The following is a 230686-nucleotide window of genomic DNA, read 5'->3' on the forward strand; positions in this document are numbered from 1 at the left end:
TTTCAATAAAATACTGCAACCGGGTTGGGCCCAGTGAGCTGGAATTATTTGTAATGCAAGCAATACAAATAAGATTAACATACCGACAATGCTGCCGGGAATGGAAAAGGGAAGTAGTGCGGAAATAAGGTTTCCGATAATCAGGCAGAGGTAAAGTATTGCAAAAGCGCGCAAATATTGCCACCCCGTTATCAGTACCTGCTTAAATGACATGAGACTGGTCCTGTTATGTAATATCTATTCATCATACAATTAACTTTATAATTGTGCTACCGATCACAATAAAAAGGCAATAAAAAAGTGGGGAGTTTTTAGCTCCCCACTTATAACAAATAACTGGATTACTGCATATGCTCGTTATTTAACTTGCATACCTGGCTGTGCTCCGTTATCAGGGCTGAGCAGATAAATATCTTCTCCACCAGGGCCTGCTGCCATTACCATACCCTCTGAAATACCAAAGCGCATTTTACGTGGCGCAAGGTTTGCAACCATCACGGTTAAACGGCCTTCTAATACTTTTGGATCTGGATAAGCAGAGCGAATACCAGAGAATACTTGGCGAGTTTCACCACCAATATCTAGTTGTAATTTCAAAAGTTTATCAGAGCCTTCAACAAAATCAGCATGTTTGATTAACGCGATACGTAGGTCTATTTTAGCGAAATCATCAAAAGTGATAGTGTCTTGGACAGGATCGTCAGCCAAAGGCCCAGTAACTTGCTGGATAGGTTTGATGCTCTCTTTTGAGGCTTCAACCATCGCATCTACTTTTGCCATTTCAATACGGTTAAATAGCGCTTTGAACGGTGCGACGCTGTGGTTCAATAATGGGGTGTTAATCGCATCCCATGCAAGTTCCGTATTTAAGAATGCTTCCGCACGTTTAGTCAGGCCTGGTAAAACGGGTTTCAGGTAAGTCATGAGAATTCGGAACAAGTTAATACCCATAGAGCAAATATCTTGCAGCTCTTGGTCTTTACCTTCTTGTTTCGCGACCACCCAAGGGGCTTTCTCATCTACGTAACGGTTAGCGATATCGGCCAGAGCCATAATTTCACGGATAGCTTTATTGTATTCGCGGTTGTTATAGTCCTCACCAATGATTTTTGCAGCATCGACAAACTGTTGGTATAGCTCAGGTTCAGCTAAGTTTGCTGATAATTTGCCATCAAAGCGTTTAGCGATAAAACCTGCATTACGGGAGGCTAGGTTAACCACTTTATTGACGATATCACTGTTCACTCGTTGTACGAAGTCTTCTAAATTCAAATCGATATCATCAATACGTGAAGATAGCTTCGCTGCATAGTAATAGCGTAAGCAATCAGCATCTAAATGATCTAAATATGAACGAGCAGTAATAAAAGTACCGCGCGATTTAGACATTTTTGCACCGTTTACCGTGACATAGCCATGAACAAATAAATTTGTCGGTTTACGGAAATTACTGCCTTCTAGCATGGCTGGCCAAAATAGGCTATGGAAATAGACGATGTCTTTACCAATAAAATGGTAAAGATCAGTTTTTGAGTCCTTATTCCAAAATTCATCGAAATCGAGATCACCGCGTTTATCACAGAGGTTTTTAAATGAGCCCATATAGCCGATAGGAGCGTCAAGCCAGACATAGAAATATTTCCCCGGCGCATCAGGAATTTCAAAACCGAAATAAGGCGCATCACGGGTGATATCCCATTGTTGTAGGCCTGATTCGAACCATTCTTGCATTTTGTTTGCGACTTGTTCTTGTAATGCGCCTGAGCGAGTCCACGCTTGAAGCATGTCGCTAAATGCAGGAAGATCAAAGAAAAAGTGTTCGGAATCACGCATTACAGGTGTAGCACCAGAAATCACCGAACGTGGATTAATTAATTCCGTTGGGCTATAGGTTGCGCTACACACTTCGCAGTTGTCACCGTATTGGTCTTCAGCTTTACATTTTGGGCAAGTGCCTTTAACGAAGCGATCAGGTAAAAACATGCCTTTTTCTGGGTCGAAAAGCTGTGAAATGGTTCGGTTTTTAATAAAACCGTTATTTTTCAGCTTCCCATAAATCAGTTCTGATAATGTTTTATTTTCTGCACTATGTGTTGAGTGGTAATTATCATAGCTAATGGCAAAACCAGCAAAATCGTCCTGATGCTCTTGGCTCACTGCTGCAATCATTTCTTCGGGAGTAATACCGAGTTGCTGCGCTTTAAGCATGATTGGCGTACCGTGCGCGTCATCGGCACAGATAAAGTGAACCTCTTTGCCGCGCATTCGCTGATAACGGACCCAAATATCAGCCTGAATATGTTCCAGGATATGACCAAGATGGATTGAACCGTTAGCATAGGGTAACGCACAGGTTACCAGTGATTTATTCGCGACTTGAGACATAGTAACTTTCTTACTTCCATTATTTGAAAAGGGTCTTTGATGTTAACCGATCAAAACCATCGCTGCTAGGGGTATAAAATATTAATTGGAAATTTGTTTAAAAAAGAAATTGTTATCTGAGACACCATAAAACTTTGTCATTCAGTTCACTTTAGGGGGGGAGATTAACTCTTCGTGGCTTTTCCTGAGCTTAGCTTCACTATTTTTTGTGTTCTCTGTTATGATTAATCTTAGTCAAAGTATATTCAGTGGATCTTCGGTAGTTTACTGAGTTTGATAAACCTAGAGACGCTATTTAGGATATACATAGTTCAAAAATATAAATAAAGGAGCCGGGATGAACGATAAATCCCCCGAGCAAAACAAACCAGAACTGTTGACTGAACAAGTCTCCAAGGTTTTGGCTTCATTTACACACCCAACGCTGCAACGTAATTTGATTGCTATTAAAGCATTACACCACTGCGCAATGTTGGACAATGTGCTGCATGTCGAGTTAGTGATGCCTTTCGTTTGGAAAGGGCCGTTTCAAGCATTAATTAGCGAAAAAACAGCAGAATTAAAACAACAAACCGGCGCACACGCAGTTGAATGGAAACTTCGTCATGATATTACGACGTTAAAACGAGCAAATGATTTGCCCGGTATTAATGGTGTTCGTAATATCTTAGCGGTGAGTTCAGGTAAAGGTGGTGTTGGTAAATCAAGTACCTCGGTAAACTTAGCATTAGCTTTGGCGCAAGAAGGGGCTAAAGTCGGTATTCTTGATGCGGATATCTATGGCCCATCAATTCCGAATATGTTAGGGACCACACTAGAGCGCCCTACATCTCCTGATGGTCAGCACATGGCACCGATAATGGCTTATGGTCTAGCAACGAATTCAATCGGTTATTTAGTTACTGACGATAATGCGATGGTTTGGCGTGGCCCAATGGCAAGCAAAGCATTAATGCAAATGCTCCAAGATACACTATGGCCAGATTTAGACTATTTAGTTATCGATATGCCACCAGGAACGGGTGATATTCAACTCACACTGTCACAAAATATCCCAGTAACCGGTGCAGTGGTTGTTACTACCCCACAAGATATCGCATTAGTTGATGCCATGAAAGGTATCGTGATGTTTAAGAAAGTGAATGTCCCTGTACTGGGAGTGGTCGAAAATATGAGTGCTCATATTTGTAGTAATTGTGGCCATGTTGAACCAATTTTTGGTACTGGTGGCGCAGAGAAATTAGCAGAAAAATACCATACTAAGTTATTAGGGCAGGTTCCACTGCATATCTCTCTACGTGAAGACTTAGACCGCGGGCAACCGACAGTTATGCGTGACCCTGAAGGTGAGTTTGCGGATATTTACCGTGAAATTGCGTCAGGTATTTCTGCACTTATGTATTGGGAAGGGGATAAAATCCCAACGGAAATTTCTTTCCGTGCGGTTTAAGTTATCGCAAAGTAGAAACCATTATTGAGCGCTAAAAGTAAACTAGCTTAATAAGTGAAATAGGGGGTAAGCGCGGCTTTTCCCCTTTTTTATTAGCAAATGTTCTGAGTTGTATTTTTCTTTTTGTTTTTTATATCTCTTATAACGGAAAAATGTTTACCTAAACTTTCTATTTTTCTGATTTATATGCTTAGCGTTTCTTTATTGCTTAATGTTCGCGTAGAATAGCAGCATATCTTATTTAATCAGTTGTCTTCCTGCGGGTAAGCCCTAAAAGGTGATTATGAAATTTTTAATTTTTATTGTTGTTATAGCGATTATTATTTTTTACTTTTATAACCGCATTGTGGCATTGCGTGAAGCGGTTATTTCTAGTGAAACTGAAATTTCAGTTCAATTAGATCGCCGTGGAAAAGTATTTGATAGTTTGCTTGCAACGGTTAAAAAATATTTAAGCCATGAAACCGAAGTTTTCAGTAAAATTACTGAACTACGAACCCAAGCACAAAATGCAACAGGGGATAAAGCACGAGAAGCGGAAGATGCGCTGTCTAAAATGGTGACTAGTGGCGCTATCAATGTTGCGGTTGAAGCTTATCCAGAGTTAAAGTCAGATGCGATTATGGCCAATTTGCAAGAGGAAATCGTTTCTTCTGAGAATAAACTTTCTTTTGCCAAACGTGGTTATAACCGTTCATTAGAAACGTATAACGCTTATATAGCCTCAATGCCAGCTGCACTGATTGTTGGTATTATTCCGAGCTTAAAAATATCTAAGGAATACTGGCGTCTTGATGAAGAAACGATTAAATCTGAAGAATCACGTCGTATTAACTTCGATTAAATATCGTTTTAATTCATAATATTGAAAAATCATTGGGGTGCTGAGGTTCCTTCTCGACAGCATTCCAATGTTTTGTATTATTGTAGAGAACAGGTCATTTTATGGATTTTAGAAACGTCATACGCAAAAATAATATTCGTACTCGTTTAGTTGTGATGAGTTACATTTTGCTAATGTTAGTCATTGGTTTACTGGCGGATATTGCAACGCACCCAAATGAACAGCTAGATTTGTTTGATAATGCGATGGAGTTTGTGACGTTTCAAGAGTGGCCTATAGCGACATTTATTGTTCTAGGTTTGACATTTATTGGGTTGATTTATATTCATTTCAGAGGGCATAAAATGATGCTAGCGGGAATGAACGCTAGGGAAATCACTCAGGAAAATGCAAAAAGTTCTGAAGAAAAACAACTGTTCAATATTATCGAAGAGCTTAGTTTGAGCGCTAGTTTAGGTTATATTCCACGTTTATATATTTTAGATACTGACGAGCCGAATGCTTTTGCTGCGGGGTGGAACAAACGTAATGCCCTTGTGGGAGTGACCCGAGGTTTGCTTCAAAGCCTTAATCGACAGGAGGTTCAGGCCGTTTTAGCTCATGAAGTGGGGCATATTATCCATGGGGACTCAAAATTAACCTTGTATGTGGGTATTTTAGCAAATGTTATTTTGACGGTGACCAATTTATTTAGCCAAATCTTTATTCGCACGGCTGGGCGAAGCAGAAATAATGCCGCTAATAAGGCTCAAGTTATTTTACTAGTCCTTAATTTCGTTTTACCGTGGATAACACAAATTCTTTATTTTTACTTATCTCGTACACGTGAATATATGGCAGATGCAGCCGCAGTCGATCTGACATCTGATAACCAAGCCATGATCAGTGCGTTGAAAAAAATATCTGGGAAGCATGAAACCCATGAGTACGATGAGCGAAGTACTGGTCAGGCTTATCGAAAAGCGGCTTATATTTTTAATAAGGGAGATTCAGTTTTTTCTACACACCCATCTATTGAAAACCGCATTGCTGTCTTGGAAGGTAAAAAGCAATTTTAATAGTAAAATAAATACAGCGAGTATTGATTAGCGGCTTTTCTTCAAATATTGGCGTTTTTTTAGCAAACTTTGCCGAGGGATGCTGGAACAACACGTCATTACCCCCTATAATTCCGCCAACATAACATTTCTATGTTATGTATTTTCATTTCTAAAATATTTAACCAGGTTATCATTTTATGACTGACATAGCGCATCACTGTACCATTGTAGGTATATCGGGAGCCTCTGCATCTGGCAAAAGCTTAATTGCAAGCACTCTATATCGAGAACTTAGGGAAAAGGTCGGTGATCATAATATAGGTGTTATTCCAGAGGACTGTTATTATAAAGACCAAGCAGATATTCCAATGGAAGAACGGCTTAAAGTAAACTATGACCATCCTAATTCAATGGATCACAGCTTGCTTTATGAGCATCTTAAATCACTGAAAAGTGGTCAAGCAGTAGAAATTCCTCAATACGACTATGTCGCTCATACTCGCAAACAAAAAACCATTACGTTTAAACCTAAAAAAGTCATTATCATTGAAGGCATTTTATTGTTAACTGATAAACGCTTACGTGGTGAGATGGACTTTTCTATTTTTGTTGATACTCCACTCGATATTTGCTTGATGCGCCGCATTAAACGTGATGTAAATGAAAGGGGCAGAACACTTGATTCTGTCATCGAACAATATAATAAAACTGTGCGCCCAATGTTTTTGCAGTTTATTGAACCGTCTAAGCAATATGCTGATATTATTGTACCTCGCGGTGGTAAAAACCGGGTTGCGATAGATGTCTTGAAAGCAAAAATTGGTGAATTCTGTCAAGATTAACAAATTAGCGCAGAGACTAAAATAATGAAGGGGGAAACAACCATGCGTCTATGTGACCGCGATATTATTCAATGGATGGATGATGGTAAATTAGTCATTAGCCCACGCCCACCCGTTGAACGGATTAATGGTGCAACCGCTGATGTTCGACTGGGTAATCAATTCCGTGTTTTTCGTGGGCATACCGCTGCATTTATTGACCTGAGCGGTCCCAAAAATGAGGTTAATGCCGCGTTGGATCGTGTAATGAGCGATGAAATCGTGCTAGGTGAAGATGAACCATTTTTCCTACATCCAGGGGAATTAGCACTTGCAGTGACGCTTGAGTCTGTTACGCTCCCTGACAATCTTGTTGGTTGGTTAGATGGTCGTTCTTCACTAGCAAGGCTGGGTTTGATGGTGCACGTAACAGCACATCGAATCGATCCCGGCTGGCATGGGCAAATCGTGTTAGAGTTTTATAATTCTGGGAAATTGCCTTTAGCGTTACGTCCGGGTATGGTGATCGGTGCTTTAAGTTTTGAGCCATTATCTGGTAGTGCAGACCGCCCATATAATAGCCGTCAAGATGCTAAATATAAAAACCAACAAGGTGCAGTAGGTAGCCGGATTAGCGAAGACTAAGCACTGTAATTTTGCGGAACTTGTTGTTCTTGAAGGATATGAGAAGCAATTTCCGCCCATTTTCAGGGATAGCCGTGGTGTAAGTTCGCTTTATGATGGGCGCTGGTGGGTTTTAAGAGAGGGAAGCATGAAACGTTTTTTAACGACATTGATTATTTTACTTGTGGTCATTGTTGCGGGTTTGACAACACTTGTGATGCTAGTAAACCCCAACGATTTCCGTCATTACATTGTGGAACAAGTAGATAAAAAAAGTGGATATCAGCTTGAATTCAATGGGGATATGCGTTGGCATGTTTGGCCTACACTCAGTATTATTACGGGGCCGATATCTCTCACTGCTCCTAATGCGACAACTCCTGTTCTTAGTGCGGAAAACATGCGCCTAGATGTTGAATTATGGCCGCTTATTTCTCATAAGCTCTCCGTTGAGCAAATTGTGATTGATGGTGCGGTCATTCGCAAAACACCAGAAAGCGAACCCAAAATTCACACCAATGCCCCAGTAGCCCCTGGCGGAACAGCGCCGTCATCCTCTCCAACAGAAAAAACTAATTGGTTATTAGATATAGAAAAAATCAATATATCCAATAGCTTAGTTATCTGGCAAACTGCTAAAGACGAATTTAATTTACGAAATATAAATTTATCATTGAAAAAAAGTGATAAAAAACAAATCGCAGCCAAATTCAGTGGTAACTTGAATAAAAACCAGCAAGAACTTATTTTTGATACACGGGCTGATATAGATTTATCTAATATTAATCAAAAGATTAGTGGGAAGTTGACACAATTTGACTATAAATTAAGTGGTGTTGATTTACCCGAAAACGGTATAGAAGGGCAGATTACCAGCGATTTCCTGTATTCAAAAGGGAAAATAGAAAATGCAAGTTTGAGTAATTTGTTGATCAAAGCCAATGAGAGTAGCTTAACGGGCAATATCAGTATCCAATTAACAGATATCCCAAAAGTGGCGATAGAGTTAGTTTCAGATAAATTAGATTTAGATAACTTACTTGGTACTGCAGCGGCTGATTCTAATTCAACGGCTGAGACAAATAATAACCGTATCGGTGTTAAACCTGTGATATCAGGTTCAAATACTCAACAGTATGATTTATCTGGTTTACAGTCTTTTACCGCAGATATTAATTTAGCTATTAATCATTTAGTTTATCGTGGAATGACAGTAACTGATGTGGTTTTTGAGGCACAAAACCAAGCTCCACGTTTTAGCGTTGCTAAACTGCAAGGGAAAGCGTTTGGTGGGGATTTCTCATTGCCCGTCACCTTGAATTACCGCTCAACTCCTGCTTATGTTTCAGCTAAGCCAAAATTTAACCATATCGATTTAACACCATTACTAAAAGCATTTAATATGCCGCAGAAAATAAGCGGTATTATTTCGTTAAATGCAACCTTATCGGGTATTGGGTATGATGATTATGCGGTAAAAAACCAATGGCAGGGGCCGGTTAGCTTTGAATTGAGAAGTGCCAAATTACAAGGCTTGAATATCCCACAACTAATTCAGCAGTCGGTTTCTCGTGTTACGAATAAAATAAATGCTCCCGTTAATACTGGTAATTATACGGAAGTAGATTTATTCAAGGTAGCTGGTATTTTGAATAAAGGTAATTTAAATATATCCTCCATGCAAGCGACCTCTGCCTTGGTTAATATTAATGGTCAAGGGAATATGAATATCCCTAATGAAACTATAGATGTTAATTTAGGTGTGAATATCGCCAATGGTTGGGGAGGGGATTCACGCTTGGTTAAACAGCTACAAGAGATGACAATTCCTCTGCGGATTTACGGTAGCTGGTATAGTTTACAGTACCAGCTAGATGTGGAAAAACTCTTGCGAAATGAATTACGAACTCAAGCTAAAGAAGCCATTGGTAATTTCTTAAAAAAAGAAGAAAATAAAGGGCTTAATGATTTATTAAACGCGCTTTAACTTAAAAAAACGCCCTTTATTGGGCGTTTTTTATAAATGCAAATGGACATTAATAGTAGCCATTTCCATTTTTATAATCTTCTTATCTTTGTTTTGTGTTTTCAAAGGTATTTTTAGTCTGCTTAACTGAACTATCCCTAGATAAATAGTTATTTCTTCCTTCACTTTTTATAAATTCCCCTGTTGTTTACTTAATTTATTTTCTAATTTGCTAAGTGTTTTTTCTTTATTACTATTGTGCTGGTAAGTTGAACGCCCTAATTCATTCTTATAGTGTTGAATATTATCTTTTAAGTTTAATAATATGTTATTAAACTTATTCATCGTATCTTTAGATAGGGTAACTTTACACCCTCGATCATCTGAGGTGCCTATTTTTTTTATTTGTTTGGAAATTAAATCTAAGCTTTTAGATATGTAATTTCTTAAATCTTTTATATCTTGCTTATGGATTATTTTCTCTGATGTAATTAGTAATTCTTTTTTGGTTAATGCATCAGTAGATTTATTTTTTGAGAGTTTACTCGTGGTCTCTTGACGAGATAATTCTTTCATTTGGTCGTTTTCTAAAAAGCGGACTTTCTTTTTAGAAGCCATAGGATATTGTTCAGTATTATTTTGAAGTTGATTAGTGGTAACAGCAACCTTTCCTGATGATTTATTTGTAGTTTGGTTAATTTTCTGTGTTTTTAACGTATTTATATTTGGAGACTGAGTTTTTATATACATAGCATGACCTTGGTTAAAGATTAGGTGTATTCAATGCTATAAATTATTCAGTATTTCAATGATTATTCTTTTAAAAAACGATGTTGTTTTTTATTTACTGCTATTAAATAGCCATTTTTCACTAAAAGTGAAATAAAAATACCGGCTCAGAGGCCGGTATTTATTTTGTTTAGAGCTAAAGGTTAGTCATCTTCAAATTCATAGCCATCACCTTCGGGTGCTGGCGGTGTAATGAGCACTTTATTAACACGATGACTGTTGACTTCAAGTGGTTGGAATACGCAGCCATTGATAGTCATCTGTTCGCCTACTTCAGGAACGCGCTGTAAGTGTTCCATTAGTAAACCTGCAATTGTTTCATATTCACGCTTATCGTCTAATTCCATTGGGATAAACATGATCAGGTCTTCAAGTGGCATAAAGCCGTTGGCAATCCAAGTACCATCATCCAGTTTTTGAATATCGTGGCGTGAGTCATTTTCTTCATCACCAACAGGCAAGTTACCCGCGATTGTTTCCATTACGTCGGTCAATGTGACGATACCTTCGATAGAGCCAAATTCATCCACAACAAACGCAAAGTGTGTATGGGCTTTACGGAACTGTTCTAATGCTTTTAATAGTGATAACCCTTCAGGGAAAATTAGAGGTTGCGTGATTAATGCACGCAAATTAAGCGGTTTACCACGAAGCTGTTGTTTGACTAAATCCATTACATGAACAACACCAACAGGTTCATCACTAATTGTTTCATCTATAACCACTAAGCGTGAATGCGGGTTTTTCTCCATCAATTGCAGTAAATCGGCGGAGGATTTATTGATGTCGAGGTAATCCACATCATGACGTGAGGTCATAATACTCTCAACGTTACGTTGTGCCATACCTAAGACACGCGCAATCATCAAACGTTCTTGCGGGTCAAAAACAGATTGGTTATCCGCAATCAGATCTGATGTGTGAGGGTCTAATTCGCCTCTTTCTGCTTTACCACTTAAAATACGTAATACCGCTTCAGCAGTACGTTCGCGCAGAGGCCTTGTTCCCGTCAGGAATTTACGGCGATTGAACTGCGCAAATTGGTTAAGAACTTCAATCATGATAGAGAAGCCGATCGCAGCATATAAGTAGCCTTTCGGTATGGCATAACCGAAGCCTTCGGCAACTAAGCTGAAACCAATCATAAGTAAGAAGCTTAAACACAGTATGACAATGGTGGGGTGGTTATTGACAAAGCTAGTCAACGGTTTACTTGCCCAAATCATCAACAGCATTGCAATAGTGACTGCGGCAATCATGACGCCAATATGGTCAACCATACCGACAGCTGTAATGACAGAGTCAAGAGAGAAAACCGCATCAAGAACAATGATTTGTGCAACAACAGCCCAGAAATTCGATGTTTTTCGTTGAGTATTAGTGTGCTCGTCTTTACCTTCTAGCCGTTCGTTTAGCTCCATTGTTGCTTTGAACAATAGGAATAGCCCCCCGATCAACATGATCAGATCTCGAGCGCTGAAAGGATGCTCAAAGAGTGTCAATATTGGTTTCGTTAGCGTAATTAGCCATGACAGGCTAAAGAGCAGGACAACGCGCATGATAAGTGCAAGCATAAGCCCCGTTACACGGGCTCTATCACGCAACTTAGGCGGGAGCTTGTCAGCTAGAATGGCGATGAAAACGAGGTTATCTATACCAAGAACGATTTCTAGAACGATAAGGGTAGCGAGGCCCGCCCAAATCGAAGGATCTGCGATCCATTCCATACAGTTTGTTTTACCTTCTGATATGACGGCTTATGCCGACAGGTGAATAATGCGGTTTGTTGAACTAAATATCAATAAAAATTCACTTTAGTTAGATATTTTTTGACAAAAAAAGTCGTGAATACGTCATCGATTGCATCAATAACTACCATGCTGCACAATCCTAGGTTAATATGTGATCCCGTTAACAGAATGTCAGCACTATCAAGGCTGACTTGGTCCTAATCAGACAGGAGTTTTTCATGTCAAAGCAGCAGATTGGTGTTGTCGGAATGGCTGTCATGGGGCGCAATCTTGCGCTGAACATTGAAAGCCGCGGTTATTCAGTGTCTATCTTTAACCGTTCTAAAGATAAAACAGATGAAGTTATCGCCGAAAATCCAGGGAAAAAATTAGTTCCCAACTATACAATTGAAGAGTTTGTTGACTCTCTGGAAAAACCACGCCGCATCTTGTTGATGGTTAAAGCGGGTGAAGCAACAGACAAAACAATTGCCTCGCTGACTCCTCATTTGGACAAAGGTGATATCTTAATAGATGGTGGTAACACTCTTTATAAAGATACTATCCGTCGTAATCGCGAATTATCTGAACAAGGTTTCAACTTCATCGGTACAGGTGTTTCTGGTGGTGAAGAAGGTGCATTGAAAGGCCCTTCAATCATGCCTGGCGGTCAAAAAGAAGCTTATGAATTAGTTGCTCCAATTTTAAAAGAGATTGCAGCGAAAGCAGAAGGCGAGCCATGTGTGACTTATATTGGTCCAGATGGTGCAGGGCACTATGTCAAAATGGTTCACAATGGTATCGAATATGGTGATATGCAATTAATTGCAGAAGCATATTCATTGCTAAAAGGCTCATTGAACTTAAGTAACGAAGAATTGGCAGACACCTTTGCAGAGTGGAATAAAGGTGAGTTAAGCAGCTATTTGATTGAAATCACAGCAGATATCTTCAAGAAAAAAGATGAAGATGGTAAATATCTGGTTGATGTGATCCTTGATGAAGCAGCAAATAAAGGGACAGGTAAATGGACTAGCCAAAGTGCTCTTGATTTAGGCATTCCTCTGACTCTGATCACTGAATCTGTATTTGCGCGTTATATTTCATTCTTGAAAGACCAACGTGTAGCCGCCTCTAAAGTATTAAGTGGCCCAGTATTAAAAGCAGTTGATGGTGATAAAAAAGCATTTATTGAGAAAATTCGTCGTGCGTTATATCTAGGTAAAATTGTTTCTTATGCGCAAGGTTTCCAACAGCTGAAAGCGGCATCAGATGAATATAATTGGGACCTCAACTACGGTGAAATCGCGAAAATTTTCCGTGCGGGTTGTATTATTCGTGCTCAATTCTTGCAAAAAATCACTGACGCTTATAACCAAGATGCAAAAATTGCCAACTTGCTGTTAGCGCCATATTTCAAACAAATTGCCGATGAATACCAACAAGCTCTGCGTGATGTTGTTTGTTATGGGGTGCAAAATGGCATACCTACACCAACGTTCTCAGCAGCAATTTCTTACTATGATAGCTACCGTTCAGCGGTATTGCCTGCAAACTTAATCCAAGCGCAGCGTGACTACTTTGGTGCTCACACTTATAAACGTACGGATAAAGACGGTGTTTTCCACACAGAATGGATGGAATAATCCGTCATCATTGATTATTGATGACATAAAAGGCGCTAGGTTTAGCGCCTTTTTTGACTTTTAAGCACCGTAAAATGGTTAATTTATAACGATGAGTAAATCGCTTATTCGGTATCGAATATAGCTTTTTTATAATTTATAACAGCGAATATTTTTTAAATTATATTTTATCGAGTCTAGGCATGGTTTATGCGTAACTTTCTTATTTTATTGCTTTTATTAGTATTACTTGGTCCATTAGGGATTGATTTATATTTGCCGACAATACCTGATATTGCGAGGGATTTAGGTAGCAGTGAGTCGGTGATCCAGTCAACGATAGCACTGTTCATTCTCGTTCTGGGGTTAGGGCAATTAATTTCGGGCCCACTAGTGGATAGATATGGACGAAAACCTGTCGCGATTGCAGGTATGGTGCTATATATCATCGGTGCAGGTGTTGCGATTGTAGCAACGACACCGGCAGTATTTATTGCTTCTCGTTTATTGCAGGGAGTTGCGGTTTGTTGCACTTCTGTAGTGGCTTTTAGTTGTGTGCGCGACCGTATGAATGGTACAGAAGCGGCGCGAGCCTTCGGTTTTCTAAATGGTACACTCAATATTGTTCCTGCATTAGCCCCATTATTAGGGGGGTTATTGGCGGAGGCTTGGGGGTGGCGCGCGCCATTTTGGTTCCTTGCACTGTATGCGTTGGTAATATTAGTACTGATTATCATATTATTACCGGAAACACGGCCAACAAATTTGCCAGCAGTAAAAACGACCCAACTTAAAACCTATTGGCGGATTTTGGGTGACCGTCAATTTATCATTTTTGCTTTGGTTAATGCAGGGACTATGGGGATGGCACTAACTTATGTTTCCCTTGCGCCCAGTGTTCTAATGGGGGATGCACAACTTACCCCACTAGAATTTTCTATTGTATTTGGAATAAATGGTTTTTGGATCATGTTTGCCAGCTATATTGCCAATTACTTTATTCATAAAATTGGCCGGCCAACTTGTTTATTAGTGGGCAGTACGATGATGGCATTAGGTTGTTTAGGGTTGCTGCTTGGTTTTATTTTACTCTCTGAACAAGTGCAAAATCATTGGGCTGTGTATATGTTACCTGTCGCATGTGCTTGTACCGGCCTTGCCTTTATGATGGGCACCGCAACAAGTTATGCCTTAGAACCATTTGGTAACGAAGCCGGGACGGCTTCTGCGTTAGTGGGGTTTGTGCAAATGGCAGGAGGAGCAGGGTTAGGGTTATTTGCCATTGCTTTACCTATCGCCCCGAAACTATCCCTAGCGATAGTTATGTTAATTGGTTGTATTTTTGGCTTAGTTGCAAGAAAGGCGAGCTTAAAATTAACTAAAGACGAAAGTCATTAATTATTAATGCTATTCAAGGCTCGATTAGTTAGCAATGTTAATTGAGCCTTGAGATTACTTTATGCTAATACCTTATATCAACATTAAACTATTTCCCCATTAATTGTTGTTGGGTGTTTTAGGGTTTTTATTTCGATATCTTCAGTGTGAACTATTTTATTATTAACATAAATATTCACTTTTACTGGGTTAAGCTTCCATTCAATATTGACATGGTATTTATTCATCAGGCCCTCTTTCATTCTAAAGGCATGCAGTTGGTATTTATTAATTGTGCCATCTTGTAATATTACTTCTAAATATGGTGAGTCAGGGGAAATGTGTTCATCAGGTCGATAAACCATGCCGAAAGAACCATAGAGAGGTATACAGCTTTGCCTTTTAAACTTGCCGTCGGGGTCATAAAACCCGGTTAAGGTAATAATAGGGACGCCTTGTTTATCAGGTTTTTTATATATCCCTTGGCTCTCTATTTTTTGCCAAGTATGGCCATTCGAAATATAAGATAGTATTTTGTCTTTAGTTATTTTACTTTCAACGCTATTGACGATTACATTACTACTCCAGTCTGCAAATGAGCTTATTTTTATGATTGAGCCTTTATTTTTAGGCGTGGCAGGAGGGAAAATCATATTAGGAGTATGGTAGCCATTACCACTTTGTATGTGAATAAACTTATATTTCTCTGCAAAAGTATTAAGTTTTTCATCGGTTAAATTTTCCCCATTCTTTGTCGAATAATGAAAGAATATAAATTCTGAAAGATCAGGGCTGGCATCTACCATTTCTGCTTTTTCAGAATCCCATTTTTTATAACCAGTCGTCGATTCAGGGGAAAATATATAACTATTTTGAAGCCGTTTTTGAATTGCAGCTAATGAATTTGGTGTGTAAGCGGTAAAAGAATTATAGTTTGAGTCGAAAGGGTAGCCACTAGACATTGCATCAGTATTAAATACCCCGTCGTGTGACAAGTTAGGAATAAAATAATTGTACTCACAATCCCATAGCCATGATGAGTTTTTTTTATCGGGTGTGGTGTGTGTTCCGCCTTCAGGACCGCCGTGATAATCACCTAAGCCAAAATTATGACCTAATTCATGGCTAACCTCATTTCCCTTTGATTCATATAATGTGGCTTTTCCACCGCCTCCCGACCAACCATGATGTTGTATGCCATTTTCGTATACGCCAACAGAATTATGCATGGTTACTTGGAATGTGGGGAGAAATGATGGAGCTGATGCCTGAGAACTATTAATACCATAGTTGGCTGAATTAATGCCGTCAGAAATGAGGTCTTTGGCAATCTCATGTCGCATATTCCCGTCATGACCACCCCCTTCGCCTGTTGCTTTATCAATAAATAGCTCACCACGAGGGGTAACAACTTGAGTTAAGTAGACGGGGTCAAAACGAGTTACAATCAATGTCGCAGCGGGGACTGTTTGGCCATATTGGCGGTTTAACTCATGGTTATTTTGAAAGTCAAACTCATTCCTTGGGGGGGTTAACATACCAATATCTATAGTGTTAATCATCAGGATATTGGGAGCACCAATTTTCACATCATTAAGCGCTCCTGTAGACTCAAGGGTATTGAACTCAAAGCGTATCCCCGGTTTTATATATTCTTTAGGAATGATAGCTGACCAAGTATTTTCTGAATAGGCGAGGTTTTCAAGCGGGGCGCTTGTGGTAGGTTCTGTTATCGGGACCCATTTTTTTTTAATATCATAAATAAAAGTGATTTTTTCGCCTGTTTTTAGCTCATATTTTTTACTGCCGTAGAAAATAGAACTGGTATAAGAAGCTTCGGATGAAAACATAACTTTCTTATTATGGAAAAAGTCATTAGCGTTAAGTCGAAATTTTGGCGCCCAATTCCCATCACTAGTTGCTATTTTTATCGTTTCATTGTGTGCGATTAGCTGGTTAAAAGATTCACTATCATTGGTGATTTTTTGGATTTGTGAGTTATCACTAATGAGTAAGTCATATAAACTGCCGTCTATTATAGAAGGTGAAATAGTTAATGGTGGGGGAGCAGCAATGGGAGTGTTTTCCCATACACCATCAAAGTTACAAACGAGAAGTCGTTGTTCACCTTTTTTCAGTGAGACAATATTATTATTGAAGCTAATCTCCGTTTGTTTTTTAGTTTTGGATGAAAACAGTATTTTTTTACCACTATGCTGCTTGTTATTAATTAAGTAAATTTTTTTAACCCAATCATTATCTGTTAATTCAAGTTCTATACTCGAGTGAATTTTAAAATATTGGTCTAAATTATTTGTGTCAGTTCTGCCCTCTTTTCGGGGGGCGAGTAATTGAGTAAATCCTTTTAGTTTAAATTCGAAAGAAGATGGTGTAACCCGGTAGTACTCAGATATTTCTACATCCTTCTTTGTTTGCCATCGGCCATTTCCATCACAAATGAAAATAAGGCTATTGTTTTTTTTTAGTGAGGTATGCTTATTACCATATTCAATTTTTACGGTTTTATTTGAATCATTGTAAATAGAGATGTATTTATAGCTATATTCAGTGTTATTATTAATTACAAAGGTTTTCTGCGGGAAAGGGGCATTGAATATTATGTTTATTTTATCATTTATTTTAATTAACTTATCAAAGTAAATGGGGTTTTCTGTTACCTTTTCTAGGTCATCATTATGGTTAATAGTCAGGTCAAATTTATTTGTTTTATTAAAATAGTGAGGTAATAAGTCAGTTTCTGGAATATGGTTATTTGCAGTGGGGGGGAGTTTTGAAGGGGGAAGAAGCTCTTTAGTTATTAATAAGTTGTTTTTTTTATCAAATATTTTGAATTGAAAAGGTTCACTCTCTGCAATAATTTTATGGGGTTTTACCAGTATCAAAGTATTACGGTCGGAAACTAGAGTTGGGTGTGTGTCTCCAGCAATTCTATTTTTGGCAGGGATTATACTGGCTTGAGCAAAAGTGACATTAGCCTTTAATCCCCCAATAAGGTCATTAGGAAATTGGTTTTTATTAAAATACTTCATTTTTGCATTAATGATATCGTTGAACCGTTGCTGGAATAATTGTACTTCTAGGTATTTATCACTTATTAATGGGTTAGTATTAGCTTCATGTATGATGTGCCATATATCTAATAAAATTCTGTTATCATTTTCAGGGTTAAGAGTGAAGGGATAGGTATTTTCAGCCCCGATTATTTCTGTTATTGATGGTAGTGCGCTCGTAGTAGGATTAAACATAAAATTCCTTTTTATATTTTTGGTATTTATCAATCAAGTAATTAATTAAAATTACTTATCAATATTATATTAAATAAAGTGCAGCTAATAATCATGATTGACTAACAGTTAGTCTTAAACTTTAATTAATGGTAAGTTTGTATGATATTTCTAGCTGAGTATTGAATATGCAGAATCCATTGTTAAATAAGCCAAGGGTAGCTAAAGGTGATGTATTTTGAACGCGAATACATCACCATAGACAGCGTTCTATGGTAAATATAAACGGATTAAAAGGTTTATTACCATGAATAAAAAGCATTGGTCAAAATATGAATTACTGCATGAGGTTGTGCAAAACCCTAATATTCATATTAAAGGTAAGCATAGCTACTACAGTGATTGTTGGGATAATGGCTTTGAAAATTCGGTTGTTCGTTACCTTCAGGGGGATGAGCAAAGTCGAGATTGGCAGCTTGCGTGGCATGTAGACCAACTTTACATTGGGGACTATGTTTGTATTGGCAGTGAAGCCGTGATTTTGATGGGTGGGAATCATACTCATCGAATGGATTGGTTTTGTTTATATCCTTTCCTTGAATATATTGAGGAAGCTTATATAGGAAAGGGGGATACGGTGATTGGTGACGGAGCATGGATTGGCATGCGAGCTTTTATCATGCCGGGTGTCAAAATTGGTGAGGGAGCCGTCATTGCGAGCAACAGTGTGGTTGTTAAAGATGTTGAGCCTTATAGCATTGTTGGGGGGAACCCTGCCAAGCCAGTTAAACACCGGTTTTCGCCCGAAGTGATTAGCGAACTCTTGGCGCTGAAAATCTATGATTGGCCAGAAGCAAAATTCTCCGCTTTAAAGCGCGTGATTTGTGGATCTGATTTTCAGGCACTAAAGCAAGCCAGTATTGAATACGACCGGCAGCTTAATCAGTAATTGTCATTTAGGGTTATTCTATGGAATAACCCTTTTTACGATTAGATGGTTAGCTTTCTTCTATACGAATAAACTTTACTAAAGTGGGCTTGGCTATTCTTTGGTAATCTTTTGTATTTAAAATAATCGAGCGTTCTAATGTGCCTGCATTAAAGGCTAATTCCTCAAAACGTTCAAACAGCAGCGGGTCAGCAATGAGCTTTAAATTGGGATGAAAGCTAAAAGGGGGGATCGCACCGAATACACATTGCGTGAGTTCATCCACTTCTTTCGGGCTTGCTAAGGACGCACGAGTTCCACCAATTGCCAGTGCAATTTTGTTTAAATCGGCTTGTTTATCTGCTGGCAAAATCGCGAGTACATGCTGGCGGATACCATTACCTTTAACATGACATACCAATCCCTTTGCACCTTGCCCAAGTTGAGTGCCACGTATTTTTGCCACTTCTTCTGATTTCCCAGCGGTGGGGTGCTCCATCACACGATACTTTGCATTATTTTTATTAAGTAATTGTGTTAACTGCATAAAAATAGAATTTTCAGACACTGTTATTCCCTTTAAAACCACATCAATATCAGGGAATGATAGCAAGTTTACATGCAGATACAACCGCAAAACCAAGGGATGTTAAAAATCAAAATATGCTAAATATTATAAATTGCATATCAGATGCGGTTTTAATCTGTTTTATTGGTTAGTTTATAGCCTTTTCTATTTCATATGCTATTTTGTTTTTTATTTCTATTAAAATCAAACCGTTATAGTTATGTTTTTTCATGAGTTAGTGAGAATACAAATTGTTAAGAATTGAGGTTGATCATTTACGCTGTATTTTATTATCGGTAATATAAAGTTTTATATAACGAAAAGATAATATGAACCGTAAATTTAACTTATCTGTAATATTGCCTCTTATTGCAGGGATAGCCCCATCTATTGTTGCTGCTCAAGTCTCTGAGCAACTAGCTAAACCTAAACAAGACCGTATGTTGGTGACAGCAGCGCCAAACGATGTCACGACAGAAGCGCAAGCCGGAGCCGGCTTTTTTACTTCACAAATTGATATTGGCCCATTAGGGAATTTGGAATGGATTGATACACCATACTCCACAACCACTATTAGCCGCGAAATAATCAATAACCAACAAGCTAAAAGTTTGAGTGAATTGTTGAAGTTTGCACCAAGTACACAAATGCAAGCCCGAGGGGGCATGGATGTTGGGCGTCCTCAAAGCAGAGGAATGCAGGGTAGTGTGGTGGCAAATAGTCGCCTTGATGATTTGTATATTATTTCGACCACAGCATTCCCTGTTGAAATGCTGGACAGGGTCGACATCATTAATAGTTTGACGGGGGCATTGTATGGCCCTGCAAGTCCAGCGGGGCAGTTTAATTTTACGGCCAAACGACCTGAGGATGTGCAACGCTTAACGTTAGGCTATCAAAGCCGTAATGCCTATAGTGGTCATGGGGACTTAGGAGGGTATTTTGATGAAAATAAGCGCTTTGGCTACCGTCTTAACTTACTGGATGAAGAAGGTACGGGCAGTGTAGATGATAGTACATTACGGCGTAAATTTGCCTCATTAGCACTGGATTGGAATATTCAGCCTGGTACGCAATTACAACTTAATGCGAGCCATTATAACTTTGTGCAAAAAGGGTATGTGGGGAGTTTCAGCTATGGTCCTAAGGTTAAGTTACCAAAAGCACCAAATCCACAAGATAAAAACTTAGCACTACATACCGCAGGCAATGATTTAACTACTGATACAGTTAGCACTCGCTTACTTCATGATTTTAATGAAGATTGGTCATTGAAAGCTGGGGTAGGCTATCAACAAGCAGATAGAGCTATGCGGACGGTAACCAGTGCTATTCAAGATAATAATGGAACGATTTCCCGATCGTTGATGGATTCTCCTGCATCGGGGCGCTTTAGAGTGCTAAGTCACTCCGTAATGTTAAATGGCCATGTGGAGACAGGGCCAATCGCTCATGATTTGTCGTTAGCGACGAATGGCTATGTGTGGTCGATTTATAGCTCAAAAGAAAATAGTACTCGACGCAATTTAGGTGATACCAATATGTACCATCCATCGCCAATGGAAGAGCCTTCTGATGGTAAGATCCATACGGGGGGCTCACGTTATAAATCGGCTGAAAATCGCCAACAAAGTATCACAATTGGCGATACCATCACCTTTGACCCCCAATGGTCTGCAATGTTTTACCTCAGTCAAAGTTGGTTAGAAAGCCGTAGTTTTGATAAACAACACCATAAAACGAGTCAAACTCATCATCATGGTCTTAGCCCACAAGCGGCACTGATGTACAAAATTAGCCCACAAGTAATGACCTATATTAGCTATGCGGATTCACTGGAGGAAGGAGATACTGCTCCATTAGGACAAGGTATTAAAAATGAAGGGCATACTTTAGACCCTTACCGTAGTAAGCAATATGAGTTGGGAATTAAAGCCGATGTTGCCGACTTAAACCTAGGGGCTGCGTTGTTTCATTTAGAACGGCCATTTGCTTATGTGGATGGTAATGATCTCTTTCGTGAACAGGGAAAACAAGTAAATCGAGGGCTTGAGCTTAGCGCGACAGGCCATGTATGGCAGGGGTTAAATATCTATAGTGGTGTGACTTTTCTTGACCCTAAATTAACAGATACAGGGTTAATATCGACTAAAGACAAACGCGTCGTTGGGGTACCTAAAGTCCAAGCCAATATGCTCGTAGAGTATAGCTTACCATCGGTGCCTGAACTGGTTTATAGCGCTAATGTGCATTACAGCGGAAAACGTGCCGCTAATGATACAAATACGAGTTGGATAGATAGCTACACCACTTTAGACCTAGGGGCTCGTTACAGCACCAAAATAGGTCTTGTTCCTACCACTTTTAGGTTATCCGTTAATAATGTGACAGATAAGCGTTATTGGGCATCGATTTTCCCGGGGGGAAATAATGGCCAAGGCGGTGGTAATAGCGCATTTGTAGGTTCAGGCCGTGAAGTACGCGCAACCGCAACTTTTGATTTCTAATTAATCCTATAAAAATAAGGGGCACCCTTCTTTATTATTCAGCAAAGAAGGGTGACAAATATGAGAAAAGCTGATTTTTTACAAACGGTTATTTTGCTGGTAGGGCTGCTAACTTATGGTTTATCCCTAGCGAAAACAGATAATCCCGATCTACGGATTGCGACACCATGGCCGGCACAAAATACCATTATTATGATGTTGGGGTATGGTGAGCAGATTGTTGGTACATCGGTGATTGCGAAGAAAATTCCATTATTTCGCCAAATGTTACCCAACATTGATAATGTTCCAGTTATCAGCCTAAGTAACCAATTAAACCCAGAACAGATTATTTCATTACAAACACAATTATTGTTTGTTGCAAAAGGGATGGAAGTACCACAGAGAGACATTTTAGAAAGTGCGGGGGTGAAAGTTGTGGAGTACCCTGCCAATTCACTACAAGCTTTGCAGGAAAGAGTACAAGCAACGGCGGTTGAGCTAGGCCCGGATGCACAGCAAAAAGCGATAGAATATCAACGTTATTTTGACCGCAATATTACATTAGTCAGCGAACGCTTAGTCGGGTTAACCGAGGGAGAGAAGCGGACGGTGTACCATAGTATGGGGAGTGCGTTATTTACCTCTGGTCGTCCGTCATTAAACCAAGACTGGATGGATTTAGCTGGCGCAAAAAATGTCGCTGAAACATGGTTTTCCAATAAGAAAAATAATTCTGGTGAAGTTTTACTCGAAACTATTATTGCGGCGAACCCTGATGTAATAGTGGCAATGAATAAAGAAGATGCACAGATAATAAAATCATCAGCTCAGTGGAGTGCGCTTCGCGCAGTAAAGAACCAGCAAGTATATGTGAACCCAAAGGGTATGTTCTGGTGGTGCCGTGAGACGTCAGAAGAAGCATTACAATTTTTATGGTTGGCGCAAACACTTTACCCCGAACGCTTTGCGGATATTGACATGAAACAGGAAACCGCAGATTTTTACCTGAAATTCTTTGCAATTCGCCTCAGTGACCAGCAAATCGATAAAATTTTGAACCCTTAAAATTTAGCTGCCAGTAAAACTGGCAGCTATTGATTTATTGGTGACGTTCTTTTAAACGTTTAATAATAGTACTTAAATCAAGTTCTTGGTCTTGCAGTAGTACCATTAAGTGATACATCAAATCAGCGGCTTCGTTAGTTAATTCAGCGCGGTCATTGACGGTGGCTGCTAAGGCCGTTTCAACACCTTCTTCCCCAACTTTTTGGGCGATACGTTTAGTGCCACTTGCATATAAACGAGCGGTATAAGAGCTTTCAGGTGATGCCGTTTTTCGCTCTTTTAGCAAGGTTTCTAGCTCAAACAGAAAGCCCCAATCACTTTGTGCGGGAGCAAAGCAACTTTGAGTGCCTTTATGACATGTTGGGCCATCCGGTAAGGCGAGCGCCAATAAAGTATCGCTGTCACAATCAGGGTAAATATCAACTAAATTTAAAAAATTATTTGATGTTTCACCTTTGGTCCACAAACGTTGTTTAGTTCGAGAATAAAAAGTGACTTTACGGCTGTCTAAAGTGGTTTGTAATGCTTCAGGGTTCATATACCCAAGCATTAATACATCCCCTGATACGGCATGTTGCACGATCACAGGCATTAAATTATCGACTTTTTGCCATGCCAGTTGGCTACATTGTTCTGTGGTTAACATACTCTAATTTGAACTCCATTTTCGGCTAGGTACTGTTTTAACTCACCGATATTAATAATTTGTTTATGGAAAACCGAGGCGGCTAAAGCCCCATCAACATTGGCGTCAGCAAAGGCATCAAGAAAATGGACTTTTTCCCCCGCACCGCCTGATGCGATGAGTGGTACTTGGCACACATCACGGACTTTTTTCAGTTGAACAAGGTCATATCCTTGGCGGACGCCATCTTGGTTCATCATATTCAAAACGATTTCCCCTGCGCCACGTTGTTGCACTTCTTTGACCCAATCGAGGGTTTTCCAATGAGTTTGTGTTGTACGTTTTTCATCACCGGTAAATTGGTATACAAGGTATTCATTAGTACTGTCATCAAACCAAGTATCGATACCAACAACAATACATTGTACGCCAAACCTATCTGCTAAGCGGCTGATTAAGGTTGGGTCAGATAACGCAGGGGAATTAATTGAAATTTTGTCTGCACCAAAAGACAGTATTTGAGCTGCATCTTCAACGCTTTTAATACCACCCGCTACACAAAATGGAATATCAATCACCTCAGCAACTTTAGCGACCCAGCTTTTATCCACAACGCGGCCATCCGACGAAGCTGTAATATCGTAGAATACCAGTTCATCAGCGCCTTCTTGTGCGTAGCGTTGCGCTAAAGGAACGATATCACCGATGATTTCGTGATTACGAAACTGCACCCCTTTAACGACTTGGCCATCACGGACGTCCAAACACGGAATTATGCGTTTTGCCAACATTCGATTGCCTCCGTAACGGTAAATTTGCCTTCCAATAATGCACGACCAACAATAACCCCGGCGGCACCAGATGCTGGAATAGCCGCAATATCGTCTAAATTACCAATTCCTCCAGATGCTTGAAAGGCAATATCAGGGAATTTTTGGCTGATTTCTTGGTATAAATTCACATTAGAGCCGGTTAACGTGCCATCTTTAGAGATATCGGTGCAGAGCACATGTTTTAAACCATAAGGTTGATAGATTTCAATGGCTTGTTCTAATGTTAAATTTGAGTTTTCTTGCCAACCACTGATAGCAATTTCTTTTACACCTTCGGCGTTAATGCGTACATCTAGAGCCAGTACAATGGCTTCTCCACCATAGGTTTCAAACCAAGTTTTTACGAGATCAGGTTTTGTTACGGCCGTTGAGCCGATCACCACGCGAGTCGCACCGGCCTCTAGCAATGCTTTAACATCGTCTTCGCTACGAATACCGCCACCAACTTGCACCGGCACACTAACGCCAGCTAATAATTTTTTAAGAAGTGGAATTTGGCGTTTTTGCGGGTCTTTAGCCCCCGTTAAATCCACAAGGTGTAAGAGTTTTGCGCCTTCTTTTTCATACTGTTGCAAGCGTGGCAGAGGGTCATTACCGTAATCTGTTTGCTTAGCGTAATCCCCTTGGTGTAACCGTACTACCGTGCCATCGATTAAATCTAATGCAGGAATGATCATGGTAATTACATCTCCAAAAAATTCTGAATCAAGCGAGAACCCGCAGCCCCAGAGCGCTCTGGGTGAAATTGTACGCCATAGAAATTATCGCGATTGATAGCACTGCTAAATAAATTTCCATATTGTGTTTGCGCAATGGTATTCGCTGAAATAGGCATAGCATAGCCGTGTACAAAATAAAAATAAGCATCATCGGCAATGCCTTTAAATAACGGGTTTCCAGCAAGTGCTTTGACTTGGTTCCAACCACTATGGGGAACAGGTAAACCGTTAGCATCCATTTTTTGTACTGGGCTATCAATCAGCCCCAGTAATGGGATATTTGTTTGCCCTTCTTCGCTAAAGGAGCCAAGCAATTGCATCCCTAAACAGATACCTAATACAGGTTGAGTTAGCGCCTTAATTAATGGGACTAATTCACGCTCAATGAGCTTTTCCATTGCGGCACTAGCGGTACCGACACCGGGTAGAAACACCTTGTCTGCCTGTAAAATAGTATTGGTTTCTCGGCTGATCACCGGGTCATAGCCTAAACGTTTTACTGCATAAGCGACAGACGCCAAATTAGCACAGCCAGTATCAAGGATGACGACGTTCATCACAAAACCCCTTTTGAGCTTGGGAGGGTATCCCCTTCAACGCGGATCGCTTGGCGCAGTGTCCGACCAAAGACTTTAAATAAGCTTTCTGCTTTGTGGTGATCGTTTTTTCCTTTTGTTTTTAGGTGTAATGTGCAGCCCATTGCATAGGAAAGTGAGCTAAAAAAGTGCTCAATCATTTCTGTACTTAAATCACCTACGCGTTGGTATTTAAATTCTGCTTTATATTCAAGGTGAGGGCGACCTGAAATATCCAGTGCGCAGCGTGCTTGGCATTCATCCATTGGGAGCACGAAACCAAAGCGTGCGATGCCTCGTTTATCACCTAAAGCAATTCTGAGAGCTTCACCTAATGCAAGCCCTGTGTCTTCAACTGTGTGGTGGTCATCAATAAATAAGTCACCATTGACCTCGATATTTAAACGGAAGCCGCCATGGGTCGCTATTTGGTCTAACATGTGGTCGAAGAAGCCAACCCCAGTGTTGATTTTACTGCCACCTTCTTGGTCTAACCAAACTTCTACTTGTATATTCGTTTCTTTGGTAACGCGTTCTACTCGTGCATGGCGATTACGTTTAGTGAGTTGTGCTGTGATCGCTTCCCAATCAAGCTCAGTTGCATTATAACGTAAGCCTTTGATCCCCATATTATCAGCAAGCTGAATATCGGTTTCGCGGTCACCAATCACATAGCTGTTTTCGCTATCTAATACATTGCTATCTAAATAGCGTTCTACCAATTGAAGTTTAGGTTTACGGCAAGGGCAGTTATCTTCAGGCTTATGAGGGCAAATTAGAACTTCGTCAAACGTGATGCCTTGAGAAGTGAAAATTTGCATCATTAAATTATGGGGTGGTTCAAAGTCAGCAGTTGGGAAGCTATCGGTGCCTAAGCCATCTTGGTTGGTTATCATCACTAAGCGGTAATTGGCTTTTTGCAGAGCAAGTAAGCTAGGAATGACCGCTTTTTCAAAGGCGAGTTTGTTTAAGCTGTCGACTTGAAAATCCGTCGGTGGCTCAGTAATTAAGGTACCATCACGGTCGATAAAAAGAATTTTCTGGCTCATGAGTCATTCCTAATTAGCAAAGTGCTGCAATAGCTTCAATAACACGGGTATTTTCAATTTCTGTCCCGATAGTAATGCGTAAACAGTTTTCAAGACCAGGTTGTTTACTTTGGTCACGTAAAATAATGCCTTGATCCCACAGGGCTTTAAACACTTTATTGCCATCTTTAAAGCGCACTAAAATATAGTTAGTTTCACTCGGATAAACATGTTCAACCACCGATAAGTCACGCAGGGCTTCACTGAGGGCGATGCGGTTTTCTGTTACGGTTTTTACGCGGTTTCTCATGGTGGTTATGCCTTGTTCATCTAAGGCTTGAGCCGCAATCATGGCAACCGGTGTTGATAATGGATAAGGCGCAATCACTTTTAATAGCACTTCAATAACTTCAGGTGAAGCAAGGGTAAAACCACAACGTAACCCAGCGAGAGCGAAAGCTTTTGATAAGGTTCTTAAAATAACTAAATTTGGGTATTCTGCTAACCAAGTAGTCACGCTATATTGCGGGCAAAATTCAATATAGGCTTCATCAACTACCACCAATGCACGGCCCGCTGCCATATCTAACACTTCACGTAAATCTTTATTATCGATGATATTGCCCGTTGGGTTATTTGGGCTACAAATATAAATCAGTTTGGTATTAGATAAGTTTTCACGGATTGCATTAACGTTTAATGCCCAGTCTGGCAACGCCATGATTTTCTTTTGTTCAACACCAAAGGTTTCTGCACTGACGCTGTACATGCCATAGGTTGGCGGGCAAAACATCACCGCATCTTTTCCCGGCTCACAAAATGCGCGGATCAACAACTCAATGGACTCATCGGCTCCACGGCAAACCAACACCTGTTCTGGTGTAATTTGCGTATAAGCCGCATAGTTATTGATTACGGCAACCGGTTGGCATTCAGGGTAACGGTTAAGGTTATGTTCACTGAATTGATAATCAGGGGCAATGGGGTATTCGTTGGCATTGAGCCAGACATCACCATTTCCACCTAAGCGCCGTGCAGACATATAAGGGGTCATGGTTTTAACATTTTCACGTGCAAGACTGGCGGCATTAAATTTTTGGCTCATGACTTACTCCTGATTTTGTTTTTTTAGTTCGTTAACGCGTAAGGTAACGGCATTTTTGTGAGCGGTGAGTTGCTCTGCTTGAGCTAAAGTTTCGATGGTGTTGGCTAGCCCTAATAGGCCTTGTTTAGACAACTTTTGTACGGTCATGCGTTTCATAAAATCAGCAAGGCCAAGGCTTGAATAAGTCGAGGTATAGCCATAGGTCGGTAAAACGTGGTTAGTCCCTGATGCGTAATCCCCCGCAGACTCCGGTGACCAGTCACCAACGAATACTGACCCTGCACTAGTGATAGCGTCGACTAGGTTATCAGCATCGCGGGTTTGTAATATTAAATGCTCAGGGCCATAGCGATTGCTAATTTCAACGCATTGTTCGATCGAATCAGCGATGATCACACGGCTGGCACTCAGTGCTTCCCTTGCAATTTCTGCACGAGAAAGTTGCGCTAATTGTTTTTCTGTTTCCTCAATCACGCGCTGGGCAAAGTTTTCATCGTCAGTTAATAAAATGACTTGTGAATCAGGGCCGTGTTCCGCTTGTGATAGTAAATCAGATGCGGTGAACGCTGGGTTTGCTCCGCTATCCGCAATCACTAATACTTCAGAAGGGCCCGCTGGCATATCAATGGCAGCACCATCATGGCTTTGGCTGACTTGGCGTTTTGCCTCTGTGACATAGGCATTACCGGGGCCAAAAATTTTATCCACTGTAGGAATGCTTTGGGTACCAAATGCCATGGCGGCAATCGCTTGTGCGCCACCTACTTGGAAAATATCGCTAATACCACACAGCTTGGCTGCATACAGAATTTCATCAGCAATTGGTGGAGGAGAGCACAGGATAATTTTCCGACAACCCGCAATATTGGCTGGTGTTCCCAACATCATAACCGTTGACAGTAATGGCGCGGAACCACCCGGAATATACAAGCCAACCGCATCAATTGGGCGCGTGATTTGCTGGCAAACAACACCAGCTTGGGTTTCTACCGTTATTGATACAGGCTTTTGCGCCTCATGAAAACGACGGATATTGCCAATTGCCGTTTTCATTGCAGTTTTAATTTCATCACCAAGACGAGCTTCAGCTTCATCTACCGTATTCGCTGCAATACGCACGGTGTCGATTTCGGTTTTATCGAAACGACGGCTTAAGGTTTGAAGGGCAAGGTCACCTTCACGACGGACTTGGTCGATAATGTCACTGACCGCGCTAGTAATGCTGCCAGAGGCAGCAATAGCAGGGCGCATCAGCAATGCACTTTGTTGTTGGTCGTTACAATCTGCCCAGCGAATTGGCTGGTTGAATCCCATTTCCATGACGATTTACTCCATCATTTTTTCGATTGGCAGAACAAGAATTGAACTTGCGCCTAATGCTTTCAGTTTTTCCATGGTTTCCCAGAACAAAGTTTCGGAGCTAACCATGTGCATTGCTACACGGCTTTGTTCACCCGCTAGAGGTAAAATAGTTGGGCGCTCAGCACCAGGCAGTAGTGCAATAATTTCTTCCAGTGTTTCACTTGGCGCGTGTAACATGATGTATTTAGATTCACGAGCTTGGATAACGCCTTGAATTCGGGTCATCATGCGGTCAATGAGTTGCTGTTTATCTGCCGACATTTCACCATCGCGTTGGATTAAACAGGCTTTTGAACGGTAAATGACTTCCACTTCTTTCAGCCCGTTTGCCTCTAATGTCGCCCCTGTTGAGACTAAGTCACAAATCGCGTCTGATAGGCCTGCACGTGGTGCAACTTCAACTGAGCCATTAAGTAAGCATGATTTAAATTGAATGCCTTTTTGGTCGAAATAACGTTTTAATAAGTGCGGGTAAGAAGTTGCAACGCGGGAACCATTTAAGCATTCTGCACCGGTATAGTTGAAATCTAATGGTGCAGCAAGTGATAGGCGGCAGCCGCCAAAATCAAGGCGACGTAGTGTTTTATATTGAGGGTCTTCACCTTGAGCACGGCGATTTAATAGCTCTTCTTCCAGAACGTTTTCACCAATGATACCGAGGTCAACAACGCCATCCATAACCAGCCCTGGAATGTCATCATCGCGGACACGAAGTAAATCAATAGGCATATTTTCTGCATAAGCAATCAAACGTTGTTGTTGTAAATTAATTTTGATCCCACAGCGAGATAGTAATTCTCTTGATTCTTCACTCAGACGACCTGATTTTTGAATTGCAATACGTAAACGTGATTTATCCAACATAACCTTACCCCATATTCCTTTAATAAATTTTTGTTTTAAAATAAAAAAACCCTCGGAAGATTATCTTCCGAGGGTTTTCTCAATTCGCATTTCAGCCACCGGAAGATTCGTTGATCGTCTTCCAGCACACATCGCCCGAAAGACTAATCAGGATGATGGTGATGATGATGGTTGCGTGAAATACGATTCATAATGTCTTCCGTTCTCTAATTTACGTGAATGACTAAACATTCACTGTGCTAACTAAATACTCATTGGTATTCAACCTATCCGATTTCCCCCTATGAATGCAACCTTTTTTTAAAAAATAACCAATAATAATTAGTTGAGTAGGATTTATAGTGATAAATCCCTCAAAAAATGTATTCGGAAGTTTTAAGGTTTTCAGATAACCTAGAGTGAATTTCAGTGAATGAGTCAATGGAGGATCGATTGTATGAAAAAAGTGGCCATCGTTGGGCTAGGTTGGGTTGGGTTACCATTGGCTCAGGCTTTATTAGCAAAGGGTATTCAAGTTGTCGGAACTAAGACGACGCCTGATGGCATAGAGGCCGCCCGTGCTGTGGGTATAGAATGCTATGCATTAAAGCTAACCCCTGAAATTGAGTGTGACAGTGAAGATTTAACTCAGCTTATGGTGGAGAGCGATGCCTTGGTCATTTTGCTCCCGCCTTCAAAAGTGAATGTGGACCAATACGTTGAAGCGATTGAAACTTTAGTTAATTGTGCAGTCACTTTTCGAGTGCCAAAAGTGATTTTTACCTCTTCTACCTCGGTATATGGGGAGCAAGATGGTGAAATCACGGAAAAAGCGAATCTTAATGGGTCAACAACCTCAGCGACGGCACTCATAAGGGCTGAACGCTGGTTACACCAATTGCCGAACATTTCAGTGGATATTTTACGACTCGCCGGTTTAGTGGGAGAGAAACGCCATGCGGGCCGGTTTTTAGCGGGTAAAACAGGGGTTAAAGGGGCTAACCTACCGGTGAATATGGTGCATCAAGATGATGTTATCACGGCAATTTTACTATTGCTTCAGCAGCCTGATGGCGGCCATATTTTTAACTTGTGTGCACCAACGCACCCCACACGCGCGGAATTCTATACCAAGGCGGCTAAATCGATTGGCTTAGTACCACCTGAATTTATTGATGAAATAAATGAGTCAGGAGGTAAAGTAATTAATGGTAATAAGATTTGCCAAGAACTTGGGTTTGAATATCAATATCCAAACCCTGACTTGATGAATATGACGCTATAATCACTTAATTGGGATCATAACAATTTTTTTGAATGCAGGGCGTGTGGTTAATTGCTGATACCAACGCTCTAAATTTTTGAATTCAGGGCGGTCGGTAACGATTTCATGCCATGGATAAAATAGCGGTGCGATAGCAATATCAGCAATGCCAAATTTGTCGCCACTGAAGTAAGCTTGGTTTGCTAATGCATCGTCGGCAATTTGCAATAATTTATTAATGTTGCCATAAATTACCTTAGCGAGTTCTGGGTCCCTTTCTGCTTGTGGGACACGGACAATTTTGTTCATCATCTGCTTGATGTGTTCAAACAGATTAGCACTACTCCAATCCATCCATTTATCCGCTGCGGCTTTCTCTTGCAGGTCTTTAGCGATCAATAAGTGAGAGTGATCAAACTTTTCCGTAAGGTAACGTAAAATTGCATTTGATTCCCACAGTGCAAAGTCATCATCCTGTAGAGTTGGAATTGTACTGTTTGGATTCATTTTTTTATATTCAGGTGTATCTAACCCACCAAATGGGCCACCCACATCTTTTTGATTATAAGCGACATTTAATTCTTCTAAGCACCAAAGTACCTTTTTAACGTTGGAAGAGTTGACGCGTCCCCAGACAGTTAACATTGCAGCCTCCTAAATTGATTTTTTTGTCATCAGCCATGGTTAAGATAGATTAAATTCACTCGTAGGCAAATCTTTATTTCCTATAGGTGGTCTCAGTGAAAATAAAGTCTTATATTAGGCTTGGTTAGATTGAGTTATCGCATTTGATCACAGCGGTGGTTTCATCGTTTAGTGATGTTGAGCAAGATGATATTTATTTTAAATGTTTTATGAATAAGTGAAGGAATAACCGATGAGTAAAAAAATGTTGTCCCTAAAAACCCGACAAGTCGGGGTTGGGTTGAGTCTATTGATTGCCGTAAGTGGGAGTACGTATGCGGCTCAGACCCCGGTTGCTCCTCAAGTTGATGCAAAAGCATTCGTTCTAATGGATTATAAAAGTGGCAAAATCCTAGCGTCTGCAAACCCTGACGAGCGTTTAGACCCTGCAAGCTTGACTAAAATTATGACCAGTTATGTGGTAGGTCAGGCAGTTAAATCAGGGAAAATTACGCCGCAGGATATGGTAACAGTGGGGGAAGACGCATGGGCGACAGGAAACCCGGTATTAAAAGGCTCTTCACTCATGTTTTTGAAGCCGAAAGACCGTGTTTCAGTATTGGATTTAAACAAAGGAATTGTTATCCAGTCAGGGAATGATGCCAGTATCGCTTTAGCTGATTATGTTGCGGGGAGCCAGGATTCATTTGTCAGTTTAATGAACCATTATGTGCAACAAATAGGCTTAAAGAATACACACTTTAAAACAGTTCATGGCCTAGATTCTGAAGGGCAATTTAGTACAGCACGCGATATGGCTATTTTAACACAAGCGATGATCCGTGATGTCCCCGATGAATATGTATTGCATAAAGAGAAAGAATTTACCTTTAATAAAATTCGCCAACCTAACCGTAATCGTTTGTTGTGGAACCAAAATTTAAAAGTTGATGGCGTAAAAACAGGGCACACTAGTGGCGCAGGGCATAATTTAGTGGCATCAGCCACGGAAGGTGATATGCGCTTAATTTCTGTTGTGTTAGGGGCGCCAAGTGACCGAGTGCGTTTTTCAGAAAGTGAGAAGTTACTGACTTGGGGTTTTCGCTTTTTTGAAACGGTGACACCAATAAAAGCAGACACCACATTGAAGAAACAACGGGTTTGGTTTGGGGATACCTCGGAGGTTTCACTCGGTGTTGCTGATGATGTTTCTATCACAATCCCTAAAGGGCAGCTACAAAATTTAAAAGTAGATATTCAGCTTACAAATGATTCCCTTGAAGCACCTTTAGCGAAAAACCAAGCGGTAGGGACGATTAACTTTATTCTGAATGGTGAAGTCGTTGAGCAACATCCTTTAGTGGCAAAATCTGCTGTTGAGGAAGCCGGGTTCTTTGGTCGTATTTGGGACTATATCATGAAAACCATCAGCGGCTGGTGGAGTGCAATCTTTGGGTAAGTGATTATCTTTAGCTAAAACTAGCCCTAACCGCCCCACTATGGGGGATTAGGGCTAGATAGTGTATACAAGTATTTATTCGCAGTGTGCCAGTTTAATGGCTAGCCCGCCTTGGGAGGTTTCACGGTATTTTGCGTTAATGTCTTTGCCTGTTTCATACATCGTTTCAATAACTTTATCAAGGCAAACACGCGGGTCACTGACTCGTCGTAATGCCATACGCGCCGCATTAACTGCTTTCACCGACGCGATTGCATTTCGTTCAATACAAGGGACTTGAACTTGCCCGCCAACGGGGTCACAAGTTAACCCTAAATTATGTTCCATCGCAATTTCCGCGGCGATACACACTTGCTCAGGGCTACCGCCCATTAACTCTGCGAGACCTGCAGCCGCCATTGAACAAGCAACACCAACTTCCCCTTGGCAACCAACTTCAGCACCTGAAATCGATGCGTTCATTTTATATAGAGCACCGATAACCCCTGAGACTAAAAAATACCGAGTGTAGGAGTTCTCATTCACAGGGCGAATGAATTTATCATAATAGGCTAACACGGCGGGGACTATGCCACAGGCGCCGTTAGTTGGAGCTGTTACAACGCGGCCACCGGCAGCATTTTCTTCATTGACGGCAAGAGCAAACATGTTGATCCAATCAATGACCGCCATAGGGTCTGTGTTTGTGCTATCGGTTGTGACAAGTTGGCGGCGTAGTGCTGCGGCACGGCGAGGGACACGTAATGGACCGGGTAATAAACCCTCCGTTGTCACGCCGCGTTCAATACCGGCTTTCATTACATCCCAAACGGAGGATAAATAATGTTGAATTTCATCTTTACTGCGTAAAGCTAATTCATTTTGCATTACCAGTGCAGAAAGGGATAAACCTGTTTCCTTACAATGCTTTTGTAAATCTGCCGCATATTTAAACGGATAAGGGACTTGAACTGCATTTTCATTCTCTTGGCCGAAATGCTCTTCATCAACGATAAAGCCACCACCAATGGAATAGTAATTTTTAGTGTATAGAATTTCGTTACCTGCAAATGCCGTGATAGTCATTCCATTTTCATGGAGCGGCAAGTTGGTATGATGAAAGTTCATCCCACCTTCGGTCGGAAAATCGACCTCATGTTGCCCTTGGGCTAAAAGAAGTTTACCTGTGTGCTCGACATTACGCATAAACGCAGGAATAGCGTCAATATCAATAGTATCGGGTAAGTTACCCGCAAGCCCCATAATGATTGCTATATCTGTGGCGTGGCCTTTACCTGTCAGGGAAAGCGAGCCGTATACATCAACCGCAATACGTGTAGTGGTGGTAAGTAAGTTTTGTTGAATAAGGTCATCAACAAATTGTTTGCCCGCTTTCATTGGGCCGACAGTGTGGGAACTTGAAGGGCCGATGCCTATTTTGAAGATATCAAATACACTAATCATATTCAGTGCTTCCTTTTGTAGAAAGTCATTGAAATCAGGTCGCTATTTTCATAATAACGACCTGGTAGCTTCAATTAGAAGAATAACTTATATATTGCCGCAGAGATAGCGACTAGACCCATAATTACGATAAATACATTACTGATTTTATCGGCATATTTGCGCATTGCAGGCACTTTGTTGATGGCATACATTGGCATCAGGAACAATAAGATGGCGATAACAGGCCCACCGAGGCTTTCGATGATATCCAGTACGCCAGGGTTTAATGTTGCAACTATCCATGTAGTGACTAGCATGAAGATTGCGGTACCACGGTTTAGCTTACGAACATCAACGGTTTTACCCTTTGCACGATAAGCACGTTCAACTAGGCCATTGAAACCTTCACGAGCACCTAGATAGTGCCCTAGGAAAGATTTAATAATTGCGATGAATGCAATAATTGCAGCTGCGTATTTGATGAATGGTTGATCGAAGTAGCCAGATAAATAGTCAAGAATACTGATATTTTGTGCTTTCGCCTGTGCTAGGTCTGCTGAAGATAAAGTAAACACACAACTAATGACGAAGAACATGACAGTCAAAACCATCAAAACATGTGCAGAAGCAAGAATACGTGAACATTTTTTTTCCGCTGCATCGCCATATTCTTCGCGTTTTGCGACAGAGAAAGCCGAGATGATAGGAGAATGGTTAAATGCAAACACCATCACTGGGATTGTTAACCAAATAGTGATCCAAATACTTTGCCCACCTGTATTTTTAGTGGCTTCAGTGATGCCTTCAAAGGTTAATGTATTCAGTACATCCCCACTCCAATGAGGGATCATATACAAAGAAAAGGCAACTAATACAGCGATAAATGGGAAAACCAGCATACTCATGACTTTGACTATGTATTTTTCACCAAAAGCAACAATCGCCATTACACCACCAACAAGGATCAAGGCAAGTAACCAGCGAGGTGGCGCGCCAACACCTAATAATTCGGTTAGGAATTTATTCACGTTATTGGTGATAGATACACCATAAACCAGCAAAATAGGGTAGATCGCGAAGAAATAAAGTAGGGTGATCCAGTTGCCTGCTGTACGACCAAAGTGTTCTTCTACAACACCAGTAATATCTGTGTCAGGTTTCGAACCAGAAAGAACGAACCGAGTTAAACCGCGATGAGCAAAGAACGTCATAGGGAAGGCTAAAACTAGCATCAATAAAACAGGTAATAAGCCGCTCATACCTGCGTTGATTGGCAAAAACAGTACTCCAGCACCGATAGCTGTACCATATAAACCCAGCATCCATACTGTGTCAGTTTTGCGCCAAGCATTGCTGTTTACTGTTTGCGAGGCTGTTTTGTCGATGGAACCAACTTTTGTTGCATCCATAATAGTCTCCGAAAATAAAAGTCAAAAAAATCATTTAAGCGTAACGTTCAAATGCGTTACGACGTTTTAATCTTTTGGTACGAACAATTACTAAATAACAATCGTTTTCTTTTACGTAACAATCTGATTAGAAATAAAACTAAAAGTAATACTAATTTTATCTTCAATCAGTTTTGTAAATTTATCAGTAAATTTTAAAAATGGTTTTTGAGTGTGTGAATCTATAGTTTAACAGAATAAAGTACCGTGATCATTCTCTCAAAAGAGAAATATCCACCAAGTTTGCAAGGAATCATTATATTTTATAAAATTGTTAATAAAATTTGCGTTAGGTTTATTTTTTAAAACGTTTATATATTGATTTAATGAATTCTAAATAAGCTAAATACAAACAGAATTAAATTCTGCTGGAAAAACATTATTATATTAATAATCAGCATTAAACTGATTGAAATATAATCCACGCTAATCTAAGTATGAAGTTTTACTCTAATGCTAGGGCAATAAATTAGACTTTTGTCTTATGTAATGTGTTGTTATTTAAAATTATATTTTTATTTCTTGGAATGGTTTAGTGAGTGATTAACCAGAGGGTAATTTGTTGGGAGTAAAATCATATATTAATTATTTATAGATATTTTCATGTCATTTTTTGTGACTTTTTTTGCGTCGAAAAAAATAATTAAAAAGCGTAACAAAATATTTGTTAATTAATTGTTTTAATAATTATGTTTAATACTTAAAAATAATTTTAAAGAAGAGGAAGAAAATAAGCAGAAACTTTGATTTAGCTCAATTTCTAAAATGAATAAAAGTACTGGTATTAATTAACACCAGTACTTTTTAATGACTATGGTTGGAACCAACCTTTGCGAATAAGAGAACCAAAAATTAAACTATAAAGCCGGGTTATAGGTTCTTGGATTTTATTTGCACCAATAGACCAGATAACCTGTGCGATTCCACAGGCAACAATTGCTAATATAAAGGCACCTGCCATATCTAAAGGCCAATGGACACCTAGGTAAATGCGTGACCACGCAATCACGATAGCCGGTATCATCATCACTAACCCCACCCAAGTTCTTAGCCAGAAAAGGAAGGCAAAGGCGAAAGTAAAGACAATGGTGCCATGGTTGCTTGGAAATGATGGTGTGGCTTCATGATCTGAGAAGTTTGTTCCAATTCCCATGACAAATGGGCGATCGTGTGGGGCAATATAGCCAATTAACCAAGAAATGGCTAAACCTACAACAATAGCAATCGCTGCTTTGCATGCAAAAGCACGTTGGCGGGTCATATTTGGCTGGGCACCCCAGAACCAACAGGCAACAGTAAAAAGTGGAAAAATAAGGATTAAGCGCTTGGCAATAACATTGGCTAGCGCAATGGTTCCACTCGCGGTCTCTGGTGTGGCATTGATCAAATTGAAAAGATCAAGATTCAGTTGTTCCAGCACAGTTCAGTACCTCGGACAGTTAGTAAATAAGACAGAGCAAACATGTAAGAGGGAAAGATTAAAGTTTCCGACTTAGCAGGTAAAGTCCCTTTGTCTTATTATTGAAAGCGTTGTGCGACAAATTTACTTGCGGTTAAACAATTACTCAATGATTATTTAACGCGGTAAAGTGTTTTCGCGTCGTTGAGGAAGGGGAAAAATCGTGTGGTGGCAAAAAGAAATACAGCTCAATGCAAAACAAAGGGGATTCCATTTAGTCACAGAGGAGATCCTTCAGCAATTGCCTGAACTAAGTTTAATCGATATTGGTTTAGTGAATATTTTTATTCAGCATACATCTGCCTCTTTGACAGTCAATGAGAATGCAGATTATACCGTTAGAGAAGATTTTGAGCGTTTCTTTAATAAAGCAGTGCCGGAAAATGAACCTTATTTTAAGCATACTTATGAAGGAAGTGATGATATGCCTGCGCACCTTAAAAGTAGTTTATTAGGAGCTAGTTTGACTATCCCTGTGACAAAAGGGCGCTTAAATCTTGGAACATGGCAGGGGATCTACTTGTGTGAACATCGTAATTACGGCGGGAAACGCAGGTTAATTATTACATTACAAGGGGAACTTGCTGATTAGAAACAAAAAACCCGATAGCATGAAAACATAGAGTTGGCTATCGGGCTCCTCAATATGGGGACATCAAAGAAAAGCAGTGGCATAAATTAAGACCCCATCTAAAAAAGAAAGTTCTCAGGCAGATGAAAAAAAATGCACTTTTTTATGAAATTTAAATGAAATAGCACAAAAAGAACAAGCAAAGTGTGAGTACTTGTCAATAAGTGAACCACTTTGCTTGTTGAGTAGAGAAATCTGAGGGGCTAATTATTTGTATAGATCCAAATTTTCTTTTGCATAAGCTTCAAAATCAGTGCAACCGCCGATATGAGTTTCATCAATAAAAATTTGTGGCACAGTTTCAACAGGTTTACCGACAGTTTTAGACAGATCTTCTTTAGAAATGCCTTCAGCTTGGATATCGACATAACGGTAGTCAAAATCGTCACGTTCATTTTTCAGTTTTTCAGCAAGTTCTTTCGCACGAACACAATAGGGGCAGCCAGGGCGACCAAAAATAACAGTATACATAGTATCTCCTTTTATCTTGAACTCGAATTTTAATCGCAATATTCAATACTATGCCTACATAAATTGTGAAATAAAAGTCGAATTTTCCTGTTATACCTATAGGTATGACATATAATCGAGAGAGTATGATAGCGATGTAACAGTGGAAAGGTAACTATAATGAGTAACAAACCGGAATCTAAAGGGACTATGCGCTCATTAGCGGATATGCCCAAACCTATTTTGGTATTAGAAGGTGTGGGAATTATACTCCTGATAATCGTTTTACTGACATTAAATGATTATATGACATTACCTGAACCTTTAATGCAGCAAGGGGTAATAATTGCGATTATTATGGTTGGGATTGGCTGTTTAGTTCCTGCTGTCATTCATATTATTTGGCGCGCTATCCATAGTTTAAGTTTTTTAGGGATTGATAATAAACAATCGACCAAAAAGCACAGCCAAAAACCAGAATCTTTTGATGATAAACACGATGAATAGCCATAAAAAACGTGGTTTCGCTAGCGTTTCGGCTTACAATGTGTGAAAATTATTCGCTTTTCTGTTAGAGGTGAAATCAAGGCTCTAACAAACCGATATTGCATGATTATTTTGAGTTGAAGAAGGTTTATTGCCCATGGATTCTATTTGTTACCCTGACATCACAAAGTTACGTGAATGGCTAGACCAACTCAAAACCTCTTATTTCGAGTGTGATTCCTGCGCAGCATTGCATTTACCTCATATGCAAAACATAGAGGGTATTTTTGATGCGAAGCTCGATATTTTAAATAATGTTTTGGTACTGTCTGCATTAGCCGAGTTGAAACCAACGGCTATTGTGACGCTTGTGGCGAATATCAGCCAAATCAATGCCAGTTCATTAACAGCTAAAGTTTTTCTTGAAATTAACGATGAAAACTTACCTAAACTTGTTGTGAGTCAATCATTTTCCTTAGAAGCAGGAATGACTTACCGACAGTTTTGCCTTTTTGTGCAGCAAGCAGAAGACCAAATTTCTGCTATTGTTTATGAAATCTTTAGTAATAATCTCTTGTATGCCAATCAAGGTGATTTTAGTGAGGATGACGGCTCTGCTGAAGATGAGTCGGAGTTTTCTCCTGATGATGATAAACCTTCCATAATCCTTCACTAACTTTTTGTTATGCATTGTGAAAAATACCTCACGGGCGCATGTTGCTCGTGTCAATGGTTAGAACTGACACCAGAACAACAAATTGCTGCAAAGCAGGGGCAACTACAGGCGTTATTACCAGAAATTGAGGCTATTAAGTTTCAACCCCCCGTCACTGGCTTACAAGTCGCTTTTCGTAATAAAGCGAAAATGGTGGTTAGTGGGAGTGTTGAAAGGCCAATTTTCGGGATTATCGGAGAAAATGGGGTCGGTGTCGACCTAACGGATTGCCCATTATACCCCGCCTCATTTTCAGATATCTTTAGTGTGCTTTCCCCCTTTATCGCTCGAGCAGGGCTCACGCCGTACAACATTGAACGCAAACGTGGGGAACTGAAATATCTTTTGTTAACACAAAGCCGACACACGGGTAGGTTTATGCTGCGCTTTGTGCTGCGTTCAGAGAAAAAACTGGTTCAGCTCAAAAATGCATTGCCTTGGTTACAAGAGCAATTACCACAACTTGAGGTGATTACGGCAAATATTCAGCCCGTACATATGGCAATACTCGAAGGCGAGGAAGAGATTTTCTTAACCCCGCAACACACATTGCGTGAGGAGTTTAATCAAGTTCCTTTGTTTATTCGACCACAAGGTTTTTTCCAAACTAATCCTGTTGTTGCAGCTAAGCTATACCAAACCGCGAGAGAGTGGGTAAAAGCATTAAATATTCATAGCTTGTGGGATTTGTTTTGTGGGGTTGGGGGTTTTGGGTTGCACTGCGCTGAAAAAGAGACCCGCTTAACTGGCATTGAAATCAGTGCTCCAGCAATTGCCAGTGCTCAACAATCAGCGAATGAACTAGGGCTACAATATGTTGAATTTAAAGCCCTCGACTCTACGCGTTTCGCTACCGCTAATCAGGATATTCCGCAGCTTATTTTAGTCAATCCACCACGTAGAGGAATAGGTAAAGCACTGTGTGATTACCTTTCTCATATGCAACCTGAATATATTCTCTATTCAAGCTGTAATGCAAAAACAATGGCACAAGATTTGAAGTGGTTGTCTGGCTATCAAGTTTGTAAGGTACAACTGTTTGATTTATTTCCACACACTGCACATTTTGAAGTATTAACATTATTAAAAATAAAATAAGACTTAAGTTGATAATATGCGTACATATTTGAGCTAAGGTTTCATTATCAATATGAATGGAAGAACGATAGAATAAAAAAGCTTGGTGGGCACCCAAGCTTTTTATATAACCAATTGAATTATAATTTGTTAATTGCGGTGTTCGAAGGCTAGAGCCTTACGCTCGATTAAACGCATTAGCACTGTTAAAATTGCATTGACCACTAAATAAATAATCCCCGCAGCAACAAACGCCATGACATTCCAGCTTTGCCCAAAGATCAATTGGCTGTAGCCCATGACATCTAGCATTGTAATCGTACTGGCAAGTGAAGTACTTTTGAAAATCAGAACGACTTCGTTGGAATAGGACGATAACGAACGTTTAAAGGCATAAGGCAAAATAATACGCATGGTTTGCATTTTACTCATCCCGAGGGCTTGGCACGACTGCCATTGGCCTGATGGAATGGCTTTAACTGCACCATGGAATAACAAAGTGGAATACGCTGCACTGTTTAGTGCTAATGCGAGCATCGCACATACCCATGGGGTCGAGATAAACTCCCAGAGCATTGGATAATCCTGCAACGATTTAAACTGGCTTGGACCATTATATATTAAGAAAAACTGTACCAATAAAGGCGTGCCAGTAAATAGCGTGATATAGACTTTAACCGCTTGAGAAACCACGGGGGTCTTAAGCGAGAGAATTAAAGTAAATAATATCGCTAAAAGAAAAGCCACAATAAGAGCACTAAACGTCAGTGATAAGCTGGTTGGTAGCCCCGGAAGAATATCTAAAATTAAATCAATCATTTTGATTCACCTCGCTCAAAGCGAGTGGTACGCAATTCAATACGTTTTAAGATAACTTGACTGACTAACGTAATAGCAAGGTAAATCAACCCTACAATGGCGTACCATGTGAAAGGTTCGTGAGTTCTATTAACGATTGTTTTTGTTTGTAGCATTAAATCATTAACACTGATGAGTGAAACTAACGCAGTATCTTTTAATAATACAAGCCATTGGTTACCTAATCCAGGAAGTGCATGGCGCCACATTTGCGGCATAATGAACCGAAAGAAAATAGTGCGTTTGTTTAAACCTAATGCAAAACCGGCTTCCCACTGACCATAAGGTACTGCTTTTAAAGCTCCTCTCAATGTTTGTGATGCATAAGACGCATATAACAAGGCGAGGGCAATGACACCGCAGACAAATGGGGTGTAATCAAATTCACCGCTATCAGCAAAGAAAATGCTAGGGTCAATTTGAATAGTGGTTTGCCAAAAACCGAGGTTTATATCGAACCCATCACCAAGCAAATTGATCAGTTGTAATGTACCAAAGTAGACAAACAACACGACCAGTAATTCAGGTAGACCACGGATCAAAGTAACCCAGCAAGTCCCTAAAAAGGCAATAGGTTTAAAACGGACGGACTCCCACGCAGTAAATAACATGGCGAGGATCAGCCCTAAAACCAGTGCAGAAACAGCAAGGCCGACGGTGATACCGGCGGCACTTGTTAAAAATAGAAAGTTGCTCATTAATTATATCAATTACTGTTGAAACCATTTTTTGTGGATAGCATCATAAGTGCCGTCTGCTTTAACTTCAGCTAAGGCTTTATTCATTTTATCCAGTAGCTCTTTATTTCCTTTACGAACAGCAATACCTAGACCAATACCGAAGTATTGTGGATCAGTGACTTTTTCGCCAACAGCCGTTAGGTTTTCATTACCTTTCGCTTTTAACCACTCATCAGCAACAGCGGTGTCACCAAAGACAGCATCAATACGGCCATTTTGTAAATCTAAAATGGCAGATTGATAGTTATCATAAGGAACGGTTGTCATCCCTTTATGTTGTTCCATGATGTATTTCTGGTGAGTTGTCCCATTTTGCACACCGATTTTTTTGTCTTTTAGTTGATCAACCGAAGAGATTTTCTCTTTTACTGCGATAAACTCAGCAGAGTTAGGGTAGTAGGTTTCAGTAAAATCGACCTGTTGTTGGCGCTCAGGGGTAATATCGATACCAGCCATCAATGCTTCGAAACGACGGAATTTCAAGCTAGGGATTAAACTATCAAATGATTGGTGAGTAAATGTGCAAGTTGCGTTCATTTTTTCGCACATTGCATTGGCTAAATCCACATCAAAACCCACAATTTGGTTATTTTTATCAAACATTTCAAACGGTGCATAAGTTGCTTCCGTTGCAAAACGAATGGTTTCTTTTTCTGCAGCAGTTGCTGATAGGGTTACTGCGCCTAGTAGCGCGGCTAATATAATTTTTTTCATTGCTTAATCCTATATCTATTAATGTGACAGATAATTTGCAAATGCTTCAGTTTGAGGCGCCGCAAAATGGCTGGCGTCTCCTTGTTCTACAATATGACCGTTTTCCATGTACACTACACGGCTAGCGGTTTTACGTGCAATTTCTACTTCATGAGTCACGATAACTTGTGTAATGCCTGTTGCTGATAATTCGCGGATAATATCGACAACCTGTGCGGTTATTTCAGGGTCAAGCGCAGCCGTTGGTTCATCAAACAACAGAACCTTAGGCTCCATCATAAGCGCCCTTGCAATTGCAACACGTTGTTGTTGACCACCAGATAAATGTAAAGGATAGCGGTCAGCAAATTGAGATAAACGTAGGCGTTCTAACAGCTTAGCCGCTTTACTTTGTGCTTCTTGTTTCGATAACTTTAATACACGGCAAGGGGCTTCAATTAGGTTATCCATCACATTCAAGTGAGGCCACAGGTTATATTGTTGGAATACCATGCCGACATTTTGACGCAATTCACGGATAGATTTCGCATCGGGTACCGATGAAAAGTCAAATTGCTGACCGACAATATTTAAATGGCCAGAACGTGGCATTTCCAATAAATTGAGAACACGCAGTAAAGAGCTTTTACCAGCTCCACTTGGCCCGAGTAATACCATGGTCTCACCTGCAGAACACTCTAGATTGATATCAAAGAGAGCCTGATGGGAACCATAGAAACAGTTGATGTTTTTTAATTGAATGCTCATGCTTACCAATAATATCTTTTTTCACTACCTGCGATATTAATCCCATGAGCATATTTATGCAATAATTTATGCATAAAAATTTGGTTTTTACGCTAAAATTATTCTGTTTTCTCAGTTGGATGCTCTATCGGCTGTTGCTTAGCGAGTTGTTTATCCCGTTCAAAAGCCAGTTCACTAATTCGCTTCGCCATACCTTTAAAAATAAATAAGTGTGCTGGCATCATGGCAAACCAATAAAGCAGACCACAGAAGCCAGCTGGGTGCCACCAAGCTCTAACATCAATTGAGCGGCGGTTACCGCTATCATGAATAGTAAATGTCAGCCGCCCAAGGCCCGGTGCCTTCATACCAAATAGCAAACTAAGTTGTTTATTAGGTTCAAGGTTTATGACACGCCAACCATCTATTTCATCGCCAAGTTGCAGCTCTTCGCGATTGGGGCGCCCATATTTAATTTTATTCAACATCATATCATCCATGATGGCGCGGGTTTTCCAAAGGCCGTTGGCATAAAAATAACCATCTTTGCCACCAATTTGTTGAACGACATGCCAAAGAGATTCGCTGCTAGCGATGGTACCAAGCGTTGCACCTGCTTGTTTTGGATAAAAACCATAGCCCGGTCGCCAACGCTTGCGAACTTCAGGGTCGTATCCCCAATCTGCATTATCGACGGCATCCGCTTCTTCCGCTAAGGTTGCTCTGACTGCGTCATCGAAAGAAATTAAGGTTTGAGGGATCAACTCGCGTAGTGCTTTATCATCAGCAGGAAGGTCATGTTGTAAGCCTTGGATTAGCTCCTTAGCAATTGAAGGCGGTACTGAGGTGATAAGGCTAATAAAATGCACCGAAATCATACTAATTGGAATTGGGATAGGGATCAGCAAACGGCGTTTACCGCTGACTTTGATAAATCTTTTGAATAGCTCTTGGTAGCTTATATATTCAGGGCCGCCTGCATCGAAAATTCGGCTTTCTGTTACCGGCGTTTTTGCCAGTTGTGTTAAATAATATAGAATATTGGATAGGGCGATTGGAGATGATTTTGAACGCACCCAGCGTGGTGGGGTTAAAATAGCCAAGTTATAAACCATATCCCGCATAATTTCGAAGGCTGCTGAACCTGGCCCAACAATAATAGAAGAACGGATTTCAGTCACAGGGATATGACTTTCACGCAAGATATCGCCGGTTAAACGCCTTGCGATAAGGTGTGGTGAATAGGTATGGCCGTGCTGCAATGCGCTAAGATAGATAATATGCTTAACATTAGAGCCTTCAAGAGCCTGTTGTACATTACGTGCTGCTGCGCGTTCCCGCTCAACCAGATTAGCTTGGTCTGCCATGCTGTGTACTAGGAAATAAACAATGTCGATATCTTCCATGACCCCTTTTAAAGTTTCGGGGTCGTGAAGGTCAACATAAATGCATTGGGTATCATGCCAACCTTGAGATAGCATCCAATCAACACGACGAGCCCCAGCAATAACGTCATATCCTTGTTCAATCAGCTGGGGAATTAGGTTTTGCCCAATATAGCCGCTAGCGCCCAACACTAAAACACGTTGTTTATCTGTCATGTTAATTTCCTGTTTCACGCAAATTAACCGCTATTGTGACTGAAATTTTACCTATGTAAAGAAGGCCATAAGAATTGGCGTAATAAGACTAAGTACGAAGCCATGAACAATGGCCGCAGGGACAATAGACACCCCACCGCTACGTTGCAAAACGGGGAGGGTAAAATCCATTGAGGTTGAGCCACAAATACCCAGTGCGGTTGAGCGATAACGGTTAATAATCATTGGTATCAACATAATTGCAGCAAGTTCGCGAGCTAAGTCGTTGAAGAATGCTGCACTTCCCATTACAGGGCCGTAAGCATCGGTTAAGACAATCCCCGTTAAGGAATACCAACCGAACCCAGAAGCAAGAGCTAGCCCCATTTTAACAGGAATACCTAATAAAAATGCAGCAAGCGCGCCACCAGCCAACGCACTGACCGCCATCACGAAGGCAATTGTTGTGCCTCGGCGGTTAATTAAAATTTGCTTGATGCTCATGCCGCTATTACGTAGCTGAATCCCAACCAATAAAAGCAGTAGCATCAACGCTAACTGGCTGCCTTTATCTGCATAGTGTAGAAAATCAAAGCCAGTTAGCCCAACAACAAACCCTAACAGCAGTACACCGCAGAGCTGTAAGGATTCGAATACCATCTTGAGGCGTGAAGGAGGTTTTTCTTGTTTATGCTGAGGAATTTTCCACGGGTCAAGTTTATCTAACAATAACAGCGAGATAACATTTAGTAAAAATATACAGGCAAAGAAGGTAACGGCATAAATTAAAATAGAAATTAAGTGAACACTTAAGTTTTCGAGCAGTGCAAGCGTAATACCCATTAAAAATAAAATAACATACACCATTGAGTTCAATGATTGATGGACACGATGGAGTATTTGTTTGTTTTTTATAGGAATAAGATAACCGAAAGTTAACGGTAGAAGAATAATTAAAAGTCCTGAATACATGGCCGCATCCTTAGAGGTTATCCCATCGACTAGGTAAATATAAACAAGGCGTTATGCTTATTTTTCTTTATTTAAGTTATCGCAGCACAAACCTGATTTAACGCACCGTACTAAAAGGGCTTTTCGCCATAAAATTTTTTATTGGTTAATTCATCGAAAAGCAAGTTAAAAATACTAAAAATAAAAGTTTTACTATTTTATAACACTGCAATTAGATGCTCAATACAGTTAGCTGTTTTGTTGTGAAGATTTTTTATTTCTCGTACATATATATAGTAATAAACAAGCTTAATCGGTAAGCTCTAAATATTGTCCTTTAGTATGCTCAATCATTGGCGCTATCTTGTACTGGTGGTTCCAAGTGAATTAAAAATATTCCAAGGAGAGAGATATGTATCTGGAACGTGTGGAAATATATGGATTTAGAGGGATTAACCGGCTGTCTTTAGAACTTAATAACAGCACAGTTTTAATCGGTGAGAACTCATGGGGTAAATCCAGTTTACTTGATGCTCTTGATATTCTTCTCTCCCCCGAACATAAAGATTATCAATTCACTTTACATGACTTTCATCACCCAGCAGGGAATGATGATTCACGTTATCGTTCATTACAGATTGTTTTAAAATTTTGTGAGCGCCGTAAAGGCCGGCATCAGTCATATCGTTTCCATAATCTTAGCTCCGTTTGGGTCGATAATGGTGATGACCTTAAGCATATTTTTTACCGAGTGAGTGCTGAACTCAAAGATGACAATACTGTCGTGGTTGATAAAAGCTTCTTAAATTCAGGTGGTAATAAATTATCCTTGGATAATGTAGGGAAATACATAAAAGAAATTGTTCGGCTGTACCCCGTTATCCGTTTACGAGATGCTCGTTTCTTACAGTCGATTAACCCAGAAATAATAGTGACTGGGCAAAAAGAAATGCGGGATATGTTTAATGCTCATATTAAGGAATTAACAAGTGCGTTAGTTAAGAACCCTGAGCGCCTGAGTGATGATGATTTAGGGGCGGGTATCGATGCAATGCAGCAATTATTGAGCCATTATTTTTCAGGGCAAACTGCACATATTATTAAGACAGACAATTCACTCATAAATATTCAACCTCGCAAACAAGGTTGGAAAGCACTGGACAATATTAATCGTCTTATCGCAAAACCAAACCAACGAAATATCCGTTTAATTATCTTAGGGATGTTTTATTCATTATTACAAGCCAAAGGTAATATTCACTTAGATAAACATGCGAGGCCATTGATTATTGTTGAAGACCCTGAAACTCGACTACATCCGATTATGCTCTCTATTGCTTGGGGGTTATTTAGCCTGTTTTCACTTCAACGTATCACGACAACCAATTCAGGTGAGCTACTTTCACTGGCGCCTTTGGAAGATTTGTGTCGTTTGGTGCGCAATACGAATAAAGTATCTGCTTATCGTTTAAACCAAAATGATTTAAGCCCTGAAGAGTTACGTAAAATCTCTTTCCATATTCGATTTAACCGGCCATCTGCACTTTTTGCTCGTTGTTGGTTATTGGTTGAAGGGGAAACTGAAATTTGGCTAATGAGCGAGTTTGCAAGCCAATGTCATTATTACTTTGAAACGGAAGGCATTAAAGTTATTGCGTTTGCACAAAGTGGCTTGAAGCCGCTGTTGAAATTTGCCAATAAAATGGGGATTGAATGGCATGTGTTGACGGATGGTGATGAAGCGGGGCGTAAATATGCCGCTACTGCAACGCATTATGCGAATAAAATCAATTCGCCAGATAGGGATAGGCTAACGATGTTAACCGCTCCAGATATGGAACATTTCCTATATCGCGAAGGGTTCAGAAGCCTATATCATGAAATTGCAGATATTCCTGATAATGCAAAAGTCTCAACCAGACGGGTGATCATTAAAGCGATTTCCCGTACTTCAAAACCTGATTTAGCCTTAGCCACCGTAAATCGGGCGGCAGAGTTAGGGCCTGATAGCATTCCACTGCAACTGAAAAATATGTTTTCTCGTGTTGCATGGCTTGCAAGGGGAAAAGCTAATTAAGCTGAGATAACAAAAATAGGTATGTTGTTGATTGATTATTTAACCTAGGAAAAGTTTAGCCTGCTATGTGTTTAATCAATTGATAACTTAAGTTATATATTATGAACATATTGAATTAAGCCAATATGTTAAGTTGAAACATTATTGTTATCTTACAGTAAGTTATTTTAGAGGGCGCAGCCCTCTTTTTGTTCATAGGAAGCAGGTATAAATGAAGGTAAAGCCTAAAAAAAAGTGGCCTCTTTATTTGGTGATAATTATTGTTGCCGCTGGTATCGCTGGGTTTCTCTTTAATGATAACGATCCAGAAGTTTTTCAGACCGTTGATGTCACTCGAGGCGATTTGGATAAGCAAGTTCTCGCTACAGGTAAACTCGATGCGGTACGTAAAGTTGATGTCGGAGCCCAAGTAAGTGGTCAGCTACAAACGTTATATGTTAAAGAAGGCGATTACGTCAAAAAAGGTGACTTACTTGCCGTTATTGACCCTAAAAAAGCCCAAAATGATGTGATTGAATCCGAAGCAACGACTCGCGAGTTAGAAGCTAACCTTTCCTTAGCTCAAGCTGAGTTGCGTTTGGCACAAGTCACGTACCAGCGTCATGTTAGCTTGGCAAAGTTACAAGCGGTCGCACAACAAGATTTAGACAAAGCAAAAACCGACGTTGAAGTAAAAAAAGCCCAAGTCGCGACTTATCAAGCGCAAATTAAACGTAACCAAGCCACTTTAGACACCGCGAAAACGAACCTAAAATACACGCAAATTACTGCACCAATGGACGGTATTGTTACTTTTATTAAAACATTACAAGGGCAAACAGTAATCGCAGCCCAAGAGGCACCAACCATTTTAACGCTTGCTGATTTGGATACTATGTTGGTGAAAGCTGAAGTCTCTGAAGCTGACGTAATTTACTTAGAGCCAGGGCAAGAGGCATCTTTTACGGTGCTTGGCGCACCAGATAAAAAATTTTCAGGCCAGCTAAAGGATATACTGCCGACACCTGAAAAAATCAATGATGCTATTTTCTATTATGCGCGGTTTGAAGTGCCTAACCCACAACATTTATTAAAATTACAAATGACGGCACAGGTCAAAATCGAATTAGACTCACGTAAGAACGTTTTGTTATTGCCTCTATCTGCATTGGGAGATCAAATTTCGCCACAAACTTATGAGGTAGATATTCTGCAAGGTGATAAAGCAGAGAAAAAACAAATTGAGATTGGTAGCCGTAATGATGTGTATGTGGAGGTCGTCAAGGGGTTAAATGATGGTGACAAAGTGATCATTGGGCACAGTGACACGGAGAACTAAAATGTCTGCGTTAATTGAGCTTCAAGGGATCACCCGCCGTTACGGTGAAGGTGAAAACCAAACTACAGTCTTGAAAAATGTTTCACTGAAAATTAATGCAGGTGAAATGGTTGCAATTATTGGGGCATCAGGGTCTGGTAAATCAACACTGATGAATATTATTGGTTGTTTAGATAAACCATCGTCAGGGGATTACATCGTTGACGGGCAAAATATTGCCACCTTAGATAACGACCAACTTGCTGAGCTTCGACGCGAACATTTTGGCTTTATTTTTCAACGTTATCACTTATTGAGTCATTTAAGTGCAGAGCAAAATGTTGAAGTCCCCGCTATATATGCGGGAGCAGGGAAGGCACAGCGCCGCGAACGGGCTGCACAATTATTACAACGCTTAGGGTTAGGTGAACGCATCAACTACCGTCCTAGTCAGCTTTCTGGTGGCCAGCAGCAACGAGTCAGTATTGCAAGGGCACTGATGAATGGTGGGCAAATCATTTTAGCTGATGAACCGACAGGCGCACTCGATAGCCATTCTGGCGAAGAGGTGATGAAAATCTTAAAAGACCTCTGCGCTCAGGGGCATACCGTAATTATTGTCACCCACGACCCAAAAATAGCTGAGCAAGCGGAGCGGGTTGTGGAGATTAAGGATGGTGAAATTCTTCGTGATTCGGGGGTGGTAGCAGCTGTTCGTACTAATTCGTTACCAAAAGCTGCTAGCCGTAAACTGTCTTTAAGTCAGGTATATGGTCGGTTTAGTGAAGCTTTATTGATGGCTTGGCGTGCAATGGTCGTCAATAAAATGCGTACTTTGCTGACAATGTTAGGGATCATCATTGGTATCGCTTCGGTGGTATCGATTATGGTTATTGGTGATGCAGCACAAGATATGGTTTTGAATGATATAAAATCAATTGGAACTAATACCATTTCAATTTATCCCGGGGAAGATTTTGGCAGTGATGATGCGCAAAATCGTCAGTCTTTAAAAGCCGCAGATATTGAAGCCTTAGCAAAACAACCCTATGTGTATGCGATTTCAGGAGAAATCAATAGTTCGACTCGCCTAAGAAAGGGAAATTTAGATGCGGCGGCACAGCTTTTAGGTGTTGGGCGCGGTTATTTTGATGTCTATGCGTCAAAGTTTTCAGAAGGCATGAATTTTACGCAAGATATGGTGGATAGGCGTGCGCAAGTTGTTGTGATTGATGCGAACACGAAACGACGATTTTTCCCTAAGCAAGAGCGTGTGGTGGGCGAAACTTTGTTAGTTGGTAATATGCCTGTTACCGTTATTGGGGTGCTTGAAGAGAAAAAATCAGCTTTTGGCTCAAGCAAGTCATTATCAATTTGGCTGCCAGATACCACAGTGAACAGTAAAATTATTAATCGCCCTTATTATGATAGTTTCACGGTTCGGGTAAAAGAGGGTTATGACGCTAAAACGGTAGAGCAACAATTAACTCGTTTACTGACATTGCGTCATGGTAAGCAAGATATATTTACTTTTAACCTTGATACTTTTGTTAAAGCAGCTGAAAAAACAACGAGAACAATGCAGTTATTCCTAACTTTAGTGGCTGTCATTTCACTCGTGGTCGGGGGGATCGGGGTGATGAATATCATGCTTGTTTCGGTGACGGAGCGAACTCGTGAAATAGGCATTCGTATGGCTGTGGGTGCAAGGACCAGTGATGTCATGCAGCAGTTTTTGATTGAGGCCATTTTAGTATGCTTAATGGGGGGGCTGCTAGGAATTGGATTGTCCTATGGCATCAGTTTATTGGCCCAAATGGCATTGCCCGGCTGGACTTTTTCCTTTGACCCTATGGCGCTAGTGAGTGCGTTTGCTTGTTCAACAGCGATCGGGGTTATTTTTGGCTTTTTACCCGCACGTAATGCCGCTCGATTAAATCCGATTGATGCATTAGCGAGGGAGTAATTAACCTATTAATATTTTCCTCTGTATTGGTTTATACAATACAGAGGAAATTGCTTTAGTGTTTTTTAAGGCGGTTTAATATCTGACCTTTCCAATCAATATAGATATCATTTTCCTTATAAGTAGGGTATTCATGCATTGAAGTTTTGCCTATTTAAGAATATATTTACATCATGTTACAGTTCCGTTTAATGGAACCGAGTTCCTCGATTAAATTCTGCTAATTAAATGCTCCAAATTTAACCTATTCATTTATCAATGAAATTTTTTCTCGCTATATGTATTCCCTCATTTATTTAAATATTTCATAATAAAAATATTGTCTGAAAAGATAAATTCTACTTGCGAATTGGTAGCGATCATGGATATTATTTGCTTGTAGAATAAATGAAACCTAGTTCCATATAATGGAACTTATAATAAAGCCAGTAAAAAACTAAGCAAAGACAACCACACAGCAGGTGCGAATATGGCGAATAAAGTAGGTGAAGATTATTCTTTGGCTCGGGTACCCCAAAGTGCTCGTAGACCATTCTATGAAGTGTTAATTCTACGAATTGGTGCACTAGCTTGTGTTTCACAAGTCATGTTAGGTGCGGCGCTCGGGTACGGGTTAACTTTTTGGCAGGCGTTTTGGGCAACCATGCTTGGCTCTGTAATTTTGCAGGTAGTCAGTTGGGGGCTTGGGGCGGCTGCATGTCGCGAAGGTATGTCGATTAGCCTACTCTCTAGGTGGGCGGGTTTTGGTAAGTTAGGTTCAGCTCTGATTGGTGGCGCAATTGCCATTTCTTTAATGGGTTGGTTTGGCGTACAAAATGGCTTCTTCGCGGATGGTATGTATAAAGCGACTAACGTGCTAACACCAGGGACTTGGTCACTTATTACAGGTATTGCGGTGACGGTTATTACAGTATATGGGTATCGATTTTTATCTATTACTGCAAATATCTCAACGCCGCTATTTTTATTCGCATTAGGTTGGGCGACGTATAATTTATTATCAGGTCAGGATATTGGTACTCTTATCAATGACACTGAACCCGCCGGGCCACTAATGACAATGCCAGCTGCAATCACGATGGTTGCTGGCGGTTTTATTATTGCAGCGGTGACAACACCAGACATCAGCCGCTTTATGAAAGCCCCTAAAGATGTGTTTTGGATGACGCTCATCGGCACTTTTTTTGGAGAGCTTCTGGTAAACATGATAGCGGTACTGATGGCACTTTCATTACGTACTAGCCAAGTGTTTGATTTAATGATGGCATTGACTGGCCTATTAGGTGCATCGATTGTTATTTTTTCAACAATAAAAATGAATGATATCAATCTATACTCATCATCTTTAGGTTTCTCAACACTACTCAATGCGATTTTTAATAAACGTTTTGACCGCCGTTATTTAACGTGGGTGATTGGTATTTTTGGGACCATCGCTTCAATGTTAGGGATTTTAGACAATTTTATTGGCTTCTTAATTTACCTTGGAATAGCAATCCCTCCTGTCGCAGGGATTATGGTTGTTGACTACTATATCTTAAAACGAGACCGCAAAGAGCTAGATACTACGCGTGCACAGGGCATATTGCCGCCTAGTTGCGAAGCGTATAACCCCATTACTTTAATTGTCTGGTTAATTGCCGTCATAGTCGGATGGGGAACATCAGAGTTAGGGCCATTTAATGCAGATTACGGTATTCCAGCACTTAACTCATTAGTTACGGGGGCTATAGCTTATTGGGTTGCCATGAGCTGGCAGGCAAAAGCAAAAGGTGTTGAAGCTGTGCATTTTCGCCAAGTCTCTAATTTGGATAAGGATTAAGCAATGTCAGGTACAAAAGTTAAAGTTGCTTTGGCTCAGTTTAATTCTGAACTCGGTAATAAGCAGAATAATTTGCAGCGCATGGCGCTAATGTGCCAACAAGCTGCTGATTCAGGTGCGAAGCTGGTTTGTTTCCCTGAATTAGCAACAACAGGTTATCGTGGTGATTTATTAACTACAAAACTCTGGGACTTAAGTGATTCAGAGGGCAGCGAAACCTATAACTTATTTAGTGAACTTGCGACCCGCCTTAATATTACCATCGTTAGCGGTTTTGTTGAGCGTGGCGACTATTTAGGTGACATATATAACTCTGTGGGGGTTTGGAACCCAGGGTGTAAAGGGGTTAGCGGTATATTTCGTAAAGTCCATGCTTTTGGTTTAGAAAAACAGTGGTTTGGTCGTGGTGACAGCTTCCCTGTATTTGACACACCAATAGGGAAAATTGGCATCATGATCTGTTATGACATGGGGTTCCCTGAAGTCGCTCGTATTTTAACGCTACAAGGGGCCGAATTGTTATTAGCCCCCTCTGCATGGTGTGTACAAGATAAAGACGTTTGGGATATCAACAGCGCTTGTCGAGCACTGGAAAATGGTACCCACTTACTTGCTGTAAACCGTTGGGGCCATGAAGAAGACCTCCATTTATTTGGTGGAAGCAAGGTATTAGGCCCTCGTGGACAAGTTCTTTATGAAGCAACTCATGCAGGTGAAGAGCTATTAATTGGTGAAATTGATTTCTTAGACCAAGCGCATACACGCCTTAAAGTACCTTATCTAAGAGATAGAAAACCACAAAGTTACGGTGTATTAACCCAAGGTTTAGGGTCATGAGTATTTTATCTAGTGTCGTTGATGTTTATCAACTGTTCCTGCGTACAGGCGCTGAGCTAACAGTAACAACGTTGGTAAATGAATTAGGTATGCCAAAGAGCTCCGCATCACGCCTTTTAAAACAGATGGCAGAACTAGGGCTGTTAGAAAAGAAAAATAATGCGCCAATTTATCGGCCTGGCTTATTGATTATGGAATTAGCTCACCGAGCGAGGGGGATGAACCCTTTAATCGATATGATGCTTGAAGCGCTTGATGAGCTTGCTAAAGATAGCGGTTTTACCAGCTATGTATCCGCACTTGATGATGACATGGTGCGTGTTGTCCATGCGCGTTTTGGCAATAGTATGTTGCAAGTGGTTACCCAGCCGGGGACTCGTTTGCCTATTCTTGGTACTTCTACGGGGCGTGCGTTGTTATCTAGGCTACCGTTGAATGAAAGGTCAGAAATTATTAGTCGTGAGTCAAAAGATGAGCAAGAAAGGTTGATTCAACAAATGAACCTCATTGCTGAGCGTGGCTGGGAGTTCTCGATGAATGAATCTGTAGCTGGTGTTGCTTCTGTATCCAGTACCGTTTTTGACCCATCGCAAAATTCATTATATGCACTGTGTTTAAGTTTGCCTGAAATGCAGATGAACAAAGAGGTTATGGAGCAATTATCCACTAATCTTTGCCATAAGGCTGCTTATCTAGGTTGTATGGTTGGCGACCCTTACTGGCTACAAAAAAGTATCAAAAAGTAGTGAAATTATGTCATGTAGTAAAGTAGGTAGTAAAAGTAAGTAGTGAAAGTAAAGAGTAAATTATAAGCAGTTTATATCGTTAGTACTTTATTTTAAGTGCGTGAATAACGCCTTCATCAGGAAAAGGTGAGACCTCAGCAATAAGTGGTTTCACATGGGGTGAAATGGGGAAACCTAGCTTTATTGGGCTAGTTATCCCCAAAGTAGCCCTTCATTTTTATAAAAAATAATTAAAATTGAAGGAAATACAATGAGTCTAAAACAAACTCTTTGCGTTTACGATTTAATCGATAGCGCTAGTGTTAGGGGTGAAGACATTGTTGCATTATTCCAGGGTTTCCCACAAATTAATGTCACGTCTAAAACAGTCAAGGATCTTAAAGGTCAAAGTGATTTTGTCCGTATTCATATTCCTGGCGCACAAGGTAAATCACAAGGTAAAGGTGCTCCAACACTGGGGATTATCGGCCGCTTAGGTGGTATTGGTGCTAGGCCATCTCGAATTGGTGTTGTTTCTGATGCTGATGGTGCCATAGCTGCAGTTGCGGCAGGTCTTAAGTTAGCAGAAATGCATGAAAAGGGGGACAAACTGGCAGGGGATGTGATTATCACAACTCATATTTGCCCTAATGCCCCAACGCGCCCTCATACACCTGTTGATTTTATGGATTCTCCCCTTGAAGATGCGACGATGAATCAGCATGAAGCAATTCCTGAGGCGGATGCAATTTTGTCGGTAGATACGACAAAAGGAAACCGTTTACTGAACCACAAGGGGTATGCGTTATCCCCTACAGTAAAAAGTGGTTATATCCTGCCTGTGTCTGAAGATTTGATCCGCTTAATGGAGTGGAGTAGTGGGCAAAAGGCAGTCACGTTCCCGTTATCTATTCAAGACATAACGCCTTACGGCAATGGCCTTCATCATATTAATAGTATTTTACAACCTGCGGTGTCAACATCAGCTCCTGTTGTTGGTGTGGCCATTTGCTCAGATACCGTCGTACCGGGTTGCTCCACAGGGGCTAGCCATGAAGTTGATATTGCGGCGGCTGTAAAATTTATGATTGAAGTTGCAAAAGCGTTTACAGAAAACCAATGTAAGTTTTATGACGTTGAACAATATGCATTATTAACGTCATTGTATGGTGATATGTCCCATCTGCAAACAGTGGGTGGTTGTGCGGCTAAAAAACCATTATCTGATAGTTAAGTTATAAATAGCCACAGTTAATTATTGACGTCATCAATGATATTGAAATAATTAACTGTGCTCTATTGCACAAAGTGTTAAATTGTACAACGTATTAATTTGATTCAGTATTATCAGGAAGAGTACTCTCAACTTCAATTGGAATAATCAGATCCGCATGATTACCTTTTGGCCCAATCGTTACGCTAAATTGCACTTTTTGACCTGCTTTTAAAGTCCGATAACCATCCATTTTAATGCAGGAATAATGAGCAAAAATATCTTCTCCGCCATCAGCCGGGCAAATAAAACCAAAGCCTTTTGCGTTATTGAACCACTTAACGATACCCGTCTCCATATTTTATCCTTTAGGTTTGCAAATAGTGTTTTACAGACATGTATAAAATACACACAACAACTAAGTATAAATACTCTGTTGATTGCTCGTAAAACATACTGTAGTAAATTGCCTTATAAGGTCAAGAGGCGAGTCTCAGTAATTATGGTAAAGTGTTAAGAATTCGATAAGCATTGACGGCTATTTTCTGTGATATTTGATATGGCTCACAGATTGCAAATCATAGAAGTGAGGGCGATTGCCATGCTACACTGTGGTTTATAGTACATATGATAAAAAATGACATACTAATCTAACCGTATAGTTTGATGGCATTATCAACTTGATTGGTGAAATCGTTGATAATAAAGACTATGCTAAAATTGAAATTTAACATTTAGTAAGACTGAGCAAGAAAGTAATGAGCGATTTTCTGGGCACATTTAAAACAGACGTCATTTTTAAAGATGAAGTAGAGCAAACCTTACAGCCACCATCGATGTATAAGGTATTATTAAATAATGACGATTATACTCCGATGGATTTTGTTGTCGAAGTGTTACAAAAATACTTTTCTTTTGATGAAGAACGCGCTACACAGATAATGTTAGATGTCCATATTCAAGGAAAGGGAGTTTGTGGAATTTTTACCGCAGAGGTTGCTGAAACAAAAGCGGCGCAAGTCAATACTTTTGCTCGTGAACATGAGTACCCTTTGCTTTGCACTATAGAGAAAGTTTGACTGGTTTAATATCAATTTTGGGAGGTGCTTATGCTCAATCAAGAACTGGAGCTTAGTTTAAATGTAGCTTTTACAAAAGCGAAAGATAGCCGCCATGAGTTTATGACAGTAGAGCACCTATTGCTGGCGTTATTGAGTAATATCTCTGCGCGCGAAGCTCTAGATGCTTGCAAGGTTGATCTTGTCGCGCTGCGCCAAGAACTGGAACACTTCATCGCGCAAACTACACCTTTGTTACCCGAAAATGATAACAGAGACACCCAACCTACTCTGAGTTTTCAACGTGTATTACAGCGAGCTGTTTTTCATGTGCAGTCATCTGGGCGCAACGAGGTCAGTGGTGCGAATGTCTTAGTCGCTATTTTTAGTGAACAAGAATCTCAAGCGGCATACTTATTGCGTAAGCATGATGTCAGTCGCTTAGATGTCGTCAATTATATCTCTCATGGCACAGTAAAAGGTGAGGGGCCTTCATCTGAACAAGATATTTCCCCGAGTAGTACTCCAAATGAAGAACAGCCGGTCTCAGAAGACCATATGGACAACTTCACGACTAACCTGAACCAGCAGGCTAAAAAAGGGAATATCGACCCACTGGTGGGACGGCAGGCAGAATTAGAGCGTACGATCCAAGTGCTATGTCGCCGCCGTAAAAATAACCCACTATTAGTCGGGGAGTCTGGCGTTGGTAAAACAGCAATCGCAGAGGGCTTAGCGTGGCGTATTGAGCAAGACGATGTCCCAGAAGTGATGAAAGGTTGCACTATTTATTCATTAGATATTGGCTCATTATTAGCGGGCACCAAATACCGCGGGGACTTTGAGAAACGCTTTAAAGCGCTGCTAAAAATGCTAGAAAAAGACCCGAAGAGTATTTTATTTATCGATGAAATACATACGATTATCGGTGCGGGTGCTGCATCCGGTGGCCAAGTTGACGCCGCTAATTTGATTAAGCCTTTGCTATCAGGTGGGCGTATTCGAGTCATTGGCTCAACGACATATCAAGAGTTTAGTAGTATTTTCGAGAAAGATAGGGCGTTAGCGCGTCGTTTTCAAAAAATTGATATTGTTGAACCTACACCAGAAGAAACTATTCGTATCATCACTGGGTTAAAGCCTAAGTATGAAGCGCATCATGATGTGCGTTATACCGCTAAAGCTATCCAAGCTGCTGTGGATTTATCTATTAAATACATCACAGACAGGCACCTACCAGATAAAGCAATTGATGTTATTGATGAAGCTGGAGCCCGTACGCGGCTTATTGCACCAAGTAAGCGTAAAAAAACCATTGGTGTACCTGAAATAGAAACCGTGGTGGCACGTATTGCACGTATCCCAGAAAAAACGGTTTCATCGAGTGATAAAGACAAACTGAAAACCCTTGATTCGCGTTTGAAAATGCTCGTATTTGGCCAAGACAATGCGATCAATGCATTATCGGAAGCCATTAAAATGAATCGAGCAGGTTTAGGGGTAGACAATAAACCTGTTGGCTCGTTTTTATTTGCAGGTCCAACTGGGGTTGGTAAAACAGAAGTCACCGTTCAGTTAGCTAAAGCACTAGATATCAAACTATTACGATTTGATATGTCTGAGTATATGGAGCGCCACACAGTTAGTCGTTTAATTGGTGCACCTCCGGGCTATGTCGGGTTTGACCAAGGCGGTTTACTGACTGATGCCGTTATTAAACATCCACATTCAGTGGTGTTATTGGATGAAATCGAAAAGGCACATCCTGATGTGTTTAATATTCTGCTGCAAGTAATGGATCACGGCACATTAACCGATAATAATGGCCGTAAGGCTGATTTTCGTAATGTAGTGGTGGTGATGACAACCAATGCTGGTGTGCAAGAAACACAACGTCGTTCCATTGGTTTTGCTGACCAAGACAACAGTACTGATGCGATGTCTGAGATTAAAAAAGTATTTTCTCCAGAGTTTCGTAATCGTCTAGATGGCATTATTTGGTTTAATTCGTTAACGCCTGAGATTATCACGCAAGTGGTTGATAAGTTTATTGTTGAATTACAAGTACAACTTGATGAGAAAGGGGTATCCATTGAGGTGAGCTCAGCGGCTCGTCGTTGGTTATGTGAAAAAGGTTATGATAAAGCAATGGGCGCCCGACCTATGGCGCGCGCAATTCAGGATAACCTGAAAAAACCATTAGCAAATGAATTGCTATTTGGTTCATTAACCAATGGCGGCTCTGTAAGTATCGGGCTTGATGAAAAAAGTAACACACTGACATACAGCTTCAGTAGCGTGCACAAGGCCTCTCCGGAGGATGCGGTATTCTGACGAAATAGACCACAGGTGTGTCATGCACCTGTGGTAATGTCAGGCCTTGCCTGAAGAGAATATCAACGGCTACGGAAAATGATTCGGCCTTTGCTCAGGTCATAAGGAGTTAACTCTACAGTTACCTTGTCGCCTGTCAGGATGCGGATATAGTTTTTACGCATTTTACCAGAAATATGAGCAGTCACTACGTGACCGTTTTCTAGTTCAACACGGAACATTGTGTTTGGCAGGGTATCTAAAACTGTGCCCTGCATTTCAATATTGTCTTCTTTGGCCATCTAATCCTCTAAGTCTAATAACCGTGATTTTTAACGGGCAAGATAATGCCCAAAAACCCGCACTAAGTAAAGAAGTGTCGCATTTTAACACGATCTTTATTTTTTCATGGGGAATAAAATTATTGTAAAAACCAATTTTCACTAATTAAAAATTGGCGGTATTTCAATCGATTGCGGTAACCAGCAGGCGGGGTCAATCGCTTTGTTACGCCACCGATAAAGAATATGTAAAAAATCCCTACGGGATATCTCTTTTGCGCCCATCGAGGCGGTATGGTGGTTAAGTACCTGACAATCAAAAAGCTGCCCATTATAGCGCAAAAAATGAAAATAGAATGTAATAAAAGCAAATTTGGATGCATCATTCATTCTACTGAACATAGATTCCCCACAAAATAGGTGACCCATGTTCACGCCGTAAAGCCCCCCAACAAGTTGTGAGCCATGCCAAGCCTCAACAGAATGCGCGATCCCTTCTTGATGCAAAGCCAGATAACCGGCTTGTACTTCAGGTAAAATCCACGTACCTTCGGGACGGACAGAACAAGCTTCAATAACTTGCTTGAAAGCAGTGTTAATCGTAATGCGATAAATCTGTTTTTTTAACACTTTTTTCATTGAACGACTAATATGTAAATCGCCCACCATTAGCACAGCTCTGGGGTCTGGTGACCACCATAAAGGCATCTCTCCAGGATTAAACCAAGGAAAGATACCATCATAATAAGCAGCTTGCAGCCTTTTTGATGAAAGATCTCCCCCAATGGCTAATAAACCATTCGGTTCCCGCATCGCTTCAGACACGGGAGGAAATAAATTGGAGTCATCATCTAATTGGTACATATGCGCCTCAAAGGGGTTGCTGTACCCAATGGCGCTGGCGGAATTGGTAATACCGACCTTGCATATCTAACAGCGCTTGATGGGTGCCTTGTTCGACGATTTTACCATCATCCATCACACATATGTTATCCATTTCTTCTAGACCTTGCATCCGATGAGTAATGACAATCAAGGTTTTATCTGCACACTTTTCTTTTAGCAGTGCTAAAATTTGTTGCTCAGTTTGTGCATCAAGCCCTTCTGTCGGTTCATCCATAAGGACTAATGGAGTATTGTGTAATAGTGCTCGAGCAATCCCTAAGCGGCGTTGTTCCCCTCCAGATAATTGGCGGCCACCATCGCCCATCCATGCATTGAGTTTTAATTCGTTTTCTAACAAATTACCTAACCCAACTTGGCGAAGCACTTCATTAAGTTCTGCATCAGTCGCTTGTTCTTTTGCTAATAATAAATTATTACGCAAAGTATCACTAAACACATGAACGCGCTGTGGTACTACGGACATCACGCTGCGCAACGCTTGTTCACTAAACTCATTGATGGGGTGACCATTGAGAGTAATGCTTCCACTGTCGACATCCCATGCGCGGGTAAGAAGCTGAAGCAAAGTAGATTTTCCACAGCCAGTCTTACCTAACAAGGCAAAATGTTGGCCTTTAGTCAAAGACAGGGAGACATTGTTCAGAACAGCAAAAGGCTGCTCTGGATAAGTAAACGAAATATTTTCAACCTCTAAGCTTTCTAGTGTTTCTATTGAATGGCTTTGGGTAGGGAAAGTCACTTCCGGTTTGGCTGTCATCAGTTGTGAAACTCGGGTGGCAGAAGCAATAACTTGGCCCATATGTTGGAAAGCAACAGCAACTGGGCCTAGCGCTTCAAAGGCTGCTAAGGCGCAGAAAACAAATAATGCGATTAATGCGCCAGGCTTTGTATCACCTCCTACATGCTCCGCAGCCATCCACAGCAATAATGTTGCGGTAATACCCGATGCAAACAAGATAACCGCTTGTGATAGCCCTGTAAGCGCAGCTTGTTGCTGTTGGCGAGCTTGCCAGCTATTTTCTATCCCCCACAAGGTTTGGCGAAAACGCGATGTTGCGCCAAATAATGTTAATTCCGCTTGCCCTTGTAGTGCGGACGTTAAAATAGTGCGGTAATTTCCACGTAATTCAGTCAGTTCTCGACCAATTGGTTTACCCGCATGATAAAAGGCTATTGGCATGGTAAATAATAAAAATAACATGACCGCTCCCAGTGTCCACGCAAGGCGAGGGTCAAGATAACTTAAGCCAAAAATCAGCACGAAAGTCACGAAAAATGCAGTGATAATTGGTGATAACACCCGTAAATAGAGGTGATCAAGTGTTTCTACATCGGCAACAAGGCGGTTAAGTAATTCACCTTGGCGAAAGCGGCTGATCCCACCTGGGGAGAGTGGAAGTACTTTACTAAATGCAAAAACACGTAGGTGAGCTAAAACTTTAAACGTCGCATCGTGACTAACTAGGCGTTCTCCATAGCGACCAGCAGTACGGAAAATAGCAGCGCCACGTACACCTGCGGCAGGTAACATATAATTAAAGTAGTACAGCCCAGGGAAACCGGCAATTGCGGTACCTGCTAAAAACCAACCAGAAAGAGTTAATAGCCCAATACTGGCAAGTAGGGTCACAATGGCTAAAATAATGCCTAAGGTGATCAAAAACCAATGACGGCGATAAAGGGCTAAGAAGGGTAATAAAACTTTCATTATCAAAGCTCCTCACTGCGGTGGGCAAGTAACTGGGCAAACGCCCCTTCAGATTGACTGAGTTGTTTGTAATTACCCCGTTGAATGATTTGGCCATTAGCCATTACCCAAATTTGGTCGTAATCGATAGTTTCTTCCAGTAAATGGGTGACTAACAGGGTCGTCTGTTGCTCTGATAGCTGGTTTAGTGTTTGCATAACCCGTTGTTCGCTATGAGAATCAAGGCTTGCGGCGGGCTCATCTAACAGCAATAAACGCGATGGTTTCAATAAAACGCGAGCAACAGCAACTCGTTGTGCTTGCCCAACAGAAAGGCGAGCGGCGTAGTCGCCCAGCCGTGTATTTAAGCCATCAGGTAAGTGCGGTAAAAATTCAGAGACATAAGCATTATCAATAGCATGTTTAACTTCTGCTTCGGAAGCGTTAGGTTTACCTAAACAGATATTTTCAATCAGTGTTTGTTCGGGTAGATGTGGGTTTTGCCCAACCCAGCCAAGCAATTCACGCCACTTATCGGGGCATAATTCACTTAATTCAATGCCATTTACCGTGATTGAGCCGTTATAGGGTAAAAAACCCAATAGTAGATTGAGTAGAGAGCTTTTGCCCGCACCGCTTTGGCCTACTAAAGCAATACGTTGCTGTGGTTCAATACTAAAATCTAATGGCCCTGCAAGACACACCCCATCGTGCGATAAAATTTCTAGCTGCTTGGCTTCGATACGAATAGGTTCATTTGGGAGGGTTTTTGTACCTTGCTGGGCTTTTTGTTCCCCCTCGCTATTTAGCAATGTTTCTAACGTTTCAGCAGCTCCAACCGCTTGGGCTTTCGCATGGTAATATGTGCCGAGATCACGCAATGGCTGGAAGAATTCAGGGGAAAGAATGAGTGCTAAAAAACCCGCAAACAGTGTGACAGGTAAACCATAGCTACCGAAGTTCATTTCACCAAGGTATGAAAACCCGAAGTAGACGGCAACAACCGCAATAGAAATTGACGCAAAAAATTCGAGGACCCCAGAAGAGAGAAAGGCCATCCGCAGTACTTCCATGGTTCTAGAGCGAAAATCATCAGTTGACTCACGAATTTGCTGAATTTCTGCTTTTTCACGGAAGAATAATCGTAAAGTATCGAGGCCTCGCAACCTATCAAGAAAACTACCGCTGAGGCGGCCTAATGCAATGAAATTACGCCTATTAGCATCCGCAGCGCCAAGCCCAACTAATGCCATAAAAATAGGAATAAGCGGTGCGGTCACGAATAAAATTAACGCAGCAGCCCAGTTAAAGGGAAAGATAGCAATCAAAATCATGATGGGGATAATACCCGCTAAATACATTTGAGGTAGATAGCGGGAGTAGTAGTCTTGCATATCTTCGATTTGTTCAAGAATAATGGTTGCCCAACTTCCCGCTGGTTTCCCTTTGACCCAAACGGGGCCTAATTCTTGGAGTTTATCTAGCACCATTGTGCGGATTTCTTGGCGTACAACTTGCCCACAGCGAAAGCCAATACGTTCTCGTATGTAAGTGACAATTGCACGAAGAATAAAGACGCTAATTAGTAGAATAAAAGGCGTTACAAGTTGTTCCCGTGGAGTGCCATCCATAATTAATGCTTGTAGGATAACGGCTAAAAACCACGCTTGAGCAATAATCAGTAAGCCACTAAGCATGCCCAACAGCATAGAGATCCGCAACCAGCGCTTCGCGGGAGCACTGTGTTGTTTTAACCAACGTACCAATTCAGTCTGTCTTGATTTATCCATAATGATTTAGTTAGCAGGTGTAGTTTTAATGTTATTGAGTGTAGTTAGATTATGCCAACCTAACGTCGCTTTCATCATTACTATATTGCGCTAGTCCCTATTTTAAACTGCACAAGAAAGATAATAGAGTGACCTAGCAACATAATTAATGACGATATGAAAACCAGTATTTTTGATCTTGCTCGGTAATTCGAGTTATTTAGGCTCCATCATAACAGCTTCATTAGGATATGTTACATAATAAAAGCACCTTATTTAAAGTGAACTGTGTTTTGTTATTAAATTGTTTTATAAAGGTAAATTTAATATTTCAGTCAGTCTTAAAAGATGAGGTTGGTTGAGATATTACTGTATTTTTATTTGATATGTAGATGGCTAAATGACATTCTGTTAAGCCATCTACATTTTTAGAAAAAATTAAGGGGTAGGGTCAATCATTAACCATTCTTTAGGTTTTAATTGAAAATGTCCGTTTAATAAATTATCCCAAGCTTTGTCTTTCGCTTGTACAGTATTAAACAAACGAGTTTGGTTATCGACTAACTCCCAGCTTTGTTCCTGTTGTTGCCAAATATTACATTCAATACTGGCACTGGTGGGGTAGGTATAACACATAACAACATCATTTTGTCCATTTTGGTTGGCGTCTGCCATAAAGCCCATGCATGAGTATGGCTCATACTGTGATGTGCAATACCATTCACCGGTGAGATTTTCACCGAGGTCAAACCAACTATCTGGTAATTTAGGGCTGTTTTTAGCTTGTATTAACACACCTTTCAATGGCTTACGTTGTTCTTCATTGTATGGGCTAGTTTGAAACGCTTCTGTGTATTCTGGGTTTTTATCTAATTGTTTATAGGCTTGTTCCCCATATTCACCTAAATGCTTTAAGTCGTATGCTAAAGAACTATTTACCTTAATTTTGCCGTTTTCAACCCCCGCTATGATACTGTTGACCGTGATCCTTTTAAAATCGGCAATCGGGCTATTGATGACCAAAATAATCGCTAGCAAAGACAAAATACCGACTTTGTTGATAGTACCTAGAGATGCCATCCATGCTGTTTTTTTGTGAAGAATTGCAAGGCTATAAGCAAGGACAATAGCGGATAAAAACAAGGCAATTGTGAAAGCGTATAAGCGCTCAATGCTCCAACTGTATTGGTTAACACGTGCAATGATCCCGTATAGAGACAGTGCTGAAAATGCATTGAGCAGAATAATGCTAAGGAGAACAAAACCATTTAGCCCCGGACGGAATCGGTATTGTGTACTGCCATCACCATATACGAAGTTAATAAAAATAAGGTTCAGGATAATAAACCACAGCATGACTGCCGAACCTAGACCGACGGAGGCTAAACCTGAGAAATATGAAATCACAAAACCCACTAAGAAAATGGCAGCGACTAGGTTAAGCAACGGTAAGAAAAATCGAGCAATAAAACTGGCAAAATTACTAAGTTGAATATCAAGTACAGCCCTTAAAAAGACCAAACTGATATTGAATCCAAGAGCAAAGCCTGCCCAATAGACTAATTCGTTATCTAGGATATCGTGCAAAAAATTGAGGTTTACAATGCCAAATAAAAAGCTAGCTAGCTTTATAATTAACGCTAATAGCCCACCAATGGCAGAGGATAAAATACCTAGGAAAGTATTTTTAATATATAAACCCATTAAGCAACTGTAATTGATTTTCCATGTTGCGCTTGTTTGTAACATTTGCATCCATGGCAACATGAAAAAGAATAAAACAGTCAGTGTGAGAAAGGCAAAAAATGGGTCTGCTTCTGTTGGCGTTTTAAAATCTTGGGCGTGCCAGTAGTTAATCCAGCAAGTTAACCCGACTGTAATTGCAATATTGAGATAAAAAATGGCGGATTTCGCATTAGTAATTAAGTAGCTAATGACCGAAGGAACAAAAATAGCGAGTAAGACTGGTAGATACACTGTTGTTGTACTTAACTGGCTATCATAACGGATAGAATAATCCGTGGTAGCTGCAATAATAACACCTTGGATTATTGCGAGAACTACAATAATAAAATAGGCATAACCACGAATATCATCACGCCCTAATTGCTGCCCCATATTTGTGCCTTGTTAACGTTAATTTTATGTAAAAACAGTATAGGTTGAATGTTTTGCACGCAATATAAACTTGCTCTTAAAATATAGAGCAATAGCAAGTTGTTAAGAAAAACTAGGGAGAGTAGGAAGGAATAAAAAAGGCTTTAATCTATTTAAGATTAAAGCCTAGGTGTTCGTTATAGATTATTTAGAAGCAAGCCCATCAAGGTAACGTTCTGCATCTAATGCTGCCATACAGCCTGTCCCTGCTGAGGTGATGGCTTGGCGGTATATATGGTCCATTACATCACCAGCGGCGAAAACACCTTCTACTGAGGTTTGGGTTGCATTACCTTGTGTGCCAGATTGGACTTTAATGTAACCATTGTCTAAGTCTAATTGCCCTTCAAAAATAGCGGTATTTGGGCTATGGCCGATAGCAATAAAGGCTCCCATTACAGGTATTTCTTCTGTTTCGTGGGTTTTAGTGCACTCAAGGCGTACACCCGTAACCCCCATGTCATCGCCGAGTACTTCGCTTAAAGTACGGTCGGTATGCAGAATAATATTGCCGTTTTCGACTTTATCCATTAAACGATTAATAAGGATTTTTTCTGCACGGAAGCTATCACGACGGTGGATCAAATGAACTTCTGAGGCAATATTCGATAAATATAGTGCTTCTTCAACCGCGGTATTTCCACCACCAACGACGGCGACTTTTTGGTTACGGTAAAAAAATCCATCACAAGTGGCACAAGCAGAGACCCCACGACCTTTAAAGGCTTCCTCTGAAGGTAAACCAATATAACGAGCGGAAGCACCTGTTGCGATAATGAGGGCATCACAAGTATATTGATTTTCATCACCGATTAGTCGGAAAGGGCGTTGCTTTAAATCTACTTTTTGAATATGGTCAGAGATGATTTCAGTTTCAAATTTAACTGCGTGCTCATGCATGCGCTCCATTAGCATCGGTCCAGTAAGCCCTTCAGGGTCGCCTGGCCAGTTTTCAACTTCAGTGGTGGTAGTTAACTGACCACCTTTTTCCACCCCAGTAATCAGGGCTGGGCTTAAATTTGCGCGTGCAGCATAGACTGCGGCAGTATAACCTGCGGGGCCTGAACCTAGAATGATTAACTTGCGATGTGTGGTTGTGCTCATGAATTCCTCTTTTAATCTAAAAAAAAGCGTTAACAGGATTGTAGGAGAAATAGCAGGTTAACAAAAGTGGTTTAAGTGCGAGTGAGTGTCATGCCACTAATTTCTATGATAGGCAATACCTACTAATTGTAAAAAAATGTAGCAAAAAGTTGAATATGTCACGCTTCACAATTTTTAGGAATTATCTTGAATTAAGGCTGCGAAACGTTTTACTGGAAAAAAAAGCGAAATCTTGTACTGATTTTTATTCATTTGCTTTGACAATCGGCTGCGCATTTGCGAAAACATCTGTGTAAGAGTTAATTATCTAGCAGGTCAATGGAAATGGCGCATTTTTGTTCTTACTGGAAAGTTAACTTTACGCTACTTACAAACTTAAAAAATGAGTCAAAATTGTGGGTGATAATTACATTCACACGAAATTCAGCACTATGAATAAAATTTGCTCCTGAACACGGTTCCCTAAATATAAAAGGTGCGGCTAAGGTGCTATTTTATAGATGTAGAAAATAACAATTAGAGAAAGAGAGATTAAGAGATGATTGACAATAAAAAGCGTCCAGGCAAAGACCTTGACCGTATCGACAGGAATATATTAAACGAATTACAAAAAGACGGGCGAATTTCTAACGTAGAATTGTCTAAGCGTGTTGGTTTATCACCGACACCGTGTTTAGAGCGTGTGCGTCGTCTTGAAAGACAAGGGTTTATTTCTGGCTATACCGCCTTGTTAAATCCACATTACTTAGATGCATCCCTATTAGTGTTCGTTGAGATTACACTGAATCGTGGTGCACCAGACGTGTTCGAACAATTCAATACAGCAGTTCAAAAGCTTGAAGAAATTCAAGAATGTCACCTTGTTTCTGGTGATTTTGACTACTTGTTGAAAACGCGTGTGCCAGATATGTCCGCATATCGTAAGCTGCTAGGTGAAACTCTTTTACGCTTACCTGGTGTAAACGATACTCGTACCTACGTGGTTATGGAAGAAGTTAAACAAAGTAACCGTTTAGTGATTAAAACACGCTAATTTTTACTTTTTTAACCTCACTTCAGCACAGCATTTTCAGCTTTGTTGTCGCACTGCAGTTTCAACGCTGAGTTTACTCAGCGTTGTTCCGTTTTAATACAGTAAAAACATTGTGTTATTCACCCTCAAGTGTCTCATTTAATCGCAAATCTAACCGCGTTGACATTTGTTTGCTAAAATTACTTAGTAAACAAGGAGTATTGTTTCCAATTAATTGATTTTAAATCTATAAATATTTAGGATTTTTAACGGGAAATAGAAATTGAATCCTTATGCGTTAGATGAAATACTGAAACTTGTCGTTCCTGTGATGCATTGATTTACTTCCGTAACGGTAAAACAGGCACAGCAAGGCGATTAATGTTAGAATAAACATAAATCAGTAAAGAACATCAGTCAGCAAAGAAACAATAATGAGCCAAGAATACACAGAAGATAAACACATCAAATTTAAAAAATTAAGTAGCGGTAGGCGGCTATTAGAGGTTATTTTGCTCGCAATTTGCTTGAGCGCTATCTTTTTAATGGTTGCTTTATTGAGTTTCAGCCCTTCGGACCCAAGTTGGTCCCAAACCACATGGAATGCGCCCGTAAAGAATTTAGGTGGTAGTGTTGGCTCATGGAGCGCGGATATTCTTTTTTCTGCTTTTGGTATTCTTGCTTTTGCAATTCCTCCCTTATTAATTCTCGGTTGCTGGGCTATTTTCCAATACGAAAGTCAGCGTCGCTATATTGATTTCTTCTCTCTTTCTCTAAGGTTAATTGGTGGGTTAGCGCTAATTTTATCCTCTTGTGGGCTAGCTGCACTGAATTTTGATGATTTACCTAACTTTGCTTCAGGCGGTGTTATTGGTAGCGTGTTTAGTAACGCAATAATGCCGTGGTTTAACTCATTAGGTGCAACACTTGCATTGCTGTTCTTATGGGCTATTAGTTTTACGTTATTTACAGGTTGGTCATGGCTGACAATTGCAGAAAAAATTGGATCTGCCGTCCTTTTTCCTATCGCTTTATTAACAAATAGGGCGAGGGGTGATGACTTAGATGACTATGATGTAGATGTCGAAGAAACCGAAGGTGCGTTACAACGTGCGCAAGAAGCAGAGCATAGGGCTAACAATTACCCAGATACTATAGACCCAGATGACGTTTTATTTTCTGCGCCTACTGTTGCCGAGTTGGTGACTGAAGTATCCCCTGCACCAGAGGCAGAGTCTACCGAAAATACAGTGGTTACTGAAGGGGCAACGCCAATAGCGGCTCAAGGTGTACCGGAACAAGAAACGGTGCCATCGTTTTCTGCTATTGATGAGCCTAATACCTATCATTTTGAAGTGCCTGAAGATTACCAACCTCAATTAGGTTCTGGTTTTGAGGAAACGGCACCAATATCGGATGAACCTCCTGTTCATCAATCAAACGCGACATCCACGCCATTTGAATATCACGCTAATGAGCATATAACACCACAAAATCAAGCTGATGTTCCTCATCAAGAACAGTCAAATAATCAAATAGAGCCTCAAAGGCCACAATATAACTCGTTTGAGCCACAATCACTTTCATCGCCATCGATGAATGTTAGTGATGTCGCGAGTGCTGTAAGTACAACAGTGACGGAGCGTGTTTCAGACCCAGCGGCCATTGCTGCTGCGGGGATTTCCATTGCCGCACTTGAACGCCACGCCCAAGTAAAACAAACAGTAGAGCCTGAATTACCAAGGCCAAACCCTGTTCGTTTACCTACTCGTCGTGAACTTTACGGTATCCGTATCCCTTCTCAGCGTGATGCTGAGTTGCAACGCCGCCAAGAAGAGGCGTTAAAACGCGAGCAAGCGTATCAACAGTGGTCCGCAGGTGAGCAGGAGTCCTCTGAAACGGAAGAGGAAGCACAGCAAGATGAATTGCTACGAGCTCAGTTCTTAGAGCAACAACGAGAGCGTTATGGTGATATCGATGAAACTGACTATGAATCGCCGGTATTTAGCGCACAACCGAGCGTTGCAGAACAACAGCAGCAAGATGAACCATCTGAATCAGGTTCTTTGACGCAGCCAGAAATTGAGCATCGTTGGCCATCAGCGTCAGCATTTTCTAATAATACTCACACAATACCCGCATCAACTGAATCCACTCCTGCAGTCGATGACGTGTACAAAAATAGCTTTGCAGAAGATGAACATTCCCAGATATCAGATCACTTTGAATCTAAGGTTGATTTGAAAAAAGAGTTTTCCGTGCTGGGTAGTTTTTCTCCAGTTGATGATCTGGTAGACGATGAACCAGCTGACCCATTATTTATGCCTTCATTTAGTGCGGTGCCAGTTCCTTCGGAAAATTCACAAAATAATATTCATGAAGGTCTTGGCAATTCGTCAACATCGGCACACACTTTTGCGCAGCCACAGCAGCCACAGCAGCCACAGCAGCCACAGCAGCCACAGCAGCCACAGCAGCCACAGCAGCCACAGCAGCCACAGCAGCCACAGCAGCCACAGCAGCCACAGCAGCCACAGCAGCCACAGCAAGATAGCTTATTCCACCCGTTTTTGGTGCGAAATGATCAACCTTTACCAAAACCAACAACACCAATGCCATCCCTTGACTTACTGGCGAGCCCACCTGAACAGGAAGAACCAGTCGACATGTTTAAACTTGAGCAAACCGCTAGGTTAATCGAAGCTCGGTTAAATGACTATCGGGTGAAAGCTGAGGTTGTTGGTTTCTCCCCAGGGCCTGTGATCACGCGTTTTGAACTGGATTTGGCACCCGGTGTGAAAGCCGCTCGTATATCAACATTATCACGAGACCTTGCACGCTCTTTATCTACAGTGGCAGTACGTGTTGTGGAAGTGATACCGGGTAAGCCGTACGTTGGGCTTGAACTCCCTAACGAAAAACGCCAAACGGTTTATTTAAGTGAAGTTTTAGACTGCGATGACTTTAGGAAAAACCCTTCGCCATTAACGATTGTGTTAGGTAAAGATATCGAAGGTGACCCCGTGGTTGCTGATTTAGCAAAAATGCCGCATTTATTAGTAGCAGGTACCACTGGGTCAGGTAAATCCGTTGGTGTCAACGCCATGATCCTCAGTATTTTGTATAAAGCGAAGCCCGAAGATGTCCGCTTTATTATGATTGACCCGAAAATGTTGGAGCTTTCCATCTATGAAGGGATCCCGCATTTATTGACAGAAGTCGTTACCGACATGAAAGACGCCGCTAATGCATTACGTTGGTGTGTGAATGAAATGGAACGTCGTTATAAGCTAATGTCTGCTCTCGGTGTACGTAACCTTGCGGGTTATAATGATAAAATTAAAGCAGCCGAAGAGATGGGGCGTCCAATACCTGATCCGCATTGGAAACCTAGTGATAGCATGGAAATTGAACATCCTATGCTGAAAAAAGAACCTTATATCGTTGTTATGGTTGATGAATTTGCTGATTTAATGATGACGGCAGGTAAAAAAGTTGAGGAGCTAATTGCTCGATTGGCACAAAAAGCCCGAGCAGCAGGTATTCACCTTGTTCTTGCAACGCAACGTCCGTCTGTCGACATTATCACTGGGTTGATCAAAGCAAACATCCCTACTCGTATTGCATTTACTGTTTCCAGTAAAATAGACTCTCGTACTATCCTTGACCAAGGCGGTGCTGAGTCCCTATTAGGGATGGGGGATATGCTATATCTTCCGCCAAACTCATCAATCCCTATGCGTGTACACGGTGCTTTTGTTCGTGACCAAGAGGTTCATGCGGTTGTGAATGATTGGAAGGCGCGAGGGAAACCACAATATATTGATAACATTACCACTTGTAGTGATGATAACGAAGGTGGGGGCTATGATAGTGGTGGGGAAGAACTTGACCCATTATTTGACCAAGCTGTAGAGTTTGTGGTTGAAAAACAACGTGTTTCTATTTCCGGTGTTCAACGTCAATTTAGGATTGGCTATAACCGCGCCGCAAGGATTGTTGAGCAAATGGAGATCCAAGGTATTGTGAGTGAACAAGGTCATAACGGGAATCGTGAAGTCCTTGCGCCACCGTCAATGGGGCATTAAAAATAGGTTAACAGCTTAATCATTTAGTGTGCTGATTGTTGGTTTAATTTTAGGGGTGTATAACGTTATCACACCTCTTAGGGTCATAACTTAAGGTCATTGTTCGATGAAAAAAATGATGTTATTAGGCGTACTCGCCTTCAGTTTACATATCGGCCAAGTACTGGCCGACGCCAGCCAAGACCTACAAGCTCGTCTGAACAAGGTCAATAGCTTCCAAGCCAGTTTTTCACAGAAGGTGACTAGCCCTGAAGGGGATCTTGTTCAAGAAGGTGTTGGGGATTTATGGCTTGAACGCCCGAATTTATTCAATTGGAATATGACATCACCTGATGAAAGTGTATTAGTCTCGGACGGCAAAAACTTGTGGTTTTATAACCCTTTTGTTGAACAAGTTACGGTAACTAATTTGGCCGATGCCACACAAGACACGCCATTTTTATTAATCACTCGTAATGATCCTAAAGATTGGAAGCAGTATTCAATTATTCAGCAAGGTAACACGTTTGATTTAAAACCAAAGCAAACTAATGGCACCTTGAAACGCTTTTCAATCACAGTCTCACCAGAGGGGACAATTGAAAAATTTTCGGCAGTGGAACAGGATGGGCAAGTCAGTGCTTATCAGTTAAAAGAACAAAAAAATGGTCCTGTTGATGCAAGTAAATTCAAATTTACGATGCCTAAAGGGGTGACCTTAGATGACCAGCGACCGAATGCAAAATAACCAATAGTAACGACAATAATCATCAGGTTTTAATGGCCTGGTGATTTGCACTTCTTTATTTTTAAGACGTAAAAAAGAGGATCTCGTGGGTAACCTGTCTCTCGATTTTTCGCAGAATGAATTCCAACCTTTAGCAGCAAGAATGCGGCCTGAAACCCTTGAGCAATACATTGGCCAAAAGCATTTGTTAGCGGAGGGGAAACCATTACCACGCGCTATTAAAGCAGGGCATTTGCACTCCATGATTTTATGGGGGCCACCGGGGACAGGTAAAACGACTCTTGCTGAAGTGATTGGCCATTATGCTCAGGCTGACATAGAGCGTATTTCTGCTGTTACCTCAGGTGTTAAAGAAATCCGTGAGTCAATAGAAAAAGCACGCCAAAACCGTAGCGCAGGCCGCAGAACAATTTTATTTGTGGATGAAGTTCATCGTTTTAATAAAAGCCAGCAAGATGCTTTTTTACCTCATATCGAAGATGGCACGATCACATTCATTGGGGCGACAACAGAGAACCCTTCATTTGAGTTGAATTCTGCACTACTTTCGCGCGCAAGGGTTTATTTACTTAAGTCACTGGAAGAAGCGGATATTGAGCTAGTATTGTTACAAGCCTTAGCTGATACAGAAAGAGGGCTAGGTGGGCAAAATATTCTTCTACCTGACAGTACACGTAAAATTATTGCACAGTTAGTTAATGGCGATGCTCGGCGCTCATTGAATTTATTGGAAATGATGGCCGATATGGCTGAAGCCGATAGCCAAGGCCAACGTATTTTGACCGCTGACTTACTGAAAGAAGTCAGTGGTGAACGTACTGCACGCTTCGATAATAAAGGTGACCGTTATTACGATTTAATTTCTGCATTGCATAAGTCAGTAAGAGGCTCGGCCCCTGACGCCGCGCTCTATTGGTATGCAAGGATCATTACGGCGGGGGGAGATCCACTTTATGTCGCACGCCGCTTGTTAGCAATAGCTTCTGAAGATGTCGGGAATGCCGACCCTCGGGCTATGCAAGTGGCCATTTCTGCATGGGATTGTTTTACCCGAGTGGGGCCCGCAGAAGGTGAGCGTGCAATTGCCCAAGCGATTATTTACCTTGCCTGCGCTCCAAAAAGTAATGCTGTCTACACCGCATATAAAGCAGCTATTAAAGATGCTCAAATGCAGCCCGACTACGATGTCCCTGAGCATTTACGCAACGCCCCAACTAAGTTGTTAAAAGAAATGGGGGCAGGGAAAGGGTATCGTTATGCTCATGATGAGCCTAATGCTTACGCTGCTGGGGAAAACTACTTTCCTGAGCCAATGCAGGCAACGCGTTATTATTACCCTGAAAAACGAGGGCAAGAGAGCAAGTTTGCTGAAAAATTAGACTGGTTAGCCCAACAGGATCAAAATAGTGCCATAAAACGCTATCGCTAAACTGGGCAATGCGGTAAGGTTATATAGCCAATTACTATACTTTTATTTATAACGCTGGAATGCGTTATATTAAGTACCATCAATAACTAACAATTATCACAGGATAAGCATGCTCGATCCAAATTTACTGCGTACGGAGCTAGACGCGGTTGCTGAAAAACTGGCTCGCAGGGGTTTTACCCTTGATGTGGAAAAGCTGCGTGAATTAGAAGAACGCCGCAAAGTTTTACAAGTTGAAACTGAAACCCTGCAAGCAGACCGTAACTCGCGATCGAAAACTATCGGTGCGGCTAAGGCACGTGGTGAAGATATTGAGCCATTACGTCAAGAAGTTAACTTATTAGGCGAAAAATTGGATTCTGCTAAGGCAGAATTAGACAAGCTGCAACAAGAAATCCGTGATATTGCATTGAGTATCCCGAATATTCCTGATGACCAAGTTCCTGATGGCAAAGATGATTCCGACAATGTCGAGGTTGCGCGTTGGGGTAAACCTCGTGAATATGATTTTGAAGTTAAAGATCACGTTAGCCTAGGCGAATTAACAGGGGGCCTAGACTTCCCTGCTGCGGTAAAACTGACCGGTGCACGCTTCGTGGTGATGAAAGGGCAAATAGCCCGTATGCACCGTGCGTTAGCCCAATTTATGTTGGATTTACATACAGAGCAGCATGGTTATCAAGAGCTATATGTTCCGTATTTGGTCAATCATGATACGCTGTACGGTACCGGTCAATTACCAAAGTTTGGTGAAGATTTATTCCATACCAAACCGTTGGAAGAAGAAGCAGACAGCAGCACTTATGCGTTGATCCCAACAGCAGAAGTCCCTGTTACTAACTTAGTACGGGATGAAATTTTAGATGAAAATGATCTTCCGCTAAAAATGACTGCACATACACCTTGTTTCCGTTCTGAAGCGGGTTCATATGGTCGGGATACTCGTGGTCTTATCCGTATGCACCAGTTCGACAAAGTTGAGCTTGTACAAATAGTTCACCCTGAAAAATCGATGGATGCACTGGAAGAGCTAACAGGTCACGCTGAGAAGGTTCTGCAATTATTGAACTTACCTTACCGTAAAGTGATTTTATGTACTGGTGATATTGGTTTCGGTTCACGCAAAACTTACGACTTAGAAGTATGGTTACCAGCTCAAAATACATACCGTGAGATTTCTTCTTGTTCAAACATGTGGGATTTCCAAGCACGTCGTATGCAAGCGCGTTTCCGTGGTAAGAGTGATAAGAAAACTCAACTAGTTCATACGCTAAATGGTTCTGGTTTAGCCGTTGGTCGTACATTGGTGGCGATTTTAGAAAACTACCAATTAGCAGATGGCCGTATTGAAGTTCCAGAAGTATTACGCCCATATATGAAAGGCCTAGAATATATCGGTTAATTTCCGTTATTCTTTCAAAAGTTAAACGCGGCTCATAGTGGTCGCGTTTTTTTTGCAAATTTAACGTGTTCTGAATAAGTATCTTCAGGTTAAACCTGAGCCCCCTTTCACTGAATGACTAAATATGCCAATATTTAATTCATTTTCTAACCGACCCATTCATTCACCTACAGATTGCAATGTAAGATAAGTTAGTTCCTCTCCATGGCTGATGCTTCCTGCATTAGCGACATTAACACAGTTTCAAATCAGTGATATCGAAATACATGGAAAACAACTCTAATTTAAAAAAGGAGGAAGAAAATTATTATTTAAAGGAATATATGTGGATTTGTAGGGGATAGTAAAAAGGAAAGCAAATGCTTTCCTTTTTTAGATTTAATGATTTAGCAAAATCGCTAAATCATCATACCTTGGCTTATTTTACTTGGGAGAAAAACAGGCTACGGTAGCTGCTGTAATAACAAGCATACATAATTGGCATAGAAACTAACAGACCTAAACCTAAAGGAATAACTGAGATTATCATTAGGATTGAAATAACGATAAAGAACAGAATACCTGGCAGGATGTTTTTCTTAACAGCTTGTAAGCTGGCAGAAATTGCAGCGCCAACAGTAAAGTTATGGTTCATTACCAGTGCAGGTGCAAACCAAGTTAATGCGGTACCGACTAATGCAGCAACAGCCATAATAATGATTGCAAAGAAGAATGTACCTGAAGACGCAAGGATTGCAGCATCAGATGGTGAGCCATATTGGTTGCTTTCCATCAATAAACCAAACATAGCGGAACCACCAATAATAAAGGCGATGATCATACCCACTAAGTTAGCGGCAAAGTTGATTGCACCAACGGCAAATAGGGTACCGAATTTATTTTGGAAACCGGCGAATAGTAAGCCAATTTCAGCTTGACCTGTTTTACGCTGGTTTTCACAGATTGCAATAATACCGCCAATAAAAATAGGAGTAATAAAGGTAATCAGTAAATTAAGGAAAGGGATCATCGAAATGATAAAGATTAATGCAAATAGTACGATGTTAATCAAGATCCACATACCCAGTTTCTCTTTAACGAGAGACCATGATTGGCTGATCCAGTTAACCCCTTCACCAGCATCTACCGCGCGAGGCTCAGCATGGAAAACAAAAGTATCAGTTTGATTTTGTGGGTCAATTGTAGGTGCAGGGTTGTTATCTGCACTAAAGTTTTCATTATTCATGATAAAAAAGGAACCTATTTTTCGTAGTGAGTTAGCAATATATTATTATAGATAAGTGTTTTGAGTTTATGTCACTCTTGTTACTTATTGGCAGTAGTATGCAGATAAGTGAGTACATTATAAAGCAGACAATTCTGGTAAGGTATTTATGTTTAATTATTTTTTCAATAAAAAGTATTTTGTTAAAAAATCCAAATAGACAATATTTTATCAATGACAACAAACAATTGGCTTTTTAAGTTGGTATAAAATACTGTTTTTTGTTTTTATAACACATTAATAGAGCATTAAATCATTCTTAATTGAAATACATTACCCATGAAAACAACATGGTTAATATTGGTAATTTTTATAAACTAATACTCGATATTGGGCAGATATCTGATGGTTTAATTTCTTTCAGTAGAAACATACGTTGTAATTCCTTTATTTAAAAGGAACGTAATCGGTATATTGAAATAAGGTATTTATATTAATTTTTTCGGGTTAATCGCACTATATTGTTGAACGTAGGGTTTGTACTAATCAAAATTAGTAGGAAAACTAAGTCAAGATATGTACCTGTGTGGTGAAGTGGGAGTATAGGTATAAAGCCAGTACCTAGCATATTGGGTATGTTTTTTATGGTACAGCTGTGGAGGTTGTTCTATTGGGAAAATATCAATTCTCCCATACAACTGATACCTTTATGCCTGAACTCTTTGACTAGCCAGTCGTGAAGGGTTAAATGAGCACTTCGACACGATCTTTATCTGAGCTAGTCTGAATACAAATGGTTTGGATATTAAGTCGCGCATCGTTCTTCCAAATTCAGTGTGCTCATCGCCTTTAGTTATATTTTTATTATTGATCTGAAAAATGCTTGCTTTGTTTCTGTATCACGCAAGGAGGTTGTCATGCTTTTCTATATCACTGTAGTTGCTTCAAAATAACTAAAAGTGGCTCCATATTTAACAAATCTCAGTTACATCAGTGAACTTGTCGCATCATCAACGTAAATCAGAGCTGTGCAGACTAGAGCACGACCTGTAAACCAGCGATTGCTATAGTTGAGATAGCGCTTTTCAGTACCAATAAAACACTAATCTAAGAAATAGAGGGCGAGTATTCAATACCTTGATTTGCTTAAATATAAGATTGTTAACATTATGTAAAACCCAAGCGTAAAATTATATTATTGTATTATGAGTAGTAAATTAAATTATGAACTCTCCCATATTAAAAATATTAGCACGATAAATTAGTTATTATTTTTAACTATTAGTTAGCAGTTGGGGTATTGAATGAAACAAAATGTTACTAACATCATTATTAACACCATTAAAAATTTAGTCATAAAATGATGCTATTTTGTTAATGATGTTAATTTAAATCATAGAGTGTGTCATATTGGGAATGCCAGAGTAATAAGTTATCGTATTTAATCTGAAATTATTGGTGTTTTATTCTGTGTATAGCAAGGTCTATAATATTATTAATATGTAGTTAAATTTTACAAAATAGAACATTATTTCTCTACTCTTTTTTGGGATAAAACATAAGATATAAGCCGAACTAATAAATTATATGGAAAACAAGTATGAAAAAGCTATTACCAATCCTCATTTCGTCAGCAATGATATGCTCATTTACAGCCTCAGCGGCTAGCGTTGGTTCTATAGATATTAGCGTTACAGGTCGAATTGACCCTGCAGCTTGTGAATTAGATATTGCTGGTGGTGGTAATATTGATTATGGTTTGATTGATCTTGATACATTAACATTTGTAGATGGTGCCTTTGGTGGCAAATTTGCCGCCTTACCAATACAGGAAACCAGTTTTACAATTCGTTGTTCAGCTAATGCTCCTGTTAAATTATCTGCATCTAGTAAACGAGTTGGTACAGTTGCTGGCGCAACTGAGAATTCTCGAGGATTTGCTGCACTTCCTATTAAATTATTAGATATTGGTGCGGGAAATAGCTCAAATGGTGTAGCTGGATTAGGTAAAACCTCTACAGGTATAAATATTGGCGGGTATATTGTTCGTTACAAAGCGAATAGCTTGAATGTGAGTACATTGGATAGCAATAATCAGCTAACAACTATTTCAGGTAGTGAAGTTCAGAATATTTACTATAATACTCAAAGCAAAGTTTGGAAAGTTTCGGGCGGAAACCTATTCTCAAATAATATGGATTTACAAACTTCTTTTGCGAAAGCAAATGAAACAACGCCTATTGAAGCGAGTATTTATGATGGAGTTTTACAGGTTCAAGCTTATGTAAGTGAAGAGGCAGCTACAGTCGGTAAATCAAAACCTGTTTTACTCGATGGTTTATCAACAATTGAATTAAATTATATCTAAAATTTGTAGGTAACTAAATTAATTTAGTTACCTTATAATAAAATGACGCAACTAAAATGAAAATAAAAACATATTTATTACTTATAATTGTATTACTAATCCCACAGCTATCAATTGCAGCAGGCATATTACCTGCTACGTCAGTCGTTGTTGTTAATGAAAAAAGTCAAGATGGTGAGATTGTTGTGACTAATACAGACAACTATCCTGTTCTATTAACAACAGAATTAGTAAATGTCGATCCTGAATACCAAGATCTGGTTATTGCTACTCCTCAACTTATTCGAGTTGAGCCTAAAGCTAAGCAATTAATACGCTTTATGCTCACAAGTAATTCTGATTTAAAGCATGAAGTATTAATGAGAGTTATTTTTGAAGGCATCCCTCCACAAGCAGATCCTGATGCTGAACAGATCAAATTTACTATTCGACAAAATCTTCCTCTTATTATAAAACCCAAAAACTTGCCTGAAAATGATACTCCTTGGGAATTGTTAAAATGGAAGTATGAAAAAAATACGTTAATCGTAACTAACCCTAGCCCTTATATTGTAAGATTAAGCAATAGTGTATTGAGTAAGCCTGGGAATATTGAGTGGGTGTTACCATCTAATTATATTTTACCTAATCAATCTATAGAGTTAACTACATCTCAACGTTCGCCGACACTGATTGATGGGGTTACTATACAACCATTTACTCAATGGGGGTATTCAACCACGCAAAAATATTCTATCAAGTTAAATAACTAGTAAAAATGACTAGAAAAAAAAAGAATAAAATTGTTGCAATTTTGCTATTTGTGGCTACTTCTTCCTATGCGAAAGAAGTAGTCTTCGACCAAGATGCACTAAAACACAAAGGAATACCTAGTGATATTGCAAAGTTATATAGTGAAAAGGCTCATTTTCCTCAAGGCGAAAATATCGTTAGTGTGTTTTTAAATGATAAATATATTGGTCAGAGTTCTTTTTTATTTAACTCTCAAGGAGAGCTTTGTCTTGATACTAAGTTTATTAATACTACAAATATCGAACTATCTAAAATTAATTCAACGTGTCCAACAATAAAGGACTACGATAATTTAGAGGTAGAACTGATACCTGGTGATTTACGCGTCAATATCTACGCATCGCCATCACTGTTAAAAAATAAATCAACAAATGATTGGCTTCACACAGGGAAATCAGGCGTTTTCAATTATGATATAAAATATTTTTCTACTAAAAGTGATTTTGCTTCTCAGTCATTTTTTAATTCAAATCTTACATTAGGATTCAATGTATACAATTGGATTGTGAGAAGCGACCAAACATATACGTATTTTAATGGCGAAACGAGTTTTGATCATCAAACCTTATATGCAGAGAAAACATTAGAACCTCTTAAAAAAAACTTGCAGGTTGGCCAGATTAATTTATCGAATTCGTTTTTTAGCTCTGGGCAAGTTATTGGCTTTCAGTTAGTTCCGGAATTGGCATTAGATAGCTCATCTCAAGGCGGTGGTATCGTCAATGGTATCGCATTTGAACGTTCTGTGATTGAAGTAAGGCAAGCGGGAATTTTAATTTATACAACAACTGTCCCAGAAGGCCCTTATACATTAGAAAACCTTCCGCTATTAAATAATCGGTTGGATTTATCAGTAACGGTTATAAACCAAAGTAATAAAGAAAGTACATTTATCGTTCCTGCTAGTTCATTTATATTAGCCTCAAATAGTATCAATAAAGATATAACATTTGGCTTAGGTAAAGTTAACCAAAATAAAGCAGATAAAAAGCCTTATGTTATGAATGTCAGTAAAGGGTTTAATCTACGTCCAGATATGTTGGTTGTTGTCGGGGGGCTTGCATCAAAAGATTACCAAGGTGTGGGGCTCAGTAATACTTATGAATTTCCGAATTTATCACTAGCAACTATAACAACTAATATATCTAAAGATATGGACAACAAATACGGTGAGTATTATACATTAAGTTATAATTATCCAGTTATCGCGAATACTAATTTAGCGGCGAACTCTTTATATAGAAGTAAAGAATACAAAGACTTTAACGAAACATTGAATGATTACGATACAATAATGTATTCAAATCATGTAAACAGCAGTGAAACTCAATATGGTATTGGTGTAAATACACATTTCAATAGCTTAGGGTCATTTTCATTAAGTTGGAACCGTTCTCTTGGTGACAGAGCGATTAATTATTATAATGCTAATTGGAACAACTTATATGCAAATAAATATAATGTTTATTTAGGATATGAGAGAAGGCTATATAACCACACAAATGATAACACTATTTATTTAAATGTCGATATTTCGTTAGGGGATAGGCAAAATTTATCGAGTTGGATGAATCAGTATGACAATAACAAAAGTTACGGAACGCGATATAGCAACCATAATTATGATAACTTAAGTTATTCGATTAGTGCGAATAAAAATACAGAACCAAGTAATCAAAATGTCTCATTGAATATGAATTATACTACACCGGTCACTTTACTTTCGGGTAATATTAGTAAAGGTAATAATACCAGTAGTTACTATGGGTCGTTATCCGGCGGCATGGTTTATTTTGATAATGAACTCATTTTTTCATCGAAAAGAATAGCGAATACATTTGCTATAGCAAAAACAGAAAACCAAGAAAATATTCCAATACAATCTTCATCAGGAACAGTGATGACTAATAGTAAAGGTTACGCGGTAATACCAAGTATAGATAGTTATAGAACTAATTATGCTAAGATAGACTACCGAAAATTACCTAAAAATATGAATGCTCCCTATGGGATTATAGAATTTCAACCTGCTAATGGAAGTGTTCCCTTGGTTAATTTCTACATTAATCAAGTTAACCGAGCTATTTTAACTCCATCATTTAATGGGAAGAAACTTTCTAAAAATTTAAAAGTATATGATAAAAACGGTGATTTATTAACCATAACTGACAATGCTGGGCGAATTATTATCGATAATCTATCCTTGCCGACAAGTTATTTTGTTGACGTAGGCAATAATAAAAAATGCACTATTAATCTCACTAGTGATGTTGGTATTTCGAAAACTGAATTGTTTACAATAATAAACCCTATTTGCTTTATGGCTAACTAAAGGCTTTAGAATGATAAAATTAATTGCAGGGCTACTAACTTGCCTATCTTTTAGTGCATTTGCATCAGATGGTCATGGGACATGTAACATCAACTTGGGAACAGATGAGGTTAACTATGATACCTTAGCTGATTTTAATACAAAAAAACAAAATGGTGTGGTATATGCGGGGAATCGGATTGTTCCTGTAGTAGTAGAGTGCAGTGAAGAAACTACCCCATATATTGATTTTTCTACGATTAGCAATACCTTTTCAAATAATACATCTGAAGCTATTTTAAATGTAAATAATCCGATGCTTGATGGGAAACCTATTTTAATCGATGCTATTGAATTAAATAGCTCAAATAGAATCAACTCATCACAAAAAGATGTTAAAATTCATCCCAATCTACGTATTCAACCCGCACAGGGTGAAAAAGGAAAAGTATTTTCCTTCAATTTACTTGTTGATTTAAAAATTAATTCATTGAGTAAAAAAGGTGTTGTTGTTAGGAACAAAATACCGTTAAAAACGTTGGGTGGAAGTACAAGTTTAAGTATTAGCTATTCAGAAATGACAACAGCATGTAATCTTATTGTTGATTCTACCTCAATTGACTATGGTGCTATAAATAGAAATGAGTTAAGTAATTATTCTTATACAATATTACCCGAAAAAAATATTAACTTCACTGTACAATGTGATTCGGGGAAAACTGCTATAGCACTCCAAACTTTTAATCAAATTGAACGTTCACTTGCGCCAAATAAACAAGAAGGTGTTAGCGGTTATGGAGTTCCTCCTGTTCAGTTATTAAATAACAATATGATGGCAGGGGGATTAGGTAATACTCAGGAAGGTGTTCCAATTGGTGGATATGCGATAGCGTTAGATTTAGGTTCTTTATATGTAGATAATAAGGCAGAGAGAGTGCAGCCAATATCAGGTAATGCATCTTGTGGAGACCAAAATATCATTTGGCAACATGCGAATGGTGATTTATTACCTAATGATTCTTCAAATAAAATCATATCTTGGGCAAAATTAGGGAGTTTGCAACCTGCTCTTTTTTCTAATATAAAAGGCACAATAAAAGTTCAAGCTTTTATTAATAAAGCTTCTTTACTAACTGTTAATAAAGAAATTAAATTCAAAGGCCGCTCTATCATTGAATTATGCTATTTGTAGATTTAAGGGAGGCTGGCTACGTCGCATCAACACATAGTCGCAGATTCATTCTCGGTTGGTCTGTTTTTGCAGTATTTGAAAGGTACGTAAAACAGCATTTTCTATGTTTGATTACCAATTCCAAATATTCGTTATTAATTCAAAAACAATATACGGAAATGGAAACTTGCATCGGATAAATTGTTTTATACCTGCGTATTGCTTGATAAAACCAACCCCAACTAACAGAGCCAGTTGCAATACGCTAAGGTAAGGGGGGCTTTATTTCAAGCCCCAACGAGTATTAATACATCACTTTATGGCCATAGCTTTCGAGAATACTTTTAACACGCTCCATGACTTCTTTTGATGGTGGTCTCACCCCATCAAGTTTATATTCTTCACCCATAGTTTCCCACTTGTGTTTACCCAGCTCATGGTAAGGTAATAACTCGATTTTTTCGATATTACTCATATCTTTAGTAAACTCACCTAGCAGATGCACTGAGTGGTCATCATCACTCCAACCTGGCACAACGACATAGCGAACCCATGTTTTTTGATTACGTTTAGCCAGATAGCGAGCGAATTCAAGTGTACGCTGGTTGGATACACCCACTAATTTTTGGTGGATATCATCATTGATTTGTTTTAAATCGAGCATGACTAAATCAGTAACATCCATTAGTTCATCAATAACAGGGTCATAACGGCGCACAAAGCCATTCGTATCTAAGCAAGTATGGATATTTTCTTTTTTACAGGCGCGGAACCAATCGCGGACAAATTCTGCCTGCAAAATTGCCTCGCCACCGGATGCGGTAACACCACCACCGGTTGCATTCATAAAATGGCGATAGGTAACTGCTTCTTTCATTAGTTCATCGACAGTCACAATTTGACCGCCGTGGGTATCCCATGTATCGCGGTTATGACAATACAGACAGCGCATTAGGCAGCCTTGGAAAAAGACAATAAAGCGGATCCCCGGACCATCGACGGTACCGCATGATTCAAAAGAGTGAATACGGCCAAGTACGGCAGGGGTTTCTGTCACATTAGTTGTCGCTATTGTTTTAGTTTTAGTATCATCGATAGACATAGCAGGCACTCCAAAATATCCGTCATACCGCAAACTTTAGAGAGAAAAATATCGTTGCTGGTATAGATAAAAAGACCCCATAAAACGGGGCCTTTAATTTACTTTATTTTAATAAGCTAATTATTACATTGTACTGGTGAAAGTACGAGTAATAACGTCTTGCTGTTGTTCTTTAGTCAGTGAGTTGAAACGCACTGCGTAACCAGATACACGGATAGTCAGTTGTGGGTATTTTTCTGGGTTTTCCATTGCATCTAACAGCATTTCACGGTTCATAACGTTAACGTTCAGGTGCTGACCGCCTTCGATAGACGCTTCATGGTGGAAGTAACCATCCATCAGACCTGCTAAGTTAGTTTTACGAACATCGTCATCTTTACCTAATGCATTTGGTACGATAGAGAAAGTATAAGAAATACCGTCTTTCGCGTAAGCAAATGGCAGTTTAGCAACAGAAGTTAACGATGCAACCGCACCTTTTTGGTCACGGCCGTGCATAGGGTTTGCACCTGGGCCAAACGGAGCACCTGCTCGACGACCATCAGGGGTATTACCTGTTTTCTTACCATACACAACGTTAGATGTGATAGTTAAGATTGACTGAGTTGGTACTGCGTTACGATAAGTAGGCAGTTTCTGAATTTTCTTCATGAAACGTTCAACTAAGTCACACGCGATATCATCTACACGAGAATCGTTATTACCGAATTGTGGATACTCGCCTTCGATTTCAAAGTCGATTGCAATACCGTCTTCATCACGAATTGGTTTAACTTTGGCATACTTAATCGCAGACAGTGAGTCAGCTGCAACAGACAGACCCGCAATACCACATGCCATTGTACGATAGACATCACGGTCATGCAGCGCCATTAGAGAAGCTTCATAGCTATATTTGTCGTGCATGAAGTGGATGCAGTTCAGTGCAGTGACGTACTGAGTTGCTAACCAGTCCATAAAGCCATCCATTTGATTCATCACAGTATCGAAGTCAAGGACTTCGTCCATGATTGGCGCATGTTTAGGACCAACTTGCATTTTCAGTTTTTCATCGATACCACCATTGATGGTATACAGCATGGTTTTCGCTAAGTTAGCACGAGCACCGAAGAACTGCATTTGTTTACCAACAATCATTGGGCTAACACAACATGCAATAGCGTAGTCATCGTTGTTGAAATCTGGACGCATCAGGTCGTCGTTTTCATATTGAACAGATGAAGTATCGATAGAGACTTTTGCCGCATATTTTTTGAAATTCAATGGCAGTTTTTCTGACCACAAAATAGTCATGTTAGGCTCTGGAGATGGGCCCATGGTATACAGTGTGTTCAGGAAGCGGAACGTATTTTTGGTGACTAAAGTACGGCCATCAAGACCCATACCCGCTAATGATTCTGTTGCCCAAATTGGGTCACCAGAGAATAGCTCATCGTATTCAGGTGTACGTAAGAAACGTACCATACGCAGTTTCATGACTAAGTGGTCAATCAGTTCTTGCGCTTGTTGTTCAGTCAGTTTACCTGCTTCGATATCACGTTGGATATAAACGTCTAAGAACGTTGAAACACGACCAAATGACATTGCTGCACCATTTTGTGATTTCACTGCGGCTAAGTAACCGAAGTAAGTCCACTGTACAGCTTCTTGTGCATTTGTTGCTGGTGCAGAAATATCGTAACCGTATTTTGCAGCCATTTCTTTCATTTGACCCAATGCGCGGTGCTGTTCAGCAATTTCTTCGCGTAGTTGGATAGTCATTTGCAGGTCTTCACCTTTTTCTAATCTTTCTTGCAAAGAGGTGAATTGGTTAAATTTGTCTTTCATCAGGAAATCAATACCGTACAGTGCAACGCGACGGTAGTCACCGATGATACGACCACGACCATATGCATCCGGTAGACCTGTTAAGATACCTGATTTACGGCATTTTAAGATGTCTGGTGTGTAAACGTCGAAAACACCTTGGTTGTGAGTCTTACGATATTCAGTGAAGATTTTTTTGATTTCTGGGTCTAAAGTGCGGTCATAAGCTTTACATGAGCCTTCAACCATTTTGATACCACCGAACGGGATAAGACCACGTTTCAGAGGGGCGTCAGTTTGTAAACCAACGATTTTTTCTAATTCTTTAGTAATGTAACCAGCATCATGGGAAGTGATAGTTGACGCAACATCTGTGTCAAAATCAACTGGCGCGTGAGTGCGGTTTTCGATTTTGATCCCTTCCATGACTTTATCCCACAGTGCGTCAGTCGCTGGGGTAGAGCCTGCTAAGAAAGATTCATCACCTTCATATGGAGTGTAGTTTTTCTGGATAAAATCACGTACATCGACGTTATCCTGCCAGTTACCTTGGTTAAAACCTTGCCATGCTAAAGCGAATTTTTCATTTAACTCGGACATGATACTTTTACCTTTTAACAATGGATCTTTTAAGGATCTTAATAAATCTTTTTGTGTGTGTCAGTGGCTATTAATGTTTTTGGCCACCACGTAAATGCATGAACCAATAAATGAGGCCGACTAAAATCGCGCCGCCAATAATATTTCCAATAGTGACTGGAATTAAGTTATCTGTAATAAAGTTTCCGACTGTTAGGTGCGAAAACTGCTCTGGTGACATATTGATTTGAGCCCAATATTCAGCAGGAGCAAATTCTTTAATCATAATCCCTAATGGGATCATAAACATATTTGCAATGCTATGTTCAAAACCGCTTGCTACAAACATAGCAACAGGCAGAACAAGAACAACCAGTTTATCAGTTAAGCTACGACCTGAATAACTCATCCAAACCGCAAGGCAGACCATTAAGTTTGCTAAAATTCCTAATGCAACAGCTTCAACAAAAGTATGGTGTAATTTATGGCTGGTGGTTTGTAAAACGTTAAGACCCCATAGCCCATTTGCTGCAGTATATTGCCCTGCGAACCAGATAATTGCGACAAAGAACAATGCACCAATTAAGTTACCAATGTAGACATGAAACCAATTACGGAACATTTGTCCCCAAGTGATCCTGCCTGTGGCTTTCGAAACAATAGTGAGTACGGTAGAAGTGAAAAGGTCGGCACCGCATACAACGACTAGCATCAGACCCAAGGAGAAACAAATCCCACCAATGAGCTTAGTAAAACCATAAGGCGCTTCAGCCGCCCCTGTAGTTGCAGTGATGTAAAATACAAATGCGATAGAGATAAAAATACCGGCAGTGAATGCTGACAAGTAAGTAATTGCAGGATGCTTATTCGCCTTATAAAAGGCCGCATCATCTGCGACTTGCGCCATTACAGCTGGTGGCAGTAAATTAAAAGGGTTGTCAGCTTTCATACCAACACTCTCTTACAAAGTTGATTAATTATAGCACGCAATAATAGTAACAAAGGGGATAAATGAGAAATTTGATGTGGATCATGAAGTCTCTAGAGAAAGTGGTCAAAATGGTTAATTAAATGTTAAAATCAACTGTAACCAAATGAAAAATAACATAAAAATATTTTTTAAAATTTATAAAATATTTTTATAAAGGCTATCTTAAGGCCAGGATTAAGTAAAAAAATACGTGCAAATGTTAATTATTTAAGATGAATATGATCCGTTTAATATTTAATTTAACTTATGTGTATATATCCCCCTAACTTGTATAACTTTAATCTGATATACCACTTTTTAGTTAGTTATATTAACGAGCAATATTTATCTAACAATTATGCCAATTATAAGAAAATAATCTTTGATGGAAGCAACCAATACTTTAAATTTTTATGAAGACGCTAAATTAGTTTTCAGTATAAAATTCAATATCTTCTAATGTATTTAGCTCTTGTTCGATGCGTTCACGGCTGTTGAGCAATGTTTTGATGACTTGATCAACTTTTTGTTTATCACTGCGGAAGGTCGGAATAGATACACTAATTGCTGCAATGATTTTATTACGTTGGCGCAATGCCACAGCATAGCAAGTTGTTTCTTCGTTGATTTCTTTATTGTCTACGGCATAGCCATTTTGGCTAACAATATTAAGTTGCTGACGCAATTCAGGTAGAGTTTGCACACTATATTGAGTGAGTGGCGTAAAGCCAGAAGGGTATAGTTGAGCAATTTGTTGGTCAGTATAGTTAAAAATCATCGCTTTACCCAATGCTGAATAAATGGCGGGTAAGCGGGTTCCAATGTTAGAAATTAGTTGGACTTTTTGTGCAGATTGCACTTTGTCTATGTATAGTACATCAGCGCCATCTAAGATGCCCATTTGGCAAACTTCATTACACTCTTCAACAATTTGCGTCATCTCTCGATGTATCATTTTCAACCAATATGATTTTTCGAAAAATGAGCGGGAAAGAATTGAGCACGCAATACCTAAATAGTAAAGCTGGCTCTTATCATCGTAATTGATATACCGAAACTCAGCCAATGTTTTTAAAATAGGGTAAATTGTCCCCTTTAAAATATTAGTTTTATCAGAAAGTTGTGTCAAAGAAAGCCCAGTATTTTCAGCCGCTAAAACTTGAAGTATCTCTAATACTCGAATTGTCGGCATGTGCCCCGTAGACATTGAACTATCTCCCTGATTAATTTTGCCGCTATTCTAGGTTTAAAATAACACGATGTAAATCGCCGTAGAAAAACGATTTATCTCATTTCCATCATGAATAAACCTGATATGAGCAATAAAAAGCCGTGATACTGCTCAAAATTTTTTAATAAAAAAAATAGATTTAATCTACCGTTATTATCCCTTTTATCAATTAAATCTCAATTAATCAATTCATTAAGTGAATAGTTAAAATTAATGGATAAATTTGACTCCATCTAGAATTCGTGTTTATTTGACTGTGTTTTTATTTATGAATGTAGTTTGTATATATGAACAATGATTGGTGAAGAAAAAGAATAATGGAGAAAAAAAGTATGGAAAGTCGTTATATTACCCCCGTAGTGACCGTTTTTGATGACAAGGGGCGAGTAGATCTTGAACAGAACTTACACGTTTATGACTCTTTGAAAGGAAAGGTGTCAGGTTTTGTGACGATGGGGAGTACTGGGGAGTTTTTTGCATTAAATATGCAGAATTCAAAAGCATTAATAGAACTTTGTGGCGGTTATCAAAAAGAAGGAATGCATGTTTATGCAGGGGCAAGCCGCCTAGATGTGAATGAATCCATTGAATTGGCTAATTTTGCCTATGAGCAGGAAATTGACGGTGTGATGATCATTAGCCCGTATTATTTCCCACTAGACGATGAAGGGGTTTACCGTTTTTACAGTACGATTGCGGAAAAAACACCCGCTAAAATTTTTATTTATAACTTCCCTGAGCGCACTGGCTACTCTGTTTCTCCTGAGGTTTGTCTTCGCTTAGCGGATAAATACACTAATATTGTTGGGCTAAAAGATACCATTCCTGACACTTCTCATACAGCTCAAGTGATTGAAACAGTAAAATCACGGCTCCCACATTTTGAAGTTTATGCAGGCTATGACAATAACTTTGCTCATGTCGTGTTGTCTGGCGGAAGTGGCTGTATCGGCGGTTTATCGAATATTTTCCCTCAATTTTTTGCATCATGGATGCAGGCTTTTGCTCAAGGTGATTTAGCATTAGTCGCAAAATATCAGCAACGCGTCGACCAATTAATGGCGATTTATGGGGTGAATACGCCATTTATTCCAACATTTAAAAAAGCGTTACAACTCAAAGGGGTGATTAATTCTGAACATTGCACATCACCATTTATTGGATTGAACAGTACACAGACAGAGCAGCTTCAGCAGCTATTGGCACTTGCTGATGCACCGCTCTAATCTTTCCTGAATCCAAAACATAGAACATCTTACTGACAGGGAAAAAATATCATGGCAACGATAAAAGCTTATAACAATCCCGTTTTAAATTCTGCGATAGCCAAATCGTGGAAGCGTTTAGTCCCCCTGATGTTTATTTTGTATTTTGTTGCATTCATTGACCGAGTGAATGTTGGTTTTGCCAAAGATGCCATGCAAGTGGATATTGGCTTATCAGATTCTGCCTTTGCATTTGGTGCAGGGATTTTCTTTGCCGCGTATGCATTATTTGGTATTCCCGCAAACTTGATTTTAAATAAAATAGGCGCCCAAAAATGGCTCAGTATTACGACGGTCATTTGGGGGGTTCTTTCTGCAATGACAGGGTTTGTTACCAATGAAACGCAATTTATTATTTTGCGTTTTTTACTTGGGCTGGGTGAAGCTGGGTTTTATCCAGGGATCTTATTACTAGCTTCTATTTATTTTCCAAATAATGTTCGTGGCTCAGTGATTGGTATTTTTGTTCTTGGTGTGCCACTTGCGTTAACTTTAGGTTCACCGTTATCAGGAGCTTTGCTTGAATTACATGGTTGGTTAGGTCGTCCGGGATGGTTCTGGATGTTTGTTATTGAAGGCTTACCCGCGATTGTTATTGGTATCTTTGCATTCTTTTATCTGGATGATAGCCCCGAAAAAGCACGTTTTCTTACTGATGAAGAGAAAAAAGCACTGACAGAGCAGTTAGCAAAAGAAAATGAAAAAACAGAAACAACATCGGTATTATCTGCACTGAAAAATGCCAAAGTATGGCACTTGGCATTGATTTACGGCACGATCCAAATTTCAGTGTATGGTTTGATGTTCTTTTTACCTTCTCAAGTTGCATCCCTCATGGGGGAAAGCCTAGGCTTTAAACAATCACTGGTGGCTGCAATCCCTTGGGCTTGTTCTGCATTCGGGGTGTATTTTATCCCTCGTATTGCTGACAGGTACCCAAATCGTCGCATCGAAATCTCTGTTGTGTGTATGCTAGCAGCCGCTTTAGGTCTTGCATTATCTGCATTTGCGAGTCCGGTATTCGCTATTGCAGCTCTCTGTTTAAGCGCGGTAGGTTTTTTATCAGTGCAACCGATTTTTTGGACATTTCCTCCACAGCTATTGAGCGGCCCAGCACTTGCTGCAGGGATCGGCTTTTGTACTACGATGGGGGCATTTTGCTCATTCCTTGCGCCAATCATTCGCGTTGAGGTCGATAAAATGATGAATAGTACTACCGCGGGTATTGTCACTTTAGCGGTGATCACTGTGGGGTGCGCATTGCTTATTGGGTTACTAAAAAAGAATACACATAAAAAAAATATTAAGGCGTTACCGTCAAATTAATAGCTTGATTTCTGGAAGGTGAAACATGCAAAAAATATTAAGAATAGATGAAAGTGATAATCTGATTGTAGCGCTGAAAGACTTACATGCAGGTGAGACTTATCAATGGGGAAATGAAAGCGTTACGTTAGTGACAGAGGTCAAAGCCAAGCACAAATTTGCCCTTGAAGCTATCCCTGTTGATGGCATTGTGTCTATGTATGGTACGGCAGTAGGGAAAGCCACAAAAGCTATCGCAAAAGGTGAGGCAATTACGGTTGATAATATCCGCCACTATGCTGCACCTGTTTCGTTAGAACAAGAGCCTTATGAATGGCTGGCCCCAGATGTTTCACAATATAAGGGGCGTACATTTAAAGGGTATTTACGGGATGATGGCCGCGTTGGTACGGCTAATTACTGGTTAATTTTTCCATTAGTGTTTTGTGAAAACCGCAATGTGACTAAGTTGACTGATGCTCTTAATGACGCATTGGGTTACAGCAATAATAGCTTAAAAAGTTTCGCACTTGATTTAACGGCAGGCGCACAAGAGGCAATCACTAAGCCAAAACTATTTCCACATATAGAAGGTGTTCGCTGTATTACTGTAACCAGCGGGTGCGGTGGGGCAACGTCAGACAGCAAAACGATGTGTGATGTGCTTGCGGCTTATGCAGACCATCCTAATGTCATTGGGATCACTGTATTTAGTTTAGGTTGTGAAAAAGCACAGCGGGACATGTTCAAAGAATCACTTTTTGCCCGTAATCCTAACTTTGATAAACCGACGCTGTATTTCCGTCAACAAGAATGGAACAGCGAGGAACAAATGATGCAAACGGCATTAAAGCAAATGTATGAGAGCATGAAAGCAGTTAAGCCTCAGTCTCGGGTTGATGTCCCTCTATCATATTTAAAACTAGGTGTTAAATGCGGGGCATCTGATGGTTTTTCAGGGATTTCTGGTAACCCTGCAATGGGGTTAGTTTCTGATTGGTTAGTGACTCTTGGCGGCGCATCTGGTTTAGCGGAATTCCCCGAACTCTGTGGTGCTGAAGGGGATATGGTGAAACGCTGTATCGCTTTTGATGATAAAAAGAAATTCCTTGAACTAATGGAACGCTATGAAAAAACGGCAAATTTCTTTAGTACGACCATTGCAGATAACCCAAGTCCGGGCAATATTGCAGATGGGTTGATAACAGATGCAATTAAATCAACGGGAGCGGCTAAAAAGGGTGGAACATCGCCAATTAGTGCGGTGTGTGATTATGCAGAGCCAATGCCAAATAGTGGGTTATCGTTAGTTTGTACGCCCGGTAACGATGTGGATGCAGTTACGGGGTTAGTGGCTGCGGGATGTAATGTGGTTATCTTCTCGACGGGTCTTGGTACGCCGACAGGGAACCCAATTGTTCCGGTGTTGAAAATATCCACAAATAGCGCAATAGCAGAGCGTTTATCGGATATGATTGATTATGATTGCGGGCCAATTATAGAGGGTGTCCCATTACCGACGATAAGCGAAGGGTTGTTTGAGCGTGTTATTGAAACGGCGAGTGGGGACTATAAAGTCAAAGCAGACCGTTTAGAGCAGTATGATTTTTTACTGTGGAAACGTTCACTCGATTTATAAGTTATTTAGAATAAAACTAAATATTGACGGGGTAAGGATACCCCGTCAATAAACTAATACCTATTATGCGTTGTCTCTTTTCGCTTTTTGTAGTTTTTCATAAGCGGCAAGCAAGGCTTGATGTGCAGGTAACGCTTTTAGTTCATCGTCAATGGACCACAAACCATAGAAACATGATTCACCCGCAAGAGCCGCAGATGCTGCATCCACCGCTTCTTTCCCATACATACGAACAAATGCGTTGTAGTATTGAGTAGGCTCACGCTGTTCTTCTTGAGAAAGCAACAGCAGGGTTTGCAAACAACGATAATAATTCGCACGCTCTGCAGTAAATACTGAACTGTTGAAATCTTGCGTCCACTCAACCCAAGCTAATGCTTGCTCAAGGTCACCACCAGCCAGTGCTAGCATGGATTTTAGCTCACCAATACGCAGGTTGCTCCAGCCGTTATCTTTACCCACAGCTAAACCAAGTAGCTCACGGACACGGGTGAAGTCGTCTAGACCGTCATCATCTAATTGCTCAATAAGGGCAAGGTAGTCTTGCTTTTCCCATTGGCTATCCGGCAAATTAATAATAGTATCGCGTAAATAAGCCCCCATCGCATTATTGGCGATATGTAGGTCTTCAACCGGGTAAATATCAGACATACCCGGTACTAAGATACGGCATGCGTATACGCCTAAATGGTTATAGTCCGCAATATACACTTCTGCATCTAAGGTATTGAAGATACTGATAAGCGTTGCAAATTCTTCTTGGGTTGTCCCTTTGAAACTCCAATCTGCAAATGCATAATCCGCATCATCTTTGAATAGATCCCAGCTAATTAAACCACTTGAATCAATAAAGTGAGTTTCAAGATTGGTGTGTTCAGCCACTTCTTCGTCATCAAACGTTGGGGCATTGAATACATCGAGGTCTTTTAAGCCACGACCTTGCAGTAATTCAGTGACGGTACGTTCAAGGGCAACACCAAAGTCAGGGTGAGCTCCAAATGAGGCAAAACAAGTGCCATTTTGTGGGTTAAATAACACGACACAAATGACAGGGTATTTCCCACCTAATGAAGCGTCGTAGCAGAAAATTGGGAAGCCTTCTTTTTCAAGGGTATCAATAGCTTCAACTACGCTAGGGTAACGTGCCATCACGTCTGCTGGGATCGTTGGTAAGCTGATACTTTCTGCGATAATTTTGTTTTTTACAAAACGTTCAAAGACTTCAGAAAGGCCTTGTACTCGGGCTTCATTCGCTGTATTTCCCGCAGACATACCGTTAGAAACGTATAAATTGCCAACGATATTCATTGGAATATAAACCGTTTTATCGTCTGATTGGCGGGTAAATGGTAGGGCGCAAATACCCCGTTCTTCATTACCTGATTGCAAATCAATTAATTGGCTTGCTGCTAATGCGTTATCTGGGTCATAGAATTTGAGCAGACGGCTATCTAATAAGCCTTCAGGCAAGCTGTCATCTTCTGTCAGTGGGAACCATTTTTCATTGGGATAATGAACAAAGTCCCCTTCAGAAATCGCTTTACCTAAGTAAAAGTCAGCAAAGAAGTAGTTAGTTGATAAACGTTCAAAATACTCGCCAAGTGCAGAGGCTAATGCCGCTTTTTTGCTCGCACCTTTGCCATTAGTAAAGCAAAGAGGGCATTCTTTATCGCGAATATGTACTGACCAAACGTTTGGTACAGGGTTTAACCAAGATGCTTCTTCAATATCAAACCCCAATTTTTTTAATTTGGTTTGAAATGCATCGATGGAATCTTCAAGAGCGGCATCTTTGCCGGGTATAAAAGTTTGGCTCATTGTCAGTCACTTGTGAGTAGGGTGTTTCAAACGGGCTATGATACGGATTTTTGTCGTCAGCCTCACGCTTTTTATTCGTTCATAGAGAAATCATCTTAAAATTCATTATTTATCGTAAAATAATTATATAGATCACATAAAACCCAGCACAAATACACATAATAACTGAAGTTTATTAATGAAAGGAAATTAAGATGAAAAACAGAAATAAAGCGCTGCTCGCGACACTGGTTTCATTGTTTGCCGTATCAGCAATTGCCCAACCCAATATTACGGTATTAGCGACGGGAGGGACTATTGCTGGAGGCGGAGATTCAGCAACCTCTTCAAACTACCAAGCAGGTAAAGTCGGGATTGACGCATTAATTAATGCTGTTCCTGAAACTAAAAAAATTGCTAATTTAAGTGGTGAGCAGTTGGTGAATATCGGTTCCCAAGATATGAATGACCAAGTTTGGCTAACACTGGCTAAAAAGATTAATCAAGATTGTGATAAAACTGATGGTTTTGTGATCACTCATGGGACTGATACATTAGAAGAAACTGCTTTTTTTCTCGATTTAACCACGAGTTGTAAAAAACCTATTGTATTAGTGGGGGCAATGCGCCCCTCAACGGCGTTAGGTGCCGACGGCCCGCTTAATTTGTATAACGCCGTCGTTTTAGCGACAGACAAATCAGCAGGGCAGCGTGGGGTTTTAATGGCTATGAATGATAAAGTTGTTCAAGGCCGCAATGTGATGAAAATGAGTACTACAGAAGTACAAGCGTTTGATGCAGTGAACGCGGGGGCCGAAGGGTTTATTCATGATGGTAAAGTGACGTACTTCCAAGCTGCCCAGCCCCGTAGTGATAAGGGGGTATTTGATGTGAGTAAACTCGAAAAACTACCGATGGTGGGTATTGTTTATAATTATGCTAATGCCTCCGCAGCACCAGTTAAAGCACTTAGAGAAGAAGGGGTTGAGGGGATAGTAAGTGCGGGAGTCGGTAATGGTAATATGTATAAAACAGTATTTGATGCCTTAGCAAACGCAGCAAAAGAAGATGTTGTGGTCGTGCGTTCAAGCCGTGTACCAACAGGCTATACCACACGCAATGCGGAAGTTGATGATAACTTATATGGCTTTGTAGCATCAGAACGGTTAAACCCACAAAAAGCACGAGTTTTACTACAATTAGCTTTGACGCAAACGAAGGATGCAAAACAAATTCAAGAACTATTTGAACAATATTAACCATGCATAGAAGGCGGTGAGTTTACCGCCTTCTAGTTACTGACCTTTCATTCTGTTAGCAACGATATTTGCCGTCATTAAGGCAAGTAAAGGGATCAGTGAAAACACAGCAAATAGCCAACTCGCTGAGGATTGCGCCCCTTCAACTCCCCCTGGTACTGATAACCCTGCAAGGTTGGCGATTAACCCAGCTAAAGATGCGCCAAACGCAGTGGAGAATAGCTGCAATGTGGTAATCGCTGAAGAGGCTTTTTGTGATTCAGGGCCGATAGAAACTTGCAGGACACGGGTTAGCAAATGTGGCCAAGCTGCGCCGATACTAGCTCCTGTTGTGAATAATGCTAAGCAGATTATCCAGATTTGCAGCGTTTCAATCTGCCAAATGTTTGTTATGAAAAGTGCTAAAATAGCTAATGCACTAAAGGTAATAAAAGGGCCTATTCGTATAGTTTTTATCGCATGTTCGGGTTTGCATGAAGACGAGATAATGGCTGAACATGACCATCCTGCTCCAACTAAGGCGGCCAAGTAGCCTGACATTAATGGAGCAACACCATGAAGGGTTTGTAAAAAATAAGGGACAAAAACTTCTGTTTGCACACTTAGCCCTAATAGCGCCATCGTAAGGTAAATAGGAGCAAGTTGTGCTTTGTAATGGAATGTACCTTGGGGAAATAGTGTATTTTCGGCTGTCCGTTCAAGTTTAACTAATCGTATACATAATAAAATGGCAATTAACATCCCAAGAATAGGGATTAGACTTGCTTTACTTAGACTTCCAAGTGAAATAGCCAATACTGCGGCAGAAAGTAGCAACAAAGCTTGCAGTGGGATTGGGTCTTGAGGGCATTTTTCAGTTAAATTATGACTTGGTAAAATCAACCACGTTAGCCATAAATAAGGTATCCCAACAAATACTAAGCACCAAAATGCACCGCGCCAGATATCATATTCAGCAAAAAAACCACCTAATGCGGGGCCCAGTAATGTTGCCATCCCCCACATACTCGACATCATGGCTAATACTTTTGACCATAGGTGCTGAGGGAAAACAATATGCACCATTGAGTAGGAAAGTGTCAGTAATATTCCCCCGCCTGCTCCTTGAATAATCCGGCCAAGCAACATGATAAACATAGAAGGCGTGATGGCACAAATAACAGAGCCAATTAGGAAGATAGCAGTAGCGAGTAAATAACTCCGTTTAGGACCGAGATGGTTTAAAATCCGAGAGGTTAGTGCAGAAAGAATAATGGATGAAAGGATAAATAAAGTTGTATTCCATGCATAGAATCGGATACCACCAATATCCCTAACGACAGAAGGGAGCGTTGTGATAGTGATATAAACATTAATCGCATGTAGGCAAATGCCCCCTGCTAACGCTAGAGTTAGCCAAAGGTTTTTACCCGTAAGGAGTACGCTCCAGCCTTGTTCGTTATTCTGAGTCATCCATTTTCTCTAATATGTGAAATAAATTAAGAAAACCCAACTAAATATGCTTATACCAGTTATACATTTTTATTCAATTAGGTCAATGTGGTGATATAACTTAAGCAATTACTATAAAATTAAGATAAATAAATCATTAGATAGCTATTTATTGAATTGTTTTTTAACCCAGGCTGTTATTAGTACATGTTTAATTTTAATTATTTATCAAATAGTTACATTTTATTTTTTATTGAGTAATCAATATTGATAACCATCACTAAAAAAAATTAATGTGTCGCTGATCATATTTTGGCAACAAAGCCAGTATCTGTGTTGATAATTCGCGTCGCAAAAAATAGGCTAAATACATCACAAATAGCTTAAGTTATTGTGAATTATTAGATTTAAAAGGAAAGTTAAATCGTATTTCGGCCGAAAAATTAAAACTAAAAATTATTAGAGGAATACAAGAATGGTTAATAAACATGTCAATACTGGCAGGAAACTGCTCGTCTTAAAAATAGCCATCGCTATGCTGCCAATTGGTTATCATCCTATCATGCAAGCAGAGCAATTTTTGGAAGATTCGACACTAAAAGGTGGACTCTACTATTGGCAAAGGGATCGTTCACGTAAAGATTTAGACCCAAATAGCGACAAATATAAAAAATATGCAGATAACCTTAAGCACTCGACTTTCAACGCTAGCCTTGATTTTTCCTCAGGTTATTTTCAGGACTTTATTGGCTTAGATTTGGCTGGTTTTACCGCAATCGAATTATCCAATAGTGGGCCTGCGGCTCCCAATGAAATTGGTTTCAGTGATGCAAAGACACGCTGGGATGAAAAATATAAAGGCGACCGCAGTGGTGTGAGTATTTATAAAGCCGCGGCAAAAATGAAGTATGGGCCTTTTTGGGGAAGAGGGGGCTATATTCAACCAACAGGGCAAACACTGCTTGCTTCTCATTGGAGCTATATGCCAGGAACTTACCGAGGGGTAGAGGTTGGTGGGGTATTTGATTTTGAGCAAAGTGGTGAACTTAGCATGTCGTACATATGGGCTGACCGCTATAAAGCCCCTTGGTATCGTGATATGTACAATTTCCGAGAAGCGGATGGTAAAACAGGGATCAGTTATTTACATGCTATTGGTTTTAAATATGATTTTAAAAATTCATTAGTGTTAGAAGGCTCATACGGTCAAGCAAAGGATTATATGGACCAGTATTTTGCGAAGGTATCATATGCAGTACCTGTAGTTGACCGCGATTTACGTCTTTCTTATCAATTTTATGGCTCGAAAGATAAAGTTTCAGACGGTGGTGTTAATGACGTATACGATGGTTTAGCATGGTTACAAGCGATGACATTAGGTTATACCTATGACGAATTCGATTTTAAGGTTGAAGGGACATATGTTAAAGCTGAAGGAAACCAAGGTTATTTTTTACAACGTATGACACCGGGTTGGGCGACGTCAAACGGCCGTATGGATATATGGTGGGATGGCCGCTCTGATTGGAATGCGAACAATGAAAAAGCGGTGTATGCAGGTGTAATGTATGATTTAAAAAATTGGGATTTAGCAGGGTGGAAAGTTGGGACATCCTATATTTATGGTTGGGATGCAAAACCGAGCACTAACTCACAATACGCTCAGGATGTGCGTTTAAGAGAAAGCGCTTGGAACTTTGATATTTTATATACAGTACAATCAGGCCGTGCAAAAGACACACTATTTAAGTTGCACTTTACTAAATATGATAACCATACAGATATTCCTAGCTATGGCGGTGGTTATGGCAATATCTTCCAAGATGAAAAAGATATTAAATTTATGGTGATGATGCCATTTACTGTATTTTAATATCAATTTTTTTGAGAGTAGATTGCTGCTTTAAATTAATTATTTTGGCAGTGATCTACTAAAAATAGGAATAACATGCAGACTAAATATTAAATGATGTAATGAAATAGTTAATTATACGTATATTAAGGGAATGGTGATTGAATAAAAAAGGTGAATATATTTCACCTTTTTTGAATGGTTAAAACAATACTTAGATTTATTAATAATTATATAGAAGCGATGTCTTTATCGATGTTATCGGTAGGGGTGTGAAGGTCGTGTTTTACCCTATCTTTTAATTGGGTTACTTTTTCATTATGTAAAGTAGCCTCTTTTACTTTTGCTTGCCCTGATAAAATACCACCTTTCTTAATAGATAAATTACTATATTGAATAGTTCCATGAATTTCACCATTATTTTCGATGCTTATCGAATCAGATAAACATTCCCCTTCAACTCGCCCGTTAACAATCAACTCTTTACTGGTAATGTTCCCAGTAACTTGGCCATTTAACATGACTTTCACTGTATTATTTTTCCCTATAATGTTACCAATCACTTTGCCATAAATATGTACTTGTTCATTAGAGGTAATATTACCTTCAAAAATGACATCCCTTGAGATGATGGTATTGGATTTCTCTTCACTTATAGTCGGGGTTGCTATTGTAATCTGTTCTTCTAGCTTAGCGGGTGCTTCGGGCGTGCTAGCGGTTGGTGTTGGGGTTACTTCAGGGGTTGGTTTGTTTTGTCTTTTGGTGAACATTTTACTTACCTTTTTTTGATTGAAGTGTAAGATCAAGAACAAAATTGATAATACAAATGAAAATAAGGTGATGGCAGAGTAACTAAAAAACCATCCTATCAAAGTAAGAAACCAGAAGAAAAAACTAGTATTAAGAAAAAGGTAGGTTTTTTTCATCAGTTAATCTCTTACAAAATGACTAAAGCTACATAAATGAGTTTAGTCAAAAAAAATGACTACACAAAAAAAATGTAATATAACGTCTTCGTTACAGACTAAAGAATAACTGTAATTTAAGATAATACAATTATAATGAGTTAATAAGCTAAATACATATAAATTTTATATTATTGATATATTGGAAATCATCTATGATGATATTTATGTACCTATACTAATAAAGGCAGCATAATTTCTAATATAAGAAAATTCATATGTAAAATAATATAAAGGATTTGGGTTGAATTGCAACTTATTATCGAGCGCTAAATATGCAAGCTCTGTGCTGATATTTGGCGATTTAAGTGAAAGTTGTCAGAAGATTAGTGAGCTTAATCACCAATATAGTGTGAATAACAATATAATTTATGGAAATAAAAACCCCTGATAACATTTAGCAATAGCATGGTTATCAGGGGTTTTTCGTTTGTCGCTACTATGATTTATTCATAGGGTAGCAATACCTTGTGATTCTTTTACTCTTTTGCTTCGTGTGCGTCAGCATTTTCACGGCAATCACCATCTGCGCAATGGCCATATAGATATAAACTATGGTTAGATAATTTAATACCATGGCGAGCGGCGATATTTTTCTGGCGAGTTTCAATAGATTCGTCAGTAAACTCAATCACTTTGCCACAATCTAAACAGATTAAGTGGTCATGGTGATGCTGCTGAGTTAATTCGAATACAGATTTTCCACCCTCAAAGTTATGGCGGGTTACGATACCTGCATCATCAAACTGGTTTAATACACGGTATACGGTAGCTAGCCCGATCTCTTCGCCCATGTCGATCAGCTTTTTATAGAGATCTTCCGCACTGACGTGGTGGCACTCAGGCTCTTGAAGTACTTCCAAAATCTTAAGTCTTGGAAGAGTGACTTTGAGTCCAGCATTTTTCAATGCTTTATTGTTGTCTGTCATGCGGGTTTGTCCTGTATCTTAAATCATAAATTTAACAATAATGAGACGTTTTTAACATAAATTCAGTTGTCTTCTAAACTGTTTTACAATTATAGGCATGGAAAATAAAAATAGAAACCATGCTTTGTCTCATTATTTTGATAATCTCTTGAGAGCCTATCCTATTAGGATGCTTTATCGGCTATTTTAGACTAGATCACTTGTTTGAATGATGCGTTTAGAGCGACAAGTGAGCTGATCTATGGGTTAGGCTCTATTTCATATGCCTTAGCCGATAATTTCTGCTAAGGACATTTCTTCAGAGATTTGTTTTACCCATGCATCGACACGTTCATCAGTTAGTTCAGGCTGACGATCTTCATCAATGGCTAAACCAATAAAGTGATTGTCATCTGCCATACCTTTGGATACTTCAAAGTGATAACCTTCAGTTGGCCAATGACCCACAATAACAGCACCACGAGGTTCGATGATATCGCGAATGGTTCCCATCGCATCACAGAAATATTCTGCGTAGTCTTCTTGGTCTCCACAACCAAATAAGGCGACAAGTTTACCTTCAAAATCAATTTCTTCGAGAGTTGGGAAAAAATCATCCCAATCACATTGAGCTTCACCATAATACCAAGTAGGAATACCCAGAAGTAGAATGTCAAAAGCTTCGATATCTTCTTTGCTACATTTAGCAATATCATGAACTTCTGCTACATCTTTGCCTAGTCTTTCTTGGATCATTTTGGCAATATTTTCTGTGTTACCTGTGTCACTTCCGAAGAAAATGCCTATGACTGCCATAAAGTGATTAACCTCTTGTTTTTCTAAGGGAGATAGAAGTTAGTGCTGATCTTCTATAGCTCTTTTAGAACGAAAATAAATATAATATTACGCCTTATTCTGGCGAAAAAATGCGTCTAAGTCTGTCAAATTTGTGTGATTTATCAAGATGACACTATTTGCGTATCGCTTCATTAACCTGTTCAAGTTGTGACATCAAAATTTCTTCGATCAATTCACTACGGCTTATATTTTTATCTTCAGCTAATTGGTTCAATACAGCGACAGCTTCTTCATTCAGTTTTAACTCAACTCTACGCAATCCTTTGACTTTATCGCGTTTTAGCTGGTTACGTTTGTTGATCCTTAATTGTTCATCCCGTGATAGCGGGCTTGTCTTAGGTCGCCCAGGCCTTCGTTCCTCAGCGAACAAATCCAGAGTAGTACGATCAGTTTGTTCTTTTGCCATGTCTATAACTGCTAAAGGGGTGTGCCAGTAATTCAGCGCGCAATGATACCCTAGCTAATCCCCTAGTGCTATAGCTGCATACTAGGCTAGTGTATTCAATAGGTTAAAAAAAACACACATTTAACAAAAAAGCACCACTTACAGTATGGGTGGTGCTTTTTTAGACATAATCATTGTGTCTGTTGCTGCCATAAGTTGGCATACAGGCCTTTTAATTTGAGTAAATTCTCATGAGTATCCATTTCTGTCACTTCCCCATGGCAAATAACACAAATTTTATCAGCATGCATAATAGTGTTAAGTCGATGAGCAATACTAATAACGGTTCTGCCTTGGGTGATTAGCGGCATATTTGCCATAATTGCCGCTTCTGACTCGTAATCTAAAGTTGAAGTGATTTGGAATTTTGGATGTGTGAAATTAATCGTTGTACATCAGCCAGTTAAAAGTGTTAGATGTGGCTTTTGACTGGCTTCATTCTTCGACTGTGTCGAGATTGTGACATGCTCACTATATTTGGTTAAATGTTGACCGCTAAAGTGTGCATATTTCTGAACCATTTCTAATGTCTCCCATCCTCCCATTTCTTTAAGTACCATCAATGGAGTTCCACTTTGGGCGTGCCAACTTGCCCATGTATGTCTGAGGTCGTGAAAAGTGAAATCAGTTATGCCAGAATCAGCTAATGCTTGGTAATAGCATTCACGATAATAGTTACTCCTTCGCTTTCCTTCGTTAGAAAACACATAGTCACCATCATTTTCAATTCCATTTAGAATTTCAATGGCCACCTCATTTAGAGGAACCGGTCTAGCTCTCCCTGACTTTGCATTATCAGCCGTTACATGAGCAACTCTTCTAACTAGGTCTACGCTCTTCCATTTAAGTGATAATATTTCGCTTTTTCTCATGCCTGTTAAAATAGCAATAGAAACAAAATCCCTCATCCACTTAACTTTGATATTGGAAAGCAGAAGTTCAGCCTCCCACTTCTCTAACCATCGAACCCTAACTGTTGGCTCTTTCATTCTTGGGATGTACGATGACTTTAATATCCATCCCATCTTGTGAGCCAAAGAGAAAGCACGCATAATAAACGAGCGGTATCTATTTTGTGTTGCGTTGGATAGTTTCCTCTTTGTCTTTGGGTTATACAGTGGTAATGAGTTGGCTATTTCATCGCTCGTTATAGTCGATATTTTTCTACCCCTAAATATTTGCTGAAAGTAATCCGCATAGGCAAGTTTCGTTTGGTATGTTGATTGCCCTTCAGCGTCTTTTAAGGTGAGTAACATCATTTCTTCAAATGACCTATCTGGCGTTTTATCTAGCTTCTCCATCTGCCATAGGTCATGTTTTAACTTGTCATGATACTCTTGGGCTTTGACTTTATCCTCCGTGCCAGCAGGTTTTCTAATTCTTTCTCCGCTTGGTGCTGTAACGTCAACCCAGTATTTCTTACCTCTTTTGTAGATCGGCATGTTTTTCTCCCGCTACCGACTACAGCCAGCCGATAGACATTATTGTCGTTAAACTGCGCCTGTTCAAACTTTTTCAGGCTTTCCTTGTTTGCACGCCATGAGCCACCAACTTTAAACATGTAGTATTTCGATGGCTTTCTATAGATAGTGCCTTTTGATAAGTTCAGTAGCTTTGAGTATTCTTCTACCGTGTAATATTTGTCATCCACTATTAATCTCCTTATCGATAGAGTTGACGTACCAAGTCAACCACATAATCGGTGGGAATTTCTTGTGTTTTTCGCTGAGTGTTAATTGAAACTTTGGAAGGTAATCTTTGAGTATTGCTGTACTTTGTTTATCGCTGAGTTTTTTGAGTTGCTTTAATTTGTCACGGCATTCCCTTGCTATCTTTCGGCGTCCGTTTTCAAGCATCACATCATCCATTTTTCCGCTTATATTGCTCATAATCATCTCCGCAATCTTTACTGCAATATGCGCTATTTGGTGCTGCTGGCATTTCTTCGCACCAGATGCACATTCCATTTATTGATTTAATTACTGGCTGGCGATTTGATAATGCGGCTTGAATGTGTAATTGCTCTAGTTCGTTTGCTGAGTCAATAATGTCCATAATTCACCTATGCTATTTTCAATATGTTATTAAATTGAATATTGCTTTCCACCTGATCCCCGAATACATCCCAATCACCAAATTTCTCACGAGCGAATAATTCGATGCGTGGCACGTTTCCGTATAGCTCTTCTAGTCTGTGATGTACTTCCTTTGGCTTTTCACTATGATCACCAAGGCATGAGTAAATTACTTGCCGAACACTTGCAGATTGACGGGGTAGGCCATTACCACGAACAGCTATTAGGCATATTTCCGTATTTGCTCGAGTGTAATTACCGCCATTGATTTTCGTTTCGTTATTTAAAATATCCATGTAATCGTAGGCATCGAATAACTCACCGTTTTGAATTTGCTTTGTTATTCTTTCCATTGCCAACTTATTTAATTTAACCCAAACGAAACCGAGCATAGTTTTAACTTTAAAACCCCACGCTTTGGCTAACTCAAATGCTTCTTGTACAAAATTGCCTGTGTACCACATGGCAAGGGCTGAGTTTTCGGCGGCGATGGTATGAACGGGGAGGTGTTTTAAATCAAATAGGCTGGTGGTTTGGTAATGGTTATTGGCGGCACCGTTGGAAACTTTATTGCTGTATTGCCAAGGTGGGTCAGCTAAAATAAGATCATATTTTTTCAATGTGCCTCCTGAATTTTAGATATAAAAAACCCTGCTAGTGCAGGGGGAGTTTTGATAAGTTATCTTTTATTTCTTCTTGCCTTTCTAAAAATGAATCACAAGCATTATTTAAATTAATTACTGTGCTATACAAACTATCTACTTTATATTCACTTGTTATTTTTTCAATAAGAAGCGTTGAGTCGTATAGTATGTCATATGCGTCAATTATAAACTCACTAAACAAATCGATTAAGAGTTTGTTATTTGGTAGTATAGTTAAATCTTTATATATGGCTTCTAATTCTTTAGGTGATATTTCAATTATGGAAAATGGTTCATAAGGATTCTTCCATATAAGATCAAGCCTTTTGTCTCTTGTCACGACAAGTAAAAAATTATTTGTTATATGGAATTTAATATCTAAATATTCTCCGTTATTGATAATGTTTTCACATAGAGATTTCAATTGCTCCGTTATATGTGTGTTTATTTTAATTTGATGATTTAATCTAGTGCTAATCGATTTTAAGTTTATTTTATTTGAGCGTTTTTCTTTTTTGTCTAAATCTGCTTTACCTAGCCAATAAACAACAATGGTAGCTACTATACCAAAAGTAGATGTGAAACTAAAAAATGTACTCCATTTATTATTGTTATCAATATTCCAATAAAAGAAAATTGCGTAAGTTATAGCAAAAAAAATAGCAACTCCCAAAGCTATGTATAACAACCAACTTCTCTTCATAACCCCTCCTTATTTAAAGCAGGAATCATACTCACATCCATGTGACTAATCCACTGTCAAAATGCCTCCTTAATTCACACTTATTTGTTTTAATGCCTCACGAACTGCATTTAAGCGCGATTCCATTCTTAGATATTTAGGGTTGGGAATAGAAGGCCAATCGTTATACCAAGCATCATCGCCAAACAAACTAAGCAACTTACTTCCTATATAGCAATTGCAACAATCACTCTTAACATCATCGGATGATTCAATTAAATCCCAATACTCCCTTGCTTCGTATTGGTCTATTTCATCATCTTTGCGCAGTTCGATAACTTGCTTTTTAGCATATTCAGCATTTGCATCGTTATCATCATCTATCTCAGAGTTTAAATTAGAATCTAGCTTACCTATCCAGTAGTGGTTATTAATCCTATGAATAAACTCAACTAGTGAGCTGCCCATAGAGCCCCAAAAACAAGACCATGAATCGCCACTTTCGCTAATAGTAACTCTGCCATTTTTGTTATCACCGTAATCTTCAAGGTAAACATGAATGGGGTCGTGACGCTCTATGCCTGCTATCACCAGTTTAGTCACTTGAGATTGTTCAACCTTCATATTCATTCCTATTATTGCATCTATTTAATCGATATGATTAAAATAATTCATCATTGTTTTTAATTTATGACCTATAGTTAATTTGAACTTTCTAATTATTTTTGTAGTCCTCGCCGATTCTCCCTGTGTCGGCATTTTTTTATCTACTTCCTTGCTAAATTCCATGGCTTAACTATTCTTAAATTACTTACACAGATAAATTATAAGTTTCATTCCTGCACGTCCCCTTGCCGTCAGCTCCGTGGCGGCTTTTTTATTCATTGCATCCCTGCGAGTTAATGGCGATTCTTTAATCCGTAGTAATAGCCTCGCCTTAACCATCTGCATATTTTCTTTACCACCCCGTGTTTAGCTCTAATTTCGTCAGGAATGCATGATGTATACTCTATTAAATTCAATTGCTTTCTTTTCGTGCCACAATTAATTCCAGCTTTAATGTATTCACTGCGATATTTTTTTAGCCATTCGTCTGAATTGCAGTTGGGACAAGGCCTGCTTTCATCTGAATAATCGTAATAGTCACTATGATTGTCGATATATAAGCGACCTCCGACGCATTTACCTGTCCTATGGCTTCCATAGTTGCACGAGTATTGAGTTTTGTTTTTCATATCTATCTCCTGTTTGCATCCTTGCAAATATATCCTTTGGTTAAATCACATAAATAGCGTGGCGTGGGTAGGGTAGTCCGATAGGAGCAAATCACAAAGATTGGAAGAATGGCAATAATTCACTTTCTTCTATTTTGTAATCAGCCCATTTACTGGCTAGTGTTTCTGGAATCGATATTGTTGATACGGTGGTAACAATTTCATTTGGCATGAGAAAAACATGCTCAGTTTCATTGTCATCATTAAGAGCGTACAAGACAAAAAAGTCAGCGGTATCCTTTTGTTTATTGATGCAATAACCCCACCTTGGAGCTGAATTACGAATTCCTTTTCCTTGCTGATAACGTCTAATTCGTGAAGTTTTAACGTCTACCGTTATGTTTCCAATTGTGAAGTCAATATCTGCTTGATATTTCAAATCATTATTATCTATAGCTATAGGTACTGCCTTCTTAAACTTTTTCTCACCAATAACCGCTATTCTATCTGTAACTGACCCATATCTAGCTTTATCACCAGTTACTGGATAATCCGCCTTCCTTAGCGTGCTATATACCGATTGCCACGGTATACCTAGCTCCATGCCAACTAACTTAAGGTTTTTATGTCGAGAGTAACTTTCTATACATAATTGCGTATTATCCATGCTTGATTCCTTCTAGAACGGGATCATATCGTCATCAAAGTCCATTGGTGGCTCATTGCTTTGCTGGGCTGGTTGCTGTGGTTGACCCCATCCAGCTTGTTGGTTATTTTGCTGGCTTTGCCGCTCAGCCCATCCGCTAGTTATTTCTACATCAGTAATATAAAACTCAGATGTATATCTATCTGCGCCATTTTGGTCTTGCCATTTTCGTTCTACATATTCTGACTCGACTCGAAGCGATGAGCCTTTTTTCGCGTAACTTTTAAGAAAATCTGCATGATGCCTAAATGCTACCAAGCGAACCCAAGTGGTTTTTTCCTGCTTTTTACCTTGTGAATCCTTATATTGTTTAGATACTGCAAGGCTAATACTTAAAACCGCATCGCCTTTTGCTGAATATTTTAATTCCAAGTCATTTCCTATGCGGCCTGTAAAGCTACATTGATTCTTGTTTGACATATGCTCTCCACTGATTGCCAAATTGAATGCCTAATTTTTTTAAACCCTGATCCATTACTTCAATGAACTCGGGAACTAATTCGTCAAACTCTCTCATCATGTTTTCGTCGCGTTCAACAGGGAAATATGCGATTTCTTTTCCTGCTGGCATTCGTGGGTCAAAATTTGCAAAGTGCCAGATATCCTTACCTGTAACCCACATGGAATATTGAACTTGAGCCACATATTCCTTTTTCATTGCATCGATTCCGTTCAATGCTAAGTCGATAAATACGTCCGTGTTATTCGGGCATTTAAGCTCTAATCCTGAGCCATCACTGCAAATACCGTCTGGCGAGCAAGCTATCCGTAGTTGCTCGTCTTTGAATATTATTGGCACTTCCTTTGCCGTTAATCCGGTGTAAAACTCGAATGTCATCCTTGCTTCTAACTCGTAGTTTTTACCCCATTCCAGCGTCCTTGCTGATACTTCCTTGCAAACTCCCGTGCAGACTTCACCAATGAGGGTGTTTAAATATGTTTTCTTTGTGTCTGACCATTTAGTGCCAGACCTTGGTTTAGAGATGACTTTCCATGCCTCAGAGGAGGTTACAACTCCGAGTCTGATTGACAACCACTCTTCGCTTCCTTGCTCTACTTTGGTTAAATCGATGCCTGTTTTGCTTAGAATGATGTCATTGCTAATCATTTTCCTTCTGCCTTTTTCCTTAGCATGTCGATGATTACGTTCGCTTCAAATACAGTTATTTGCTCAGGGTGGGTAATTGGACGATTGAATTTCTTGCTGATGAATTCCATAAACGTATCGCTCCATTCGCCATCTACTTTCATCATTAATGCGGTGATATCGTCCATCTGTTGCTCACTAGCTGGCGTTACATCACGAGGCTGTGATTGTTCGCTTTTAAAATCGATACCTTCGCCAGCTTCGGTGTTAACGTAGTCAATTGCTTGGTCTAGTCGCTCTCTGCGAGGCCAGTATTTAGCAGCTTGTTTAACAACAGTTTTCAGAATCATTTGTTCTTCATCTGTAACCCAAGGGCATTTTGCCTTTTTGGATATCCAAGCTTTCCAAGCGGATGACCTATCACGGATTGCATAGATATCTGCAATAGCCATTGTGTGAGTTAAGTAGTCGCCATCTTCTGTTTTAACTACTGTGTAAGCGCCGACTATTTCGCCTCTTTGCTCTTGCGTGGCAAAGGCGTTGTATTCGTGGCGAGGTGCGGTATCTATTGATGTGAGCTGGAAGTTGTCATTCTGGCGTACAATACTTGATTGACACCACTTAATAGCGCCTGACTGCTGCGCTATATGCATTAACCCCATGTAGCTAATATCTAGGCATACTTTCTTATCACGAGGAACTAAGTAAGCTAGTTTTTGCGCTGGATTTAAGCTAATGCCAATCGCCGCAATGTTCATTACAGCACTTCGAACTGAAACAACGTTATTCACCGCGACATTAGCCAGAAAGTCATTATTAGCAAATATCTGCATAGCAAATTCAGACTCCCTTTTAAATGCTATGCTTGGTTCACTGCATACCTGCTCAAACTCCGTTTTAAGCGGGTTAATAATTTCATATACCTTTTGAACTGCTGTGCTCACAATAGCCTCCTTTCGCTTTTTGCAGCCTCAAAAAAAGCACTCCATGCTTCATCTGATTCTTGAGCTGTCATTTTCTGTATGACAGATGAGGGAAGGGCATCATAAAACCGCTGAGCCATTTCATTAGTTAGCTCATCATCCTGATTTGCTAGGTGCTCACGGTCTGGAATGGTGACGAAGTTTTCATACTCTGAAATTCTCATGCTGAGTCCTTACGTGAATGCATACGCTCCACGAGTATCAACCTGACGTAAAATGCGATTTGTCTTTTCGCATTGCTGTTTAAATTTCCAATCAGCAAACAGTAATTCGACTTGTTGCTCAGTCATTTCAGACTCGCGAAGTAGGGTGAATATCTGTTGCTTTGCGTGTTTCTGCTTTGCGTTCATGTTGCACTCCGTATGCTGTTTTTAATGTTTCGTTTGCTTCGCTCCATCCGTTCTCATCCTTGAGATAAAGAGCGCGCCATGCTTGTTGTTGAGCTATGCAAAGTTTATGTTTATCAATATTCATGCTTACCTCTGGATGTGCGAAACCCTCACTTATCGATTGATAGCGATTGTTATTTAGGTTCTGGTGTTGGTGCGGTGGGTATTAGTAATTCATTGTCATGTGGGGGATTTGGTTACTTGCAACTAGCTTAATAAATTCAGTTGCTAATTTTTCGTCAAATCCGTTACTGACTAATGCTTGCAATGTTTCTTGGTTGTACTTGCGGCGATGCTCTTTATCTTCCTGACGCTTAGCATCTTCCTTACGCTTGCGTTCTTCTTCTGCCAGTCGCGCTTGTTCATCTTTAAGAGCTTTCTTGCGCTCAGCTTCGATAGCTGCTTGTTTTTCGCGCTCAGCTCGTTCCTGAGCTTCTTTAGCGTCACGCTCGGCCTTTTCCTTGGCTTCTTTAGCTTCTTGCTCTGCACGTTGAATAGCTTCCTGCTTTTCACGCTCGGCGCGTTCGGCGGCTTCTTTTGCTTCACGTTCGCGCTGTGCTGCTGCTTCGATTTCTTGCTGTGCTTTTTGTTCGGCTTCTAACCTAGCTTGCTCTGCTGCTTGTTTCTTCAGCTCTTCTTCGTGAGCAATACGCTGACGCTCCGCTTCGGCTTTAGCCTCTGCTAAATCTCGGTCGAATTTCTCATTCATGAGTAGGGCGATTTCATGGTCTGACTCGATACGCTCAGCAAATGCCTTGTCGAAAGCCGCATTCATTTCTAGCGCTTCTTCGTGCCACGCTAACATTTGCTTTTCTGCTTCGATTCGCTCTTGCTCGGCTTCCCACTCAGTTAATGGTTGTCGAACTTTATCGCGCAATGTATCGAAACGCTCCCGCACAGTTCGGCGGTTAGCATCGATTAGCTTTGGTATTTCTTTTAACTCTGCTACCAAGTCTTTACCGAGTCCATCAAGGTAAGTTTTTGATTGAGCGACTTTGTAGGCCAATGAAGCAATTTCCTTGCGACCTTTAACTGTGGTGACATCTGGAATAAAAGAGTTAACTTCTTGCTCTACTTTACGAATGATATCTTCGACGCTATCCGATGACTTAAATACTTCAAGTGCTGTCGATTTCTCAATTACGACTAATTCATTTGCCATTTCCTATGTTCCTTATGTGCGTATTCCTCACTATTAATAGCGATATGAAATGTGTTGTGGTGGGTTACTGCTGACCGAGGGCTTTTGCGATTGCTGCTTTGGCTGTGTCTATTGCGTCCGATAAGTCACCTAGGCCATCAATAGCCTCTTTGGCGCTTTCAGTTAGCTCAATCAAAGCCTCTAATAACTCTGGTGCTGCTGAGATTAGATGGGCGTCTGATTTATGATTGGCTGTTGTGATATCTAAATAAACATCGCCAATTGTCACCCCATGAAAAGTTGTCATTATTTCATTAGCGTTTCTTACGGTATATTTCCAAGGCGCTGGGCTATGCTTAAACCCCATATCACCCCCTAGCCTTTAATATTGCATATGCTTCATTAAAAACATCTTTATCTACCCACAAAACCAAAGCTTCTTCATCTAAATCAGCATCAGTAACAAAAGAGACTGTCGTGTTATCAGTGCTTTCTTTTATAGCAGTTATAGTCTTTGATAAAAGCTGGAAAGATATATTTTCACTTCCGATTTCATTAATTAAGTCAGATATAGAAATCATTTATTACTCCTAGCCTTTAACATTGCATCTGCCACGTCATAGGCACTTCCTGCCACCCACTCAAGAGTCGAACTTGTCAGGGTGTCAATTATTGCAGGGTTGGTTAAAATCCCGTTCATAGCTTCAGCCGCTAAATAATCTCTAAAAGAGATATCAGCTAACATCAACTCAGGCTCTTTACCATCTGGACGCCACAGCAAATCATAGTCGCCGTTATCATCGAAGCTGGTTACTTGGTATTTCCAGCGATGTCCTTTGAATTCGAAGGTTTCATTTGAGCAAGAATGGTGACGTCTATCCTTCGGGAATCTTGCGTTCATGTACTCCCCGTGCTCTGGCGAGTTTTTATATACTTTCAGTGTTATTGTCATACTCCCTCCGTTATTAACCAATTCAACAGTTTCCATTTTGGAAATAGTTGGTTGTACTTTGTTATTTCCTGCCTGCTATTAACTAAACGTCATCATCATCTAACGATGCGAATTTGATGATTGTTTTTATTGTTTCATCAAATTGATGTATTCCACTGCTTTCAGAAAGCCAGTCTTGCGTACCTTCGACTAACTCACCTAACTCAATCGATTTACAGTCATACAAGCCAAGCACGTTACATAAAGTTCTGGATACGATGTCGTGTAAGTGACCCTTGATGATTAATGCTGGATTACCATGCATAGCGCCAACCCGTAAAAAGTGGTCAGCGTGTTTCTGATGCGCTTTTGCTGATGATAAAATTGCAGGTAGCATCTCTTTGTTAGGCTGGTTAATTAACTCGTCGCCATCGCTGTAGGTGTGACCTATAGCGCCTGTTGGTATTGCTTCCATCTCTATCTCCTATCTATTAATCAACTCACCAACCTATTGATAATCCACACTCTCGCAGTGGACGCGCTCATGCCCTTGAGTTCATGCCGCTCAATCGCCGCTAATAACTGGTGCGTATTTGGCTTGTACGCTGCTTTACCAGAGCTATTTGTAATATAGGAACCTTGACCCGTCGCTACACAGGCTAGCGATCATGCTACTCAGGGGTTAGTCACTACCTAACCTTTGCCGATATGCGGCTGCGGTCTATCCGATTTTCTTGTTACATAAATCCTCCGATTCAAACGGTACTTTTCGTAAAGGCGTGACCGATTTAACGCCTATATTTATTGTCGTGCTGTCAAAAAAGCTATCTCACCACAGCCCACAGAATGGACTGTAATTAGTTAACTGTGCCTGCTTTTAACCACGTCAGGCGAGGTGGTTCCCTTCCTTTCCACAGTCAAGGAAAATTGATATATTGGTTATTCCACAGTCAAAATAAGGAAGTTTTCAATGGCAAGATGTACGGTTCGAGTAGAATTACCAAATGCTGATTATGATGATTATCAAAATCTACATGAACGCATGAGTCATAATGGCTTTCATAAGTATATAAAAAGCAATGATGGGATTTGGTACAGCCTTCCAAATGCGGAATATAATTATGATGGAAACCTTGACCTTGAAGGTGTTTTCCAATCGGCCATTAATGTCGCTAAGTCCGTTAGAGTCAATGCCAAAGTTTTGGTTACTGAGTCAGCTGGTAGGCTTTGGTATAATTTAGATAAAATTTAACCTTCACGACCAACCAGAGATTCATCGATAGCGAACTGGTTAATTACTCCATGATTAAATCCAGTTCCTGAGCCTAATTCAGGCTCACCTGTAGGTAAGCTGGCTTGTCTGTTATTGATTAACTTCACAACCAGCTTTATTGCTTCTTGTCGTGAAATACCTTCATTCTCAGCTACTGTATTGATTAAACTTTCTAATTCTTCCATTGTGAATCTCCTATTTAACGTGCCGTAACACTTCCATCACTCATAATCGGCTTGCGTAGCCGTTGTTGCTTGCGTTCTACATCGGGGATGTCTTTTATCCCGATAAGTAAGTTTGCCAGTACATCGGTTTCATCTACTGGTTTGAATATCGAATCCCATATTTCTTCCACTGAGCGGCTTTTAGGCTTCGCTGCATACTCCTCACGCTTTCCGTCCCAGAACGCCATTTGCTTTGCTAACCGGCGGCTCTTCGCGTTGTCTTTCTTTGGGATAACAGTAATTGTTGCCATAACTCCCTCCTAAGTGATCTTTGGTGATTGGCTGTGATGCAACTATCCACAATTCTCGCTATCCTCATAGCGACAGAGCTAGCCAATCCCAAAAACCACTCAGTGGTGATCTAACGCTTAGTCAGATCTGGTTCCTAATTATTAAAGAGCATAAGGCGTATATTTCATGTTGCTTGCCTTCGATGGAGTTAAATGTATACGATTCGTAGATGGTTGTAAATACAAAATGTAGACTTTGTTTGCGTAATGGTGTCAACTATTTGTATTTTCAGGTAATTTATTTTCAAAAATTATTAATCTTGCGAGGAAAATCACACTGGCGGGGAATTGCGGGCACAAAAAAAGCCCTCCCCGCGAGGGCTGGGTGTAGGTAATTTTTGAGTTTTTTTCAATTAAAGGTTAAACTTAATAGTATTATTTGGTGGGTACATTGGTTAACTTATTTATATTATTATGAAAAATGCAACAGAAATTAAAATTTTATTAAGGAATTGGATTGCTACTAGCGGGTATTTCGATTTTCATGATAATGACGTCTTAATTGACGAGTTGTGTTTTTATGAGAAAAAAAATAGAGCTGACGTTGTTTATGCTAATGGTAAGCTTACAGGGTTTGAAATAAAATCAGAATCAGATTCATTGGCTCGGTGGGGTAATCAGCATGATGCCTATTTGAGGTTATTTGATTCTGTATGGTTATGCTGCCATCATAAGCACGCATTAAAAGCTATCGAGTTATCAGAAAAAAATGTAGGCATATTAATCTTAGATAATTATGGACAAAATATAACCATACTTAGGGAGGCTAAGGTAAATAAATTTATTGATAAGTTTGAGGTTATATCTCTTTTGTGGCGAGCTGAGCTTGATGAGCTTTGTGCCGAGAACAATCTAAAAATAAACAGAAAAGAAAGAATAAATGAAGCTAGGCATAGGGTTTTATCCGAGCTTCATTTTGATCTTATTAAGAATAAAGCTTTATCTTGTATAAAAAATAGATACAGAGAAAAGGATTATTCTTCATCATCATAATCACCACGGGGAGATTCACTATCTGCGCTTAGGTTTAGTATTCTAAGTATTTCCTCAATGTGTATGTTTGTTTTATATCCATTCCAAGTTCCGCTGTGCCCGTATCCATCACTCGATGCTGATATTTTAACAATATTTTTTGTTCCCCAGCAAAAATCATCAAAAAAAGCATTGGATACTATATTTCTAGCTATATCTTTATAGACAGAATATTCTTTATCTCCGCCGGATTTTATTTGATGCCAAATTCCGTCATTAAAATATGTGGCGCTAGGGATTATTTTCATACCTAAAATGAATTCACTGGGTGCCTGCGGAGAGCTAGCGGAGAAATCACCATAGATTAAATTGATAGGTGTTTTATTTTGATTGATAGCATTTAATTGCCATACCAGATCAGTACATGAAGAAGTTATCCATGTATCTTTTTCTGTTGGCTTCGTGTGTGGGAAAGATGAACTCAACAGTATAACTCGCTTCACCCCTCTTTTGTTTATTGTATCTAGCGCGCTATCAATAACCTCACTGTTTGGTAGTGGTAGGTTGTATATTGATCCATAATTAAGAACGACAATAATATTTTCATTGTCAGCAAATAAACATAGCAAAATATCAAGGATACTTAGATTATTTTCGATTCTTGGGTCTAAAACAATGGCGACAGTTTTGTAAGATGATTTTAGATTCATTAGTAGCTGTATGATATTCTTAAGATCATCATTTCTATTCCAGCTTACCGAGGGGATGAGATTTTCGTTAATTTCATATATCTTTCTATAGAAATCTATTTTCCTACTAAAGCTATCCGATTGGTCAGTTAACCCATGATATTCATTATATTCCGATACAGAATCAGCCTCTACCCTTGAGGCATCAACAATAAATTCATCCCCATCCCAATTAGGGATAAAGCCATCGACTAACTGGTCTCTTTTTACCTCTCCAGTTTTTGGTGAAAAAACCGTTCCAGTAGTTAGTATTATTGGAATAACGCGTTTTTTACTTTCAGGATATAACTCAGCTAAAGCCTTCAAGTCATTTAGCCCATTTTTTATACATGGTGCATATATCTTATTCATAACATCCTCCTTTTTTACATAAAAATCACATTCCCTAGTTGTTTAATTTCATTATTATTTTTCTTGTTATTAGCTTTGGTTGACAAAATCGCGTCAACCAAATTTCAATTTTACTGTTGTTTTGTCAACCACACCCTAAAACGTGTCGTCAGGCCACTGAGACTTAACCACTTTACCTATAATCTGGCAGTTGCCATTAATCGGTATCATCTCGAACCGTGGGTTTAATGGTTCAAGGTATTCTGTTTCACCTTCTCGAATTAGACGCTTAAATGTGAACTCATCGTTCATCAGGCGAGCTATACAGAAGTCACCAAAGTTAACCTCTTGCTCAGGGTCAACAAGTATCAGCATTCCTTCAGGGAAGCTAGGACGTCCACCTTGAGGGGCTGTCATCGAGTGACCTTCAACCTCTAACCAGAATGCGCTATCACTTGCCTTCTTGGCTGTTGGTATCCATGCGATGGCATCTTTCTCTGTATATGAATTACTGTTTTCGGTAAATGATCCAGCCTGTACTTTAGAGAGTAATGGGTATTCATAGGTTGGTTCAACTCTACTAATCGACTCCTCATCAATGCTAATCGTGCCATCTTGATTTATGGTCGGGTTATTGACGCCAACATATGCAAGTATCCCAGCTATTTCACTAAATGCTGGTTCTCTCTTTCCTGTCATCCAATGCCCAACGGCACCTTTCGATACTGAAAAATGCTCAGCCAGATGATCGTATGTAATGCCCTTATCTTTCATAAGGGACTTGGCTAGTTCATACCATTTCATTTTCATAACCCAATAATACGATATGTATACATAAATGTAGACAGACAATATGTATACTTTTATATTGAAATTACGGATACTTTATGTATACTCTCGTAATGAACAATAAGGAGGTTCAGATGAATTACATAAGCCGATATAGAAAAAAACTTGGGCTTACACAGACAGATTTAGCTAAAGAGCTAGGCTGCACAAAAGGAAACATTAGCCATTATGAAAATGGCAGACGTAAAGCAGACCTTGAAGTATGCAGACAGCTAGTTAGCTTTTTTAACAATAACGGGATCAACGTCACTATCGATGACATTTTTCCGCCTAAAGCAGCATAGATTTACTCGTTCTTTAACATCGCTAAATCGCTCTGAATATGCGTTGGAGCAAAACTTAACTCACAGGATCGTGAGCAACGGACTAGTTACGTCAAAAGGAATTTAACAAATGGACTACGCAAAAACTATAAACATCACATGTAAACCAGAAATTCTCGAAAGTTACTTCTTTAAGAGAATGCTAGACGAAGGTAATAACTCGTTCGCTAGTGAAATGGGAATACATCCAACAGCATCAAGCCGAGAAAAGAATCGGATATTCAAACTAGCTTGTAAGGCAATAGCTCATTACGGGCTACCTGCGGAGGCTGTATCAATGCCTGAGAATTCTAGAAGCGTAGTGATTGAAGGTGACTATGCAGAACGGTTAATTCAGGCGCTGGAAAGAAAAAGGAAGGTAAAAAGAAATGCCTCAAATCTGGCACAAGATGAGGCTCAAATAGAACTGTCAATTTAAAGGGATCAACTTTAAGGAGGTAATTATACATGAATATTAATTACACAACAAATCGATATGGAGGTCGTTATGCATTTGGGTGATATGGATGTCCAAAGCAAAATTGTAGAGCACATGGCTATGCCAGAAACCTTTCGGACTGAAGGGTGGATTTATGTTCTAAGTAATGAATATATGCCGAATATCTACAAGGTAGGAATGACAACAGTCTCGCCAGAAAACAGAGCGAAAGAGCTTTCATCTGCTACTGGCGTGCCTGATAAATTTAAAATTGAGGCTGCATTTTATTCAGAGAATCCAGCGGCTGATGAATCCGATATTCACGAGTGCCTAAAGGAATACAGGATTAACGAATCACGAGAGTTTTTTAAGGGAGACCTTAAATATATAACTCATGTTTGCTCTGAATTCACACTAGCAAATGCCAAGCTTTCCGTGGAAGAAATGGCCGATAAGTTCGACATTATATGCACGGAAAAACTCAACGAATTGAATATAGAAAAACTATTTTATTCTTTAGGTATATCAATCCTTGGTTGCAAATTATCCGCAGCAGAGAGGTTAATCAGATTTGCCATAAACAATCTTGTTAAAAAGAACAGAAATAAATCCCACTCCCTATATTTTCATGATGGTAAAGCCTTTCTTATAAGGAGCTATCTAGACCAATTGCATGAAGAACATATGAAAAATGGGGACTGGAGGAATAGTGAGCCTGTCAATCAAGTATGTCTTTATAAACCGGAGGTGCCCTTCTAATGGCCAGAGCAAGAAATATTAAACCGGGCTTTTTTACTAATGATGATTTAGCAGAGTGCGAGCCATTGGCTCGTATTCTTTTTGTGGGATTATGGACAGTTGCCGATCGCGAAGGTCGGCTTGAAGATAAACCACGCAAAATTAAAGCTATGGTTTTGCCTTATGACGATGCTGATTGTGACAAATTACTCGCTCAATTACATGGCAAAAACTTTATCACTAGATATGCAGTAGATGGGAATGAGTTTATCCAGATTAATAACTGGAAGAAACACCAGAACCCTCACATGAAAGAAGCGGCTAGTGAAATACCAGAACAAGTCACGCAACCTACTGATATTAAAGAAGCACCAGAAAAGCACTATACAAGTACAGTACAAGAACAAGAAGAGAATCAAACTATCCCTGCTGATTCCCTTAACCTGATTCCTGATTCCCTTAACCTGATTCCCTATAACACCCAAGCCGAAAAAACGGCTTGTCCTGGTGATGAAAAAAAATCGTCAGACAATGTTCAACCGATAGCAAAAAAATATGCATTCGAGGGACAGGTTATTCGACTCAATCAAAAAGACTTCGATACCTGGAAGGGATTATTTCCAAATATCGACCTGGTCGCAGAGTTAACGCGTTTAGACCTGGAGTTCGAGAAGGACAAACCGAAGAACTGGTTTAGCACAGCAAGCGCGAAGCTGAACTACCAGAACAAAAACGCCAAACCTACCTGGACACCTAACAAGCGAGTAGCCAGTGAGAACTTTGGATCCAAGGATTATGGACAAACGGATATGCCAACATGGGTGAATTAAATTATGAACCTGACAGAAAGAATTCAAGAAATCGAAAAACACCTGGCAGAGTTTGATAAACAACCTGCTGAAATACCAAACACAGAAATTCATTACCTGGATATCGAATGTGAAACACATGGAGCATACCAGGCTAGAAAACGAGTAAGCACAAGTGGATTAAAGCTCGCATCCCGACCATCACCATGCCCCAAGTGCCTGCTTGAAGAGCTCGAAAAGTTAAGGGCTGAAAAGCAGCAAAGTGACGAGCGTGGCAAAAAACGCCTTATCGAAAATCTCCTGGCTGATCTGAATATTCCTGAACGTTTTATTCCATGCACCCTGGATAATTACGAGCCAGTTAACCAGGAGGCAGCTAGAAACCTAAGTGTTTGCAAAGCGTATGCAAACAAGTGGACGGATAGATTACGGCAGGGTGGCGGGTTGGTTATGTGTGGCAAGCCTGGTACTGGTAAAAATCATCTAGCCCTGGCTATTGCCCGACATGTGATTGAGCAACACCAGGATTCTGCGCTATTCACAACCGCATTACGGATTGCCAGAAAGTTCAAATCAACCTGGAGTAAAAACGCGACCGAAACCGAGTCAGATGTTATTCGAATCTATACCAACCCTGATTTACTGATAATCGATGAAGTAGGTGTTCAATTCGGGTCTGAAGCTGAAAAGCTGATCTTGTTTGAAATCATCAACACCAGGTATGAGCGAATGAAACCAACCATTCTAATCAGTAACCAAACCAGGGAAGAACTGGGCGCGTTCATCGGCGAACGGGTCATTGACCGTATGAGTGACGGTGGCGGTTGTACATTGGCTTTCACCTGGGATAGCTACCGATCACGTAAGCAAGCAGCCTAACACACCAAATCATAAGGACTTCTAGATGTCAGATTGGTTATTTCTAATCGCTGTCACTTACATTTTGATTATGACGGCAACGAGTGAATATGGCGCATGGTGGTCTAACTTTTTACTATCAATTGTCGCTATGTCAATAATTTACGGTCACAAAGAGTAGAGGTGTTGAGTGATGAAAGGAACAACGTTAACAGAGCTGAATAGGCGATATGATTTGCAAGCAATGGCATTAGCAGATAGGCAACACCCTATCGATAGTCAAGATTCAATGCCGTTCTTCAGGGCTCACCTGCGACAAAAGAAAAAACTAATGCCTAGAGGAAAGGTTATGGTCAAGTTAATGAAAATCCAGTGTGCATTCATTAAGTATCGGAAAAGTGAAGAGTATGTACAGAAAAAATGTGATGAATACGCAGCTAAATATCCATTGGAGGCATCTAATGCAGGGAACTAATTGGGTTAAGTGTTCAAATAAAATGCCAGAGAAAGACGTTAGAGTGATGGCAATTTGGAATGGAATGCCAACTATTCTATGTTTATTTTCTATAACTGGATTATGGGACGATGGTGATTTTTACTCATGCATTCCTCTTGAAGATGTAACTCACTGGATGCCACTCCCACCAATGCCAGAGGGTGAATGATGAAGACTGATAAATTAAACAAACGCGAGTTGAAATATTTAGCGCCAGCCGTTTTATATGACTGGGATATCGAGAAAGCACCATATGACTCTAAAGGCTACTGGAATGGTGATCGAATACTTCCAGTTTCTGTAGGTAAAATGGCAGAAAAGCTTATAGCTCAAGGCTACCTAAAAGATGTATCGCTATTTAATCATTTACAACTTAGAGCGACAGAAAAAGCAAGAAGCTTAGAGTGCAAGAATTGTCATCGTGGAAGTGTGCTTAATGAAAACGATGAGCGCACTGGTGAATGCCCTATATGCAGTGGAATTGGCTTAGTGATGGAACAGGAGAGCTAACAGTGAGTGATGGAATCATACATATTAGTTATTACCCATCTTTTCGGCTAAGGCTGCCAGATGGCGGTTATGTTTTCATGTCTTGGCATAAATTTTGTGGGCCAATGTTTTTCAAAGATAAATATGAAAACAGAGAAATTGAAAACTGGCACGAAGATGAGCAAATATGCGGCGCATTAAACTGGTTTATAAATCGAGGTGAAAAAGCATAGGAGGTTAACTTGGAAGCAGATTTCCTCTTTCACGAATCAACCAAAACCGCAGCATGGCAACACCTCAAAGAAGTTCTAGCAACAAACCAACCACACCGAATCATTATCAAGCCTTGGAAGAACAAGCGCTCACTATCTCAAAATTCCACTTTCCATTTGTGGTGCGGAGAGATAAGCAAATATCTATGCAAGAACAAGTCTAATTTCACGCCTGAGACCGTCAAGGAGATGTTGAAGCATACATTCCTAGGCTATGAGGTTACCGAAATGATAGACGCCACCACGCAAGATATAGAGCGCGTCAGGACGTTACGAAAAACATCAAAGTTAGATACGGGTGAAATGTTCCACTTCATGGAGCAGGTTGAATGCTGGGCGGCGGGTATAGGTTGTCTCGTGACAATCCCAAACAATTCGGAATACATGAAACTCAAGGAGCAGCAAGAGATATGAAACGTAAACACCTAAACTTAACACTCGGAGCCAAGTTATTTATTGTTGCCATATTTGCTTGTCTATTTGCATCTGCATGGATATTCATGGAGGCGATATATGGCTAAGGCTAAAAAGCCGAAGCTGAAAACCTGTAAAGAATGCGATAAAGAATTTACTCCCTACCTATCTACTCAAAAAGTCTGTTCTACATCCTGTGCAATAAAATTCGCCTCAAAAGAAATTAAGCGGACCGAAGAAAAGGACCGCAAAAAACGCCTATCTGAGGAAAGGAAAATATTGCGGGTCCGTAAGGAAAAATTAAAGACCAAATCAGACTGGAACAAAGAGGCGCAAGCGGCAGTAAATAAATACATATTCTGGCGTGATTACGGTCAGCCATGTATTGCTTGTGGTAGGCCTTTAAATTACGGGGTAAGAGGTGGGTCCGTAGATGCAAGTCATTACAGGTCTAGAGGTTCGGCAAGACACTTAAGGTTTAATCTTCTCAACATTCATGCTGGCTGTGTTCACTGCAATAGGGACCTGTCAGGAAATCTAATTCCATACCGCATAAATCTCATCAATAAAATCGGCGAAGAGCGAGTAACACGCTTAGAGCACGATAACTCGGCCCGTAAATTTGATATCGAATATCTCAAGCGAATGAAATCAATATTCACTCGTAGGGCCCGTTGGTATGAGAAAAGGCGAAAACAACTCATGGAGGCGGCTTAATGTTCACTGATATAGGCGCAGCAATTGAAGAGGCTAGATGGTTGAGAATAAAGAAAGGCCATGATTACGCGGTTGTTCAAGCGGAATCTGGGGTGATGAAAGTCCATTTGCTTAGGTGGCTAGGCGTAACTTCTAAAATTAGAGTTATGTTTTCGACCAAAGAAGATGGAAACGGAACAGTATTGCCGGAGGTAAGATGAGAAAGGCTTCATTTGAACAAATAGCTTACTTCAGAACTGAAAAGGAAATGAGGAAAAAGCTTTTTGGAACACTTCCAAAGCTAAGCCCATCAGAAAGACCATGGACTAGATATATGCTCACCATATGGGGAAGAAACTACCAAGGAGACGATTCTCCAGATGGCCTAAATATAAATGTTATTGGTCGACTAATGACGAGGGATGAATGGGATGATGGCTCAGCCACTTTGATTCGTGCCACTTTCGATAACTGTAGAAAAATGGGATACACAGGCAATGAGCTAATCGAAAAAGTAAAGGAAATTATTGCACCAAACAAATCAACACTCGGCGCACTTCGCCTCGCCAAAGAAAAAGATGACGCCGAATTTGTTGAAAAGTGTATTAACGAAATTTTACCAACGAGCAACCCGCTTCGTGATGTAGTTATTAAACGCTATAAGCAATGCAAAAGCCCGCAAAACATTCTAGAGGAGCTATCGAGGAAAACAGGTATAGACCTAGACTCTGCTAAACGTCGAGTTAGATGGGCTTGTGCGATGATTGAAGATGCTATTCATCCTATGGTTAGTGATGTCAAGTAGCATTATTTTCTATGTAATTTATTAATAGGAGAAATCTATTGCATTCTGCGCCTAAATAGTATACTGTTTATGTTATGCTCGGTCGTGAAAAGCAAAGAGCAGGTAACAAGGTAAAAGAGGCGGCGCTTGTTATCGATCCCGCCTAGTTGGTCACTTCGTCTATTTGGACTGGAACTCCAACCGCATCGGCTGAGAGGTCGTAAGTGGGTAAAGGTTATCCGCTGATTACGGGCTGAAAAGTTCCGATTAGAGCCTCACTTCGGTGGGGCTTTTTTATGAAAGGTCATACGACACCAATGCCTGCCAAGTAGGTGTCCAAGCCAGAGTACACTACGACTGATGAAGCTGATAGCAGAAACCTAATAGGTCTCGTAGTCCCCCAAACTCTGGTATGGTGGGGGAGTGAGGTAGGCAGTTATAATAATGGGAGTGCCAACTCCCATTGTCTTTAGCTTAAAGTGAGAACCCCTTTGATGGGTCTATCATTTGAATGTAAAGCATGCTTTCTATCTTACTGATTTTATTCTTGTCTGAAGATATATCATTCATCCAAATTTTTACCGCAGATAATACATCTTCGCCAAACTTATCAACTTGCAGTTGTAATGAATTGTTGATTTGATTGCAATGAATAAAAAAGTTATTAGTCATGGGTTGAATAAATCTAAATTTTTGAAGCGTCTCTCTAGCTTTCTGCTCTGATATATCGTCACTACCCTCATGTAGGCATGAGCATCTTAAAGCGTAGAAATCTGACCCGCTTAAAAATACATGCTTCTCCTTAAATGCTCCGACAGATGACGTGTACTTTGGAAGTAGATATTTGTTATACCATTCTATTGTTCTTGCTTTTGACCCTAAGTTTGGGCTGTCTATTTTTCCGCAAATATCAGGTAGTGTTAATGAGATAAATAACACTGAGTACCAGTTTTTTGTTTTTATAGACATATCTAAAGCTTCAATGAAATTATTCATTTTTATCCTTATGTTAATTTTGCTTAAGATAGCCAAAGTCTCATTAAGTTTAATTGTTATCAAGTTCAACTCTCCGGAATTACCGGATAGTTCACATTCAAGAGGTCGCCTAGTGCGGCTTTTTTTCGTATACGCTGCCACAGAATCAATCACCCTCGTTATCAATTAACACAAGAGCTGTGTGCGGCTTTCTATTAACTTTAATCAGCCCCAAGCTAAGGGGGAGGTATGAAGAAAATGCCTTATAAAGACCCCTTCAGTTATAGCTGGGCGAGAGAGTTATTAATCGTAATCATGACGCTATTAGGCTCTATTGCCAGTTATGCATACAAAATCATTAATGGTGAGAAATTTAGTCTCTGGATGTTCATTGCTCAGGCCTTGGTATCCGTGTTTGCTGGCTCATTCGTTTTTCTTGCTGCGTCATATTTTCAATGGGCTCCTGAATATGCAGGCGGGATAGCTGGTATAGCTGGCTGGTCTGGTGCGGAGTTCGTAAAAACAATTGAGCGTAAATTCAAAAGGAAACTAGGTGATGAGTAATTTCAAATTCAGCCAGCGAAGCGAAAACAATCTCAAGGGCGTTAACCCTGATTTAGTGAAAGTCATTCGCCGTACGTTGGAAATAACACCTGTAGATTTCATTGTTATTGAAGGTCTGCGAACTCAAGAGCGACAAAAGCAGCTGGTTGCAGAAAAGAAATCACAAACTATGCACAGTCGCCACTTAACAGGCAATGCAGTAGACATCATCCCTGTGAATACTAAATGGCAGGTTGATGAATTTAAGCCACTATTGAAAGCGGTTAAGCAAGCTGCTGATGAGTTAGGCGTTAAATTGCGCTTCGGTATCAATTGGAAGAACGACCCATCACTACCAATTGAAACTAAGTTCATTGATGCGCCTCATGTTGAGATTCCAGCATGACAACGCTAACTAAAGTCTTGACTGGCGCTTGCGCTATTCTAGCTTTCTGGCTTTGGTGGGTAATGGGTAGTTATGGTGACCTGAAAGGTGATTACTCAACACTGAAGGATAAATTCAGCGAGCAAGTGGCTATCACCACAGACTACGAAAAGCGCATCAACTCCCTTCACGAACTCGATACCAAACACACAACGGAACTCACAAATGCAAAAGCTGAAATTGACCGGTTGCGTATTGCTGCTGAGCGTAATCCTGAGCGGGTGTACATCAGAGCCAGTTGTCCAAAAGGCGAAGCCAATTCCACCTCCGGCGTGGATGATGGAACAGCCGCCAGACCTACTGACTCCGCTATCGGAAATTATTGGTTACTCAGACAACGAATCGCAGAGTCCAAGCAAATGATACTTGGCTTGCAAGATTACATTAGAACGGAGTGTTTACGATGAAGGCGAGACTGCTAGCAATACTCATTGACGTGGTGGTTGCCACATCTCTTTATTTTGGGCTGACTCTGGACAATGAAGGACTAACTAACATCGGGTATTTCACAGGGTGGCTATTTGCTGTCATGGGGATATTACTTATCTTCGTTGATAAAGAGAAATTTGCAAAAACCTACAAACACCAGTCTATAGCGTGGCGAACTTATGATGTATTAAGCGATGTGGCTTATGTAACTTTTGCTGCATATTCTGGCTGGTTCGTACTTGCTACATTCTTTGCTATTGCTTCGATAATCAAAGCGGCAATAAAGAGTGACACTGAAAAATCTTTACTAAAAGCCCGACAAGAAAGCAATACGGGAAATTGAACAACAAAGAAATGCCCCAGATATCGGGGCGAAGCGAGAATAATAGTTCATGAATGTAACGCAACTATACGTTAATCGTGAATGACCACAACCTTAAAAGGTAGTAATCTCAAACGGGTATTACAAATATGAGCCTCCAATTAGGGGGCTTTTTAATGGCTTCTTCGCAATTAAGTGAGGTGGTCAATATCTTGCTGACGGGTAAGCCGTAAGTGACCAAAGTAACGTAGTGATACGTGATGATTGTTGCGAATAACTAAATGCAATGTATATAGATCCGCTCATCAGAGTCTTGGAAATAGTTTATAATTATTTTTTTAGATAATGGGGGATGGTATGGCTTTACAAAGAGAGCACAGTTTGAATGGCTTTATTTTTACTCATAACCTAAACAGTTTTGGTGGTAGGTGGGTTCGAGATTGGTATTTCAAGCCTAAAGATGCTCAAGAGTGGTGCCCATATTATTTGCCTTCCGTGACGGTTAAAAAAAATGATGTTGTAGAATTTTTAAAAAATACGGAAGAAGCCAAGAATTATTATGATAAATGGTTGCTTTCTGCAAGCGATATTGAAGCAGCGGAGAGGCGACTACAGCTCGCACAGCAACGAGTTGAAAAGGTTACTGATCCCAATTGGGATTGTAGTGGAAATAACCCGAACAAAGAAAGTAGAATAATTAAAAATGCTATTAGTGAATTAAGCAGTGCTAAGGCATTTTTGGAAAAGGCTAAAGCATTGAAGAAAAGGCTAAGCAATCAGTAATGGAATGTCACTTCGCGGGCTCTTTATGCGATAATGCGTAGTCTGATTCAAAGAAAGAGGCTACATCATGCGTTGGATTTCAGTAAAAGATGAGTTACCAAAGCCAAATACTCAACAAACCATGTTTATTGTTTGCACAGAACATGGTGTAGGTGTTGCTAGGTATGAATATGATTTTGGTGAGGTTCTGTTTGATGGGAACACTCAATTTCACGGCGATAAAGTTACACACTGGATGCCTATGCCAAGTAAGGCATATGAAAAATAAATAATGCTCTATACAAGCCAACCCGCCCAGTGCGGGTTTTTTATTGGGTGGAATATGAAGAAATACACAGTAACAGCAACAAAGAAAGACGGCACAACATATGAAGGCCTGATGACAACTAAAGAGCCTCGTGTGACTAACGGCCTAATCGCAATCGCACAAGCTGACGGAGCATGGATATACATATCGCCAGACGAGATTAGCAGCGTTGAATATGTGCCAGTTGTTGAAGTAGCAGAATAACCAATCACAAAGCTCACTACGGTGAGTTTTCTAATTTGTTATGAGGATAAAAGAATGGCACTCAACGATAAACAGGAAATGTTTTGTCGCGAGTACCTCATCGATTTAAACGCTACACAAGCGGCTATTCGTGCGGGGTACAGCGAGAAAACTGCTAACGCACAATCTAGTCGATTGTTAGTAAATGTTAACATTCAGAATAGAATTAAAGAACTTAAATCAAATAGAAATGAGCGTATTGAAGTAGATGCTGATTATGTACTCAAGCGTTTAGTTGAAATTGACCAAATGGATGTATTGGACATTCTTCGGGATGACGGAAAGCTTAAGCCAGTTAGTGAATGGCCTAAAACATGGCGCACAACATTATCTGGATTTGATATTTCCACAACAATTCGTGATTACGATGAAAGCACTGAAGAAACCATTCTCAAGAAAATTAAATGGCCTGACAAAGTCAAAAGCCTTGAGCTTCTAGGTAAACACATCAAAGTTCAGGCGTTCAAAGAACAAATTGAGCAGAAAGTCGAAGCCACACATAACATCATGCCAGTTCCATCGTGTGACAATGTTGATGATTGGGAGAAGGCTGCACAACAGCAACAAGGTGAGGTACTAGGTGGATGAATTACAACGTAGTATGGAAACCTTTACCCGGCTCTCAGTCCTTATCACTAAGTTGTCCGTGTAACGAGATTTTGTATGAAGGAACGCGTGGCCCCGGAAAAACAGCAGCACAACTTGCCCGCTTTAGACGTAATGTGGGTATTGGCTATGGCTCATTTTGGCGCGGTATAATATTTGACATAGAATACAAAAACCTTGCCGACATCATTACGCAATCCAAACGTATGTACCGGCTATTTAAAGATGGCGCTCGCTTTCTTGCTTCAGCCTCAGAATTGAGATGGGTATGGCCCACAGGCGAGGAACTGCTATTTCGTTTTGGCAAAGAAGCGGATGATTATTGGGATTACCACGGGCAAGAATTTCCCTTTATTGGTTTTAACGAATTAACCAAGCAAAAATCACCCGATTTCTATGAGGCGATGTTCTCTTGTCGACGCTCATCATTTAGGCCAAAAGATTACCCTCTTGAAAATGGCACATTACTAAAGCCCATCCCTTTAGAAACATTCAGTACTACGAATCCATTTGGTATTGGTCATACATGGGTGAAAAAGCGCTTTATCGAGCCAAAACCACGAGGAACAGTTATTCGAGAAACACAAAAAGTGTTTAACCCGCAAACTGAGCGTGACGAAGAAATCACACTAACTCGCGTCGCTATCCACGGTTCATTTAAGGAAAATCCGTACTTAGATCCCCAATACATCGCCACGCTCATGAGCATTAAAGATCCAAACCGCAAAAAGGCGTGGGTGGAAGGTTCTTGGGATGTAACAAGTGGTGGGCGCTTTGACCATCTTTGGAATGCAACGCATCACGTTATTAAGCCATTTAATATTCCTGAAAGCTGGACAGTTGATCGCTCTCATGACTGGGGGGAATCGAAGCCATTCTCTAATCTTTGGTGGGCTCAATCAGACGGCACTGAGGCAACACTATCAGATGGTCGTAAATTCTGCCCTCCTGCTGGTTCCTTAATTCTGATTGGTGAATGGTATGGCTGCCCTCCTGATGAATTGAATAAAGGGCTGAATATGTCATCAACTAACGTTGCTAAAGGCATTAAGTGGATTGATGAGCGTTTGGTTGGTATTGATTCAGTTGTTCCAAGTGAAATAAGCAAGGACGGGAAAACGCAGGGGCAATTAAACATCATGCCGGGCATTTGTAAAAAGGTAATTAAAGGACCTGCTGATAACTCCATTTACACACCAAGCGATGATGAAGACTCTATTGCTCAAAAAATGGAGGCTCAAGGTGTCGAATGGATGAAAGCAAACAAGAATCCCGGCTCACGTATTAATGGTGCGTCTTTATTTGCTGACATGCTTGAGGCTGTGATTGAAGGCAAAAAAACAGAGTCAGGGATGCCAGAGAAGCCCGCTTTCTATGTATTTGATTATTGTCGTGGATGGATTAGTCGTGTCCCTGTTTTAGTTCGAGACTCTAAAAACCCTGACGATGTAGATACCGAGCAAGAAGACCACGATTGGGATGCCACGCGCTATCGAGTCTTACACAAACCTATTCGCCCAGCATTTGAAATTAACCTAGGAACAACCTTCTGATGAGTACAACAAATGTAGATTTTACTCGACCGGAGTATAAAGCAGCAGCTCCTCAGTGGGAGTTAGTTCGCTCTGTTTGTCGAGGTGGTGATGATATAAAAAGTTATCTCCCCGAGCTTGAAGAGCAGGATAGTAAACGCAAAAAGAAGCGTAACAAAGATTATCAAGACCGTGCAGTGTTCTACCCAATAACGGGCAATACGCGAAATGGCATGATAGGGATGGCGTTTAAAAAAGATCCCTTAGTTGCTGTTATGGAAAAGTTATCTTGTTTAAAAGATGATGCAGACGGTGCAGGTTCAAGTATTTATCAGCTTGCTCAATCTTCACTTGAATCTGTATTAGAAGTTGGTCGACATGGACTATATGTTGATTACAACAGTGATTCTAAACTTCCATACATATTTCAATATCGAGCTGAAGATATTATTAACTGGCGCACTGACCGAATAAATGGTCGAACTATGTTAACGCTGGTGGTATTGCGTGAGACGGTTGAAGAAGAGGACGGATTTGGATTTAAAGACGTTCTTCAATACCGTGTATTGGTGATAGAAGAAGGTAAATTTATCTGTCGTGTTTATCGTAAACCAAGTGGAAGCAGTGTTTTTGAGATTGATTCTGAATACATTCCCGAAAGAGCAGGTAACGGCGTGTGGGATGAAATACCCTTTACGTTTATTGGTGCTCAGAATAACGATCACACTATCGATGAAGCTCCATTGTTAGGGTTGGCAAAAATCAATTTAGGACATTATCGGAACTCTGCTGATTATGAAGATTCAGTATTCTTTTGTGGACAAGTTCAGCCTTATATTGGAGGACTAAACGAGCAATGGCGTGATTGGTTACAAGAAAAAGGTGTAATGGTTGGCTCTCGTTCGCCAATTTTACTACCAGATAAGGGATCTTATGGTTATGTTCAAGCTCAGCCGAATATGTTGGCTAAAGAGGCGATGGACAGTAAGCGCGATTATATGGTGGCGCTCGGTGCTCAGTTAGTTTCTGCTGACAGTAAGGTTAAAACGGTTATTCAGTCTGTCGGTGAGCAGAACGCACAAACCTCTATCCTGAGTATCTGTTGCTCTAACGTTTCCGATGCATTCAGTAAAGCTCTAATGTGGTGTGCTGAATACCTTGGTTTAGAAACGAAAGACGCTTCCTTTGAAATTAACAAAGACCTCGTTAATCATATTGCCGATAGTTCGATGATCCGTGAAATCGTCGCAGCATGGCAATCTGGCGCAACGCGTAAATCAGATTTAGTGAGAAGTTTACAGAAATACGATGTTATCAATCCTGCTGATGATGTGGATGTAGTGGTGGACGAGCTTAATAATCAAGAACCTACAATGGTAGGTGAGACATGAGATCAGTGAATGAGCGGTTAATGGATGAATTGATTGCTCACTCCCTGTTTTCTGGTCGCTATTCTACAGGGGTGGCGAGACGTATGATGAAAGCTCTTAATGAGTTTGATGCTGAATTAACTGCTTCACTTATTGTTGCCTTAGATGATGCCTCCATCAATGTTAATAGCTTCACTGCAAGGCGATTGGAGTCACTGTTATCAAGTGTCAGAAGTATTAATAAGCGAGCTGTTGATAGTGCTTTTTCGCTACTGACGGAAGAAATGAGAGCGCATGCATTATATGAGGCTGGTTACTACCCATCCTTGTTTGACGCTCTACTCCCGGATGTTGTTCTACGCAAATATCCACTAATGAGTATTACTGAGGAAATGCTATATTCCTCAGTCATGTCTCGTCCATTTCAAGGGAAATTACTTTCTGAATGGGCTAATGGGTTAGAGTCAGATCGCATGACACGCATAAATAACGCTGTTCGGAATGGTTATTTAAATGGCGATAGTGCAGTAGAGATTGGTCGTAAAATTAGAGGGCATGCAAACCAAGGTTATAAAGATGGTGTATTGCAACTAAGTCGAACTAATGCGACGACAATAGCTAAAACGGCCATTAGCCATTTACAAGCGACAGCGCGAGATCAGTTTGCTGATGCAAATAAAGACATTCTTGATTGTAAGCAATGGTTATCTACCCTCGATAATAAAACATCTCACGATTGTATTATTCGAGATAGGTTGAAATACACGCTGGAAGGTAAGCCTATTGGGCATAAAGTTCCTTATCTACAAGGCCCCGGGAAAATCCACTTCAATTGCCGGTCAACAGAAACATTGGTCACTAAATCATGGCGTGAATTAGGCATTGATTTAGATGAGATGGATGCAGGAACACGAGCATCAATGGATGGACAAGTTCCTGCTGATACTAATTTTCTTGATTGGATACAGCGACAGCCTGAATGGCGACAGCGACAGGTGTTTGGGGAGACACGATTTAGATTGATGAAAGAAGGTGGTATGAACCCTTCTGAGTTTTACACTGATAAAGGTGAATTTATTTCTCTCGAACAACTCAGAGAGATAGACCAGCTAGCTTTTAGAGAGGCTGGGTACAGCTAATCAATTACTATTTAACAAGGTCACTTCGGTGGCCTTTTTTATTACCTAAATTCAGCTTAGGGCTGACTTATTACAACGCGTTAGGCGCATTTCAATCCCAAGGGGAATCACATGTTATTTATGAATATCGAACGCAAATACTACTCACAGACTGATGATGGTTCGCAAGGTGGCGGCGGTGGTGGAACACTGGAAATCACTCCAGAAATTCAAGCCATTATTGACAAAGCGGTAAATGAGCAAGTGTCAGGGCTAAAGGCTAAGCGCGATGAGCTGTTAGGAAAGGTGAAAGAGCAAGGCGATAGTTTAAAGCGCTTTGAAGGCATTGATCCTGACACGGTGAAGGGGATGCTTAAGCGCTTTGAGAATGACGAAGAGGCAAAACTTATTGCGGATGGCAAGATTGATGAAGTCATTAACAAACGTACTGAGCGTTTGCGTGGTGATGTTGATAAGCAACTGAAAGAAGCAAACTCCAAAGTAGAAAAGGCGGAGGCGTTTGCAAATAAATTCCGTGCTCGTGTATTAGGCGATGAAATTCGCTCCGCAGCAGGGAAAGCGGGCGCATTAACCAGCGCTCAAGAAGATTTAATTTTACGTGCCAAAGGCATTTTTCAAATCAACGATGAAGGTCAGGCCGTAGCCGTTGATGAAGATGGTAATCCAATCATGGGTAAAGACGGGCGAACACCTCTATCACCTGTTGAATGGATTGAATCCCTCAAAGAAAACGCACCCCATTTATTTCCTACCGCTTCGGGTACGGATGCAGGTAAACACAAGCAAGGTGGTGCACATCTTAAACGTTCTCAAATGTCCGCTAGTGATAAGGCTGATTATATTCGCCGATATGGGCGTGACGCATATTTAAAACTTCCAAAAGAGTAAGGAAATATAAGCAATGGCTACGACGACTAATAACGATTTAGTAATTTATAACGACTTGGCACAAACGGCATTCCTAGAGCGTCGCCAAGATAATTTAGCAGTATTTAATCAAGCGTCTAATGGCGCTATCGTTCTTGATAACCTATTTATTGAAGGTGATTTTCGCAAACGCGCCTTCTATCAAATCGGTGGCTCGATTGAACATCGTGATGTGAACTCCACAGATACTGTAGAGAATAAAAAAATCGGGGCCGGTGAATCTGTTGATGTAAAAGCACCTTGGAAATACGGTCCATATGCAACAACGGAAGAGGCATTTAAACGCCGTGGTCGCGATGTCTCTGAGTTCTCTGAGTTGGTGGGTACTGATGCTGCAGATGCCTCCCTAGAGGGTTACATTAAATACTCTTTAGCTGCTTTAGGTGCTGCGATTGGTAATAACAAAGAAATGGTGGTGTCTGCGGATATTGCGACAGACGGCAAGAAAACACTGACCAAAGGCTTGCGAAAATACGGTGATAAATTCAACCGTGTTAATTTGTTTGTCATGCACTCAACGACCTATTTTGACATTGTTGATCAGGCCATTGATAACAAAGTGTATGAAGAAGCGGGTGTGGTTATCTATGGTGGACAGCCGGGTACGCTAGGTAAACCTGTACTCGTCACAGATACCGCACCTGTGGATGCTATATTTGGCCTTGTTCCCGGCGCTGTCACTATCACTGAATCTCAAGAGCCAACTTTCCGCTCTTATGAAATCAATGACAAGGAGAACTTGGAAGTTGGTTATCGTGGTGAAGGTGTGGTTAATGTTGGCGTTCTTGGTTATAGCTGGGATGAAGCAAAAGGCAAGAACCCTAACTTAACTCAGTTAGGCACGGCTGGTAACTGGAAGAAGCATTTCACTAGCGACAAATTAACCGCTGGTGTCATGATTAAGTTAACTGCTGAAGAGGGAAAGTAACCCTGTCAGCGGATAAAGCGTCCGCTATCGCTGACAGTACAGATACAGTAACGATCACTCTTAATTACACTAAGGGTAGCTCTCCAGTTGAAGGGGCTACGGTTAATTGGTCTACAACCGGTGGTAAATTAAGCGTTACTTCATCTAAGACGGGCAAGGCTGGTGGTGCGACAGTGAAATTAACTTCTGATGCTCAGGGGGAATTTATTGTCACAGCCACTGTTGATGGTATTGCGCAAAATACTGATGCAATCACATTCACAGAAAAAACTTCTCCAGACGAGTAATTTAAGGGGCTTTGTGCCCCTCTTTTTTTGAGGTGAGCATGATTGATCCTGATAAAAACTCTCCAGCATTTAATAGTTACGCCAGTGTTGAAGATTTGAAAAAATACGCTGAGGATAGAAATATCACTTTAGCAGATAGTGGATTAGAGCCGTTGTTAATTACGGCGATGGATTATTTGGAGTCACAAAGATGGCAAGGGACGCGAGCTGATAACGAACAACCGCTTTCTTTTCCTCGGATTGGCTTGTCTCGTGACGGTGTGGCGATCCCTAATGATGAAATTCCAAAGCAGTTAATCCAAGCTCAATGCCGTTTAGCGATTGAATCAATAGGAAATGACCTGCAACCCACGTTAGGCGCTGAAATTACATCTGAGCGAATTGAGGGCGCTATTACCGTGCAATATGCAGAAGGAACCAACACTGGCGCACTTAATTTCCCATGGTTAAAAGGCTTACTATCTGGCTTGATTGATGTTTCCGATGGATTTGCAATTAATACATTTGCAATGAGGTAGCCATGAGCATTTATCAACGTGGGCAGAGCACAGCATTAAGGATGTTAAAAAAGTATGGTATTTCCTATCAAGTAAAGCGAGATGGCAAACACTGGGTTGATGATGAAACGGGGCAGGAACACTTTGAGCCAGAAACGTTATTTTTTGTTATCGGAGTAAAGACGCAATACAAACCTTACGAAATCGACGGCACACTTATTCTCTCTACGGATATCAAAATGGTATTTTCACCTGCTGTAGTTATTCAGAAAGGGGATCGGGTATTTGTTGACGGAGTGTGGTTGCGTGTACAAGAGCCAAACCCAATTAAACCTGCTGAACTCGTGATTTGCTATCAATCTCAGTTGAGGGCGTGATATGTCACAAGCTTTCATGAAGTCGATTAATTTTTTTGTCGAACAGTCCCAAACTAATATGGAAACGGTAGTCAAGAAGACAGGGTTCAAGATACTAGCCCAGTTAGTGGAAATGTCCCCTGTTGGTAACCCTGAGCTTTGGGGGATAAACGAGATAGCAGTTAATTACAATCAAGCTGTATTTGACCACAATGAAGAGCTTAGAAAAGCCCCTAGCAACTTGACCCCCAAAAAACGTCAACTTAAAAAACGCGCTCGCATCAATGACTCGATGGATATCTATTCACCTCCTGGTTATACAGGTGGTCGGTTTAGAGGTAATTGGCAGGTGTCATTTGACGCGCCAGCGGAAGGTGAGACAGGGCGCATAGATAAGTCAGGAAATATCACAAAAGCGATTGGCAAATATGTAATAAAGCAGTTTAGAGTGGGGACTAGTGCTATTTATTTCACTAATAATGTTCCCTACGCATACCGTTTGGAGGTTGAAGGACATTCAAAGCAAGCCCCTAATGGAATGATAGCAGTCACGGCTGAAAATGTTGGCCAATTCTTTAGAGAGGCTGTCGATGAGGTTAAATCATGAAGCAATCTGAAATAAACAAGTCGATACGTGTGCTGGTGGCTCAAATAGCCAAGCAGTCGGGATTGAAAGTGGCATGGCCCAACATCGCTTTTGACGATATCAATCCCCCTTATCTGCAAATGCATATTTTGCCAGCGGCAACAGAGAATATGGGGCTAGCGCTCGATATGCCGATTTTAAAAGGGGTTATTCAAATTAATATCGTGGGTAAGGTGGGAAGTGGTGACGAACAATTAAGCCTGATTGCGGATAATATTAAAACGCAGCTTGAAAATGGGCTCACACTGACCAAAACCCTTTATCTCAATAGTGAGCCGAATCAATTACCTCCTCTCGTAGGGGATACCCACTACACAATTCCTATACGCACATCATATCGATGTGATTCAGTTCAATAACTCACCGCCAATAGGCGGTTTTTTTATGCATAAATAAAGAGGTTCTAATGGCCTATAATATTCCAAATGGTTCGCGAGTATATGTAGCGAATAAGTATGGTAAAGATGTTGAATTTTCTGCGGCAAGTAATGCTGCCGAAGCTGTTCTGACCGTTGCTGCTTCAAGTGGTATTAAAGCAGGTGATATTGTTCAGGTTGTATCTGGCTGGAAACGAATGTCGGGTGTTTTTCGGGTGAAAACTGCGGCTGATACTAGCATTACACTTGAGGGTGTAGATACCGCGGATGTAGACCGCTTTCCAGTTGGAGGCGGAAAAGGTACGTTGAAAACCATTCTAGAATGGGAGGTAATGCCGCAAGTTATGACGCTTTCAACTGAGGGCGGAGAGCAGCAAACACAAGAAATTCAATTTCTTGAAGATGAGCAAGCTGAAAGTGTAGACACCTATAAATCAGGCATTGTTCAGGTGTACACATTTGCGCATGACGCTCAATTACCTATCCGTAAGTTGTTAATGAAGCTGGATGATACCAAACAACTAACCGCAATTCGTTTTTATAACAAACGAGCAGGCGAAGATCGCTATTATTCAGCCAGCGTATCATTTCAGCGTGTACCAAATACCGCAATTAATGAAGTTGAAAATGTTTCTGCGCGATTTTCTCTTAAGTCTGATATGCAAATCTACACTACAGTATAATTACAGCCCCGGTTAGGGGCTTTTTTTAAGGAAAAATAATGGCTAAATTCACACTCGTACCAAGCCCAAAATTTAAAGCTGATGTTAAAATTCCTATAGCTGGGAAAGAAAAAAACGAAGTGGTTACCTTTACATTTAACCATATGCCAATGAGCAAATTGGAAGATCTGAAAGAAGAGTCTGTCGATGATTTCTTCAAGCAAATTATTGCTGATTGGGCCATTGAAGAGCCTTTCAATGAGGATAATTTGAAGTTGCTATTTGACAATTATCCATCAGCGGCGAGTGCTATTACGACAACGTATTACAATGAATTGTTAGGTAATCGTGAAAAAAACTAATATCGGTCGCTGAGGCAATGTATGGTGGAATGAACAACAAAGAGGCTGCTGACTTTGAGCGAGCTTTCGGTTTTCCGCCTGATATTGATGATGTTGAGGTTTGGCCTGATGTGTGGGATTCCTATCGAGTATTTTCAGCAATGAGCACTCAGTGGCGCACAGGCATGAATGGTGTTACAGGGTTAGATTACATGCCATTAATTCAGGTTATGGATTTACTCAACATCAAAAATAAAGCGGCCGTATTTAAAGACATCCAACTGATGGAGTCAAAAGCTTTAGAGTTGATGCATAAAAAATAGGGTTAAAGCCATCAATCAAAACGTACCAAGTGGGTATTATTGTATATACACAGTAGTTTGTTGATGGGTGAAAATGATCTTTACAACTAAAAGCCTTGGAATATACTGTATATAAATACAGTTATATTTTGGTGCATCATGAAGCTAGAACTTATCGATTCCGAGTCAATTATCAATATTCCGCTTTTCCTAGACCGTGTGCCTGCGGGGTTTCCGTCACCTGCAGCTGATTATATGGAAGAACGAATAAACCTTAATAGCACGCTGATTAAGCATCCTGATAGTACGTATATGTTGCGTGTTGAAGGTAACTCGATGATTGATGCAAATATTAACGATGGAGACGTTGTTATTGTTGATAGTGCGCTTTCAGCTAAAGACGGTGATATTGTGATTGCTTGTGTTGATGGTGAATTCACAGTAAAGAGACTGAAGTCTCATCCGCCCATGTTGATGCCGATGAATCCTGACTTTCAGCCGATAATCATCGGAGATGCGCAGGATTTGCAGATATTTGGTGTCGTAACGTTCATTATTCACAAGGCTCAGTAATGTTTGCCTTAGTTGATGTTAATTCGTTTTATGCAAGCTGCGAGAAAGTGTTTAGGCCAGACTTAGCAGGAAAGCCAGTTATTGTACTGAGCAACAATGATGGTTGTGTGATAGCTCGTTCTTCTGAAGCCAAAAAGCTCGGTGTAAAAATGGGTGAGCTCTACTATGAACGGCGAAATTATTACAGACAGAATAACATTAACATATTTAGTTCTAACTATGCGTTATACGCTGACATGAGCAACAGAGTGATGTCGTTGTTATCAATGTATGCCCCACGCCTAGAGATATATTCGATTGATGAAGCATTTCTTGATTTCACGGGCATGGTCCATACATTTAATCTAGAAGAGTATGGGCGAGAAATTCAATCAACGATATTGCAGCGAACGCATTTGCCTGTCGGTGTGGGTATCGGACCAACTAAAACGCTGGCTAAGATTGCTAATCATGCCGCTAAAACGTGGAAGAAAACGGGTGGTGTTGTCGAACTATCTGATAGAAGTAGACAAAGAAAGTTATTGTCACTTATTCCAATTGAGGAAGTGTGGGGCATTGGTCGTAGAATCTCAGCAAAATTACGGGTGATGGGTATTTATACCGCTTTGGACTTAGCCAGCGCATCAGTGCCCACAATACGTAAAACGTTTGGTGTGACACTAGAAAGGACGCTCCGAGAACTGAATGGCGAGTCCTGCATTGAACTTGAAGAAGTCAGAAAAGTTAAACAACAAATATTATGCTCACGCTCGTTCGGTAAGAAAGTTTTAGATATAGAAACTATGCGCAAGGCCGTTTGTGATTACGCAGAACGTGCAGCAGAGAAGCTACGCGAAGAAAAGCAGCGATGCCGAATCATTGGCATGTTTATCCAAACTAGCCGACATGCATCAGGTGAAGATTACGCCAATAGTGCGAGCATCAAGCTTGAATACCATAGCAGCGACACGCGGGACATCATCAATGCTGCCATGCGTGGATTGGATTCCATATGGCGAGACGGTTATCGGTACTACAAGGCAGGGATAATGTTGTCCGACTTCACAGATTCAGATATTACTCAGTTCGACATGTTCTCGACTCAGAAGCCATTTAAGAATAGTGATGAACTGATGAAAACATTAGACATGATAAACAATAGTGGGCTGGGCAAAGTCTGGTTTGCTGTGAAAGGTGGCGATAGTGGGTATCAGATGAAGCGCGAAATGCTGTCACCTGCGTACACAACAAATTTCGATGAATTGCCCGTGATTAGAGGTTAATTATATTAATAAATAACTCACCAAAAATGGCATGTTGATTTAATCAATCATCGCAGATAGCATCTTACTTTACATGAAACTTATTGTTATCATATATATAAGCCGATATTATGGTGTGCCATTATAAGCTTTCCATTGCATTGAAGTGGTGATGGTTTGCGGAGAAATAACCATCGATAAATCAGGCAGATACTCTACATTGCAGTGACATTGATATGAATTAAACAGTTTTTGCTAATTTCTTACTTATAGAATATATTATGCTTATACTAATTAGTAATAGAGCTTACATTTGATGAGGAATGAGTCTATAAATGTTCCATTGTTCCTTATAATGCATTGAAATGTTAAGGCTTTATTGATTTCTGAAAGTTTAGGGTTACGTAATGTATAGAAGCATTGGAAGCCATGGAACAAGTAAAAGTAGAGTGGATTCAATATCAAGAAATGGTTTCCGAGAAAGTGCATTTGGTCGTCGAGGTAAGGGTGTATATTTTTGGTATGCCGATGAGTGCGGATGCGAAGATGCTAGAAATTTAGCTAGATCTTGGTATAAGTATGCAGAAAGACGCGGGGAGTATAAGTCCGATGAAAATAAACAAGGTCAAGTTATTTGGGCAAAAATAGGGTGTGAACAAGAAAATCTTTTAAAGCTCACGGAGCCAAAATATCGAGCCACCATCAGAAAATTAGTAGAATCGCACATTGAGGATGCTCAAAAAAAAGGAGAAGTCATATCGAATGACGAAGCTATGTCTCTTGCTCATGATATGTTTATAAGTCGACTTTCTTCTAAGCATCCTATTGATGTTGTGTTGGCGACAGTAGCTGCGCCAAAAAAAATGAAAGATGAGCTACTTCCATTTTTGGGAGAGCCGTTCGCCCACATAGTTAAGAATATGAGCTGCATAACTATGTTTCCCGCATTGACGGAGGATATAAAATGAAACTGACCATGGAACAAGCAATTGATTCTGTTTTCGAAGAACTATTCGCCATGGATTCAATTGAATTTGTTAAAGAGCTTAAAACACATAAAGGTGGTGATGTTTACAATCTAATCAATCATTTTTGTAAGATTGAGACATCGAAAGAAAATGAAATTATAATCTCCACATTCCTGAGAGATAACTCAGCTAAATATATGGTTGACTTTGATGCAGTAGCTCTTGCATATCTTCATATGTCACGTTGGTCTTACCAAGGCGAACCGGCAAATGACGAACAATATGCAATGGCAGCATAAGAGTATAAGGTATGGCAAAGTTTAAAAAGCATCCTATTCAGATAGCAGCTTTACATGTTTCAGAGTTGTACATCAAGGTAAACAATAGTTCTGCTTTTGATGAGCATGATGAATATCGTGGAAAGTTCGGCCTTGAAGTTGGAACAACTGATTTTGATGAGGATGAAGATATCATTCAAGTCAAGATGAGGGCGACCATTGGAATAAATGAAGATCAGACCGCTGATCATGAGAGCCCAATTAACTTATCGGTCGAGCTTCACGGAACTTTCGAGGTTGATGTCGATAATTTTCCGATGGATAAGATTGATCACTGGGCTGAGCACAATGCGCCATTTATTATTTATCCATACTTGAGAGAGCATGTTATGGGGCTTACAACTAGAGCTGGGATACCTGGACTACTGCTTCCGTTATTTGAGGTTCCTTTATTTAGAGTCACACAAAAAGCACCTGAATAAAACCCACCCACTCCGGTGGGTTTTTTATTGCCTGAATTTTGTGGTAATCATATCCAATGAATCCCTAATGAGCTAGGATAGTTTTAGTTAAATATATGGGGGTGGGGTATGTCTAGACCATTAACTAAAGATGCATTGTTAGAATTAGCTGAAAAAAAATATAACGAATTGATGAGTGTAATCGATTCGCTCTCACTAGAAGAGCAAAAAGGGATCTTTCCTTTTGAGGAGAGAGACCGTCAAATTCGTGATTGTTTGACTCATCTTCATGAGTGGCATAACCTATTTATTAAATGGGCCAACTCCAATATGGATGGTGATTTTATTCCATTTTTACCTAGGCCATATACTTGGGGGAATTACCCTGAAATGAACATTGAATTTTGGGAAAAACACCAAAGCACATCATTAGATTCAGCTAAAAATTTACTTGCGATTACACATGGACAATGTTTGGAATTGATTAATCAGTTGTCAAATGAAGAGTTATTTACCAAAAGATACTTTAACTGGACAGGAACGACAAACTTAGTGAATTATGCGGTATCCGCAACTTCTTCGCACTATAAGTGGGCTCTGAAAATAATAAAAAAGTACAAAAAAGCATTGAAAAATAAACAAATATAAATCTAGCCCGTCCTTGGGCTAATTTCATTGCATTACCCAGCGATCATTGACCCAACTGGCAGGGCTGTCTTCAATATTTACAATCCAATCGGCTGAAGGTAGCGATAAAGTTAACTGCGAAAGTGCTTCGAGCCAATACTCAATTGATTCCATTAATATAGTTTCATCTTCTAAAGGCAGTTTCGTCGAGCCTTCTAAAATAAACCCCTGAGACGGCTCTTCATAAAAATTTAGTGTTTCAGCTTCATCTTTGTATGGAAAGGATTGATTTAATTTATTTACCAGATCGTTAAATGAGTCTTTTTCGGTGGTTGTTAATAGGGAGTTCCTAGTTGCTGAATAATAAATTGATACGCCCATGGCTAAGGCCTCGCTGTAAGAGAGTTAGAGATAAAGAATAATAATAGGGTGAGTTATAAGTAATAAAATAAGAGTTAGCTTAATTAAGTAAGATTGCTGTAGATAGCCCGTCCTTGGGCTGGGTAAGGGGATACACTTTAGTTAGAAATGATGTATACTTTATATGCATATTTATATCAATAAAGGCAATAAACTATGATTTCAGAGGCTATCATGATGGCAATGCTATCAAATCCAACAGACAAAAAAGATGTGGATTCAGGCTTGGCTAATTTGGCTATGTCTATAGCTACCATTGTCGATAAAAAGGCAAAAGGTGAAGTATCGCCAGATGAAATTATGGATTTAATTGTTGGTGGTAAGACTGTGCTAACAACCCTTGTGGCTTCAATCGATGAAGTAATAGCTTTACTTGATGACCCAACAAAAGATGACATAAAAAAACATGCAGGTAATAACCCGGAAGACGTAATGCATGAGTTGGAACGGGTGATTCAGTATGGTAATAATGCGGTTATTATGGTTGAAGCAATGTATAGCATTGCTAAAGCTACTAAGGCCTTTCACCCGTTTGAAAATATAGCTGATGGTTATTTTAAAGAAGTTATTCTTAAAATGTCTGCACTTAGAAACCACACACAAACTATATATAGGCAATTTAATCAACATATCAATCCGTTACCCGCAATAGCAGATGAGGATGAATTTAGCGTAGAGGATATAGCATTATTTAATTCCTCAGTTGCTGAGTTTAATCAAGATCTGCTTGCAGGTAATTTGCAATGCCAATAGTCACAATCACGCCCAGATATAAAGATAACAGTGTTTATCGGAAGTATGCGGCTAAGCTGTCAGCAGCTCTTAATGGGGCATCTCTCTCTGGGTATGTAGGTAAATTTGCTGATTTTAGGAATAGTGCCATAGCGCGTCAGTCATTCATTGAAAAGGTTCATATAAGAACGCCAAATGAAAAACCTTGGGATGGCGAAACTCGACAGGCTGTTAGAGTGAGCGATAACTTCTTGGTGTTTTGTAAGCACTGCATGTACGATGACTATTACCAAATTCTAGCAATTATTACCCCTGATGCACATGCTCGTTCGGATGCGTTGCTTCCAGTATTGGCAGATATGGCTGAATCTCATTTTCATTCTTTATCACTAAAAGAATTATCTTTGTTAGAGCAATTCTAGTCACACATAGCCCAAGGATGGGCTTGTAACTCACCAACAAACTTGTGGATGTGTTATTATCCATGTACATTTATTTTATATGTACACATTGCTTTAGGGTGTTCAATGAGGTGGATTATGGGCGACAAAGACAAAAAGTGTGATAATTATTGTGATATTACACATGAAGATATTGGTGTGGATTTGAGTTTTAGCGACCATGATTATGGTGATAGCTTCTTTAGTAAAGTAGAGGGCCGTGACTATAGTTTTGATGACGCATTAGCATTTACAAAAATAAACTATGCAAAAATCATTAGAGAATTGGAAGATAAATAATGGCTGGCATTCGACTCCTAACGATTGATGAAGTGATTAAGATTCAAAAGCGAACACTGCCGAATAGCGGGGATCCACACATGGATAGATTAGGAGGAGCGTTAGGGCGAGTAGATACACTAATTCAATACGATAGTGAGAATGCGGATTTATTTACAATTGCAAGTGCGTACTTAATTAGCATCGCTAAAGCACATGCGTTCAATGACGCTAATAAAAGAACAGCGTTCCAAGCTACCTGTGTTTTTTTGCTAATGAACAGAGTTGTGCTTCTTCCATCAGTTTGGTTGGTGAAGCTAACTATCCTAGCAGCAATTGGTGACGCTGATATAAAAAGTACTGCAACTACTCTAAAAGTCCTATCTAACTATAAAAACGAACTACTTCAAGAAACTCACAGCGGATACAATTAATTCGGTTTTTAATGCCTCTCAAACAATATGCCTCTTAACTGAGGTCTTTTGCTTTGTTTTGCGCTAACCTCGGGCTATCATAAATTAAATTAACATGACACAGAGGTAAGGGATGAAAAAGATATTGTTGGGATTGGTTGTTGCTGGCCTATTGAGCGGATGCGCTCAAATGGTGGAAGAGCAAAACCAAAGAAGCAATAAAACAAAACTTTCTTTAATTGAATGTTCAGAGCCAGAGCTCGATCAAAACTATAGCGATAATACAAAAGCTAATTTTGTTAATCAATTGAATTCATTTGCCGATTCAGCATCTTCAGTTAATGCAGTAGAGAGTATCAAGTTACGCACTGTAAGATTGGGAACAATGAATGATGCTGATGCCAAAGAAGCAACATCAGGCATAATCAGCTGTACAAAAAAACAAAAAAATAAAATACTAGCGTTATCCCAGCCGTTGTTTGAGAAAAGAAAAGAACTAACAAAAGACCAGACAGAAAAAGGGTATTTAATATCAGCATACAGCGAATGGGAAGCTTATGTAAAAAACAACACTGGAAATGGCGGTCAAGAGAGAGCTAAATATGATTCTGCTATATCCATGTACAAGAACTACTGATATCTAAACTAAATAAGAATAGTAAAACCACCCGTACGTAGGTGGTTTTTTTTCGTCCGGAGAAAGGTAAATGACAGATATTGCAACGATTTCGCTCAAGGCTGATACCTCAGATTTAGAGCGCGGAACGCAGAAACTAAAAGAGTTCGGAAGTACTGCTGAAAAGGTTAACAGCTCCGCAGAAAATTTAAATGAACAAATGAGTAAGGGCGTTAGTCACCAAAAGAAAATATCTGATGCGGTAAAGAGGCAAAGGAAAGACTTTGATGACTTGCTAGATTCTATAAACCCGACTAACAAAGCGTTTCAAAAATTAGACGAGTGGCAGGCAAAATTAGCTATTGCTGGCAAAAAAGGACTTTACCTCAGCGACGAGCTTGCAACATACAACAAGATAATCGAGCAGACTAGAGATAAATTAATACGAGTGGAGATGTCTCTAACAGCTGAAGGGCAGGCATTATTAGCTCAAGAGGCAGCGACAAATAGAGCAAAACAGGCTGCGGATGATTTCCTTAACTCTCTAAAAAATCAGGCTGATATCATTGGAAAAACGAGAACTGAAATATTAGAGCTAAAAGCAGCACAAATGGGAGTTTCGCAACAAGCCGCTCCTATGATTGCTAAATTAAAAGAACAAGAGAAAGCATTCCTTAATGGGTCGATAACTATTGGTCAGTATCGAAATGCTATGCGTCAACTACCAATGCAAATGACCGATATTGTTACATCATTAGCATCAGGAATGCCTCTTTGGTTGGTCATGGTGCAGCAGGGCGGACAAATAAAAGATTCTTTTGGCGGTGTAGGTAATTCATTAAAAGCGCTTATGACCTTTTTTACTCCAGCAAGGATCGCAATGTTAGCAACTGCTGGTGCTTTAACAGCTATAGCAGTTGCAGCTTACAAAGGCTCTACTGAGTTTGGTGAGTATAATAAACAATTGATTCTTACAGGCGGCTATGCAGGGAAAACCGCATCCCAGCTTGATAACTTAGCAAAAAAGCTATCAGGATCAGGTATAACCCAATACTCTTCATCAAAAGTGCTTTCTCAGGTAGTTGGATCAGGAGTGTTTAAAGGGGCTGAGCTTGAATTAGTAACTAGTGCAGCTATTGAAATGCAGGAAAAAGTAGGAATAGCTGCAGATGAAACAATCAAAAGTTTTCAGAAAATAAAAGAGTCACCAACTAAAGCAGCCGATGAGCTGAATAGCAAAATGCATTTTTTGACATCCTCTCAATACGAATATATAGCATCCCTTGAGTCGCGTGGGTTTAAGGAGGAAGCTAGTATGGAATTAATGAGGTTATACGGAGATGCTTCTAAGCAAGCGGCTGATAAGGTAGTGGAGAACTTAGGATGGATAGAGAAAGCGGCTAAGGCTGCCAAAAATGCTATTGGTGATATTTGGGATGTTTTACATAGTTTTGGTAGAAGTGGAACAACTTCTGAACTAACAAAACGGCTAGAGTCAGAAATCAGCCGCACACAATCATTATTGGATAATGGCACCTACTCCAGTGATTACATGAGAAATAAAGCTATGGAGGGGATAGCTCTAGCGAAAGCGCAATTGACACTTATTGAAGCGGGTGTTTCCGCTGGTGATTTAATACAACAACAAAAAAATAAAGAGATAGAGTCTGAAGAGAAACAAATATCATCTATACAGTATAAAAACAAAATTATTGAAGAGGGATTATCTAAACAAAGTAAAAGAGCTAATGATCTGGCAAGGTTATGGCGTGAGGTTGCTAAGGCACCTGATAAATGGACTCAAGCTGAGAGGGAAATTGCTGTTTCCGTCATAAATAAGCGCCATGAAACTAAAACACATAAAGGTTCCACTTATCGCCCAGACTATGGCACCCGAGCTGACGAATCAGCAAATCAAGCGTTGTTATCTCTTCAAGCTCAGTTAAAGGTCCTAAAAGAACATAAAACGGTTAGTGATGTAATCAGTGCTGAACGTAAAAAACTTTGGGATATGGAAGCTAAAATATCAGTGCTAGAAGAAGCAAAAGCAACGCGTAAGCTTACCAAAGATGAACAGGCATTATTGTCGAAGAAAGAAAGTGTTCTTGAATCACAAAAAGCATTAGCAGTCGCTGGTGATGCTGTCGAACTTCAGAAGCAACATAACCGAGAGTTAGATAGGCAACTTAAACTAGTTGAAGAAATAAATGCTAGAGGTCGTGCATTGTATATGGGTGCAGGTAAATCTGACCGTATGTACCAACGTGACATTGCACTTGAGCAAGCCAAATCACCATCAGAGAAAAAGGCACTAGAGGATTATTATAGCAAAGAAGATTCTCTACGCTCTAATTGGGAGGCTGGAATTAAAAAGGGATTTGCAGAATTCCAAGACCAAGCAACAAACATTTACGCGAATGTAGCTCAAATTAGTCAATCAGCATTCCAAGGAATGAGCAATAGCATTGCAGACTTTGCGATAACAGGGAAAGCTAAATTTGGAGATTTCTTTCGCTCATTCCTAGAAATGACCACTAAGATGCTAATGCAAATGGCGATGCTTAATGCAATGAAAGCAGCATTTGGTGGGACGGCGGTAGGCAACTTCCTCGGGATGGCTAAATTTGATTCTGGAGGATATACCGGAGATGGTGGTAAATACGACCCTGCCGGAATTGTCCATCGTGGGGAGTTCGTATTTGACAAGGACAGTACAGCAAAGCTAGGAAAAGCTAACCTATATCGCTTGATGGATGCAGGTAAGAAAGGCTATGCATCGGGTGGTTATGTTGGTGGCTCTCAACCAATGTCCGTGACTCAGCCCGTTCAGCGGATGTATGGAATGCAAGGCGCTGGTGGAACCAACATCAACATTAATATGGGGGATTTCAACTTCGGCAATACTCAACAGCAACCACCATCAAGTCAAATGAGTAATGGTGCAGTAAAACGAGAATTTCAGCAAATGGTAGAGAATGGTGTTAATACACTATTACGCAATCCAGCGTCAGCTCTATCAAGAACAATTAAAGGCAATTAAGAGAGGTAGTTATGAGTAAGAAGTATGAATATAACGCAAATAACTTCACCCACATTGATTCAGCTATCAATGTTCAGGTATGTGTTGCACCAAGTAATTTTAATCTATTGCCAATTTTTACTATTTCTGTGCCAGTTGAAAAGAAAGATGGTGAAGATATTGATTATTACCGTGCTGAAGCAATTAAGAAGGCAAAAGAAGTAATAGTTGATGTTGCAAAAGAAGCGGCCGTGTGACCGCTAATTAAACTATTTTATAAAAGGAGCGTCTTTTGGGGAAAATGCTTCTTTTACTGGTTTTTGCAGCAAGTTATTAATTGCTTTTTTTACATCACTGACACCGGAGCTACGAATTCTATTTAAATCATGCTCAAGGTTTTCTTTTAGCAGTTCAGTAATATTTTCATTTGGGAGCTTTTCTGAAATTATGTCAATTAGATGCTTTATTACAAAATTACTCGCTGCAGCATTAACATTTATCTGATGCTCAATTACCTTTAGTTGCTGCTTAATATTCATTAACTCGTAAGACATATATATCCTTACTCCGAAGTTAATCAGCCATCCCTTCGGTAAGTTACATAGGGCTGAACCTTTAACCTTAACCTAAATTCATTTATTGAAAACCCTGATATTTGATCATGGCGGCTTCATGCTGCCTTTTTTCATGGAGTAAACATGATTGAAGAATTTAAGTGGCGAATGCAAACGCAGGAGACGCCAACAGGTGAGTTCAATCACCGGATAAAAGAAATCACATTTGGAGACGGATACAAGCAAGTAGCAGGTGATGGTATTAACACCGAGTCTCAGTCATGGCCCTTTACCTATACAGGAATGAAAGATGAGGTGATGCCGATATTTAAGTTTATTCGTCAACATACCGCAAAATCATTTATCTGGACGCCACCTTTTGGTGATAAGGGGCTGTATAGAGTAAAGGCAGATTCAATCACAATGACGCCTATTGGCGGCCTTGCAATTACGATTGCAGCAACATTTGAGCAGGCATTTAGCGCATGAATATAGAGTCTGATATCCAAAAATTAGAGCCGGGGAATAAAGTTCAACTCATTGAAGTTGATGCTAGTGAATTTGATGGACCTATTCTTCGATTTCATGCTTATAACTTACCCCACGCCCCAGAAGAAATAGATGGAGCTGGTGATGATATAAAACCAAAGTCTATCTGGTGGCAAAGCAATGAGTATGGGGCATGGCCTTATGAAATTGAAGGGATGGCTAAAAATAGTGATGGAAGCCCGCCGAGACCGATATTAAGAGTTGCAAATATAGATGGGCTCATATCTTCTCTTTGTTTGCAATTCGATGATATGGCTCTGGCTAAGGTCACAATTTATGAAACTTTTGCTCACTATCTTGATGCTAAAAATTTCACGGATGGAAACTCAACAGCTAACCCTGAAGAGTGTTTCAAACAAGTTTATTACATTGACCGTAAGACAAGCGAAGTCGCTGGAGAATCCGTTGAATTTGAGCTATCCAGCCCGTTTGATTTACAGGGAGTTATGATACCCGTTCGCCAGATACACAGCTTATGCTTCTGGTGTATGAAAGGTGATTATCGCAGTGGAAGAGGGTGTAATTATATGGGGAATAAATACTTCAATGAGCGAGGTGAACCTGTTGATGATCCCGCATTAGACAAATGTGGTGGGCTCATTAGTGATTGCAAAAAACGCTTTGGTGAGAATGAACCTTTGGACTTTGGAGGTTTCCCAGCAGCAGGGTTAATACGATGATCACAAAGAAATTAACTGAACAGATATTTGAGCATGTGAAAGCTGAATATCCAAAAGAAGCCTGTGGTGTTATTTGCCAAAAAAGCCGAGTCAAAAAATACTTCCCCTGCAGTAACCTTTCCGATAATCCCAACGAACATTTTGAACTTTCACCCGAAGATTATGCTATTGCTGAAGATTGGGGGGAAGCCATTGCGATTGTGCACAGTCATTGCGGGGATGGCGCTACGACTCAACCGAGCGAAATCGATAAATTACAGTGTGATGCGACAGGGCTACCGTGGGTGATTGCATCATGGCCAGAAGGGGATATTAGAATCATTCAGCCTCGAGTAGAACGCGAGTTGGAAGGTCGACCATTTGTGCTGGGTCATGCAGATTGCTGGTCTTTAATTATGGACTACTACCGACAAAAACACGGTATTGAGTTGCATAACTACAGCGTTGATCGCCACTGGTGGGAAGAAGGTGAAAACCTGTATATGGATAATTACCAGAAAGCGGGTTTTGTCGACGTTACTGGTGAGCCTAAAGAAGGTGACATGGTGATTATGCAAGTGCAAGCCGATGTTCCCAACCATGCAGGGGTAATAGTCGATGGTATGTTGCTTCATCATTTATATGGCCAACTGAGTCGGATTGTTCTCTACAGCGATTATTGGCGGGATCGGACTGTTAAAATTGTTCGGAGGAAAGAACTGGCATGAATGAACTCAAAACTATTCGTCTTTATGGTCAACTCGGCACTCTATTTGGGCGAGAGCATAAATTAGCGATTGATTCCCCCCGTGAAGCGATAAAAGCATTATCAGTACTTTATGATGGGTTTGAGCAGTTTCTTGCTAATGCGCACCTTAAAGGGCTGGAATTTGCCGTATTTAAAGGTCAGCGCAATATCACCGAAGATGAGCTGCACCTTGATACTTGTGAAGAAATTCGTATCGCTCCCGTAGTAAAAGGTAGTAAGCGCGGTGGTTTTTTCCAAACTATTTTAGGTGTGGCCATGATAGGAGCAGCTGCTTTCTTTTCTGGTGGCTTGTCTGCAGCATTCACTGCTGCTGGCACATGGGGAGGGGGGTTAGCTATTGGTGGTGCAGCCATGGCACTAGGTGGCGTTATACAAATGCTCTCACCACAGCCACGAGGTTTATCAGTTCGGCAAGATGCTGATAACAAGCCATCTTATGCTTTTGGAGGCGCAGTAAATACGACAGCGCAGGGTAATCCGGTACCGCTTTTGTATGGACTAGGCCGACGTGAAGTTGGTGGGGCAATCATATCAGCAGGGATATATACCGAAGATCAGAAATAGATAAATTTAATCATTCATATTAGCTGCAATTAAGCAGCTTTTTTTATGGGCGAAATATGGAAGCGATATACGGTGCGAAAGGCGGCGGTGGTGGTGGACATACACCAGTAGAATCAAAAGACAGTTTGCTGTCAGAGTCTACCGCAAAAATTTTATTAGCTGTTTCAGAGGGTGAAATAGCTGGCGGGCTGGATGATACCAGAGTTTTTTTAGACGATACACCGATTGGTAATCCAGATGGTACAAAAAACTTTGAAGGTGTAACGTTAGAGTTTAGGTCTGGCAGTGAGCAACAAGAATACATTCAAGGCATTCCGTCTGTAGATAATGACATTGCTGTTGGCATGGAACTGAAAGACGACCAGCCATATGTTAGGACAATCAACAATACTCAGCTATCTGCTGTTCGTGTTCGCTTGTCGGTACCACAATTAATGCGTCAACATGATAACGGTGATACGACAGGCTACCGCATTGATTATGCCATTGATTTATCTACTGATGGAGCAGGGTATAAAGAGCTAGTTAAGTCTGCATTCGATGGAAAAACAACAAGCGAATACCAGCGCACTCATCGTGTCGATTTACCCAAAGCCACAACAGGCTGGCAATTGCGTGTTCGGCGGCTCACTAAGAATCAGAATACTGCGCGTATTGCCGATAAAGTAACAATTGCTGCCATAACTGAGGTCATTGATGCAAAGCTGCGTTATCCCAACACCGCACTTCTCTTTATCACATTCAATGCCCGTCAATTTAATAACCGTATCCCTAAAATCAGCGTGCGCCCGAAAGGGGGAATACTGGTCAAGGTGCCAACGAATTATGACCCAATTAACCGGACCTATTCAGGGGTATGGGATGGCACCTTTAAATTAGCTGCAACGAATAATCCAGCATGGGTGTTTTATGACTTGGTTCTCAATAACCGTTACGGCTGTGGTGACCGCATTAAAGCTTCACAAATTGAAAAGTGGGATTTATACAAAATCGCACAATATTGTGACGAACTAGTCCCTGATGGGCATGGTGGTGATGGTAAAGAGCCTCGTTTCTTGTGTGATGTGTATATCCAATCACAAGAGACCGCGTATACCGTATTACGGGATGTTGCGGCTATTTTCCGTGGTATGACTTGCTGGTCGGATAATAAAGTGAATGCTATCGCCGATATGCCGTCCACGATTTTTCGTACGTTCACCAATGCCAATATCGTGGGGGGTAAACCATCCTATTCCGGTGGCAGTATTCAGAATCGCTATACTCAAGCCTTAGTTTCGTTTACGAATATCGATAACCACAGCAATGATGATGTTGAGCCTATTGCGGACTTAAAGCTTCAGCGGCGCTATGGTGTTCGCAAATTGGAGTTATCGGCTATTGGGTGTACCCGTCGAAGTGAAGCTAATCGTCGTGGACGCTGGGCGTTATTAACCAATGCCAATGACCGAATGATTTCTTTTGCGACAGGCTTAGAGGGAGCAATACCTTCTCCTGGTCATATTATTGCAGTGGCTGATTCATCTCTTGCGGGTCGAAATACAGGGGGCCGTATTTCATTAGTAGAGGGGCGTAAAATCACCCTCGATAGAACGACCTCAATTAAAGCCGGTGATCGCTTAATTGTAAACTTACCCAATGGTGGTTCTGAGGGGCGAACAGTTACAGCAGTAAATAAAAAGGTGGTGACGGTTTCTGTTGAATATTCACAAGTGCCCCAAAAAGAAGCCGTGTGGGTGGTGGACTCTGACGACTTAGCGATCCAGTTGTATCGGGTCATTAACATCAGCGATAATGGTGATAATACATACACCATTAACGGTACCATTCATACCCCTGACAATTATGACCATATTGACTCAGGTGCGCGTATTGATGAGAGGCCAATTACAGTTATTCCGCCCAATGTGCAGCCAGCGCCTAAAAACGTGCGTATTTCGTCATATTCTCAAGTGGACCAAGGCATTGCATTCACCACATTGCGTGTTGATTGGGAGTCAGCGGATAGCGCTATTGCGTATGAAGCTGAATGGCGCCGTGACAATGGTAACTGGATAAATGCTCCACGCACATCGACACTTGGCTTTGAAGTTAATGGAATTTATGCAGGACGTTATCAAGTTCGTGTGCGTGCAATTAATGCGTCTGAAATTTCCAGTGTGTGGACCAGTGCGGAAGAAACCCAGCTAAACGGCAAAGAAGGTAACCCACCGAAGCCACTTAACCTACGTGCGACCTCAGAGGTTTGGGGCATTACCTTGGATTGGGGCTTTGATGCAAATACAAGCGACACGCTAAAAACTGAGTTGCAGTATTCATCCGAAAATACGGCTGATTCTATGCAGTTGCTTGCAGATGTGCCTTACCCGCTTAAATCTTATCGCATGTCTGGTCTTAAAGCAGGGGTCCGCTTCTATTTTCGTGCACGTTTGGTCGATAAAACAGGGAATCAGTCAGAGTGGGCAAATATTGTTTTAGGTGAATCGTCAACCGATGTTGAGGGTATTCTGGAAGCAGTCGGTGATAACTTCCTTACCTCTGAAGCCGGGCAAGAGTTACAAAAGCAAATCGACTTCAACCAAGGAAATGTTCAACTACAACTTGAGCAAGCAGCCGAAGCGACACTTAACAACACAATGATGTTAAATCAAGTCTCATGGCGCTTATTTAAAGAAGAGGGTACACGTAAATCTGAAATATTCCGACTTGAACAAGTGAGAGTATCAGATCAGGAGGCACTAGCACGCTGGCAGCAGCAAGTTAAAACAGACTACGAGCAAACCTCATCTGCTGTTCTAAAAGTGCAAGAGTCATTATCAACACTTGAGGAGTCAACAGCGAAAGATATTTCACAGGTCAAAGCTGAGATTAAACAAGTTGATGACAAACTAGGACCAATTGATGCACGTATTACGGATCAGTCTGAGGCGATTGCTAAAATCGATGAGACACAGACGAAGCACATTGAAACAGCAGAATCCCGATTTAATGATAATGAAGCGCTAATTAATCAATTGTCACGCACAATTGCAAATGCTGAAAGTTCATTAGCAGAAATGGGGATGCAACTGACAGCGGAATATGGCAATCAAGCGGTTGAGCAGTTAAAAATTCAATCCTCAATCACTCGACTGGATAAGACGGTTGCTAATAATCAGTTAACGTTTGCACAGTCTATTGAGCGGCTTAATTCACAATACGGAGAGACTCAAGCAGCGATTGAGAAAATGGCAAAAACGGAGGTGGACTATCAAGGTAATGCTTCTTCTGTTATTTCGTTTAAAACTGCGGTGATGTACAACGGCCAATATTATGATGCCAAAATGCTAATAGGGGCCAGCATTAAAAATGGTCAGGTAAGCACTCAAATAGGCTTTAGCGCTGATACATTTGGTATTTTCAATCCGTCGAGTGGAAAGCTAGAACCTGTTTTCTTTGTTGAAAATGGTCAAGTGTTTATGAATGAAGCTTTTATCAATAAAGCCTACATTGAAAAATTACTGATCGGTATGGAAATTCGCTCTAAGAAATATGAAAAAGGTAAATCAGGCTATAGGCTTGACGCGGAAACAGGTAGCGCAGAGTTTAATAAATTGGAAGTTTACGGCGATTTTAAAGTGAGCGGCGATGCTGGGCGTGTCATTTTAGATGCAACCGGGCTGATGATTTATGACCAGTCAGGGCGATGGGCGGTTAAAGTTGGGAGGAGACCATGAGTGATATGGGGTTATTTATTAACCCAAAAGACGGCGGGAAATCTATTGAATTAACAAAAGATAATTACCCTCTCACTTTTATTACTAAAATCACAACTCATCCAAGGTACCCAAATCGTGACCAACGAAACAAGTCCGTTAATGTGCCCGGGCTCTCTCGGTATAACGTGGTGATTATTCCCTCAGCGCTTTGCCATTTTCTGGCTTATGGTTCGGTACAAATGGTTAGGGTCGGTAGTTATTGGACTTCAGGGGATACTTTCCACTGCTATTATGATGAGTTCGGTGGCCCCGATGGTTGGTTGCCGGGAAGTGATGGAGAATCGCATTTTTTCTTATACGGCACGCTAAAAGATAATCCACCTGATACTTATGGTTTATTTTTGAATGCGGGGGCATCTTCAGCAATTGATAACTTTCGAAGTGTCACCCAAGAAAATGAAGTGGCCTATTGTGTTTATCGTAAGAAAATTTATATCGACGTCAATAACAATCGAGGGTACTGGAGCTTACCGAACGATATACCCAATCGTAGTTCTGCATTAGTTTTCCTGCGACAAGAAAACACAAGCCAAGTACTTCGCTATGACCGGCCTAACAACCGGATTATATCTTGGGGGGCGGGCTGGGTGTATGTCGTCGTTTTTTCGTACGGATTAAATCTACAACCCGCCGATGGATTAACGATTTGGAACAAGCAAGGCAAAGTGGTTTTCAACTCAGACTACATTCCATTTTTTAATAATGGGCACACTGTCAAAATGAGTGGAAATGTCGCCACAAGCTCATTTGAAAAACCGATGTTCAGCATGGATATGCCCAATACATGGTTAGAAAATGAAAGGGTAAACGTTAACTGTTATTTATCTGGGTTTAGAGTTGAAAATAACAAGCTAATCGCAAACCGGATGTGGACCATCGATTTTTACCCGAGTTACGCCAACTATATGTATAACCAAGTCGTGTATTCCAGTTCATATTGCATCGATTTTAATGATTACTTTTAGCTTCTAAAAACTCAATCACAAATAAGCCGCTTAATTGCGGTTTTTTACGTCCAAAATTCAAGGAAACACCATGATTTATGAAATTGGCACTATATCAACAAAAGCAAACGACCCGAAAATCACAGGTAAAAACACGCTGTGGAAAAACAGCGTGACGAAAGTCTCTGTGGGGCAAATTATTCTTATCCAGTCGGGCAATACGATATATCAAAACAGCATTCGCTCGGTGGAAAGCGATACACAAATGACGTTGAGCTTTCCGGTTCCAGTAGCTCTAACAGATGTGAAATACGTTATTTCAATCACAATGATTGGCTCGGTATCAGATGGCGTTAACAAAGCAACAGCGATGGTTACTGAAAGCTACCAACTGATGATGATATTGAACCGACTTATGACCGAATCCGGTGTGATTAAAGTAGTGTTACCTGACGGCACTGAAATGCAACTCAGAACAGAGAAAGAAAGGGATAGGCTGCTAGATGGGAAGGTTGATAAAAAAGGCGGGACTTTAACTGGCGCGCTAGTGCTTCCATCTGTCACAGTATTGCGCGATGGATTCAATAATCGATTAAATTTATACCCATCTACAGCTAATAGTGATGATTCATTGGCATTTCTCCAGTACAACACCGTTGGTGGTTCATGGGGTGGAAAGCTCGAAATCCCGAGGCCAGCACCAGGGAGTACAGCTAAATTAATGTTAGTTGGTGATTATGGACTTGGCACTTCAACTAGTGTTGATATTCGCACTCTACGATATAACGGCTTTTTTACTTCACCCGGCTTTAGTGAAACATCACCATCAACAGTGTATTTTGGTATGTCTTCGTTTAATACGGCAAAAACTCATGGAATGATTTTAGCGGCGCGAATGAAAACGTTACGCTTGACTATCATAGAAAATGATGTTGAAAGCCAATATGACGTTTATCACACGGGTAACACAACTAAAGACGCCCAAGGTAACTTAAGAGCTGCATCACCAATTGTTAAAGTATTTGCTGACCATATTGAAACCAATGATGAAAGTGAGGGCGTAACACTCGAAAAACTGGGTGTTGGTCGATATAAGCTCAAAGGTGTATTAGGCATGAACTCTGATGCCAGCTGGGGTGGATTTAACGGTGGTATTGTCATACCGAAGGGGATTAATGGCCTTGAACTTGTTTGGGCTGATTATAAAGTCCTTGCGGATGGGGATATCATTCTAGAGACCCACTATAGAAAACATGCTGATTTACCGCCACCAGTAGTTTTAAATCGCTTGATTGCTTACCCTGAGTTTATGGACGAAAACGGCAATGAACTGGAAAGCTACACGCCTTGCGATATTCCTAATGGCCACTGGATTGATATTCGTGTGCAAATGCCAAGTAACTCTATCTACAATCAAAAGCAAGCTGAAGCTGAGAGACTCGCTAAGCTAGAAGCAGAGCGATTAGCGCAAGAAGAAGCTAAACATGTTGCGGAAGAGGCGGAAAGTGCAGAGCAAGAAGACCAAAACGAGGCCTAATCAATATATTTTTCTATCAAAGCTGACGCTTCAACTGATAGCGTATCAGCAATGATTTTCAAATCATCTACATAGAGAGATATTTCACCGTTTTCACACTTTATATACTCGACCTCGGAAATCGTGAGATTCTTTGCTATTTCTGATGTTGATATATTTTGTGATATACGTAAATGCTTAATAAATTCACCAAGAGTTTTGTTCGACATGTTTCCTATATTTAGCCTTTTCTGATGACAAATGAAGATACATCTCAATAAAGTTCATCACTTTCTGAACTTTACGCTCATCAACGAGTTGCCAATTCTGATTAAGCATAAACTCGTCAATTGAAATACCTTTGTAATCTATCTCAGTTCTATAAAAAACGTAAATTTTTGATAGCTCAGTGTGAGATGGCTCTCTGTTTTCGTTGATGCAATTTAGTGCAAGTAAAAGTAGCTGAGTGTTGCTCATGTGACCTCCGATTGTGAGGCTGTATGATATGTGAACTAGAGGACATGCTATATCAATATTAGTCGGAATTATGTTGAAAGCAGGCGAAGAAGTGACTGTGACGAAATTGTGTCACAAAATAGAGGAGAATCATTAAATATATTCAAAAATTAGCAAATCGCAAAAATGCTGGCTGGCTTGTAGTGCGGCTTTGCTAGCTATAAATCATTAATCAATATTTGCACATCCTGTGACTCGTAATCCAATGCCGAAGTTGCTTCATCTAATATCAAAATATCTGGTTCTGTTAGTAAAGCACGTGCCAGAGCTATTCTTTGACGTTGCCCACCTGATAGGTTAAGGCCTTTTTCTGATAAGGGGGAATTAAACGTGTCAGGTAGCTCCATTATGAAATCATAAGCGCCTGCTAATTTTGCAGCATGAATAACTTTTTCATCCGAAGCTTGCGGGGCACTTAAGCGAATATTATCTGCAATAGAGCCGACGAATAGCATACTTTCTTGCAGAACAACACTCATACGGCGGCGTAATGAAACCGTATCTGCTACAGCTAAATCCATGCCATCGACAATAACTTGACCATGTTGTGGTACATAAAGACGCTGCAATAATTTTGTCAGAGTACTTTTCCCTGACCCGGAAGGGCCTGTTATCCCAATAAATTCCCCTGCTTTAACGGATAGCGACAGGTTATTGAGAACCTCTGGCATATCAGGTTGATAACGAAAACGAATATTTTGAAACTCAATTTTCCCTTGAATGCTGGCAGTGCTCGCAATGCCTTTGCGTTCATTTTCAACTGGTTTATCGAGTATATCCCCAACACGGCGAAGTGAAATTATAGTGTGTTGAAAATCTTGCCAAACTTGTGCAAACCTTAGCACGGGCTGAGTAACATGGGCACTTAGCATATTAAAGGCGACGAGTTCCCCAGGCGATATTCCACCGTTTAAAACTTCTTTGACCCCAACCCACAAGATAATTGCAGTTGTAATTTTACTCACTAATGTCATTAACTGAGAGGCTACTTCACTGCGCATTGAGACTTTAAAGCTTTGTCTCAGTTGTTTACTGAATATTTTTTCCATCGTTGATTAAAATATTTTTCAGTTGCTGTAGTTTTTACCGTTTCAATTCCTGTAATGGTTTCGGTAAGAAACGTGAGCCCATTTTCATCTGCTTGATAAGACTTTTCAGTTTGCTGACGAATAATTGGCCCAAGTATCATCCATAAAATGAAGAAAACCCCCATCGAACCGAGTAAAATCCATGACATTAGGCTGCTATAGGAAAATAGAACCGCAATAAAGAGGATCACAAAAATGAAGTCAATAAATAGCATCAAAGTTGAGCCAGTCAGAAATTGCCGTATATGCGCTAGCTCACGTATCCTTGCGATGATTTTCCCTGTTGGCCTTAATTTGAAATAATTTAAGGGGAGCGCCATTAAATGCCGATAGATTTTCCCTGATAATTCGGCGCTGATTTGGCTACTGGTATGACTAAAAATTTTATTGCGAATAAAACCGTATATTGGCTCAGCAACGGCAATAGCGAAGATTGCCAATGCAATAACATGTAAGTTGGATAAACTTCGCCCCACTAAAACTTTGTCTACAAGGTTTTGAAATAGTAGAGGGCTAACTAAGGCGAAAAGCTGAATAATGGCTGATAGAATAAAGATATTTCGTAATTTAACATGTTGACGCAAAATAGAAGGAACAAACCAGCTAAACCCAAAAGCTCTTTTTTGCTCTGGCTCTTGTTGCTCTTTAAGCAATAAAATATCGATTTCAGCTTCATTATTAAAATCATCAGCCTGAATTAACTTGATTTCGTTGTTTACAGGGTTGATGAGTACGAGGTCTTTTTCTTGTTGCAAGATTTGCCATGACCCTTGCGTATAGATTAACGCGGGAAGGGGGATGGTTGCTAACTGTGTATATGGTATAGCAATGAGTTCTGTTTCGTAGCCTAGTGTATTGGCACATTCTCTGATCTCCCACTCTGTAGGCGAAAGAGTTTGCATACCAATTGAATGCCTGAGTTGGTCTGTCGAAACATTCTTTTGGTAATAATTAGCCACCCAAACTAAGGCATCCAAGCCATGGTTGTTTATCTGTTCCATCGATTATTTTTCTCTCATTGCATTCGAGGTATATTCATTGATAGGGCTAAGTAGGTAATCAATAATTCGGCGCTTATCGGTTTTTATTTCGGCCACGATAGATAACCCAGGAGTGAGCTCAATCTGTTCACCATCAACTAACAGTTGTTTTTTATTAAGGCCTATTTGACCTAAGAACACTAAGCCAAGGTTTTCATCTTGCGTGCTATCCCGTGAAATAGAGAGAACCTCACCGTCAATGGTGCCATAACGGGTGTAAGGAAAGGCATCGACTTTGACTTCGGCTTTTAAACCTTCATGAATGAAGCCAATATCTTTATTTAAAATTTTAATTTCAGCTAATTGAACATGGTTATTAGGCACTATAACCATTAATTGCTGAGCGGGTTGTAGTACTCCCCCTAAAGTATGAGTGGCTAATTGTTGAACAGTACCATCAACAGGAGCTCGGATGATTTCTAATTGATTTCTTTCATGATTTTTTAATAGTTCTTGTTCTAAGGAGGCTTGTTTAAAAGCCGCTTGCTTATATTTTTCATCCCATTCTTGGTTTTTCTGTGCCTTTATCCTACTTTGTTTTTCAGTTAAGGCATGGTGCTGACTGACAAGAATGGATAATTCAGAGAGCTTGGTAACTTTCTCTTTTTTAGCGATAAGTAGCTCTCGTTCTTGTTCTAAAAATTCTTTCTGGCTGATTAACTGTTTCTGCGTTAATGAATGATGAGCATCAAGTCGTTGCTTTATATTATTGATTAGCGCGTTAATCGTGTTTAACTCATTTTTCCTAGCTTGCTGATTGACAATATTTAATTGAATTTCATTACTAATTTCATTAATGAGAGAGTCAAACTCTATTTGTTGAGTTTGGTAACTAGAGAGGGCACTTTTTTGCTCAGCTTCAGTTAATTGATGAAATTGAGGTAATTGATCAATCGGTTGTTGCAATAACAGAGCTTGATGAATGAGAGTTTCGGCAATTTGGAAATTATGTTGATAATTTAAGCTAAGAATATCTTGGTCGACGCCTAGCACATTAACCGTAAGTAATGGATCACCTTGTTTGACGGTTTGCCCATCTGCAACATGAATGTGTTCTAAGCGACTTAATTCAAACGCTTGAATTAATTGTGTACGCCCAGAAACAATCAATTTACCTTGGGTAGTTGCCTGAATATCTAGTTTACCAAAAAATGACCAAGCAACGGCAATGAAAATACCAAAACTAATTGATATTGCCACCCACAAGGCCAAATAGGAAGGGGGGGTTTTTAAAATTGCCAAATGGGAAGGCAAAAAACTGTTATAGCGGTTTTGTTTTAATCGATGTTTCATTTTACGTCCATGTCCGGTTTTAAGGATTGTTGCAGGGTCCATAAATGTTTATAGAAATTACCTTGTTCAATAAGCTGCTGGTGGCTGCCTTGTTCTATAATTTCTCCACGTTGCATGACAATAATTCGTTGATGGTGGCGAATGGTTGATAAGCGATGGGCGATGGTAATAACTGTCCTTCCTTTTGCAATAACATGCATGTTCTCTTGAATAACAGCTTGGGATTCATCATCTAAAGCGCTGGTGGCTTCATCAAAAATAATGACTTTAGGGTTAGCAAGTAAGGTACGTGCAATGGCAATACGTTGTCGTTGACCGCCGGAAAGAGACGTCCCCCCTTCAGCCAGTACGGTGTCATATCCCATAGGTAATTTTAAAATAAAGTCATGAGCACCGGCCATCTTCGCTGCATGAACGACGTCATCCATCGAAGCATTGGGGGCCGTTTGGGCAATATTGTGAAAAACAGATTGGCTAAATAAAAAGTTTTCTTGTAATACAATACCTATTTGTTGCCTTAGTGAATGTAGATTAATTGCCGACAAAGGCATGTTATCAACATAAATGGCGCCGCTTTCAGGGGTATAAAGCCGTAACAGTAACCGAGCTAGAGTACTTTTCCCTGAGCCTGAAGTACCGACAACGCCAATGGTTTCCCCTGCTTTAATATTTAAGTTAAAGTTTTTAAGGATATAAGGCATATTGGGTTGATAGCGGAATGAGACATCTTTTATAAATAGATTCCCTTGAATTGACTGCTTGTTTTCTTGCCTGGATTGTTCAACGGGGAGATTAATAATTTGCGATAGCTTTTCAATAGCAACACCTGTACGAATATAGTCCCCCCATAATTTTACGAGTTTGACTAAAGGTTGATTGGCATGACTGACCATCATATGAAACGCGATAAATTGGCCAATAGTCATTTGTAAAGCTAATACCTCAGATGCCCCAACCCATAAAACGATAGCACTGGTGATTTTTTCAATAGCCATGACTAAGTGTTCAGAGCGTGAGCTTATTTGCCCTGATACAAAATTAGTATGGCTCATATCGGATGTTTGACCATCCCATCGGCGAGTAAAATTAGGTTCTACCGATAAGCTTTTGGCTGTTTCAATACCATTGATGCTTTCGGTAAGAAAAGAGGTATTAATTGCGATGTTAGTAAATTGCTGTTGAGCGGCGGCTTCAATTTTAGGTGTTAACCACCAAGCTAATAAAAGGTAAAAAGGAATAGAGCATAGAAAGATTAATGTTAGAGTGGTTGATATTAAATTCATCACGAAAATAAATACAAATAAAAATAATACATCAACACATAATGTAAAGAAGCTGCTCGTTAAAAATTCGCGAATAGTTTCTAATTCTTTTACACGGGTAACAATTGCACCTATTTGACGGTTTTTGAAAAAGGGAATAGGTAACCGTAGTAAATGATTAACTAATTTTAAACCCAATGTCATGTCTATTCGATTAACCGTATGATGATAAACGTATTCACGTAACCCTTTTAGTATAACTTCAATAAATGCAGCAACAATTAAACCGAAAATTAGCACATCTAATGTCACTAAACTATTATGAATTAATACTTTATCCATAATAACTTGCATAACAATAGGAGAAACCAAAGCTAATATTTGTAAGATAAATGAAAAAAACAAAACCCATAAAATAATAGATTTATATTTCATAAACTCTGCTTGAAACCAAGATATATCAAATTGCCCTTGCTTCAGGTTTACATGCAACCAATCACCATTCCATCGTTGTTGTAGCTCTTCAATGCTCCAAATCTCAGGGGGGAGGTTACCCATTTGTTGTACTAAGACTTGTTCTTGATTGCGATTAGCTAATAAGAAGGCCTCGCCCTGGGTGTTATATAAAATAGCCGGACAGACTATTTTGGCGATATCTTTATTTTTTTGATGCTTATTCTTGCAGTTAATATGATACTTTTTTTTAATGATTTTGAGTTTTTCATTATAATTAATAGACTGCTTTAGCGTTTCCTCAAGTTCTTTAGGGTTTATTTGCCCTGACAACTTGGCGATAACACTAATAAAATATAATGTTGATTGTGATTTGGCGGTTTCCATTTTCTGTATTAATCATTCCCTTGGTTTTATTATATGCATAAACATAAATGCATATTGAAAAAATCAATTTAACATTGTCGATGAAGAAGGGGCTTTTAAATTTGGATAATACAGTGATTACAATTATCTGTGTATTGAAGTTAGTCTTATTGTTTAGTTTGAAAAAAAATAATTAAAAAATAAACCTTATTAGAGATATTGAGAATGAAAGTTCATCTTCAATATCTCGTTCATGATGATTTATTATTTTGGAATAGCCAAAAAACGGTGGATTGCTCTTAACACATGATCCGGTTTTTCGGCATGTACCCAATGACCAGTATCCGCAACAACCCAAGCTTTGGCCTTAGGAAATTGTTGAGCGATTTCATCGGAATATTCGGCTTGTACATAAGGTGAATTTCCCCCAGGAATTAATAATACAGGCTTATTCCATGCAGGGACGGTTTCCCAACCAATAATTTTCTCATAATTCGTTTTTAGTGCGGGCAAATTGAACTTCCATTCACCTTGCTTAAAAGATTTTAGGAGAAATTGGATAACGCCATCTTCATTGATATGGTGACGCATAATGGTTGTCGCTTCTTGACGAGTTTTAGCTTGCTCCGCAGTAACTGCATCCAGAGCTGCAAAGATTTTATCATGGCGGCGAACTTGATAAGCGACAGGGGCGATATCAATAGCAACTACCTGAGTGATAAAATCAGGGGCTAAAGCCGTTGCTGCCATTGCTATTTTCCCCCCCATGGAGTGACCAATTAAAATGGCATTTTTATAACCTAATGACTTTATAAGGTTAATCACATCTTGCGCCATTTGTTGATAACTCATCTGGTCGTCACGAAATGAATCACCATGATTGCGAACATCAATTTGAATAGTATCAAAATATTGTTGTAAATCACGGCCTAACACGCCTAAGTTATGCAGGTCACCGAATAGCCCATGAATTAATACAACAGGGTTATTAGAGATTGGATTTTCAGGTTTATGAATAGTATGGTTGAGTAACACAGTCATATTTGTTTTATCAATTTATCAGTGATACAAGTAGCTTTATCATGGCATGGCTAGGGATAAAATCCAAATAGTCAAATAATCTTCTTCGGAGGGTGAACAATTCAATAATTGGGTTAATAGAATGCTTTTATGCAAAGAATTTAAGAAAATTGAACTTGGTCACTGTGATGAAATGAGTAAAGTAATGGTATGATAACATACTGAATTATCTTTAAACTTAAAGGAGTGTTTACTTTAAGTTATTGAAATTTTAATTGTTTTGTTTTTTTTAAATCTGTCTTATAATCACACCGCAAATTTTAGTTAAAATAAAGTACTGGGAAAAAATGAAAACGATAGAAGTTGATGAAGAGCTTTACCGCTATATTGCGAGCCATACACAGCATATCGGTGAAAGTGCATCGGATATCTTGCGCCGTATGTTAAATTTCAAGTCCGGGCAGCCAGTACAAGTAAAAGAAGTCGGTCAGGCACAACCAGTAACTAAAACTGAACTGGCGATGAGTACACCTGCTGTTGCACAAAACCCAGTTAGGGTTGTTAGGGAATTATTGTTATCCGATGCTTATGCAGAAAAAAGCAAAGCAATTGACCGGTTTATGTTAATTCTGTCCACATTATACAGTTTAGATGCTAAGCGCTTTGCGAGCGCTACAGAATTAATGCATGGTCGAACTCGTATTTATTTTGCCGGCGATGAGCAAACGTTGCTTGCTGCGGGTAAACAGTCTAAGCCTCGTCATATTCCGGGGACCCCTTATTGGGTGATCACGAACACAAATACTAATCGCAAACGTAGTATGGTTGATGCCATCATGCAGGAAATGCAGTTCCCTGCGAATGTGATTGAAAAAGTGAGTAATACCATTTAAAACTGAAATATCACTGATGTGAAAAGCAAAGCATCAGTGCTTTGGGAGAAAACCAGTGACAATACATGAACGTGCAGGGCAGCTTCCGTTTCAAAGTGACTTGATCAATGTCGCTCAATTAACCGCTCAATATTATACTCAGCAGCCGCAAGCAGGGGACGCTTCTCAGGCGGTTAAATTTGGTACGTCTGGGCATCGTGGTAGCTCATTACGTAAAAATTTTAATGAAAATCACATATTGGCAATTGCACAAGCTATTGCTGATTTGCGCAAAACACAAGGGGTAACAGGCCCTTGCTTTGTGGGTAAAGATACACATGCTTTATCTGAAGCGGCATTTATTACTGTGGTTGAGGTGCTAGCAGCCAATCAAGTTCATGTAATTGTTCAGGAGAACAATGGTTTCACACCAACTCCAGCCATCTCCCATGCAATCTTAAGTTACAATCAGTCACACCAAAATATTGCTGATGGCATTGTGATCACGCCTTCCCATAATCCACCTGAAGATGGTGGTATTAAATATAATCCAGCAAATGGCGGGCCTGCGGATACAGATTTAACTTCGGTTATTGAGAAAAATGCTAATCAAATACTGGTAAATAACCTCGAGGGGGTTAAGCGCCTAAGTTTTGATGCTGCGATCGCAAGTGAATATGTTATTCAGCAAGATTTAATTATGCCATACGTATTAGCACTGGGCGAAGTTGTTGATATGGAGGCCATCGCCAAATCAGGGCTAAAAATCGGTGTTGACCCACTAGGTGGCTCAGGTATCGAATATTGGAAAAAAATTGCTGAGCATTATCAATTAAATATTGAAATCGTAAATGATCAACTAGACCAAACTTTCCGTTTTATGCCACTTGACCATGATGGCGTTATCCGTATGGATTGCTCATCAAGTTGGGCTATGGCAGGGTTATTAGGGATGAAAAAACGGTTTGATTTGGCGTTTGCAAATGATCCTGATTACGACCGCCATGGTATTGTCACCCCTGATGGGTTAATGAACCCAAATCACTACCTTGCTGTTGCGATTGACTATTTATTCCAGCATCGGCCTCTGTGGGGGAAAGATGTTGCTGTCGGTAAAACGCTGGTTTCTAGTGCGATGATTGACCGAGTTGTCAGTGATATTGGTCGTGAATTGGTAGAAGTACCGGTTGGTTTTAAATGGTTTGTTGATGGTTTATTTAGTGGTCAACTCGGTTTTGGTGGGGAAGAAAGTGCTGGGGCATCGTTCCTGAAATTTGATGGTACACCTTGGTCAACGGATAAAGATGGTATCATTCTTTGTTTATTAGCCGCAGAAATTACAGCAGTTACCGGTGAAAACCCTCAGCAACGCTATAATAACCTCGCGAAAAAATTTGGTGCACCGATTTACAACCGTATCCAAGCGAAAGCGACTCACGAAGAAAAAGCTAAGTTAAGTAAATTATCTCCAGAAATGGTAGCCGCAGATACGCTAGCGGGTGATAAAATTACACAGCGCTTAACCGCAGCACCTGGTAATGGCGCCTCGATAGGTGGCTTAAAAATTATGACCGATTACGGTTGGTTTGCAGCAAGGCCATCAGGGACAGAAGAAGCATACAAAATTTATTGTGAAAGTTTCCGTGGCGAAGAACATCTACGCCTTATTGAAAAAGAAGCTATCGAGATCGTTAGTAAAGTAATTAGTTAATTCCGCTTTTTATAAATAAAAAATTCATTTCAATAAATATCCCGAAGACAAAATCGACAAGATGATTCGGGATATTATTCCTTATTTATTGTTAATCTCTTCATAAAATTATGGTTGTCGATAATGTGACGAGATTAACAAAATTCTTTTGTTTATTTTACCCAAAATTCCCCTATTACTTTTTACTATCAATTCACAATAAGCGTTGCAGCTAAAGGCGTGGAGTGGTACAACTTGAAGCATCTGAGTGAGTTTTATTAATCATAATTATTGAAGATAGGGTGAGGTCAATGAGTCAGGTTTATAATTTCAGTGCAGGTCCAGCGATGCTGCCTGTCGAAGTCATGCGTCGTGCTGAACAAGAATTTTGTAATTGGCAAGGTCTAGGTGTTTCAGTGATGGAAGTGAGTCATCGCGGAAAAGAATTTGTTGAAGTTGCAAAAGAAGCTGAGCAAAATTTACGTGATTTATTAAATGTGCCAAGTAATTATAAAATTCTATTTTGTCATGGCGGTGCCCGTGCCCACTTTGCTACTATCCCGATGAACTTATTAGGTGGCAAAACGACGGCTGATTACATTGTCAGTGGTTATTGGTCAGAATCTGCTGCGAAAGAAGCAGCGAAATACTGTAAACCTAACGTCATTCAGATTGCTGAAGAAAAAGATGGCGTTGTGAGCCTAAAACCAATGAGTGAATGGCCTTTAAGTGACGATGCTGCTTATGTCCATTATTGCCCTAATGAAACGATTGGCGGTTTAGCCCTCCACGAAGAACCTGATTTCCCGAAAGACAAAATTATTGTTGCTGATTACTCATCTTCTATTTTATCAAAACCGATTGATGTCAGCCGTTTTGGCATAATCTATGCGGGTGCACAAAAAAATATTGGGCCTGCTGGGTTAACAATTGTCATTATTCGTGAAGACCTACTGGGCAAAGCCTCTCCACAGACGCCATCAGTGTTTGATTATACATTACTAGCAAAACATGATTCCATGTTCAACACACCGCCAACATTTGCATGGTACCTATCAGGTATGGTCTTTAAGTGGTTGAAAGAACAAGGTGGCTTACAAGAAATGGCGAAGCGTAATTATGAAAAATCACAATTACTCTACAATGCTATTGATGATAGCCAGTTTTATATAAACCGTGTGGCAGTAGAAAACCGCTCTTGGATGAATGTGCCATTCCAAATGCAAAACCCTGCATTGGATGCCAAATTTATCGAAGAAGCGAAAGAACAAGGCCTGCTTTCACTGAAAGGTCATAAAGTGGCAGGCGGAATGCGAGCCTCCATTTATAATGCTATGCCATTAGCTGGTGTACAGGCTTTGGTTGATTTTATGGCAGATTTTGAACGCCATAACGCATAACACTCTTTATTAAGCTCTACATAATTTGGGTTGCATGTCGGTGATAAACGAAAATAGCCAACACGCATGCAACCTGAAAAATGACGAGTATAAACTGGCTGATAGGATGTTCAGCTAATAATCGAGCCCTCTTGTAGCTAACTAAAAAGAAAATAGGGCTCGGTTGATTTTACTTGCAATTTCACTGGAGAAAACACCTTTTATGCAATCCCTGACATTACAACCAATTTCTTCAATTAATGGCACAATTAATTTGCCAGGGTCTAAAAGTGTCTCAAACCGTGCACTGTTACTTGCTGCGATGGCTAAAGGGACGACCGTACTGACTAATTTATTAGACAGTGATGATATTCGCCATATGCTGAATGCATTAAGCCAATTAGGGGTTAGTTACCAATTATCGGATGATAAAACACGGTGTTGCGTGGAAGGTCTAGGCGGTAACTTATCCCATTCGGATGAACTAGAAATATTTTTAGGTAATGCAGGGACAGCAATGCGCCCGCTGGCAGCGGCATTATCATTGAGCCACAATAATATTATTCTGACCGGAGAACCCCGCATGAAAGAGCGTCCCATTGGGCACTTAGTGGATGCTTTGAGGGAAGGCGGGGCAGTTATTGATTATTTAGAACAAGAAAATTATCCGCCGATTCGTTTAAAAGGCGGTTTTGTCGGTGGCAAAATTTCAGTCGATGGTTCGGTTTCTAGCCAATTTTTAACGGCATTATTAATGGCGGCTCCTCGTGCAGAGCAAGATACGACTATTACCATTATTGGTGAGTTAGTCTCTAAACCTTATATTGATATAACGCTAGCATTAATGAAAACTTTTGGTGTTATTGTTGAAAATCATCAATATCAACAATTTGTAATTAAAGGCCAGCAACAATATCAATCACCTGGTGAATATTTAGTGGAAGGTGACGCTTCTTCGGCTTCTTACTTTTTAGCCGCTGCTGCTATTAAAGGTGGTATTGTACGTGTCACTGGTATTGGCCGTAATAGTTTGCAAGGTGATACTAAGTTTGCCAACGTGTTGGAGAAAATGGGCGCGACGATTCGCTGGGGTGATGACTACGTTGAGTGTCAACGTGGTACTTTGAGCGGTATTGACATGGATATGAATGAAATCCCTGATGCAGCAATGACAATAGGGACTGTCGCGTTATTCGCTGAAGGCGAAACAGTTATTCGTAATATTTATAACTGGCGTGTAAAAGAAACTGACAGGTTATACGCGATGGCCACTGAGCTACGAAAAGTTGGCGCTGAAGTAGAAGAGGGGCATGATTATATCCGTGTTGTTCCACCCAAAAAACTACAACACGCAGAAATTGAAACTTACAATGACCATCGTATTGCTATGTGTTTTTCATTAGTGGCGTTATCAGATACTCCTGTCACTATTTTAGACCCAGGTTGCACTGCCAAAACGTTTCCAGATTACTTCGAGCAGCTTGCTCGCCTAAGTTAATACTTTTGTTGGGCTGATATGTTTGTTCAGTACCAGCCCAACAATAACTTAATTTAATCAATATTCTCTTATTTTCTGACAATCATCAGAACCTGCTTATTTCACAAAGTTGATGAATTGGTATAATACCTCTACTGATTTTAATTGCAGGTAGCGGATGCTATGTGCAGAAAAGGAGACTTTTTATGGTGGCGATAGCCCCTGTAATCACCGTTGATGGACCTAGCGGAGCAGGCAAAGGTACACTTTGCCAAGCATTAGCAAATGAATTTGGATGGCAACTTCTAGACTCCGGTGCAATTTATCGTGTACTCGCGTTAGCTGCATTACATCATCATGTTGATATTCAATCTGAGGATGGGCTAGTTCCTTTAGCGGCTAATTTAGATGTACGCTTTGTTCCTGAAGGGAATATCTTAAAAGTGATCCTTGAAGGTGAGGATGTCTCAAATCAGATTAGAACAGAAACCGTTGGAAATACGGCTTCGCAAACAGCAACTTTTCCCCGTGTTCGTGAAGCTCTATTACGACGCCAGCGTGCATTTAGAACATTCCCTGGGTTAATTGCCGATGGTCGAGATATGGGAACTGTTGTATTCCCTGATGCCCCAGTGAAAATTTTCCTTGATGCTTCTGCGCAAGAAAGAGCGCATCGTCGCATGAAGCAGTTGCAAGAGAAAGGCTTTGATGTTAATTTTGAACGTCTTTTAAGCGAAATTGAAGAGCGCGATTACCGTGATCGCAATCGCTCAGTTGCGCCCCTTATTGCTGCGAAAGATGCATTAGTGCTGGATTCCACAAGTATGTCAATTGAGGAAGTTATTGAAAAAGCACGCACCTATGCAAAAAAAATTCTACAATTATCGTGATAATAGGCTTTATTTTAGCTTATAATTAGATAATATACGCACTTACCGCTATGTTGATTATTTTATTAGCATAGCATCAACCTTGCGACATGGAATGTTGTGGGGTATGTGAAACAACCCCATTTGGCGGGAAGCTAAGTGGACGTTAATTAAAAACTCTTGAAGATCATTAATATGACTGAATCTTTTGCTCAACTCTTTGAAGAATCCCTGCAGAATATTGAAACTCGTCCTGGTTCTATCGTTCGTGGTACTGTTGTTGCCATCGATAAAGACGTAGTACTGGTAGACGCAGGTCTTAAATCAGAATCTGCTATCCCAGTAGAACAGTTCAAAAATGCTCAGGGTGAGCTAGAAATCCAAGTTGGCGACGAAATCGATGTAGCTCTGGATGCAGTAGAAGATGGTTTCGGTGAAACTATCCTGTCTCGTGAGAAAGCTAAACGTCATGAAGCATGGCTGATGCTGGAAAAAGCTTACGAAGAAGCTGAAACTGTAACTGGTGTTATCAACGGTAAAGTTAAAGGCGGTTTCACTGTTGAACTTAACGGCATCCGTGCGTTCTTACCAGGTTCACTGGTAGATGTACGCCCAGTTCGTGATACTACTCACTTGGAAGGCAAAGAGCTTGAGTTCAAAGTAATCAAGCTGGATCAGAAACGCAACAACGTTGTTGTTTCTCGTCGTGCTGTAATTGAATCTGAAAGCAGCGCTGAGCGCGATCAACTGCTGGAAAACCTGCAGGAAGGCATGGAAGTTAAAGGTATCGTTAAGAACCTTACTGACTACGGTGCATTCGTTGATCTTGGCGGTGTTGACGGCTTGCTGCACATCACTGACATGGCTTGGAAACGTGTTAAACACCCAAGCGAAATCGTCAACGTTGGTGATGAAATCAATGTTAAAGTTCTGAAATTCGACCGTGAGCGCACTCGTGTTTCTCTGGGTCTGAAACAACTGGGCGAAGATCCTTGGGTCGCAATCGCTAAACGTTACCCAGAAGGCACTAAGCTGACTGGTCGCGTTACTAACCTGACTGACTATGGTTGCTTCGTAGAAATCGAAGAAGGCGTTGAAGGTCTGGTTCACGTTTCAGAAATGGATTGGACTAACAAAAACATCCACCCATCTAAAGTTGTTAACGTTGGTGATGTTGTTGAAGTTATGGTTCTGGATATCGATGAAGAACGTCGTCGTATCTCTTTAGGCCTAAAACAATGCAAATCTAACCCATGGCAGCAATTTGCAGAAACTCACAACAAAGGCGACCGCGTTGAAGGTAAAATCAAGTCTATCACTGACTTCGGTATCTTCATCGGTCTGGACGGCGGCATCGATGGCCTGGTTCACTTATCTGACATCTCCTGGAACGTTGCAGGCGAAGAAGCAGTTCGTGAATACAAAAAAGGCGATGAAATCGCAGCTGTTGTTCTGCAAGTTGACGCAGAGCGTGAGCGTATCTCTTTAGGTGTTAAACAGTTAGCTGAAGATCCATTCAATAACTACTTAGCAGCTACTAAGAAAGGCGCTATCGTTACTGGTAAAGTAATCGCAGTTGACGCTAAAGGTGCAACTGTTGAGCTGACTCTGGGCGTTGAAGGTTACCTGCGTGCTTCAGAAGCTTCACGTGACCGTGTTGAAGATGCAACTCTGGTTCTGAACGTTGGTGATGATGTTGAAGCTAAATACACTGGTGTTGATCGTAAAAACCGTGTAATCAACCTGTCTGTTCGTGCTAAAGATGAAGCGGATGAGAAAGACGCTGTCGCAGCTGTGAACAAACAAGAAGATACTGCATTCGGCAACAATGCAATGGCTGAAGCTTTCAAAGCAGCTAAAGGCGAATAATTAAGTGGGGGCAGTAATAGAATTGCCCCTTTGTAACGGTAGTTTAGGGAGGTACTATGACCAAGTCTGAATTAATTGAAAGACTGGCTAGCCAGCAGTCTCATCTTTCAGCAAAAACCGTTGAGGAAGCTGTAAAGGAAATTCTTGAGCATATGGCTGATACGTTAGCCGGTGGTGAGCGTATTGAGGTTCGTGGTTTCGGCAGTTTTTCTCTTCACTACCGTGCACCACGCGTTGGCCGTAACCCAAAAACTGGTGATAAAGTGGAGCTAGAAGGTAAATATGTTCCTCATTTTAAACCAGGTAAAGAATTACGTGATCGTGTAAATATTTATGGCCAATAAAGGGCTATAAATCTTAATTATTACATCAAAACAGCGCTTGCATATTATTGTATAGCGCTGTTTTTTATAATCTGGCCAACACCCAACACCCAACACCCAACACCCAACACCCAACACCCAACACCCAACACCCAACACCCAACACCCAACACCCAACACCCAACACCCAACACCCAACACCCAACACCCAACACCCAACACCCAACACCCAACACCCAACACCCAACACCCAACACCCAACACCTAACACTGGGAATCAAATACTTGACCTCATAGCTTTCGCTCATTGAAAAATGGAAAAAGAAATCAATCGGTCTAGATGGGATTATAAATGTAGATGTAGGCTTAAACACGACAAGTATTGATAAGTATTGAAATAAATTGCGAGGCGCTTCCCACTTTAATGAATACTGTATTTTTCCTGAATAACTTATTACGAAGCGCGACTCAAAACCTATCTTAACTACTTATTGAATAAATAGTTAAGTTTTAGATTGGGCTCTAGATTATGGGTAAAAGGAGCCAAATATGAAAGGACAGGGAGGGGGGAAGAACTGGGCTATTAATCACACTATTCATTATTGGCTAGGTAAATATAAAAAATCACTATCATTATCATTGGCAGCATTAGCGGTAATTACTGGGGTATTACCTTTATTATTTATTCCTGAACTTATAAGTTTAAACGTTACAATTACTTGTATTTTTATCATTACTTTATTTTTAATCTTTTATATGACTAATAAGGTAGGGAAGTTTATCTCATTGGTTATCATATCGTTTATTTGGGGAAACTGGCATTGTATTGATATTAAAAACAAAATGTATTTTCTATCTGAGAAAAACCACAAAATTGACCTTACCGTTATAAGTATTCCGTTAGCAGGAAAAGAATATAAGCATAAGGTACGTATTGATAGAATAAACTCTAAAATTATTTTTCCTCCATTATATGCTTTATGGAAGACTAAGGCGCCATTATGCGCGGGGCAGTCATGGCAAATTGTAGGAAAGCTTAAGCCTTTACATAGTTCTTTAAATGAAGGGGGTTTTAATCAACAGCGTTATCTATTAGCAAAAAGGCAAATTGGTTTACTGAAGAGTCAGCAACAAAAAATATTAGACTCTCAATGTTCTATTAGACAAAAGCTTATTAACTATTATTCACAGCAAATATCACCATTAAATAATGCAGGTGTTATTTATGCGCTTATGTTTGGTGAAAGGGGGCTATTGACCCCACAGCATTCTCTGCTATTACAGAATACAGGGTTAACTCATTTAATTGCGATATCTGGTTTACATATAGGTTTAGCCTATTTATTTGGTTATTTGATTGTAAGGGGGATTCAATATTTATTACCTATATCATTTTTAAATGAAAGTATCCCAATATTGTCAGGGGTATGTTTGGCTGTTCTTTATGCTTGGGTTTCTGATTTTGCAATCCCTGCAACTCGGGCATTTTTTGCTTTATTGTTATGGGTTTATATTCGAAAAAAAACATCTCATTATTTTTCTTGGCAATGGGCGTTATGGAGCATTGCAGGTATCTTAGTATTAGACCCGTTATCAATTTTATCAGATAGTTTTTGGCTATCGAGCTTTGCGGTTTTAGCCATACTCTATTGGTCCAGTGTTTTACCTTTATCTCCTCATCTTGCGCAACAAAAAGTAATAGGGAAAATTATTATATTAACTCATTTACAGATAGGTTTACTTATTCTACTTATTCCCATGCAACTTATAATGTTTAATGGCATTAATCTAATGAGTTTTTTTGCAAATCTTTGGTTTGTTCCTATTATTTCTTGGTTAGTAGTTCCTGCTATATTTGTCTTATTTTTACTACCAATTCCTGAGATACAAAATGTTATTTTACTTGCTATTGATCAGGTAATTGAATGGGGGTTGAAGCCAATTCCATTCTTCAGCCGCTTTTGGTTTGAATTACGTCATGTGCCTTATTATGCTTTGGTAAGCTGTTGGCTTATTGCTTTAGTGATCCTTTACCGGTGGTACAAAAATTACTTAGGGCTATGCGGCTGTGTCCTCATATTAATACTAACTGAAAGAGGGAATAGTAAATCACCAAAAAAGGATTGGAGCTTAACTGTACTCGATATTGGCCACGGTTTAGCAGTCGTTATAGAACAAAATAATCTAGCATTCTTATATGATACAGGAAATATATGGAAAGGGAGCAGCAGTGCAAAAAAGCAGGTTATCCCCTTTCTTAAACATCATAATATTACACCGTTAACTGTTATTCTCAGTCATAATCATCTGGATCATACTGGGGGCGTTAAAGATTTAAGTCAGCAATACCCGTGGATAAGCATACGTAGTAGTTTTGGTAATTACTCTAATGAATATAATAAGTTAAAGAAAAGACAGCGTATTCAGCATCTTCCTTGCTTCAAAGGGCAAAAGTGGCAATGGGGGATTTTAACATTTGAAGTGTTGTGGCCTGAAAAATCATCAAAAATATCGCATAACAATGATTCTTGTGTTATTCAATTAACTGATGGGTACCATAAAATCTTATTGACGGGAGATTTAGAAAAACAAGGTGAAAGATCAATTGTTGAAATGTATAAATCAAGACTTCATTCTAACATTTTATTTGCGCCTCACCATGGAAGTAGCACATCCTCAACCGCCTTATTGTTAAGGAATGTTAAACCATCATTGGCATTAGTTTCTTCTGCAAGGTACAGTGCGTGGAAAATTCCATCACAAAAAGTCTATTCTAGGTATAAAAGTAGTGGCGTTAAATGGTTAAACACAGCAGAGAATGGTCAGATAACTTTATGGTTTAAAAAAGAAAATATTAAAATTTTACGTTATCGCTATGAAATTCAACCCCGTTGGTATCATCTGTGGTTTGGCTTGCCGCTATTTCCCGAGTAGAATAGTGCGCTTACATTAAGTCTGGTAATTAAAAGTATGAATGATAAAGACCTTTCGACAAAACAAACTTTTCGCCGCTTGTGGCCAATTATTGCGCCTTTTAAAGCGGGTTTAATTGTAGCAGCAATAGCACTTATCATTAACGCCGCAGGTGATGCGTTTATGATTTCTTTGTTAAAACCCTTGTTAGATGAAGGCTTCGATAAAGCCGACAACGATGTTTTAAAATGGCTTCCGCTTGCGGTGTTAGGTCTTATGGTCGTTCGTGGTAGTTCTAGCTTTGTTTCAACCTATTGTGTTTCATGGGTCGCGGGCAAAGTCGTTATGAATATGCGCCGTAAATTGTTTGGTCATATGATGGGAATGCCTGTTAGCTTTTTTGACCAGCAGTCAACAGGGACATTATTATCGAGAATTACTTATGACTCAGAGCAGGTTGCTTCCTCTTCCTCAGGTGCATTAATTACTATTATACGTGAAAGCGCCTATATTATCGGGTTGTTTGCCATGATGTTTTATTACAGCTGGCAACTATCTCTGATATTAATTGTTATTGCCCCAGTTGTTTCTGTGACTATTCGCATTGTCTCTAAACGTTTTCGTAAAATCAGTAAAAATATGCAAACGGGGATGGGGCATGTTACTGCTAGCGCAGAGCAAATGTTAAAAGGGCATAAAGAAGTTTTAATTTTTGGTGGGCAGAAAGTTGAAACTGAGCGTTTTAACAAGGTAAGCAATAACATGCGTCGCCAAAATATGAAAATGGTAACCGCATCAGCAATTTCAGACCCGATTGTTCAACTTATTGCTTCATTCGCATTGGCATTTGTATTGTACGCTGCGAGCTTTCCCGAAATTCGCGATGAATTAACATCAGGTACCATTGCCGTTGTATTTTCATCTATGTTTGCATTAATGCGGCCTTTAAAATCCCTCACTAATGTTAACTCTCAATTTCAGCGCGGTATGGCTGCTTGCCAAACCTTGTTTGCTATCTTAGATACTGAACAAGAAAAAGATAATGGGACGAAAGTATTAAAAGAGGTAAAAGGTGACATCAAATTTGAACATGTTACTTTTACCTATGAAACCAAAGAGCATCCTGCGTTAGACGATATTTCATTTACGTTACCTGCGGGGAAATCAGTTGCTCTGGTCGGGCGTTCAGGTTCAGGTAAGTCTACAATTGCTAATTTAATTACGCGTTTTTATGACATTGATGAAGGAACGATCCAGATAGATGGTCATGATATTCGCGAATACACCTTAGCTTCGTTACGGAACCAAGTTGCTTTAGTTTCACAGCATGTTTACTTATTTAACGATACGATAGCCAATAATATTGCCTATGCAACAGATGGCAACTACAGCCGTGAGCAAATTGAAAAAGCAGCAGAGATGGCTTACGCAATGGACTTTATTGCCAAGCTTGATAAAGGCTTAGATACGGTTATCGGTGAAAATGGGGTCATGCTTTCAGGTGGTCAGCGCCAGCGGATAGCGATAGCTCGCGCATTGTTACGTGATGCCCCAATCCTTATTCTTGATGAAGCAACCTCTGCTTTAGATACTGAGTCTGAACGTGCAATTCAAGCTGCACTTGATGAACTACAAAAGAATAGGACATCTTTAGTGATTGCTCATAGGTTATCAACGATAGAGAACGCCGATGAAATCTTAGTGGTACAAGATGGCAAGATTATTGAGCGTGGTAATCATGCATCTTTATTAGCGCAAGATGGCGCGTATTCTCAATTACATAGAATCCAATTTAAACAATGATAGAGCGTATTTGGTCTGGCAAATCTTGGCTATATATTTTGTTATTGCCGTTATCTTTCCTTTATGGGCTGATAACAGTAATTCGGCATATGGCATATAAAGTTGGGCTATTTCGTTCATGGAAAGCACCGGTTCCGGTGGTCGTAGTTGGGAACCTAACTGCGGGTGGAAATGGTAAAACGCCCGTAGTCATTTGGTTAGTTGAATCATTAACTAATGCAGGTTATCGGGTGGGGGTCGTTTCTAGGGGCTATGGCGGTAAGTCAGAGAATTACCCATTAGTACTTAATGAGGCGACTACCACACAAGTTGCAGGGGATGAACCTGTATTGATATTTCATCGCACAAAGGCGCCTGTTGCTGTAGCCCCTAAGCGTAGCGATGCAGTTAAAGCCCTGCTTCAGGCATACGAATTAGATGTCATCATCACCGATGACGGGCTACAACACTACGCACTGCAACGTGACTATGAGATAGTCGTCATTGATGGGCAACGTCGTTTTGGTAATGGCTGGTGGCTTCCTGCTGGGCCTATGCGTGAAAGAATTGGGCGTTTAAAAACTGTTAATGCATCTATAGTTAATGGTGGTAATCCCCAAGGAAATGAAGTGCTAATGACCCTAGAGGGGGATAGCGCAATTAACCTTGTGAGCTTAAAAAAACAACCCGTTACGGAGCTAGAGTCGGTAGTGGCAATGGCAGGAATTGGTCACCCCACACGTTTTTTTAATTCTTTACAGGGTAAAGGGGTTGTATTAGAGGGAAGCCAAGCTTTTGCCGATCACCAATCGTATGAACAACAACAGTTAATGTCTTTAGTTAAACCCCATCAGTCTTTATTAATGACGGAGAAAGATGCAGTAAAATGCCGCGAATTTGCTCAACCTAACTGGTGGTTCCTTCCTGTTCAAGCTCAGCTCCAACATCGTGGTGCAGATAAAATTTTAAGCGAAATAAAAAAACTTATCACAAATAACAAAAAAACTTGCCACTAACGTTTCACTATGATAATAATATCGCCAATGTGATATAGATCTACTTATTATGTATCTAGATGCAATACATTAATAATTGGATTTTATACTAGCTTGAATTTCACGCCGCGTTCTTTAGTTAGTCTTCATATCCTCGCACAATCTACATTATTGGGTCGTTACTTCTAAGTTTTGTCATCATAATGTCAAATTAGGCTGTTAACTTCACAGTGGATGAGTGATATCTGAAATCTATATTTACGGGCGTTATAGTAAATGCACAATTATTTATGTGCATAAATTGGTAAAAGTGTATTTACTCTTTGATGTATTAATAGATCGGCAATTTATAAATGGGACGCAAGAAAGAGTAATGATACAAAGATAAAAAAAATATTGTTCTCAGAACAAAAGGAGTTTTAATATGAATTTTCAATTACATATGGGTCGAGTTAAATGGTTTGACGCAAAAGAAGGTTACGGTTTTATTTCACCATTCAATGGTGGAGATGATGTATTTGTGACAACAAAATCAATCGCTAATAAAAAAATCAAATCATTATTTGAAGGTCAAAACGTTGAGTTCTCTGTTACTCGTAATTCGGATGGCATAACGGCAGCAGACGTTATTGCTTACTAGAAGTAATTACTAAACAATTAACAGAACAAATTCTCCTGCTTTTATCCTCTCATCTCACGCAGGAGATCTTATTCAGAAAGATTAAAGTTAACGGTGATATCTGCATGTGATATCCTGACTCCAAGTGAGTTAAAATCCATTCGGGAGAAAACATGGATCACCGTTTACTTGAAATCATTGCCTGCCCTATATGTCATGGCAAATTAAGCTATAACAAAGAAAACCTCGAGCTTATCTGCAAGTTTGATCACTTAGCCTATCCAATTCGTGATGGCATCCCTGTATTACTCGAAAATGAAGCACGCCAAGTCTCATTAGATGAAGGAAAATAATCGCCATGTTTACGGTTATTATTCCTGCTCGTTATGCATCGACCCGTTTGCCGGGTAAACCTTTAGCTGATATTCATGGCAAGCCAATGGTCGTTAGGGTGATGGAACAAGCGATTAAATCAGGGGCTAGTCGAGTCATTGTGGCGACAGATCATCCTGATGTGGCTAAAGCTGTGATTGAAGCTGGGGGTGAGGCTTGTATGACCAACCCCGAGCACCAGTCTGGCACTGAGCGGTTAGCAGAAGTTATCGATACTTACGGCTTTTCTGATGATGAAATCATTGTGAATGTGCAAGGGGATGAGCCTTTAATTCCACCTGAAATTATTAGCCAAGTAGCAAATAATCTTAAGGGAAGTCAAGCTGGAATGGGTACGCTGGCCGTGCCTATTCGTGATGCTCATGAGGCGTTTAACCCCAATGCAGTGAAAGTGGTTACTGATCAAGGTGGCTATGCGTTGTACTTTTCTCGTGCAACTATTCCTTGGGACAGAGACGGTTTTGCTAAAAGTCATGATGTCATTGGTGACACGTTTTTACGTCATATTGGTATTTACGCCTATCGAGCTGGGTTTATCCGCCGTTATGTTAGTTGGGAAGCTAGTCCATTAGAAAAAATCGAGATGCTTGAGCAGCTTCGGGTGCTTTGGTATGGTGAGAAAATTCATGTGGATGTAGCTAAAACAACACCAGGGGCGGGTGTTGATACCCAAGCAGATCTTGATGCTGTCAGAAAGCAATTTCTATTGTAATTAAAATATTATTCAGTAAGCCCAAGAGGTAGCATCTTGTTTGTTCTCTTGGTATTCAACAAAAGGTGTAATCTGTATAGGTTACACCTTTTTGTTTTCATTCGGCGACGGTTGCTTCTGGAGTTGGCAACGAGGAGTCTATTGATTGTGTATTATCAGGCTTTAGGTGCCACCAAATCGTCCCAAGAAATTCATACCACGCTCGTTCACTGTGACCGAAGTAATATGCTGAAGGGATGTATTTCTCCCATGGGTTAATGCCGCTAGTAATAACAAGTTGATTTGCGGGAGCAGGGAATGGTTGCATGCCTCTGTCTGTAAACATGGTTATTGCCCGAGGCAAATGGTTGGCTGAAGTGACTAATAAGAAAGGCGATTTCCCAATAATTTTCTCAACCTCAAAGGCTTCTTCTTGGGTATCTTTAGGCTCTGTAAGAGGGATTGTATCTTGTGCGGGTACACCTAAAGACTGAGCTACTTGTGCCGCAACTTCTGCACTGCTTATGGTGCTGCTCGCTTTCCCTCCAGTAAAGATAAGCTTACTGCCTGGGTGTTTTAAATATAATCGGACGCCTTCAGTTACTCTTGGTAGGCTGTTATTCAATAAGTTAGAGCTTGGGCTCCAATCTGGGTTGTAAGTAAACCCACCTCCTAATACCACGATATACTGTATATTTTGCGGTGGTGTTTCAGTGATCAATTCATATCGCTTATTATATTGGCCTTCTACAGGCGCGAGCAAGCTATCTGAAACAGGCTGTAATCCAAGTACTGCTAGGAGTATTAAGCTCAGGCTAGTAAATGTTTTTCCGCACCGTTGCCAGCGAGTGAACCAGAGTAAAATTAACCCGATAAACCCAATGATGAGCAATAATGGCAGTGGCATCAAAAGGGAACCAATATATTTTTTTAAAAAAAATAACATAACTAAGCCTATTCTTAAGGGTTATCAATCAATTTTGGTTGTGGAACTACCCTTGAAAAAGCGTCATATAACCACTTTTTCAACATAAAAATAGCGAAAATCGCCTTCAATGATGTCAAAATGAAATTCACTGAGCAAAATAAAGTACAATGCAAAAATATCGCTATTATCTGTTATAATTCATGTTTCAATTGTCGCCCACATCTGGTGTGATAAGCACAATACTCAGTGATAGTATTCTCAATTTAGCTTAATTTCATTAAGTTCAAGATGAAAATAGACTACATTGGCGGTTTTTGCGACTAATTGGCCCATAAAACTTAGTTAATGAACAATGATAGGCAACCGGATAGCACATGGCAGACCGCAACTTTGATGATATTGTCGATAAATTTGCAAAAAATATCTACGGCACGACAAAAGGAAAAATACGTGAAGCGGTGGTTTGGCAAGATTTAACGCATATATTAGATAGCCAATTTAAGGGGAAAACCTTAAAAATACTTGATGCAGGTGGAGGTGAAGGGCATTTTTCACGTAAACTTGCTGCTATGGGCCATCAAGTTATACTTTGCGATTTATCCGAAGAAATGTTGGAACGAGCCAGTGAGCTTGCAAAAGAACAAGGGATTAGCGATAACATTCGCTTTGTTCACTGCGCGGTGCAAGATATTTCCCAACATATTAATGAGCCCGTTGACCTTGTTTTGTTCCATGCTGTTCTTGAATGGATTAGCGATCAAAAATATGCAATTGAACAACTGGCAGATATAATCAGACCAGAAGGCGTATTTTCTGTCATGTTCTATAATGCAAATGGCTTAGTCATGCGTAATGCGATTTTGGGGAACTTTCATTTGGCAACCCCGCATATTCAGCGGCGTCGTAAACGCTCGTTATCGCCACAGAAACCTTTATTTCCTCAGCAAGTTGATGAGTGGTTAAGGGGGTGTGGTATGGGCATCTTAGCTAAAAGTGGCGTCAGAGTTTTCCATGACTATCTGCAAAGTAGGCAATTACAGCAAAAAGATTTTCCTGCATTGTTAGCGTTAGAGCAACAATATTGTCGTGAAGAACCCTATCTTAGTATGGGGCGTTATATTCATGTCATGGCACGCAAACAAATACAAAAGGACGATTTATGAGTGATTTTTCCCAGACCGTCCCTGAACTTGTGTCTTGGGCACGAAAAAATGATTTTGCGATTTCACTCCCTGCTGAGCGTTTGGCATTTTTGCTGGCGGTGGCAGTATTAAACAGTGAAAGAGTGAATGGCGAAATGAGTGAAGGGGAACTGGTTGACGCCTTTCGTGAAGTTTGCAAAGGTTTTGAACAGACAACGGAATCTTTGGCGGTGAGGGCAAATAATGCCATCAATGATATGGTGCGCCAAAAGATATTTAACCGTTTCGCCAGTGATATTGTTGAAGGCAATGCCATTTATCGTCTGACCCCATTGGGGATTGGCATCAGCGATTATTATATACGCCAGCGAGAATTTTCCACATTAAGACTTTCCATGCAGCTTTCGATAGTTGCCAGTGAGCTGCAAAGAGCGGCTGAAGCAGCAGAAGAAGGCGGTGATGAATTTTATTGGCATCGTTATGTTTTTGCTCCATTAAAATATTCAGTCGCTGAAATTTTTGATAGCATCGATTTATCCCAACGTATCATGGATGAGCAGCAAAATACCGTTAAAGAAGATATTGCTGCCTTGTTAAACCAAGATTGGCAGGCGGCCATCGCAAACTGTGAGCAATTATTATCAGAAACATCCGGTACTTTGCGTGAGCTGCAAGACACGTTAGAAGCCGCAGGGGATAAACTACAAGCCAATTTATTGCGTATTCAAGAAGCGAATATGAATGCACCTGCTTTTTCTGAAATGGTGGATAGACTGGTTTTTGACTTACAAAATAAATTAGACCGTATCGTCAGTTGGGGGCAGCAATCTATCGATTTATGGATAGGCTATGACCGTCACGTCCATAAATTTATCCGTACAGCGATAGATATGGATAAAAACAGGATCTTTTCACAACGGTTACGTCAGTCCGTTCAACATTATCTCGATAGCCCTTGGGCTCTTACTTATACCAACGCAGACCGGTTATTCGATATGCGAGATGAAGAGCTCACATTACATGATGAAGAGGTAACGGGTGAATTGCCTCCAGAGCTTGAATTTGAAGAGTTTAGTGAGCTCAATGATAAACTAGCCGAGTTAATGGAAGTGGAACTTGCCATCTATAAAACAGAACAGCGTCCATTAGACGTTGGTCGTGTATTGCAGGGGTACTTGCAGCAATATCCACAAAAACGTCATTTTGATGTCGCTCGAATTATTATTGATCAGGCGGTAAGACTAGGCATTGCAGAGGCTGATTTGGCGGGGTTACCGGCAGAATGGCAAGCTATTAATGATTACGGAGCCAAGGTACAGGCACATGTCATCGACAAATATTGAACAATTTATGCCAGTAAAACTGGCTCAAGCATTAGCTAACCCTATTTTCCCAGAGCTAGACAGCCAATTGCGTTCAGGTCGGCATATTAGTATTGATGACCTTGATAACCACGCATTTTTGATGGATTTTCAGGAAGCATTGGAGCAATTTTACTCACGGTATAATGTTGAGCTAATTCGTGCACCTGAAGGGTTTTTCTATTTACGCCCGCGTTCGACCACGTTGATCCCACGCTCAGTCCTATCTGAATTGGATATGATGGTTGGCAAAATTCTGTGTTATCTCTACCTCAGCCCTGAGCGTTTAAGTAATCAAGGTATCTTTACCTCTCAAGAGCTTTTTGAAGAATTACTCTCTTTAGCGGATGAAAATAAACTGCTTAAATTTGTTAATCAGCGTTCCACGGGTTCTGACCTTGATAAACAAAAATTGCAGGAAAAATTAAGAACATCATTAAACCGTCTACGTCGTTTAGGGATGGTGCATTTTCTGCAAAATGACCCGAGTAAATTTATTATTAGTGAATCTGTGTTCCGTTTTGGTGCAGATGTACGCAGTGGTGATAACCCGCAAGACGCTCAGTTACGTATGATCCGTGATGGCGAAGCTATCTCTCTCGAAGGTGAACTCTCACTAAAAGACAGTGAAGAAGAGAATGTCGAAGATAGTCAAGAACCGGCAGAAAGTGATGAGGATGAAGAATAATGATTGAACGCGGAAAATTTCGCTCACTGACGCTGGTGAATTGGAACGGTTTTTTTGCTCGTACTTTTGACCTTGACGAGTTAGTCACCACTTTATCTGGTGGTAATGGTGCGGGTAAATCGACAACGATGGCTGCTTTTATTACTGCCATGATCCCAGATTTAACCTTACTCCACTTCCGTAATACCACTGAAGCCGGTGCTACCTCAGGGTCACGGGACAAAGGGTTACATGGGAAATTACGTCCTGGAGTCTGCTATGCCATTTTAGATGTTTTAAACTCTAAACATCAGCGCGTCATGGTGGGTGTGCGCTTACAGCAAGTTGCTGGGCGTGATAAAAAAGTTGATATTAAGCCTTTCATGGTGCAAGGCATTCCATTGGCAACGGTTCCGACTGAAATATTGACAGAAGTGATTGATGGTCGCCAAGCCAAAGTGATCCCACTGAATGAGTTAAAAGAACGCCTTGAAGAGCAAGAAGGGATTTTGTTCAAGCAATTTAACTCAATTACAGATTACCATTCGGTTCTATTTGAATTAGGTGTCTTGCCAAAACGTTTACGCTCAGCAAGTGATCGAAGCAAATATTATCGGCTTATTGAAGCGTCATTATACGGTGGGATTTCCAGCGCGATTACGCGTTCATTGCGTGATTACTTATTGCCTGAAAATGGTGGCGTTCGTAAAGCCTTCCAAGATATGGAAGCTGCATTGCGTGAAAACCGCTTAACGTTGGAAGCCATTCGCGTTACACAATCTGACCGCGACTTGTTTAAACATTTAATTAGCCAAGCAACGGATTATGTATCAGCGGATTATATGCGTCATTCCAATGAAAGGCGTATCCATTTAGATGCCGCTTTAGCTGCACGTAATGAGTTATTCGCTAGTCGTAAACAACTGCGTATAGAGCAAGTTCGTAGTGTAGAAATGGCACGCGAACTAAATGAGCAAAATAGCGCTTCAACAGAATTGGAAGCTGATTACCAAGCGGCCAATGACCATTTGAATTTAGTGCAAGCAGCACTACGTCAGCAAGAAAAAATAGACCGTTATCAAGCTGATATTGAAGAGCTGACTTATCGCCTTGAAGAGCAAAGCGAAGTTGTTGCAGAAGCAACAGAAACACAAGACGAATATGAAGCTCGTGCCCAAGCCGCTGAGATAGAGGTTGATGAGCTAAAAAACCAATTAGCGGACTACCAACAAGCATTAGATGTACAGCAAACTCGTGCTATCCAATACCAACAAGCGTTACATGCATTAACTCGAGCTCGTGATTTGTGTCAGCTTCCTGAATTATCAATTGATAATGCAGATGAATGGTTAGATACATTTGAGGCTCGGGAACAGCAAGCGACAGAGTCGTTATTGGCCCTTGAACAAAAAATGAGTGTTGCTGATGCAGCACATAGCCAATTTGAGCAAGCCTATCAATTAGTTAAAAATATGGTAGGTGAGGTAAGTCGCAGTGATGCATACCAACAAGCACGTGCTCTATTACGGGATTGGTCATCACAACAGCATTTAGCTGAACGTGTACAACCGTTACGCATGCAACTCTCTGAATTACAACAACGCCTAAATAGCCAGCAGAATGCAGAGCGTATGTTGGCAGAGTTTTGTAAACGCCACGGTCAAAGCTATGAGCCTGATGAACTTGATGCATTAATGGCTGAGTTAGAAGCGCAACAAGAAGAATTAAGTGTTGGTGTAAACGAAAGTGGCGAAAGGCGCATGCAAATGCGCCAAGAATTGGAACAAATTCGCCAGCGTATCCAACAGTTATCTTCTAAAGCACCTGCATGGATCATTGCTCAAGAAGCATTAACTCAATTGAATGAACAATCAGGTGAAGTTTTTGCATCGAGTACTGCTGTAACTGAATTTATGCAGCAGTTGCTTGAACAAGAAAGGGAAATCACGGTTGAGCGCGATGAGATTGCAGCGCAGCGGCGCGACCTTGAGAAACAAATAGAGCGTTTAAGTCAGCCAAGTGGTGCAGAAGATAGCCGGATGCTTGCATTGGCGGAACGTTTCAACGGGGTATTACTGTCTGAAATTTATGATGACATTACTATTGAAGATGCGGCTTATTTCTCAGCATTATATGGTCCTGCTCGTCATGGTATTGTCGTACAGGATTTATCAGTTGTTCGTAGCCAGTTAGAAACTTTACAAGACTGCCCTGATGATGTGTATTTTATCGAAGGAGACCCTTCTTCCTTTGATGATAGCGTTTTTGATGCCCAAGAATTTGAACAAGCCGTATTAGTTCGCTCTTCTGAGCGGCAGTGGCGTTATTCGCGTTATCCTGAGCTTCCTTTATTTGGGCGAGCAGCGCGTGAAAGCCATTTAGAGTCATTATCAGCTGAGCGTGATGAGCTCGCCGAACGCTATGCGACATTGTCATTTGATGTACAAAAAATTCAACGTTCACATCAAGCATTCAGTCGTTTTATCGGTCAGCACATTTCTGTCGCTTTCGAGGCAGACCCAGAAGCTGAAATCCGTACACTTAATCAAAAACGAACAGAACTAGAAAGAGCTTTAGCGCAATTTGAAGAACAAACCCAACAACAGCGCCAACAATTTGCTCAAGGAAAAGAAAGTTTAACGGCACTTAACCGTTTGTTACCGCAGATGGGCTTGTTACTTGATGAAACGCTGGTGGATAGGGTTGAAGAAATCAATGAGGAACTATCAGAAGCTGAAGAAGCGGCGCATTTCCTCAATAAACATGGAAGTACATTAGAAAAATTAGAGCCGATTGTAACGGTATTACTCAGTGACCCTGAGCAACATGACCAGCTACGCAAAGATTACGAACTCGCGAAGCACACTCAACAGAATGCAAAACAGCAGGCTTTTGCATTGGTTGAAGTGGTTCAACGTCGGGCTCACTTTAGTTACAGTGACTCTACGGGGATGGTTAGTGAAAATAGTGATTTGAATGAAAAATTGCGCCAGCGTTTGGAACAGGCAGAAACCGAGCGAGCTCGAGCCCGTGAGCAACTACGTCAGCAGCAATCGCAGAGTGCGCAATACCATCAAGTATTGGCTTCGTTACGTAGCTCTTTTGAAACTAAGCAAGAAATGCTGAAAGAGCTAGAAGCCGAAATGCAGGAGATTGGTGTAAAAGCTGACCCTGACGCACAAGAGCGTGCACGCATTCGTCGTGATGAATTACACCAACGAGTGATGGAGAACCGTAGCCGTATTAATCAGTTAGAAAAACAGCTAACCTTATGTGAAGCTGAAATGGATAACTTACAAAAACGCCTACGTAAGTTAGAAAAAGATTATTATCTATTACGTGAACAAGTGGTTTCTGCGAAAGCAGGTTGGTGTGCTGTAATGCGTTTGGTGAAAGACAATGGTGTTGAGCGCCGTTTGCACCGCCGTGAACTTGCTTATACTGATGGTGACAGTTTACGCTCTATGTCGGATAAAGCATTAGGGGCGCTACGCCTTGCGGTGGCAGATAACGAACATTTACGTGATGTGCTACGTTTATCTGAAGATCCAAAATACCCAGAACGCAAAATTAAGTTCTTTATTGCAGTGTATCAACACTTACGCGAACGAATTCGCCAAGATATTATTCGTACAGATGACCCGATTGATGCGATTGAGCAAATGGAAATTGAGTTGGGTCGTTTAACGGAAGAATTAACCGCTCGTGAGCAAAAATTAGCGATTAGCTCGAAAAGTGTGGCGAATATTATTCGCAAAACGATCCAACGTGAACAAAATCGTATCCGCATGTTAAACCAAGGGTTACAAGCTGTTGCGTTTGGCCAAGTGAAAGGCGTTCGTCTTAATGTAAATATTCGTGAAAGCCATGCGCTGTTACTCAGTGTCCTGTCTGAAGAAAGTGAAATGCATCAAGACTTATTTACTAGCCAGCGCCTGACATTCTCTGAAGCGATGGCAAAACTGTATCAACGCCTTAACCCACAAGTGGATGTTGGCCAGCGTTTACCGCAAACCATTGGTGAGGAATTACTCGATTATCGTAATTATTTAGAGCTAGATGTCGAGGTTAACCGTGGCTCAGATGGCTGGCTGAAAGCAGAGAGTGGTGCGCTATCAACTGGTGAAGCTATTGGTACAGGGATGTCAATTCTGGTGATGGTGGTACAAAGCTGGGAAGAAGAATCCCGTCGTTTACGTGCAAAAGATATTATTCCTTGTCGTCTATTATTCTTAGATGAAGCCGCTCGATTAGATGCTAAATCGATAGCAACCCTATTCGAATTATGTGATAGGTTAGAAATGCAGTTAATAATTGCAGCACCAGAGAATATAAGCCCTGAGAAAGGGACAACTTATAAGCTGGTTCGTAAGGTGATAGGCAATCATGAGCATGTGCATGTGGTTGGCTTAAAAGGTTTTGGCCAAGACAATGTTAGTGTTAAAGAACCGGCCTTGTAGTAATAGATAACTTAAATGCATTTAAAGCCGATACTTAGTAATAAGTATCGGCTTTTTTGTATTTGATGTCCCTTCAGTTAGAAGAAGGGATATCTGTGTTTTAATGGGGTGCTTAATAGTGATAGCGAGAGAAACTGCTTAGGGAAAGTCTATTTTAACGATTAACGCATATAGAATGTAACAAAAATTAATGAAGTATAACTAACCCTCATAATGAATTTAATTTAGGTAAAACTTTGTATGAAAAACACTTATAGTTATATAGATATAATAACTAATATGGATAAGGATAATTAACTGTTTCTATATAGGGGTATTTGGCAATTTTACAACGGATTGAAAAATTTTTTAACTATTTATTTCTCATCTATACTGATAGAGTATTAAAAAGACTCTGAATTAGTGTTTTAATTGATTGATTTGTTTGTTTTGGTTTTTCTTAATGTTAAATAACATGAAAGTGTAACCTGAGTGTCAAGGTTAGCCAGTTCATTTTATTTTTACTCTTTAAGCGCATTAATTATTAATGATTTTGTATAAAAAAAAGTTGGATGGGAAAGAGATAATTAAGAGTATACCTTGCTGTGTATATTAATTAGATATAAAAAATGATGTAAAATGAAATACTCTGTAATGGTGTTAGCTTGTATTCTGATGGCCAATTAATACCAATCAATAAATTTGGAATACAAAAAATGAATAAATTAACCTTATTAGCCGTTATGGTTTCTGCAACCATGATGAGCAACGTATCTGTTGCGGATGTTAGCTGGGCCGGTTGGAATAACAATATTGGCAGCGATAATGGACATGCAAGTACAGCACTAACAGCAGAAAATCAAAATATTCTTGCTAACAATGTAAATAACGTTAATGCAGATTTGCAAGCTCATAAAGCGGAACAAGCAAAATATAATAATGGTCAGATTCAAATTAACCAAAATCAGGGTGTTTTGAATCAAATCCAAGCTGATATTAATTCTAAGCAAGCAATAACTAACGTTGAGCAAGCTAATATTAATAAAGAACAAAAAGTAGTAAATGAAAACCAAAAAGTCGTTAATGATAAACAAGACGTTATTAACCAAAATCAAGCTAAAGTTAATAGCGACCAAAAATTAGTAAATGAAAATCAAAAAGTCGTTAATGATAAGCAAGATGTTATTAACCAAAACCAAGCTAAAGTTAATAGTGACCAAAAATTAACCAATAATAAACAAACTGTTTTTAATAAAAACCAAATGGCTTTCAACAATAGCCAAATAGCTGTTAATAACCGCCAATCTCAGATCAATAAAAATGTTGATAATAGATTAAATCAGCTAGATAGCAGAGTCACATCGTTAGATAAGCGTGTTGATTCATTAGATAACGAATTAAAGCGTGGGTTGGCTTCGCAAGCTGCTTTATCAGGGTTATTCCAACCTTATAATGTTGGGCACTTTAACCTATCTATGGCGTTAGGTGGTTATGAATCTAATACAGCTCTTGCACTAGGTTCAGGTTATCGTATTGATGAAAGTGTGGCAGTAAAAGCGGGTGTAGCAACAAATACTGATGACTTTAAAGGCGTGACTTATAATGCTGCTGTTAACTTTGAATGGTAATAGGAATCATTAGTTAATCCCTAATGGTTACACTTTTAATCTAACTTAAGGCAAAAAAGCATATGTTATGTTTTTTTGCCTTTTATTCTTTAATTGAATAAATATTCAAATGGGGCATAAAAAGCGGTAACACACTTGGTTTTTATTTGTTTTAGCCGTTTATATCGTTACCTTACGTTTATTGATAATCAGAAGAAATAAACACAGAATTAGTTTTTTCCTATAACATTCCTGCCTATATTGTTCATACTGACTTAATGATGCTTAAGTTGATATGCTGCACTGTTAACCATGTATAATGTGTGAATACTTTGAGTATCCAGAATTTACTATAATAAAATCGTTAATAATAAAAACTATTGTTATCCATGTTGTAACTTAAGGTGGATGTATGGCAAAGAGAAGTGTGAAAGCTCTGCAAGTCTCAGTAATATGTGGGTTAATGGCATTACACATACCTGCGTTTTCAAATGAAGAAAATATGCAGCAAAGTGTCGAGGAAGTACAAGCTACCGCGGCAGTTACACCAGCAGAAAGTTTGGCTAAAATAACAGTCTCGCTTCCTTCGGGGGTGAAACCTGTTTTTGCTTCACAATTAGCTAAATTATATGCTGAGCGGCAAATGCAGCTATTGTGGCAAGATGAAACAGCAATTAGTCAATTCCAACAACAGTTGGCCGAATTAGCACTCGCGGGGGTACAACCTCAATTTGCTGAGTGGCTCGCGATACTGGAAAATAACCAATTAAATGAACTTGGTCGTGACGTTATTTTGTCCGATGCAATGTTGGGGTATTTACACTATTTATCTTCGGTTGAAGGCAGTGGGCAATATTGGTTATATAGTAGCCGCCCCTATAAAATTATTGCCCCGACTTCTGCACAAATGAAACCATGGTTAGATGCAATTGCAGGTAATCGCTTAAGTGATTGGGTGAAATCGCAAGCCCCTAACCACCCAATGTATTTGCCAATGCGCAAAGAAATGCTGAAGTTATTGGCGATGCCTGAAGATGACTTGGAAATCGTGGGGACTAAAACATTAAAACCAGGTCAATCAAATGATGACGTGGTTATTTTGCGCCAAATTCTGCAACGTGAAGGGTTACTGGAAGGTGAAACAGTAATGGAGAGCAGCGAAGTTGAAGCCCCTGAAACGATGGCGCAAGTTGCTGAGCAAGCGGTTGAACAAACCAGTGAACCAGCAAAAACAGCTGAGACACCAATAAGTAAGGCATCAAAAGTGTATAGCCAAGACCTTGTTGATGCGGTAAAAAAATTCCAATTACAGTATGGCTTAGAAGCGGATGGTGTTGTCGGTAAAGGTACGCGTGTTTGGCTGAATATGAAGCCAAAACAAAAAGCAGGGTTAATGGCATTAAATATTCAGCGTTTGCGTATTATTCCAGCAAGTCAAGGAACTGGGATTTTAGTCAATATACCAGGCTATTCCTTAGATTTTTATTTGAATGATGAGGTTATTTTAGACTCAAAAGTGATTGTTGGACGTGCTGATCGAAAAACACCGATCATGAGCAGTGCACTGAATAATGTGGTGATTAACCCTCCTTGGAGTGTGCCGACTAGCATGGCACGTAAAGATATTGCCCCGAGAGGAAAGCAAGATCCAAGTTATTTTAGCCGTAAAGGGTATACTGTTTATTCGGGGTGGGGTGCAGATTCCTATGAAATCGACCCGTATGCCATTGATTGGGAAAATATTACGCCTGCCAATTTCCCTTATCGAATTCGTCAAGCTCCTGGCCCTACTAATTCATTAGGGCGCTATAAATTTAACATGCCAAGTTCTGATGCAATTTATTTGCATGATACACCGAATCATAGTCTATTTAATCGCAACGCACGCGCAATAAGTTCTGGGTGTGTACGAGTTAATAAAGCTAGTGAGCTTGCAAGTATTTTATTAGGTGATGCGGGCTGGGAAAGGAAGCGCATTGATGGTGCACTTAAGGAAGGTTCGACCCGTTATGTGAATATACCGGATAGGATCCCAGTATTTCTTTATTATCAAACCGCTTGGGTTGATAAAGACCAGCAACCACAATATCGAGCGGATATATATCAATATGATAACAGCATTAATAATGCAGATAACTATTTGCCAATGTTGAAAAAGATTTTGCATTAATCATCATGTTAGCTTAAATATGAAAGGGGGATTTCCCCCTTTTTTGCGAGTATTTCTGTTTAACTCCCATAATTTCTTATTAGGTCCGTTGCTTTTAGGCATTTAATTATTATCATGCAGTAAATAATAGAGAGCTGATCGCGATTCATATCAGCCAAGGCAGCAAAGTAAGCGTAGTAATTCGCTTATTACATGTGAATTTAGTGACAAAGCGCTATTTTTGACGAATATAGCAACCAAATTCCCTTAAAGTATGCATATCTTTACATAAATATACATTAAAATTAAGAATGTTTTGCTAGACTCAATAGGTTGTCAAAATTTTATCGATTATTACTGAAATTATTAGAGTCTGAGCTATCACCTATGGATATTATTGACCAATCCCGCAGAAAATGGCTGGGAATTGGGGCTGCTACAGTCGGCCTTAGTTTATTACCAAGCCATGTATTTGCTGCAATGACCACCCCACGCCCACGTATTTTACGCTTTCAAAATATTAATACGGGGGAGTCTTTAAAAACAGAATTTTTTGACGGTCAACGTTATAACAAATCTGAACTTGCACGTTTAAATCATTTTTTCCGTGATTACCGCTGCGATAAAGTCAAAACCATTGATCCTAAATTATTTGACCAAATTTATTTATTACAAATGATGATGGGAACTAACAAACCAGTTCAACTTATTTCGGGTTATCGCTCTTTAGAAACGAATAATAAATTGCGTAGTAAAAGTTCGGGAGTCGCGAAGAAAAGTTACCATACTCGCGGGCAAGCGATGGATTTCCATATCGAAGGTTTACAGTTAAGTAACATTCGTAAAGCCGCGCTGAAAATGAAAGCGGGTGGTGTTGGCTATTATCCTAGAAGCAATTTTATACATATTGATACAGGGCCAGCAAGAACGTGGTAATCTGTGCATAGGTGACACAGATTACGGAGTAATTGCCCGATGAAATATACTATTATCCCAGTAACACCATTTATGCAAAACTGTCAGGTTATTTGGGATGAAAATACGTTAGAAGCGGTTGTGGTTGACCCCGGCGGTGAGGCAGAAAAAATTATTTCTGCCATTGAAAGTCGAGGGCTAAAGTTAACTAAAATTCTGCTTACCCACGGTCATTCTGACCATATCGGTGCTTCAGCGATACTTTCCAAACATTTCTCTGTGCCTATTTATGGGCCACAAAAAGAAGACGCGTTTTGGATTGAAAATCTTGCTGAGCAAAATGCCATGTTTTATATAGGGGAATGTCCTGATTTTACGCCTGACTATTGGCTAGAAGAAGGGGATACAGTCACTTGTGGTGGCATTTCATTTGATGTGTTGCATTGCCCAGGGCATACACCCGGTCATATTATTTTTGTGAATCACAATGATAAGCTAATTTCAATGGGTGATGTGTTATTTAAGGGTGGGGTAGGTCGCAGTGACTTCCCTCGTGGTAATCACCAAGATTTAATCTCATCAATTAAAACTAAAGTACTGCCTTTAGGTGACGATTACCAGTTTATACCGGGGCATGGGCCAATGTCTAATTTAGGTTTTGAACGCAAAACCAACCCTTTCTTACAAGATGAATTACCTGTTTGGTAATTAACAAAAATAGTCATTCCTTCCTAATTTAAAAACATACCCTAAGAATTGGGTATGTTTTTTATAGTTAATTATCATTGATAATTACCCTATGTTAATTTTTTACTATCCGAAACATTTTATCCGAATGTTTCATATTGATATGGTTATTAATAAATTACTTTGTTAATTTAAATATTAATTTCAATAATATACATTAATTATTAATTAAAGGGAATTATTATGAAAGTAGAAAATACAGATGTGAATTTTAATCAATATGTATTATATGACTATGTTAATGATACTGAAAATCATGATTTGTTTATTAAGTTAATAAATAATAATGGTATATCTCATTCTAGTTTCTCAGGGTATGGCTATGGGCTAACGGATGAGTTTTTAGTTTACAGCATGAATAATCAAGGTGGTAAATATATCGAGCAATTAAATGAACTTTATTCTATTATAAATTCAAATGATGATAATTTACCCCCGTTAGATAAAGCTAGAAATGATGCCTTGAAGTTACATGCTAAATCATTATTTAATGAGCATGTATCAGATGTAATTAAAAAACAGCTTTCATATATAAAATCAGTACGTCATTATAATTATATTTATAACTTTAAATATGAAGAGATTAATGGACGTAGTTTTGTTAAATATATTAATGATATTGTCAATACAAATTATGCTGTTAGCAAAAGTATGTATGGTAGAGAGGCTAATTATTATAATTATTTGGCAGAGTTACAAAAATTAAAAATTAAAATTTATACAGATGCGCTTTTGGCTGATGCTGATAGTGATTTTTTCAAAACAAAGGCAGGGAAAGATATCGCATCAGATGAGCTTTTTATAAAGCTAAAAGATAAACTTAGCATTGGGGGGAAAAGTCTAGCATCGAGTTTTACTACTGATGATGCCAAAATATTCATTAATACAATATCAGAGGTTATTCAAAGAGATAATTATTTAGAGTTAGAAGACAATAGGAATGGTAAAGGTGTTCAGGTAGTTGATAGTAAGAACTTTACGACACACTTAGCTAATGAAACCACATTGAGTCGCTTTAAAGAAAAAATCTACTCACATATAAATACAAGCAATCAACCACTGTTAATTAAGTTTTGTTCAGCTAGCCATGCAATGGCGATATCCATAATTTATGATCAAAAAACAAAGGTGTGGACATATAAATTCTTTGATCCTGATACTGGAGTCATGACATTTAACAAAAAAGACAGTTTTATTTCTTATATCGATACATTTGTAAAAATTAATGCAGATAAATATAGGTTTAGTAAGGTTAAGAATAATGATTATAAAATTAGAACATTTTCATTTAACCCTAGTGACAGTATCGGAAGGCCATTTCAACTGAAGGAATTAAATAATCGAGATAAACTAATTACGGAAAATACGCTATTAGTAAAAAGAAAATTGGCATACATTAGTAGTGATCAAAAATGTAAATTAACCTATGTGGAATTTAATCAAAAAAATCAAATAGCTAAACTAAAGGTTACACTGAACGGAAAGACATCATTCATTTATACTGATATTTTAAATAGCGGTGAGCTTACTAAAATAATTGAGGATAATGTAAATGCATTATCAAAAATTAATAGTGATAAATTTATTAGCCAAGATGATTATCAAGTTTACTTAGTAAGTAAACAATTTGATATAAATGCTTTTTCACCACCTCAACAAGAGGGTGATAGAGATTATAAAAGTGTCAATTTGCACCTTATTCCACGTATGGGTGACCAACCAACCATAGCTACGGGGGTCCCAGAAAACCACCAAAAAGCGATTAATAAAGTTGCGGATAAATATAATATTACCATTGGTATTCGGCCTGTTGACCATAAATCGGCTAGTTTAATCGAATCAGGTATATACAGTAGTAAGGGATTAACAATTAAAGGTAAAAGTTCTGACTGGGGCCCACACAGTGGTTTTATTCCAGTTTTGCAGCAGTTCTCTAAGAAATCGGGTCGAGATGAGCAAAGCAAATATAATGACTATGTGCAACAGTCTATTGATAAAAAGCATGCAATAGCGGTTCCCCTTGAAATTAGTTCGGAACGGATTAATGAATTAATTAACTATAAAACCATCACGCCACTAATTGATACAGATGATGGGGATTACAAGAAAACTAGCTCAACTATTGATGGGGAAGAACATACCTTTTTATTAAAAAAAAGCCCTTCAGGAAAAGGTAATATTTGGCAGGTTTCTTATCAAGAAAATAATGAAATTAAACCTTTTCTTGTGATAGGTGATCCTAAAACGGGTAAGGCAATGACGGCTGATTATGATATTTTTAGCATTATCTTCCCAATTTCAGAGTTAGAGCATTATGTTAAAGTTACGGAAATGCCTGATTGGCAAGAATGGAAAGCGAGTGTAAATTATGAGGAGTTAACGCCAGCTCAAAAGAGACTGTATAATAATGAGGCAGAATATAATAAGAAAGAAGGGAAAGAAAATGGCATTATCAATAATAGAATAAAAGAGGTTAATAGGCAGCTTAATAGAGAGCTAGGGAGAACTGAGGGCTTTGAATTAGTTCATCATGGTTCTGATGATGCAAACCCCGTGAGTGTGATGAAGGATAACTTCCCTATTACCTTCTTTTTACCTGAGAGTTTAAAAGGGAAAAATAAGTTGTCGGGAACAACTCAACCTATTGATACTTATTTTGAGATGAACCCTCATGGTGCCATCATTATTAATGATGTCGAACAGTTGTCTAATTTTCAGCAGTTATTAATTAATCAAGGCTATCGAGCACCATTAAATAGAAAATGGAGCGAAGGTGAGAACGGTAGGTTATTTGAACCTAAAAGAAAAAAATCGGAAGGGTATATTGTAAACCATGGTGAGATTAAAAGAAAAAAAAGCATCTCAATATTTAATGATAAGATAGATCAGAATTTAGATAACAGTGAACAAACCTCAGATAGAATAATACCAAACTCAGATAACAGTGAACAAACCTCAGATAGAATAATACCAAACTCAGATAACAGTGAACAAACCTCAGATAGAATAATACCAAACTCAGATAACAGTGAACAAACCTCAGATAAAATAATACCAAACTCAGATAAAATAATACCAAACTCAGATAACAACGAACAAATCTCAGATAAAATAATACCGAGTTCAGATAATCATGAGCAAGGCTCAACGGATAACAAAGTAGATAAGGCGCTAATTGTTAATAGGCGTAGGTATATGGAAGGCGTATTCGGAAAAGCGGTTGTTGGATTAGATAATGACTTTTCTGATATACATGAAAATAATTTTAATGGTAGCCATCATGCGTCTCTAGCTGGTGACTTGGCTTCAAAGGCGCACTCAATTAATACCTGGTGTGACCCTATTAAGGTGTATCATAAATTAACGGCAATTAACATTGAATCTAGGAATAATAAACAGGCAAACCCTACAGCATATGACCATAACGTTATTATTCAATTACAAGGGGATAAAGTTTCAGCGGATGTGGTAGCTAAAGCTCTCTCAAAACACCCCGACAATAGTACAGTGATTCAATACGATTTAGGTAGTCGAAAACATAAGGTATTATATGGCTCTCTAAAAAAAATAACTACAGGGAAAGTACGCTGGATAACCATTGGGCATGGTTCTTATTTTGATGATGGAGAACCTACCTTATATGCAGAAAGGAGTGCAAAGAAATATACAGATGCGATGGTCTATTTGAAAAAGAAAGTATTGAAAAATACGGTCCCCGATAAACTAGTACTAATGGGGTGCAATTTAGGTAGGGGAGGAATATATGAAAACTTTGCATTAAAGGCTACAAATCTATTTGCTAATAATAAGATGAATATGCCAATAGTTGCATATAATCGAAGTATAACCAATTATAATTATGGGCATAAAATGGTTGTAGAGGGGGAACGTAATTCCATTAGAAATAGTACTAAGGGTTATAAATTTATATATCAATATGATCTTAATACAGGGCAAGTAAAAATAAATGGAAAATCTAGTACATTATATTTTATTAATGAGCTACGTCGAGGAGAATTAAAACTATCGCAATTAAATAACTATGTTGAACCAGACCCAATGAAAATATTTAGGCTTTCATCATTCAAAGATTTAGATTTTTCTCTAATAAAAAAAATAATCTATAACCCTCAAGCTTATCAACTTTTTGTTGATGAATTAAAACAGCATAATCAGGAGTTACCTAGCGATTTTCATTCACACTTCACTAAAAAATTAAATGACTTAGGGATTAAATCAACACCTATATGGCCTACGGTTAATCAAGATAGTATAGCGCATCAAGCACATTTACAATCTCATTTGCAGAAGGACACCTCAACATTTTCTATTATTGTGCGCGCTACTGAGGACCTAAAGGGAAAGGTGCAAGCAGAGCGGTTAGCAGGTAAAAACCCAGAAAACACACTAATTTTGCAAGCGGACACAGATAATAAAATCTGGGCAGTAGAATACGGGGAAAATAATATTCCTTCACTACTAGAAAGCGGTAAAGCAGTAAAATGGGTTATTATCGCTAATGATGGGGTAAAGAATAAACCAATCGATGGCTTGTTCTCGGTTCTTACGGAGGTAAAGGAAAAATATCCATTTACAGCAGAGGAGAGTATGTCGCTCCACGCGATAAATAAACAAAAAATAAAAATTACGAGTAGCTTATTTATAGAGCTTGATCAGCGAAAGGGGACTGCTGCCGAGCAACTAGTGGGGGTAATGCACCAAGAGACACCAACGGTAAAAAACTTTTTAGATACAAAACATCATCAACAAGTCCAATCTTTAATAGAGAAAATAGCGTCAAAAGACATCAGTTTGGAGCATGTTCGTTTGGCAGAGCACCCTTATTTAGTGAGTTACTTTGACGATGGGTACGGCCAATTTAGTGCAGATAAACTGAAAGTAGCACTATATGATCCATTAATAGCTCCAAAAGTTAACCATTACCTCAGTAACGATAAAATTGAAAATAAAGCTCACTGGGACAATTTATTTGAGGCCCGCCTGCCTGTGGATTTACAACAGCAAGCTAAAGATACACTTACTATTTTGCATGCGATACAGGATGACCCATCTGTATTGCATCATTTGAGCGAAAAAACACGGTTACAATTAAAAGCGGTATTTCCTGCCATTAATGGTTTCGATCGAGGCAAAGTCACTGCGTTAGCTAAAGATGTAAATGCATTTTCATTAATGTCCGAGGACCTTAATTCATTTTTAAGGCTTAACAAGGACAATTTTGATGGGGAAAATGCACCATTAAAAGGGCTCTCATTTGCAGGGGCATTACATAAACATCAAGTTGAGCGTCATCAGCGGTTACAGCAATATAATGAACTGTGTAATCAGATGCGTAAGTGGTCTGCTGATAGCCAAGTGAATATGATTAACTATGATAGGTTAAGACGTAAAGGAGATGCAGCAGGTTTTGACCGAAAGATGGGGTTAATTTATACCGTTGAGTCTCAGTTAGGGGATGAAAACTCGGCGAGAAATCTTATTGAGTGGCAAATTAAGCTAGAACAGAAACGTTATAATGGAGCCCTAACCGAGGGGGAAACCGAGTTACTTAATGAAATAAAGCGTTATTCAAATAATATTGTAGATGGGTTTGATAATAAGGGAGAGAAACATGCTAGGCAGCCTATTAAATATGTATTATCAGCCAATAATAATTCTTACCATTCTCGGGGGCATTCACTTTTATTCCTTCAAGGTAAGAACACAACATATACTATTCAATATACGACCCGCGGTAACATTCATGAATACCGTTTACTTGATCCTAATGGTTTACAACTCAGTATTCGTAATGAACAACGCCCTTTAGCAGCAAAATTATTTGCGAAGCAAGTCAATAGTTATTTTAACGAAAATGTAAGTTTACTTAATGGAGAGACTATAACTCGGGGCCAACAGGCAGGCTTTGGAGAGAAAAGTGATAAAAATGGTAAGTTTTATTCGGCAGATATGCAGGTTATTGCACTTGATGATAACAGTATCAAGCGTATACCTCATGATTATGAGCAGTATAGAAAGAACGTAACTGCACTTATTAATTCTGTCGCTATTGCTGATAAAAACAGTTGGGTGAATTTTAATGGTGAAAAAATTGCCTTGGCAAGGTTACAAAACTTAGGGGTGACTATTGATGGTCAACTTATTACTGCAGATCATACAAAAAAAAATGGTTGGCAGAAAAAAGTGCGATTTCATCCCGAAAAGCTTGCGGCTGAATTAACATTAGTTGATGGAAATGAATCGGACCTTGTTTTGCTCAGGATTCTTCATCAGCAATTAGGCGACGTAGATCATATTCCTATCACAGATAATAACACTGGTTTTCGAGACAGCGCGGTATTGAAAAAGCAGTTGAAGTATATTGCAAGAAACATCGACCCTAATGTGTCTAAATTGACACCGGAGATGATTGAGAACTTAAGAACGTTAGGAACTAAGTTACCGCGTTTTCAACAAATAGGTAATCGGTTTGGCCAAGTAATGGGGGGAGTTGGTGCAGTACAAACATTAATTAGTATACATTTAATCTTGAAAAAATTAGATAACCCTGATTTAACGGATGAGGAATGTGCTGAGTTAGAAAAACAATTTTACCTTATTTGTGGTTCAGCAATTGCTAATTATGGAGACATGATTGTACAACCTATTTTATTAAATATAGCCAGTAAAGGGGGGGCAACATCGTTAATCCGCGGCAGAATTGCAGCAGGAACCGTGATTATATTTAATTTAGTCGGAATGGGGTTTGACGCTTACCAAGCATATGACAGTTTATCTAAACTTGACCGTGTTTCTGATCCAAAACAGCGGCAAGATCTGATTGTTAATGCGACTTTTTCTATTGCCAGTTGTGTGTTAAATGGCATCACCGTTATTGGTGTCATAATTGGCTCTTCTACTATTCCCGTAGTGGGCCTTGTTGTTGGGGGCGTTTTACTGGTTTCTGGTTTGGTATATCAAGGTGCCCGCGCAGTTGAAAATATCAAAGAGGTAATTGATATTAGCTGGGATAGGGAACTGGAAGAAGGGCTTCGTGGTGCATTTGGTTTTGAACCTACCCTGCGTAGCCAGCAAGAAATGGCGATTGTGCATTACATAAAAGCATTTAAAAAATTAGATGTAGAGATGGATATAGACCTGTTTGAAAAAAGGTTTGTCCCAGCAGGTTTTGATCATCACTTGAGTATAATTGAAAAGCCGACTTATAAATCAGAAGAACGTTATTATCTTGTAGATACTAATAATAATTATTTTGGTGGTATGTGGTGGGGGGTACGTTTAAGTTTTTCGGATTATGTTTATCGTTATACCAAACGTGGAGCCCCTTCATTTACTTTCAGTGAAGCTGATTTTTTAATTAAAAATTATTCTTTGCAAGCCGATGGTAGGGTGAAAAGAGCTACTGGGCAAGAAGATAGAGTTGTATTTAGCAAAGTTCTCAAGGAGGTTACTGATGTTGTCCGTACTGGGACAGTAGCGTCTAATGAGGGCTATTGTTTTAACACAAACTATAAAAACCCATTATTTGATAAATTTTTAGAAAAACATGGAATTCAAAAAAGTAATTTAACACAGAGTATAGAAAAGCAGCTTACAGCTTCGGATTATGAACAATTAAGTTTTTATTCTAAACAAACCGAGGTTGCTGCGCAAAAAAATTTCACTATCCGTAAATATGCAGATAACACCAATGAATATATTGAGAATAAACCTGGTATAATTGCGAATATTATAGATATTGATGAGACTAAGGGGAGTAGTTTTAATCTCGCAAATGGTGTTGATTATCTTATTGGAAGAGACGACAGAATGTATGCTCTTCAGGTGTTATCGGGTGAAAAGTATTTTGCTACAGGATCAAAGTCAGATTATTTTTACTTAAGGGATAATAGTTTAACATCATTGGAGTCAAATGATGGCAAAGTAACGAAGTTTCTAGATGGCCAATCAGGAAGCGACACTTTATTTATTGATAATTTGCCTAATGGCTATCATGTTTATATCGATTTAAGGATAAATAAGGTTGCGTATTTCTGCAGCGAGGAGTCTAAATCTAAATTTAAATATCAACATCAATTTATTGATGTTGTTGATGCTAAAAATATTGAAAATATTACTCTTATTGATAATACTAATGATATTATCCATGGCGATGATGAAAATAATAATATCAATGGCGGGTTAGGGGAAGATACGCTATATGGATATGGTGGAGATGACCGATTAGCGCTAACAAAAGGGAAAGCCATTGGTGGCAGTGGGATTGATAGTTACTTTATTAAACGGTTCGAATGGGCTTCTCATGTAGATGATCTTTATAAAACAAAAATGTCATATAATAAAAAAGCATTCCGAGTTGAAAAAGAACATTATATCAACCCTATTTATCAGGGGGAAAATAAAGGATTTCAAGCTAATGTTATTATTGAAGAGAATAGCGAGTCAGTGAGTTGGGTTGATCTTGAATACTCATTAAATGAAATTAAGGATATGTATATCAAGGGTAACGACCTTTACCTTAAAATACAGGTTGATGATTATAAGACAGATAAATATGTATTTGATAAGGTTAAGAGTGAAGTCACCATAAAATTAAATAATGTATATCGTGATATAGATGGGGTTCGTAAACGCAATCATAGTTATAACTTAAATACTAACGATGGTTTTGCCTTAATTAGTCAATTAGTTGACCTCCCAAAAGAAAATAATCCTGAACATACTATACGTGGAAAACTATTCAATGTGTTATATGTTCAAAATAATGATAAAACGCTATATTCAGGTGAAAAAAGTGTTTATATTGATGAAAGTAAAGATGAGATTGAAGTTAATAAAACACGAGTATATAACTCACCTAAATGGGGAAGGTTAGTATCAATAGGTAAAGCTAAGAATTTAACTTATACTGGAAGTGAAAAAAACAATATCCTCTCCCATATAGCATCGGGGAGCCATATAAAAGTCACATTGGGCCAAGATAGTTATCAAATAAATAAACTTGACGATAACAATGAAGATATTGTATTTGATTTTGCTAATGTCAAAGGCCATTTTACAGATCAAGATAAGGTTATTATTTTATTACCTACGGTAAATGGCTACCAACTACAAATGAATGGGCAAAAGCTTTTGCTCAAAGATAGGTTCGAAAAGACAACACTGAGCTTTCGTTTTCAGAATTTCGATGGGGGTATGAATAATGCGGTACTTATTCAAGATAAGTACAGTAATATGTTTTGTATCGACCTGAAGAGTGAAAATAGTGTCATTGCCCCTTCAAATCCCATTGCAAACAGCACCGATGGCGATGATACCATTAATATTCCAATGGGGTACCTTGGTAAAAAATTACTGATAAACGGCCAAGCAGGAAATGATATTATTCTTGACCATAGTGGGTTTAGTCGTGTGCTGATCGGTGGGGAAGGTGATGATACGATAGCAGCTGTTTCAGGTAATAATGTGCTGTATGCTGGCTCAGGAATGAATTTTCTCTCGGGCGGAGATGGGGACGATTTATTACTCTCTGATTTTGGTTACGACACTTTAATGGGTAAGGAGGGCGATGATAACTATTTAATTGATTGTCGATATAGAGGGGTTGTTTATATCGAGGATCTTGAAGGGAAAAATAATATTCATTTACTGAATTTTGACTGTGAAAACATTACTGAAGGTGTGGATAATGGTGCTCTTTATCGCATTTATATATCAAAATCAGGCAAAATTATTAAAATAAAACAGCCATCTCTACAAGAAAATAAAGACGCTGTATGTCAGGTCTACATGTACCCTAAATTGCCGCATAAGTTGCAGGAATTAACAAAAGATGGGATGGAGCCTTTAGCTAAATACTTTGCAGATAGTTATTCCACCGCTGAAAAAACAGGGCAAAAAGGTCATTGGAAACTAGCAGATACATTAACTCATTTACTAAATGGAACGCCAGATGCTTTATTAGAGTCATTACATGTACCTACTAATGGCCCGACTATTTTAAACCCAAATTATGCTCGAACTCATTGGTTAATTAAGACTAAGGAAGGAAACTTAGTTGTTTTGGACCATACTGGGCATGGTCGGATAATTCAGGGGGGTAAAGGAGATAATAGGATAGTGACTTTAGGGGGCAATAACGTCCTCTTTGGTGGTCAAGGTAATGATATTCTCGCCGGGGGAGTTGATAAAGATTTATTGATCTCCGTTGCGGGCAACGACACCTTGTCTGGTGGGTTAGGTAATGATACTTATCTTGTTAATGGTTATGAAAGCAATACAACAGTGAAGATTGAGGATTTGGCTGGTCGTAATCAGGTTGTTTTGGTTAATTTTTATGTGACCCCAGTGATGGTACAGCAAATAGATCCATCAAAAACACTCAGTGTCTATGAATCATATACTGGTCGAAAAGTGGAGATTTATCATAGCAACCATTTAATGTCGATGACAGATGTAACAGATATAAAGTTCCGTAAGTGTGATGGGGACGAATGGAATGGGCAAGCTGAGAAAACGGTAGATAAGCTTATTCAGCTTTATGCTGAGTCACGTTTTGAATACGAAAGTACTTTTGAGGCAACGAATATGTCAGCCCACCTACGCAACCGTTGGGACCCTCTACCGTTTATGAACCGTTTATTAGAGGGGACGAGCGTATCAGCCGCTAATTAGCTTTCAAATGATTAGAGGAATAAGCTTTAATATGAGCGATTCCTCTTCAAAGTGAACCATACTCCTAAAAAAACACCCCAAAATTAGAACCCAATAAAATATGGGGCTAACTTGGGGTGTACTTTATGGGTTTTACAGTACTTTTACGATGGCTTCACACAGTGGAACCATGTTTTCCAGTGTTAAGCCTGCAACATTAATACGGCCAGAACTTACGGCGTAGATGCCAAATTCACTGCGTAGACGCTCTACTTGCTCTTTTGTGAGACCACTGAAGGAGAACATACCGTTTTGGTTGATAATGAAGCTAAAGTCTTGTTTAGCGCCTTTCTCTTCCAATGTTTTAACCAGTAACTGACGCATACGTTTAATACGTTCACGCATTGCTGTTAGTTCTTGGACCCATTCTGCTTTTAAGGTATCGTCAGAAAGGATAGTGGTAACCACTGCTGCACCGTGAGCGGGTGGGTTAGAGTAGTTTGCACGAATAACCGCTTTTGCTTGGCTAAATGCGCGCTCTGCGTTGTCGCTGTCTTTAGCGATAATGGTGCAAGCACCGACACGCTCATTATATAAACCGAAGTTTTTAGAGTATGAGCTGGCGACAATCATTTCTGGGTTATTTTGGGTGAAAATGCGTAAGCCTTCAGCGTCTTCATCTAACCCTTTAGCAAAACCTTGATAGGCGAAGTCGAAAACAGGTAATAAGCCTTTTTCTGCACACAAGTTAGCCAGCTTCGACCATTGCTCAGCAGTTGGGTCAATCCCTGTTGGGTTATGGCAGCAACCATGTAGGACAATAACATCCCCTGCAACCGCAGTGGATAAGCTACTTAGCATGCCGTCGAAATCCATGCCATGTTTTGCTGCATCATAATAGTTGTAAGTTAATACTTCTAAGCCAGCGGCTTCAAAAATATTTTTATGGTTAGGCCATGTTGGGTTGCTGATCCAAACACGTTTTGCATTGGTTTGTTTAGCAATAAAGTCAGCTGCAATACGCAGGGCACCAGTGCCCCCTGGGGCTTGTGCTGTACGGGCACGTTTTGAGGTGACAATTTCATGTTGTGCACCGAATAACAGTTCTTGTGTTACACGGCCGAATTCTGGCATTCCGCTAATCGCAAGATAGTTTTTGGTGTTTTCGTTGTCTAGCAGGAATTTTTCTGCTTTTTTTACGGTATCAAGCACAGGGGTTTTCCCTGATTCGTCTTTATAGACGCCAATACCTAAGTTGATTTTATTGTCACGGGGATCAGCACGGAAACTATCAGCAAGACCTAAAATTGGGTCAGCGGGGGCAGAAGTAATTTTTTCAAACATGTTGTCGATTCCAAAGCTCTGTTGTGGTTACCCAATACAGTTCATAGCGTATGAAGGCATTAAGTGAGAATGCTTTTGGCTATCCTTGCTTGTAAAAAGCCCATACTGCTTGAAATAAAGGGTATAGCTGAAAACGGGTTTAGTCGAACGAGTCGAGTTATCAGGGTAACGTGAGAAAGGCGTTTTGCCAACCGTTTTGCGATAAATTGGCGAGATCTTGTGAGCTAGGTAGGAATTGCATGTAATCTAACCATAAATATCTATAAAGTTGGTGAATCAGTCTGTCTTGTCGATATAGTGGTTTGATTTATAAAAATTTAGTCAGCGTTTACAGGTAAAAAAAAGCAGCGCCGAAGCGCTGCTTGCAAAAACATGTTACCGTTTTCTAGCTTATCAGTTAACTGATAATTAGAATTGGTAAACTAAACCTAAACCAACAACGTTGTCAGTCATCAGACCATGACGCTCGCTGAAGTCGTTGTCTTTTAACAGGTTGATTTTGTAATCAACAACTGCAGACATGTTTTTGTTGAAGTAGTAGTAAGAACCTACAGAGATATATTTAACGATATCGCCGTCACCACCAGCGATGTCTTTAGCTTTAGATTGGTTATAACCTAAAGATGGTTTCAGACCGAAATCGAACAGGTACTGTGCTACTAACTCAACGTTTTCAGTTTTGTTAGCAATAGTATTTTTATCACCAAAGTAAGTAGTGTTCAGTGTTTGACCGTACATCGCTGCTAAGTAAACATTATTAGCGTCGAATTTACCACCCACGTTCCATGCTTGTGCTTTGTCGCCATGAGCAGCAGAAGATTTTTGTGATGGAGTACGAGAAGAGTTAGAATAACCACCACCCAGTGTTACGCCCCAACCTAAGTCATAAGCGGTAGAGAAACCGTAGCCGTCACCGTTATTTTCGTAAGCCGTTTTACCACCAGATTTGTTGGTATCACCGTTTTTACCTTGGTATTGCAGGGCAAAGCTTAGGCCATCAACATAACCGAATGCATTGTTGTTACGGTAAGTTAATAGGTTACGGTTACGGCTAGTCATGAACACGTCAGCTTGAGCCATAGTGTCGCCGCCCCATAAAGGCATAACGTCGGTCCATGCGTTCGTGTCATAGATAACACCGTAGTTACGACCATAATCAACTGAACCGAAATCAGCAAATTTTAAACCAGCGTAAGCTAAACGGTTTTTGTTGTCGTTGTTTTTTTCAGTTTTGTTAGTTTTTGTTTCCCACTCGAAACGACCAAAACCAGTCAGTTGATCAGTGATTTGAGTATCACCTTTCAGACCTAAACGAACACGTGAATCATCACCATCTTCGCCGCTATCACCTTTAGCGAAATAGTGACGAACGTCAACTTTACCGTAAACGTCTAATTTGTTGCCGTCTTTGTTGTATACTTCAGCTGCGTTTGCTGCACCAGCAGCTAACAGAGCTGGGATAACCATTGCAAGAATATTGCGTTTCATCATTATTATTACCCTCATTGGTGTTATTCGGACACCTGCCACTGCCAAAAATAATTCTCAAAAAATAATTGGAACTATTTATGAGAGATTAGTGTCGTCTATGTCGGCGACCAGTGTTCCATTGCTAAATAAATTTATCCACCCTCAAAGTGCTACAAAATCAAAGTTTCTGAAACAAATGGTAACAAGGTGTTTCAAAATGTAAAAAATAGAGTAAAAAATAATCACTCATCGTACCAGTTTAAAAAATATTACAAAAAAGAGGGAACTTTTTCAAAAGATAATTTGAGCTTTTTTTGAGCAACTTAGGCCAGTTAAGTTGAAGATTTATGATTAGCAAAAAGCAAAAATATAATAAAAAAGCAGATTATTCTTAGCGGTAGCAGGCAGTGCGTTACTTTACGGATAATTATAAGGTATTAAGGGGAAAGTTGTGATCTACTTAATATTTTACTGTAATTTAATGTAACGTATCGGAATGATTAGCCAATGAAAGCATTATTGAACAAAAAAGCGGACCAAAATATGTTTAGTCCGCTTTTTACATCATTATTGCACCAAAAAACGCAATTAGAATGCAGCGTTTCTAGGTGTACGAGGGAATGGGATCACCTCACGCACGTTACCAACACCAGTGACATAAGCCACTAAACGCTCAAAGCCAAGGCCGAAACCAGAGTGAGGTACAGTGCCATAACGGCGCAGATCACGATACCACCAGTAATCTTCTTTATTCATGCCCATTTCTTCAAGGCGTGCATCAAGCATATCAAGGCGTTCTTCACGTTGTGAACCGCCGATGATTTCACCAATACCCGGTGCGAGAACGTCCATTGCAGCAACAGTTTTACCGTCTTCATTTAAGCGCATATAGAAAGCTTTGATGTCTTTCGGATAGTTTTTTACTACCACAGGCGCTTTAAAGTGCTGTTCAGCTAAGTAGCGCTCATGTTCAGATGACATATCGACACCCCAGTAAACTGGGTTTTCGAATTTCTGACCACAGGTTTCAAGGATTTTGATCGCGTCGGTGTAATCAACTTGGGCAAAATCAGAGTTAACAAAGCTTTCTAAGCGAGTGATAACGTCTTTATCGACACGTTGAGCAAAAAACTCTAAGTCATCACGGCGTTCTTCAAGCGCGGCTTTAAAGGCGAATTTCAGCATTTTTTCTGCTAGGCCTGCAACATCATCTAAGTTAGCGAAAGCAACTTCAGGTTCAACCATCCAGAACTCAGCTAAGTGGCGGCTGGTATTGGAGTTTTCAGCACGGAAGGTTGGGCCAAAAGTGTACACTTTGCTCAGTGCAGTTGCATATGCTTCACCATTTAACTGGCCTGAAACCGTTAAGAATGCTTCACGGCCAAAGAAGTCTTCACTGAAATCGACTTCGCCCTTGTCATTACGCGGCAAGTTATTGTAATCCAGTGTAGAGACACGGAACATTTCACCTGCGCCTTCGGTATCAGAGGCAGTAATGATTGGGGTTGAAACCCAAAAGTAACCTTGCTCATCAAAGAAACGATGTATCGCTTGTGCTAAGGTATGGCGCACGCGTGCAACCGCACCGATTAAATTGGTTCGAGGGCGTAGGTGTGCGGCTTCACGTAAGAATTCAACGCTATGGCGTTTCGCTGCCATAGGGTAAGTTTCAGGGTCTTCAACCCAACCAACCACCTTGACTGCGGTTGCATCAAGTTCAAAGGACTGCCCTTGGCCTTGAGACTCTTTTATAACGCCCGTAACCTGAACAGAACAACCCGTAGTTAGGTGCAGGACTTCATCATTATAATTAGGTAAGTTATTATTGATGATAGCCTGTAACGGATTAAAGCAAGAACCGTCATAAACGGCGAGGAAAGAAAAACCCGCTTTTGAATCTCTCCTTGTACGTACCCAGCCTTGAACGGTGACTTCTGTGCCTACCGCCACTCGGCCTTGCAGTACGTCGACTACAGGCGCTACTATCATATAATTCACTCTCTTCATATTAACAATATCTACTTTACTATCTCAATCCGTCATACTTCGAGCTGTAGATGCGTTGGCTTCACAAACTGACCCTAGTCACATACTTATGTATCCTCTTAGGGCCCAATTTGTTTGCCGTCTTTCTACAACTCGAATTATTTAGGATGCCATTCAAGCTGTATTAAATTCATTTTTTAATTGCATTGCGGTGTTGTTAGTTAAAGCGCAAAACAACCAGTGTATGATAAATAAAACAGTAAAGTAGGGGTATACTTACGAAATCCCATGTTTCAGGGGCCAAAGCTCTATGTTACTTGCCATTTATTAGGAAACAAGTAAAAAATCACGATAAAATATTTCTGTTTAAGTGATGAGGATTTATCGAGCTTAAAAGCTATAGTAATAGTAAGTGAATAAAAGAAAAAGGGGTTTTAAAGCCCCGATAAGAAAAATGCCAATTCTTATTCAGAGCTTTAAGGTTGTTACGTGATTAGCAGGCTTTAGGGAGGTCAAACGCTTTTCTCAGTTGGTTAACGAACTCATCATCTTCGCAAATCGTTTTACCTGGGCTATCAGATAACTTAGCAACCGGTTTACCGTTACATTCCACTAATTTAATCACGATATTCAGTGGCGTAACATGGGGAATATTACAGGTTAGGCGCGTACCAATACCAAATACAAGATTAACCCGCTTGTGGAAATAGCGGTATAACTCCAGTGCTTTTTGTAGATCTAGGCTGTCTGAAAACACCAAAGTTTTACTCATTGGGTCAATACCTAACTTCTCATAATGAGCGATTGCTTTTTCGCCCCATTCGATAGGGTCCCCTGAATCATGGCGTAACCCTTGATAGCGTTTGGCGAAATTAGCATCAAAATCACGTAGGAAAGCATCCATCGTGATGCAATCCGTTAAGGCAACACCGAGGTGATTAGGGTATTCATCTAACCAAATTTGCAAAGCCTCACGCTGGCTATTTGCTAATTCAGGGCTGATTTGCTGGTGCGCTTGGAACCATTCGTGGGCTTGGGTTCCTACTGGCGCAAGATCTAGCTCATGCGCGAGCTTGTAATTACTGGTGCCAACAAGGTAAGGGAATTCCTGTTTCAACATAGCCACAATGGCTGATTGGACACCGTATGAGAAGCGGCGCCGCGTCCCAAAGTCCATCAGCTTAAAGCCGGATAGGTCAAGTTGGTGCTCGTCAGCTTGTTGGTAAAAAACATCTAACAGTTTTTTCAGTTGTTGGACCGCATCATCAGTTGTGATGTTTGGGTGCCTATCTCGTTGCACGATTTCACTTACTAGGGCAAGAAGAGGAACTTCCCACATAATCACTTCGCGCCAAGGGCCACTAATGCGTATTGCCAGTTGCCCTTCGTCAGTCACACTAACAACCACTTGTTGTGGGTTAAAACGAAATGATTTTAGCCATGTAAGATAGTCTTCATGGAAAAAAGGTAAGCGGCGGAGAAAATTTAATTCATCATCAGTCAGTGATAGTTTTGCCATCTGCTGGATTTGTTGCCTGATTTCAGTAGCGTAGCTACCTAATATATCGCTACTACGGCAGCGAAACTCAGCGACAACCGGTACCTGATGATAACGGTGGAAAACGGCCTGCTGCATATGAAGCTTATAAGCGTCGGTATCAAGCAGTGATGTAATAATTGGTGTAGCGTCTAAGTTCATGGCACGCAGACATCCTCGCGGAGCTTATCTTTATGACTAAGGCTGTTTGTTTTTATAGGGATAACTCACAGAGTTTAAACTTGAAATTCACCCCATTAAAAAAACAAAATAAAACAGCACGTAGCAATTAGCTAAATCGTTAAAGTTGCAAAAGTATACCCACTTTACCAAAAGATAGAAGCGTTATTCTACCTGTCTGTTTTAAGAGGGCATTCGCAAGCTCAATTCACGCATTCGCTTTTATGTAAAGTAGTTAAATCAGGTAAATACATTTCAGTCATACCGTATCTCGTCATTACATACAAAAGCATTAATCACGAAAAGATACTAACATGCTATAAAATATTTGATAGTGCTATAGCACCAACAAACAAACGATTGTGTAACAAAATTAGCTAGGGTGAGAAATAGAAAGGTAACATCAATATTAAAATGGATAACACATTATGATGAAAATGTTTCTCAAATCCATTCACATTATTGTGTCTTATAGTATTGTATAAAGTAACCAAGCAGTACGATATCGGATATAACAAATTAAAAAGGTTACATATGACCCAGTTAAGACAAGCGAAATACCGTCAAGATTATCAATCCCCCGATTATACCATTACAGCGATTGACCTCGATTTTAATCTTGACCCTGTAAAGACGGTTGTGACAGCAACTAGTCAGGTAAAACGCCTTAATGCGCAGTCATCAACGCTTGAGCTCAATGGTGAAAACTTATCGTTAATTAGTCTCGAAATAGAGGGTAAAGCATGGGAAAACTATCACGAAGTTGATGGTAAGTTAGTGATTGAAGCACTACCAGAATCTTTTACCTTGCGTATTGTGAATGAAATTAGCCCTGAAAAAAATACTGCATTAGAAGGTTTGTATGTTTCTGGTGATGCTTTATGTACCCAATGCGAAGCAGAAGGTTTCCGCCATATTACGTATTACCAAGACCGGCCAGATGTTTTAGCGCGCTATACCACAACAATTACCGCGGATAAGTCTCGCTACCCTTATTTACTTTCAAATGGTAACCGTGTTGCAGAAGGTGAATTAGAAGGCGGGCGTCATTGGGTTAAATGGGAAGATCCCTTCCCAAAACCAAGTTATTTATTTGCCGTCGTTGCCGGTGATTTTGATGTTTTAAAAGATGTGTTTATTACGCGCAGTGGCCGCGAAGTGGCGTTAGAACTGTTTGTTGATAAAGGCAATTTAGACCGCGCACCTTGGGCAATGCAGTCTCTGAAAAATGCAATGAAGTGGGATGAAGAGCGTTTTGGCTTAGAGTATGACCTTGATATCTATATGATTGTTGCTGTTGATTTCTTCAATATGGGTGCAATGGAAAATAAAGGTCTTAACGTTTTTAATTCTAAATATGTATTAGCTAAAAGCGAGACAGCAACAGATAAAGATTATCTCAATATCGAGTCAGTCATTGGGCATGAATATTTCCATAATTGGACAGGTAACCGAATCACTTGTCGTGATTGGTTCCAGTTAAGCTTAAAAGAAGGGTTAACGGTTTTCCGTGACCAAGAATTTAGTTCTGACTTAGGTTCCCGCTCTGTTAACCGCATTAACAATGTAAAAGTGATGCGATCAGCCCAATTCGCTGAAGATTCAAGCCCAATGGCGCACCCAATTCGCCCAGACAAAGTGATCGAAATGAATAATTTCTATACGTTGACTGTGTACGAAAAGGGCTCCGAAGTGATCCGTATGATCCATACCCTGTTGGGCGAAGAAATGTTCCAAGCCGGTATGCAACTTTATATTCATCGCCATGATGGTAGTGCAGCAACTTGTGATGATTTTGTACAAGCAATGGAAGATGCTTCAAATGTCGATTTATCACTATTTCGCCGTTGGTACAGCCAATCAGGTACACCAATACTTACGGTACGAGATGAATATTCAGCAGAAAAACAACAGTATACCCTGCATGTGAAGCAAATGACGCCGCCAACGGCTGACCAAACTGAAAAATTGCCATTACATATCCCTTTAGATATTGAGCTATATGCTGAAGATGGTAGCGTGATTGCGTTAAAACGTGATGGTAGTGCTGTTAACTCTGTTTTAAATATTACTCAAGAGTCACAAACATTTGTATTTGATGAAGTGGCAAGCCGTCCGGTTCCTTCATTATTACGGGAGTTTTCTGCTCCAGTAAAACTGGATTATAACTATACCGATGAGCAACTTGCATTCTTGATGCAATATGCCAATAACGAGTTTTCCCGTTGGGATGCTGCTCAGCAACTGATTAATAACTACGTAAAAATTAATGTCGCTAACTATCAGAAAGGGGAAGAGTTAGTTTTACCTGAATCTGTCGTTGATGCATTTAGAGCGGTGTTATTGAGTGAATCAATTGACCCTGCGTTAGCAGCGTTGATCTTGACATTACCATCAGAAAGCGAACTTGCTGAACTGTTTGCCATTATTGACCCTGTCGCCATTCACGAGGTGCTGAACTTTATCCACCATAAACTTGCGGTAGACATGCAGGATGAGTTATTGGCTGTTTACCATTCGGTCAATATCACGGGTTATCGCGTTGATCATCAGGACATTGCCAAACGTGCATTACGTAATATTTGCCTCCAATATTTGGCTGGGGGTGATGACATTGAACTAGCGAATAAGTTAGTGCAAGAACAATACCAATCTGCGGATAATATGACCGATTCTCTTGCTGCATTAACGGCAGCGAATGAATCTCAGTTACCGTGCAAAGCACAGCTAATGGCTGATTTTGATGAACGCTGGCATCATGATGGCTTGGTGATGGATAAGTGGTTTACATTACAAGGGGCAAACCCATCGAAAGAGGTGCTATCGCATGTGCGTGAGCTGTTAAATCACCGTTCATTTAGCATGAGTAACCCAAATCGAGTAAGGTCGCTAGTAGGGGCATTTGCCGCGGGGAACCCAGTTAATTTCCATGCGGAAGATAGCAGCGGTTATCAGTTCCTATATGAGATCTTGGTTGATCTGAACACGCGTAATCCGCAGGTTGCATCAAGGTTGATCGAACCATTGATCCGTTTAAAACGTTATGACGAAAAGCGTCAGGCTCAAATGCGTAAAGTGCTTGAACAATTGAAAGCCCTAGATAACCTTTCTGGTGATTTATTTGAGAAAATCACCAAAGCATTAGAAAGCTAATTATTACGCCATTACACTATTTTTATATGATGGGCTAATGAGCGCTACTCAGAGGCGATAAGAAAGTAAAAATAGGCTTTTGGTTTAGAACTAAAGGGGAAGATTAACCGTCTTCCCCTTTTTAATTTTTGATTTTGCTATGGTTTATCAGTTTAATAATGTGAACTGTAAAAACTAAGCGATGATATGGTTTTTAGCTCGGCAAGCTTTTAACTTAGATGGGCGTTTTCCCTTATCTTAGTCATAAGGGGCTCGGTAGACGTTGAGTGGTAACTCATAATTTTCAGTCGTGATGACATAGTTTCTTCCCCCTGCTGGTGTGTTGCTATAAGCTTTCCATCCAACAAATAGTTAGATGAATAATTTAATTATAAATCAATACGATACAAGCATTTTTGATGGGGTGGTTGTTTCCCCAGAGTTTGAGTGAATTAAAGAGCCCTTTATTATTTGTTGTTATTAGAGGCACAAAACAGAATATATTGATCTTTTCATAGTAAAGTTGCCCCTAAATAGGGTAGTCTATTGTGCGTTTTATCCGACGAAAAATAGTTCGCACAGTTAAAACTCAACAAGAACCCTTTGGTGGGGGTTTTAGCATGCGCGGTATGATGTCTATTTTATTGAAACGCACTAGCAGAAAATAGGTTATTGGATATGCTATATCATCTTGCCCGAAAGGCACTATTCCAGTTCGACCCCGAAAAAGCACATGAATTGACTTTTCGCCAGCTTCAACGTTTGAACCATTCCCCTTTTCAATGCCTTATTCGTCAATCTGTTGCTATCAAACCAGTTCAATGCATGGGGCTTTCTTTTAAAAACCCCCTTGGCCTCGCTGCTGGTCTCGATAAAGATGGTGAATGTATCGATGCGTTTGGCGCAATGGGGTTTGGGTTTATTGAAATAGGGACTGTAACTCCCCGTCCTCAATCTGGTAATGATAAGCCAAGGTTATTCCGACTCGTTGAAGCTGAGGGTTTAATCAACCGAATGGGCTTTAATAATAAAGGTGTTGATAACCTCGTAGAGAATGTCAAAAAGGCTAATTACGGTGGAATTATTGGTATCAATATTGGTAAGAATAAAGATACACCGGTAGAACAAGGTAAAGATGATTATTTAATTTGCATGGATAAGGTATATGCCCATGCAGGCTATATTGCGATTAATATTTCCTCACCAAATACACCGGGCTTACGTACATTACAATACGGTGAGGCTCTCGATGATTTATTGAGTGGTATAAAAGCGAAGCAACTTGAGTTGCAATCATTACATCAAAAATATGTGCCAGTTGCGGTGAAAGTAGCGCCTGATTTATCTGAAGAAGAAATTATTCAAGTTACTGATAGCTTAGTGAGGCATAATATAGATGGGGTGATTGCTACAAATACAACGCTAGATCGCTCCCTCGTTCAGGGGTTAAACCATTGCAATGAAACGGGTGGGTTGAGTGGGCGGCCTGTACAATTAAAAAGTACGCAAGTTATTAAACTTATTTCACGTGAATTAAATGGTAAGTTACCAATAATTGGTGTGGGTGGAATTGATTCGCTTACAGCGGCGCGTGAAAAAATGGAAGCAGGCGCTTCATTAATTCAAATTTATTCTGGTTTTATTTACCATGGACCAAAATTAATTAAAGATATTGTCAATCATATCTAATAAATTGTAAATTTACTTAACAAGGGGGTTTCTTTATTCCCCCTTTTAAACTATATTGCTAATAGTGGCTATTTTTATATCAAATTGATATCAATTTTCAGTAAATTTGTTGTTTAGACAATGTAATATCCAGTTGCAATTAAACGACATGACTTAATCTATGAAAGCTTAATTTGTGAAAATTTAATCTATAAAAATTGCCCCAGAGTAAATTTAGGGAAGATCATAATGATGATCGTTCCTATTATATATTTACCGATAAATCGCTGAAGGATCGTTTATGAATATTAAACCTGATGATCATTGGCGTTGGTATTTTGATCATGACCATGACAGGGTGATGTTAGATCTCGCCAACGGCATGATATTTCGTTCATGTTTTCCCGCTAAAATGTTAACTGCATTTGCTCGTAGTGAAATGCCATTTAGCATTGAAGATGCAGGGGAATATTATTTATTTGATGAGCAAGCAAAGAGACTAAATATTACGCAAGAAGAAAGAGCGGAATTAGTCTTAAATAGCTTGGTTGCTTTTCGTTTTCTAAAACCACAGATGCCGAAAAGTTGGTATTTTTCTTCTTTTCATTATATTAATGCGCCTAAACAGGGGCAAATAATTCAGGTGTGTTTAGAAAATACCAGTCGTTATTTTTCATTTATTATTGCAGAAGCGGGCCCTTCAGCAAGCTTGTGTTTATTAGCTGAACCAGTTTTAGAATTACCCGATCGTACTTTAAGGTTTTGTGATCCAATTAAGATCATGAACGATCGTATGCTTGAGTATTCATCAAAGACGAAGCGGCAGTTATATGGCAACGTTATTTAGTTGATCGTCAGTGATCAAATAAAAAGAAAATGAATAAAAACTAAATGTCCGACTTAGATAACTAATGTAGTTATAGGTATTCTAACACCATCATAATATAAAATTGCTGATGGTGTTAATGAGCCATAATAAACGTTTAGTTAAGTGCTAATTTGAGCGAAGTTTTTGGAATACAGCTACAGGACAATATATAGCCGTTTTCTTTAATTGCACTTTGTTTTAGCGGTGTGACCTCACCAGAAATAAGCTTAATTTTACAGCGTCCACAAATACCCGCTCGGCAGGAATAGGGAATGGATAAACCGTGAGATTCCAGTTGTTCGAGGACCACATTTTGGTTATCACCTTGATATTCTGTTTCTTCAAAAATTAAACTGACATTGTCGACTGTAGAATTTAAGCTTGGGCTTGGGCTTTCAGCTTCTCTTTTTTGCGTTATATATTGTTTAGCTGGTTTGGTTTCTAATACTGTTAGCGTATCACCAACACGAATAATCCCCGTATTTTTAGCCATAACATTTTGACCAAAATCCACGTCACCATTTTCATCAGTACGGAAGGTTTGCAACGTGGCCAATGGTTCACTATTAGGGTGTTTTATCCCTTTCTCAGGGCTGACAGTGGTTAAAATACAACGACTGCATGGTTTATCTAGAGTAAAGATAACATCACCGATTTGAATGGTTTTCCAAGTATCTTCTTCAAAAGGTTTAGCGCCAGTAATAATTAGGTTGCCACGAAATTGTTCTAGCTTAATACTGGCAGGGCAACGACCTTGGAGTTCTTGAACGGATGCTTCATTAATGAGTAGAAAAGGGTAACCATCAGCAAAAGATACGGGAACATCTTGATGATTTTTCACTCTTCTAGACAATTGAGTGCTGAGCCAACGTAGTTGTACTGGCTCATCAAAAAAGGTACTTAACCAGCTATTTACCTGCTGGGGAGCAATCAGTGCATGAAAATGATTTCCCCAAACCTCAGTAGGGCTCTGTTTATCATCAAAGTCCTGATACAATACCGTTGCACTTTCGCCATTAGGTGCTTGTAGGTGTAACCCATTGTTAAGCATAACGGGTGTAAACAGTAACATTTGCGGGTATTTTCTTGCCGTAATAAATTTACCTTCCAGCGTGGTTACCATAAAATTACGATCAAAAGTCAAACCGCTAGTATCTGCGAAGGCATGTGATAAACGTACCCCTCGCATAGATTTAACTGGGTGTGTATAAAGGCGCGAAAGCGTAATCATTTTTTAATCCTTATAATTGTTGCGCAGCAACTTTATGACAACTGCATAAGATTAGCTATAATGCGCAACAATTTTTCATCAAAATCGGTAATAAATACTATGAATTCTCTGTTTGCCAGCACAGCTCGTGGCCTAGAAGAACTACTGAAAACGGAATTGGAAGCGCTTGGCGCTAGCCAGTGCAAAATTGCGCAAGGGGGTGTCTACTTTCAGGCCGATGAACGAGGCATGTACCAAAGCCTGCTGTGGAGTCGTTTGGCATCGCGTATTTTATTGCCACTGAATGATTTTGATGTCTACAGTGACTTAGACTTATACCTTGGTGTGCAAGCTATCGATTGGACTGAGATTTTTTCAGTTAATGACACTTTTGTCGTGCATTTTACAGGCACCAACGAAGAGATCCGCAATAGCCAATATGGTGCATTAAAGGTGAAAGATGCGATTGTTGATAGCTTCGTACGCAAATTAGACCAACGGCCGGATGTTGCTCGCCAGCAGGCAGATATTCGTATTAATGTTTATTTGAATAAAGAAAGAGCCAGTGTTGCTCTTGATTTAAGCGGCGATTCTTTGCATATCCGTGGTTATCGTGACCTTGCTGGGCAAGCACCGCTGAAAGAGACCCTTGCAGCAGCTATTATTAATCGCTCAGGGTGGCAGCAAGGGACTCCATTAGTTGACCCAATGTGCGGTTCAGGAACCTTGTTAATTGAAGCCGCAATGATGGCAACAGACAAAGCCCCGGGTTTACACCGTACCCATTGGGGTTTTTATGCATGGTCGAAATTTAACGCTGAATTATGGCGCGAGTTAACGACGGAAGCACAAGTGCGTTTTCGTCAAGGCTTGAAAGAAACGACATCACGTTTTTATGGTTTTGATATCGATAAGCGTGTACTAGAAATGGCGCGTGCCAACGCGCGCCGTGCGGGGCTACAAGACTTAATCACCTTTAAACAAGGTGATGCCGCTGCATTGGAAAACCCAGTTAACACTGATACGGTAGGGGCAATTATCAGTAACCCGCCTTATGGTGAGCGTTTAGAAAGTGAGCCTGCCTTAATTGCACTGCATAGCCAGTTAGGGCGTATCGTGAAGGCCCGTTTCCCAGGTTGGCGCTTATCGATTTTTAGTGCTTCTCCTGAGTTACTTAGCTGCTTGCAATTGCGTTCAGAACGTGAATTTAAAGCCAAAAATGGCCCTTTAGACTGTGTGCAAAAGAACTATCAATTAGCTGCTACGCCATCAGAAACCGTGGCTGAAATTTCACCTGATTTCGCTAACCGCTTACGTAAAAATTTGAAAAAGTTAAGTAAGTGGGCAAAACAGCAAGGTATTGATAGTTACCGTATTTATGATGCGGATTTACCCGAGTACAACGTGGCGGTTGATATTTATGGTAGCAAAGTGGTGATTCAAGAATACGCACCACCAAAAACCGTGGATGAACGTAAGGCTCGCCAGCGGTTATTTGACGTGATCACGGCGACAATGAATGTGCTTGAGCTTACCTCTAATCAGTTAGTATTGAAAACGCGTCAACGCCAAAAAGGCAAGCAGCAATATGAAAAATTAGCCCAAAAAGATGATTTCTTTTTAGTGCAAGAATACAACGCAAAACTGTTGGTTAACTTAACTGATTATCTTGATACTGGGTTATTCCTTGACCATCGTATTGCCCGTAAAATGTTAGGGCAAATGAGTAAAGACGCGGATTTCCTAAACTTATTCTGTTACACCGGCTCTGCAACTGTACACGCAGGTTTAGGTGGGGCAAAAAGTACGACTTCCGTTGATATGTCGAGGACTTACCTTGAGTGGGCAGAGAAAAACCTGCAAGCAAACGGGTTAACGGGTCGCCAACATCGCTTAATCCAAGCTGATTGTTTGAGTTGGTTAGCCAATAGTACTGAGCAATTTGATCTGATCTTTATCGATCCCCCTACATTTTCAAATTCAAAACGCATGGATGGTACATTTGATGTACAACGCGACCATGTGCAATTAATTACACATTTAAAACGGTTACTGCGTCGTGGTGGAACTGTGATGTTCTCTAATAACAAACGCGGTTTCAAAATGGATATTGAAGCGATGCAAGAATTAGGGTTACAAGCGCAGGAAATTACTGCTAAAACACTTTCAGAAGATTTTGCTCGTAACCGTCAAATACATAACTGCTGGTTAATTCGCCACGCAGAGTAAAGGATAGAATCAATGGCTTTAATTAATTTATCGGGTGCATACCTTGCTTTTAGTGATGCTCCGTTACTTGATAATACTGAAATTCACATTGAAGATAACGAACGCGTTTGTCTGGTTGGGCGCAATGGCGCGGGTAAATCAACACTTATGCGAGTGTTAACCAAAGAACAGCCACTGGATGATGGGCAACTTATTTATGAGCAGGACTTAATTGTTGCTCGTTTACAACAAGACCCACCACGTAATATCGAAGGGACTATTTTTGATTTTGTTGCTGAAGGCGTTGCTGAACAAGCTCAATACCTGAAAGATTATCATCATGTCGCTAAATTGGTTGAACATGACCCTAGTGAGAAAAATTTAAATAAATTATCTGAATTACAAGAAGTGTTAGATAACCGTAATTTATGGTTATTAGACTCTCGTATCAGTGATGTGCTGAAAAAACTCGGTTTACCTGCGGATGCAGAACTATCCTCATTATCGGGTGGTTGGCTACGTAAAGCGGCTTTAGGTCGTGCTTTAGTGAGCAACCCGCGGGTCTTGTTTTTAGATGAGCCGACTAACCATTTAGATATTGAAACGATCCTCTGGTTGGAAACTTTCTTAAAGGATTTCCAAGGTAGTATTGTTTTCATTTCGCACGACCGTTCTTTTATCCGCAATATGGCAACCCGTATTATCGATTTAGATCGTGGACAATTAGCGTCTTGGCCGGGCAATTATGATGATTACTTGGTCAGTAAAGAAGAAGCTTTGCGTGTTGAAGAGATGCAAAATGCAGAGTTTGACCGCAAATTAGCGCAAGAAGAGACGTGGATCCGCCAAGGGATCAAAGCAAGACGTACGCGTAACGAAGGGCGGGTTCGTGCCTTGAAAGCGTTACGTGTTGAACGCTCACAGCGCCGTGAGGTTATGGGCACGGCGAAAATGCAAGTCGGTGAAGCTTCTCGCTCTGGGAAAATTGTTTTTGAAATGGAAAATGTTAACTATCAAGTTGACAATAAAGTCCTGGTCAAAGACTTTTCTGCTCAAGTTATGCGTGGTGATAAAATCGCATTAGTAGGGCCAAATGGTTGTGGTAAAACCACGTTATTGCGCTTAATGCTTGGCGATTTACAGGCAAATAGTGGGCGTGTGCACTGTGGAACCAAATTGGAAGTGGCGTATTTTGACCAGCACCGTGCTGCATTAGACCCTGATAAAACGGTCATGGATAACTTGGCAGAAGGCAAGCAAGAAGTGATGGTTAACGGTAAGCCACGCCACGTATTAGGGTATTTACAGGACTTTATGTTCCCTCCTAAACGTGCAATGACACCGGTTAGAGCTCTTTCAGGTGGGGAACGTAACCGCTTGTTATTAGCTCGCTTATTCTTAAAACCAAGTAATTTATTAATTCTCGATGAACCAACAAATGACTTGGATGTAGAAACGCTTGAGTTACTTGAAGAACTTGTTGATGGCTATCAAGGTACAGTCTTGCTCGTCAGCCATGACCGAGAGTTCGTTGATAACAGTGTAACTGAGTGCTGGATTTTTGAAGGTAACGGTGTCATCAACCGGTATGTGGGTGGGTATTTTGATGCTCAGAAACAAAGAGCACAAACCGTGAGTTTAAAAGTTGAACAAACGAGTAAAGTAGCTGCCCAAGATAAGGTGGCTAAACCAAAAGAAGCTGTAAAGCGTGCAAATAAATTAAGCTATAATTTATTGCGTGAGCTGGAACAGTTACCTGCGAAACTTGAGCAACTTGAAGCTGAAATTGAGGCTTTACAAGCTACGATTGGTGATGCTGATTTCTTTAATCAGCCTCATGAAGTCACTGAAAAAGCGTTGACTAATTTAGCGGCTAAAGAGTCTGAATTAGAACAGGCCTTTGACCGTTGGCAAGAGCTTGAATTACTTAAAAACGGCTAAGTTAGCTTTAATTAGAGGAGCAAATACACTTTGTGTACCCATGAGTCTCATGAACATGTTCTTTGCCCTCAGTGTGACATGTTGGTTGCAGTCCCTGAGTTGGAACAAGGGAGCAAAGCAACATGTCCGCGCTGCGAGACTACATTAGTCTCAAAGTGGCGGTATCCATATAAGCAACCAGCAGCATATGCATTTAGTGCATTAATTATGCTGTTTGTTGCTTGCTTGTTCCCTTTTGTGAAAATGGGGGCGGCAGGAATTGAAAATGAAATATCGTTATTTCAGATAATCGAAATTATATCGGCTACCCGCTATAGTGGGTTGGCGTTATTTTTTCTGTTTTTTTCTTTGATTATCCCAGCATTTTGCATGATCACAATTATTCTCTTAGGGTTGCAAGTTCATATTCCTAAGGGATTAAAGGTCGTGAGCACTCGCATTTTATTCCAAATGAAAGCTTGGTGCATGGCGGAAATATTTTTAGCTGGGGTTTTAGTTAGCTTTGTGAAACTGATTGCTTATGGTGATATCGGAATAGGCTTAAGTTTTTTACCTTACTGTTTGTTTTGCATGTTGCAGGTAAGGGCATTTCAATGTTTAGACCGCCATTGGCTTTGGAACCATATTGAAGCACCGCCAAAACTAGAGCTACCATTAAAAGTAGGTCAAACAGGTATTAAGCAAAACGTACGTTTATGCCTTGTTTGCACGGCTATTTTACCAGCGGAACAATCACAGTGCCCACGGTGTTTTTCCCGTGGAAGTGTACGTAAACACCAAAGTTTGCAGTGGACATTAGCACTGCTCGTTACTTCAATCATGCTGTATATTCCCGCTAATGTGTTACCCATGATGACGACATATACACTGGGCAGCGCATTAAATTCAACCATTATTGATGGGGTTATTCTATTGTGGGAGGATGGTTCTTATCCTGTTGCTATGGTCATTTTTATTGCCAGTATCATGGTACCTACGTTAAAAATGATTGGTATTGCATGGCTTTGCCTTGATTCACAAGGATATGGCAATCGAGACCCTCATCGGATGCATTTTATTTATGAGCTAGTGGAATATGTGGGGCGTTGGTCAATGATTGATGTATTTGTGATCACGATTTTAGCCTCTTTGGTTCAAATGGGCCAGTTGATGAGTATCGTGCCAGCAATGGGGATTATTTTCTTTGGTGTTGTTGTTATTCTCACAATGTTTGCAGCGATGACGTTTGACCCAAGGTTAACTTGGGATCGTTGTGAAAGGAAAAACGCAGTAAACACGAATGCTGTTGAACAAGAAGGAGTCGTCGGGTGACCTCACAAGAAACATCACAGGCCAATGCCAAAGTTAGTAAGTTAAAAAGTTGGTCACCAGTTTGGGTGATCCCAATAGTAACTGTCTTAATTGGTGCTTGGGTATTATTTTACCATTTTAGCAACCAAGGCCCGGAAGTGACGCTAATCACTTACAATGCTGAGGGAATAGAAGCAGGTAAAACGAAAATTAAAAGTCGTAGTGTCGATATTGGCGTTGTTGAAAGCGTCACTCTTGATGATAATTTTAGTCGGGTGTTAATAAAAGCGCGCTTAAATAATGACATGAAGGATTTACTACGTGCTGATTCATCATTCTGGATTGTTAAGCCTACAATCGGGCGTGATGGTGTGACAGGGTTAGGTACTTTACTTTCAGGGGCTTATATTGAACTTCAGCCTGGGGTAGAGGCCAAAGAAAACTTTGAATTTACTTTATTGGACACACCTCCTCTTGCATCACCGGATGCAAAAGGGATACGAGTAGCATTAGTCAGCGATAAAGCAGGGCAATTAAACCCTGGTGACCCAGTATTATTCCGTGGCTATCGTGTTGGGTCAGTTGAAACTAGTAATTTTGATATGGACAAGCGTGATATGCGCTACCAATTATTTATCAATGCTCCTTATGATAAGCTGATCAGCTCCAATGTGCGTTTCTGGAAAGACAGTGGAATTGCATTCGACATGTCATCCCAAGGTGTTCATGTTGAAATGGGGTCTATTGCGACATTACTGACAGGTGGTGTGAGTTTTGATGTGCCTACGGGGTGGGTTCCAGGTACGAGTGTTAAGGAAAATACAGAGTTCCGACTCTTTGATAACCAAAACAGTATTCAAAATTCACTGTATACAGAATACCAAGATTTTGTCTTGTTCTTCTCTGATTCTATTCGTGGGTTACAGCCTGGGGCACCAGTGGAATTCCGTGGTATTCGTTTAGGCACAGTGGCACAAGTGCCTTTCTATACCGAGGGGCTTGACCAATCTTTGGATAATGACTTTAGAATTCCTGTTCTAATTCATATCGAGCCAGAGCGTTTTTCAAAAGATGTTGGTGCGAATTTTAATTTAAAAAATGAATTAAAATTGGCCATGAAAGACGGATTAAGAGCATCGTTAAAATCGGGTAACTTTTTAACAGGTGCCTTGTTTGTTGATTTAGATTTTGACCCTAATGCTGAGCCTTATAAAGGGCCTACGGTAGTGGCTGGATATAAAATTATCCCAACGACCAGTGGTGGCTTAGCGCAAATCCAACAAAAAGTTATCGCGGTGTTGGATAAGATCAATAACATGCCAATTGAGCCAATGCTTAATCAAACGACACAAACATTAGCCGAAGGGCAAAAAGTGGTTAAAGAAGCCAATGCCATGTTGGTGGAATTAAACAAAGTCATGGGAAGTAAAGAGTTCCAAAACTTGCCTCATGACTTACAAAAAACACTGCAAGAAATGAACCGTGCAATGCAAGGTTTCCAACCGGGTTCACCTGCTTATAATAAAATGGTGGATAACATGCAGCGTTTAGACCAAGTATTGAGAGAAGTTCAGCCGCTTTTACGTACATTAAACAACAAGAGTAATGCATTAGTGTTTGAAGCGGAGCCGACTAAGGATGTAGAGCCGAAAGGAGTGAAAAAATAATGCGATATTTATTATCAGTATTTGTTTTATTGTTGGCAGCGTGTAGTAGTACGCCAGAAAAAAAGTATTATCAATTGCCAATAAAAACTCCTCAGGAACAATCAGCGGCAGTGATGGATAAAGGCCAAGTTTGGCTACAGCGTATTATGTTGTCTGATGTATTAACTTCCAACGGTATTACTTACCAAACAACCGATGTGAGTTATACAAATGCGAGCACACATCTTTGGGCTAGCCCATTGGAACAACAGCTCGGGCAATCAATGGTGAGTGAATTATCCGCCGCATTACCGGATAAGCTAGTGTCTTTACAGCCATTACAGAATTCTCCAGATACACTGGATATCACTTTGACGGCATTTAATGGTCGATACGATGGAAAAGTGCTTATTCAAGGTTTTTGGACGCTTTCCCATGGTGATAAAGTCATTCGTCGTAATTTTGATGTGCAGTTAGACCAACAACAAGATGGGTATCCGGACTTGGTTCGTACATTGTCACTAGGCTGGCAACAAGTTGCTGATAATATTGCTAAAGAAATTGCAAAGTATTAGTTATTACCTAGTTAACTAATTAAATACACCTCAGATATATATGGTAAATATAAATTTCTGAGGTGTATTTTTTTTATCTTCAATAAGTAAATATATTTAATAAACTTATATGTAGTTAATAATAGTCACCTTATATGCTCTAATGTCATGATAAATAAAGTAAAATATTCCATAGTAAAATCAAATGATTATATTAATTGCCATATCTAAGTCACATTTATGCTATTTATGACAAATATATGAAAATCTTTACTTGATTTTCTTATCTGTGGGCGTTATTTCTATAAGGTACCTATTAATAAATAGTAGGTGCTGTTTTCTTTTCCATTTTTAATGATGAGGGAAGTAAGGCATGAAAAGACAGAAGCGAGATCGTTTAGAAAGAGCTTTATCAAGAGGTTATCAAGCAGGTTTAGCAGGGCGTTCTAAAGAGCTCTGCCCATATCAAGCAGTAGATGCTCGTTCGCATTGGCTAGGTGGTTGGCGAAAGGCGATGGAGGATCGAACCGTAGCGGTTGTGTAATCCAGAATTTATCTCATTTTTAAGGTTAAATAACCTGTCACTTTTTTATATTTAGGGTTTTTAACTTAAAGATACTAATCAATTTAAGAACCTCCGCCATTGCGGAGGTTTGTATTAATTAGCTCATAGCTTAGGCTTCTAAAAATTAGAATGCGCTTGTATCTTTGAATAAGCCAACTTTTAAGTCCGTTGCGGTATAAATTGATTTACCATCAACTAAAACTTCACCATCTGCTAGCCCCATGATCAGCTTACGGTTAATTACACGTTTAAAGCTAATACGGTAAGTGACTTTTTTTGCAGTGGGTAGGACTTGGCCAGTAAATTTTACTTCGCCAACACCTAATGCACGGCCTCTACCTTCACCGCCAAGCCAGCCCAGATAGAAACCAACTAATTGCCACATTGCATCAAGCCCTAAGCAGCCTGGCATGACAGGATCATTGACAAAGTGGCAATCAAAGAACCAAAGGTCTGGATTGATATCCAGCTCAGCTTCAACATAGCCTTTATTATATGTACCACCGTCTTCAGTCATGCTGACGATACGATCCATCATCAACATGTTTCCTGATGGGAGTGGAGGACCATTTTCCCCAAATAACTCGCCTTTTCCAGAAGCAATTAAATCATCTTTTGTGTAGGATCCGCGTTTCTCAACCATGTTCTTCAGATAGCCTTTATTAAATGTAGGGGCACAGGATAGCTTACACTTGTACGCTGAACAACTCCGATCTGCTATTTTTTACGCAATCTTTACTTAACTCATCCATTTTAAGAACCAAGGAAGCCTTGCTTTATCCGGTGCGTTTGCTTGGTTAATACGCTCTTGAATTAAAGCTAACAGGTGTACGTTTTCTTCTTCAGCTTGCTGCTCAAAGTAAGGTTGCTTAGTCAATAATGTAATAGCTTGAGCGACATGTTCAACAGGCCAAATGTGGAATTGCCCTTCTTGTACCGTGCTAACGACTTCAGCTTTAGTGCATAAATGACGGATATTCGCCATTGGAATAATAACACCTTGCTCACCGGTTAAGCCCCGTTTGGCACAAATATCAAAGAAGCCTTCAATTTTTTCATTGACGCCACCAATCGGCTGGACGTAGCCAAATTGGTCAACTGCACCTGTAATAGCAATTTGTTGATCAATTGGTTGTAATGATAAAGCACTAATTAACGCACATAGCTCAGCCAGTGAGGCGCTATCACCATCAACCTCACCGTAGGATTGCTCAAAGACAATTGAGGCTGAGAAGGGCTGTGGTTGCTCTAATTTAAGCTCATAGTTTAAATAGGCTTGCATAATCATCATGCCTTTTGCATGAATATTGCCACCTAATTCAGCTTTACGTTCTACGTCGGTAAATTCCCCATCACCTAGATGAGCCACACAAGTGATACGTGAGGGTTCTCCAATCGCTTCAGGGTGACCAGGGTATTGTAAAACGGATAACCCATTCACTTGCCCAATGACTTCCCCTTCAGTTTTAACGAAGATTTGCTCTTGCAAAATATCATCTTGCGTTCTTTCCATGAGGAAGTTGTGGCGCCATAGGCGGTTTTCGACCGCTTGATTAAATGAATTTTGAGTTAATAAGTTATTTTCTTGGTAATGAACCGCGTCCATTAAGCGCCTTGTAAGCCATGGAATATCAAGGGGAAGAGTAAATTTATCTTCACAATAGCGGGTTGCTTGATGAACCAAAGGTAACCAACCATCAACTGAGATATTTGGTAATTTATTGGAATCAATGATGGATTTAATATAACGCATCCATAATGTTAATTGTTGTTCATCCTCAAAGAACATGACTGGCTCATATTCACCATAAATTGCACTTTCAAATATTTCTGGTGAAGTATATTCAAACTCTTCTAAAGCAAGCCTATCACCAACAATAATAACTTTAAGTTCAAGAGGTTGTGGCTCGATTTCTATAGGTAAAGGTTGACTATCAGAATAGGGTAACCATTCTAATTGCCGACGAATAACCATATCTTTTAAGCGATTCCACATTAAAGGTTGGCTAATGAGTGCATTAGCTGCAATCACTAATATGCCCCCATTAAGCTGATGTAATAGGCCAGGGACAAGGGTCAAAGATGGGGTTACATGACCAAATAGTTGCTCTGGTTCTATCCAATTACGGTATGCAATCGCTGTGCGAGATGAAAAACGGCTTTTAATGCCATGTTTCCATTGAAAGGAATGTTTATCTTCAGATAATTGGTAGTCGCCATCAATAGTGTTGATATCTACAAGCAATGGGCCAATTGCATTAGCGTAAGTGCTAAGGTATTCCTCACTTTCATCAGACTTGATAAACATAAAGCGTGTTTGGGCAAATTCATCGACAAAATGTTGTATTCCATCGGACAATCTAGGCTGAATGTCTGACAGTGTTGTTGGGGACAACGTTTCTGAGGATACAAATTTCGTCTGGAATGACGATAAGTTAGGAATGAGGCCTTGCCATGTTAGTTCTTGACTGATCACTATAATTATCTGCTATTAATAGGGTTATAAATAAAATGCCTGCCAATGAGCTGGGCGCATGTGCCTGAATTTGGTTTATTTAATAATTTGCCAAATAACATCGTTTGTTTTATAAACAATTTTCAGGCCTGTTAATTACCCAGTGGGCAAGCCTGCTATATTAGCCTTTGATAGGCAATCTTGCAGCAAGAATTGTTGAATTATTGACTAGAATAACGAAAACATAAACACAATAGGTAATGTCATTGGCCAAGTGAAACCAATTAATATGGCGCTAAGTAAGCGCATAAAACAATTAGGGTCTTTTGTGACGAGTAGGGTGAATAGCATAGCGCATACACCGACAATCCCATAGATGACGAGTATATTTTCAAAAGTGGACATGCAGTTTTATTAATTTGTTAACAGATGGGGGCGGATTGTACACTATTTTTACAAAGACAGGTTACTTTCTTTATTGCAGAAACGAATATTTCACTAAATCGAACGTCTGCTTGAGCATTTTGTTTATAATATTGCTAATATAAAGATAGGTTCGGTTTTCTTCAGGAAAAATTATGAAATATCAGCAGCTTGAAAATCTTGAATGTGGCTGGAAATGGGAGTACCTCGTCAATAAAGCACGAGGTGGCGAAGCGATTACCCGCTATATAGAACGAAGCGCAGAAAAAGAAGCGATAGATTTGCTGTTAAAAATGGAAAATAGACCGATTGATGTGCTCAAGTGGATTTCATTACATATGAATCCTGAGCTTGATAACCGAATGAAACAAAGCATTCGTGCAAGGCGTAAACGTCATTTCAATGCTGAGCACCCACATACTCGCAAAAAATCGATAGATCTAACCTTTTCGGTTTGGCAGCGTCTGTCTAATTTAGCAGTAAAACGTAATAAAACACTTTCTGAAACGATTATCCAGTTGATCGAAGATGCTGAGCATAAAGATAAATACGAGAGCCAAATGAGCTCATTGAAGCAGGATCTACAAGCGATTTTAGGGGCGTCGAAAGGAGATGGCAGCTAGGCTATCTGAAAAGATCTTTATGGTTGTTGTTCTTGCTATTAAG

211 protein-coding genes, 3 pseudogenes and 1 other annotated feature (1 of these 215 running past the window's edge) are annotated in these 230686 nt (G+C 39.9%); of the genes and pseudogenes, 130 read left to right on the plus strand and 84 right to left on the minus strand.

All coding sequences use genetic code 11. The features are described 5' to 3' along the window. Both P3L56_RS06060 and metG read right to left on the minus strand, forming a co-directional pair. Window positions 1-213: the start of a CidA/LrgA family protein gene (locus P3L56_RS06060; protein WP_042846565.1), read on the minus strand. Its footprint begins 255 nt before the window's first position; the window shows 213 of its 468 coding nt (coding positions 1-213); it begins with the start codon at window positions 211-213; its stop codon lies beyond the left edge, outside the window. Window positions 214-357: 144 nt separating this feature from the next. Further along, complete coding sequence (gene metG / locus P3L56_RS06065; protein WP_210831787.1) at window positions 358-2385, minus strand: methionine--tRNA ligase; 2028 nt, start codon at window positions 2383-2385, stop codon at window positions 358-360. Window positions 2386-2722: 337 nt separating this feature from the next. On the opposite strand from metG, the gene apbC reads away from it, so the two are divergent. From apbC to asmA, 6 genes are all read left to right on the plus strand, one after another. After that, on the plus strand, window positions 2723-3835 hold the full coding sequence (gene apbC, locus P3L56_RS06070; RefSeq protein ID WP_042846563.1) for an iron-sulfur cluster carrier protein ApbC: 1113 nt from the start codon (window positions 2723-2725) through the stop codon (window positions 3833-3835). A gap of 283 nt (window positions 3836-4118) precedes the next feature. Next, window positions 4119-4679 carry a LemA family protein gene (locus tag P3L56_RS06075; protein ID WP_042846562.1) on the plus strand — a complete coding sequence of 187 codons (561 nt, stop codon included), beginning with the start codon at window positions 4119-4121 and terminating at the stop codon, window positions 4677-4679. Between the two features lie 101 nt (window positions 4680-4780). Then, complete coding sequence (gene htpX / locus P3L56_RS06080; protein ID WP_166685351.1) at window positions 4781-5737, plus strand: zinc metalloprotease HtpX; 957 nt, start codon at window positions 4781-4783, stop codon at window positions 5735-5737. Between the two features lie 179 nt (window positions 5738-5916). Further along, entirely contained in the window at window positions 5917-6561 is a 645-nt protein-coding gene (gene udk / locus P3L56_RS06085) for a uridine kinase (RefSeq protein ID WP_042846559.1), read from the plus strand. A gap of 42 nt (window positions 6562-6603) precedes the next feature. Next, a complete protein-coding gene (gene dcd, locus P3L56_RS06090; RefSeq protein WP_042846558.1) occupies window positions 6604-7185 on the plus strand; it encodes a dCTP deaminase in 582 nt (193 codons plus the stop codon). Between the two features lie 127 nt (window positions 7186-7312). After that, window positions 7313-9151 (plus strand): outer membrane assembly protein AsmA, encoded by a 1839-nt coding sequence (gene asmA, locus P3L56_RS06095; RefSeq protein ID WP_129466751.1) that lies wholly within the window; start codon window positions 7313-7315, stop codon window positions 9149-9151. 168 nt (window positions 9152-9319) lie between these two features. Here the strand turns inward: asmA and P3L56_RS06100 are convergent, their stop codons facing one another. Then, window positions 9320-9880, minus strand: coding sequence for a hypothetical protein (locus tag P3L56_RS06100; RefSeq protein ID WP_198861192.1), 561 nt, complete (start codon window positions 9878-9880; stop codon window positions 9320-9322). Window positions 9881-10062: 182 nt separating this feature from the next. After that, window positions 10063-11646, minus strand: a complete 1584-nt coding sequence (locus P3L56_RS06105; RefSeq protein ID WP_129466749.1) for a TerC family protein — start codon at window positions 11644-11646, stop codon at window positions 10063-10065. Window positions 11647-11888: 242 nt separating this feature from the next. Between P3L56_RS06105 and gndA the strand changes: the two genes are divergently transcribed. Then, window positions 11889-13295: an NADP-dependent phosphogluconate dehydrogenase gene (gene gndA, locus P3L56_RS06110; RefSeq protein ID WP_042846554.1), complete on the plus strand. Its 1407-nt coding sequence runs from the start codon at window positions 11889-11891 to the stop codon at window positions 13293-13295. Window positions 13296-13484: 189 nt separating this feature from the next. After that, complete coding sequence (locus P3L56_RS06115) at window positions 13485-14672, plus strand: multidrug effflux MFS transporter (protein ID WP_129466748.1); 1188 nt, start codon at window positions 13485-13487, stop codon at window positions 14670-14672. Window positions 14673-14755: 83 nt separating this feature from the next. On the opposite strand, the gene P3L56_RS06120 is transcribed toward P3L56_RS06115, so the two are convergent. Continuing rightward, the gene (locus P3L56_RS06120) at window positions 14756-17917 is read right to left on the minus strand and encodes a M66 family metalloprotease (protein ID WP_272686155.1); all 3162 of its coding nucleotides are present in this window, start codon (window positions 17915-17917) and stop codon (window positions 14756-14758) included. Between the two features lie 286 nt (window positions 17918-18203). Here P3L56_RS06120 and P3L56_RS06125 point away from each other — a divergent pair, with 286 nt between their 5' ends. Beyond that, window positions 18204-18845, plus strand: a complete 642-nt coding sequence (locus tag P3L56_RS06125) for a CatB-related O-acetyltransferase (RefSeq protein ID WP_198861194.1) — start codon at window positions 18204-18206, stop codon at window positions 18843-18845. A 49-nt stretch (window positions 18846-18894) separates the two neighbouring features. Here P3L56_RS06125 and P3L56_RS06130 read toward each other — a convergent pair whose 3' ends face one another. Beyond that, the gene (locus P3L56_RS06130) at window positions 18895-19371 is read right to left on the minus strand and encodes a YbaK/prolyl-tRNA synthetase associated domain-containing protein (RefSeq protein ID WP_129466782.1); all 477 of its coding nucleotides are present in this window, start codon (window positions 19369-19371) and stop codon (window positions 18895-18897) included. Between the two features lie 350 nt (window positions 19372-19721). Between P3L56_RS06130 and P3L56_RS06135 the strand changes: the two genes are divergently transcribed. Together P3L56_RS06135 and P3L56_RS06140 are read left to right on the plus strand one after the other, a co-directional pair. After that, window positions 19722-21899, plus strand: a complete 2178-nt coding sequence (locus P3L56_RS06135) for a TonB-dependent receptor (RefSeq protein WP_166685346.1) — start codon at window positions 19722-19724, stop codon at window positions 21897-21899. Between the two features lie 60 nt (window positions 21900-21959). Next, the gene (locus P3L56_RS06140; protein WP_081363939.1) at window positions 21960-22946 is read left to right on the plus strand and encodes an ABC transporter substrate-binding protein; all 987 of its coding nucleotides are present in this window, start codon (window positions 21960-21962) and stop codon (window positions 22944-22946) included. 34 nt (window positions 22947-22980) lie between these two features. Here P3L56_RS06140 and hisIE read toward each other — a convergent pair whose 3' ends face one another. From hisIE to hisG, 8 genes are read right to left on the minus strand one after another with little or no spacing between them, the layout of a single operon-like run. Further along, the gene (gene hisIE / locus P3L56_RS06145; RefSeq protein ID WP_042846547.1) at window positions 22981-23592 is read right to left on the minus strand and encodes a bifunctional phosphoribosyl-AMP cyclohydrolase/phosphoribosyl-ATP diphosphatase HisIE; all 612 of its coding nucleotides are present in this window, start codon (window positions 23590-23592) and stop codon (window positions 22981-22983) included. After that, on the minus strand, window positions 23586-24362 hold the full coding sequence (hisF, locus tag P3L56_RS06150) for an imidazole glycerol phosphate synthase subunit HisF (RefSeq protein WP_042846546.1): 777 nt from the start codon (window positions 24360-24362) through the stop codon (window positions 23586-23588). The genes hisIE and hisF overlap by 7 nt, the downstream gene beginning before the upstream one ends. Further along, entirely contained in the window at window positions 24344-25081 is a 738-nt protein-coding gene (gene hisA / locus P3L56_RS06155) for a 1-(5-phosphoribosyl)-5-[(5-phosphoribosylamino)methylideneamino]imidazole-4-carboxamide isomerase (protein WP_129466744.1), read from the minus strand. The genes hisF and hisA overlap by 19 nt, the downstream gene beginning before the upstream one ends. A gap of 5 nt (window positions 25082-25086) precedes the next feature. Further along, entirely contained in the window at window positions 25087-25680 is a 594-nt protein-coding gene (hisH, locus tag P3L56_RS06160; RefSeq protein ID WP_042846544.1) for an imidazole glycerol phosphate synthase subunit HisH, read from the minus strand. Next, window positions 25680-26747 carry a bifunctional histidinol-phosphatase/imidazoleglycerol-phosphate dehydratase HisB gene (gene hisB / locus P3L56_RS06165; RefSeq protein ID WP_042846543.1) on the minus strand — a complete coding sequence of 356 codons (1068 nt, stop codon included), beginning with the start codon at window positions 26745-26747 and terminating at the stop codon, window positions 25680-25682. The genes hisH and hisB overlap by 1 nt, the downstream gene beginning before the upstream one ends. A gap of 13 nt (window positions 26748-26760) precedes the next feature. Then, complete coding sequence (gene hisC, locus P3L56_RS06170) at window positions 26761-27831, minus strand: histidinol-phosphate transaminase (RefSeq protein WP_042846542.1); 1071 nt, start codon at window positions 27829-27831, stop codon at window positions 26761-26763. Window positions 27832-27834: 3 nt separating this feature from the next. After that, entirely contained in the window at window positions 27835-29151 is a 1317-nt protein-coding gene (gene hisD, locus P3L56_RS06175; protein WP_166685343.1) for a histidinol dehydrogenase, read from the minus strand. Between the two features lie 6 nt (window positions 29152-29157). Next, window positions 29158-30057 (minus strand): ATP phosphoribosyltransferase, encoded by a 900-nt coding sequence (gene hisG / locus P3L56_RS06180; protein WP_042846642.1) that lies wholly within the window; start codon window positions 30055-30057, stop codon window positions 29158-29160. A gap of 40 nt (window positions 30058-30097) precedes the next feature. Then, window positions 30098-30225: a sequence feature (His leader region), on the minus strand. 268 nt (window positions 30226-30493) lie between these two features. Here hisG and P3L56_RS06185 point away from each other — a divergent pair. Then, window positions 30494-31321, plus strand: a complete 828-nt coding sequence (locus P3L56_RS06185) for an SDR family oxidoreductase (protein WP_166685342.1) — start codon at window positions 30494-30496, stop codon at window positions 31319-31321. Here P3L56_RS06185 and P3L56_RS06190 read toward each other — a convergent pair whose 3' ends face one another. Further along, window positions 31322-31945 carry a glutathione S-transferase family protein gene (locus P3L56_RS06190; protein ID WP_042846539.1) on the minus strand — a complete coding sequence of 208 codons (624 nt, stop codon included), beginning with the start codon at window positions 31943-31945 and terminating at the stop codon, window positions 31322-31324. Window positions 31946-32177: 232 nt separating this feature from the next. On the opposite strand from P3L56_RS06190, the gene P3L56_RS06195 reads away from it, so the two are divergent. Continuing rightward, on the plus strand, window positions 32178-33383 hold the full coding sequence (locus P3L56_RS06195) for a serine hydrolase (protein WP_042846538.1): 1206 nt from the start codon (window positions 32178-32180) through the stop codon (window positions 33381-33383). A gap of 75 nt (window positions 33384-33458) precedes the next feature. Here the strand turns inward: P3L56_RS06195 and P3L56_RS06200 are convergent, their stop codons facing one another. The 3 genes from P3L56_RS06200 to ybjG all read right to left on the minus strand — a co-directional run bounded on the left by P3L56_RS06200 (window position 33459) and on the right by ybjG (window position 37676). Next, window positions 33459-34826 carry an L-serine ammonia-lyase gene (locus P3L56_RS06200; protein ID WP_272686154.1) on the minus strand — a complete coding sequence of 456 codons (1368 nt, stop codon included), beginning with the start codon at window positions 34824-34826 and terminating at the stop codon, window positions 33459-33461. Between the two features lie 74 nt (window positions 34827-34900). Then, the gene (locus tag P3L56_RS06205) at window positions 34901-36217 is read right to left on the minus strand and encodes a serine/threonine transporter (protein WP_042846536.1); all 1317 of its coding nucleotides are present in this window, start codon (window positions 36215-36217) and stop codon (window positions 34901-34903) included. A gap of 850 nt (window positions 36218-37067) precedes the next feature. After that, window positions 37068-37676: an undecaprenyl-diphosphate phosphatase gene (gene ybjG / locus P3L56_RS06210; RefSeq protein ID WP_042846534.1), complete on the minus strand. Its 609-nt coding sequence runs from the start codon at window positions 37674-37676 to the stop codon at window positions 37068-37070. Window positions 37677-37878: 202 nt separating this feature from the next. Here ybjG and P3L56_RS06215 point away from each other — a divergent pair, with 202 nt between their 5' ends. Beyond that, window positions 37879-38307, plus strand: coding sequence for a secondary thiamine-phosphate synthase enzyme YjbQ (locus tag P3L56_RS06215; RefSeq protein ID WP_048606528.1), 429 nt, complete (start codon window positions 37879-37881; stop codon window positions 38305-38307). A 246-nt stretch (window positions 38308-38553) separates the two neighbouring features. Here the strand turns inward: P3L56_RS06215 and P3L56_RS06220 are convergent, their stop codons facing one another. Further along, on the minus strand, window positions 38554-38817 hold the full coding sequence (locus P3L56_RS06220; protein WP_042846532.1) for a GrxA family glutaredoxin: 264 nt from the start codon (window positions 38815-38817) through the stop codon (window positions 38554-38556). A gap of 159 nt (window positions 38818-38976) precedes the next feature. Here P3L56_RS06220 and P3L56_RS06225 point away from each other — a divergent pair, with 159 nt between their 5' ends. From P3L56_RS06225 to rlmC, 3 genes are all read left to right on the plus strand, one after another. Beyond that, window positions 38977-39303 carry a YbjC family protein gene (locus P3L56_RS06225; protein WP_042846531.1) on the plus strand — a complete coding sequence of 109 codons (327 nt, stop codon included), beginning with the start codon at window positions 38977-38979 and terminating at the stop codon, window positions 39301-39303. 136 nt (window positions 39304-39439) lie between these two features. Further along, the gene (locus tag P3L56_RS06230) at window positions 39440-39958 is read left to right on the plus strand and encodes a YbjN domain-containing protein (RefSeq protein WP_042846530.1); all 519 of its coding nucleotides are present in this window, start codon (window positions 39440-39442) and stop codon (window positions 39956-39958) included. 9 nt (window positions 39959-39967) lie between these two features. Continuing rightward, window positions 39968-41095: a 23S rRNA (uracil(747)-C(5))-methyltransferase RlmC gene (gene rlmC, locus P3L56_RS06235; protein WP_198861196.1), complete on the plus strand. Its 1128-nt coding sequence runs from the start codon at window positions 39968-39970 to the stop codon at window positions 41093-41095. Window positions 41096-41224: 129 nt separating this feature from the next. Here the strand turns inward: rlmC and artM are convergent, their stop codons facing one another. The 6 genes from artM to P3L56_RS06265 form a co-directional block, all read right to left on the minus strand. Further along, a complete protein-coding gene (artM, locus tag P3L56_RS06240; RefSeq protein WP_131680514.1) occupies window positions 41225-41893 on the minus strand; it encodes an arginine ABC transporter permease ArtM in 669 nt (222 codons plus the stop codon). Further along, a complete protein-coding gene (gene artQ / locus P3L56_RS06245; RefSeq protein WP_042846526.1) occupies window positions 41890-42630 on the minus strand; it encodes an arginine ABC transporter permease ArtQ in 741 nt (246 codons plus the stop codon). Before artQ ends, artM begins: the two co-directional genes overlap by 4 nt. A gap of 12 nt (window positions 42631-42642) precedes the next feature. Then, the gene (artJ, locus tag P3L56_RS06250; protein WP_042846525.1) at window positions 42643-43386 is read right to left on the minus strand and encodes an arginine ABC transporter substrate-binding protein; all 744 of its coding nucleotides are present in this window, start codon (window positions 43384-43386) and stop codon (window positions 42643-42645) included. Window positions 43387-43404: 18 nt separating this feature from the next. Continuing rightward, window positions 43405-44133, minus strand: a complete 729-nt coding sequence (gene artP, locus P3L56_RS06255; RefSeq protein WP_042846524.1) for an arginine ABC transporter ATP-binding protein ArtP — start codon at window positions 44131-44133, stop codon at window positions 43405-43407. Window positions 44134-44231: 98 nt separating this feature from the next. Then, on the minus strand, window positions 44232-45713 hold the full coding sequence (locus P3L56_RS06260) for a DUF2867 domain-containing protein (protein WP_042846523.1): 1482 nt from the start codon (window positions 45711-45713) through the stop codon (window positions 44232-44234). A gap of 51 nt (window positions 45714-45764) precedes the next feature. Continuing rightward, a complete protein-coding gene (locus P3L56_RS06265) occupies window positions 45765-46664 on the minus strand; it encodes a lysine exporter LysO family protein (RefSeq protein WP_048606535.1) in 900 nt (299 codons plus the stop codon). 391 nt (window positions 46665-47055) lie between these two features. Here P3L56_RS06265 and P3L56_RS06270 point away from each other — a divergent pair, with 391 nt between their 5' ends. The 7 genes from P3L56_RS06270 to P3L56_RS06300 all read left to right on the plus strand — a co-directional run bounded on the left by P3L56_RS06270 (window position 47056) and on the right by P3L56_RS06300 (window position 56601). Continuing rightward, window positions 47056-48720, plus strand: coding sequence for an ATP-dependent nuclease (locus P3L56_RS06270; protein ID WP_042846521.1), 1665 nt, complete (start codon window positions 47056-47058; stop codon window positions 48718-48720). A 211-nt stretch (window positions 48721-48931) separates the two neighbouring features. Then, window positions 48932-50038, plus strand: a complete 1107-nt coding sequence (gene macA, locus P3L56_RS06275) for a macrolide transporter subunit MacA (RefSeq protein WP_042846520.1) — start codon at window positions 48932-48934, stop codon at window positions 50036-50038. 1 nt (window position 50039) lies between these two features. After that, complete coding sequence (gene macB, locus P3L56_RS06280) at window positions 50040-51983, plus strand: macrolide ABC transporter ATP-binding protein/permease MacB (protein ID WP_166686735.1); 1944 nt, start codon at window positions 50040-50042, stop codon at window positions 51981-51983. Window positions 51984-52452: 469 nt separating this feature from the next. Further along, complete coding sequence (locus tag P3L56_RS06285; RefSeq protein WP_042846518.1) at window positions 52453-53805, plus strand: purine-cytosine permease family protein; 1353 nt, start codon at window positions 52453-52455, stop codon at window positions 53803-53805. Between the two features lie 3 nt (window positions 53806-53808). Beyond that, the gene (locus tag P3L56_RS06290) at window positions 53809-54642 is read left to right on the plus strand and encodes a nitrilase-related carbon-nitrogen hydrolase (RefSeq protein ID WP_048606539.1); all 834 of its coding nucleotides are present in this window, start codon (window positions 53809-53811) and stop codon (window positions 54640-54642) included. Beyond that, on the plus strand, window positions 54639-55388 hold the full coding sequence (locus P3L56_RS06295; RefSeq protein ID WP_042846516.1) for an IclR family transcriptional regulator: 750 nt from the start codon (window positions 54639-54641) through the stop codon (window positions 55386-55388). The genes P3L56_RS06290 and P3L56_RS06295 overlap by 4 nt, the downstream gene beginning before the upstream one ends. Before the next feature lie 250 nt (window positions 55389-55638). Further along, window positions 55639-56601 carry a DUF1177 domain-containing protein gene (locus P3L56_RS06300; protein WP_272686153.1) on the plus strand — a complete coding sequence of 321 codons (963 nt, stop codon included), beginning with the start codon at window positions 55639-55641 and terminating at the stop codon, window positions 56599-56601. A 94-nt stretch (window positions 56602-56695) separates the two neighbouring features. Here P3L56_RS06300 and cspD read toward each other — a convergent pair whose 3' ends face one another. Continuing rightward, on the minus strand, window positions 56696-56938 hold the full coding sequence (gene cspD, locus P3L56_RS06305; RefSeq protein WP_042846514.1) for a cold shock domain-containing protein CspD: 243 nt from the start codon (window positions 56936-56938) through the stop codon (window positions 56696-56698). Window positions 56939-57338: 400 nt separating this feature from the next. Between cspD and clpS the strand changes: the two genes are divergently transcribed. Then, window positions 57339-57659, plus strand: a complete 321-nt coding sequence (gene clpS, locus P3L56_RS06310) for an ATP-dependent Clp protease adapter ClpS (protein ID WP_042846513.1) — start codon at window positions 57339-57341, stop codon at window positions 57657-57659. Window positions 57660-57689: 30 nt separating this feature from the next. Further along, a complete protein-coding gene (gene clpA, locus P3L56_RS06315) occupies window positions 57690-59972 on the plus strand; it encodes an ATP-dependent Clp protease ATP-binding subunit ClpA (RefSeq protein ID WP_048606557.1) in 2283 nt (760 codons plus the stop codon). A 62-nt stretch (window positions 59973-60034) separates the two neighbouring features. Here the strand turns inward: clpA and infA are convergent, their stop codons facing one another. The 6 genes from infA to trxB form a co-directional block, all read right to left on the minus strand. Then, window positions 60035-60253 carry a translation initiation factor IF-1 gene (gene infA, locus P3L56_RS06320; RefSeq protein ID WP_004244560.1) on the minus strand — a complete coding sequence of 73 codons (219 nt, stop codon included), beginning with the start codon at window positions 60251-60253 and terminating at the stop codon, window positions 60035-60037. Between the two features lie 141 nt (window positions 60254-60394). Then, window positions 60395-61096 carry a leucyl/phenylalanyl-tRNA--protein transferase gene (aat, locus tag P3L56_RS06325; RefSeq protein WP_042846511.1) on the minus strand — a complete coding sequence of 234 codons (702 nt, stop codon included), beginning with the start codon at window positions 61094-61096 and terminating at the stop codon, window positions 60395-60397. Window positions 61097-61103: 7 nt separating this feature from the next. After that, entirely contained in the window at window positions 61104-62846 is a 1743-nt protein-coding gene (cydC, locus tag P3L56_RS06330) for a heme ABC transporter ATP-binding protein/permease CydC (protein ID WP_198861198.1), read from the minus strand. 2 nt (window positions 62847-62848) lie between these two features. Beyond that, a complete protein-coding gene (gene cydD / locus P3L56_RS06335) occupies window positions 62849-64615 on the minus strand; it encodes a heme ABC transporter permease/ATP-binding protein CydD (protein ID WP_071547881.1) in 1767 nt (588 codons plus the stop codon). A gap of 417 nt (window positions 64616-65032) precedes the next feature. Continuing rightward, the gene (locus P3L56_RS06340; protein ID WP_198861199.1) at window positions 65033-66712 is read right to left on the minus strand and encodes a DUF4153 domain-containing protein; all 1680 of its coding nucleotides are present in this window, start codon (window positions 66710-66712) and stop codon (window positions 65033-65035) included. 183 nt (window positions 66713-66895) lie between these two features. Continuing rightward, window positions 66896-67855, minus strand: coding sequence for a thioredoxin-disulfide reductase (gene trxB / locus P3L56_RS06345; RefSeq protein ID WP_198861200.1), 960 nt, complete (start codon window positions 67853-67855; stop codon window positions 66896-66898). A gap of 538 nt (window positions 67856-68393) precedes the next feature. Between trxB and lrp the strand changes: the two genes are divergently transcribed. From lrp to serS, 5 genes are all read left to right on the plus strand, one after another. Further along, window positions 68394-68888: a leucine-responsive transcriptional regulator Lrp gene (gene lrp / locus P3L56_RS06350; protein ID WP_004918089.1), complete on the plus strand. Its 495-nt coding sequence runs from the start codon at window positions 68394-68396 to the stop codon at window positions 68886-68888. A gap of 413 nt (window positions 68889-69301) precedes the next feature. Further along, window positions 69302-72955 carry a DNA translocase FtsK 4TM domain-containing protein gene (locus P3L56_RS06355; RefSeq protein ID WP_272686152.1) on the plus strand — a complete coding sequence of 1218 codons (3654 nt, stop codon included), beginning with the start codon at window positions 69302-69304 and terminating at the stop codon, window positions 72953-72955. A 106-nt stretch (window positions 72956-73061) separates the two neighbouring features. After that, window positions 73062-73682 (plus strand): outer membrane lipoprotein chaperone LolA, encoded by a 621-nt coding sequence (gene lolA / locus P3L56_RS06360; RefSeq protein WP_042846505.1) that lies wholly within the window; start codon window positions 73062-73064, stop codon window positions 73680-73682. An 85-nt stretch (window positions 73683-73767) separates the two neighbouring features. Continuing rightward, window positions 73768-75111 (plus strand): replication-associated recombination protein A, encoded by a 1344-nt coding sequence (locus P3L56_RS06365; RefSeq protein ID WP_042846504.1) that lies wholly within the window; start codon window positions 73768-73770, stop codon window positions 75109-75111. Between the two features lie 109 nt (window positions 75112-75220). Continuing rightward, window positions 75221-76513: a serine--tRNA ligase gene (gene serS / locus P3L56_RS06370; protein WP_042846503.1), complete on the plus strand. Its 1293-nt coding sequence runs from the start codon at window positions 75221-75223 to the stop codon at window positions 76511-76513. Window positions 76514-76931: 418 nt separating this feature from the next. On the opposite strand, the gene P3L56_RS06375 is transcribed toward serS, so the two are convergent. Both P3L56_RS06375 and P3L56_RS06380 read right to left on the minus strand, forming a co-directional pair. Then, window positions 76932-77738, minus strand: a complete 807-nt coding sequence (locus tag P3L56_RS06375; protein ID WP_042846502.1) for a BPSS1780 family membrane protein — start codon at window positions 77736-77738, stop codon at window positions 76932-76934. 670 nt (window positions 77739-78408) lie between these two features. Next, window positions 78409-78774: pseudogene (locus P3L56_RS06380) on the minus strand (ISNCY family transposase); the annotation flags it as partial. 543 nt (window positions 78775-79317) lie between these two features. Between P3L56_RS06380 and P3L56_RS06385 the strand changes: the two are divergent. From P3L56_RS06385 to P3L56_RS06400, 4 genes are read left to right on the plus strand one after another with little or no spacing between them, the layout of a single operon-like run. Beyond that, window positions 79318-80085: a DUF1120 domain-containing protein gene (locus P3L56_RS06385; protein ID WP_048606569.1), complete on the plus strand. Its 768-nt coding sequence runs from the start codon at window positions 79318-79320 to the stop codon at window positions 80083-80085. 56 nt (window positions 80086-80141) lie between these two features. Further along, complete coding sequence (locus tag P3L56_RS06390) at window positions 80142-80837, plus strand: fimbria/pilus chaperone family protein (RefSeq protein WP_042846500.1); 696 nt, start codon at window positions 80142-80144, stop codon at window positions 80835-80837. A 5-nt stretch (window positions 80838-80842) separates the two neighbouring features. Beyond that, on the plus strand, window positions 80843-83209 hold the full coding sequence (locus tag P3L56_RS06395) for a fimbria/pilus outer membrane usher protein (protein WP_272678092.1): 2367 nt from the start codon (window positions 80843-80845) through the stop codon (window positions 83207-83209). 10 nt (window positions 83210-83219) lie between these two features. Then, on the plus strand, window positions 83220-84380 hold the full coding sequence (locus P3L56_RS06400; protein ID WP_048606574.1) for a DUF1120 domain-containing protein: 1161 nt from the start codon (window positions 83220-83222) through the stop codon (window positions 84378-84380). Between the two features lie 283 nt (window positions 84381-84663). On the opposite strand, the gene pflA is transcribed toward P3L56_RS06400, so the two are convergent. The 4 genes from pflA to P3L56_RS06420 form a co-directional block, all read right to left on the minus strand. Beyond that, window positions 84664-85461 (minus strand): pyruvate formate lyase 1-activating protein, encoded by a 798-nt coding sequence (pflA, locus tag P3L56_RS06405; protein ID WP_048606575.1) that lies wholly within the window; start codon window positions 85459-85461, stop codon window positions 84664-84666. 123 nt (window positions 85462-85584) lie between these two features. Further along, a complete protein-coding gene (gene pflB, locus P3L56_RS06410; RefSeq protein WP_042846497.1) occupies window positions 85585-87867 on the minus strand; it encodes a formate C-acetyltransferase in 2283 nt (760 codons plus the stop codon). 70 nt (window positions 87868-87937) lie between these two features. Then, window positions 87938-88795, minus strand: a complete 858-nt coding sequence (gene focA / locus P3L56_RS06415; RefSeq protein WP_048606577.1) for a formate transporter FocA — start codon at window positions 88793-88795, stop codon at window positions 87938-87940. 448 nt (window positions 88796-89243) lie between these two features. Further along, the gene (locus P3L56_RS06420) at window positions 89244-90023 is read right to left on the minus strand and encodes an IclR family transcriptional regulator (protein ID WP_048606579.1); all 780 of its coding nucleotides are present in this window, start codon (window positions 90021-90023) and stop codon (window positions 89244-89246) included. 356 nt (window positions 90024-90379) lie between these two features. On the opposite strand from P3L56_RS06420, the gene P3L56_RS06425 reads away from it, so the two are divergent. Genes P3L56_RS06425 through P3L56_RS06435 form a run of 3 tightly spaced genes read left to right on the plus strand, consistent with a single transcriptional unit; the run spans window position 90380 to window position 94256 of the window. After that, window positions 90380-91273 carry a dihydrodipicolinate synthase family protein gene (locus P3L56_RS06425; protein WP_166685418.1) on the plus strand — a complete coding sequence of 298 codons (894 nt, stop codon included), beginning with the start codon at window positions 90380-90382 and terminating at the stop codon, window positions 91271-91273. A 51-nt stretch (window positions 91274-91324) separates the two neighbouring features. Further along, complete coding sequence (locus P3L56_RS06430) at window positions 91325-92638, plus strand: MFS transporter (RefSeq protein ID WP_042846493.1); 1314 nt, start codon at window positions 91325-91327, stop codon at window positions 92636-92638. Between the two features lie 25 nt (window positions 92639-92663). Then, complete coding sequence (locus P3L56_RS06435; protein ID WP_272686151.1) at window positions 92664-94256, plus strand: UxaA family hydrolase; 1593 nt, start codon at window positions 92664-92666, stop codon at window positions 94254-94256. A 63-nt stretch (window positions 94257-94319) separates the two neighbouring features. On the opposite strand, the gene ycaO is transcribed toward P3L56_RS06435, so the two are convergent. Further along, complete coding sequence (ycaO, locus tag P3L56_RS06440) at window positions 94320-96074, minus strand: 30S ribosomal protein S12 methylthiotransferase accessory factor YcaO (RefSeq protein ID WP_071547884.1); 1755 nt, start codon at window positions 96072-96074, stop codon at window positions 94320-94322. A gap of 194 nt (window positions 96075-96268) precedes the next feature. Here ycaO and ansB point away from each other — a divergent pair, with 194 nt between their 5' ends. Continuing rightward, on the plus strand, window positions 96269-97312 hold the full coding sequence (gene ansB, locus P3L56_RS06445) for an L-asparaginase 2 (protein WP_210831872.1): 1044 nt from the start codon (window positions 96269-96271) through the stop codon (window positions 97310-97312). 36 nt (window positions 97313-97348) lie between these two features. Here ansB and P3L56_RS06450 read toward each other — a convergent pair whose 3' ends face one another. Continuing rightward, on the minus strand, window positions 97349-98764 hold the full coding sequence (locus P3L56_RS06450; protein ID WP_048606586.1) for an MFS transporter: 1416 nt from the start codon (window positions 98762-98764) through the stop codon (window positions 97349-97351). 454 nt (window positions 98765-99218) lie between these two features. On the opposite strand from P3L56_RS06450, the gene chiP reads away from it, so the two are divergent. Continuing rightward, window positions 99219-100616, plus strand: coding sequence for a chitoporin ChiP (gene chiP / locus P3L56_RS06455; protein WP_042846489.1), 1398 nt, complete (start codon window positions 99219-99221; stop codon window positions 100614-100616). A 209-nt stretch (window positions 100617-100825) separates the two neighbouring features. On the opposite strand, the gene P3L56_RS06460 is transcribed toward chiP, so the two are convergent. From P3L56_RS06460 to P3L56_RS06570, 23 genes and pseudogenes are all read right to left on the minus strand, one after another. Beyond that, on the minus strand, window positions 100826-101365 hold the full coding sequence (locus P3L56_RS06460; RefSeq protein WP_225832874.1) for a polymer-forming cytoskeletal protein: 540 nt from the start codon (window positions 101363-101365) through the stop codon (window positions 100826-100828). Between the two features lie 674 nt (window positions 101366-102039). Next, the gene (gene fur, locus P3L56_RS06465) at window positions 102040-102489 is read right to left on the minus strand and encodes a ferric iron uptake transcriptional regulator (protein ID WP_042846487.1); all 450 of its coding nucleotides are present in this window, start codon (window positions 102487-102489) and stop codon (window positions 102040-102042) included. Window positions 102490-102756: 267 nt separating this feature from the next. After that, window positions 102757-103284, minus strand: a complete 528-nt coding sequence (gene fldA, locus P3L56_RS06470) for a flavodoxin FldA (protein ID WP_042846486.1) — start codon at window positions 103282-103284, stop codon at window positions 102757-102759. Window positions 103285-103438: 154 nt separating this feature from the next. Continuing rightward, window positions 103439-103732 carry a LexA regulated protein gene (ybfE, locus tag P3L56_RS06475; protein ID WP_042846485.1) on the minus strand — a complete coding sequence of 98 codons (294 nt, stop codon included), beginning with the start codon at window positions 103730-103732 and terminating at the stop codon, window positions 103439-103441. A 170-nt stretch (window positions 103733-103902) separates the two neighbouring features. After that, window positions 103903-104133: pseudogene (locus P3L56_RS06480) on the minus strand (type I secretion system permease/ATPase); the annotation flags it as partial. A 33-nt stretch (window positions 104134-104166) separates the two neighbouring features. After that, complete coding sequence (locus tag P3L56_RS06485) at window positions 104167-105213, minus strand: tyrosine-type recombinase/integrase (protein ID WP_136134458.1); 1047 nt, start codon at window positions 105211-105213, stop codon at window positions 104167-104169. A gap of 201 nt (window positions 105214-105414) precedes the next feature. Then, window positions 105415-105660, minus strand: a complete 246-nt coding sequence (locus tag P3L56_RS06490) for a hypothetical protein (RefSeq protein WP_136134459.1) — start codon at window positions 105658-105660, stop codon at window positions 105415-105417. Beyond that, entirely contained in the window at window positions 105632-105826 is a 195-nt protein-coding gene (locus tag P3L56_RS06495; RefSeq protein ID WP_238564063.1) for a hypothetical protein, read from the minus strand. The genes P3L56_RS06490 and P3L56_RS06495 overlap by 29 nt, the downstream gene beginning before the upstream one ends. A gap of 7 nt (window positions 105827-105833) precedes the next feature. Further along, window positions 105834-106466: an MT-A70 family methyltransferase gene (locus P3L56_RS06500; RefSeq protein ID WP_198861205.1), complete on the minus strand. Its 633-nt coding sequence runs from the start codon at window positions 106464-106466 to the stop codon at window positions 105834-105836. A 34-nt stretch (window positions 106467-106500) separates the two neighbouring features. Next, window positions 106501-107193 carry a hypothetical protein gene (locus P3L56_RS06505; protein ID WP_136134462.1) on the minus strand — a complete coding sequence of 231 codons (693 nt, stop codon included), beginning with the start codon at window positions 107191-107193 and terminating at the stop codon, window positions 106501-106503. A gap of 69 nt (window positions 107194-107262) precedes the next feature. Continuing rightward, a complete protein-coding gene (locus P3L56_RS06510) occupies window positions 107263-107796 on the minus strand; it encodes a hypothetical protein (protein ID WP_136134463.1) in 534 nt (177 codons plus the stop codon). 183 nt (window positions 107797-107979) lie between these two features. Then, the gene (locus P3L56_RS06515) at window positions 107980-108123 is read right to left on the minus strand and encodes a hypothetical protein (RefSeq protein ID WP_316927695.1); all 144 of its coding nucleotides are present in this window, start codon (window positions 108121-108123) and stop codon (window positions 107980-107982) included. Window positions 108124-108498: 375 nt separating this feature from the next. Then, window positions 108499-109053 (minus strand): hypothetical protein, encoded by a 555-nt coding sequence (locus P3L56_RS06520; protein WP_272528813.1) that lies wholly within the window; start codon window positions 109051-109053, stop codon window positions 108499-108501. 12 nt (window positions 109054-109065) lie between these two features. Next, a complete protein-coding gene (ssb, locus tag P3L56_RS06525; protein WP_272686342.1) occupies window positions 109066-109512 on the minus strand; it encodes a single-stranded DNA-binding protein in 447 nt (148 codons plus the stop codon). Beyond that, window positions 109490-110200: a YqaJ viral recombinase family protein gene (locus tag P3L56_RS06530; protein ID WP_306804165.1), complete on the minus strand. Its 711-nt coding sequence runs from the start codon at window positions 110198-110200 to the stop codon at window positions 109490-109492. The genes ssb and P3L56_RS06530 overlap by 23 nt, the downstream gene beginning before the upstream one ends. Continuing rightward, the gene (locus P3L56_RS06535) at window positions 110197-111123 is read right to left on the minus strand and encodes a recombinase RecT (protein WP_220123507.1); all 927 of its coding nucleotides are present in this window, start codon (window positions 111121-111123) and stop codon (window positions 110197-110199) included. The genes P3L56_RS06530 and P3L56_RS06535 overlap by 4 nt, the downstream gene beginning before the upstream one ends. After that, the gene (locus P3L56_RS06540) at window positions 111120-111326 is read right to left on the minus strand and encodes a hypothetical protein (protein WP_272686341.1); all 207 of its coding nucleotides are present in this window, start codon (window positions 111324-111326) and stop codon (window positions 111120-111122) included. Before P3L56_RS06540 ends, P3L56_RS06535 begins: the two co-directional genes overlap by 4 nt. 9 nt (window positions 111327-111335) lie before the next feature. Beyond that, on the minus strand, window positions 111336-111512 hold the full coding sequence (locus P3L56_RS06545) for a hypothetical protein (protein WP_164561135.1): 177 nt from the start codon (window positions 111510-111512) through the stop codon (window positions 111336-111338). A gap of 205 nt (window positions 111513-111717) precedes the next feature. Next, on the minus strand, window positions 111718-112713 hold the full coding sequence (locus tag P3L56_RS06550; protein ID WP_316927696.1) for a cell envelope biogenesis protein TolA: 996 nt from the start codon (window positions 112711-112713) through the stop codon (window positions 111718-111720). Between the two features lie 64 nt (window positions 112714-112777). After that, window positions 112778-113059 (minus strand): hypothetical protein, encoded by a 282-nt coding sequence (locus P3L56_RS06555; protein WP_272686319.1) that lies wholly within the window; start codon window positions 113057-113059, stop codon window positions 112778-112780. Window position 113060: 1 nt separating this feature from the next. Next, window positions 113061-113273: a hypothetical protein gene (locus P3L56_RS06560; protein WP_129467332.1), complete on the minus strand. Its 213-nt coding sequence runs from the start codon at window positions 113271-113273 to the stop codon at window positions 113061-113063. Continuing rightward, window positions 113270-113644 (minus strand): hypothetical protein, encoded by a 375-nt coding sequence (locus P3L56_RS06565; protein WP_272678529.1) that lies wholly within the window; start codon window positions 113642-113644, stop codon window positions 113270-113272. Before P3L56_RS06565 ends, P3L56_RS06560 begins: the two co-directional genes overlap by 4 nt. Window positions 113645-113726: 82 nt before the next feature. Continuing rightward, window positions 113727-114098: a hypothetical protein gene (locus P3L56_RS06570; protein WP_272686317.1), complete on the minus strand. Its 372-nt coding sequence runs from the start codon at window positions 114096-114098 to the stop codon at window positions 113727-113729. 495 nt (window positions 114099-114593) lie between these two features. Between P3L56_RS06570 and P3L56_RS06575 the strand changes: the two genes are divergently transcribed. After that, window positions 114594-114875, plus strand: a complete 282-nt coding sequence (locus P3L56_RS06575; protein WP_272686316.1) for a DUF2622 domain-containing protein — start codon at window positions 114594-114596, stop codon at window positions 114873-114875. Here the strand turns inward: P3L56_RS06575 and P3L56_RS06580 are convergent. Both P3L56_RS06580 and P3L56_RS06585 read right to left on the minus strand, forming a co-directional pair. After that, a complete protein-coding gene (locus tag P3L56_RS06580) occupies window positions 114872-115081 on the minus strand; it encodes a hypothetical protein (protein ID WP_272686315.1) in 210 nt (69 codons plus the stop codon). The two genes, P3L56_RS06575 and P3L56_RS06580, sit on opposite strands and share 4 nt — an antisense overlap. A gap of 14 nt (window positions 115082-115095) precedes the next feature. After that, the gene (locus P3L56_RS06585) at window positions 115096-115371 is read right to left on the minus strand and encodes a hypothetical protein (RefSeq protein WP_272686314.1); all 276 of its coding nucleotides are present in this window, start codon (window positions 115369-115371) and stop codon (window positions 115096-115098) included. Window positions 115372-115824: 453 nt separating this feature from the next. Between P3L56_RS06585 and P3L56_RS06590 the strand changes: the two genes are divergently transcribed. Further along, on the plus strand, window positions 115825-116403 hold the full coding sequence (locus P3L56_RS06590) for a sce7726 family protein (RefSeq protein ID WP_221078510.1): 579 nt from the start codon (window positions 115825-115827) through the stop codon (window positions 116401-116403). Here the strand turns inward: P3L56_RS06590 and P3L56_RS06595 are convergent. Both P3L56_RS06595 and P3L56_RS06600 read right to left on the minus strand, forming a co-directional pair. Beyond that, entirely contained in the window at window positions 116385-117482 is a 1098-nt protein-coding gene (locus tag P3L56_RS06595) for a beta family protein (protein ID WP_272686313.1), read from the minus strand. The genes P3L56_RS06590 and P3L56_RS06595 overlap by 19 nt on opposite strands. A gap of 135 nt (window positions 117483-117617) precedes the next feature. Continuing rightward, window positions 117618-118265: a LexA family protein gene (locus P3L56_RS06600; RefSeq protein WP_272686312.1), complete on the minus strand. Its 648-nt coding sequence runs from the start codon at window positions 118263-118265 to the stop codon at window positions 117618-117620. Between the two features lie 98 nt (window positions 118266-118363). Here P3L56_RS06600 and P3L56_RS06605 point away from each other — a divergent pair, with 98 nt between their 5' ends. The 14 genes from P3L56_RS06605 (at window position 118364) to P3L56_RS06670 (ending at window position 124628) form a co-directional block, all read left to right on the plus strand. Next, a complete protein-coding gene (locus P3L56_RS06605) occupies window positions 118364-118594 on the plus strand; it encodes a helix-turn-helix transcriptional regulator (protein WP_316927703.1) in 231 nt (76 codons plus the stop codon). A 109-nt stretch (window positions 118595-118703) separates the two neighbouring features. Then, the gene (locus P3L56_RS06610; RefSeq protein ID WP_272686311.1) at window positions 118704-119051 is read left to right on the plus strand and encodes a hypothetical protein; all 348 of its coding nucleotides are present in this window, start codon (window positions 118704-118706) and stop codon (window positions 119049-119051) included. A gap of 69 nt (window positions 119052-119120) precedes the next feature. Next, window positions 119121-119810: a GIY-YIG nuclease family protein gene (locus tag P3L56_RS06615; protein ID WP_210850787.1), complete on the plus strand. Its 690-nt coding sequence runs from the start codon at window positions 119121-119123 to the stop codon at window positions 119808-119810. Then, entirely contained in the window at window positions 119810-120619 is an 810-nt protein-coding gene (locus tag P3L56_RS06620) for a hypothetical protein (RefSeq protein WP_272686310.1), read from the plus strand. Before P3L56_RS06615 ends, P3L56_RS06620 begins: the two co-directional genes overlap by 1 nt. 3 nt (window positions 120620-120622) lie before the next feature. Further along, entirely contained in the window at window positions 120623-121477 is an 855-nt protein-coding gene (locus tag P3L56_RS06625) for an ATP-binding protein (protein ID WP_272686309.1), read from the plus strand. A 25-nt stretch (window positions 121478-121502) separates the two neighbouring features. Beyond that, window positions 121503-121637 (plus strand): hypothetical protein, encoded by a 135-nt coding sequence (locus P3L56_RS06630; protein ID WP_265524607.1) that lies wholly within the window; start codon window positions 121503-121505, stop codon window positions 121635-121637. Window positions 121638-121649: 12 nt separating this feature from the next. Then, entirely contained in the window at window positions 121650-121931 is a 282-nt protein-coding gene (locus P3L56_RS06635; protein ID WP_272529236.1) for a hypothetical protein, read from the plus strand. Next, window positions 121918-122121: a DUF551 domain-containing protein gene (locus tag P3L56_RS06640; protein WP_272686308.1), complete on the plus strand. Its 204-nt coding sequence runs from the start codon at window positions 121918-121920 to the stop codon at window positions 122119-122121. Before P3L56_RS06635 ends, P3L56_RS06640 begins: the two co-directional genes overlap by 14 nt. Further along, window positions 122121-122462 carry a hypothetical protein gene (locus tag P3L56_RS06645; protein WP_048606439.1) on the plus strand — a complete coding sequence of 114 codons (342 nt, stop codon included), beginning with the start codon at window positions 122121-122123 and terminating at the stop codon, window positions 122460-122462. Before P3L56_RS06640 ends, P3L56_RS06645 begins: the two co-directional genes overlap by 1 nt. 2 nt (window positions 122463-122464) lie before the next feature. Continuing rightward, window positions 122465-122674: a hypothetical protein gene (locus P3L56_RS06650; RefSeq protein WP_048606440.1), complete on the plus strand. Its 210-nt coding sequence runs from the start codon at window positions 122465-122467 to the stop codon at window positions 122672-122674. Window positions 122675-122683: 9 nt separating this feature from the next. Next, entirely contained in the window at window positions 122684-123127 is a 444-nt protein-coding gene (locus P3L56_RS06655; RefSeq protein ID WP_272686307.1) for a YbcN family protein, read from the plus strand. Window positions 123128-123226: 99 nt separating this feature from the next. Then, a complete protein-coding gene (locus P3L56_RS06660; RefSeq protein WP_272658180.1) occupies window positions 123227-123844 on the plus strand; it encodes a recombination protein NinG in 618 nt (205 codons plus the stop codon). Next, window positions 123844-124044 (plus strand): hypothetical protein, encoded by a 201-nt coding sequence (locus tag P3L56_RS06665; protein ID WP_272686306.1) that lies wholly within the window; start codon window positions 123844-123846, stop codon window positions 124042-124044. The genes P3L56_RS06660 and P3L56_RS06665 overlap by 1 nt, the downstream gene beginning before the upstream one ends. Beyond that, window positions 124041-124628, plus strand: coding sequence for a hypothetical protein (locus tag P3L56_RS06670; RefSeq protein ID WP_316927697.1), 588 nt, complete (start codon window positions 124041-124043; stop codon window positions 124626-124628). Before P3L56_RS06665 ends, P3L56_RS06670 begins: the two co-directional genes overlap by 4 nt. Before the next feature lie 453 nt (window positions 124629-125081). On the opposite strand, the gene P3L56_RS06675 is transcribed toward P3L56_RS06670, so the two are convergent. Next, complete coding sequence (locus P3L56_RS06675) at window positions 125082-125744, minus strand: hypothetical protein (protein ID WP_272686145.1); 663 nt, start codon at window positions 125742-125744, stop codon at window positions 125082-125084. An 87-nt stretch (window positions 125745-125831) separates the two neighbouring features. Between P3L56_RS06675 and P3L56_RS06680 the strand changes: the two genes are divergently transcribed. The 27 genes from P3L56_RS06680 (at window position 125832) to P3L56_RS06810 (ending at window position 142793) form a co-directional block, all read left to right on the plus strand. Continuing rightward, entirely contained in the window at window positions 125832-126146 is a 315-nt protein-coding gene (locus tag P3L56_RS06680) for a phage holin family protein (RefSeq protein WP_226619035.1), read from the plus strand. Beyond that, entirely contained in the window at window positions 126139-126531 is a 393-nt protein-coding gene (locus P3L56_RS06685) for a M15 family metallopeptidase (protein WP_272686144.1), read from the plus strand. Before P3L56_RS06680 ends, P3L56_RS06685 begins: the two co-directional genes overlap by 8 nt. Next, window positions 126528-126977 carry a lysis protein gene (locus tag P3L56_RS06690; RefSeq protein WP_272686143.1) on the plus strand — a complete coding sequence of 150 codons (450 nt, stop codon included), beginning with the start codon at window positions 126528-126530 and terminating at the stop codon, window positions 126975-126977. Before P3L56_RS06685 ends, P3L56_RS06690 begins: the two co-directional genes overlap by 4 nt. Continuing rightward, window positions 126974-127342 (plus strand): hypothetical protein, encoded by a 369-nt coding sequence (locus P3L56_RS06695; protein WP_272686142.1) that lies wholly within the window; start codon window positions 126974-126976, stop codon window positions 127340-127342. Before P3L56_RS06690 ends, P3L56_RS06695 begins: the two co-directional genes overlap by 4 nt. A 336-nt stretch (window positions 127343-127678) precedes the next feature. Further along, window positions 127679-128104, plus strand: coding sequence for a hypothetical protein (locus P3L56_RS06700; protein ID WP_272686141.1), 426 nt, complete (start codon window positions 127679-127681; stop codon window positions 128102-128104). Window positions 128105-128171: 67 nt separating this feature from the next. Then, entirely contained in the window at window positions 128172-128372 is a 201-nt protein-coding gene (locus tag P3L56_RS06705; protein WP_206277350.1) for a DUF551 domain-containing protein, read from the plus strand. A gap of 54 nt (window positions 128373-128426) precedes the next feature. Next, window positions 128427-128615, plus strand: a complete 189-nt coding sequence (locus P3L56_RS06710; RefSeq protein WP_042847873.1) for a hypothetical protein — start codon at window positions 128427-128429, stop codon at window positions 128613-128615. A 54-nt stretch (window positions 128616-128669) separates the two neighbouring features. After that, window positions 128670-129242, plus strand: a complete 573-nt coding sequence (locus P3L56_RS06715; RefSeq protein WP_272686140.1) for a terminase small subunit — start codon at window positions 128670-128672, stop codon at window positions 129240-129242. Continuing rightward, window positions 129239-130813, plus strand: coding sequence for a terminase (locus P3L56_RS06720; RefSeq protein WP_272686139.1), 1575 nt, complete (start codon window positions 129239-129241; stop codon window positions 130811-130813). The genes P3L56_RS06715 and P3L56_RS06720 overlap by 4 nt, the downstream gene beginning before the upstream one ends. Beyond that, entirely contained in the window at window positions 130813-132183 is a 1371-nt protein-coding gene (locus tag P3L56_RS06725) for a DUF4055 domain-containing protein (RefSeq protein ID WP_272686138.1), read from the plus strand. Before P3L56_RS06720 ends, P3L56_RS06725 begins: the two co-directional genes overlap by 1 nt. Then, the gene (locus P3L56_RS06730) at window positions 132180-133301 is read left to right on the plus strand and encodes a phage minor head protein (RefSeq protein WP_272686137.1); all 1122 of its coding nucleotides are present in this window, start codon (window positions 132180-132182) and stop codon (window positions 133299-133301) included. The genes P3L56_RS06725 and P3L56_RS06730 overlap by 4 nt, the downstream gene beginning before the upstream one ends. Window positions 133302-133412: 111 nt before the next feature. Further along, window positions 133413-134189 (plus strand): hypothetical protein, encoded by a 777-nt coding sequence (locus tag P3L56_RS06735; protein WP_272686136.1) that lies wholly within the window; start codon window positions 133413-133415, stop codon window positions 134187-134189. Window positions 134190-134202: 13 nt separating this feature from the next. Further along, entirely contained in the window at window positions 134203-135156 is a 954-nt protein-coding gene (locus P3L56_RS06740) for a major capsid protein (RefSeq protein ID WP_272686135.1), read from the plus strand. A 53-nt stretch (window positions 135157-135209) separates the two neighbouring features. Continuing rightward, window positions 135210-135443: an Ig-like domain-containing protein gene (locus P3L56_RS06745; RefSeq protein ID WP_251465235.1), complete on the plus strand. Its 234-nt coding sequence runs from the start codon at window positions 135210-135212 to the stop codon at window positions 135441-135443. Window positions 135444-135481: 38 nt separating this feature from the next. Then, window positions 135482-135961 carry a DnaT-like ssDNA-binding protein gene (locus tag P3L56_RS06750; RefSeq protein ID WP_272686134.1) on the plus strand — a complete coding sequence of 160 codons (480 nt, stop codon included), beginning with the start codon at window positions 135482-135484 and terminating at the stop codon, window positions 135959-135961. 2 nt (window positions 135962-135963) lie between these two features. Next, window positions 135964-136317, plus strand: a complete 354-nt coding sequence (locus P3L56_RS06755; RefSeq protein WP_272686133.1) for a hypothetical protein — start codon at window positions 135964-135966, stop codon at window positions 136315-136317. A 1-nt stretch (window position 136318) separates the two neighbouring features. Next, the gene (locus P3L56_RS06760; protein ID WP_272686132.1) at window positions 136319-136903 is read left to right on the plus strand and encodes a hypothetical protein; all 585 of its coding nucleotides are present in this window, start codon (window positions 136319-136321) and stop codon (window positions 136901-136903) included. Beyond that, on the plus strand, window positions 136900-137301 hold the full coding sequence (locus P3L56_RS06765) for a phage tail terminator-like protein (RefSeq protein WP_272686131.1): 402 nt from the start codon (window positions 136900-136902) through the stop codon (window positions 137299-137301). The genes P3L56_RS06760 and P3L56_RS06765 overlap by 4 nt, the downstream gene beginning before the upstream one ends. Window positions 137302-137348: 47 nt before the next feature. Further along, window positions 137349-138002, plus strand: a complete 654-nt coding sequence (locus tag P3L56_RS06770) for a phage tail tube protein (RefSeq protein WP_272686130.1) — start codon at window positions 137349-137351, stop codon at window positions 138000-138002. Window positions 138003-138040: 38 nt separating this feature from the next. Further along, window positions 138041-138343, plus strand: coding sequence for a phage tail assembly chaperone (locus P3L56_RS06775; protein WP_306804089.1), 303 nt, complete (start codon window positions 138041-138043; stop codon window positions 138341-138343). Window positions 138344-138360: 17 nt separating this feature from the next. After that, on the plus strand, window positions 138361-138645 hold the full coding sequence (locus P3L56_RS06780) for a DUF1799 domain-containing protein (protein ID WP_410480078.1): 285 nt from the start codon (window positions 138361-138363) through the stop codon (window positions 138643-138645). A 138-nt stretch (window positions 138646-138783) separates the two neighbouring features. After that, window positions 138784-139197: a translesion error-prone DNA polymerase V autoproteolytic subunit gene (gene umuD, locus P3L56_RS06785; RefSeq protein ID WP_272524277.1), complete on the plus strand. Its 414-nt coding sequence runs from the start codon at window positions 138784-138786 to the stop codon at window positions 139195-139197. Then, on the plus strand, window positions 139197-140459 hold the full coding sequence (gene umuC, locus P3L56_RS06790) for a translesion error-prone DNA polymerase V subunit UmuC (RefSeq protein WP_272686128.1): 1263 nt from the start codon (window positions 139197-139199) through the stop codon (window positions 140457-140459). The genes umuD and umuC overlap by 1 nt, the downstream gene beginning before the upstream one ends. Before the next feature lie 386 nt (window positions 140460-140845). Further along, window positions 140846-141406 (plus strand): hypothetical protein, encoded by a 561-nt coding sequence (locus tag P3L56_RS06795; protein ID WP_272524275.1) that lies wholly within the window; start codon window positions 140846-140848, stop codon window positions 141404-141406. Next, the gene (locus tag P3L56_RS06800) at window positions 141403-141705 is read left to right on the plus strand and encodes a hypothetical protein (protein ID WP_272524274.1); all 303 of its coding nucleotides are present in this window, start codon (window positions 141403-141405) and stop codon (window positions 141703-141705) included. The genes P3L56_RS06795 and P3L56_RS06800 overlap by 4 nt, the downstream gene beginning before the upstream one ends. Before the next feature lie 11 nt (window positions 141706-141716). Continuing rightward, a complete protein-coding gene (locus tag P3L56_RS06805; RefSeq protein ID WP_196993065.1) occupies window positions 141717-142166 on the plus strand; it encodes a protein-export chaperone SecB in 450 nt (149 codons plus the stop codon). Window positions 142167-142274: 108 nt separating this feature from the next. Beyond that, window positions 142275-142793 (plus strand): ClbS/DfsB family four-helix bundle protein, encoded by a 519-nt coding sequence (locus tag P3L56_RS06810; RefSeq protein WP_210854958.1) that lies wholly within the window; start codon window positions 142275-142277, stop codon window positions 142791-142793. Window positions 142794-142817: 24 nt separating this feature from the next. On the opposite strand, the gene P3L56_RS06815 is transcribed toward P3L56_RS06810, so the two are convergent. After that, a complete protein-coding gene (locus P3L56_RS06815) occupies window positions 142818-143153 on the minus strand; it encodes a hypothetical protein (RefSeq protein ID WP_206226880.1) in 336 nt (111 codons plus the stop codon). Between the two features lie 195 nt (window positions 143154-143348). Between P3L56_RS06815 and P3L56_RS06820 the strand changes: the two genes are divergently transcribed. The 7 genes from P3L56_RS06820 (at window position 143349) to P3L56_RS06850 (ending at window position 148948) form a co-directional block, all read left to right on the plus strand. After that, window positions 143349-143945 carry a hypothetical protein gene (locus P3L56_RS06820; protein WP_206226881.1) on the plus strand — a complete coding sequence of 199 codons (597 nt, stop codon included), beginning with the start codon at window positions 143349-143351 and terminating at the stop codon, window positions 143943-143945. Continuing rightward, on the plus strand, window positions 143936-144346 hold the full coding sequence (locus tag P3L56_RS06825) for a type II toxin-antitoxin system YafO family toxin (RefSeq protein WP_272686127.1): 411 nt from the start codon (window positions 143936-143938) through the stop codon (window positions 144344-144346). Before P3L56_RS06820 ends, P3L56_RS06825 begins: the two co-directional genes overlap by 10 nt. Before the next feature lie 117 nt (window positions 144347-144463). Next, a complete protein-coding gene (locus P3L56_RS06830; RefSeq protein WP_272686126.1) occupies window positions 144464-144664 on the plus strand; it encodes a hypothetical protein in 201 nt (66 codons plus the stop codon). Continuing rightward, window positions 144664-145077: a type II toxin-antitoxin system death-on-curing family toxin gene (locus P3L56_RS06835; RefSeq protein ID WP_272686125.1), complete on the plus strand. Its 414-nt coding sequence runs from the start codon at window positions 144664-144666 to the stop codon at window positions 145075-145077. Before P3L56_RS06830 ends, P3L56_RS06835 begins: the two co-directional genes overlap by 1 nt. A 112-nt stretch (window positions 145078-145189) precedes the next feature. Beyond that, complete coding sequence (locus tag P3L56_RS06840) at window positions 145190-145693, plus strand: hypothetical protein (RefSeq protein WP_272686124.1); 504 nt, start codon at window positions 145190-145192, stop codon at window positions 145691-145693. A 70-nt stretch (window positions 145694-145763) separates the two neighbouring features. Further along, the gene (locus tag P3L56_RS06845; protein WP_272686123.1) at window positions 145764-148712 is read left to right on the plus strand and encodes a phage tail tape measure protein; all 2949 of its coding nucleotides are present in this window, start codon (window positions 145764-145766) and stop codon (window positions 148710-148712) included. Window positions 148713-148723: 11 nt separating this feature from the next. Then, window positions 148724-148948: a DUF1327 domain-containing protein gene (locus P3L56_RS06850; protein WP_272686122.1), complete on the plus strand. Its 225-nt coding sequence runs from the start codon at window positions 148724-148726 to the stop codon at window positions 148946-148948. 12 nt (window positions 148949-148960) lie between these two features. Here P3L56_RS06850 and P3L56_RS06855 read toward each other — a convergent pair whose 3' ends face one another. Beyond that, the gene (locus P3L56_RS06855) at window positions 148961-149245 is read right to left on the minus strand and encodes a hypothetical protein (protein ID WP_272686121.1); all 285 of its coding nucleotides are present in this window, start codon (window positions 149243-149245) and stop codon (window positions 148961-148963) included. Between the two features lie 144 nt (window positions 149246-149389). Here P3L56_RS06855 and P3L56_RS06860 point away from each other — a divergent pair, with 144 nt between their 5' ends. The 7 genes from P3L56_RS06860 (at window position 149390) to P3L56_RS06890 (ending at window position 158025) form a co-directional block, all read left to right on the plus strand. After that, a complete protein-coding gene (locus tag P3L56_RS06860) occupies window positions 149390-149734 on the plus strand; it encodes a phage tail protein (protein WP_272686120.1) in 345 nt (114 codons plus the stop codon). Beyond that, window positions 149731-150474: a phage minor tail protein L gene (locus P3L56_RS06865; RefSeq protein ID WP_272686119.1), complete on the plus strand. Its 744-nt coding sequence runs from the start codon at window positions 149731-149733 to the stop codon at window positions 150472-150474. Before P3L56_RS06860 ends, P3L56_RS06865 begins: the two co-directional genes overlap by 4 nt. Beyond that, window positions 150471-151181 (plus strand): C40 family peptidase, encoded by a 711-nt coding sequence (locus P3L56_RS06870; protein WP_272686118.1) that lies wholly within the window; start codon window positions 150471-150473, stop codon window positions 151179-151181. The genes P3L56_RS06865 and P3L56_RS06870 overlap by 4 nt, the downstream gene beginning before the upstream one ends. Then, window positions 151178-151786 carry a tail assembly protein gene (locus tag P3L56_RS06875; RefSeq protein WP_272686117.1) on the plus strand — a complete coding sequence of 203 codons (609 nt, stop codon included), beginning with the start codon at window positions 151178-151180 and terminating at the stop codon, window positions 151784-151786. The genes P3L56_RS06870 and P3L56_RS06875 overlap by 4 nt, the downstream gene beginning before the upstream one ends. Before the next feature lie 56 nt (window positions 151787-151842). Then, window positions 151843-155502, plus strand: a complete 3660-nt coding sequence (locus tag P3L56_RS06880) for a DUF1983 domain-containing protein (RefSeq protein WP_272686116.1) — start codon at window positions 151843-151845, stop codon at window positions 155500-155502. Next, complete coding sequence (locus P3L56_RS06885; protein WP_206226896.1) at window positions 155499-156509, plus strand: DUF6453 family protein; 1011 nt, start codon at window positions 155499-155501, stop codon at window positions 156507-156509. The genes P3L56_RS06880 and P3L56_RS06885 overlap by 4 nt, the downstream gene beginning before the upstream one ends. Before the next feature lie 70 nt (window positions 156510-156579). Continuing rightward, the gene (locus P3L56_RS06890; RefSeq protein WP_272686115.1) at window positions 156580-158025 is read left to right on the plus strand and encodes a hypothetical protein; all 1446 of its coding nucleotides are present in this window, start codon (window positions 156580-156582) and stop codon (window positions 158023-158025) included. Between the two features lie 186 nt (window positions 158026-158211). Here P3L56_RS06890 and P3L56_RS06895 read toward each other — a convergent pair whose 3' ends face one another. The 5 genes and pseudogenes from P3L56_RS06895 to ybfF form a co-directional block, all read right to left on the minus strand. Then, on the minus strand, window positions 158212-158481 hold the full coding sequence (locus tag P3L56_RS06895; RefSeq protein WP_272686114.1) for a hypothetical protein: 270 nt from the start codon (window positions 158479-158481) through the stop codon (window positions 158212-158214). Between the two features lie 197 nt (window positions 158482-158678). Next, window positions 158679-160609, minus strand: a pseudogene (locus P3L56_RS06900) (type I secretion system permease/ATPase). Between the two features lie 3 nt (window positions 160610-160612). Beyond that, entirely contained in the window at window positions 160613-161941 is a 1329-nt protein-coding gene (locus P3L56_RS06905) for an HlyD family type I secretion periplasmic adaptor subunit (RefSeq protein WP_048606591.1), read from the minus strand. Next, the gene (locus P3L56_RS06910) at window positions 161938-164043 is read right to left on the minus strand and encodes a peptidase domain-containing ABC transporter (RefSeq protein WP_131681061.1); all 2106 of its coding nucleotides are present in this window, start codon (window positions 164041-164043) and stop codon (window positions 161938-161940) included. Before P3L56_RS06910 ends, P3L56_RS06905 begins: the two co-directional genes overlap by 4 nt. A gap of 243 nt (window positions 164044-164286) precedes the next feature. Next, window positions 164287-165063, minus strand: coding sequence for an esterase (ybfF, locus tag P3L56_RS06915; RefSeq protein ID WP_042846481.1), 777 nt, complete (start codon window positions 165061-165063; stop codon window positions 164287-164289). A gap of 326 nt (window positions 165064-165389) precedes the next feature. Here ybfF and seqA point away from each other — a divergent pair, with 326 nt between their 5' ends. The 14 genes from seqA to kdsB all read left to right on the plus strand — a co-directional run bounded on the left by seqA (window position 165390) and on the right by kdsB (window position 180935). After that, window positions 165390-165935, plus strand: a complete 546-nt coding sequence (gene seqA / locus P3L56_RS06920; protein WP_042846480.1) for a replication initiation negative regulator SeqA — start codon at window positions 165390-165392, stop codon at window positions 165933-165935. 55 nt (window positions 165936-165990) lie between these two features. After that, window positions 165991-167625, plus strand: coding sequence for a phosphoglucomutase (alpha-D-glucose-1,6-bisphosphate-dependent) (gene pgm / locus P3L56_RS06925; protein WP_042846479.1), 1635 nt, complete (start codon window positions 165991-165993; stop codon window positions 167623-167625). 290 nt (window positions 167626-167915) lie between these two features. Then, on the plus strand, window positions 167916-169004 hold the full coding sequence (gene serC, locus P3L56_RS06930) for a 3-phosphoserine/phosphohydroxythreonine transaminase (RefSeq protein WP_042846478.1): 1089 nt from the start codon (window positions 167916-167918) through the stop codon (window positions 169002-169004). Window positions 169005-169206: 202 nt separating this feature from the next. Beyond that, window positions 169207-170481, plus strand: a complete 1275-nt coding sequence (gene aroA, locus P3L56_RS06935; protein WP_042846477.1) for a 3-phosphoshikimate 1-carboxyvinyltransferase — start codon at window positions 169207-169209, stop codon at window positions 170479-170481. 185 nt (window positions 170482-170666) lie between these two features. Further along, window positions 170667-171350: a (d)CMP kinase gene (gene cmk / locus P3L56_RS06940; protein WP_042846475.1), complete on the plus strand. Its 684-nt coding sequence runs from the start codon at window positions 170667-170669 to the stop codon at window positions 171348-171350. A gap of 174 nt (window positions 171351-171524) precedes the next feature. Continuing rightward, window positions 171525-173198: a 30S ribosomal protein S1 gene (gene rpsA / locus P3L56_RS06945; protein WP_004909559.1), complete on the plus strand. Its 1674-nt coding sequence runs from the start codon at window positions 171525-171527 to the stop codon at window positions 173196-173198. Between the two features lie 56 nt (window positions 173199-173254). Continuing rightward, window positions 173255-173542 carry an integration host factor subunit beta gene (gene ihfB, locus P3L56_RS06950; RefSeq protein ID WP_042846474.1) on the plus strand — a complete coding sequence of 96 codons (288 nt, stop codon included), beginning with the start codon at window positions 173255-173257 and terminating at the stop codon, window positions 173540-173542. Between the two features lie 69 nt (window positions 173543-173611). Next, window positions 173612-173818, plus strand: a complete 207-nt coding sequence (locus P3L56_RS22630; protein WP_410480079.1) for a hypothetical protein — start codon at window positions 173612-173614, stop codon at window positions 173816-173818. Window positions 173819-174160: 342 nt separating this feature from the next. Then, window positions 174161-176455 carry a DNA internalization-related competence protein ComEC/Rec2 gene (locus tag P3L56_RS06955; protein WP_272686113.1) on the plus strand — a complete coding sequence of 765 codons (2295 nt, stop codon included), beginning with the start codon at window positions 174161-174163 and terminating at the stop codon, window positions 176453-176455. A 36-nt stretch (window positions 176456-176491) separates the two neighbouring features. Further along, on the plus strand, window positions 176492-178237 hold the full coding sequence (gene msbA, locus P3L56_RS06960; protein ID WP_042846473.1) for a lipid A ABC transporter ATP-binding protein/permease MsbA: 1746 nt from the start codon (window positions 176492-176494) through the stop codon (window positions 178235-178237). After that, the gene (gene lpxK / locus P3L56_RS06965; RefSeq protein ID WP_042846472.1) at window positions 178234-179232 is read left to right on the plus strand and encodes a tetraacyldisaccharide 4'-kinase; all 999 of its coding nucleotides are present in this window, start codon (window positions 178234-178236) and stop codon (window positions 179230-179232) included. The genes msbA and lpxK overlap by 4 nt, the downstream gene beginning before the upstream one ends. Window positions 179233-179635: 403 nt before the next feature. Then, window positions 179636-179851 carry a cold-shock protein gene (locus P3L56_RS06970; protein ID WP_004256206.1) on the plus strand — a complete coding sequence of 72 codons (216 nt, stop codon included), beginning with the start codon at window positions 179636-179638 and terminating at the stop codon, window positions 179849-179851. Window positions 179852-180003: 152 nt separating this feature from the next. Further along, window positions 180004-180183: a Trm112 family protein gene (locus P3L56_RS06975; protein WP_042846471.1), complete on the plus strand. Its 180-nt coding sequence runs from the start codon at window positions 180004-180006 to the stop codon at window positions 180181-180183. A gap of 5 nt (window positions 180184-180188) precedes the next feature. Next, window positions 180189-180935, plus strand: a complete 747-nt coding sequence (gene kdsB, locus P3L56_RS06980; RefSeq protein WP_042846470.1) for a 3-deoxy-manno-octulosonate cytidylyltransferase — start codon at window positions 180189-180191, stop codon at window positions 180933-180935. 97 nt (window positions 180936-181032) lie between these two features. Here kdsB and elyC read toward each other — a convergent pair whose 3' ends face one another. Beyond that, a complete protein-coding gene (gene elyC, locus P3L56_RS06985; RefSeq protein ID WP_042846469.1) occupies window positions 181033-181860 on the minus strand; it encodes an envelope biogenesis factor ElyC in 828 nt (275 codons plus the stop codon). A gap of 356 nt (window positions 181861-182216) precedes the next feature. Between elyC and cmoM the strand changes: the two genes are divergently transcribed. The 9 genes from cmoM to P3L56_RS07030 all read left to right on the plus strand — a co-directional run bounded on the left by cmoM (window position 182217) and on the right by P3L56_RS07030 (window position 205564). After that, window positions 182217-183005, plus strand: coding sequence for a tRNA uridine 5-oxyacetic acid(34) methyltransferase CmoM (cmoM, locus tag P3L56_RS06990; RefSeq protein ID WP_048606597.1), 789 nt, complete (start codon window positions 182217-182219; stop codon window positions 183003-183005). Further along, on the plus strand, window positions 183002-184327 hold the full coding sequence (gene mukF, locus P3L56_RS06995) for a chromosome partition protein MukF (protein WP_042846467.1): 1326 nt from the start codon (window positions 183002-183004) through the stop codon (window positions 184325-184327). The genes cmoM and mukF overlap by 4 nt, the downstream gene beginning before the upstream one ends. After that, complete coding sequence (gene mukE / locus P3L56_RS07000; protein WP_042846466.1) at window positions 184308-185033, plus strand: chromosome partition protein MukE; 726 nt, start codon at window positions 184308-184310, stop codon at window positions 185031-185033. Before mukF ends, mukE begins: the two co-directional genes overlap by 20 nt. Further along, window positions 185033-189472, plus strand: coding sequence for a chromosome partition protein MukB (mukB, locus tag P3L56_RS07005; protein WP_210831447.1), 4440 nt, complete (start codon window positions 185033-185035; stop codon window positions 189470-189472). Before mukE ends, mukB begins: the two co-directional genes overlap by 1 nt. A 695-nt stretch (window positions 189473-190167) precedes the next feature. Next, window positions 190168-191079: a YadA C-terminal domain-containing protein gene (locus tag P3L56_RS07010; protein WP_198861249.1), complete on the plus strand. Its 912-nt coding sequence runs from the start codon at window positions 190168-190170 to the stop codon at window positions 191077-191079. Between the two features lie 391 nt (window positions 191080-191470). After that, window positions 191471-193228 (plus strand): L,D-transpeptidase, encoded by a 1758-nt coding sequence (ldtD, locus tag P3L56_RS07015; RefSeq protein ID WP_166685409.1) that lies wholly within the window; start codon window positions 191471-191473, stop codon window positions 193226-193228. Between the two features lie 366 nt (window positions 193229-193594). Continuing rightward, window positions 193595-194143 (plus strand): YcbK family protein, encoded by a 549-nt coding sequence (locus P3L56_RS07020; protein WP_042846461.1) that lies wholly within the window; start codon window positions 193595-193597, stop codon window positions 194141-194143. Window positions 194144-194182: 39 nt separating this feature from the next. Then, window positions 194183-194830: an MBL fold metallo-hydrolase gene (locus P3L56_RS07025; protein WP_071547892.1), complete on the plus strand. Its 648-nt coding sequence runs from the start codon at window positions 194183-194185 to the stop codon at window positions 194828-194830. A gap of 222 nt (window positions 194831-195052) precedes the next feature. After that, a complete protein-coding gene (locus P3L56_RS07030; protein ID WP_316927698.1) occupies window positions 195053-205564 on the plus strand; it encodes an anthrax toxin-like adenylyl cyclase domain-containing protein in 10512 nt (3503 codons plus the stop codon). Between the two features lie 132 nt (window positions 205565-205696). On the opposite strand, the gene P3L56_RS07035 is transcribed toward P3L56_RS07030, so the two are convergent. The 4 genes from P3L56_RS07035 to pncB form a co-directional block, all read right to left on the minus strand. Further along, complete coding sequence (locus P3L56_RS07035) at window positions 205697-206887, minus strand: amino acid aminotransferase (protein ID WP_042846458.1); 1191 nt, start codon at window positions 206885-206887, stop codon at window positions 205697-205699. A 408-nt stretch (window positions 206888-207295) separates the two neighbouring features. Beyond that, a complete protein-coding gene (locus P3L56_RS07040) occupies window positions 207296-208378 on the minus strand; it encodes a porin (protein WP_269820028.1) in 1083 nt (360 codons plus the stop codon). A gap of 567 nt (window positions 208379-208945) precedes the next feature. Further along, window positions 208946-210346: an asparagine--tRNA ligase gene (asnS, locus tag P3L56_RS07045; protein WP_071547897.1), complete on the minus strand. Its 1401-nt coding sequence runs from the start codon at window positions 210344-210346 to the stop codon at window positions 208946-208948. 490 nt (window positions 210347-210836) lie between these two features. Next, window positions 210837-212042 (minus strand): nicotinate phosphoribosyltransferase, encoded by a 1206-nt coding sequence (gene pncB / locus P3L56_RS07050; protein ID WP_042846454.1) that lies wholly within the window; start codon window positions 212040-212042, stop codon window positions 210837-210839. A 552-nt stretch (window positions 212043-212594) separates the two neighbouring features. Here pncB and pepN point away from each other — a divergent pair. The 3 genes from pepN to P3L56_RS07065 all read left to right on the plus strand — a co-directional run bounded on the left by pepN (window position 212595) and on the right by P3L56_RS07065 (window position 217707). Then, window positions 212595-215213: an aminopeptidase N gene (gene pepN / locus P3L56_RS07055; RefSeq protein ID WP_210814167.1), complete on the plus strand. Its 2619-nt coding sequence runs from the start codon at window positions 212595-212597 to the stop codon at window positions 215211-215213. Window positions 215214-215870: 657 nt separating this feature from the next. Next, a complete protein-coding gene (pyrD, locus tag P3L56_RS07060; RefSeq protein WP_210814168.1) occupies window positions 215871-216881 on the plus strand; it encodes a quinone-dependent dihydroorotate dehydrogenase in 1011 nt (336 codons plus the stop codon). 280 nt (window positions 216882-217161) lie between these two features. Continuing rightward, complete coding sequence (locus P3L56_RS07065) at window positions 217162-217707, plus strand: cell division protein ZapC (RefSeq protein ID WP_042846450.1); 546 nt, start codon at window positions 217162-217164, stop codon at window positions 217705-217707. A 136-nt stretch (window positions 217708-217843) separates the two neighbouring features. Here the strand turns inward: P3L56_RS07065 and P3L56_RS07070 are convergent, their stop codons facing one another. Then, window positions 217844-218959, minus strand: coding sequence for a YcbX family protein (locus P3L56_RS07070; protein ID WP_071547899.1), 1116 nt, complete (start codon window positions 218957-218959; stop codon window positions 217844-217846). A gap of 99 nt (window positions 218960-219058) precedes the next feature. Between P3L56_RS07070 and rlmKL the strand changes: the two genes are divergently transcribed. The 6 genes from rlmKL to rmf all read left to right on the plus strand — a co-directional run bounded on the left by rlmKL (window position 219059) and on the right by rmf (window position 227121). Further along, the gene (gene rlmKL / locus P3L56_RS07075; RefSeq protein WP_129466711.1) at window positions 219059-221167 is read left to right on the plus strand and encodes a bifunctional 23S rRNA (guanine(2069)-N(7))-methyltransferase RlmK/23S rRNA (guanine(2445)-N(2))-methyltransferase RlmL; all 2109 of its coding nucleotides are present in this window, start codon (window positions 219059-219061) and stop codon (window positions 221165-221167) included. A gap of 12 nt (window positions 221168-221179) precedes the next feature. Beyond that, the gene (locus P3L56_RS07080; RefSeq protein WP_042846447.1) at window positions 221180-223087 is read left to right on the plus strand and encodes an ABC transporter ATP-binding protein; all 1908 of its coding nucleotides are present in this window, start codon (window positions 221180-221182) and stop codon (window positions 223085-223087) included. A 30-nt stretch (window positions 223088-223117) separates the two neighbouring features. Beyond that, on the plus strand, window positions 223118-224398 hold the full coding sequence (pqiA, locus tag P3L56_RS07085; protein WP_272678076.1) for a membrane integrity-associated transporter subunit PqiA: 1281 nt from the start codon (window positions 223118-223120) through the stop codon (window positions 224396-224398). After that, entirely contained in the window at window positions 224395-226044 is a 1650-nt protein-coding gene (gene pqiB, locus P3L56_RS07090) for an intermembrane transport protein PqiB (RefSeq protein ID WP_042846445.1), read from the plus strand. The genes pqiA and pqiB overlap by 4 nt, the downstream gene beginning before the upstream one ends. Beyond that, window positions 226044-226598, plus strand: coding sequence for a membrane integrity-associated transporter subunit PqiC (gene pqiC, locus P3L56_RS07095; RefSeq protein ID WP_042846443.1), 555 nt, complete (start codon window positions 226044-226046; stop codon window positions 226596-226598). Before pqiB ends, pqiC begins: the two co-directional genes overlap by 1 nt. Before the next feature lie 352 nt (window positions 226599-226950). After that, window positions 226951-227121, plus strand: coding sequence for a ribosome modulation factor (rmf, locus tag P3L56_RS07100; protein WP_004909639.1), 171 nt, complete (start codon window positions 226951-226953; stop codon window positions 227119-227121). 145 nt (window positions 227122-227266) lie between these two features. Here rmf and fabA read toward each other — a convergent pair whose 3' ends face one another. The 3 genes from fabA to P3L56_RS07115 form a co-directional block, all read right to left on the minus strand. Further along, window positions 227267-227785, minus strand: a complete 519-nt coding sequence (gene fabA / locus P3L56_RS07105) for a bifunctional 3-hydroxydecanoyl-ACP dehydratase/trans-2-decenoyl-ACP isomerase (RefSeq protein WP_042846441.1) — start codon at window positions 227783-227785, stop codon at window positions 227267-227269. A gap of 96 nt (window positions 227786-227881) precedes the next feature. Beyond that, window positions 227882-229618, minus strand: coding sequence for a Lon protease family protein (locus P3L56_RS07110; protein WP_210831949.1), 1737 nt, complete (start codon window positions 229616-229618; stop codon window positions 227882-227884). Between the two features lie 207 nt (window positions 229619-229825). Continuing rightward, on the minus strand, window positions 229826-230002 hold the full coding sequence (locus P3L56_RS07115) for a GhoT/OrtT family toxin (RefSeq protein WP_071547903.1): 177 nt from the start codon (window positions 230000-230002) through the stop codon (window positions 229826-229828). Between the two features lie 173 nt (window positions 230003-230175). On the opposite strand from P3L56_RS07115, the gene matP reads away from it, so the two are divergent. Continuing rightward, a complete protein-coding gene (gene matP, locus P3L56_RS07120; RefSeq protein ID WP_042846439.1) occupies window positions 230176-230643 on the plus strand; it encodes a macrodomain Ter protein MatP in 468 nt (155 codons plus the stop codon). Window positions 230644-230686: the final 43 nt, after the last annotated feature.

Source organism: Providencia sp. PROV024 (assembly GCF_032709665.1).
Lineage (GTDB): Bacteria > Pseudomonadota > Gammaproteobacteria > Enterobacterales > Enterobacteriaceae > Providencia > Providencia huashanensis.

Excerpts from the sequence above, each read along its gene's own strand:
- metG (WP_210831787.1), bottom strand. The coding sequence starts at position 2,385 with ATGTCTCAAGTCGCGAATAAATCACTGGTAACCTGTGCGTTACCCTAT.
- apbC (WP_042846563.1), top strand. The coding sequence starts at position 2,723 with ATGAACGATAAATCCCCCGAGCAAAACAAACCAGAACTGTTGACTGAA.
- P3L56_RS06075 (WP_042846562.1), top strand. The coding sequence starts at position 4,119 with ATGAAATTTTTAATTTTTATTGTTGTTATAGCGATTATTATTTTTTAC.
- htpX (WP_166685351.1), top strand. The coding sequence starts at position 4,781 with ATGGATTTTAGAAACGTCATACGCAAAAATAATATTCGTACTCGTTTA.
- udk (WP_042846559.1), top strand. The coding sequence starts at position 5,917 with ATGACTGACATAGCGCATCACTGTACCATTGTAGGTATATCGGGAGCC.
- dcd (WP_042846558.1), top strand. The coding sequence starts at position 6,604 with ATGCGTCTATGTGACCGCGATATTATTCAATGGATGGATGATGGTAAA.
- asmA (WP_129466751.1), top strand. The coding sequence starts at position 7,313 with ATGAAACGTTTTTTAACGACATTGATTATTTTACTTGTGGTCATTGTT.
- P3L56_RS06100 (WP_198861192.1), bottom strand. The coding sequence starts at position 9,880 with ATGTATATAAAAACTCAGTCTCCAAATATAAATACGTTAAAAACACAG.
- P3L56_RS06105 (WP_129466749.1), bottom strand. The coding sequence starts at position 11,646 with ATGGAATGGATCGCAGATCCTTCGATTTGGGCGGGCCTCGCTACCCTT.
- gndA (WP_042846554.1), top strand. The coding sequence starts at position 11,889 with ATGTCAAAGCAGCAGATTGGTGTTGTCGGAATGGCTGTCATGGGGCGC.
- P3L56_RS06115 (WP_129466748.1), top strand. The coding sequence starts at position 13,485 with ATGCGTAACTTTCTTATTTTATTGCTTTTATTAGTATTACTTGGTCCA.
- P3L56_RS06120 (WP_272686155.1), bottom strand. The coding sequence starts at position 17,917 with ATGTTTAATCCTACTACGAGCGCACTACCATCAATAACAGAAATAATC.
- P3L56_RS06125 (WP_198861194.1), top strand. The coding sequence starts at position 18,204 with ATGAATAAAAAGCATTGGTCAAAATATGAATTACTGCATGAGGTTGTG.
- P3L56_RS06130 (WP_129466782.1), bottom strand. The coding sequence starts at position 19,371 with ATGCAGTTAACACAATTACTTAATAAAAATAATGCAAAGTATCGTGTG.
- P3L56_RS06135 (WP_166685346.1), top strand. The coding sequence starts at position 19,722 with ATGAACCGTAAATTTAACTTATCTGTAATATTGCCTCTTATTGCAGGG.
- P3L56_RS06140 (WP_081363939.1), top strand. The coding sequence starts at position 21,960 with ATGAGAAAAGCTGATTTTTTACAAACGGTTATTTTGCTGGTAGGGCTG.
- hisIE (WP_042846547.1), bottom strand. The coding sequence starts at position 23,592 with ATGTTAACCACAGAACAATGTAGCCAACTGGCATGGCAAAAAGTCGAT.
- hisF (WP_042846546.1), bottom strand. The coding sequence starts at position 24,362 with ATGTTGGCAAAACGCATAATTCCGTGTTTGGACGTCCGTGATGGCCAA.
- hisA (WP_129466744.1), bottom strand. The coding sequence starts at position 25,081 with ATGATCATTCCTGCATTAGATTTAATCGATGGCACGGTAGTACGGTTA.
- hisH (WP_042846544.1), bottom strand. The coding sequence starts at position 25,680 with ATGAACGTCGTCATCCTTGATACTGGCTGTGCTAATTTGGCGTCTGTC.
- hisB (WP_042846543.1), bottom strand. The coding sequence starts at position 26,747 with ATGAGCCAGAAAATTCTTTTTATCGACCGTGATGGTACCTTAATTACT.
- hisC (WP_042846542.1), bottom strand. The coding sequence starts at position 27,831 with ATGAGCCAAAAATTTAATGCCGCCAGTCTTGCACGTGAAAATGTTAAA.
- hisD (WP_166685343.1), bottom strand. The coding sequence starts at position 29,151 with ATGGAAATGGGATTCAACCAGCCAATTCGCTGGGCAGATTGTAACGAC.
- hisG (WP_042846642.1), bottom strand. The coding sequence starts at position 30,057 with ATGTTGGATAAATCACGTTTACGTATTGCAATTCAAAAATCAGGTCGT.
- P3L56_RS06185 (WP_166685342.1), top strand. The coding sequence starts at position 30,494 with ATGAAAAAAGTGGCCATCGTTGGGCTAGGTTGGGTTGGGTTACCATTG.
- P3L56_RS06190 (WP_042846539.1), bottom strand. The coding sequence starts at position 31,945 with ATGTTAACTGTCTGGGGACGCGTCAACTCTTCCAACGTTAAAAAGGTA.
- P3L56_RS06195 (WP_042846538.1), top strand. The coding sequence starts at position 32,178 with ATGAGTAAAAAAATGTTGTCCCTAAAAACCCGACAAGTCGGGGTTGGG.
- P3L56_RS06200 (WP_272686154.1), bottom strand. The coding sequence starts at position 34,826 with ATGATTAGTGTATTTGATATCTTCAAAATAGGCATCGGCCCTTCAAGT.
- P3L56_RS06205 (WP_042846536.1), bottom strand. The coding sequence starts at position 36,217 with ATGGATGCAACAAAAGTTGGTTCCATCGACAAAACAGCCTCGCAAACA.
- P3L56_RS06220 (WP_042846532.1), bottom strand. The coding sequence starts at position 38,817 with ATGTATACTGTTATTTTTGGTCGCCCTGGCTGCCCCTATTGTGTTCGT.
- P3L56_RS06225 (WP_042846531.1), top strand. The coding sequence starts at position 38,977 with ATGAGTAACAAACCGGAATCTAAAGGGACTATGCGCTCATTAGCGGAT.
- P3L56_RS06230 (WP_042846530.1), top strand. The coding sequence starts at position 39,440 with ATGGATTCTATTTGTTACCCTGACATCACAAAGTTACGTGAATGGCTA.
- rlmC (WP_198861196.1), top strand. The coding sequence starts at position 39,968 with ATGCATTGTGAAAAATACCTCACGGGCGCATGTTGCTCGTGTCAATGG.
- artM (WP_131680514.1), bottom strand. The coding sequence starts at position 41,893 with ATGATTGATTTAATTTTAGATATTCTTCCGGGGCTACCAACCAGCTTA.
- artQ (WP_042846526.1), bottom strand. The coding sequence starts at position 42,630 with ATGAGCAACTTTCTATTTTTAACAAGTGCCGCCGGTATCACCGTCGGC.
- artJ (WP_042846525.1), bottom strand. The coding sequence starts at position 43,386 with ATGAAAAAAATTATATTAGCCGCGCTACTAGGCGCAGTAACCCTATCA.
- artP (WP_042846524.1), bottom strand. The coding sequence starts at position 44,133 with ATGAGCATTCAATTAAAAAACATCAACTGTTTCTATGGTTCCCATCAG.
- P3L56_RS06260 (WP_042846523.1), bottom strand. The coding sequence starts at position 45,713 with ATGACAGATAAACAACGTGTTTTAGTGTTGGGCGCTAGCGGCTATATT.
- P3L56_RS06265 (WP_048606535.1), bottom strand. The coding sequence starts at position 46,664 with ATGTATTCAGGACTTTTAATTATTCTTCTACCGTTAACTTTCGGTTAT.
- P3L56_RS06270 (WP_042846521.1), top strand. The coding sequence starts at position 47,056 with ATGTATCTGGAACGTGTGGAAATATATGGATTTAGAGGGATTAACCGG.
- macA (WP_042846520.1), top strand. The coding sequence starts at position 48,932 with ATGAAGGTAAAGCCTAAAAAAAAGTGGCCTCTTTATTTGGTGATAATT.
- macB (WP_166686735.1), top strand. The coding sequence starts at position 50,040 with ATGTCTGCGTTAATTGAGCTTCAAGGGATCACCCGCCGTTACGGTGAA.
- P3L56_RS06285 (WP_042846518.1), top strand. The coding sequence starts at position 52,453 with ATGGCGAATAAAGTAGGTGAAGATTATTCTTTGGCTCGGGTACCCCAA.
- P3L56_RS06290 (WP_048606539.1), top strand. The coding sequence starts at position 53,809 with ATGTCAGGTACAAAAGTTAAAGTTGCTTTGGCTCAGTTTAATTCTGAA.
- P3L56_RS06295 (WP_042846516.1), top strand. The coding sequence starts at position 54,639 with ATGAGTATTTTATCTAGTGTCGTTGATGTTTATCAACTGTTCCTGCGT.
- P3L56_RS06300 (WP_272686153.1), top strand. The coding sequence starts at position 55,639 with ATGAGTCTAAAACAAACTCTTTGCGTTTACGATTTAATCGATAGCGCT.
- cspD (WP_042846514.1), bottom strand. The coding sequence starts at position 56,938 with ATGGAGACGGGTATCGTTAAGTGGTTCAATAACGCAAAAGGCTTTGGT.
- clpS (WP_042846513.1), top strand. The coding sequence starts at position 57,339 with ATGAGCGATTTTCTGGGCACATTTAAAACAGACGTCATTTTTAAAGAT.
- clpA (WP_048606557.1), top strand. The coding sequence starts at position 57,690 with ATGCTCAATCAAGAACTGGAGCTTAGTTTAAATGTAGCTTTTACAAAA.
- infA (WP_004244560.1), bottom strand. The coding sequence starts at position 60,253 with ATGGCCAAAGAAGACAATATTGAAATGCAGGGCACAGTTTTAGATACC.
- aat (WP_042846511.1), bottom strand. The coding sequence starts at position 61,096 with ATGTACCAATTAGATGATGACTCCAATTTATTTCCTCCCGTGTCTGAA.
- cydC (WP_198861198.1), bottom strand. The coding sequence starts at position 62,846 with ATGAAAGTTTTATTACCCTTCTTAGCCCTTTATCGCCGTCATTGGTTT.
- cydD (WP_071547881.1), bottom strand. The coding sequence starts at position 64,615 with ATGGATAAATCAAGACAGACTGAATTGGTACGTTGGTTAAAACAACAC.
- P3L56_RS06340 (WP_198861199.1), bottom strand. The coding sequence starts at position 66,712 with ATGGGGCAGCAATTAGGGCGTGATGATATTCGTGGTTATGCCTATTTT.
- trxB (WP_198861200.1), bottom strand. The coding sequence starts at position 67,855 with ATGAGCACAACCACACATCGCAAGTTAATCATTCTAGGTTCAGGCCCC.
- lrp (WP_004918089.1), top strand. The coding sequence starts at position 68,394 with ATGATTGACAATAAAAAGCGTCCAGGCAAAGACCTTGACCGTATCGAC.
- P3L56_RS06355 (WP_272686152.1), top strand. The coding sequence starts at position 69,302 with ATGAGCCAAGAATACACAGAAGATAAACACATCAAATTTAAAAAATTA.
- lolA (WP_042846505.1), top strand. The coding sequence starts at position 73,062 with ATGAAAAAAATGATGTTATTAGGCGTACTCGCCTTCAGTTTACATATC.
- serS (WP_042846503.1), top strand. The coding sequence starts at position 75,221 with ATGCTCGATCCAAATTTACTGCGTACGGAGCTAGACGCGGTTGCTGAA.
- P3L56_RS06375 (WP_042846502.1), bottom strand. The coding sequence starts at position 77,738 with ATGAATAATGAAAACTTTAGTGCAGATAACAACCCTGCACCTACAATT.
- P3L56_RS06385 (WP_048606569.1), top strand. The coding sequence starts at position 79,318 with ATGAAAAAGCTATTACCAATCCTCATTTCGTCAGCAATGATATGCTCA.
- P3L56_RS06390 (WP_042846500.1), top strand. The coding sequence starts at position 80,142 with ATGAAAATAAAAACATATTTATTACTTATAATTGTATTACTAATCCCA.
- P3L56_RS06395 (WP_272678092.1), top strand. The coding sequence starts at position 80,843 with ATGACTAGAAAAAAAAAGAATAAAATTGTTGCAATTTTGCTATTTGTG.
- P3L56_RS06400 (WP_048606574.1), top strand. The coding sequence starts at position 83,220 with ATGATAAAATTAATTGCAGGGCTACTAACTTGCCTATCTTTTAGTGCA.
- pflA (WP_048606575.1), bottom strand. The coding sequence starts at position 85,461 with ATGTCTATCGATGATACTAAAACTAAAACAATAGCGACAACTAATGTG.
- pflB (WP_042846497.1), bottom strand. The coding sequence starts at position 87,867 with ATGTCCGAGTTAAATGAAAAATTCGCTTTAGCATGGCAAGGTTTTAAC.
- focA (WP_048606577.1), bottom strand. The coding sequence starts at position 88,795 with ATGAAAGCTGACAACCCTTTTAATTTACTGCCACCAGCTGTAATGGCG.
- P3L56_RS06420 (WP_048606579.1), bottom strand. The coding sequence starts at position 90,023 with ATGTCTACGGGGCACATGCCGACAATTCGAGTATTAGAGATACTTCAA.
- P3L56_RS06425 (WP_166685418.1), top strand. The coding sequence starts at position 90,380 with ATGGAAAGTCGTTATATTACCCCCGTAGTGACCGTTTTTGATGACAAG.
- P3L56_RS06430 (WP_042846493.1), top strand. The coding sequence starts at position 91,325 with ATGGCAACGATAAAAGCTTATAACAATCCCGTTTTAAATTCTGCGATA.
- P3L56_RS06435 (WP_272686151.1), top strand. The coding sequence starts at position 92,664 with ATGCAAAAAATATTAAGAATAGATGAAAGTGATAATCTGATTGTAGCG.
- ycaO (WP_071547884.1), bottom strand. The coding sequence starts at position 96,074 with ATGAGCCAAACTTTTATACCCGGCAAAGATGCCGCTCTTGAAGATTCC.
- ansB (WP_210831872.1), top strand. The coding sequence starts at position 96,269 with ATGAAAAACAGAAATAAAGCGCTGCTCGCGACACTGGTTTCATTGTTT.
- P3L56_RS06450 (WP_048606586.1), bottom strand. The coding sequence starts at position 98,764 with ATGACTCAGAATAACGAACAAGGCTGGAGCGTACTCCTTACGGGTAAA.
- chiP (WP_042846489.1), top strand. The coding sequence starts at position 99,219 with ATGGTTAATAAACATGTCAATACTGGCAGGAAACTGCTCGTCTTAAAA.
- P3L56_RS06460 (WP_225832874.1), bottom strand. The coding sequence starts at position 101,365 with ATGTTCACCAAAAGACAAAACAAACCAACCCCTGAAGTAACCCCAACA.
- fur (WP_042846487.1), bottom strand. The coding sequence starts at position 102,489 with ATGACAGACAACAATAAAGCATTGAAAAATGCTGGACTCAAAGTCACT.
- fldA (WP_042846486.1), bottom strand. The coding sequence starts at position 103,284 with ATGGCAGTCATAGGCATTTTCTTCGGAAGTGACACAGGTAACACAGAA.
- ybfE (WP_042846485.1), bottom strand. The coding sequence starts at position 103,732 with ATGGCAAAAGAACAAACTGATCGTACTACTCTGGATTTGTTCGCTGAG.
- P3L56_RS06485 (WP_136134458.1), bottom strand. The coding sequence starts at position 105,213 with ATGCCGATCTACAAAAGAGGTAAGAAATACTGGGTTGACGTTACAGCA.
- P3L56_RS06490 (WP_136134459.1), bottom strand. The coding sequence starts at position 105,660 with ATGAGCAATATAAGCGGAAAAATGGATGATGTGATGCTTGAAAACGGA.
- P3L56_RS06495 (WP_238564063.1), bottom strand. The coding sequence starts at position 105,826 with ATGGACATTATTGACTCAGCAAACGAACTAGAGCAATTACACATTCAA.
- P3L56_RS06505 (WP_136134462.1), bottom strand. The coding sequence starts at position 107,193 with ATGAAGAGAAGTTGGTTGTTATACATAGCTTTGGGAGTTGCTATTTTT.
- P3L56_RS06510 (WP_136134463.1), bottom strand. The coding sequence starts at position 107,796 with ATGAAGGTTGAACAATCTCAAGTGACTAAACTGGTGATAGCAGGCATA.
- P3L56_RS06515 (WP_316927695.1), bottom strand. The coding sequence starts at position 108,123 with ATGCAGATGGTTAAGGCGAGGCTATTACTACGGATTAAAGAATCGCCA.
- P3L56_RS06520 (WP_272528813.1), bottom strand. The coding sequence starts at position 109,053 with ATGGATAATACGCAATTATGTATAGAAAGTTACTCTCGACATAAAAAC.
- ssb (WP_272686342.1), bottom strand. The coding sequence starts at position 109,512 with ATGTCAAACAAGAATCAATGTAGCTTTACAGGCCGCATAGGAAATGAC.
- P3L56_RS06530 (WP_306804165.1), bottom strand. The coding sequence starts at position 110,200 with ATGATTAGCAATGACATCATTCTAAGCAAAACAGGCATCGATTTAACC.
- P3L56_RS06540 (WP_272686341.1), bottom strand. The coding sequence starts at position 111,326 with ATGAGAATTTCAGAGTATGAAAACTTCGTCACCATTCCAGACCGTGAG.
- P3L56_RS06545 (WP_164561135.1), bottom strand. The coding sequence starts at position 111,512 with ATGAACGCAAAGCAGAAACACGCAAAGCAACAGATATTCACCCTACTT.
- P3L56_RS06550 (WP_316927696.1), bottom strand. The coding sequence starts at position 112,713 with ATGGCAAATGAATTAGTCGTAATTGAGAAATCGACAGCACTTGAAGTA.
- P3L56_RS06555 (WP_272686319.1), bottom strand. The coding sequence starts at position 113,059 with ATGGGGTTTAAGCATAGCCCAGCGCCTTGGAAATATACCGTAAGAAAC.
- P3L56_RS06560 (WP_129467332.1), bottom strand. The coding sequence starts at position 113,273 with ATGATTTCTATATCTGACTTAATTAATGAAATCGGAAGTGAAAATATA.
- P3L56_RS06565 (WP_272678529.1), bottom strand. The coding sequence starts at position 113,644 with ATGACAATAACACTGAAAGTATATAAAAACTCGCCAGAGCACGGGGAG.
- P3L56_RS06570 (WP_272686317.1), bottom strand. The coding sequence starts at position 114,098 with ATGGAAGCAATACCAACAGGCGCTATAGGTCACACCTACAGCGATGGC.
- P3L56_RS06575 (WP_272686316.1), top strand. The coding sequence starts at position 114,594 with ATGGCAAGATGTACGGTTCGAGTAGAATTACCAAATGCTGATTATGAT.
- P3L56_RS06580 (WP_272686315.1), bottom strand. The coding sequence starts at position 115,081 with ATGGAAGAATTAGAAAGTTTAATCAATACAGTAGCTGAGAATGAAGGT.
- P3L56_RS06585 (WP_272686314.1), bottom strand. The coding sequence starts at position 115,371 with ATGGCAACAATTACTGTTATCCCAAAGAAAGACAACGCGAAGAGCCGC.
- P3L56_RS06590 (WP_221078510.1), top strand. The coding sequence starts at position 115,825 with ATGAAAAATGCAACAGAAATTAAAATTTTATTAAGGAATTGGATTGCT.
- P3L56_RS06595 (WP_272686313.1), bottom strand. The coding sequence starts at position 117,482 with ATGAATAAGATATATGCACCATGTATAAAAAATGGGCTAAATGACTTG.
- P3L56_RS06600 (WP_272686312.1), bottom strand. The coding sequence starts at position 118,265 with ATGAAATGGTATGAACTAGCCAAGTCCCTTATGAAAGATAAGGGCATT.
- P3L56_RS06605 (WP_316927703.1), top strand. The coding sequence starts at position 118,364 with ATGAACAATAAGGAGGTTCAGATGAATTACATAAGCCGATATAGAAAA.
- P3L56_RS06610 (WP_272686311.1), top strand. The coding sequence starts at position 118,704 with ATGGACTACGCAAAAACTATAAACATCACATGTAAACCAGAAATTCTC.
- P3L56_RS06615 (WP_210850787.1), top strand. The coding sequence starts at position 119,121 with ATGCATTTGGGTGATATGGATGTCCAAAGCAAAATTGTAGAGCACATG.
- P3L56_RS06620 (WP_272686310.1), top strand. The coding sequence starts at position 119,810 with ATGGCCAGAGCAAGAAATATTAAACCGGGCTTTTTTACTAATGATGAT.
- P3L56_RS06625 (WP_272686309.1), top strand. The coding sequence starts at position 120,623 with ATGAACCTGACAGAAAGAATTCAAGAAATCGAAAAACACCTGGCAGAG.
- P3L56_RS06630 (WP_265524607.1), top strand. The coding sequence starts at position 121,503 with ATGTCAGATTGGTTATTTCTAATCGCTGTCACTTACATTTTGATTATG.
- P3L56_RS06635 (WP_272529236.1), top strand. The coding sequence starts at position 121,650 with ATGAAAGGAACAACGTTAACAGAGCTGAATAGGCGATATGATTTGCAA.
- P3L56_RS06640 (WP_272686308.1), top strand. The coding sequence starts at position 121,918 with ATGCAGGGAACTAATTGGGTTAAGTGTTCAAATAAAATGCCAGAGAAA.
- P3L56_RS06645 (WP_048606439.1), top strand. The coding sequence starts at position 122,121 with ATGAAGACTGATAAATTAAACAAACGCGAGTTGAAATATTTAGCGCCA.
- P3L56_RS06660 (WP_272658180.1), top strand. The coding sequence starts at position 123,227 with ATGGCTAAGGCTAAAAAGCCGAAGCTGAAAACCTGTAAAGAATGCGAT.
- P3L56_RS06665 (WP_272686306.1), top strand. The coding sequence starts at position 123,844 with ATGTTCACTGATATAGGCGCAGCAATTGAAGAGGCTAGATGGTTGAGA.
- P3L56_RS06670 (WP_316927697.1), top strand. The coding sequence starts at position 124,041 with ATGAGAAAGGCTTCATTTGAACAAATAGCTTACTTCAGAACTGAAAAG.
- P3L56_RS06680 (WP_226619035.1), top strand. The coding sequence starts at position 125,832 with ATGAAGAAAATGCCTTATAAAGACCCCTTCAGTTATAGCTGGGCGAGA.
- P3L56_RS06685 (WP_272686144.1), top strand. The coding sequence starts at position 126,139 with ATGAGTAATTTCAAATTCAGCCAGCGAAGCGAAAACAATCTCAAGGGC.
- P3L56_RS06690 (WP_272686143.1), top strand. The coding sequence starts at position 126,528 with ATGACAACGCTAACTAAAGTCTTGACTGGCGCTTGCGCTATTCTAGCT.
- P3L56_RS06695 (WP_272686142.1), top strand. The coding sequence starts at position 126,974 with ATGAAGGCGAGACTGCTAGCAATACTCATTGACGTGGTGGTTGCCACA.
- P3L56_RS06700 (WP_272686141.1), top strand. The coding sequence starts at position 127,679 with ATGGCTTTACAAAGAGAGCACAGTTTGAATGGCTTTATTTTTACTCAT.
- P3L56_RS06705 (WP_206277350.1), top strand. The coding sequence starts at position 128,172 with ATGCGTTGGATTTCAGTAAAAGATGAGTTACCAAAGCCAAATACTCAA.
- P3L56_RS06710 (WP_042847873.1), top strand. The coding sequence starts at position 128,427 with ATGAAGAAATACACAGTAACAGCAACAAAGAAAGACGGCACAACATAT.
- P3L56_RS06715 (WP_272686140.1), top strand. The coding sequence starts at position 128,670 with ATGGCACTCAACGATAAACAGGAAATGTTTTGTCGCGAGTACCTCATC.
- P3L56_RS06720 (WP_272686139.1), top strand. The coding sequence starts at position 129,239 with ATGAATTACAACGTAGTATGGAAACCTTTACCCGGCTCTCAGTCCTTA.
- P3L56_RS06725 (WP_272686138.1), top strand. The coding sequence starts at position 130,813 with ATGAGTACAACAAATGTAGATTTTACTCGACCGGAGTATAAAGCAGCA.
- P3L56_RS06730 (WP_272686137.1), top strand. The coding sequence starts at position 132,180 with ATGAGATCAGTGAATGAGCGGTTAATGGATGAATTGATTGCTCACTCC.
- P3L56_RS06735 (WP_272686136.1), top strand. The coding sequence starts at position 133,413 with ATGTTATTTATGAATATCGAACGCAAATACTACTCACAGACTGATGAT.
- P3L56_RS06740 (WP_272686135.1), top strand. The coding sequence starts at position 134,203 with ATGGCTACGACGACTAATAACGATTTAGTAATTTATAACGACTTGGCA.
- P3L56_RS06750 (WP_272686134.1), top strand. The coding sequence starts at position 135,482 with ATGATTGATCCTGATAAAAACTCTCCAGCATTTAATAGTTACGCCAGT.
- P3L56_RS06755 (WP_272686133.1), top strand. The coding sequence starts at position 135,964 with ATGAGCATTTATCAACGTGGGCAGAGCACAGCATTAAGGATGTTAAAA.
- P3L56_RS06760 (WP_272686132.1), top strand. The coding sequence starts at position 136,319 with ATGTCACAAGCTTTCATGAAGTCGATTAATTTTTTTGTCGAACAGTCC.
- P3L56_RS06765 (WP_272686131.1), top strand. The coding sequence starts at position 136,900 with ATGAAGCAATCTGAAATAAACAAGTCGATACGTGTGCTGGTGGCTCAA.
- P3L56_RS06770 (WP_272686130.1), top strand. The coding sequence starts at position 137,349 with ATGGCCTATAATATTCCAAATGGTTCGCGAGTATATGTAGCGAATAAG.
- P3L56_RS06775 (WP_306804089.1), top strand. The coding sequence starts at position 138,041 with ATGGCTAAATTCACACTCGTACCAAGCCCAAAATTTAAAGCTGATGTT.
- P3L56_RS06780 (WP_410480078.1), top strand. The coding sequence starts at position 138,361 with ATGTATGGTGGAATGAACAACAAAGAGGCTGCTGACTTTGAGCGAGCT.
- umuD (WP_272524277.1), top strand. The coding sequence starts at position 138,784 with ATGAAGCTAGAACTTATCGATTCCGAGTCAATTATCAATATTCCGCTT.
- umuC (WP_272686128.1), top strand. The coding sequence starts at position 139,197 with ATGTTTGCCTTAGTTGATGTTAATTCGTTTTATGCAAGCTGCGAGAAA.
- P3L56_RS06795 (WP_272524275.1), top strand. The coding sequence starts at position 140,846 with ATGTATAGAAGCATTGGAAGCCATGGAACAAGTAAAAGTAGAGTGGAT.
- P3L56_RS06800 (WP_272524274.1), top strand. The coding sequence starts at position 141,403 with ATGAAACTGACCATGGAACAAGCAATTGATTCTGTTTTCGAAGAACTA.
- P3L56_RS06805 (WP_196993065.1), top strand. The coding sequence starts at position 141,717 with ATGGCAAAGTTTAAAAAGCATCCTATTCAGATAGCAGCTTTACATGTT.
- P3L56_RS06810 (WP_210854958.1), top strand. The coding sequence starts at position 142,275 with ATGTCTAGACCATTAACTAAAGATGCATTGTTAGAATTAGCTGAAAAA.
- P3L56_RS06815 (WP_206226880.1), bottom strand. The coding sequence starts at position 143,153 with ATGGGCGTATCAATTTATTATTCAGCAACTAGGAACTCCCTATTAACA.
- P3L56_RS06820 (WP_206226881.1), top strand. The coding sequence starts at position 143,349 with ATGATTTCAGAGGCTATCATGATGGCAATGCTATCAAATCCAACAGAC.
- P3L56_RS06825 (WP_272686127.1), top strand. The coding sequence starts at position 143,936 with ATGCCAATAGTCACAATCACGCCCAGATATAAAGATAACAGTGTTTAT.
- P3L56_RS06830 (WP_272686126.1), top strand. The coding sequence starts at position 144,464 with ATGGGCGACAAAGACAAAAAGTGTGATAATTATTGTGATATTACACAT.
- P3L56_RS06835 (WP_272686125.1), top strand. The coding sequence starts at position 144,664 with ATGGCTGGCATTCGACTCCTAACGATTGATGAAGTGATTAAGATTCAA.
- P3L56_RS06840 (WP_272686124.1), top strand. The coding sequence starts at position 145,190 with ATGAAAAAGATATTGTTGGGATTGGTTGTTGCTGGCCTATTGAGCGGA.
- P3L56_RS06845 (WP_272686123.1), top strand. The coding sequence starts at position 145,764 with ATGACAGATATTGCAACGATTTCGCTCAAGGCTGATACCTCAGATTTA.
- P3L56_RS06850 (WP_272686122.1), top strand. The coding sequence starts at position 148,724 with ATGAGTAAGAAGTATGAATATAACGCAAATAACTTCACCCACATTGAT.
- P3L56_RS06855 (WP_272686121.1), bottom strand. The coding sequence starts at position 149,245 with ATGTCTTACGAGTTAATGAATATTAAGCAGCAACTAAAGGTAATTGAG.
- P3L56_RS06860 (WP_272686120.1), top strand. The coding sequence starts at position 149,390 with ATGATTGAAGAATTTAAGTGGCGAATGCAAACGCAGGAGACGCCAACA.
- P3L56_RS06865 (WP_272686119.1), top strand. The coding sequence starts at position 149,731 with ATGAATATAGAGTCTGATATCCAAAAATTAGAGCCGGGGAATAAAGTT.
- P3L56_RS06870 (WP_272686118.1), top strand. The coding sequence starts at position 150,471 with ATGATCACAAAGAAATTAACTGAACAGATATTTGAGCATGTGAAAGCT.
- P3L56_RS06875 (WP_272686117.1), top strand. The coding sequence starts at position 151,178 with ATGAATGAACTCAAAACTATTCGTCTTTATGGTCAACTCGGCACTCTA.
- P3L56_RS06880 (WP_272686116.1), top strand. The coding sequence starts at position 151,843 with ATGGAAGCGATATACGGTGCGAAAGGCGGCGGTGGTGGTGGACATACA.
- P3L56_RS06885 (WP_206226896.1), top strand. The coding sequence starts at position 155,499 with ATGAGTGATATGGGGTTATTTATTAACCCAAAAGACGGCGGGAAATCT.
- P3L56_RS06890 (WP_272686115.1), top strand. The coding sequence starts at position 156,580 with ATGATTTATGAAATTGGCACTATATCAACAAAAGCAAACGACCCGAAA.
- P3L56_RS06895 (WP_272686114.1), bottom strand. The coding sequence starts at position 158,481 with ATGAGCAACACTCAGCTACTTTTACTTGCACTAAATTGCATCAACGAA.
- P3L56_RS06905 (WP_048606591.1), bottom strand. The coding sequence starts at position 161,941 with ATGAAACATCGATTAAAACAAAACCGCTATAACAGTTTTTTGCCTTCC.
- P3L56_RS06910 (WP_131681061.1), bottom strand. The coding sequence starts at position 164,043 with ATGGAAACCGCCAAATCACAATCAACATTATATTTTATTAGTGTTATC.
- ybfF (WP_042846481.1), bottom strand. The coding sequence starts at position 165,063 with ATGACTGTGTTACTCAACCATACTATTCATAAACCTGAAAATCCAATC.
- seqA (WP_042846480.1), top strand. The coding sequence starts at position 165,390 with ATGAAAACGATAGAAGTTGATGAAGAGCTTTACCGCTATATTGCGAGC.
- serC (WP_042846478.1), top strand. The coding sequence starts at position 167,916 with ATGAGTCAGGTTTATAATTTCAGTGCAGGTCCAGCGATGCTGCCTGTC.
- aroA (WP_042846477.1), top strand. The coding sequence starts at position 169,207 with ATGCAATCCCTGACATTACAACCAATTTCTTCAATTAATGGCACAATT.
- cmk (WP_042846475.1), top strand. The coding sequence starts at position 170,667 with ATGGTGGCGATAGCCCCTGTAATCACCGTTGATGGACCTAGCGGAGCA.
- rpsA (WP_004909559.1), top strand. The coding sequence starts at position 171,525 with ATGACTGAATCTTTTGCTCAACTCTTTGAAGAATCCCTGCAGAATATT.
- ihfB (WP_042846474.1), top strand. The coding sequence starts at position 173,255 with ATGACCAAGTCTGAATTAATTGAAAGACTGGCTAGCCAGCAGTCTCAT.
- msbA (WP_042846473.1), top strand. The coding sequence starts at position 176,492 with ATGAATGATAAAGACCTTTCGACAAAACAAACTTTTCGCCGCTTGTGG.
- lpxK (WP_042846472.1), top strand. The coding sequence starts at position 178,234 with ATGATAGAGCGTATTTGGTCTGGCAAATCTTGGCTATATATTTTGTTA.
- P3L56_RS06970 (WP_004256206.1), top strand. The coding sequence starts at position 179,636 with ATGAATTTTCAATTACATATGGGTCGAGTTAAATGGTTTGACGCAAAA.
- P3L56_RS06975 (WP_042846471.1), top strand. The coding sequence starts at position 180,004 with ATGGATCACCGTTTACTTGAAATCATTGCCTGCCCTATATGTCATGGC.
- kdsB (WP_042846470.1), top strand. The coding sequence starts at position 180,189 with ATGTTTACGGTTATTATTCCTGCTCGTTATGCATCGACCCGTTTGCCG.
- elyC (WP_042846469.1), bottom strand. The coding sequence starts at position 181,860 with ATGTTATTTTTTTTAAAAAAATATATTGGTTCCCTTTTGATGCCACTG.
- cmoM (WP_048606597.1), top strand. The coding sequence starts at position 182,217 with ATGGCAGACCGCAACTTTGATGATATTGTCGATAAATTTGCAAAAAAT.
- mukF (WP_042846467.1), top strand. The coding sequence starts at position 183,002 with ATGAGTGATTTTTCCCAGACCGTCCCTGAACTTGTGTCTTGGGCACGA.
- mukE (WP_042846466.1), top strand. The coding sequence starts at position 184,308 with ATGTCATCGACAAATATTGAACAATTTATGCCAGTAAAACTGGCTCAA.
- mukB (WP_210831447.1), top strand. The coding sequence starts at position 185,033 with ATGATTGAACGCGGAAAATTTCGCTCACTGACGCTGGTGAATTGGAAC.
- P3L56_RS07010 (WP_198861249.1), top strand. The coding sequence starts at position 190,168 with ATGAATAAATTAACCTTATTAGCCGTTATGGTTTCTGCAACCATGATG.
- ldtD (WP_166685409.1), top strand. The coding sequence starts at position 191,471 with ATGGCAAAGAGAAGTGTGAAAGCTCTGCAAGTCTCAGTAATATGTGGG.
- P3L56_RS07020 (WP_042846461.1), top strand. The coding sequence starts at position 193,595 with ATGGATATTATTGACCAATCCCGCAGAAAATGGCTGGGAATTGGGGCT.
- P3L56_RS07025 (WP_071547892.1), top strand. The coding sequence starts at position 194,183 with ATGAAATATACTATTATCCCAGTAACACCATTTATGCAAAACTGTCAG.
- P3L56_RS07030 (WP_316927698.1), top strand. The coding sequence starts at position 195,053 with ATGAAAGTAGAAAATACAGATGTGAATTTTAATCAATATGTATTATAT.
- P3L56_RS07035 (WP_042846458.1), bottom strand. The coding sequence starts at position 206,887 with ATGTTTGAAAAAATTACTTCTGCCCCCGCTGACCCAATTTTAGGTCTT.
- P3L56_RS07040 (WP_269820028.1), bottom strand. The coding sequence starts at position 208,378 with ATGATGAAACGCAATATTCTTGCAATGGTTATCCCAGCTCTGTTAGCT.
- asnS (WP_071547897.1), bottom strand. The coding sequence starts at position 210,346 with ATGATAGTAGCGCCTGTAGTCGACGTACTGCAAGGCCGAGTGGCGGTA.
- pncB (WP_042846454.1), bottom strand. The coding sequence starts at position 212,042 with ATGAACTTAGACGCTACACCAATTATTACATCACTGCTTGATACCGAC.
- pepN (WP_210814167.1), top strand. The coding sequence starts at position 212,595 with ATGACCCAGTTAAGACAAGCGAAATACCGTCAAGATTATCAATCCCCC.
- pyrD (WP_210814168.1), top strand. The coding sequence starts at position 215,871 with ATGCTATATCATCTTGCCCGAAAGGCACTATTCCAGTTCGACCCCGAA.
- P3L56_RS07065 (WP_042846450.1), top strand. The coding sequence starts at position 217,162 with ATGAATATTAAACCTGATGATCATTGGCGTTGGTATTTTGATCATGAC.
- P3L56_RS07070 (WP_071547899.1), bottom strand. The coding sequence starts at position 218,959 with ATGATTACGCTTTCGCGCCTTTATACACACCCAGTTAAATCTATGCGA.
- rlmKL (WP_129466711.1), top strand. The coding sequence starts at position 219,059 with ATGAATTCTCTGTTTGCCAGCACAGCTCGTGGCCTAGAAGAACTACTG.
- P3L56_RS07080 (WP_042846447.1), top strand. The coding sequence starts at position 221,180 with ATGGCTTTAATTAATTTATCGGGTGCATACCTTGCTTTTAGTGATGCT.
- pqiC (WP_042846443.1), top strand. The coding sequence starts at position 226,044 with ATGCGATATTTATTATCAGTATTTGTTTTATTGTTGGCAGCGTGTAGT.
- rmf (WP_004909639.1), top strand. The coding sequence starts at position 226,951 with ATGAAAAGACAGAAGCGAGATCGTTTAGAAAGAGCTTTATCAAGAGGT.
- fabA (WP_042846441.1), bottom strand. The coding sequence starts at position 227,785 with ATGGTTGAGAAACGCGGATCCTACACAAAAGATGATTTAATTGCTTCT.
- P3L56_RS07115 (WP_071547903.1), bottom strand. The coding sequence starts at position 230,002 with ATGTCCACTTTTGAAAATATACTCGTCATCTATGGGATTGTCGGTGTA.
- matP (WP_042846439.1), top strand. The coding sequence starts at position 230,176 with ATGAAATATCAGCAGCTTGAAAATCTTGAATGTGGCTGGAAATGGGAG.